A 199,169-nucleotide genomic window follows, 5' to 3' on the forward strand; every position below is an offset into this window, starting at 1 on the left:
CGCGGTGCCGGGAGCCTGAGGACGATAACGCCGCCTTCGCCCGCCATCACTGAAGGAGACGACATGGCCACGATCTATCTTGCCGGAGGGTGCTTCTGGGGTGTCGAGAAGCTCATGGCTTCAGTGCGTGGCGTGAGCTCGACAGAGGCCGGGTACGCCAACGGCACGACCGACTCGCCCACGTACAGTGACGTCGTCACCGGCCGGACCGGATATGCGGAGACCGTGCGCGTCGACTATGACCAGTCCGTCGCGCCTCTGCCGTTCCTGCTCAAGATCTTCTTCGAGGCCATCGACCCGACCTCGCTCAACCGGCAGGGCAACGATGTCGGCACGCAGTACCGCACCGGCATCTACTACAGCGACCCCGCCGACCTTCCGCTCATCAAGCGCTCGGTCGCGAAGCTCCAGGAACAGTACGCGGAGCCTGTCGTCGTTGAGGTCGAGCTACTGGGCGCCTACACCTCGGCCGAGGAGTACCACCAGGACTACCTCGACAAGAATCCCGGCGGGTACTGCCACATCGACTTCCGGCTGTTCGCGAAGGCTGCCGAAGCCGTCCCGGACGCGTCGCACTTCGAGTAGCAGAGGGCAGGCAGCGTCATGCTGCTCGCGCCGAGGTGCTGCGAGCGATTGAGTAGGCACTAGCAGCTTCAGCGGCTCTGTTCGGGAATGCGCCGAGACGTTTTGTTGCTTTTTCCCGGTCAAGCTACTAGAATGTCAGTGTGTTGCGCGAGAGCGCAACCCCCTTACCCCTGAGCCTCAAGGTGCCGGCCTTGGGGCTCCCTTAATTTTCCGCATGATGGCGTGCCTAATTCGTCGATCATTTTTCGTTTATACGATAAAGTCTGAGTCAGTTTGTGACGATAGACCTTGCATGATCATCTCAAGCGAGCAAGCACAAAAAGCCATAGAGTATCTTCAGATGGCAAGCCCTTATGACCTTCCGGCACGGGAGTATTCAGCGGGTGCACCGGTATGCCCTGGTTTTCTCGGTAAAGTTTGCAATGAACTCCTGAAGTTACCTGATTCTCGAGAAGATCGGATTTGGCAAGCGCGTCAGGCTATCGTTGGACATCCGCCAGAAGCGGCCCTGGTCGCTGAAAAGATGATCGCGCGGATACTTTCTGATAGTTTGCGCTGATCAGCACCGGTGCGTTTTATCTCGCTGGAATCTCCGCGGGTTCACCTGCATAATTATGTAGCTACTGGCCCCGGTCTTGGAGATACCCATGCGCGCGAATCCGCTCACCACGCTTCTTACTCTAGTTGTAAATCTTTTTGTGATATTGGCAGCTGCGATGGTTGTGGTGACAACCGTTCGCTTTTTTGGGGCACTATCCGCTCATCCAATCGGACAGACTGTTGTTGAACTCGGATCGATAATCACGATTCCACTCGGCATCAACCTGGTCAAGACACCTTTCGGCGGCGTATTCGATGCTAATGCCGCCCTGACTGCAGGTATATTTATGCTAGTTGAGTGGTTAGTTAGTGCTTTGCGCAATCGCTTGTAGATATACAGGGCATTTGGCAATATGAACTCTACGTCGCTTGGAGGAATCAGTGGATTACAAGCGTGAGCGTATTGGCGACCTGTTGATCGCTGAAGGGATGGTAACTCCTGAGCAGCTGGCAGACGCACTGGCAGTTCAGGCGCGCGAGGGGGGCAAGCTCGGCGAGATATTCGTTCGCCAATTGGTGCTGAGTGAAGATATGATCGCGAGCGCTCTGGCGAGCCAAAAGGGATTGGAGCACGTTTCGCTGCTCACTTACCCGGTGGACAGGGCGGTCGCACAGCTGATACCGGAGCGAATGGCCAAGCGGAACCGGATCATCCCCATTGCTCTTAGTGACGGGGAACTGACGCTTGCCATGGCCAACCCCTTAGATATTGAATCGATCGATGACGTCGAGCTCCGAACGGGCTATCACGTTCGCCCCGTGGTCACAGCGCCTACACAGATAAGGCATGCCATCGATAGATATATCGTCTCTGCCGATGCGCTTCAAGACATAGTTGACAATGCTCAGGATGTAGACGAAACACAGTTTGATCTTCAGATAGCCGAGGACGTTCCTATCGTTCGGCTCGTCAACCAGCTGGTTCGCGAGGCCGTAAATGATGGGGCCAGCGATATTCACTTTGAGCCCGGCGAGAAATCGATGACCATCCGCTATCGCGTGGACGGGGTCTTGAGAAAGGTGATGGAGTTGCCCGCTAGCGTTAAAGCGGGCGCGATCAGCAGATTGAAGATCATGTCCGAGATGGATATCGCCGAGAGAAGGCGCCCGCAAGATGGGAGAATATCCGTCAGAGTTGATGATCGCCCGGTGGACATCAGGGTGGCAAGTCTTCCTACGCCGCACGGCGAGGCGATAACGCTTCGGATACTCAACTCTGAGCTATCCTTTCACTCCATTGATGATCTTGGCCTGTGCAAGTCGCACGAGGAAGCTCTCTATCGGCTGATCAAGAAGTCGTACGGCGCAGTGCTTGTATCCGGGCCTACCGGATCGGGAAAATCGACAACCCTCTACGCTATATTGCACGAGATCAACGATCCTGCCCGTAAGATCATTACGATTGAGGATCCGGTCGAATATCAACTCGCGGGAGTTACCCAGATGGCGGTGAACGCTCGCATCGGCCTTACGTTCTCGGCAGGACTTCGGACGATATTGCGATCGGACCCCGATGTCGTAATGGTTGGCGAGGTTCGCGACCCGGAAACCGCCGAGATAGCGATTCGCTCTGCCCTGACGGGTCACCTGGTTCTGACCTCGATCCACACGAACAATGCTCCGTCAGCCCTTACAAGGCTAACTGACATGGGAGTGGCACCCTACATTACGTCCTCAGCTATCGCGGGCGTAGTCGCGCAACGGCTCGTAAGAGCGTTGTGTCAAGAGTGCAAGATCCCACTAAAGGTCCCGAAATCCAGGCTGCTGGCCGCGGGTTTCTTGCCGGAAGAGGCCGCATCTGTGGTGCTCTTTGGTCCAGGAGGTTGCGAGAAGTGTGGTGACTCCGGTTACAAGGGGCGCCTTGGAATCTTTGAGGTTATGGAGATGCACGATGAAATGGTCGTTGCGTTTTTGGATAGAGCTCCAGCCGAGCGCCTCAGGGATCTGTCGCTCGCTGCCGGCATGATTCCGCTGCGAAGAGATGGCCTGAACAAGGTCGTAGACGGGGTGACCTCCCTGGATGAGGTTGATCGGGTGGTGTTTGAGTGAGGGGCTACTCAGGGGGTCGTGCGATACTTCTCGTTCTCGATGGCGTAGGAGCTGGCGCTCTTCCGGACGCTGCGGAGTATGGCGACAGCGGTTCTAACACTCTTGCCAACGTTGCTAACGCTGTCGGAGGGCTCGATACCCCGAACCTGCAAAAGATGGGGCTAGGCAACATTTTGTCGATCCCGGGAGTTCCACCGACAGCCGAGCCGATCGCTTCCTGGGGCCGAAACAGAGAGGCGAGTGCCGGAAAAGACACGACCACCGGACACTGGGAGATGATGGGCTTAGTGATTCCTCGGCCATTTCCCACATACCCGCAAGGTTTTCCCGCCGATGTTCTCGAAGCGTTTACACGCTACACAGGCCTTGGCTGGCTTGGCAACTACCCCGCAAGTGGCACGGAGATCATCCAAGAACTCGGCGAGGAACACGAAAAGACAGGTTTTCCCATTGTGTACACAAGCGCCGATTCCGTGTTTCAGATCGCCGCACATGAGCAGGTCATCGATATTTCGCGTCTTTACGATGTGTGTTCCATAGCTCGCGAGAAGGTGTGTGTCGGCGAGCACGCTGTCGGACGCGTGATCGCGAGGCCTTTTATTGGACCCGATAGTGACGGGAGATACGTTCGCACTCACCGGCGTCGTGATTTTGCGATACCTCCATTCGAGAGAACGGTCTTGGACACCTTGGCCGAGAACGGTGTAGTCACCTACGGCATCGGAAAGATCGGTGAAATCTTTGCATGGCAGGGTGTCTGTGAGTCGCCCCATACAACGGACAACATGGACGGGTTTTCAAGGCTTGTCGACAGGGTTGCCTCCGATGATTCGGGATTTGTGTTCGCCAATCTTGTTGATTTCGACATGATCTGGGGTCATCGCAACGATGCTGAGGGGTTTGCCCGAGGACTTCATGACGTTGATGCCCGGATGCCGGAGTTGTTAGACGCCATGAATATGGGCGATCTGCTCATCATCACCGCCGATCACGGATGCGATCCTACGACTCCTTCCACCGATCATTCAAGGGAGCATACTCCGCTCATCGGCTATATCAAGGGTCTGGATAGGGGAGTCTCGCTGGGTGTCAGGTCGACCTTCGCCGACATCGGAGCTACCATTCTTGACTTCTATGGCATCGCCGAGAAACGTACATGGGGTGCTTCGTTTCTGAGTGAGATGAGATCCGCATGAAGACATTCGAAGAGCTAATCGAGGTCAAACGAGACGGCCGCTCGCATACCCCGGAAGAGATCGACCGCATCATTCTCGGGTTCGCCAGAGGGGAGATGCCCGACTACCAGATGGCTGCATGGTTGATGGCGGCCTATATCAATGGCCTTTCCGCAGATGAAACCGTCTGGATTACAGACGCGATGGTTCGCTCCGGAGAGATTTTGGATTTGACGTCGATTGAGGGAGTCAAAGTCGACAAACATTCAACAGGCGGGGTGGCCGATACGACGACACTCATAGTAGCCCCGCTAGTCGCTGCGAGCGGGGTGCCTGTCGCCAAGATGTCTGGCCGCGGCTTGGGTCATACTGGTGGAACCCTCGACAAACTCGAGGCAATTCCAGGGTTTCGGGTCGAGCTTGCGCCGGGTGAGTTTATCGAGCAGGTGCGAAATATCGGAATTGCGGTGATCGCTCAAAGCCCGAAGATTGATCCTGCCGACAAGCTCATATACGCCCTTCGCGATGTGACCGCCACTGTGCCAAGCGTGCCTTTGATCGTCGCGAGCATTATCTCGAAAAAGATCGCCGGTGGCGCGGACGCCATCGTACTGGACGTGAAGGTCGGCTCCGGCGCTTTTATGAAATCCGAGCAGGAAGCCTTGACGCTGGCACAGGAGCTAAAACGAGTCGGTGGCGCTTTGGGCAAGAAGGTGGTGTGCGTGCTGACCGATATGGATCAGCCGCTCGGTACCTCCATCGGAAACTCACTCGAGGTTCACGAAGCCATCGAGATGCTTAGCGGCAGAGGATCACGTGAGCTTCATGAGGTTGTCATGTCGCTGGGGGCCATTATGATGACCTTAGGTGAGGTCGCAAGCGATCAAGATGAGGCGCGAGCTCTCCTGGAAGACGCACTTGCTTCAGGCCGGGCGCTTGACAAGTTTGCTCAGTGGATAGAGTGCCAGGGTGGAAATCCGGATGTCGCAAGGCGTCCCGAGCTGTTGCCGCAGGCAGCATATGCGAGGTCAGTTGCGGCTACCCAGACAGGGTATATATCTGCCTTCGATGCTGAAAGTGTAGGGCGAGCGGCGATGATTCTGGGGGCAGGCCGAGTCAGGACCGATGATTTGATAGATCCTGGAGCGGGTATCAGGCTTCATAAACGAAAAGGGGACCATGTGAGTGTTGGTGAGACAATCGCGACACTTTTCACCTCTGACGAGCAACTTTTTGTCTCGGCGGAGCAAAGATTTCTCTCTGCGGTTATGATCAGTGAAGAGCCGGTATTGCCAGGACCGATCCTTATTCCTGTCGATTAGCCACCTTGGGCCAGATGTGCAGATCGTAGTCGGACACGCAAATCCTGATTTTGATGCTTACGCCGCCATGGTAGCCGCGACGAAGCTGTTTCCCGGCGCCAAAGGGGTTTATCTGGGTACGCAAAACCCGAACGTGCGCGCTTTTCACAATCTGCACCAGGATTTCCTGGACCTTGTCGACTTGAAAGGGCTCGATTTAGACGCGATTACGCGGATGATCATTGTGGATACTCGCGATCCTGGTAGGATCGGTGAGCTCAGTGAGGTCGCCAGACGCGCCGACGTCGAGATCATCATCTATGATCACCATCCACCAGCTCAAGGCGATCTTGCGGTTACAGATGATCGCTCGATGCAGGTCGGCGCGACGACATCTATCCTGGTGCACGAGATACACACACGCGGAATTCAACTCACGCCACTGGAGGCGAGCCTGTTGCTTCTCGGTATTCATGAGGACACAGGATCCCTGACGTACCCCGGAGCGACAGCGTATGATGCGCAGGCTGCCACGTTTTTGATGGAGGCAGGCGCCGATCTTGAGGTTGTAAATCAGTTTCTCTCCCGCACACTCGACGCTTCGCAGCGTGAGTTACTCGACATGCTCATCGCATCACTTCAGGTCTGGCAGATCAATGGCCAGTCGATCGTCGTTAGCTGGGCAAGCACAGACAGATACGTCGACAGCGCGAGCGTGCTTACGCACTATATCACCGAGGACATGGGTCACCGCGTCGCGATAGCGATCATTGAAATGCCCGAGAGAACCCAGGTCGTCGCGCGCTCCAGGATGCCGGAGATTGATGTCGGGGCTGTCATGGCTCGAATCGGGGGAGGAGGGCATCCGCAGGCCGCCTCAGCCGCTTTTCGCGGGGACTCTCTTGATTCGCTGCTAAGCGATATTCGCCAGGCATTGGAAGCTGAGGTCAGACCGCCGCTTAGGGCATCGGACATCATGTCTTCGCCGGTAAGGGTTATCGGCCCGGACGAATCGATGAGAGCGGCCGGAGCGCTCATGATGCGCTGGGGGCACGGTGGATTGCCAGTTGTGGCGGACTCCCGGATAGTTGGCCTTGTGACCCGCAAGGATTACGACAAGGCGCACCGCCACACTCTTGATCACGCCCCTGTTCGCGGGTTCATGGCTCGCGAGGTTCTCTCTGTCTCTCCCGACACCGATCTTTCCGAGCTCGAGCGATTGCTGGCGACCGCCGGTATCGGCCGATTACCGGTCGTAAAAGGCGACGAGCTTATCGGGATCGTCACACGAAAAGACCTTCTTCGCGCACAACACGGCGATGAATATCTTGACAGAAAAGCTCCGGGGATCCGGGAGAGACGCAAAACGCAGTTCCTATTTGGCGTCGAGTCTCTCCTGCCACCTAAAGCTGGCCAGATACTGCAAGAGATAGGGATGTTTGCCGAGGAACGCAACGTTCGCGCACACGTTGTCGGCGGTTTTGTCAGAGATATCTTGCTCGGACGTCCAAATCTGGATATAGATGTTGTAATCGAGGGCGACGGCGTCGATTTTGCGCTCGCCGCAGCGAAGCGATTTGGGGTCAGGGTCAAGATACACAGACGTTTTGGGACCGCGATTCTCATCATGTCAAGGACGCTTCATATCGATGTGACAAGCGCCCGCACCGAGTACTACACACGTCCCGGCGCACTTCCGACAGTGGAGCGTTCTTCCTTGCGACAGGACCTTTTCCGCAGGGATTTTTCGATCAACGCGATGGCGGTTTGCATAAACCCTGAATGCTTCGGTCAGATAGCCGATCCTTTTGGAGGGCTCAAGGATCTGGAGCGACAGAGCCTTCGGGCTTTGCACACTCTTTCGTTTATCGAGGACCCGACGAGAATACTGCGCGCGGCGCGCTTTGAGAAGAAATTCGGTTTTCGGCTCGAGCCGACGAGCGAAGAATCGGCGCAAAGAGCCGTTGGGATGAATCTACTCAAGGAGGTTTCCGGCGCCCGGATTCGCGAGGAGATGCTCGACATCATCGACGAGGAGTCGCCCTCCGCGGTATTTGAGCGATTGCTTGAGCTCGGGGCATTGGGCGTGCTCTTCTATGCGCATGCAGATCCCTCAAGCGTCATCAGGTCACTTCAGGCAACCGAGCGGGCCTACTTTGAGATCGCACAGTGGTTTGCCCGTACTCCTCGGCGTAGAGTCGTTCTGATCGCGTCTTTACTTCATGGCGCAAAAAGGCCTATTGCCGAGCGATGGCTCAAGCACCTGCGCTTTGGCCGTGAGTATTCGCAGGCGGCCATCGCGGTGGCGGATAAAGGGCCATCCTTGTTGAAGGCCCTGAGCAACAACCGCAAGATGCGTGATAGCAGGTTGTACCATCTGCTCAAGCCAATACCGGATGAGGCCCTCGTCTGGCTGTGGTCGATGGCGGATGAGAAGGCCAGACCTCGTGTGGAAAGATACATCCAGGAGCTCTCCCGCATTAGATGCGCTGTGACCGGTGACGACCTGACTGCAGCGGGACTAACTCCCGGACCGGCATATTCCGCTATACTTGCCGAGGCTCTCGACATCAGGCTCGATGGCCGCGCCGTTGGCAGAGAGCAGGAGCTGGCGTCGTTGGGTCGCCTTATCGCAAAACATCAGCGTAAAGCAGAAAAATGTGAGGAGAATCTGTGTCGACCGAGTTGATCATTAGTATAGCGATCGGCGTGCTACTCATGATTCCGGCAATTGTCTTTCACGAGGTAGCGCACGGCTATGTGGCCTACCTCCTCGGCGACAGTACCGCTAAAAATCAAGGGAGACTCTCTCTCAATCCGATACGTCATGTCGATCCGTTTGGAACGCTCTTGCTACCACTGATACTTCTTGTCGGAAGCGGCGGCCAGATGGCGTTCGGTTACGCCAAGCCGGTACCGGTCAATACAGCGGCCTTTGCCAACCAGCGCGTCGGCATGTTTTTGACTGGCATAGCCGGGCCAGCAACGAACCTCATGATGGCACTCGCTGCGGGGTTGGCGTTTCGGGCGACTGCCTTCATGGGCGAGGGAATCGCTGCGGCTATTCTCGGCTATATACTATTGAGGTTTGCCCTTTTGAACCTGGTGTTGATGTTCTTCAACTTGATACCGTTGCCGCCACTCGATGGATCGCGGATCATCCCGCTTTTCCTTGACGATCGCAAGATGCGCATATACCACCAGGCAGAGCAGTACGGACTGGTGATCCTCATCGCTGCGGTGTTCCTTTTGCCGCAACTCACAGGGCTTAATCCGCTAGGTTGGTATTTTGGCTTGACGGTAACGCCGCTGCTGAATCTTTTCGCAGGCATCGGCTAGCATAGCTCGCCGGTCAGGTACAATCGCATTCGAAATCCCATCCGTCACCGCGTGATAAGGAAAGCTGTCAGAAGATGATCAGAAAACGGGCACTTACCGGATACCGGCCTACCGGAAAGCTCCATCTGGGCCACTGGTTCGGCAATCTTGGCAACATGCTTCAACTTCAGCATGATTACGACGCATACTACTTCATCGCCGATTGGCACGCCCTCACAAGCGAATGGTCGGACACCAGCCAAATACGCTCTTTTAGCGAGGAGATGGTGCTCGATTGGTGTGCCGCTGGATTGGATCCCGAGAAGTGCACAATCTACAGGCAGTCCGACGTGCCTCAAGTGGCTGAGCTCATGATGTACTTCACCATGGTCACCCCGATGTCATGGCTGGAAAGAGTCCCCAGCTACAAGGAACAACGCGAGCAGGTCGTCGACAAGGATCTCGGAAATGTAGGATTCTTCCTCTACCCACTGCTGCAAGCCGCCGACATCGCAATCGTGCGATCGGATGTCGTTCCAGTTGGAGAAGACCAGCTCCCGCACTTGGAGCTCACTCGCGAGATCGTCCGTCGCTTCAACAATGCGTACGGCGACTATCTCAGGGAGCCCCAGGCGGTTCTTGCGACTCAAGGGGCGCGAGTTCCGGGTACCGATGGTCGCAAGATGTCGAAATCGTACGGCAACGCCATCTATATAGCCGATACCCCAGATGAGATTCGCGCCAAAGTCATGTCGATGATCACCGATCCCGCCCGCAAGCTCAAAACCGATCCTGGAGATCCGGATATCTGTCCTCTCCACCAGATCCATAAGCTGATTGCAAGCGACGAAGAGATCGCTGAGTGGGACGTCTGTTGCCGAGCCGCTCGTTGCGGATGTGTCGCTCACAAGAAGAAGTTCGCCGATGACCTCATCGATTATCTTGCCGAGTTCCGAGAGAGGCGTGCGGCTTTGAGCGCGACACCGGACTTCGCATGGCAGGTGCTCGATGCGGGCGCGAAGAGGGTGTTACCCCTGGCCGAAGAGGTCCTTCAGCACTGCAGGCGCAATCTGGCGATAGACACTACATAAGGACAGTTGAACCGTTGGCTTACAAGGTAAAAACATCGGTTTTCGAAGGTCCCTTCGATCTGCTCTTGCACCTGGTCTCACGCCAGAGGCTTGATATCAACGCGATCTCCATCGTAGAGATCACCGACCAGTATCTTCACTACGTCGATCGAATGAACGATCTTGATCTCGATGTCGCCAGTGACTTTCTGTTGGTTGCCGCGACTCTACTGGAGATCAAAGCTTCATCACTGGCTCCAAAGGAGATGCCTTTTCTTGTAGGCGATGAGCTCGATGACCTTCCCATTGACGAAGCGCGAGATCTTCTTGTCGCCAGATTGTTGGCGTATCAGCAGTTCAAGAACGTCGCACTGGAGCTGGGCGCTCGGATGGAGTCCTCGGCAAGGACGCATCCGCGCAATGCGGGAATCGAGACCCCGTTTGTCAATTTGACGCCGGACTATCTCGGCGGAGTCACCCTCCATACGCTTGCTGTTATCTGTGCGGATCTGGTATCTCGGAGGCGAACATTCCTTTTGGCCGCCGATCATGTCGCCACCAAGCCGATCTCACTCGAAGCGCACTGTCGTGATCTTGCATCGCGACTTGTGAGGGAGAAAATAGTACGCTTCAGCCGGATGTATGAAGGCTCAGCTGTGACCCCGGAGGTGTTAGTCGCAGGGTTTCTCGCGGTGCTGGAGCTATACAAGCGAGGTATCGCCAGTGTTCGGCAGGACGACCTTTTCGGCGACATCATAATTGAGTTGATCGACAAGGAGGCGGCTGAATCGCCTTTTTGGTTGGAGGAGGAACTATGAGCGCCAGTAGCCGGACACACTTGAAGGGTGCACTCGAGGCCCTGTTGTTCGTTAGCGATGAGCCGGTCAGCATCGCGCATCTTGCGCGGGCTCTTGAGGCAGAAGAGGCGGTTGTCGCCTCGGCGCTAAGCGAACTGCAAGCGGAGTATCTTGCCGAGGAGCGAGGTTTCCAGCTAAGAGAGGCTGCCGGCGGATGGCGCCTCTACACACACCCGGCGTATCACGAACAGATCGAGAGCTACATACTCTCATGGGACACCAGGCGAATCACGCAGGCCGCACTTGAGGCTCTCGCGGTTATCGCGTACCACCAGCCGGTCACAAGAGCTGGGGTCAACGCTGTGCGCGGCGTTAACTCCGAAGGCGTCATCAGCTCCCTGGTAGACAAGGGCCTCGTTCGCGAGACGGGACGCGACAAAAACCACAACAACGCGATTCTCTACGGGACGACCCGCTCGTTTCTGGAGAAGTTTGGGCTAAAAAGCCTCGATGATCTGCCTCCGCTCGAAGAGTTCGCCCCGGATCCCAGAACCGAGCGTGCCATCAGAGAGCGCTTGGGTGCGCTCGATGGCTCATCGCTAGATGAGCTTGCGCTCGAGGATCGGGAGGGTTCGGCGGAATCCGAGTGATGAGACTGCAGAAGTTCCTGGCGCGCTGCGGGGTAGCTTCTCGCCGAGCCAGCGAAAAGCTGATCGCTTCAGGGAGGGTGAGCGTAAACGGCGTCGTTGTCACGGGTCTGGCAGAGCGGATAGACCCCGCGGTCGATCTCGTTGAGGTCGATGGCCGCGCTGTCTCACGCGATGAGAGCTTTGTGTACATCATGCTGAATAAGCCCGCTGGTTATATCACTTCGATGGGCGATCCGTTCGACCGGCCTACGGTAAGCGATCTTGTTCCCGATGACTTTGCTGGACTTTTTCCGGTTGGGCGGCTGGATAAGGAGACAACCGGAGCGTTGCTCTTTACAAACAATGGGGAATTGGGATTCAGATTGCTTCATCCGAAGTATCATGTTCAGAAGGTGTATGAAGTTAGGGTAAAGTACCCTGTTACCGATGATCAGGTGCGCAAGCTCACCGAAGGTATCGAGCTCGACGATGGACTTACTTTACCCGCTAAGACCGTGTTGCTCGATGAGGCGAAAGACAAGACCCTCGTGCATCTGACGATCACAGAGGGTAGAAAGCGGCAGGTAAGGCGCATGTTTGCTGCGATATCGAACCCGGTATTGCTCTTGCACAGGGTATCTTTTGGCCCGCTGTCGCTAGGGGATCTTGCAAGTGGGCATTGGCGCCATCTGACCGATGCGGAGATCGAGAGTTTGCTCAGGATTGGAGATGACAGTTGAGCCAGCTACAGAAAACGCCGATGAGGCCGATAAGCGATATCCATGAAGCACTCGCGTTGCTTACCATCATCCCAGGCCCAAAGGCAAAAACTGCACCGACTCCAGCTATAACCCCATGGTTTCCCTGGGTGGGCGCACTTCTCGGCGTAGCGACCGTTGCTCCGCTCGTGGCTATAGGTGCTGTGAACGCTGATAGCGGGCAAGGGGAGTTGCTGGCTCGCGGGGCCGTACTCTTCGCTGCACTTCTTGTTGCGCTTCAGCATCTACTCTCTAGGCTGATCCACTTTTCCGGTCTCGCCGCAGTGGCTGATGCCTGGTGGGGTGGGGGTACTCCGGTTCTAAGGGTAGAGCGACTTGTCGCCGATTCTATCGGAACTAAAGGCGCTGCCGCTGTGGCTCTGGCAACGTTTGTTTGCATCGGCTCAATTTCGCTGATATTGGTAAGCGGACAAGCCATTCTCCTGCTGGCAGCCGTACCCATGCTGGGTCGTTTCTCGGCGATGTTCGGGAGTTGGCTTGGCGCCATTGCGAGCCCGCAAGAGCGATTTTCCGGGCTTATCGGCCGCCCGAACGCAATAGGTTTGCTGATCTTCGCCCTCGCAGTTGTCGCTCTCGGCTACGGAATGTTTCACTTTTATGACCGCTCAGGCTTGATGTGGGCGGCGGCGGGGCTTTTCATAGCCTTGACGGTGCCTCATCAACTTGCTGAGCGCTTTCGCGGCGTGACGCGCGAAGTCACTAACGCCAGCTCTCTAGTCACCGAGATGATCTGTCTGGTGATTGCCGCGATATGGCTGAGCTGGTGAAAGAAGACTTCAGGCCTTTGATCGGAGGATCTGTGGATTACAGTGCGCTCATTCGCAAAGAGCTTGATGACATGACTCCTTACACTCCGGGTCTTAGGGCATCGGAGCTAAGGAAGCGCTTTGGCCGAGACGATTTCATCAAGGTATCGAGCAACGAGTATCACGCCGGACCTGTACCCGAGGCCCTGCGCGCAATAGCCGCGCTCTCTTCTAGAGTGAACCGCTATCCCGACGGCTCAGCCCGAGCGCTAAAGCGACGCATCGCCAAGTGGCTGGACGTCGATCACGCCAATGTTGCTGTCGGCGCTGGCTCCAACGAGTTGATTCGCCTCATAGCTCAGGCGGTCTTGCGCCCAGGTGATGAGGTTGTGTTCTCCTGGCCGAGCTTTGTGGTCTACCCGATGGTTGCTCAGATGTTTGGCGCTACCGCCGTAAGAGTGCCCTTGAGTGAGACGGACACTCACGATTTAGACAGGATGCTTCAGGCCATAACCGAACGTACGAGAATCGTCTTTCTGTGCAATCCAAATAATCCGACGGGCACCATCTACCACCGACTGGCGTTCGAGCGATTTTTGAGCGAGGTCCCCGAGCACGTTCTTGTTGTCGCAGATGAAGCATACTTCGAGTTTGTAACCGATGAGCACTTTCCAGACGCATTGGAGTACTTTGACGGATCGCGTCCCCTATGCGTTCTTCGGACATTCTCCAAGATATATTCGCTAGCCGGGCTTCGCATCGGCTATGGTGTGCTTCCCGAGCCTGTGCGAGTCGCAGTCGATAAACTTCGGGAGCCGTTCAATACGAACATGTTGGGGCAGATAGCGGCATACTACTCCATGATGGCTTACGATGAGATCGACAGACGGACACGGGAAAACGCCGAGTGTAGGACGCGGCTCTGTGAAGCTTTTGATGAGCTGGGATTCGAGTACGCCGCTTCGCAGGCAAATTTCGTTTATCTGAAGTGCGATCGGCCCAAAGAGCTTTTTGAGGCTTTGCTCGGAGAGGGTATTATCGTCAGAGATTTCGGTGATACCCCTGCTTTGAGGGTAACGGTAGCCTCACCGGAAGATACCGATGCAGTAATTGAAGCTTTTGGGAACGCAAGCGTTCGTCTCGGCGGAAATGTATAGATGGGCGGGAAGTTGGAGTTTCCTAGAATCTGCATAATCGGCGTGGGGCTTATCGGCGGCTCGATTGCCTCTGCCGCAAAACGGCTCGATCCGCGTCAGTATATAGTCGGTATCGATATGGACGTCGCTTCGTTGGAGTTCGCGCTCGAACACAACCTGATCGATGAAGGAGCCACCCCTGCAGACTCGGTAGTCAACTCCTGGCTTGGCGCCGATAGTGCCAGCGGTCTTGCCTGTGATCTGGTTTTGCTGGCGACTCCCGCATCATCTGCCGAGGAGTGGTTTCAGGTTTTAGGGGCATCCGGGTTCGAGGGCGTCATAACCGATGTAGCATCGACAAAGCGCAAGGTGCTGGAGGCCGCGCAGCGACACCTGAAGGATCCCGGCGCTTTTGTCGGCGGTCATCCGATGGCGGGATCGGAGGTCAGCGGTGTGACCGCGGCCCGACCCGACCTCTTCAAGGGTGCGTACTATGTGCTTACCCCAACACGTGAGACCAACGCCGAGGCCTTTCGGAAGTTGCACGCATTCGTTGGCTCTTTGGGCGCGCGGGTTCTATCTGTCGATGCCAACGAGCACGACAGCGCGGTAGCTATCATTAGTCACGTTCCCCACGTAACCGCATCCGCACTCGTCGATCTCGCCAAAATTCATGCAGGTGAGGGCGATGAGCTGCTGCGTCTTGCTGCTGGCGGCTTCAAGGATACAACCCGCATTGCCGCTGGTAGTCCCGATCTTTGGACGGGCATCTGTCTGGACAATGCGGACGCCATCGCCGCTGGGGTCGATGAGCTCATAGCGGTTCTCTCGGATTTCGCCGGCAAAGTTCGAGCTCGTGATGGTGAAGCGCTACGCGCATGGCTCGCGCACGCAGCCGATGTCCGGCGCGCACTTCCGGCTCAGTGGGTTCCTGCTACAGAACGTCTAACCGAAGTCATAATTCCGATGGTGGACAAACCAGGCGTCATCAGTGAGGTAACAGCGGCGGTCGGGCGGGCTGGATGTAACATCGAAGCGATCGAGATAGATCACATCTCCGAGGACACGGCGCTGCTTGTGCTCGCCCTTACCGATGAAGGTGATTTCGACAGGCTTTTCAGGGAGCTTGTTTCTTGCGGATATGATCCGTTGTTCAGGCCCATTGAGCCTCTGGAGTGATTTTGCAGTGAAATTTCGAGTATCGCGTTCAGCACAACCGATAAAAGGCGAGATTCGTGTCCCGAGTGATAAGTCTCTCTCGCACAGATCCGTTATGTTCGCCGCCATGGCCGAAGGCGTCTCCCGGATCACCGGGGTGCTCAATAGCGAAGACGTTCACTCGACGATGGCTGCCGTACGGGCGCTCGGCGCCGAAGTTCGCGTTCTCTCTGAAGATCAGTCAGGACTGACAGTCGAGGTCGTTGGTTGGGGTGCGAGAGGGCCTGTGCCGGTTGCGTCTGTGATCGACTGCGGGAACAGTGGAACTACCGCTCGATTGATATGTGGGATCATCGCGCCATGGCCTATCAGCGTTACACTCTCTGGCGATGAGTCTCTATCCAGACGTCCGATGCGAAGGGTCACCGATCCTCTGACGATGATGGGCGCCATCTTTCAAGCCACGCAAGACCGTCTCCCCATGGTCGTGACGGGCGGGACCCTAAAGCCAATCGAATACGCCACACCTGTTTCAAGCGCGCAGGTAAAAAGCGCGGTGCTACTCGCCGGGCTCAACGCCAAAGGAAAAACCGTGGTCATCGAGCCAGCGCCGAGCCGCGATCATACCGAAAGAATGCTGGAGTCCTTCGGTGTGAGGGTGGGACGTGATCCCGAGAAGCTTCGGGCTTGGGTCGAGGGACCGGTCTTGCTGCGAGCATCCGATCTCTCGGTTCCGGCCGATCCTTCTTCGGCTGCCTTTATCGTCGCCGCAGCGCTTGTTGTCCCTGGCAGCAAGGTCGTTATCCACGATGTTTGCCTGAATCCGACCCGGATCGGATTTTTGCGCGTCCTGGAGCGAATGGGCGCGGACATCGAGGTCAACGTCGAGGATGGCCTCCAAGGCGGCGAACCGGTAGGCTCAATCGTCGCACAATTCACTTCTCGGCTGAATCCGACGGTTGTAACCGCCGAGGAGGTTCCCGCGCTGGTTGACGAGATCCCGGTGCTTGCACTTATAGCCGCGACCGCCGCAGGGACAACTCGTTTTGAGGGTGTCGGCGAACTTCGCGTGAAGGAGAGCGATCGTCTCCAGGCTATCTATGACGGAATGGTCGCGCTTGGAGTAAACGCCCGGGCCTCGGAGAGTACGCTTGAGGTCGATGGAATCTCCGATCTGCCAGGCCACCGCGCAGGCTTCGCCTCTGCCTCTCTCGACTCCCTTGGGGATCATCGACTCGCGATGGTGTGGGCGGTTGCCGGGCTGGCGGCTGCGGAGCATATAGAGATCGACAGGTTTGAAGCAGTAAGTGTTTCCTACCCGGGGTTTGCCGACGATATGGCCTCGCTAGGTGCGTGGTGACAAAGATGGAGCTACCTTTGCTGATCGCAATTGACGGTCCCGCCGGCTCGGGAAAATCCACCGTCGCAAAGATTTTGGCAAGGCGGCTTGGGTTTCGCTATCTCGATACAGGCGCCATGTACAGGTGCGTGGCGCTTTTGGCTCTTCGAGCAGGCATAGCCCTCGATGACGACGAAGCCGTAGGCAGGCTCGCAAAATCAGCTGAAATCGAGTTTTCTGTGCTCTCGCCAGAGGGCAGGAACACTGGCGCGATTCTCTCGCAGCAAGTACTTCTCGATGGCGAGGACGTCACCGCTTTGATACGCACCGCAGCCGTCGATGATGCGGTCTCACAGGTATCGAAGTTGCCATCTGTGCGCACCGCCATGCTCGCCAAGCAAAAGGTATTCGGCGAGTCGGGTGAAAGCCTTGTCGCTGAAGGACGCGACACAGGTACTGTTATCTTTCCCGACGCGAAGCTCAAAGTTTATCTCACGGCATCGGCTTCCGAGCGAGCGAAGCGCCGTTATACCGAGTTTACCGGCCGAGGAGAGCAGGTCAGCTCGGCGGCTGTAAGCGAAAGCATGAACGCCCGTGATGAGGCGGACGCCACTCGGCAGGTGGGTCCGCTGACAATCGCATCCGATGCGCATGTAATCGATACCACCGGTGTCTCCATCGATGAGGTCGTCGACAGAATTGTCGCGTTAGCGAAGGCTTGATGATGTCAACTGTCGATCCACTGCGGCCAACTGGGAACTTTCTTCTGGCTCGCTTCGTCAGGATCATCCCGGCGTGGGTGTTTCGGCTCCTTTTCCGGGTGCGCGTCATCGGCGCCGACCGGATTCCTGAAGGGCCGTATATTTTGGCCGGCAACCACATATCTTACGCTGATCCAATGGTGCTCTGGTGCGTTTCCCCGAAGCCGGTGCACTTCATGGCTCACTCGGGTTTATGGAAAAATCCGATCCTCGGCTGGGGTCTTTCGCGCCTATGGGCCTTTCCTGTCCAGCGGCAGGCCGCTGACCGAAACGCACTCAAAATCGCCGAGACCCTACTGAAAAGAGGGGATCCAATCGGGATATTTCCCGAAGGGACGCGTAATATTGAAGGCACGGCCAACCCGCAGCAAGGCGCTGCATTTCTGGCCCTGCGGACAGAAGCGCCCATTGTGCCTGTCGGGATTGCGGGAACAGAGCTGATCAAGCCGCCAGGCGCTCGACTGATTCGGTTTCCCAGACTTACGATCTCTTACGGACAGCCCATTGACCCTAGTGAAATTGCGGTGACCGATCGCAAGGAGCGCATCGAGGTCATGACCGCTATGCTTATGTCGCGCATCGCCGAGGAGATCAGCAACGCCTCTGCGCACAGGACAGGCAGGAGAGATTGAGATGAAAGTCGAGATTGCCCGCTTTGCAGGCGTTTGTTATGGAGTCGAGAGGGCACTGCAACTCGCTGAACAGGCTGTATCGAAGGGACTTCCGGTGCATACGCTCGGGCCCTTGATCCATAATCCACAGGCGGTCAGCGAATTACAGGAAGCCGGGGTGGTTGCGGCTGACACGCCCGATTGTGTTGACAGTGGGATATTGATCATCCGCTCGCACGGCGTGGATCCCGCGATCATTCAGGCCTCGCAGGCCAAGGGATTGCATGTCATCGACGCTACCTGCCCTCATGTTAGCAAGGTGCACGAGGCGGCAAGGAGCCTGAATTCCGAGGGTTACTCGGTGATCATCGTAGGCGAGGCCGATCATCCTGAAGTGGCCGGTATCATGGCGTATGCCGGCGGAGATGCGTTGGTAGTCGAGCGGGCCTGTGAGCTTCCCGAGCATCTGCCTTCACGCAAAATAGGTGTAGTGGTGCAGACCACCCAATCGGCTGCAAGGCTGTGCGAGGTTATCGAATCCATCATTCCCAGGACTCGTGAGATCCGGGTTATCAACACGATTTGCTCGGCAACGGCAAAGCGGCAACGCGCCGCCGAGGAGTTGGCGGCAAAAGTCGATGTGATGATCGTGGTTGGAGGACATAACTCCGGCAACACCACCCGCCTTACCGAAATTAGCACGGCGGTAAATCCGAATACCTACCATATTGAAACCGCCGATGAGATCGATAAAAAGTGGTTTGAATCAGCGCGCACCGTCGGTGTCACCGCCGGGGCGTCGACTCCAGACAAGCAGATGCGCGGGGTCGTGGCCGCTATCGAGTCTTTAGGGTAAGCCCCGTGGGGCGAAGTGCGAAAGCAGAGATAGCTTGTATCGAGCCCGGGTCGCCAGCCGATGTGGCCGGCATCAAGGAAGGCGAACTCGTTGAGGCCGTCGATGGCCAGCCGGTTTCAGATATCCTGGATTGGCAGTGGCTTAGCGCCGACGACGAGATGGTCTTGACGCTAAGTGGCAAGGATCACTCCTCGCGGCTCGTGAATATTTCACGCCCGCCGGGGACTGGCTGGGGAATCGAGTTTTCCTCGGCGATATTCGATAGGGTGCGCACCTGCCAAAACGACTGCGTGTTTTGCTTCATAAGCCAGCTTCCCGCCGGGTTACGTGACTCTCTTTACGTCCGGGATGATGACTACCGCCTTTCGTTTTTGTACGGCAACTTTGTGACGCTGACGAACCTGACCGAGCTTGACGTCGAGCGAATCATCGAACAGCAACTTTCACCGCTCTACGTTTCCTTGCACTCCGCTGACGCTGCAGTGCGGGAAAGGATCGTCCGTACGCCTTGTGATCGCGCACTTGAGCGGGTCGAGAAGTTGCTAGCCGCTGGTATTGAGATGCACATTCAGATAGTGCTCGTTCCTGGCGAGAACGATGGCACCCATCTTGAGCAGACGCTTGACTGGCTTGAGCGCCTGGATGGAGTTGTCTCCGTCGGGATTGTGCCTCTTGGTTATACGGCGCATCAAAGCCGCTTTAGTCGCTCATTCGAGGATCCGCTCGATGCCGCCCGTGTCATTTCGCAGGTCGCACCAAGACAACACGTGAGAAGGATGCGCGACAAGATGACCTGGGTGTATCTCGCCGATGAGTTCTATTTGAACGCCTTGGCGCCCCTTCCCGAAGCCTTTTTTTACGATGATTTTCCGCAGTACGAAAATGGAATCGGTATCGCCCGAGCATTTGTCGATGATTTCGAGGCTGCTCGTGACAGGATAACCGAATCCCTTGCGCTTCTACCTAAGCGCAACTCTATCAGCATCGTATCCGGGGAGATGGCAGCGGGTATCCTGGCTGACGCTTTTGAGAGTGCAGGCGCAGGCCAAAAAGTGCGTGTGCTTGGAGTTGCGAACAGGTTTTTTGGCGGCAACGTCAAGGTCACTGGGCTCCTGACCGGCCGCGATATAGTCGATGTAATCGCCGCGGACAACCCTGGAGGAGAGAGCGTCTATATCGTACCGAAGATCATATTCAACTCCGGCGGAGTGACGCTCGACGGCTTTACCGCCGATGATCTCGAATCGCTTGGCGACAAACGGGTAGCGTTTGTCTCGTCGGATTCACAGGGACTGCTGGAAGCCCTGGCGCTTGGTATCCGGTAGTGCCCCAAGCCAACCAAACTCTAGCGCCGAGAAAAGAAGGTTATCTCTCCATAAATGGTATTCTGATCTTCTACCGGCGTTGATTTAGTGGCGCCGATATACCGGCAGACAGGTTCACTCGGCTTACAGGATATTTGGTGATCTCACTATGGCTTTACCGATAGTTGCGGTTGTAGGGCGCCCCAATGTGGGCAAATCCACCTTCGTCAACCGAATAGCTCAGGTAAACGACGCGATCGTGCACGAGATGCGAGGGGTCACGCGTGATCGCTCGTATTATCGAGCGGATTGGAACGGCAAGGACTTTTTGCTGATCGACACCGGCGGTATCGAGACCGCCAAGGACGATCCGTTCGCGGAGTCTATTCGCACTCAGGCACTTGTGGCTGCGCAGGAGGCAGACGTCATTGTGGTGCTTGTCGATGGGCAGGTCGGAGTATTGGAGGGCGACGAGAGTGTTGCTCGGCTTCTGAAAAAGGCCGGCAAGCCGATATTTCTTGCGGTCAACAAGATGGACACTCCAGACAGATCCGACGAAGCGCACTTATTTTGGGGCCTGGGGCTCGGTCAGCCATGGGCGGTTTCGGCGACCCACGGTCACGGAACCGGCGATTTGCTTGACGCTATCGTCGAGGCGCTTCCGGAAGCAGTCGAAGATGACGACTCCGGCGCGATCAACGTCGCCATTATTGGCCGCCCAAATGCGGGCAAATCCTCGCTGCTCAACAAGTTGGCTGGTAGGGACCGTGCCATTGTCAGCGATGTAGCCGGCACTACCCGCGATGCGCTCGACATTCTTCTTGAGCGCGATGGGAAGAGTTATCGGTTTGTGGACACGGCAGGCATTCGCAGGAAGTCACAGATAGACCAGGATGTCGAGTACTACGGATTCGTTCGCGCCATGCGGGCGATAGACAGGGCGTCTGTTGCGCTGCTGGTGATCGATTCGACCATCGGGGTGACCGATGGCGATCAGCGTATCGCGCGATTCGCCGAGGAGCGGGGCACCGCGCTGGTGATTCTCCTCAATAAATGGGACCTTCTGGCCGACGACGAAGAGCGTGATGAGATTATTTTCGGGGTCAAGGAGAAACTGGGTTTCGTCAGCTACGCGCCTTACATTCGCATCAGCGCGCTCACTGGCGCCAAGGTTCACCGGATATTTACGGAGATCGACAAGGTCTATGCCTCATATACCCGAGAGATCTCAACGAGCAGCCTCAATCGCCTGCTTTCCGAGATGCGTGATTTTGGGCATACGGTAAGCAAAGGAGGGGTCGCGCTAAGAGTTCACTATGTGACGCAAACGCATGTCGCGCCGCCAGGATTCACCTTCTTTGCGAACCATCCCAAGTTGGCGGATGAATCCTTCAAGCGATATGTCGAGAATCGGCTGAGGGAAAGGTTCGAGCTCTCAGGTACGCCTGTCACTATCAAGTTCAAACCGAAGAGTTGACATCGATGGATTTTATTCCGTTCGCAATAATTTCGGCTGTCTCATACCTTGTCGGCGGCGTTCCGTTCGCGCTTTTGGTCGGAAAGGTGTTTTACCGAACGGATATTCGCCAGCACGGCTCCGGAAATCTTGGGGCCACGAACGTCTTTCGCGTTTTGGGCTGGAAGGCGGGGCTTGCGGTATTCCTGCTTGATGCCGGTAAGGGTGCGCTGGCCGTCTCGGCCGCTTCCTTTTTGAGTCCCCATCCGCCGGGTGAGATTATGCAAGATGTCACTTATATTATTGGCGCGATTATGGCGGTGCTAGGGCACTCCTACTCTCCATTCATACGCTTCAGGGGCGGCAAAGGTGTGGCCACCGCATCTGGCGCACTGTTGATCATCACGCCGTTGGCGTGGCTTGTCATGCTTGTGGTGTTTATCGGAGTTGTCGCGGCAAGCAAGATGGTTTCTCTCGGCTCGATTATCATCGCTACCATCTATCCGGCTTTATCTCTGTTGATTTACCCTGATCGCCCAGCCATATTCGTACTGGCTCTTATTACCGCAGCGCTTGTTATCTGGCGCCACAGGATGAATATTAAACGCATCATGAAAGGCCAGGAGAGTAAGATATTCGATAAAAGCACGCTGCTTTCCGCATCAGCCGAGGTCGAGCCTGCCGAAGTGAAAGTGGACGAAAGCGAAGACAGGGGGCAGTGATGAACATCGCCGTTATCGGAGGAGGCTCCTGGGGCACGGCTGTAAGTTGGCTGCTTGCCTGCAAAGGCTATCGCGTGTCGCTTTGGACCCGTGAGGTCGAAATCGCTGAGGCGATAAACTCGACCGGGCGCAATCCGGTCTATCTGACCGGTGTCGAGCTCGGCTCATCCGTAAGCGCTACTTCTGACATGGAGAAAGCGCTTTTCGGGGTTGATGCTGCCGTTGTCGTGACCCCCAGTGTCGCCATGCGATCCGTCGCTGAGCGGATGACTCCACATGTCCCGCAAAGCATGCCCGTTATCGTTTTGTCCAAGGGGATAGAAGAATCAACGTTGATGCTCATGACCGAGGTGCTAGCAGACGTTATGGGTAATCGCAATCGTTTCGCCGCCCTGTCGGGACCAAACCATGCCGAGGAAGTCAGCAAGGGCATTCCTTCGGCTACCGTTGTCGCCGCATATGCGGACTCGGTCGCGCGCTACTTCCAGGAAATCTTCATGACCTCGGTGTTTAGGGTCTACACAAATCCCGATGTCACTGGAGTTGAGTTGTGCGGAGCCTCGAAAAATGTCATAGCGATCGCGGCGGGTATGTCAGATGGTCTTGGATATGGCGACAACACGAAGGCGACACTGATGACTCGCGGCCTCGCTGAGATGGCTAGATTAGGCGGCAGGCTCGGCGCGAATCCGCTTACATACATGGGACTTGCCGGGATCGGCGACTTGATCGCGACATGCACGTCAAGGCACAGCCGCAATCGTGCGTTGGGGGAGCATGTGGCAAAAGGGGGCTCGGTGGAGTCGTTCACGGCCCAAACGCATATGGTTGCAGAGGGTGCTTTTAGCTGTGTGACGGTTGATGAGATTGCGACTCGAGAGGGGATAGAGCTACCGATAACTCGTCAGGTACGTGCCATCTTGCATCAGGGAGGCACCCTAAACGACGCAGCACGCTCTTTGATGGGGCGTGAAGCGCGCGATGAGTGGCATGGCATGGGTCTTGTGGAAGAGTGAGCCCGCCTCGCAAAGGTCTGCTATGATGTACACAACTTTGTGTACATGCAAGTAATGGTTCGACCTTTCGAGCAAGGGGTATTCCATGCGAGTAAACACTGTCGAACGTAAGGTATCAATCGATGATGGAATTTCGGCGCGAGTGGCCGCCCTTATTGAGCGTCGCGACTCACTAAAAAGCGCCAATCGCTATTTCTACCTGAAGGCAATCTCAGGCCCAACCAATAATCGTGTTCAGACCTCCGATGGCCGTGAGTATGTGATGCTGGCCTCCTACAGCTATCTCGGGCTGATCGGACATCCGAAAATCGATGCTGCGGCCAAGGAAGCGATAGGGGAGTATGGTACCGGCGCCGGCGGAGTCAGGTTGCTTACCGGCACCATGGAACTGCACGAGCAACTCGAAGCCAGAATCGCCAGGTTCACCGGCCGAGAAGATGCTTGCGTCTACTCCAGCGGCTACTCAACCAATATCGCGATCATCACCGGCTTGACCGGTCCCGGAGACCTTGTGCTCATGGACAAGCTCGATCACGCTTCGATAGTTGACGGCGCTTTGCTTTCGGGCGCCAAATGGAAAACTTATCGCCACAACGATATGGGCCATCTTGAGAAGCTGCTCGCCGAGGCCAAAGGCGCGTACAACACGATCCTCGTGGTGGCTGACTCCGTCTTTTCGATGGACGGCGATCTGATGGATCTGCCGAGAACGGTAGAGCTTTGCCGGAAGTACGGCGCGAGACTGATGGTGGACGAGGCGCACTCCATCGGATCTTTGGGCGCTACAGGGCACGGAATCGAGGAGCACTTCGACATGCCTGGCGTGATCGACTTGAAGATGGGCACTCTCTCCAAGGCTATACCCTCTGTCGGCGGCTATTTAGCCGCATCCCACGAGATCGTCGAGTATCAGCGCCATATGTCCCGGCCGTTTATATTCTCGGCAGCGCTTCCACCCGCGCAGGCAGCCGCCGCGATTGCGGCTTTCGACGTGATAGAAGATGAGCCCGAAAGAGTGACAGCTTTGCATCGAATCACCGAAAAATACACAAATGGGTTGAAGGCCCAGGGCTGGAACACGATGGAGTCGGAGAGTTGCGTCGTCCCGGTTTTAATCGGAGATGAGGCCAAGACTATGGATTTGACGAGAATGCTCTTCGACCGAGGTGTTTTTGTTTGCCCCATTGTCCACCCAGCGGTACCTCGCGGCATGGATCGTCTGAGGACTTGCCTTATGGCTACACACACTGAAGCCGACATCAAGCTGGCGCTCGAGGCGTTTCACGAGTCAGGCAAGAAGCTCGGGCTCATCTGATCTTTATTGGCCGCGCGATCTATTTAGCCGTCAGGTCATGCTTTCCATGATCTTTCGGATATCTCTTGGTCGCGCCGCTCGCTGATATCCGAGCGCCGTGGTTGAGGTGAGACCATCGGCATATGTCGGCGTGCCGGTTTCTCGGAAGTATATCCCCAGCGGCACCTGACACTCTTCAGGGGTGCACGTAAGTTCGTGAAAGGTCGTCATCGACAGCTGGAGCGCGGCGTTTCGATCGGATGTGTCCCAGCCCCGTTCATCGAGCCGGTAAACCCGTTCCTTGAACCACTTGAACGTGTTGAGCTTGTTCCATGTAACGCACGGCTGGAACACGTCTACAAGCGCAAAGCCTTTGTGAGTAAGCGCTTGCTTGTATAGCTTCTTCAGATGTCCGATATCTCCAGCAAAGCCCCTGGCCACAAAAGTCGCGCCTTCGGCAAGCGCAAGTCCGATCGGGTTGACTGGGTTTTCCAGCACACCTTGTGGAGTTGAGACCGTCGGCATCAGCTTGTCTGTCGTAGGGGATGCCTGTCCTGTGGTAAGGCCGTATATCTGATTGTTGTGAGCGATACAGGTAAGGTTCACGTTTCGTCGTGCGCTATGAACGAAGTGGCCAAGGCCGAGCCCATATCCGTCACCGTCGCCCATCTCTACGATCACGTTCAGGTCAGGGCGGGTAAGCGCCAATGCTGTAGCGGGAGGCAGCGCCCGGCCGTGAAGCGCGTGCATTCCCTGGACATCGAGAAAATCTGCTCCGTTCCCGTGACATCCAATACCCCATACTACGCTGAAGCTTTCTTTCTCCCACTCAAGCTCACTTATGGCGCGTTTCAGTGCTTCCCACATGCCGAAGTTTCCGCACCCAGGACACCACGTCGGCTTTTGGCTCGTGTTGAAGTCGCTTGCGTCTGGCATTTATCCGATGACCTCCTTGACCCAAGTGACGATCTGTTCAGGAGAGAACGGCCGACCGTCATATCGTAGCAGCGTGTAGTCGACATCGAGCAGACAATGCTCCTTGACAAGACCGCGCAATTGGCCGGTCATGTTACCTTCGATTATCGCGGTTCGCTTTGCCGAAGTGATAAAGGAGCGCACCTCCTCGGCGGGAAATGGCCATACTGTCGTGACCTGCATAAGGTTCACGGGCACTCCATCATCGGCGAGCCATTGTTGTGCCTGCATGGCGGGCATCTTCGTCGACCCGAAAAGCAGGATGGAAAGCTCGGTCTCATCAGGTCCGAAATAGGCCGGGGGAGGTACGATGGTTTTCGCGAGATCGAGTTTTCGCATGCGCTTCTCATTTTGCGCGATCCGGATATCGGCGATTTCACCTCTTGCGCCCCAGCCGATCTCGTCATGCTCATAGGAGTTGACGATCTGCTGGGCGCCTTTTACGCCTGGGAGCGCCCGGATGCTCACGCCGCTTTCCGTCACCTTGTACCTGGCGTAGACGCCCTCCGCGTTTAGTGCATCGGGGTGCTTGGAGATGTCGCCCTCGGCGACAAACGAACCCCGCTTTATGGTGACAGCTTCGGTGTCAAAGAGCGGTACCGTTGCGCGGTTATCGGAAAGATACGTGTCGCCGAGCAAAATGACCGGGGTTTGAAGCTCATCCGCGATGTTGAAAGCCCTCCATGTCATTTCGAATGCGTCTTGGTGGTCGCCAAAGGCTAGCACGACGCGTGGAAACTCGCCTTGTGATGCGTGGATAACGAAGCGAAGATCGGACTGCTCTGTCCATGTAGGCATCCCTGTCGCGGGGCCGGGTCGCGTGAAGACCCCGATTACACATGCGGTTTCGCTGACACCGGCGAACCCAAACCCTTCGACCATGAGCGAGAAGCCGCCGCCTGAGGTCGCGCACATCGACCGCGTTCCTCCAAAGGCGCCACCGATCACCATATTTACCGCTGCGATCTCGTCTTCGGTGTGCTTTACCACCACACCCTCGCTCTCGGCGTGTGCCGCCATGAGATGCAGCAAGCTTGAAGAGGGAGTCATCGGATAAGCGCAGTACAGGCCGATTCCTGCGGCCAAAGCGCCAAGGCAGACCGCCTCGTTTCCATCGAGCAGCATCCTCGGCTCTCGGCCTTCAAGCACTCCCAAGCGAAGAGGAAACCCGCACTCGCTTTCCTGTGCATACTCATAGCCCTTTCGGGCGACTTCGATATTCTGCTCGGTTATCGAAGGGTCTTTCCTTGCGAACTGCTGCTCTATGGAGGCTTGTAGAGCCTCGAAGGGAAAGTTCAGATACCCGAGAACAGCTCCCAAAGCCGCGACGTTTTTCATGATCGGCAGTCCACCAACGTCGCGGACGATCTTTGAGAAGAGGACAGGCACGATGCAATAGGAGCTCGGATCGAAGCCCGGCACCTGGATATCCGAGATATCGAAATCATCAGGATCGTAGATGATGGCGGCGGCCGGCGAAAGCTCCTCGGTGTGCAACTCAACGGTCAGGCGATCTAGTGCAACGAGAATATCGGTCGCGATCACATGGGATGCGATCGGGCTATCGCTGATTCGCAGGTGGTAGGTGTTGTGGCCGCCTTTGATGAGCGAGGGGTACTCGGTCAGATCGAAGGTTTCGTATCCCGATCTTGCGAAGACGCGAGCGAGCGATTGTCCGGCAGCTTTTATGCCAAAACCTGCGGGGCCACCCAGCCTAAGCCGAACCTCTGTTGTGTGCGCGTTGTCAGGCTGAAGCAATCTGCGCCTCCAAATCGGTTGTTGTGAACAGTGAGATGATTCACACCTAACGCTATTATCCCCAATAAATTGCTTTGTGGGCGCATCTACATGCGATAATCAACCTATGAGCGAATTCATTAACACCACAACCGATGCTGTTTCAGACCGCAAACCAACGGTTGTCTTCGGCGTGACCGGATGTATCGCCGCTTACAAGTCCGCCGAGATCGTTCGCAGGCTCGCAAGCGGCGGTGTAAATCTAAAAGCGATCATGACCGAGGCGGCCACACGATTTCTCGGCCCGCTTACTTTACGCACTCTTACCGGCAATCCTGTGGTTACATCGCTTTGGGATGACCCTGCCACCGCCGCCGTGTACCACGTCTCCCTGGCTCAGGAGGCAGATGTGCTCCTGATAGCCCCATGCACCGCTAACGTGCTTGCAAAGCTCGCAGCCGGATATGCTGATGACATACTGACCGCAACCGCCTTGGCAACGACCGCGCCGATTATCATCGCGCCAGCTATGAACACGCGCATGTGGCGCGCAGAGGCCACAAGGGCCAACATCGACATCCTGCGCAAACGAGGCGTCATCTTCGTTGAGCCAGCACACGGCGAACTGGCTTGCGGAGAGATCGGCGAGGGAAGACTGGCTTCGCTGGAAGAGATTGAGCTTGCGGTACGCGCTGAAATCGAGAGGTCGCGTGATCTGGAGGGCTTTACGGTGCTGGTAACCGCGGGCCCGACATACGAGGCATTGGATCCAGTTCGCTTTCTCGGCAATCGCAGTAGCGGCCTTACCGGATATTTGATCGCCGAAGAAGCGGCTCGCCGAGGCGCCGAAGTCGTACTCGTGTCCGGTCCGACGGTACTACCGGAGCCTTATGGCGTTACGCTTGTTCGGGTTGAGTCTGCCGAGGAGATGCTTGCTGCCGCTTTGATCGCCAACGAGAGGGCGGATGTAGTGATAGCCGCCGCGGCTGTCGCCGACTATCGACCTTCTCGGCGAGTGGAGCAAAAGATCAAAAAATCCGAGGAGCAGTTCTCACTTGAGCTTGTTAGAAACCCAGATGTGCTCCAGGCACTTGCCGCTTCAAAGGGTGAGCGCTTCATCGTTGGGTTTGCTGCCGAGACATCCGACATTATTGAGAATGCGCGAAAGAAGTTGAACTCGAAGTCTCTGGATATGGTTGTCGCAAACGATGTGTCCGACCCGAGGATCGGCTTTTGCACTGCTGACAACAGGGTAGTTTTCGTGTATCCCATTGGTGAGAGCGTATTGCCACTCCTTCCAAAGAAGGTCATTGCTCGTGAGTTGATAGATGTTGTTTCAGCCAAATTTCGTGGAAAAGTGGGGTAACTTATGACATTTTCCGGCCCGGCAAAAAAGCTTTCGGTATATATCGGCGAAGCCGATGCGTATGACGGCAAGCCGCTCTACCAGGCGATGGTGGAGCAGGCGCGGATAGCAGGTTGCGCAGGCGCCACCGTTCTGCGGGGGGTCGTTGGATTTGGGGCTACCAGCAGAGAACATGCGAAGCATGGAATACGCATGTCGGTCGATCTACCGCTTATGGTTCAGGTAATCGATGCGCCGGACAGGATAACCGCTCTTGCCGAGGTCTATGGCGAGATGCTTTCCGATGGACTTATCATTGTCGAAGACGTAAATGTGCTCGTATATCGGGGAGGCATCACTGGCGGACCCTAGCTTTAACTGAGCGTTATTGAAATTACTCTATTGCCACTAGTGGTCATGCAACGTACCATGCATAGTTGCTGTTCATTCATTCGGGCTGTGGCGCAGCTTGGTAGCGCACTTGACTGGGGGTCAAGGGGTCGCAGGTTCAAATCCTGTCAGCCCGACCAGAACTTTGACACGTGTTCAAAAGCCTTCCGAGGAGAAACTTGTGACTGATCGTGCCAAAGCGGCTCGGAAAACGGACAACCCCGGTGAATCGGAGTTGTGGACAGTAGCCAACATCATTACGGTACTTCGTCTGGCCTTGATTCCATTTTGCTTCACTGTACTGATTCGTGACGACGGCTCTGACATATTGGCGTTTGCGTTATACGCATCCGCGGCGGGCACCGATTGGCTCGACGGGCAGATCGCTCGTCGCACCGGGACGGTTACTTCTATCGGCAAGATCATCGATCCGCTGGTCGACAGGCTCCTCATAGCCTCCGGTGTCGTTGGTCTATATATGGTTGATCGACTCCCGCTACCTTTCCTGGCCTTGCTGGTAGCACGTGATGTCTATCTTTTGTATGGAGCGTATCGCCTTGAGCGTCACGGGCTTCGTCTACCTGTGACTCTCCCTGGAAAACTCACCACTGCCGTTTTGCTTATAGGGCTGTCTTTGATGATCCTCAACTGGCCCTCCGTCTCTATCGGCGCACAAGAGATTCTGGCTGGACTTGTGGTTACTGCCCTTGGTACGTTACTTTCAATCTCGACTGCGGTTCACTATACGGTTCTGGCCAGGCGGTTACTCAGATCCAGCGAGCAGTGAGAGTTCTTTGCTGATCTTTTAGGTAGGGGGTGGTTGAGATTAAGGCAGTTGTTATGGCCGGCGGCGAAGGAACGCGGCTACGTCCGCTAACCAGTTTGCGTCCCAAACCCATGGTTCCGATTGCAAATCAGCCCATCATGGAGCATATAGTCGGACTGGTTAAGCACCACGGAATCAGCGATGTTGTTGCTACACTGGCGTTCATGCCTCGCTTCATTGAGGACTACTTCGGCCAGGGTGAAGAGTGGGGCATGAACATACGCTACGCGTATGAAGAATCGCCGCTAGGAACCGCTGGCTCTGTCAAGAATGCCCAGGATCTCATTGGTGATGAAACTTTTCTTGTGATATCCGGGGATGCTTTGACAGACATCGACTTGAGTTCTGTGATCCAGTTCCACAAGGAATCTGGCGGGGTTGTGACAATAGCGCTAAAGAGCGTTCCAAATCCACTTGAATTCGGAGTTGTGATCACCGACGAGGCCGGCAAGATCGAACGTTTTTTAGAGAAACCAACCTGGGGCCAGGTCTTCTCGGACACCATCAATACCGGAATATACGTGATAGACCCCGTGGTTTTCGATTACATTCCGCAAGACCAGCCCTTTGACTTCTCGAGCGAGCTTTTTCCGTTGCTGATGGAGTCGGGCTTTGACCTTTATGGGTATCTGTGCGATGGATACTGGTGCGATGTCGGCAGTCTCGACAGTTATATTCAGGCGCACCGGGATATACTTGATGGTACCGCCAAGCTCTTCATCCCAGGGGTTCCTGCCAGGGATGGTCTGTGGCTGGGCGAGGGCGCCCGCATCGATCCTGACGTAGAGATCGGCGAGCACGTCGTTATTGGCCGGAATGTCACCCTGCGCTCTGGTTCTAAGATCGGTGATTACACAGTACTCGCCGATAACTGCGTCATCGGAAACAATGCCCAGGTTACGCACTCGATCGTCTGGAGTGACACCTTCATCGGTAAGAATACCAGCGTTCGTGGTGCGGTTCTCTGCCGAGGAGTCGACGTTCGTGGTGGAGCGTCGGTTGAAATGGGGGTTGTTGTCGGGGATGAAGCCATGATTGGCCATGGCGCGCAAGTCAACTCGGGGGTTCAGATATACCCTTATAAAAACGTTGAGCCAGCCGCTGTGGTCAATAGTTCGATAATTTGGGAAAGTACAGGATCTCGTAGCCTTTTCGGCGAGAGGGGAATTTCCGGTCTGGTTGGGGTGGATCTGTCGCCTGAGCTGGTTTTGCGCGCGGCCCAGGCATTCGGGTCACTCCTGCCTAAAGGTTCTCATGTGATTGTGAGCAGAGACTCGAGTCGTTCTTCTCGGATGCTCAAGCGTGCGATTGTTGCAGGACTTAACTCCTCTGGCTGCAACGTGCGGGACTTGCGCGTGGCCTCACCCGCGATGAACCGACTGACCACTCGGGATACCCGGTGTGTTGGCGGTGTACACGTGTGCCAGTCTCCCAACGACATTCAGGCGGTCGAGGTCCACTTCTTCGACAAGCACGGACTGGACATAGCTCCGTGGGAAGAGAAAAAGATCGAGCGCCTGTACTATCGCGGAGAGTTTAGGCGCACCTTTTTCTCGGATGTCGGAGAGATCACATACCCTGCACGCACCATTGAGTACTATACGGCCGCGCTCGCCAACTTTGTGTCCGATCAGACTTCGGGCGAGAGCTGGCTGAAGGTAGTTGCCGATCTTTCAAATGGCGTGACCTCCGTTGTACTGCCGCATACGGTTGCTGATTGGAAGGTGAACCTGATTACCCTCAATCCGTTTTTGGATGCAGAGCAAACTTCCGTTTCGCCATCCGATGAGTCAGGTTCATACGAAGAGCTTCTCAATGCCGTAACTCTTCTCAGCGCCGATCTCGGAGTCAAGTTCGATCAATCGGGCGAGCGCTTGACGCTTGTGACTCCGTCCGGCCGAGTTCTCGATGGCAATCTGGCGCTCTACGCAGTTGTGGATCTGTGGTGCAGAGCCGATACTACCGGACTGCCAATCGCCGTACCCCTGGCGGTTTCGAGGATTGTCGAAGAGATCGCTTCAAAAAGTGGACACAAAGTCCTTCGCCCGGGGAGATCAAGACGCTCGATGGCGGATCTTGCCAGCAAGAAGGAGATAGGATTTGCGGGCGGCCGCACGGGTGGCTTCATATTTGCTGACTTTCTCGCAGGTTACGATGGCGTTGCAAGCGTTGCAGCGATCACACGCATGCTTGCAGCCGATGGTCGAAGCCTGGATGAAGTGGTAGAGCAGTTACCGCCGCACTATACTTCGCAGATCGATATCTTCTGTCCTTCGGGCCGAAAGGGCGCAGTTATGAAGGCGGTAAGCGAGGCGGTCAAGAACTGGACGGCTGATGTTAGTGAGGGAGTGCACTTTGAGCTTGACGGCGGGTGGGTGATCGTCTTACCGCATGCATCCGAGCCGCTCGTTTCAATTTTTGCAGAAGCAGACAGTGAGAGTAGGCTACAGGCTATCGTAGACACTTATTCCTCTCTGGTGATGGCTGCAATAAAGTCAGACGGTTAGCGGTTTAGCGACACAATTTCGACGAAACGGATTTCAATAACCTTGATCAAAATATACGACAAGTTGAGAGCTATGCCCGTATGGAAGCGCGTTGCTCTGGGTCTGTTCGCGGCGACAATGGTTTTCGCGGTTATCGGTATAGCTGCGGACGCAGTCGCGAGTCACGATCGAATACACCCGGGCGTTAGCGTTTCTGGCATCAAGGTAGGAGGACTCACCCCCCAGGCCGCCCTAGGCCACATAAACGACAGCTTTGCCGAGCTCTCCTCCGAGCCTGTCATCGTTGCTTACCAGGAGCATAACTGGGAGATTTCCGCCGATGAGCTCGGAGTGGACATAGATGAGGAAAGATCAGTCGCCAGGGCGTATTCCGTTGGAAGAGACGGGGATATAACCGATATCGTGGGACAGCGTTTGAGCAGCTGGTTCGGCGGATTAGATGTGAGGGCCGAGCTAACACTGGATGAATCTCTTGCGGCATCGGCATTGGCGCCGGTATTTGAGATCGCTGAAGTTCCTCCTGTCAACGCCTCCATTTCGATAGTCGACAATGTGCCATCTATCGCGCCGGCGATATCAGGTGTCGGGGTCGATAGGGATGAGTTTACCCTTCGGCTGCTGGATGCCTATGTCTCACCGGATACCACGGTTGCCGTGCCAGTTCACGACGTGGAGGCAGATATTCTCGCCGAGGATGCGGTTGAGGCGCTAAGTGACACCAAAGCGATGCTCTCTGGAGATGTCTCGATCTTCTTTGGCGACAAATCCTGGACGTTTACTCCGGATCAGATTTCAGCGTGGATTGCATTCAGAAGCTCATCTGCTTCTCCCTCGGCCCCTGCAACTCTTGCTGCCGATCCCCCTCCCAGCGGGCAGGTCCTTGAGGCATATATATCCCCCGAAAAGGCATCGAAGGATGTCATGCCCAAAATTGCTGTTACTGGCAGACCTGCAAAAAACGCTTCGTTCCAGGTGACAAGCGGGAGCATTCGAATAGTTCCTTCCGAGGATGGCGCCGGTCCGGACATGGACTCGATGACTCGCGAGATGACTCGCGCGCTTGCCGAAGGTACCACCCGGACTGTCGAGATTCGAATGACGCGAGTTGAGCCTGAAATAACCACCCAAGAGGCCGAAGGGATGGGTATAAAGGAGGAGATCGCGACGTTCACCACACGGTTTGACCGGAGCAATCGCCCCCGTGTGAACAACATTCATACGATCGCCAATGCTGTTGACGGTGCATTGATGGCCCCAGGCGCCGTATTTTCCCTAAATGAGCGAGTTGGTCGGCGAACTGCGGAGCGGGGCTATCAGGAGGCGCCCGCAATTGTCAACGGACGACTGGTGCCTAGTCTCGGCGGAGGGATATGTCAATTTGGAACAACTCTGTTCAACACGGTATTCGAGTCAGGGTTGACTGTCGTTGAGAGGAGGAATCACTCGTTGTTCATTTCGGCATACCCTAAAGGCAGGGATGCTACTTTGGCGTGGGGTGGACCCGACCTGAGATTCAAAAATGATACCCCGAACTGGATATTGATCGACACGTCCTATACGTCCTCTTCTGTGACTGTGACGTTTTACGGTACCGATCCAGGTTATACCGTGACCAGTGACACCGGACCCTGGACCAACGTCGTGCCTTATCCCACGCGCGAAGTCACAGACTCCACTTTACCGCTTGCTGCTCGTCGGATAGAGCAGCAGGGAGCCAACGGTGGAGCGGTTGTTGTGAGGCGTTACGTTCGAAAAGATGGTCAAGTGATCCGCGAGGATTCGTTTAGGTCCGTGTATCGCCCCAAAGAGGAGATAGTGCGCGTCGGAACCAGGCCGCCCGCCTCTGTGATAGCGACTCCACCCGTACCGTGATTTTCCTCGCGGCCCCGATCATTGTTTTTTGAAAATGGATAATGGGTCGGTCCCTAAGCCCTTTACGAAATCTTCTATCTCATCAAGCTGGGCTGGAGCCGACATCACAGTAATTGGCGTCTGCCCTTTTGTGTCACCTAGAAGGTCTTTTATTCCGTCTTCGATTCGACCCGCAATGCACTTCGCGCCCTCAAAGGTCGTATGAGGAAGGATTAGGACGAATATACCGTCATCGGTTCGCCCAACCTTGTCAACCACCCGAACATCCTTACGAAGATACTCGCCAATAAGCCGGATTCTGTCATTGGCCAATGCTGTCGTTGACCCACCGACGCCCCTGGTAGCCGGATCGATCAATATGAGAGAGAAGGTTGTATCGTAACGGCTTGTCTCGCTAATAGCCGCATTGATTTCGTATGACAGGAAGCGCTGATTGTACGTCCGGCTGATGGGATCGATTCCCTCAGGTGTCTTCGCCCTTTGGTTGCGTGTGCGTATTCTGTCGCATATCTCCCCACCGGCCACACCCACCAGGCTGTAGCCCGCAAACCTCACTGCTATCATCTGGAGGATGGCAGGATTGGAGATATCTGCGGACTGCGAAAGATGCAGCAACACATAGATTACGGATGCGAGCAAGGAGGCTATGAATCCGGTGTTCCTCCCGCCATAGACAGCTGCAACGAGCACTACAAGAAGGAATGCCTGGGCGATCAACTCCTTTAGCAAAGGAGGACCGGGATAAAATAGAACACTTACCGCAAGAACCAATGCCCCCAACCCGACGATCATCGCCTCAAAGCTCGGGTTTCTCATGGACATGCCTTTCCTGGAGTCGTCAGATAACTATTCGGCATGGTACGCGCATTCTATCTGTCCGGTCGTTGCGTTGTAGGAGAGCGAAACAGTCGGAGCGGCTGGACACCTAAAGGCCGAAACGGGATTTTCAATGTAGGGCTCCAGGTCGGTGATGTCGTCGATGGCGCGGCCGCTATTGTCCGCACGGTAAAGTTGTACAGCTCCATCTAGTGTGCGGCGATTGGATTCACAGGCCACACTATGGGCTCTTGATGTGGTAAAAGTGTACGATGCAACAGCGATGGAAACTAATATGCCGATGATGGCGACTACACCGGCCAGTTCTGCTAGAGAGAAACCGGATTCGCCCCGTAGATTCATTATGTTGTTTCCCGGCTCAATGGACTCCAATTATGCAGCAAACTGAAGAACAACACATGACCGAGGCCATTATACGTGTTGGCGCCCTCTGCATCCTAGTTTTTTTAATGGTAGCGTCCGGAGCCTCCTTTGTCCTTGCGCTCGATCGCATCGGGGGGCAGCCACTAGGCTCTACTCCCGCGACTCTTTTTCCGGAAACAACGATGAGATCCGGGGTTCTTGTGACCTCGGATGGAAGAGAGCTGTGGTCGCGCGATCCTGCCGAAAGGCGGGCGATGGCTAGTACCACAAAGATTATGACGGCGTTGGTAGCGATGGAAAATACAGCGCCGGAAGAGATTGTTACAGTGACATCTCGGCATATGTCTGTTGGTGGGTCGAACGCGAACTTACGTCCAGGCGAACAACTTACCGTCAGTGACGCCATCGAGGCGATCCTGCTGGTCTCGGCAAATGAGGTCGCAATAGCCTTGGCAGAGCATGTTTCGGGTTCTCAATCAGGCTTTGTCGAGAAGATGAACTCCAGGGCACAACAGCTTGGAATGCTCGATACTCGTTTTGAGAATGCGCATGGCCTGGACACGCCCGGCCACTATTCTTCGGCAAGGGATCTCGCATTGTTGGCGCGCTACGCTATGACAGTTGATGAGTTCCGCGCGGTTGCAATAATGGATTCCTTCGATCCCGATGGCCCTGGCGAGAGAGAATCTGCACCTAACACAAATCTGCTTGTCGGTGAGTTTGAGGGCGCGACCGGGGTCAAGACGGGATGGACTTCGAGAGCGGGACACAGCCTGATCGCTTCGTCAAAGAGGGGTGACGTTGAGCTCTTCGCTGTAGTTCTCGGCAGTCCGGATGAGAATGCGCGCTTTGATGACGCGGCCAAACTGCTCCAGTGGGGGCATGAGAATTTTGTCGTGAGGCGATTGGTGAACAAGGGGAGTACCTTTGGGCAGGTGCCGGTTTCACAATACCTGGATCGTTCGACTTCTGCGGTAGCTGCGACAAGCCTTGAGGTACCGGTTTTTTCTGCAGACGGAGAGGTTACATTCGATATCATTTTGTACCCGGAGATTTCGGCTCCCGTTACCATCGACACAAGGCTCGGGACGCTGACTGTCACGCAAGGGGAGCGGCTTCTTGGCCGGATACCGCTGGTTGCCACGGAGGATGTTCCCGCCCCTGGTTTTTTCGAGAGCGCATGGATCGCCCTGCAGCGTCTCGTTGATTCTGTATTTGGCCGAGAGAGGACGATTACCGTTGAGTGAGTTACCTTTGAGAACACCCTTGTTCGAGGAGCACCTAGCACTCGGGGCTCGCATGACCGAATATGCCGGTTGGGCGTTGCCCTTACAGTACTCTGGTATCAAGGACGAACATATCGCAGTGCGCAGTTCGGCGGGAATTTTTGATGTCGGCCATATGGCGCAGCTAAGGGTATTCGGCCTCGGCGCCCAAGCTCGCCTGCAGAGCTTTTTCACTAACGATCTATCAAGATTGGACACGATAGGTGAAGCGCAATATACGCTGATCTGTGATGATGACGGCGGAATCATTGAGGACTTGATCGTATATCGCACCGGTGATTTCGAGTACCTTCTGATGGTAAACGCCGGCAACAGGCACCTGGTTTTTGATTGGATGAACGAGCACCTTTCTGTCGAATCGCAGTTGCCACTGCCCGCTGATCACCCCGCGGACTTGAGCTCGATGGACCCAAACTTCATTGAAGTTGTGGATGAGTCAGACAGAACGTCAATGATCGCGCTGCAGGGCCCGGCATCTTTAGGAATTATCCGTCAGCTATTGCCTGTTGAGACTGAGATTCCCAAACGATTTACCGTTATCCAAACCAGAGTGGACACCATCCCTGTTTTACTTGCTCGCACCGGATATACAGGCGAGGACGGCTTTGAGATCCTCTGTCATGTGTCGCATGCGGTTTCGTTGTGGCGAGTACTGCTTTCGTTTCCTGAGATCACCCCTTGCGGTATCGGCGCGAGAGATACCTTGCGGCTTGAGATGGGTTACCATCTGTATGGAAATGAGCTGGATAGGGGAGTTGATCCACTCTCGGCGGGTCTGATGCGATTTGTGGCTCTGGAAAAAGGCGAGTTTATCGGAAGGTCTTCTATTGAGCACATGCGGCAAAATGGAACGCCATCGTTACTGGCAGGTTTACGCGTGACGGGGGTTATTCCTCGCCGAGGAATGGCTATAATGCATGAAGGAGCCGAAGTCGGTAGGGTAGCTAGCGGCACCTACTCTCCAACGCTGGCAACGGGCATCGCGACCGCTTATCTACCTTCCGGCCTCACCGCCGTTGGCACAAAGCTGGATCTCGTTGCCAGAAGCAGGAGCTTTCAAGTGGAGGTTGTACAGATGCCGTTCGTCAAGAGCACTTCCTTGACGCCGCAAAAGACCTGAGAGGAGTTTTCGTGCATCCAGAGGATCTGTTGTACTCAGAGGAACACGAGTGGGTCAGGGTTGAAGGCGAAGTGGCGGTGATAGGAATCACCTACTTTGCGCAAAGCCAGTTGGGCGAGGTTGTATATGTTGACCTTCCGAGCCAGGATACCGTGGTTGCAGTAAGCGATGTCTTTGGTGAAGTAGAGTCGGTCAAATCCGTCTCTGAGCTGTTCTCGCCTGTTTCCGGAACTGTCATAGAGGTGAATAGCACCTTGCAAGATGAGCCGGAGATCATCAACGTCGATCCCTATGATGGCGGTTGGCTTGTAAAGGTAGCACTCTCGGACTCATCTGAGCTGGATGGCCTGATGTCTGCGGAGGCTTACAATCTGTTCATCAAGCAAGACTTGGCCTGAACCGGATCGAGATGCGATATATATCGATCACTCCTCGGCAACGCCAGCAGATGCTCTCTGCATTGAGGCTTCAAAGTGTCGAGGACTTGTTCGAGGATATTCCCGATGAAGTCAGATTGAAGCGGCCGCTGAACCTGCCCGAAGGCATCTTTGAAGCTGAGCTTTCAGCCCACGTTTACGATCTTTCGAAAAAGAATCGCTCAACAAATGATCTTGTTTCGTTTGCCGGAGCGGGTTGCTACGATCACTATGTGCCAAGCGTCGTCGACCACGTGATTCGGAAACCTGAATTTTTCACCGCATACACTCCTTATCAGCCAGAGGTAAGTCAAGGCACACTACAGGCGTTATATGAGTACCAGTCGATGATCTGCTCTCTGACTGGAATGGAGATCGCCAACGCAAGCATGTACGACGGGGCGACGGCTTTTGTTGAGGCGGCGTTCATGGCGTGTCGTATCACAAGACGCAAGACGGTTCTTTGTGCCTCAAACACTCACCCTGAGTGGCGCTCTACCCTGTTGACGTATGCCCACGCCGGAGTATTTGATGTAGTGGACATACCCGTCGAGCCTTGTACCGGTCGAATTGAACGGGAATCCCTGGCAGCTACCTTGTCGACCGTTGACTGCTCTGACGTAGCCGCGGTGATGCTTCAGAGTCCAAATTTCTTCGGTGTTCTTGAGGACATCGAAGCGGCATCAGCTTTCGCTCATGGAGCCGGTGCGCTCCTGGTCGTGGCGTCTAATCCGATTCTTTTGGGATTGATGGAGCCACCGTCAAGGTTTGGAGCGGATATTGTGGTCGGGGAGGGTCAGCCATTGGGCAGTCCGATCTCATTTGGCGGCCCGGGCTTTGGATTCTTCGCTTGTCGCAGCAACTATGTAAGGCAGGTTCCTGGAAGAATAGTGGGCAGATCGATTGACGCCGATGGTTCCGATGCATTTGTGTTGACATTTTCGACCAGAGAGCAACATATTCGACGCGAAAAAGCCACAAGCAATATCTGCAGCAATCATTCGCTGAACGCAGTGGCCGCGGGGGTATATTTAGCTTCCATGGGTGGCACTGGGCTTCGTGCGGTTGCTCAAGCTTGCGTTTTGAACGCGCATCAACTGCGGAGTATGCTTCTCGATACCGGGAAGTTCGAGGCTCTTTGGGATACCCCCTCTGGTTACGAGTTTGCGCTCAGGTACTCTGCTGGAAGCGCGGATACCATGATCTCGGCGATGCTGGATCGCGGATTTTTGGCTGGTGTTGGCTGCCGAGCACTTCTCCAGTCGGAGAGGCACGCACCAAATCTTCCCCTAGATCTCGACGATGTGGTGATCTTTGCGGTCACCGAAAAGCGCACCTCGCAGCAGATTATCGATTTTGTCGAGGCGGTGAATGCTCTGTGATGAGTGGTAGCTCAAAGGATCGATCTCCGAGAAACGGTCGTGAAAAAAGCCGGAAAACTATCTTCGAAATCGGCGATCCGGAAGGCACCTGTCAGCAAGTGCTCTCACCTGAGATCCCTGAAGATCTACTTGCAACGCTTCTGGGTGACACTGTTCGCTCTGAGCCAGCCGCGCTGCCTGCCGTCACTGAACTTGATCTCATGCGCCACTACACCGCTTTGGCCTCTATGAACTTTGGTGTTGATTCCGGAATGTACCCTCTCGGCAGTTGTACGATGAAGTACAACCCTCGAATAAATGAAGATGCTTGTCGCCTGCCCGGGTTTGCTGGAGTGCATCCATATCAGCCAGCCAATACCGTGCAGGGCGTGCTTGAATTGATGTGGAACCTTCAATGCGCATTGGCGGAGATATCCGGACTGCCCGCCGTCACACTTCAGCCTGCCGCAGGTGCACACGGCGAACACACTGCCTTAATGTGCATTCGAGCCTTTCATACCGACAACGGTGATCCTCGCAAGCGGGTGTTGATACCAGATACGGCGCACGGTACGAATCCGGCGACGGTCAGTATGTGTGGCTATGAAACAACCACAATACCCAGCGATGCGGCTGGCGGGGTGGATATGTCGGCGCTATCCCGTGCACTCGATTACGATGTCGCCGCAGTGATGCTGACCAATCCCAACACACTGGGGCTTTTCGACACCAATATTGCTCGAATCACAGAGGCTGTACATGCTTTTGGCGCGTTGGCATATTGTGATGGCGCGAACCTGAATGCGATTATGGGCATTTCGCGCCCGGGAGACATGGGCTTTGATGCCATGCATATCAACTTGCACAAGACCTTTTCAACTCCGCATGGCGGAGGCGGTCCCGGCGCTGGGCCTGTGTGCGTTAGTGATACGTTGGCGCCCTATCTGCCAGGTCCTGTTGTCGTAAACGATGAAGGTCATTTTCGGGGAGAGTCTCCTTCTCGCTCTATCGGCCGAGTAAGGTCTTTCTGGGGTAATGTCGGTGTTCTTGTCCGTGCCTACACCTATATTCGCGCACTTGGCGGCGATGGCTTACTCGAGGCCAGTCAGCAGGCCGTTCTTTCAGCGAACTATCTAAAAGAGCATCTGCGCTGCCTTTATGCGCTCCCTTACGACCGAACTTGCATGCACGAGTTTGTTTTATCGGCCAGTGAGCAGAAGCGGACCTCTGGTGTGCGGGCCCTGGACATAGCCAAGCGCCTTCTGGATTATGGCATCCATCCGCCTACAATCTACTTTCCTCTCCTGGTTGAGGAAGCTTTGATGATCGAGCCCACCGAGACGGAGTCACTGGCTTCTTTGGATGACTTCATCAGCGTCATGACCGATATCGCCGAGGAGTCCACTTCATCCCCTGAGACTCTAAAGTCGGCGCCGTATACCACATTTGTTCGTCGTGTCGATGAGGCTAGGGCGGCTCGCGAGCCTGACCTGCGCTGGAGCATGTGCGCCCAGAATGAAAAGGATTCATGAGGCCCTATCAGTGGAGACTGATAGTCGACCAACCCTCTTGTGGTGCCTGGAATATGGCGGTCGACAGAGCTATCCAGTTGGAGCACGCTAAGTCGAGATCCCCGGCCACACTCAGGATTTATGCGTGGAGCACTCCCACACTCTCCCTCGGACGTTTCCAAAGAGCCGAAAACATTGATCTTCATGCGTGCGCAAGTAGCGGCATCGATGTAGTGCGACGACCCACTGGCGGCAGGGCGGTTTTTCATTGCGATGAGGTTACCTATGCGGTGATAGCCGGAGTGCAAGACGGGATACCGTCAGGTATCAAGGAGTCATATGGCTACCTTGCAACCGCCCTCTCCGCGGCTTTTGTCAATATGGGTATCCCTATCGATCCAGTCGATCGAACTGATCTCACTCGGCCCAAGAGTAACTCTTTCGCCTGTTACCTGCAGCTTCAGTCGGCCGATCTATCTGTAGATTCTCGCAAACTTTGTGGCAGCGCGCAGGCCTGGTACGCCAAGACGGTGTTACAGCATGGATCATTCGTGCGAACTCGGGACTGTGTTCGTGAGGGGATCGCGCTCGGTCTTGGCAATGAAGAGATTGCCCGACTCGCCGCAGAGACCCTTTCCCTTGATCAGCTCTTAGGAGCCGCCCCTGATCCGGAGATGATTACCGATTCGATCGTCGGGGCATTTGGCGCAGTTTTGGGTGTGGAATTTACATATGGAGCACTGAGTGAAAGGGAAGAGACGCTCGCCGAGTCACTGATTGAAGAATTCAAGGTGCCAGGCCAGCCATAGGTTGGGTATATGTTTACTGGAGGTTGAGACATTTGCCCTTCACAAGTGCTATAATACTGTTAGTTACTGAGAAGTTTTCACTGGTTCGGCTCCCGGAGTGGAGGGTCTATGAGTGCCCAAGAGGATAAATTTGACGATACTTTAGTCGACCTTGAGCACAAGACAAACGCTGAACTGCGCGAGATGATTGATGCACTACATGAAGAAGAGAATGCCGTATCGTATCGCAGGCGTATCCTACACGGCAGGATCGACATCCTGAGAGCTGAGCTTGTAAGGCGATTGAAGAATCAGCGTGAAGCTGGTGCAGATTTGATCTCCGGTAAGGATATCGATCGTTTGATTAATATTCTCGCGAGCGATAGTCGTAACCTGTCCTTGCTTACCCCAGACGATCCATTCGAAGACGCCCAGGATAAGTGATTGGTGCGTCCGCCAGAAAGGAAACGCCGTGTCATCAATCACAAATAACGTACGTAAGTTTCTTGACGACCTCGCCACAGATGCCATTGAGGAGAGGGTAGTCGAGTATTTGATCCGCGAAGTTCAAAATGGCCGAAAGCTGACCGATGCACTGACAGATCCTTATGTTCGCAATCGATTGAGCGAGGATCGGCTCGCCAAGGTATTGGAAAACCCCGAGGTTATCGGTGCACTGGAGCAACAGATAGCGTCTTCGTTTCAGAAGCGGGAGTTCGGTTTTCCTGAGTAGCCAACTTATCTGCGAAGCGAGTTGCCAATGAGCAAATGTCCTGCATGTGGGGTTGAAGTTGATGCTACTTTAGAGAAGTGCGAAGGTTGCGGGGTCGCCCTCAGCGGAACTACGATGTCATTTGCTCCAGTCTCTCCAGACATGGCTTCTACTCGATTGGTGACCGAGAGTATCGGCCCGGCTCTTGTAGTGAGCAAAGGACCTGAGGTAGGGGAGCGCTTCAGGCTTGAGCAGGCTTCAACTGCAATTGGCCGCGACCCTGCGTCTGATATTTTTCTCAACGATGTAACAGTTTCCAGGAACCATGCCCTAGTCCGGGTTTCTGGAAAAAAGGTGACAATATCAGACAATGGTTCGCTAAACGGCACCTACATAGATGGAGTGCTCGTCGACGAGGCAGTATTGGGAGACGGCGACATTATCCAGATCGGAAGATTCCAGATGGTATTTGTTGCCGGAGAATAAAGGGGTGAACCCTGTTGAGCAGAGATTACATGACCATTGGCCAGGTGGTCGCGCGTTTGCGACAGGTTAGCCCGGACATCTCGATTTCCAAGATTCGTTTTTTGGAAGAAGAGGGACTTGTCGCTCCCGAGCGAACCGCAGGTGGGTACAGAAAGTTTTCCTCGGCGGATCTTGCCAGAATTGAGCTTATTCTTCGCATGCAAAAGGAGCTGTTCTTGCCCCTTTCGGTCATTCGGGAAAAGCTCGTAGATTATGACAGCGGCAAGATGCCTGCAGAAATACGCCAACTTATGGGTGCTACTGAGCCTGCCGCATTACCCTTGGACGAAGCCGAGAGGGTGTCTCTTGAGGATGTCCCTTCAACAATGGGAGTCCCGATATCTTTTGTGAATGAATTGGCCAGTTTTGGGCTTATCGAATTGCATGCCGAGGAGAAAGGCCCTCAGCTCACGCGAAGTGATGTCGATATCGTGCGTACTTGTTGGGACATGCGGCGCTTTGGCGTGGAGCCCAGGCACCTGCGAATGTATGAGACTTTTGCAGAACGAGAGACTGCGTTTTTCTCGCAAATATTGATGCCTGCTTTTCGCCATAGAACGCCAGAAACTCGTCAGAAGCTGGTCGAAACTCTATCCGAACTTACTGCTTTGTCGGAGCGTTTGACCTCTGGCCTAGTTCGGCGATCTTTGGGCCGTGTATTTGAGGACGTGGTGTGAGCTTCACTATGACCCAGCCCATCTCTCAATCTGCTGATAACGAGCCAGGCCGCAGCATCGAGCAGATTAAGTTTGCGCACCCTAGCGAGCGAATTGCCGCCGAGATATTGGAGTTCTATCAGATACGCTGGGAGTATGAGCCAACTGTGTTTCCGCTCGAATGGGATGGTAATGGCAACGTGGTAGCCTCCTTTAGTCCAGATTTTTACCTGCCCGACCTGGACTTGTATATTGAGCTGACAACCATGAGCCAAAAGCTGGTCACTAAGAAGAATCGCAAGGTGCGTCGCGTCCGCGAGCTTTACCCTGATATCAACATAAAAATATTTTATCAACGTGATTTTCGAAATTTATTGATGAAGTACGGCATTACCCCTGAGCATATCGGGGGCGGGGAGTTCATCGAAGCCGAGAATGGACGCGGATAGGTGATTGATCGGTACGCGAGTATTGAGTCGCGCAAGCCAGTTGTACCGATTTATTCGGCGGAGAAGATTGCTCTGCGAATAGATGCTTTAGGTGCGCAAATCGCGCAAGATTATCAGGGACTTGATTTACGCATGGTTACTGTCCTGAAAGGGGGCATGTTTTTTCTCTCCGACCTATGCCGAGCGGCTGATCTACCCCTTCGTATCGATTTTATGGCTGTTTCTTCTTACGGCGCAGGCTCACCTGGTGTTGTCCGGATTACAAAAGACCTGGATGATTCGATTGAAAACGCCCATGTGCTGGTTGTCGAAGACATAGTGGACACAGGGCTTACCCTGAGCTACGTCTTGAAGATGCTGCGAGCAAGAAATCCATCGTCGTTGAAGGTGTGCACACTTTTCGATAAGGACGTTCGCAGAATCGTTGAGCCAGTGATTACGTATAGCGGATTTAGAGTTTCTGACAAATTTTTGGTTGGATATGGCCTTGATTTTATGGGGAAATACCGCAATCTTCCGGACGTCTTCTCTCTCGAAGATTTGCGGACAGATAACTAATGGTTCGTCTTCAAGGAGGATGCTACAGTGCAGTTGAATGACCTTATCCGGGATATAGCAGATTTTCCTGAAAAGGGGATTGTCTTCAAAGACATCACGCCTCTGTTGGCCAGCCCCGAAGGATTTCGGCAGGCGATAGATACCCTGGCTGATGAGTACATGGAGGCAGGAATCACAAAAGTTCTCGGCGCCGAAGCAAGGGGATTTATATTTGGAGGAGCACTTGCCTACAAGCTAGAGGCTGGATTTGTTCCTGCTCGCAAACCCGGCAAGTTGCCTTGGCATACAACCTCACACGAGTATGAGCTTGAGTACGGCAACGATGCGATCGAGGTACACACAGACGCTATTGGACCTGATGATATTGTGCTTATAATCGATGACGTGCTGGCGACTGGCGGTACGGCAGCTGCAAAGGCCTCGCTCGTGAGCTCGATGGGGGCCAGGGTCGCAGGATTTGCTTTCCTCATTGAGCTGGATTTTCTGAAAGGGAGAGAAAAACTCGGCGAATCCAGAATTCTGTCACTGATACATGTGGGCTAGGCATCGAGTATAGTAAGCGCCACAATGCTGTAGAGTAGCCTGCATGGAGTGTATGGAGCTGTAGTCAATGTAGGGGGCGAGTAAAGATGTCGACTGTGCGCCAAATATCAATATCGATCAAGCGTGGAACAGGGCAGATCAGTGAAGTTACCGACATGCTTGGTGATGCCGGTGTAAATATTCGTGGGTTCTCTGTATGTGACTCCAAAGATACCTGTGTTTTGCATTTGATTGTGGACTCTCCAGGCGCCGCGAGAAATGTCCTTGAGAGTAACAACGTTCTTTTTAGCGAAAAAGATGTTATTTGTCTTGCGCTAAACGATAGGCCGGGATCTTTGGCTGCCGCGCTGACGACTGTCGCAAACGCTGGGGTGCGGTTTGACTGTGTTTATTCACTGATATTGCCCTATGCTGTGCTCGATGTGGAAGATTCTTCAAAAGCATTGGAGATGTTGGAGAATCAGCCTATTCATATCGTGAATCAACAGGAGATCGCAAGTATCTGAAAGTTGGTGACATGCTCGATAGTACCTTGTTGCAGATACTTGTAGGCTTAGTCGCGCTTACGGTACTGTTATCCCTTGCTTACCTCGGCTGGGCAATGACTTATCGCTGGATAGTCAGGTCAGCTCTTCTGTCTTTGGTTGGCTACTATGAGCAAGTATCCGCCGCCCGGCATTCATTTCTGAGTGTCATAAGGCATTTAATCGCCGATTCGGATGACGCATTGATTTTTTTTGCGACTAATGCGGAAAGCGATGATCGAAAAGCGCTAATGGAAATTGCCGAGCGCATGCTGATCACTAGGGATGAACTGGACATTCGCCGACTCCCATTCAAGCTGGAGGCCGCTGCAGTCGAAATCGCAGATACCGCACACCTGCTGGCTTCTACGGCCGGAAGTTTGAGTGATGGAGGTCAAGCGGGTGAAATTTTAGACAGGATAGGGGGAATAAATCTCAAGGAGGTGGATTCACAGCATAAACTCGCAGGAAGAGTTCTTGATGAGTTATGTATCGAATATAAGATTCGCGATACTGCCGTTTACGGCGGGGGACTTTATATATGAGCGTCAATGAAGTTATCAAAAACAGCAAAAAGTGGAAGACACTCTTTGGGGTGGGCGTACTTCTTGTTTTGCTGCTGGTTGTAATGGGCTGGTGGGCTGATTTTCGCGGATCACCAACTCGCCCGGATGACACACGGGCCGGCTCGCCCACCAGTGAGATCACGACGCCAGCAGGGGAGGCGAGCTCTGGAGATCAAGCTGAAGGCCGCCCACAGCTAGTCACCGTAATAATTGAGGGATTGAACTTCAGGACAGCCCCTTCCAGTGCAAGCCAGAGGATTGGCCGACTGTCTGCAGGCACAGAGTTGACGTATTTAGGCACCGAGAACGGATGGTACCGTGTTAGAGACTCGGAAGGCCGCGAAGGGTATGTTTCAGCCAACGAAGAGTACACCAAAATCCAGTAGGGAGAACGTTGAGCAGCAAGAAGATAATTGGGCCAGCCTCAGAGTTTTTCAGGCTTCGCGTAACGAGGGTTGATGAGCCAGAGGAAACGACGTTGGACTGGCGGGACGACATACTGTATCGCACTCCTCCACAGGATATCGCCTCAATTGATTTGGCGTATCTGGTCGAGGCGGTAGATATCAGGGAAGACGGCATCGCTCACTGTATCGCTCGCTTTGACTCCGGCGCAGAAGCAAACGATGCGCTTATCGGCATACAAGAGGATCTTGAAGATATGACTCTATCGACCTTTGTTGAGCGCTATAAGATTGGTCAATAAGCACAACCGCCGAGTTGGCTAGGCTCCTCAGAGCTTACATTACATAAGATACATTATCCACGATTAGCAATATGTGCGAGCCATGGGCTGCAGGATCATTTCTTAAGTGCGCAAACAATCAATCATCGTCGCTATCAGGTATCCATACGGGGCCTATATATATCCGCTGTGTGTCGCCATGAGGTGGCAAAGACTTTAGTAGATGCTCTGCCACTGGCGGTCTGAGATCAAGCCTGGTCAGTTCAGCGGTTGTGATCAGTTCGATCGCTTCAACTCTTTTGTCGCGACTGTTCATGGTGGCTGGCCTTTTGGAGACCTTGGCCTCAAAGACCACATTGACTACGTGTCGATTTCCATTGGGATCGATGGTGTCGCTTACGAGCAGTACTCGTTCCACCTGAATCTGGAGGCCGGTTTCCTCGGCCACTTCACGAATTAGTGCTTGCTCGAGGGTCTCCCCCCACTCAACCCCCCCGCCGGGCAGTAAGTAGTAGCGCGAGTTTTTTCGCCGGTGCCGGACCACTACGATCCGACCATCAAGGAAGATGAGTGCAGCAACTCGTATCCGTGGGATTCTACTGATCTGAGCTGCCAAAGCCTTTACCTCCGCGCTCGGTGTCATCTAGCTCATCGACATCTATGAGCTCTGCATAAGTTACCTTTTGAATCACAAGTTGGGCAATCTTATCTCCCTTGATGATTTCAATAGGATTTATGCGATCCGTATTGACTGCGATGACCTTGATTTCTCCGCGATAGTGGGAGTCGATGAGACCCGGCGTATTCACGATACCGAGCCCTTTTTTTAGCGCCAGACCGCTACGGGGTTGCACAAAACCGGCGTAACCAACAGGAATGGCCATTGCGATTCCTGTGGATATGAGCTTTCGCTCACCGGGATGAATGGTTACACACTCTGAAGAGTATAGATCTAATCCTGCATCTCCTGGATGCGCATATCCCGGTAACGGCAAATCAGGGTCGAGTCGCTTGATCTTTATATGCATGGTCTACTCATGCCCCTCTCGTAATTGTCGGAATAAATTTGCCACACTCTGCGGCTGCGTGCTCGAGCTCCTTAGTAGTGTAGGGCTGAACGAGCAAAGCCGCAGGGTCAAGCGTTTGGTGGGGGCGAAATTGCTGCAAAACATAGAGTTCAGCGTCTGCAAGGTCGTGCGCTATCAACGGAAGATCGCTCAGAGATAAAAGCTGCGGGAACGTTGTAGTCCGGAACTCGTGGGCGATACCACTCTCAATGACCATCCCGGCAGCCAGTTTGACCTTTTTGCCGGTATCCGGGATAGAAGTTATGTTTTCGTACCTGTCGAATGGAACCTTTATATCCATTGCCACAGAAGATATCAGGTCATCTACGATCAGCTTGTACAGCACTTCAGGGCTGGAGCCGTTGCAGTCAAGTTTTACGGGAATTGAATATGCGGCAAACTCTTCGAGCAGGGAAAAGATATTGGGATCAGAGGTGGGCTCACCCCCACTTATAACCACGCCTTCAATCCACCTCCTTCTTTGGTGGATGTAGGCGAACAGTTCTTTCCAGCAGTCTTGGCTGTCGTTGATATGTCGTAGTTGTGGATTGTGGCAGTATGGGCACGAAAACTCGCAACCTGACAGAAAAACCGTGACACTTATGCGGCCTGGCCAGTCCAGCATTCCGGCCGCGGTCCATCCGGCAATTCGGTTTGTGGGTGGTTTACGTGTTAGCACTAGGGACATTTTTTGTCACGAGGCCAGCATGCTCCGCAGCTGCGCGGGGTCGGGTACGGTACCTCGCCAGCTGAATACCTCAGATCCCGACGAGTCTAAAAGAAGCACTGATGGAGTTGATAGAACTCCATAAAAAGTGGCCTCTGTAAGTCCGTCGAGATCATCGACGTTAAATATTCGAACGTCGTCGATCCCATCAAGCGCATGCTTGGCGGCCGGACACTTTGGGCAATCGTCCTTCACGAACAACTTTATATGCATTATGCTTCCCTATCTTGCGTGGACGGACCTGGTACACCGATTCTTACACGGGGCCTTCAAGCTTGGTTCGCACTCGATCATAGAGTTCCCCTACTTTAGATTTGTTCCATGTTTGAATCTTGGAAAAATAGCCAACGATACGCGTTACTCCGTACACCTTGAGTGAGCCACAAAGCGGGCACTGTGCTTTTAGTCCCCGACTGGTTTGACAGCAGTCTTCGCAGATTGTGAATTCAGGACTGAACGCCAACTGGGCGCATTGAGTTTGCCGGAAGGCTTTTTTGACAAAAGACATAATCGCACCGGGGTCCGGTTCATGTTCACCGAGCCATACATGAACGATAGCCCCTGCCTCTATCAATGGATGGAATCTTGACTGCTTTTCGATACGCTCGATGTAGTCTACATCTGCGTCAGCGGCAATGTGTATCGAGTTGGTGTAATAGTAATCCCCGGAAGTAAAGTTACCCTTGATGACCGAGGTCGCTTGAGCCGGCCAATACTTCATATCCAGCTTGGCAAGCCTGTACCCGGCGGATTCGGCCGGACTCTCTTCCAGTACCAGGTTGATGCCGTGGCGACTGGAGAGCTCTTTGCACTTGAGGTTTAGGGCCGCAACTACCTTCAACCCAAATCTGAGAGCATCCTCCGATTCATGAAGCTGCTTGCCGGTATGGAACTGAACCAGTTCATTTAGCCCCATAATTCCTGCCAGATAGGTTAGCTCCGACATCTTGAGATAAGGCTCACCGTCGGTATCTTGTGTCAACATACCCAGCGGACCCGATGCGCCAAGATCGACTAAGGATTGTATGAACTCTCGCTTTTGGATATGTGCCCGAGCGACCAGCTCTAACAGACGATTAATTTCGAGAAACAAGGCGCTATCGTTACCCTGAGCCTTGTATGCGACACGAGGAAGATTGATCGTAACATTTTGAAGAGCGGAAAAGCGCATGTGTTCGGGTGTGCTCGTTTGACTGAGTTGATCCTCATTCAGCTTCAGCTTCAGTCTGCAGCATTGAGATACAGTAACCTCGTCACCTCGGTCGAATACAAAATAAGTGATCCCCTGCTTGCTCGCGACCTGGCATGCGAGCTTGAGGAACTCTTCGTGCCCGGGTGCTTGAAAGAAATCTTCAGAAATATGCAGCAAGGGTTTTGGAAACACAAATGTCTTTCCGTGCGCATCTCCTTTTAGATAGACACGGAACATTGCTTCCAGAAAACGCTGAGCTTCTGGTTCATAGTCCTTGTAAGTCTTACCAGTATACTGCCCGCCAGGACCAATTGCCGGGGTGTCCGCAAAATGCTTGGGCACGTTGAAATATAGGTTGAAATCTGTAAAAACTACCTGGCTGCCGCGGGCGCCCGCGAGCTGATTGAACTCGAAAATCAACATCTGGGCTAGTTGATAGACCTCGGCGTCGGATCGGCCGGTAAGGTATGGCGCGAAAAATATGTTTATCGCTTCCCAGCCGACTGCGCCTGCATAATGAGCCTGAAGTGAGCTGGCCATTTTCACCAGATGACCGATGAGAACCTCTGCGTGTCGGGCTGGCTTGGATACGCTAGTGACGTTAGGCAGGTTCAGGCCGTATTTCTTTATGTATTCAAGTGAATGACCTCCGCAGTATGGTCGAACAACAAAGCCAAGGTCGTGGAGGTGGATGTCGCCGACATAATGTGCTTCTGCGACATCTTCGGAGAATACTCTTCTAAGTGCGAATTCCTTGAGTATGGTCTCGGCGATTGTGAGATTGACGCTCTCCGGATTATGAGTGGTATTGGAGTTCTCCTTGTTGGCGTTATTGATTATCTGCTCAAGATCCCATATTGGAATACCGAGATGGCTATGCCGCTTGTGGGCATATGTCATACCACGCTCAAGTAGCTCGAGGTCTACCATCTCTCTGATGATGGCGGTGGTGACTGTCATCAAATCAGTTCGATCGATCCTTGCTTCAACCGCCTCTGCGATATCTTCGGCGAGCTCTATCGGTATGCCCGCTTCCTTTACAAGCGACTGGCTGATCTTTGACCTGTTCCAAAGATCAATTTCCTGTCTGGAATTGGTGGATACAAGCAATGCTATGTCGGTAGGATCTGCCGAATACTCGCTAGTCGGCGGCTTGATGACGCTGATTGTGCGTTCCATGACCATATTTTGCGACCTCTTTACTGGATGTCTCTAAGTTCACGATAGAATTCGTCAAGATCCTGGAAAGACTTATAAACCGATGCGAAGCGTATGTAGGCCACCTTGTCGATATCTTTGAGAAACTTCAAGGCTACATCGCCAAGCTCTCTTGCGGTGACCTCATATCGCAAGGAGTTGTGAAGCTCTACCTCGATGTCATCAATTAATGATTCAAGGCGCTCGATCGGGATATTGCGTTTCGCGGTCGCTACCAGGAGCCCTCGGAGAATCTTGCCGCGATCAAAGGGCTCTACGGAGCCATCTTTTTTTGCGACCATCAAGGGCATCTCTTCTCGGCGCTCGTAAGTCGTGAATCGCGAAGTGCACTTTAGGCACTCACGTCTACGCCTGATGGCGTCCTGCGACTCAGAGACACGGGAGTCCACTACTTTGGTTTCGTCGTTGGCGCAAAATGGGCAACGCATTCGTCCCCCTACATGTTGGTTTCAACTGAAGACTAAAATACAACATGTAGTGGTAGTGTGACTAGAGCTTATCTCGATGCCGTGAGTGTTTCTGGGCGATCAGGGATTGGCACTTTTATTGATTCGCCAGCACTAAGCAGCGGGTCACGGATTCCGTTCATGTGTTTGATGATCTCAACGGTCTGAGCCGTAGAAAGATTGTCTGTACGATATTTTGCGGCCATAGACCACAGGGTGTCACCCGGGCGCACCAAAGCCGTACCTGATCCAAGCGCCAAAGATTCAATCGAGTTAGTCCTTGACATGCCGACAAATGCTGAAACACAGATGCCAATGATCGCAGCCAAAATGATGAAAGTTTCCAACGGCGTGAGTGAGGCAGATTTACATGATCGCGGTATTTGTCGAGCACGCTTTTTTCCCGGTGACATTCTTTGCACCCTTTCCCTTCACTATCGAGTCAGTATTTGCTTCAAAGGTACACTCCCGGTCTGACATATGCGAACATATGTTCCTATTCAAGATAAACGAACATACGTTCGAATGCAATAGATATTTGCGGTAAGCTTCTGGTTTGAGCTAGACTTGAATACGAACATACTTTCGGTTAGGAGATCTACCATGTCGTACGGCAAGGATCCAACCAAGAGGCAACTCCAAATACTGGATTTCATTCGCTCCGAGGTTCATCGCAAAGGCTTTCCCCCATCGGTGCGCGAGATCGGTCAGGCCGTAGGACTCTCTTCATCGTCGACGGTTCACGCCCACCTGGCTGCTCTTGAGGCAAAAGGATTGATCAGGCGGGACCCCTCTAAGCCCAGGGCCTTGGAAGTGTTCGATTATCGCGACACTCAAAGGGCTGTTGACTATAGTCAGGTAAGAGTTGTTCCGCTCGTTGGTCAGGTATCCGCTGGACAACCGATACTGGCCGCGGAAAACATAGAGGCGACGATGTGCCTTCCTGCCGAGCTGGCTGACGAATCCACTTTTTTGCTGCGTGTCAGGGGCGACTCAATGATCGAGGCGGGGATTTTGGACGGTGACTTCGTAGTTGTGCGCAAGCAGGAAACTGCGTCAAATGGCGAGATTGTTGTCGCGCTGCTCGACTCTGAGGCTACCGTCAAGAGGTTCTATCGTGAGGCTAATCAAATCAGGCTGCAGCCAGAAAATTCGGCGCTCGATCCGATATACAGCCGAGAAGTTGTGATACTTGGTAAGGTCATCGCGCTTTTCCGCCGAATGTAAGAGTGAATTGAGGAGCTGAAGCTGCCTCCACGCTCAGCGATTTAGCTAGAGTGGACCGATGCCAGGAATGGCTGAAAGCGGTCGATGAGTCTCGGCGGTACCAAAACGACTAGATAGGTTCCGCTATCAGTGTGCTCCTCGGAGATTATATGAGCTTGTTCTCGCGCAAGTTGTACCAAGTCTCCCCTTGTATACGGCAGTAACACCCTCATTTTGCGGCTGGCCGCATTTACCGCATCGGATATCCCTGCGATCAGATCCTCAAGGCCGGATTTGTTTACGTTGGAGACAAACAGAGAATCTGGATATTTACGTCTCAATGTCTGGAGGGCGTCTTCAGAGAGCAGATCTACCTTGCTATAAACGTTGAGAGTTGGTATTTGATCAGCGCCGATCTCTTGAAGTACTTTCATGACAGCAGCTGCCTGTGCCTGAGCCTGATGGTGAGATCCATCTATCACATGTAACAGAAGATCGGCTTCGCTGACTTCATCCAGGGTAGACTTGAAGGCTTCCACTAATTCATGTGGAAGCTTGTTGATGAACCCGACAGTATCAGTCAGAATGAGTTTTTGGCCGTCGTGTAGCGTCATTTGCCTCGAGGTTGAATCGAGGGTCGCGAAAAGCTGGTCGTGGGCGAGAACATCAGATCCGGTAAGCGAGTTGAGCAGCGAGGACTTCCCGGCATTGGTGTATCCGACAAGCGCGGCTCTAAATATCCCGCTTCGGTTTCTTGACTGACGCTGCGTGTTTCGGGTGATGGCGACCTGTCGAAGCTCTCGCTTCAATACGCTGATTCGTTTCCTTGCAAGCCGGCGGTCGGTTTCCAGCTGTGATTCCCCGGCGCCGAATCTTGTCCCTCGCCCACCGCCGAGCCTCTCAGCGACAAGGTGACTCCACATGCCACGCAAACGCGGCAGCATGTACTCCAGCTGAGCGAGTTCTACTTGGATTTTGCCCTCACGAGAAACTGCGTGAATCGCAAAGATGTTGAGGATAAGGGCGGTTCGGTCGAGTATTCGTCTGCCAGGGATCTTATCTGTGAGGTTGGCCTCTTGCCGAGGACTTAGCTGATCGTCGAATATCACGAAATCCGCACAGCTTTCCTCGGCGATCTTGCGGATTTCCTCAACCTTGCCTGAGCCAATGAATGTCTGAGGATGCGGTTTATCCAGTTTTTGGGAGGTTACGGCTACGATTTCGTGCCCGAGAGTGTCTGCCAATCTCTCCAGTTCGGCCAGAGACTCTGCTATCGGCCACTCCATGCTACCGGAATCGAGGCCGACCAGCATGGCGCGCGGGCGGTGGTCGTTTCGTTCCCACTCGGGCGCTTTGGTCCGCCCTCCCACTTTTGCATCCTCCCTTTAGAGGGATCGCTTGATGCGCGCCAGAGCTTCGATCAGGCGATCCTCGGGCGTGGCCAAAGATATGCGGATGTAGCCTTCGCCGCTGGGGCCGTAAGCGTTTCCTGGAGCTACTATGACGTTGGCTTGTTCAAGGATTTTTGTTGCGAAGGAGGCAGAGTCGTATCCTTCGGGAACTTTTGCCCATACATAGATTGTGCCCTTGGGGACACGAGCGGATATTCCGGCATCGCTCAGTGCGTCGATCACCAGATCGCGGCGATGCTGATATACACGTGAAAGCTCGAAGGTTATCTCCTGAGGCCCGAGCATCGCTTCTATTGCAGCGTCTTGGACCGCAGTGAAGGCACCAGAATCGATATTACTTTTGACGGTGCCCAAGGCATTTATGGCAGAGGCGTTTCCGGCCGCAAAGGCGATTCGCCATCCGGTCATGTTATACGCTTTCGAGCAGCTAAATAGCTCGATTGCAACCTCTTTGGCGCCTGGCCGCTCGAGTAGGCTTGGCGGCCTGTATCCATCAAAGCCAATCTCGCTGTAGGCATTATCGTGTATCAACAGCAGGTCATGTTTTTTTGCGAAAGCTATTGCACGATCGAAGTACTCCGGCGAAGCAATGGCCGATGTGGGGTTATTGGGATAGGACAGAAACATCATCTTGGCTCTCGCAAGAACATCCGGAGGACAGCTCTCGAAATCCGCCAGGAAGTCGTTCTCCTCGCTCATCGGCATGAACCAGCTCTCCCCACCAACGAGAATTCCGCCAGTGTGGTAGACTGGATAACCGCATCCCGGAACAAGAGTCACATCGCCTGGATCCACGTAGGCGATAAAGACGTGGGCGATACCCTCTTTTGAACCGATCAGAGCAAGAACCTCTGTGTCCGCGTCAAGTTGCACGCCGAAACGGCGATTCATCCACTCGGCGCAAGCCTCACGATATCGCTTCGACCCAAAATAGCTGGGGTATTGATGGTTGGAAGGCACTCGGATAGCGTCGCTCATTGCGTTCACGATATTTTCCGGTGTTGGTAAATCAGGGTCTCCGATGCCCAGAGATATAACATCGATTCCCTGCGAAAGCTTCTCTTCTTTCTTGCGGTCGATTTCGGCAAACAGGTATGGCGGAAGGTTGGCGATCCTGTTGGCTGTTCTCACTGCGGGTGCATCCTTTCGTTTTGGTTATTGCAGATTGATGGTACCGGAAAAAACTTCTGTTGCAGGTCCTGTCATATATATGTGGTCATCGGTGTCCCACAGGATGAAAAGCTCTCCGCCAGGTAGCTCAACGGTGGCACTTCTGCCGACACGATCGGCTAGGCTGGCTGCGACCAAAGTTGCGCATGCCCCTGTTCCACAGGCAAGCGTCTCACCCACTCCCCGCTCCCACACCCGCAAGCGTATTCTGTCAACACCAACTACTTGCGCAAACTCGACGTTGGTTTTCAGAGGAAAAATGGGACTGTTTTCTATGATGGGCCCTACAGTTGTGACCGGCGCCTTACCGATATCATCTACCCATATCACGGCGTGCGGATTCCCCATGGAGACAGCGGTAGCGGTGAACTCTCCATAGGGTGTCGCGATCGAATAATCAGAAACGATATCATCCGGCATCAAATCTGAAATATCTTTGGAGATAACCCTAGGCTTACCCATATCTACGGTCGCAGCACCCATTAACCCCGCCGAAGTCAGCTCGAAGCGAATAGGCTTTATTCCGCCGAGAGTTTCAACCCTAAGCTCCCCGAGGGAGCTATCGACGAGTGAATGATCGACAAGGTACTTGGCGAAGCAGCGAACGCCGTTCCCGCACATCTCCGCCTTCGAGCCATCGGCGTTGTGATATAGCATGAAGTAGTCTGCGGCGGTGCTGGTTGCAGGCCTGACAAGTATCAGTCCGTCTCCGCCTATCCCAAGGTTTCGATCGCACAACCAGGCGATAGTTTCGGCCGGAATTTCAATGGAGCAGTCGAGGTCTTCAATCACGACGAAATCGTTGCCGAGGCCGTGCATCTTTGTGAATCGAATTGACATGTACTTCCTCATGGTTGTGAATCGGTTTTCGCAGATTACATTATGAACGAGTTTGATTCAATTGCCCGAGCAATTTCAGCGGCACAATCTTCGTGAGACTTTCCGGTTGCATCAATCCAGACGATACGCTCGTCCCTACGAAACCAGGAGATCTGACGTTTCGCATATCGCCGGGTTGCTTGAATGACAGCGGAAGTGGCCTCAAGAAGCGAGGTACGCCCCTCAAGCACTGGGACAAACTCTTTGTACCCAATCGCCTGAGCGGACGTAACAGCTTCGCGAAATCCGCGATCAAGCAGTGTTGCGATCTCATCGAGGAGCCCCGACTCGAGCATCGATTCGACTCGCAGCTCAATCGCCCGATACAAGGCCGCTCTTTCCATGGTCAGCCCAAAGCGGAGGGTTTCGAATACGTCGTGGTACTCGGAAAATCCCGAATGTTGTTCGGCGTAAGAGCGGCCCTGCTCGGCCATTTCGAGCGCACGGAGGGTTCTCCTTAGATTGTTTGGGTGGATCAGCTTTGCTGATTCAGGGTCGGCCGCTGTTAATCTCTTGTGCATCGCGTGGGCGCCGATACACTCTGCCTCAGCCTCAAGTTTAAGTCTAGACTCGGAAGATACATCGCCTGCAGGAAACGAAAAGTCATCAAGGACCGCTCTTACATAAAGACCGGTGCCGCCAACCACAAATGGCCTTTTTTCGCGAGAGTCGATGTCGATGATCGCCTGGCGCGCACACTCTTGATAGAGAGCCGCCGAGAAGTTCTCTCCAGGCTCGACTAGATCAATGCAGTGATACCGAACGCTTCGCCTCGCAGGTGGGACTTTGGCCGTTCCTGTATCCATTCCCCGATAGACCTGCATGGAGTCCGCGCTTATTATCTCGCCATTGAGCTGCTCGGCAAGTAGCTGCCCGATACTGGATTTTCCCACGCCAGTCGGGCCGAGTATCGCGATTACCGGAATTTTTTGGGGAAGCTCACGTATATCTGACAACGTTGAATCTCTCTAATGTGTAAGGTTCATCAGGGCTCAGTCCAGCCTTTTTCTTGGCGATGGATAGTTGCTGCTCGGGAGTTTCGATGTGACTCAGGTCGGGCAGCAAAACTCCTCTTTTTGTGCCGGAAGATACGATCACACCCCATTTTCGTGGATCCAAATCGGAGATGCTGCATTTTTGGGGCTGCTCGATGAGGTCTACCTTTATGGTGAGAGTATCGAGTTCATCTGCCGATACCGACGCGAATCTGCAGTCAGCGGTAGCGGCTTGAACTGCACTTTTTGCGATTTCGCTCGCGATGTTATCGCAAGTCGGATATATCGAACCGATACATCCACGCAGCCGGCCTTCACTGTGAAGTGACACAAAAACACCTGTGCGATCGGGAAGATCGCCGACATCATAGAGTTTAGGCTCGAGCATCTTTCCTGTAAAAAGGAAGTGCCGAATAGCGCTTCTTGCCAGTGTGATCGGATCGGCAAACACGGCTTGGGGATAAAAATCTACACTGTCCCCCAAAGGAGCCAGCTGTTCGTTTATCACAGCGGTCAGATAGCCCACTCCCCACGGACGCTCATAGGAGAGCACTCTGGTGTAAGCGGGAGAAGATGCCGCACCAACTGCGATAAACGAACGCAAACCACACTGACCTGCTTCGTCTATGAGCGACGAATCAAGATTTGAAAGCCCGAGATAGTCGTTCGCGGAGATCAAAGTGATCAGCGCCCTGTCGAATTCGGCCGCTCGGCTAGAGTATCCCGCCGGTGCGTCTGGAGTGAGCTTGTGGCTGCAGTCTCCGCTACCCACAACTGCAAGTCTTGTATTCAGGGAGGCCGCAGCCATACGCAAAACGGCGCCTAGGTGGAGATAGTTTTCTAAAGCTAAGGTTGAGGCTGATATTGGGATAATTGGCCAGCGGGAATTTGGATTGAGTATCGACATCGGCACGATCACACCGTGATCTAAAGTGCCCGCATAAAGTGAAGGTACGGACACCCTGTCGATTGCTGGAATACCTCTATCGTCAAGGCGATAAAGTAATTCCTGAGCGAATGCGGGGTTTCCTCGGAAGGAGCTTGAGATTGTAGCCGCGCCAAATTCTCTTAGCGATCCAACGTGCTTGGGTGAGGAGTCGACGCTTATGGCACCAGCAATCGTGGGGGTATGGGGTGATAGCACCACGATGATCTCGGGATCGAACCGAGTCAGCGCTTTTGCAGCAAAGTGCAGAGAAGAAGAGGTTTGAGCTGTGCGAGCGGAATCTTTGCCGCCAACTGCCTCAAGCATGATCGGTGGATGTGGAGCTATTATGCCGTAAACCTCAGATACCGAAGGGCCCATGACTCACTCCCCGCTCTCGCGTGCCTCTATTCAAGCAAATACCCTGAAAGAAACCAAGTTTGCGCTGATGTGATCTTTACATCGAGGATACGTCCCTCTAGCGCTTTTAGTGCTGTGCTAGCGGAAAGCGGCGCGTGGACTATCTTGTTGCCGTCGCTGCGCCCGCTAAGCATATTGGGATCTTTTTTAGAGGTGCCCTCAATCAAGACCCTTTGCACACTACCGACAAGCGCTTCGTTCTTTTTCAGGGCGCTGGCATGGATCATTTCAACCAGTCTGTCAAATCGCTTCTGGGTTACCTCGCGTGGCACCGTTTCTGTCAAGGTTGCCGCCGGCGTACCTTCCCGAGGCGAATATATGAAGGTGAAAGCTTGATCGTAGTTGGCCGCGCCAACCAACGAAAGTGTCTGCTCGAAGTCTTCTTCTGATTCACCAGGAAAGCCAACTATGATATCGGTGGAAAGGGAGAGGTCTGGCATCGCCGCGTAAAGTCTCTCTACGGTGGAAAGATAGTGAGCCGCAGTGTATCCCCTATTCATGGCTTCAAGAATTCGGTCAGATCCTGACTGCACCGGCAGGTGCAGCGCTCGACTGATTGCAGATTGGCTAGCCATCATCGCGATGGTTTCATCGGAGATGTCTTTTGGATGAGAAGTTGCGAATCGAATTCTGCTTGTCCCGGTTTGTGCGACTTTCTCGAGCAGATCGGTGAAGCGAGGGGCTCCATACAGGTCCCGTCCGTAGGAATTGACGTTTTGGCCGAGCAAGGTGACCTCTATAACCCCTTCGGCCAGCAGCTGTTTCGTCTCGGCAACGATCTCATCGATGGCTCTACTGCGCTCCCTGCCTCGAACATGCGGAACGATGCAGTAGGTGCAAAAGTTGTCGCATCCTACCGTAATTGGTACCCATGCCTGAAATGGTCGCTCTCTTTGGGAGGGCAGCTCGGAGGCGAACGTGTCTGAGGAATCCATAATTTCAACTACAGCCGATGGCGAATCAGCAGCGGTTAGCAGCAGTTCTGGCAGGCGACTGATGTTGTGGGTGCCGAATACGACATCGACGTGTGGCAGCTCTTTCAGTAGCGTGCTTCCATCGCGTTGTCCGATGCATCCCCCAACCGCTATGAGAACGTCCGGGCGCTCGGTCTTGATCGCTTTCAGGCTCGCCACCTGTCCAGTCAGGCGTGAATCAGCGTTATCTCTGACACAGCAGGTCATGAATACCAGGACATCGGAGTCGGTGAAGCTGTCTGCAGGGGAAAGCCCACAGGACTCCAGAAGCCCGGCGACCCTTTCGGAATCATGTTTGTTCATTTGGCACCCGAAAGTGCGAATTGCGTAAGTTTTCATAGCGAGGCAGTCTATCTGTGATTGTCGGATAGTTTCAACAGTTCTATAAGTGATTTCACTGGAATCTTTTCTCCGCCCAACAAGCCTCCTGGCGAGTCGAACCCGTGGAAATCGGATCCGCCGGTGACGAGAAGGTCATATTTATCGGCAATCTCGGTGTAGTGTTGCTTTTGCGTATGGGTGTGCAGAGGATGGTATACCTCAATACCGCCGAGCCCAGCCTCCACCAGATATGGAATGCATTCATCGCTATCATGCACTCCTGGATGAGCAAAAACCGCAACGCCTCCAGCCGCTATGATTGACTCGATCACCTCGGCGGGATCAACCTCGGGTTTTGGAATATAAAATGGCCTTCCGTGACCTATAAGATCAGAAAAAGCCTCGGAGGCAGTCGAGCACAGTCCGCCCGCGACCAAAGCTCTAGCGATATGGGAGCGGCCAAGACTGCCGCTGCCTGCCAGATTTAGAACGTCTTCAAACTGGACCATAATTCCACTGTCGCGGAGTCGAGCTACCATCTTTCTAGCTCGGGTAGCTCTTGCTTGTCTAAGTGATACGAGCCGGTCGATAAGAGAAGGATTGGCAGGATCGATAAAGTATCCCAGAATATGCAGGTCAGTACCGTTCCAGGAGGCTGAAAGTTCAACGCCAGGGATGACGATGAGATCTGTTTTCTCGGCGGCGGAAAGTGCTTCGCCAATACCTTCTACCGAGTCATGATCGGTTATTGCAAGTGCGGTCAATCCCTGGCACAGTGACGACTCGACAAGTTGAGCAGGAGAGAGTGCTCCATCAGATGCCGTGCTGTGAACGTGCAGGTCAAATTGCATCGGGCCACGTCTCACTTCTGCAAAAGAAGTATTCAAGCTGACATGTCGCGTAGCTCGACAAGCAGACGGATCGCAGTGCGCTCCTCGCCTTTGATTATTATGTCCGCGAAGGCGGGCACGCACGTTAGCTCCATTCCGGAAGGGGCAAGAAATCCTCGGGCTATGGCAATGGCTTTAATTGCCTGATTGAGTGCGCCGGCCCCAACGGTTTGCATCTCAACTGCGCCGTGATCTCGAATAATTCCTGCTAGCGCACCTGCAACAGAGTTAGGATTAGACTTGGAGGATACTTTTAGAACTTCCACTGGCACTCCTTGGATCCATGTAAATTTCTGGTTCTGCTTGCTAAAAATGTGCTACAGATAGTGGCTTTACATTATTGTAACGGATTGAGCCGGATGATTCTCAGTCGTCTTTCTCGATATCAAAACGTACGGATATTGAGTCCTTGGTAATGCGAATCCGCGGTTCACTCTTCGCGTAAAGAAAATACTTTTCAGCCAGCGAGTCAAAAGCAGTCGATACTTCCCGCCTGAAATCAACGAGGTCGCTCGGGTGAATCTTTAGCCCTTTACGGTTGCGGTATATGTCAGGCTCGGCCTTGGGAGCAAGCTCGCCAGCTGTAAAGAGCATTCGGATTATCGGGTCGATAGCACCGATCTCCTCAGCCAGAATGCGATGCGCTGTGCGTTCCGAGACCGGCAAGCCCACTGAAAGTGCTAACTCTGCCAGCTCAATAGCATCAGCCGCCATTCCCGGGCGTTGCCAAACAGGCAAAGATTCAATGTCCTCGGCGATCAAACGCCCTGTTCGCTCGATTGCAGTCCTTGACATAGTGGTGATAGTGGCAAGGATCTCTGTCGGCGAGCCTAGATAGATGTCCAGCTCGGGATGCTCACATGCAAACTCGACTGTATGTCTTAAAATATTGCGAGTTCCCCTGATTACCCTCCATCGCTCGTCCGATTCACGCTCTATCTGGGGCCACGAAGACTGATCAGATCTTTCCGTCAGCACGGCACAGTCGCAAGAAACCGTAATGGCGCAACCCATAGCCTTCTCTGATCTTGCTATCTTAGCAAGCGCTACGTTTTCCCGGACACTATAAAGTGCCATGCCTCGACCGTGAACCCCCCACTTATCCATCACCATCGCCTCAAGCTTCGATGTTATTCTCGGCTCGAAAACACGCTCGTGCATGGAGTGAGGAATACCGCACCCATCATCAATGATAGTGATATTGCGAGACTCTTCAGTCCGGTTTGTTGAAACAAATATTTGTTTGGCGCCAGCGTCTCTTGAGTTCCTGAGTAGCTCCACGAGCACATCCTCGACACAGCGAATGTCGTGTTTGGCTTGTCGTCGCTCGGCCTCCGCGATGTGCAATCTGACATATCCGTCATCAAGAGTTTCTTCGACTTGCCGAAAGCCACTGCCTGAGATGGAGGTCACAAAATCCAGGGTAGTCTTGTTGGAATCACTCATGATTGAGCTCCGATGTCAGATCACTTAGCGTATTCGACGACCCTGCTTTCGCGAATCACCAATACCTTAATCTGACCCGGATACTCGAGTTCATCCTCGATCTGCTTTGCAATATCACGGGCGAGAATAATAGTGCTTGCATCGTCAATTACTTCAGGCTTGACCATAATGCGGATTTCGCGACCAGCCTGCATCGCATAGCATTTTTCTACACTAGGGTGGCTTTGAGCGACCGCCTCTAGTTTTTCGAGGCGCTTAATGTAACTTTCAAGAGTCTCTCGCCTGGCGCCAGGACGTGCAGCGGAGATGGCATCTGCGGCCTGAACCAGTACGGCTTCGACGGTCATTGGCTCTACGTCGGCATGGTGAGCCTCAATGCAGTGGATAATCTGCGCTGGCTCATTCATACGTCTGGCAAGATCGGCGCCTATGACCGCATGTGGACCATCGACTTCGTGATCGATAGCTTTTCCAAGATCGTGCAACAGACCCGCTCTTTTGGCCAGATCAACGTCTACGCCCAACTCGGCTGCCATGACACCAGCCAAATGTGCGACCTCAAGGGAGTGCTTCAGCACGTTTTGCCCGTACGAAGTTCTGAACTTGAGTCTGCCCAATGTGCGAAGTAGCTCGCCGTGCAGGCCGTGTATGCCTGCATCGAAAGAGGCTTGCTCGCCCGACTCCTGAATGACTTGATTGACTTGAATTTCAGCCTTCTTGAACATCTCCTCAATCCGCGCCGGGTGAATTCGCCCATCAGCGAGGAGTGCCTCAAGGGTGATTCTGCCGATCTCTCTTCTGACGGGATCAAAGCTTGAGAGAATTACAGCCTCAGGAGTGTCATCGATGATCAGATTAATTCCGGTGAGCTGCTCAAATGCACGTATATTTCGGCCTTCTCTACCAATAATCCGACCCTTCAGGTCATCGCTTGGTATGTGAATAACCGAAACGGTAGATTCGGCAGTGTGATCTGCGGAAACCCTCTGGATCGCAATACCGACAATGTTTTTGGCTTTCTTGTCAGCTTCTTCACGTGCCCTTGCCTCGGTTTCCCGAATCAGCGCCGCAGCATCTTTTTTGACGTCATTTTCGATTTGCTGAAGAAGGTGGCTTCTGGCTTCATCCGCGGTCATTCCTGCAAGTGACTGTAAGCGATCATTTGCGTGTGAGATCAACGCGTCAAGATCGCTTTCCTTCTTGGTGATCTGCCCTTGAAGAGAGGAAAGTTGATGCTCGCGCTTTTCTACCGTTTCGATCCTGCGGTCAAGGGTCTCTTCCCGCTGAGTAAGACGATTTTCCAGCGCAGCAATTTCCTTGCGGCGCTCCTTTACTTCCAGGTCAGTTTCCTGTTTGAGATTGAATGCCTGGTCTTTAGCCTCAATGAGTGCTTCTCTTTTGAGGGTTTCTGCGTGCTTTTCGGCTTCTTTTATCATCCTATCGGCATTCTCGGCTGCCAGCTCTATCCGACCTTTGAGAATGAAGCGATTCAGAAAGAAGCCGACAGCGGCACCGATGATCAAGCCAATGAGCATGAATAGAATTTCACTCATCTGTGCGCTCCTCCTTTCGACAACCTGACAGTTATTCGCCAGTCGTCAGCTGCCCTTGAGGGTTGACCGTTGCGCACAGTGCAAAGGAGGCGCGATTGCGTCAATACCACTGATACGGTTCAGCGACCAGGCGAACGATGGCATGAGACTTTTAGCCGCTTAACGCAGTGAAAACGATTACGTCAAGACCCGCATAGGTAACGAAATAAACATCTAAAGCAATATTCACACGGTAAGCGCTTAGGTACAACTTGTACGAAAGCGGCCAAGAATCACAAGTGCCTAGTCAATAGTAAGCGGCATTAATGTAAAACGCAAGCTAGACGCCATTTACGATGCCGTTATTTGGGCTTCAGCTAGAGACAGATGGCTTGACGATGTCAACCTCGCCGTTCAAAGAAGGTAGGCCAAGCCGCGACCTGATAGTGGCTTCAATCTCTTGCCTGCACTCAATGTGCTCCCGGAGAAATTCCTTGGCTGCCTCTCGCCCTTGCCCGAGGCGGTCGTTTCCGTATGTGTACCATGCACCTGATTTCATGACGACACCGTTCTCAACGCCGAGATCAAGCAGATTGCCCTCTTTACTGATCCCGTGTCCGTACATTAGGTCAAACTCGGCTTGACGGAACGGAGCAGCCACCTTGTTTTTTACAACTTTGGCTCTTACGCGGTTCCCAACGATTTCGGTGCCTTGTTTGATTGAATCAATTCTTCGAACATCGATTCTTATAGTCGAGTAGAACTTAAGGGCACGTCCACCTGAGGTGGTCTCAGGACTGCCAAACATCACACCAATTTTTTCGCGAAGCTGGTTGATGAAAATACAGGTTGTGACCGACTTATTGAGTGACCCCGCCAGCTTGCGAAGCGCCTGACTCATAAGTCTTGCCTGTAGCCCAACCGTGACATCCCCCATCTCGCCTTCAAGTTCGGCTCTAGGCACGAGTGCGGCTACAGAATCGATCACAACTGCATCAATTGCTCCGCTTCGAACGAGCATGTCGGCGATTTCCAGGGCTTGTTCTCCGGTATCGGGCTGCGAGATCAAAAGCTCGTCGACATCAACACCAAGTGCCGATGCGTAGGTGGGATCCAAAGCGTGCTCCGCGTCTATAAATGCGACGACTCCGCCTAAAGCCTGGGCTTCGGCTAGGATCTGTAAGGCCAGAGTGGTTTTTCCACTTGACTCCGGACCATAGATTTCGACAATTCTCCCCCTCGGCACTCCTCCGACACCCAAGGCTGCATCAAGAGCAAGTGATCCGGTGGGTATCGCTGCAACCTTCATTACAGCTGCATGCTCTCCCAGTTTCATGAGTGAGCCCTTACCGAACTTGCGGTCGATCTGCTCCTTGGTGATATCCAAAATCTTGAACTTCTCGGCATCCATAATCATTTGCTCCTTAGATGACTGCGCCATTATCCGGAGGGGCACCCGTCAAGGGTAGTACGAACAGATGTTCGTTGTCAACCAGCAAGTTGAGCGCTGCCTATTATCTTGTACTGTGGGTGATTTTTAGTCAGCACCCTTTTGAAAACCGTCAGCTCATCGATTTGTATGGAGTCAGAGGTGGCCATTGAGCCGAGAGTATGGTTCAGTCGCTCTCTGTCGTGTAGCGCTAGCGGCCGCCGACTTCTCGCCCAGGTCACATGCGGGAGATGCTTTCTGGATTCCGGAACTACCCCGTAGGCACACGCAACGTCTTCCACGACTGAGACAAGGCGGGAGAATTCGCCCGTTGGATCGGAAAAGGTGCTCATCAGCAGTGTTGTCTTGGTTGATCCGCCCAAAGGATAGATCAGATCCTTGACGGGTAGAGCGAAGGGTCGTATATCGCTTAGAGCTGAAGCGAGATCCAGTGGGAGATGACCGACTGCCTCTTGTGGAATATCTCCCATGAACTTTACCGTCATATGCAGATTCTTCTCAGGAACCCACTTTTCGTGTGTCCAGGCCTCCGCCGAGGCGCAGATTTCGTCGCGGCCAAGTCTTACTGCGTACCTGAGCCACTCTGGCGCTTGAACACCTATGAACACCCGCATACTATTGGACCTCCCCTTTCATGATCGTCCTTCTCAGCAAGTCCATCGCAAAAACAGTCGAGCGTTCGCGGATCCTCTCCCTCTCGCCAGGTATCTTCTTTATAAAGGCGGTCGTCTTGAGTGATCCGTTGGTAGAGATTGCAATCGCAAAGACTACAAGGCCCACAGGTTTGTCGGGAGTCCCTCCACCTGGACCAGCTATTCCACTTACCGCAATTGAAACATCAGCGCCCAACAGAGCCAAGGCGCCTTTCGCCATCGCCTGTGCAACCTCGGTGCTAACTGCGCCATGCTCGGCGAGCAGCTTTCGATCGACTTTTAGAACGCCGCTCTTGACCGAATCATCGTACGCCACCACTCCGCCGATAAAGACCTCGGACGCGCCAGGAACGGATGTAATCGCCGAGCTTATCGAGCCCCCCGTGCACGACTCTGCGGTAGCGATCCTGAGCTTCGCTTCCCTTGCACAATCAACCACAACCTCAGGTAAAGATTTATTGTTGGTGGAGTAGCACCGGGTTCCGAACGCTTCCGATATTGCCATAATCGCCTTGTCGAGTACCCCAGGGGTTCCGGTTTGGTTGATCAGCATAAGTCGAACGTCACCGGGGGAAGCAAGAATAGTCAGGTCGATACCAGGAAATCTGCTCAGTGTTTTTTGGGCGAGTATCTGGGCATCACTCTCAGAAATGCCAACGCATCGCGCAACCCGGTAGTTGCCTTCCCCAGATGGCCCGCCGATGAATTCGTGCAGCATTGCAAGCATCTCTGCGGGTGGCCCTGGTAGTAGCGCCAAAGTAGAGTTGTATTTCGGGATCGGGATTATCAGCCCCGGAGCCGTACCGATCGTCGGCATTAGCACCTTGGCGCCGACGGGCACGACGGCTTGGCGAAGGACCTGCTCGGCTGCGACAGGCTCTAGCTGAGCTCCGGCTACAGGGCAAAGCCTCTCATAAAGCACACTGTTTCTCGCCAGAGTCAGTCCAAAAACGTCGACGGCTGCAGCCAAAGTCAGGTCGTCGTGCGTTGGGCCGAGTCCCCCTGTTGTTACGACCAGATCATAATCCTTGCAGAGGTGGTCTAGCATCCGGCTGACTCGATCGTGTAAATCGGCGACACTGAAAGTTTCGGTGACGCGATATCCGCTCGCACTTAGCACCTGCGCAATGGAGCGGGTGTTCGTGTCAAGACGCGCGCCTGAAGTAATCTCGGTGCCAATGGTAAGGATCGTTGCACTTGGCTTCTCTGCGGGCATTGGGCTTATCCGGCTCACATTGGGTCTTTGTTTGAAGCTTCCGGCTCAATGCGGATTACGTCGCGGGCGTGGTAGAAGTAGTCGATCATCGAGGCCACTGTCAGCAGCAGCGCTATTCCCATGATCCCCCACGCGCCAATCTCGAGCAGGGTAAAAAACTCCCCGCTGAACTTCTTTACCGGCTCAGAGTCGACCAATATGAAAGCTACGATTGCGATTACCTGGAACACGGTTTTTGCTTTCCCGAAATTCCCCGCCGATATGGTCCTCCCCTCGGCCATTGCAACCATTCGCAGGCCGGTGACGATGAACTCGCGCGATATTATCACCAGTGCGACCCACGCAGGAACGGTCCCGAGTTCAACCATCGAGACAAGCGCAGCGGTTACAAGTAGCTTGTCGGCGAGGGGGTCGATTAGCTTTCCAAACGTTGTGACTTGATTGCGAGTTCGCGCGAGATATCCATCGACCGCATCGGTTGCCGCAAGTACCGTGAATAGCCCCGCGGCCCACCAGGGACCCCAGTCAGGCAATCTTGCGAGCAGTATCACCACGACTCCAGGTATGAAGACCATTCTGGCGATGGTTATTCGATTTGCCCAGTTCATAGGCGCACGCACTATCTCAGATCACCTCTCCGACAAGGTCATATCCTATTGTGTCGACAATCTTAACATCAACAATCTGGCCGATTGGCACCTCGCGGTCGAGAAAGACAATCCCATCCACCTCAGGCGCCTGGCCCATCCATCTGCCGACGGGAGAGCCGTCTTCGTCGCGTCCCTCTGCCAGCACATCTACTGTCGTGCCGATTCGTTTTGCGATCTGCTCGAGAGCGAGACTGTCAGCAAGATCACGTAGATGCTGAGCCCTGCTGAGTCGCACCTTCGAGCTGGCCTGGTTTGGCATCTCGGCTGCGAGTGTGCCTGCTTCACGAGAATACGGAAATACCCCAACATAATCAAAGGCTGCATCCTCAACGAACTCAAGCAGCTCGTTGTAGTGCTTTTTTGTTTCTCCCGGAAAGCCGGTGATGAATGTAGTTCTAAGCACGATATCGGGTATCGTGCCTCGGATTTTTTCGAGGAGTGCCATAAAGGATTTCGAAGACCCATTGCGGTGCATCGAGCGCAAGATCTCTGAAGAAGCGTGCTGCAGTGGAATGTCCAAATATTTACACACATTGCGGGTCTTTGCGATCAACTCAAGAAGCTCATCGGTGATGCCGTCGGGCTGCACATACATCAGCCGTAGCCACTCCAGGCCTGGCAATGCCGAGATATCTCTGATCACGTCGAGAAGCGTTTGGCTACCTTCGAGGTCACAGCCCCAAGATGATATGTCCTGGCCGATAAGGATTATCTCTCTCGCCCCGTTTTGCACCAGGAGGCGCGCTTCGTCGACAATGGCCTCAAGCGGTTTTGATTCGTAGGGTCCACGAATCATCGGAATCGTGCAGTAAGCGCACTGCCGGCGACACCCATCACTGATCATCAGATACGCAAAGTGCGACGGAGTCCCCGATCGCTTGATCGTCGGTATCGCAGGGTGGGCCTGTCGGTCTATGCCTAGAAGCTCATCGAGGACTTCTGGTAGTCGGGTCGCTTCTTTCACGGCGAGGTAAGCGTCCGGCTCCGGCAGGGACTTACTGAGCTCCCCCCCATACCGTGAGACCATGCATCCAGCCATCACCAGTTTTCGGCCGAGAACGCCATCGCGCCATTCAAGTAGATCAAGGGCCTCGGCGATCGACTCTTCCACGGCATCCTGAATGAACCCGCACGTATTGAGAACAGCGACATCGGCCTGCGCAAGGTCATCGGTCACAGTGTATCCCGAAGAGAGCAAGAGTCCGTGCATGTAGTCGGTGTCCACCTCGTTTTTTGGGCATCCCAGGGTTATGAAGTGCACACGTGGCGCATCACCAACGCGCGAAAGAAGATCGATCCTGTCGGTCATCAGCGGTAGTTGGTGAACTGAAGCGGGATGGAGTAGTCGTTGCCCTTCAGAAAGGCAATAACTTCCTGCAGCTCATCGCGCTTCTGGCCAAAGACCCTCACCTTGTCGCCTTCGATCTGAACTTTCACCTTGAACTTTTGATCACGGATCTCTTTGTTGATGCGCCGGGCGATATCCGCTTCGATTCCATTGACGATCGTTGCGGTGACCCTAACGGTGCCACCGGAGGCGGTTTGCGGAGCCGCCCATACAAGGGACTGAAGATCTATACCGCGCTTTATCAGCTTGGAGCCGAGAATATCCCTGACTTGACCTGCGATAAAATCGCTCGGCGCCGATAACGTTATTATCCCCTTGCTTTTATCCAGCGACAGCGACGACCCGGTGTCCTTCAGATCGTATCGCTGCAAAAGCTCCTTCGCACTCTGCTGGACAGCGTTGTCCACCTCTTGCATGTCAACCTGGCTAACGATGTCGAAACTTTGTTCTTTTGCCATCTGTTGGTACCTCCAACTCGTGTTATTTGATGCAAATGCAAGTCAGCTTATCGCCGAGAAACCTCATCGTTGGTTATGGTGACCTCAGGCGTACCTGCGCCGCCCGCTGGGATCTCGACGAGCTCATCGTCGCGAAATATCTTCACAGATCCTGGTCGGCCGATTTCAAGTGTTGCCTGATCAAGCACTTCCCACACCATTTCATCATTTGGGGTCAGAATGCCTTCATACGCTATCAAGTCGTCAACTCTGATCTTGAGCCACGAAGAGGATCCCTGAGCGATTTCAACGCGCAATGTGAATGGGTCGGTAGGTAAAGCCGAATCAGTTGGGGTGGATTGCCGAGATGGCTCAGCAACAGGCGTGCTAACCTCTGTGATGGGCGGAGAGGTCGGCTCGGCTGAGACAGGAGCGGTAGGTTCGGTTGAGACAGGAACGGTAGGAAGCGGCGACAACGGCTCTGGCCCGCGAGTTAGTCTTTGCGTCCCAATTGCGAAAACTGCAATAACGATTACGACGATAGCGATTATCGCAATGGCTCTTGCGGGTACCGCCGACTGTGGCGCCCTGATCTCTTTTCTGGGCCTCACGCCTTCAAGTTTATTTTTGTCTTGGGCGGGCGCCATCTCGAGTTCGAGCAGCTGAAGGAGGTCAGCGGCGTCCAGGTTCAGGTACTTGCAGTAGGCGATCAGATACCCTCGAACGTAAGCATAGTTCGGTAAAGCATCGTAGTCGCCATTCTCGAGCGCCGCCAGGTATTTTGCTCGAACAAGGGTAGCGTTTTCAGCGTCCCGAAGTGAAACTTCGAGAGCGCGTCGGGCGGAGGCTAGGCGCTTTCCGAGAGAGTCAGACATCGCTTATCGCTCACCTTGTGTCGCGTCGTGGTGCTCGAATGCCCTCACAGCTTCAAGGCCCTCCACATCAACAAGGACCTCTCTTGGACGGCTGCCATCCGGCAGACCGACGATTCCGCGAGCCTCAAGCATGTCCATTATTCTTCCCGCGCGAGCGTATCCGACCTTCAGTCGTCTTTGCAGCAGTGACGTTGAGCCCATGCCGCTGGTCACAACGATGTCTGCGGCCTCCCACAGCAAAGGGTCCTCATCGCCCGATGAGTCTATGCCCCCGCCCTGAGCCGAGACCTTTACTCGCAGGATTTCATCGCGATACTCCGGCTCAGCTTGCGATTTTAGATGTTCGACCATCTGCAATATTTCATCTTCGGAGATGTAGGCGCCCTGAATTCGCTTTGGTTTGGGCCAGGCGGGCACGGAGAAGAGCATATCGCCGAGACCAACGAGTTTCTCGGCGCCAGGCTGGTCGAGAATGACCCTACTGTCGATGCTGCTGCCTACCGCAAACGCTATGCGGTTTGTGATGTTGGTTTTTATCAAGCCGGTGATGATGTCGGTACTAGGCCTTTGAGTGGCGACGATAAGATGAATTCCAGCTGCCCTGGCGAGCTGAGCGAGGCGGCATATCGAATCTTCGACCTCTTTAGCGGCTACCATCATCAGATCAGCTAGCTCATCGATGACTATGACGATATAGGGCATCTCCTCGGCGTCTTCTTGCAGCTTATTGTCGTGAAGCATCGCATTGTACATACCGATATTGCGCGCTCCCGCGGCCTGAAGCAGCTTCAGGCGTCTTTCCATCTCCTGAACCGACCATGCAAGCGCGCTTGCAGATTCTTTCGCCTCGGTGACCACCGGGACGTAGAGGTGAGGAATTCCATTGTACAAAGACAGTTCTATCCGCTTGGGATCGATCAGGATCAGCCGGCACTCACTTGGGGTGGCACGCATCAGGATTCCGGAGAGCAACGCGTTGATGCATACAGATTTGCCAGTGCCTGTCGACCCGGCGATGAGAAGATGCGGCATAGTGGCAAGATCCGCAAGTACCGCCTCTCCGGAGACGTCCTTACCTACTCCCAGCAGCAACGGACTGCTTGATGTAGATGGCGCAGAGCAAAGCACATCGCCTAGAGTGACTGTTGATCTGCGAACGTTTGGAACCTCGATACCAACCCGAGACTTGCCGGGAATTGGCGCGAGAATGCGTACCGTGGAGGCTGCCAGCGACAGAGCGATATCATCGGCTAGCGTTGTGATTCTGTTGACCTTGAGCCCTTTTGGTAGCTCCAGCTCAAACATCGTAACGGTCGGACCTGCGACCCAATGAACGACTTTCACTGGAATATCGAAAGTCGCAAGAGTCTCCTCGATCAAGGCGGCAGTAGCTGTCATCTCTCGCTCTGAAGATCGGTGATGCGAGGCGGTTTCACTGGTTCGGGCCAATATCTTGAATGGCGGCAGCTCAAAGCCCTCCATCGCTCTGGGGGCGGCGATGCGAGGTGACGGGATGGTTTTCCTGCGACGCTCGGGATCTTCAAATCCATTTCTTGACTCAGAGATAGCTTTTGAATCGGCTAGTTCCGATTGAGTTTCCCGGTCAGCACTTGATTCTTTTAGCCGAACAGTCTTGTCCCTGGGTAAACGAGACCGATTCGGCGTGTCGTCCTCGGGTATTTTTGAGCGATATATCCCCATAACCCAGTCGAGCGCCTTTGTGATTGATAGCCCGGTGATCACGAGGCCGACCAGGAGTAGTGCTGATAAGAGCACATAAGAGATGGCTGTACCTACAAGGTTTGTAAACGACCACGAAATGGATGCGCCCAAATACCCGCCGTAAGCGGAGAGTGTTTCATGGGACCAGAAGGTAGCCGAGGGTGCTGACAGGCTGATAAGGGAGATCAAAGCAAGGAAGAGCACTAGTAGGCCGATGCCTATCCGCAACTTTGCAACTGAAAAAGACTTGATGAAAAAAGTAATACCCCAAAACAACAGGAGCACCGGCCAGACATACGCCCCATCGCCGAATCCAAGAAGCATCGCCTGGCTGATGTACTTGCCAACGATGCCGGTTCCCTCGGCTAGTAGCGCGATAAGCAGCGCAATTGCGCTTGCACACATCACGATGCCATAGATGTCACTCCGCGAATCGGCATCAAGCGTAAATGTGGATTTCACTTCAGCCTGGCGCTTCGATGCCATCTTCGGTTGTTTTCTGCCTGCGGCAGGCTTGTGGTTAGGTGCCATTTCTTACCTGACTAAAAGTTCGTTTAGGCTGCTACTTATGCCACCATTTGCCAGATTATCACGCTTATACCAATGATAGCTGTGTATATGGAGAAAACGGTGAACGAATACTTCTTGATGAAACTCATGAGTCCTGCGATGGCGAGATACCCGGTTACGGCCGAGGCAATAAATCCGGCCATGAGCGCTATAGGACCAGGTAGAGTTTCTCCTAAAGCGAAGACATCGTAAGCCTGCTTTGCTGAGGCAAGAAGAATGACGGGGACTGACAGGAGAAACGAGAAGCGCGCGGCTTGCTCCCGCGTGAGTCCCATGCTCAATCCAGCTGCGATAGTAGCGCCGGAACGAGAGATTCCTGGCATTATCGCCAGGCCCTGAGCTACCCCGATGACAACGGCCTGCAGCCATCCTAAGCGCAATGACTGGCTTTTTGGCACACCGGAAAAGCGATCCGTGGCTGCAAGCATGATGGATGTGATCAGGAATGCGACACCAATATATAAGGTTGGCACGTACTCGAACCAGTCAGCACCCGCCAATCCGATAAGACCGGTTGGAATCGTAGCAATGACAATAAGCGTCAGAAGGTGCCGATCCTCTTTTCGCTCTTCTGACCTCGTGAATAAAGACATTCCCATGTGGAGCAGGTCTTTTCGGAAGTAAACGACCACGGAGAGCAGGGTGGCAATGTGTAAAAACACATCAAATGCCAGTCCAAACTGTTCGGTCACACCAAATAGATCCTGCACGATCCTGAGATGACCTGAGGATGATATGGGAAGAAACTCTGCGATGCCCTGAAGAATCCCAAAGCCTATGGCCTGTAGTACCTCTATCATCTATCAGGCCTCCACCACAACAGGAATGATCATTGGACGGCGTCGGACTTGCTCCCACAAGAACTGTGACAGTGACTCTCGGACCGCACTCGCGATCACAGCTTTGTCCACAACAGTGGCTTTCGCCGTTTTCTCCAGGGTTTTGGTGATCCGGGCTCGGGCCTCTACTAGCAGATGGTCGCCTTCCGAAACGGTGACGCCTCTCATTATCAGCTCAATATCACCGAGCACTTTGCCCGAGGAGGCGTCGATCGCAATTACAACCGTAGCGATGCCGTCTCGTGCAAGAAGCTGTCTGTCGCGAAGCACAACACTTCCTACATCCCCAACTCCAAGCCCATCAACGTATACGATGCCGGCATCAACTTTCGTCCCCATGCGAACGCCACTGTCGGATATCTCAAGACAATCGCCGTTTTCGAGCATAAAGATGCTTTCTTTGGCAATCCCAACCGAGCGCGCAGTGGCTGCGTGGGCGTGAAGATGCCTGGATTCGCCGTGGATGGGCACAAAATACTTCGGATTGGTGAGGTTTAGCATCAACTTCAGTTCCTCTGACGCCGCATGCCCCGAGACGTGGACCGGCGCCGAGCCGCGATGCTTGACGTGGGCGCCGAGCTTTACAAGTCGGTTGATAACCCTGCCGACTGCCTTCTCGTTTCCAGGTACGGGCGAGGCCGATATTATGACGGTGTCGTTGGGTTCAATCTGTACAGCGCGGTGTTCGCCGTTGGCCATGCGTGCCAGTGCCGAGAGGGGCTCTCCTTGACTTCCAGTCGACAGGACACAGACCTTTTTCGGGGAAAGTTTGCCCATGGAGTAGGCATCGACGATATCCTTCTCGTCTACCTTCAGATAGCCTAAAGTTCTTGCGATCTTTATGTTGTTTACCATCGATCGGCCCGTGACAACTACTTTTCTGCCGCAAGCGACAGCGGCATCACAAACTTGCTGAACCCTGTGGACGTGGCTGGAGAACGAGGCAACTATAACCCTTTGCTCAGCCTCGGACATGATCTTTTGCAAGGTGGGCCCGATGGTGGATTCAGATTGAGTGATCCCGGGGGCCTCGGCATTTGTGGAGTCGCTCATGAGCAGCAACACACCTTGCTTGCCGAGTTTGGCTAACTCTTGGTAGTCGGTGAGCCGACCGTCAACAGGCGTTTGGTCGAACTTGAAATCCCCCGTATGCAAGACGTTGCCGAACGGAGTTCTGATAACGACCGCTACGCTGTCGGGGATCGAGTGATTTACCGCGATAAAGTCAAAACCGAGTCCACCGAGGTTGACGTGCACGCCTGAGCGGATCTCACGGAGTTTGGCTTTGCGGATTCCATGCTCTTCAAGTTTGCCCTTGATAAGACCGAGTGTAAGCTTGGTTCCAAGAACGGGAACTTTGTCTCCAAGCTCTTTGAGTAAGTATGGGAGCGCGCCAGTATGGTCTTCGTGACCGTGGGTGATGATTATGCCTCTTAGTTTGTCGCGCCTTTTCAGGACGTACGAAAAATCAGGAAGTATAAGATCCACTCCCGGATGATCGGCATCGGGAAACATGATGCCCGCATCTACGACGACCATGTCCGAGCCGCACTCAAATACGGTCATATTTTTGCCTATCTCATCAAGCCCGCCGAGCGGGATGACGCGAAGGCGATTCTTTTTCTGTGTCATACCTTTATCTATGACTCCTTTTCTGTGTGAATAATGCCAAGTTTTTGCAGTACAAAGGCGAGCTCGGCGGTTTGAGATTCGGTGGCCTCAATCAGAGGCAACCGCACCTGTCCCACAGGGAATCCGCAAAGCGCTAACGCCTTTTTGATCATGATCGGATTGGCCGTCATGAACAAGGTTTTCATTAGTGGGAGCAGCTCGATATGAATCCTGAGCGCCCGCGTGTGGTCGCCTGCTACCTGAGCGAGGATCATCTCCTTGAAGCGCTGGCCCGCTATATTCGAGATCACCGAGATTACCCCGGTTCCACCGGTAGCCATCATCGGAAGGGCAAGTTCATCGTCACCGGCTAAAACTTCGAAGCCCTTCGGGGCTTCCGCAATTATGGCAGCGGCCTGCGTCAAGTCGGAGTTAGCCTGTTTCACAGCGACGATGTTCTCGCAATCGTGCGCCAGGCGAAGAATTGTCTCCGGCTCCATGTTGATTACACATCTCGCGGGTATGTTGTAGAGGATCACCGGTACGCTGACGGCTTCGGCGATTGCCCTAAAGTGCCGGTAAAGCCCTTCCTGCGGGGGCTTGTTGTAGTACGGCACCACAGCCATTATCGCGTCAACACCTAGCGCCTCGACTTCACGGGCGAACTTCACCGAATCATCGGTGCAGTTGTCTCCAGCGTTGGCTATGACAGGTACTCTGCCCGCCACAGATTCAATAATCGCACGAAACAGATCGAGTTTTTGGTCATAAAAGATCGTCGGAGACTCCCCTGTCGTGCCACAAACCACTAGGGCGTCGGAGTTCTCGAGGAGGAGTTTCTCGGCGAGCTCGGCGGCTCTTGATAGGTCAAGCGAGCCGTCATCGGTAAATGGGGTTACCATTGCGGTGATCATCCGGCCAAAGCGAGGGTTACTCATCTTTACTCTCTCCTATCTTGCAGGCCGCCGGGAGTGCAGCCGATCATCGTGGGGTTCCAAGATCAAAACCATCGTGCAACGCTTTGAGTGCTTTTTCGATGTCGCTTGAGGGGATTACAACGGAAATCGTGGCATGGCTGTCAGCGGTCTGAATTACACTTACATCAGCAGCGTACAGACATTCCGCGATTTTGGCCATAACTCCGGGGACACCGTGCATTCCAGCCCCAACGAGGGTGACCTTGGATAGCTCGCAGCGGGTTGTATAGGTAAAGCCGAGCGAATCCAGGACCTCGCACACTGAGGTTTTCGCACTGCTTGAAACCGTGAACAGCAAGGAGCTTTCAGCGGGAGTGAACATGTCAAGAGAGATTCCCGCATCGGCGAGAGAACGATAGACCTTGGACTGAGCGGCCATGTTCTGACTACTACCAGCGACTGAGCCGAGATCGACGCTAACCCTGACGATATTCTCACTGTGCGACAGCGCAGTAGCAACTGCACGGGGGGCGTAGTCGGAGATGCTAACGACCATTGTTCCGCGCTCGTCAGTAAATGTGTTACGAACCGACAGCCCAAGATGCGAGGCCAAAGCAAGCTCGGCCGCCGGCGCGTGGACAACCCGTGAGCCATGCCTGGCAAGCTGGTAAAGTTCGTCGGATCCGATAACCTCTAGCGTGACCGCACTATCGCACGCTCTTGGATCAGCTGTCGCGATACCGTCGACATCGGTATAGATCTCAACCGACTCGGCATTGAGGGCAACGCCTAAAGCGCACGCGGTCGTATCGCTGCCGCCTCTGCCTAGGGTCGTAACGTAACCGGAGCGAGAAAGTCCCTGAAATCCCGCCACAACAGGAACGACCCTTTCAGATATGGCCTCTTTCAGCAGGTGCGGATAGATCTCTATGACAGATGCGTTGCCGTGCAGGTCGTCAGTGACTATACCGGCCTGCGTGCCGGAGAGCGCTTGCGCCTCAATGCCGGATGCCCGAAGTTCGTGAGCAAGTAGAACCGCTGAGATAAGCTCTCCGGTTGACATTAGAATGTCTTGCTCGCGTAGGTCAGGCGGGAAAGACTCCACGAGCGAGAGAAGTGTATCCGTGGAGTACGGCGATCCCGCTCGGCCCATCGCGCTGACCACAACCACAGGTGCTTTCCCATCTGAGATCGCTTCCTTGACTCGGCGTGCGACAGCATCTCTGCCGTGCTTTTCGGCGACGGATGTTCCTCCGAACTTCATTACAACGATGCGAGAATCGGTCGATTGTTCTTTCATTGGTACTCTCAGGCGTCCATCAATGATTCGAGGCCGATAATGAGACCAGAGCGCTCGCCCACTTCACGGATAGCTAAAACGACGCCGGGCATAAAGCTCTTTCGGTCTATTGAGTCGTGGCGAATCGACAGGGTCTGTCCGACCCCTCCGAAGATAACCTCTTGATGCGCGACCAGCCCAGGCAGACGAATCGAGTGGACCGGTATATCCTCGACCAGCGCTCCCCTCGCCTCCGGTTTTGTGCCACCCGTGTCTGCATGCGTCGCCGGTACGCCACGACGCGATTGAGCTATCAGCGATGCCGTGCGCAGAGCCGTTCCACTTGGGGCATCGACTTTTTTGTCATGGTGCAACTCTATAATCTCGGCTTGTGGCATATAGCGAGCGGTTTGAGCGGCGAATCGCATCATTAGGACCGCGCCGATCGCAAAGTTTGGCGCCATAAACAGACAGGTGCCCGCGGGGGCCTTTGCAGAAAGGGATTGTAGTTGTTGCTGCGAGAGCCCAGTTGTCCCGCACACACAATCAAGGCCGGCGGCAAGCGCTGTACGCAAGTTCGCTTCCACGACATCCGGGCGGGTGAAATCCACCATCACAGCGGGGCCAGTCTGCTTGATTGCGAGCTCAAGATCGGTAAATTGCGCTATAGCGCCCATCTCTTCATGGCCAGAAGCAGTACCCGCAAAGCCAGGATCTACCACAGCGACAACTCGCATGCCCTCGGCATCAGATACCGCTCTAACCACCTCGCTGCCCATCTTTCCTGCAGCGCCTGAAACGATTACATCAATCATCGGATATGCCCTCCTTCAAAGAAAAATTATCCGATAAGATGCGCGATGTCATCCTGAGCATAGGGCCCGATCACAGCAAGCGAGCGAGGGCCTGAAAAAGATTCGCGGGCGACTCGGATTACATCGGCCTGCGTAACGCTTTCGATTCTGTCAACGAGCTCGTCGATCGACAAGAGTTCGGCGTTGGTTATCAAGCCCTTGCCGAGTCTTGTCATTCGGTTTGGCGTGCTCTCCAGCCCCAAAACCAGACTGCCCGTCATCGCCTTTTTGGCTCGGTCGAGCTCCTCGGCGGTTACACCGGAATCACAGAGCCTGTCGATCTCGTTTCGAATGGTTGCGACAACTTGCTCGGTATTCGAAGGTCGAGTTCCGGCATAGACCGCGAACTGCCCTGTGTCTTGAAAGAGCGAGACAAAGCTATAAACAGCGTAGGCCAGACCAAGCTTTTCACGAATCTCCATGAACAGCCGAGAAGACATGCCGCGTCCGAAGATGGTATCTGCGACTGAGAGAGCAAAGCGATCCTCATGCTGCGCATTGAGTGCGGTCACACCGTAACAGATATGTGATTGCTCCGTGTCCCTTGTCAGAACCGAAAGGGGCTCAGGACTGGATTGAAAGCCACTATCTCGCACTGTTCGCGAACCTGAGCGCAGGGTCAGGTGCTTGCCAATAAGTTCTACAAGCTGGGAGTGTTCAACATTACCGGCCGCTGCCACTACGCAGTTACCGGTTGTGTAATGCGAATCCTTGAAAGCAGCCGTGGAGCCGTTCCCGAATGTGGACACACTTTCACGTGAGCCGAGAATTGAAGCGCCAAGCGGGTGCCCGGGCCACAGAGCCTTGGCGAAGCGCTCGTGAATCCGGTCGTCGGGAGTGTCTTCCATCCTGGCGATCTCCTCGATGACGACCTCACGCTCACTGGCACACGCATCATCGGCCAGAAGGGAGTTGGAAACCATGTCGGAGAGCAGCTCGATCGCGGTAGGCAGATGTCGGTCGATAACCCGAGAGTAGTAGCATGTGTACTCTTTGGAGGTAAAGGCGTTTAACTCTGCCCCCAAACCGTCGAATGCCTGTGAGATGTCCGCCGCCGAGCGGGTGTCTGTCCCCTTGAACATCATGTGCTCAAGGAAGTGAGACATTCCCGATTCAGCAGCGGACTCATCCCTGCTACCGACGGCGAACCACACGCCGATCGCTACCGAGCGGACGGTGTCTATCCTCTCGGAAATTACCGATATTCCATTGTCCAGAGTTGTGACTTCACAAAACATCTAGTGACGCCTACGACGCTTCCTGTCCTCATCGCTAGAGCGACCTGGGGGCTTGTGGCCACGATCACCCGAGTCATCCGAGGCTCCTTCGGGACGCTGGCTCTTTGGCGCCTCAGGCTTGTCGATGCGGTCTAGCGAAACCTTGCCGCGATCGTCGATGTCGATGATCTCAACTTCAACCTCGTCACCGACGTTTAGCATGTCTTCAACCTTCTCGACGCGTCCTTTAGCGATGCGCGAGATGTGCAGCAGTCCATCTTTACCCGGTATTAGCTCTATGAAGGCTCCAAAAGCCTGTGTTGAAACGACGCGACCAAGATACTTCTCACCGATCTCAGGCTCTTTGACGATCATCTCGATACGCCGCCGCGCCTCTTCCCCGCCCTCGTCGCGAGATGCGATAAAGATAACGCCATCTTCCTGAATATCGATTTGAGCCCCGGTCTCTTCCTGTATGGCGCGGACAACCTTTCCGCCACTTCCGATTACATCACGAATCTTGTCAGTCGGAATCCGGACGGTGAGAATCCTCGGCGCATGCTGCTTCAGCTCGTTTCTCGGCGAGTCGATAGCCTTGAGCATTTCTTCAAGGATGTATACAAGGCCGACCTTCGCCTGGCGCAGGGCAGTCTCGAGGATTTCGTGGCTAAGGCCTTTCGCCTTGTTATCCATCTGCAAGGACGTAATTCCCTTTGCGGTTCCAGCGACCTTGAAATCCATATCGCCGAGGAAGTCTTCGAGTCCCTGAATGTCGGAGAGCACCGCAACCCGGTCACCCTCTTTGATAAGGCCCATCGCTATGCCGGAAACCGGTGCGGTGATTGGTACACCGGCATCCATCAGGGCTAAGGTTGATCCGCACACCGATCCCATGGAGCTTGAGCCATTGGACTCTAAGACCTCAGATACTATCCGGATGGTGTATGGAAAATCGGCTTGATCGGGAAGGACAGGCAAAAGTGCCCGCTCCGCAAGCGCGCCGTGGCCAATCTCGCGCCGCTTGGGGCCCCGCATGAAGCCAATCTCTCCGGTGCAAAACGGCGGGAAGTTGTAGTGGTGAAGATAACGCTTGCCCTCACTCACGTCGATCGTGTCGATACGCTGCCACTCTGAGAGCATTCCCAAAGTCAGCGCCGAGAGGACCTGCGTTTGTCCACGAGTAAAGAGCCCTGAACCGTGTGCACGTGGCAAGTAGCCTACAGAGCTGGTCACCTGGCGAACCTCATCGATCTTTCGTCCATCGACCCGCTCGCCCTCGGAGAGCACCATATCGCGCATCGTCGACTTCTCGAGCTCTTTGAGCAGCGCGCGGATGTTCTTTCCAGAGGCATTGAGCTCATCTTCGGTGAATCCAGCGAGAACCTCTTCCTTGACGGCAGCAACATCGCTCATCCGCACTTGCTTGTCTGGATTTCTTAGCGCCGAGCGCATCTTCTCTGCCCCAGCAGAGAAAACCCTCTGGCGAAGTGACTCTTCTATCTCATGAATAGCGATTTTCAGAGGGGCTGGATTGCACTTTGCTGCGAAACGTCTCTGAACTTCGCAAAACTCTGCGATCGCACTTTGGGCAAATGTCATGGCATCGAGCATCTCATCTTCCGAGACCTCATTTGCGCTTGCCTCGATCATATAGATCGCATCCGAGGAGCCAGCCACAACCAGGTCGAGGTCTGAGGAGTCCAGCTCATCGAAGGAGGGATTTACAACATACTCCCCATCGACACGAGCTACTCTGACGCCAGCGATCGGACCCTCGAAGGGTACGCCTGCGACAAGCAGGGCCGCCGAGGCGCCCATAATGCAAATCACGTCCGGCTGATTGATCTGATCTGCCGAGAGAACAGTCGCAATTACTTGAAGCTCATTTCGAAAACCGTCAGGAAATGCGGATCTGAGCGGACGATCGATCATGCGAGCGGTCAGTATGGCCTTCTCGCTCGGCCGTGCCTCGCGCTTTATGAAGCCGCCAGGGAGTTTACCGGCAGCATACATGCGCTCTTCGAAATCAACGGTCAGAGGGAAGAAATCCAAATCCTTGGCCTGAGTTGACGCGGTGGCGGTCACCAGTACCATCGTGTCACCTTGCCGAACTACAACCGCTCCGCCAGCCTGCTTGGCCAGCTCGCCAGTTTCAAAGGTGTACTCTTTGCCGAATAGCTCAAATGTATCGACGATTTTGTTCATGTATTAGTCCTTTTGCTCAGCGAGGGTTACGGAGACGGTCATCCACGGATACCTAGAGTTGAGATGAGCTCACGATATCTGGTGATATCGGTCTTCTTGAGATAGGCGAGCAAGTTTCGCCTCTGTCCGACAAGCTTTAGCAGCCCCCGACGCGTATGGTGATCCTTAGTGTGAATTTTTAGGTGCTCCGTAAGATCCTTGATACGCTTTGTCAATAGAGCGATCTGCACTTCCGGAGAACCGGTGTCGGTCTCGGAACGCGCATGATCCGCAATGATCTTGACTTTGACTTCTTTTTCCAATGGCATTTTCAAGCTCACCTTTCTTTCGCGGGTCCACCTCATTCCGTGATTACCGTTGGTGATTCGGATATCTCAGAACGAGGCATATTCCTTACAACCGCCAAACTATAACACAATCGAAGGCCGCGCGCTCAAAGTGCGCACCGTTGGCAAGGTTATAAAGTTTGCGGCCAAAAGACGCGCACACGCAAAAGCTCTCAGTTATTTACGGGAAAGCTCATCTACTAGAGCAAGATCAGCCCTAATCGCGGCGGCAAGAGTGTTGCGGGAATCGAAGCGATATTGCTCTCGAAGCCTGGTAGTGAACTCGACCATAAGATCGGTGTTGTAAATGTCGCCTTCGAAGTGCAGCATATGTACTTCGAGATGATGGCGAGAGCTCGGGAACGATGGCGGCCGTCCCACCGAGATCGCAGCAGCAAAGCGCTCTTTTTCCAGATGTGCCCACCCGGCGTATACTCCTGCAGCCGGAAGCGCGCAAAGCAGCTCGGGCACGATGTTGGCCGTAGGAATGCCGAGTATCTTTGCGCCTTGCCCACGGCCGTGAGTCACGCGCCCGGTTATCCTGTGTGCCCTGCCCAGAAGGTGCTGAGCTAAATCAACATCACCTGAAGATACCAGGGCGCGTATGCGCGTGGATGTAACTGGCGCGCCGTCGATCTTTAGCAACTCGCGCCCGATTACCGAAAACCCATGTTTGGCTCCGTAGCTTTTTATATCTGCTACACAACCGGACGCATTTTTTCCGTACCGAAAGTTCTCACCCACCACAATCGCCTTGGGAGAAAGTGAAGCGACTACCACACTTTCAAGGAAATCAGCCGGCGGGCAATCTGCCAGGTCAGCCGAGAAGGGCACTATGACAATCGCGTCGATACCAAGATCGGACAGAATTCCGATCTTGTCTCGCTGCGACAGAAGCTGAGGAGTCACACTGTCTGGGCAGACTACAGTGTCAGGGTCACGGTCGAAGGTCATTACCACACACTCGACGCCAGCCTTGTTCGCAAGCTCGATAGCCTCAGTTATCAGGGCCTGATGCCCGAGGTGAACTCCATCAAATGCGCCAATGGCAACCACACAAGGACCAATTGACGACATAGAGGAGTGCCATTCGTATATTCGCGTCATCTCCGAGTACCGAATTTCGTGTCCGGAGGCATCACTGTAAGTGGCACAAATTCCTCTTCAGAAACCGAGTATATCGCCAGCACGCGACCATCGTGGAGAACGACGTAGCGTTCCTGCGCTTTTATATCAGAGCCGATCGATGCAATTGGTAAACGGCGACCCGATGAAATCTTCTCGGCAGTATGCTTATCTACCTGTACGACAGGAAGTCCCAGCGCATCAACGGGATCGAAAAACAAGCGTGCAAGAGCCTCCGGCTCTCTGGGAAGATCCTCGATCTTTAAAGCCTCATCGACATCAAGATGTGCGCACTTCAGACGCCTGAGACCACCGAGATGAGCGCAAGAGCCAATGGTCTCGCCGAGGTCTCGGGCGATCGAGCGTATGTAGGTGCCCTTTGAGACTGTCATGCGGAGATCCCACGCTACAGGAGGGCCCGGTTGTATGGCGAGGAGCTCTGCTTCGAATACTGAGATCGTGCGAGACTCCATTACAACGGCCTCGCCCTTGCGAGCCATGGTGTATGCGGTCACTCCATTTTTCTTGATCGCCGAATATTGCGGCGGAACCTGTTCGGCCTCTCCGATAAGGGCGGCCACTGTTTTATCGGCGAACGCTTTATCTGCTGCAGATGGAGGAACCGGACAGGTGTGAAGCGTCTTCCCTGTCGCGTCGTCCGTATCGGTTGCAGATCCAAAGACCACTGAAGCTTCATAGGTCTTTGTAGCTACGCTGAGGTACGGCGAGAGCCGAGCAGCAGGACCAACCAGGATTAACATCAATCCGGTGGCCATCGGGTCTAGGGTACCGGCGTGACCGACGCGCTTCTCACCCGTAATCCTTCTCACGGAGTCGACTATGTCGTGACTGGTCATCTCGGCGGGTTTGTCGATAAGTAAGATTCCGCAAAGACCCGTTGGGGTATGGCGCCTAGGCACAATCTGAATCCTTGCATCCAGGTAAACGAGTGAGCAGCTGAGGCAACAGGTCTTCGATTGTTCCCGAAAAAGTGAATCCGGCGGCAGGAATATGACCGCCCCCTCCAAACATTTTCGCTATCTGTGAGACGTCGAATGTACTCTTGGATCTAAGATTCACCCGGATAGAGCCGTTTGTAACGCGAAGTAGCAGCGCGACATCGATGCCGCCCAGGCGTCGGATAGAGTCAGGTAAATCCTCGGTGTCTGAGCTTATGGCGCCGGTTTCCGCGATGTCGTTATCGCTGTACCAGGAATACGCAACACGTCCGGCGTTGACGATTTTGAGGCGCGACAGAACTCTGGCTTCGAGCTCAAGCGCTTCGGTCGAGTGCTCCTGATAGATGAGTTGCGCGATCTCGGCGGGGTCAACTCCTGCTTCGATCATCATTGCTGCGTCGCGAAGTGCGACAGGCGTGGTGTTGGAGTATGCAAAGCGCCCGGTATCTGTGAGCAACCCCACGTAACAACACTGGGCGATTTCGGGAGTCATTTTGATTTCAAGCGCGCGAATGAACCGCCAAACCAGTTGGGTAGTTGAGGCCATCGACGAATCAACGATGTTGATGGAGCCGAACTCTTCTCCGTCCGGATGATGATCTATGGTGATCACGTTTCTTGCAGCCTTCGCGAGCGCTTCGGCATTTGCGAGTCTTGAGGCCGACGCAGTGTCCAGTGCAATAAAAAGATCAGGAGCGCTGCACTCATCGGCGGGTACGAACAGGGCAAAACCTGGGAGAAATGAGTATTTCGGCGGCGGCTCAGTGGGATCAGCAAGTGTGGGAACCGCGGGAATCCCGGCATCTCTAAGTGCCAGGGTCAAAGCCAGAACGGAGCCGATCGAATCCCCGTCGGGATTTGTGTGGCCTGAAACTATTACAGTTTCCGCCTGGCGCAATAGCAATGCAGCACGGTGGAAGGAGGCGTTCACTGAACTATCCCGATGAGGTGGAATCATCGCCTGATGCATCGGCGCTGGAATCGTTTTCGAGATTACGCACGAGAGTAGGAGGAACGACCCTCAGTGCCTCGTTGATCCTCATCCCGTTGTCGACGCTGTCATCGATGAAAAACCTTAGCTCAGGGGTAACTCGCATCTTGATTCTCGCGCCCATCAGTGACCGTATTCTGCCTTTGGCAGACTCAAGCCCGTCGAGAGCTTCCTGATAGCGTTCAGCATCTCCGTGTGTAATGACATATATATTGGCGACACTCAGATCAGGAGCGATGCTTACACCGGTCACCGTGATGAACTCCAGGCGGGGATCAGCAAAGTTGTTGACCAGGATCGAGGCGATGATCTCCCTGAGATTTTCGTTGATCCTTCTTGTGCGTGGCGTCTGCTTCATCGATATATCCTGACTTATTCATTACGAGCGATTTCAACTGTTTTGTAGGCTTCTATAAAGTCACCATCTTTGATGTCCTGATATCCCTCGATAGAGATTCCACACTCGTAACCGGAGCGAACTGACTTCACATCGTCTTTGAATCGTCGTAAAGATCCGACCTTTCCTTCAAAGATTACAGCTCCCTCGCGCACGATACGTATTTGATCGTCACGGTTGATTTCGCCTTCGAGAACGTAGCAACCGGCGATCAGGCCGATCTTCGGCACTCGGTAGAGCTCTCGGATTTCGATGCGCGCTGTGTCTTCTTCGACGACATCGGGACTTAGCATTCCGATTCTAGCTGCGTTAATGTCTTCGATGGCCTTGTAGATAACCCGGTAGAGGCGAAGATCAACATTTTCTTTCTCGGCAAGCGCTTTGGCCTTGGGCTCGGGTCGAACGTTAAAGCCAATGACGATCGCGTCGGAGGCCCCAGCCAGCATCACGTCAGTCTCTGTAATGCCTCCTACGGCAGAGTGAATGACCGAGATACGCACTTCCGACTGGTCCATCTTGTCCAGTGCATCTTTCAGCGCCTCGATCGAACCGTGGACGTCTGCCTTAACTACCAGATTCAGGTCTTTGATCTCGCCCTCCTGAATCCTGGCAAAAAGATCCTCTAGGGAGATACGCTCTTTCTTGCCCTGAGCAATCAGTCTCTGCTTGAGGGCTCTTTCCTCGGCGAGGTCCCGAGCGTCTCGCTCATCGGCGAAGATGCGGAACTCGTCACCGGCGGAAGGAGTGCTGCCCAATCCCAGTATCTCGGCGGGCTCACCAGGTATAACCTGAGTCAAGCTTTTTCCACGTGGGTCGATGAGCGCGCGAACCCTTCCGTAAGATGTGCCTGCGACTAACGGATCACCGACTTTGAGAGTTCCCCTCTGAACCAGTACGGTAGCGACCGGTCCTCGGCCCTTGTCGAGCTTGGCCTCGATAACGACGCCGCTCGCCAAAGCGTTCGGGTTAGCTTTTAGCTCTTCTACCTCGGCAACAAGCAAAATCGTTTCGAGAAGCTCATTGATATTTATCCGCTGCTTAGCCGAGACATTCACGAATATGTTTTTGCCGCCCCACTCCTCCGGAACGATGGCGTGCTCCGTGAGCATCTGTCGCACCTGCTCAGGATCGGCGCCTTCTTTGTCGATTTTGTTGACTGCCACGATTATCGGGACTCCGGCAGCTTGGGCATGGTGTATCGCCTCTATAGTCTGCGGCATGACGCCGTCGTCAGCGGCTACCACCAGAACGGCTATGTCAGTCACTTTTGCACCACGAGCACGCATTGCGGTAAAGGTTTCATGTCCGGGTGTGTCAATAAACGTAATCTTGTTGTCCCCGTGCGTCACTACCGATGCACCAATGTGCTGGGTGATTCCACCAGCCTCTGTTTTCGCAACACCCGAATCCCGAATGGCATCGAGAAGAGAGGTCTTCCCGTGATCAACGTGTCCCATGACAGTTACAACCGGTGACCGTGGCTCTAGCTCTTCCGGCTTGTCATCAAAGGTAGGAGCCGTCTCTTCGCTAAGAGCGATTACGCTCAAGGAAACCCCGAGGTCATCTGCGATAAGCTCAGCGATATCACGGGAGATGGGTTGATTGACTGTAAGCATGGTGCCCAGAATCATAAGTCGCTTGATAATTTCATTGGCAGGCAGCCCCAATGCCTCCGCGAACTCTCCAACGGTGGCGCCTTCGGTAATCGTAACTGTATCCGTAGCTGAATCCTGGGGCTGAGTTGGCTGCTCCACGGTAGCGTCAGCGGCAGGGACATCCTCTTCTTCACGCTTCTTCTTACGCTTTTTGCGCTTGCCATCTTGTGCATGCGCCGCCGCTACTGCGATGCGAGCTTCCTCGATCACTCGATCGTGGGCGATTTTGTGCGCCGACTGAACTTCCACTTGAGCAGCCATTGCGCGGTAGCGATCTTCCTCTTCTTTCTCCAGGGTGGCCGCCTTGTCTAGCTCGGCCTGGGCGGCCAAGGCTGCTGCATTGGTTTCTTGTATGATGCGTGCCTTGGCTTCCTCGGCCTCCCTCGCGGCTTTAGTGGCGGCCTCTTCCGCCTCACGCTTCGCGCGTGCAGCGGACTCACGTCGGGTCCTCTCGGCGGCCTCAGCCTTCATCTGCTCCTCAAGTGCCTCTGCAGCCTTGCGCTCTTCTTCGTCCTGCAAAAGACGGACAGCCTGAATTTCGGCCTGGCGCTCCTCGATGATCGGCGCCAAATCCTTTCGGATCTTACCCACATATGCTTCCAAAAGAGATGAGGAGTGTCCTTTGGCGGGAATCTTCAATCTAGCGAGATGCTCAAGGAGCTCCTGGGAGGTCATCCCAAACTCCTTGGCCAACTCATGCACTCGCATATTGGGCATTAGCTGCTGTCACCTTCCTTGTGGGCATCGAACTCAATTACATTTTTGAGTCGCTCAAAATCCTTGAGAAGCTTGTCTGTGTCATCTTCCTGAAGTCTAACTTTTAGTGCGTGGTCGAATCTTCGCCTTCGGATCGCCGCATCGAAGCATTGCTGCCGAGGATGAACATACGCACCACGTCCGTTTACCTTCCCGGAGGGGTCAATGTGAATAAATCCATCCACCGCCCTGACCACACGAACGAGCTCCGGCTTGTCTGCGACCTGGCGGCAAGCGATGCACGTGCGGCCGTGAGTTTTTCGGCCCGCGCTCAACGCTATGACGCCTCCTTCTCGTGGATTCTGCAGTACATGGAGTTGGGAACCGCCTTATTTCGGCAGCGTAGTCCAGACGATGTGACTGCGACGCATCGACCATCGTACTCCTCGGCATGAAGTGCGTCCACCCCGGAGGCTCTTGGCGCCGACAAGCCCGAGGCGCCCGCCTGAGATAAACTCTTGATATCTATTCTCCAGCCAGTCAGTTTTGCTGCAAGTCTAGCGTTTTGGCCTTCTTTTCCGATGGCCAAAGACAGTTGATCGTCTGGCACCAACACAGTTGCGGTATGGGTGTCTTCGGCAGTTGTCACTTGCGCAACCTTCGCAGGTGAGAGCGCGTGAGCAACATAGATTGCAGGATCTTCCGACCACGGAATGACATCGATACGCTCTCCACGAAGCTCGCTGACTATCATACGCACACGTGAGCCTTTCGGTCCCACGCAGGCCCCTACAGGGTCAAGGCTCGATTCGCGGCTTGAGACTGCGATTTTGCTACGCATGCCGGGTTCGCGGGCGATGCTCTTTATTTCAACGATACCTTCGTAGATCTCCGGAACCTCCAGCTCAAAGAGGCGGCGGATGAGTCCGGGGTGGGTTCTGGAAACAACTATGGAGGGCTCATTGGAGGTTTTACGAACCTCGATGATGTAAGCCTTGATTCGCTGATTGTGATCGTAGCGCTCATTGGGCGGCTGCTCACTGGGAGGAAGAAGTGCTTCGACACCCTCCCGCAGTTTGATCAGAGTGTACCGGGAGTCCGATTGCTGAACCGTTCCAGTGACACTTTCGCCGACGCGGTCCGAGTACTCCTCAAAGATACGCTCCTTCTCGGCCTCTTTGATCGATCCCATGATTATGCTCTTGGCAGCTTGCGCTGCAATTCTGGAAACATCTTTCGGGGTTATATCTCGTTCTTCGAATTGAGGATCTTCTTCTGTGCCACCGACAGGAACAAGCTCGTATACATAAAGTCGGCCAGTCTCCTTGTCGAGAACAACCCTTGTCTCGTTCTCTAGATCCATAATGCGCTGGTAAGTCGTCGAAAGCTGCTGCTCGAGTTTGTCGATCATGTAGTATTCATCGATGTTTTTCTCACGAGCGAGGGCTTTGAGGGCGTCCATCAGTTCAGAGCTCATTTTTAGCCTCTCCTTTCTGACCGAAGTCAACCCTGCCCTTGAGGCGTGCCTTTATGATCGAAGTCATGTCAATTTCAACAGAGTCATCACCAATATCTAGAGTAACGCTTCCGTCATCGACCCCGAGAATTCGGCCGGTAAATGTGCCTCTACCGTTTATGGGTTTTGTTTTTATATTAGCGATCTCGCCGATGTTGTGGGTGAAGTCAGCCGGTTTGGACAGTGGGCGGTCGATCCCTGGAGAGCTCACCTCAAGTGTGTAAGAGCCGCTGATCAACCCGGAGTCCTCAATAGCCTGGGATATCCAGTGATTGGCTTGCGCTATCTGATCGATATTGATGCCGCCCTCTGTATCCAAAAAGACTCTTACAACAGGCGACTTGCGTGCACCCGCGCTTTCAACGGCTACAAGTTCATAGCCCTCATCACTTGCCAGTGGGGCAAGAAGGCTTTCAATCTCTTGATGTAGCGGCTTGCGCAACTTGGTCATACCTTTCTTTAGAGCACCTTAGAACAAAAGAAGCGGACGTCTCGCCCACTTCTGATAGAGCCAAAATATTGCCGAACCACTAAATATTAGCATAGTTGCAGCGTGAATGAGTGAAATGTATCAACAAATAGAAGTAGGATCCTCCTTGCACAGACGGCTGGTAACCAGGTTTACAACATGTGTGACAACAGAGTCTACCGAAACGCTCTCAGAGCACAGGCCATCACGAAGCTTGACCTCTACGACCCCTGCAGATAGACCCTTCTTGCCAACAATAACTTGTACCGGATATCCAATGAGCTCAGCATCGGCGAATTTGACACCAGCCCTTTCGTCACGATCGTCGATGATAGCTTCAATGCCGTGTGCTGAAAGCTGAAAGAAAATATCTTCAGCTGTCGGCCATACTTCACTGTCCCCTATCGTGAGCGGCAAAACAGTGACGTGGAACGGGGCGAGGCTCATTGGCCATACGATACCTTTGTCATCATGATGCTGCTCTACAACTGCGGCGAGCGACCGTGTGACTCCAACACCATAACAGCCCATGACGAACGGTTTTTCCTCACCGGTTTCGGACATGAATGTGGCACCCATCGATTCCGAGTACTTGGTTCCCAGCTGAAACACTTGAGAAACCTCGATTCCTCGGGCGTGAGCTAACTTCTCCTCCTGGCATCCCGGGCACGGATCTCCCGCACGCGCTAGTGAGATGTCAGCCCAAGTCTCAATCTGAAAATCTCGGCTCGGGTTGGCGTTGAAGTAGTGAAAACCATCTTCGTTGGCGCCGACAACCCAGTTCACCGCACTTTGTAAAGAGGCATCGGCTACTAAAATTGCGTCGGCTGGAGGATCGATCGGGCCTAAAGACCCCTTGGGGATGCCGAAACTAGCGAAGTCGTCGTCTGTGAGAAGTTCAACCCCAGGGCATACCCATGAGGCCTTCAGTGGATTGAGTTCGCGGTCCCCAGGGAGGAAGAACAATACCAGCTTGCCATCGGTGGACTTGCCCGCCATGGTCTTGACGGTGTCGTTCGCCGATAGATTGAATGCCTGCGCGAGCTCGGCAATCGATTTGAGGCCCGGGGTACTTACCTTCTCAAGCGCTTGAGGTGTATCGCCAGCGGGCTTACGGTCAAGTAGCAGCTCGGCTACATCAATGTTGGCGGCCCAACCGCATGCACAGTAGAGCAACTCGGCCTCACCTGTGTCTGATAGCGCCATAAACTCGGCAGTGACACTACCGCCGATCTGCCCGGATTCAGCCTTGACGGATCGCCACTCGAGCGAGAGGCGATCGCATATTCTTCCGTACGCCTCGGCCTGTGCATCATAGTGCTCCTGGAGGGACTCATCGGATGCGTGAAACGAGTAGGCGTCCTTCATGATGAATTCGCGGCCACGCAGCAGTCCAAAGCGCGGCCGGATCTCATCACGGAACTTCATATTGATCTGATAGAGCGATACCGGAAGCTCGCGATAACTTCGCACTTCATTTCTAATGAGCGCGGTTATGATCTCCTCGTGTGTCGGGCCAAGGCAGTACTCCCGGCCAGACCGGTCCGTGAAGCGCGCCAGCTCAGGACCGTACTCTGACCATCGGCCCGACTCGCGCCATAGATCACCCGGTTGAACTATCGGCAGGAGTAACTCCTGAGAGCCGATCCTGTCCATCTCTTCCCTGATGATGCGTTCTATCTTTCGCAAAGACCGAAGCCCCAGCGGCAAAAAGGTGTAGATCCCTGCCGAAACCTTGCGGATCATCCCCGCTCTGAGCATAAGCCGATGAGACGGGATCTCTGCCTCGGCGGGGACCTCCTTTAGTGTGGGGGCGTATAAGGTGCTTGTGCGGTTATACACTACCCGATACCACGATCCTCAGGATGATAGGTCTCAACCAGCTCCGAGGAGTCTGCCGCGAGACTCATTATCAGTCGTGCGGTAAGGTCGTGAACGATGATGGTGGAGCGATTGTTCGAGTCTATGAATGCTTGTTTGAGTGATTTCTTCACATCCGGGTCTCCGGATACGTCAATAATCATGTCGATTTCTTCGCCTTTCTGTGCAAGGACTGAAGCATCCTCGCAAAAAAAGATCCCATGGGTTTTCGCGATCTGCGCACCCCGACTTTCGGGATTCACATCCGCTACTCCGACGAGACTAACAAAAGGACGTGTTAGGAAATCCATAATCAGCGGCGTGCCCATGCGTCCTCCACCAACAACCGCGATACGAACCTTCTCGCTCATTTACTGCCTCCCTGTTCAGTCCAATAATATGCAGTCAATCTTACATTATTTAGAAATATTCAGGCGATCAATCTCTGACATCAAGGCGTCGACAAGATGCTCCTCCGGAACCTTTGCAATTGGCTTGCCCCTGGAAAAGACAACTCCCAGGCCCTTGCCTGCGGCTACTCCTACGTCGGCCTCGCTGGCCTCTCCGGGTCCATTGACGACACACCCCATCACAGCAACTTTCAGGTTGCAGGGCTTGTTGGACAAGCGCCGTTCGACTTCCGTTGCGATAGATATCAAATCCACCTGGCATCGACCGCAGGTGGGGCAGCTAATCAGCTCGGCTCCTCGGCGTCGAATATCCAGTGCAGCAAGAATCTCCCAGGCAACCAGCACTTCCTCAACAGGGTCGGCGGTGAGCGAGACTCTCAGTGTGTCCCCTATGCCCTCGGCGAGAAGTATGCCGATACCGACAGAGGATTTCACGGTACCGCTCCTGATGGTTCCGGCTTCAGTTACTCCAATATGTAGCGGGTATTCGGTCTGCTCGGAAAGCAAGCGATAGGCGACGACAGTTGCATTCACGCTTGAGGCTTTGGTGGATATCGCGAGATCGAAAAAGCCGCGAGATTCGAAGTGCTCGACAAACTCAACTGCACTGGCGACGAGTTTTTGGGGAAGAGGCCAATCGAGATCGTGGTACTTGGCCGCCAGTGAGCCGGCGTTTACTCCAATTCGGATAGGGATGCCAGCCTCACCTGCCGCCTCGATGATCGAGTCTAATCTATCGATAGAGCCAATGTTGCCCGGATTTATCCTTAGCGCAGAGGCGCCCCGGCGCGCTGCCTCGATAGCGAGTACGTGGTCGAAGTGGATATCGGCAACCACAGGTATTGAAGACGCATTACATATCTCGGCAAACGAGTCGATCACAGAGAGATTCGGCACCGCGACCCTGACTATTTCACATCCGGCGTTGACCATCGCTGATATTTGCGCGAGAGTTGCGGCAAAATCACCTGTGTCAGTGTTGGTCATCGATTGAACGACGATGGGCGCCTGACCTCCAACGGTCACGGCCCCAACTCTTACAGGTCGCGTTGGCCGTCGAATCATTCACCCCTCATTTCGCGTGAAAGTTTACGTATTGATGAAATACCGCATTATGTCAGCGTATATCAAGTAGCCGATGAGTCCGAACAGAAGTAGTGCGCCTGCGATACTGACGGCCATCGTGAAACTTTTGTGCAGGGGCCTACCAGCGATCTTCTCAATGATTTCCAATACTATCTTTCCGCCATCTAGAGGCGGAATCGGCAGAATATTCATCGCGCCGAGAGACAGTGAGAGTAGCGCCACAATCCAGGCATAACTTAGTGGACCGGCTTCAGCGGCTCTTTCAACTTCAACGCTGATTCCGACTATACCTCTGGCGCCCTCCATGGAAGCTGTGAAGGTTTCCGGATTGAAAAAGTTTCCGATGGCTACAAATACCAATCCGACCCAGCCAATACTCTCGGTTAGGGCCTCGATGATCGTTAGGTCTACCGGAGTCACTTCAGGCCCTACTCCTAAAAAGCCACGTCCCTCAGGTGATCTTCCCAAGGTTATTTCAGCTTGACTCTCAACGCCGTCGCGCATGTAATCAACCTGGATCACGTCTCCCGGCGCCTTCAGTCCGACAGTGGAGCTCAGCTCCATCCAGTTGCTGAGCTCGTCGCCTTGAAGTGCGGTTATTGTATCTCCAGCCCGCAAGCCGGCCTCGTGAGCAGCGGAGTTAGGGATTACCTCGGCCAGAGTCAAGGAGTGCTCGTAGTAGCCCCAGGTGGAAAGCACAAAAGTAAACACGGCAACCGCCGCAAAGAGGTTGACGAGAACTCCCGCGGAGAGAAGTGCTATCCGCTTGCTGGTGGTCAAGCCGCGGTATGTCTGACTTCTAGCCTGCGCCAGTAGCTCCTCAGAGGTTTTGTTTTCTGAGTCATCCATAGCCGAGACATAAGACAGCCCGGCCGGGTCGTCACCTTTTTCTACAGCTATGGCTCGCCAATCTTCCAGTGTTTCAAGGATGGTCACCGCTCGTGCTTCATCGATGCCGAGAATTTGAGCGAGTCGCTCGCCGGTGATTCCAGGGCTAGCAATCACATTGGACAGCGCGGCGGCCAGGAGTGGGTCTTCCTCGCCCGGTTCCATTCCAGCGATGCGAACGTAGCCGCCCAACGGAATGGCCGTCACCCCAAAGATCGTTCCACTCTTGCTATGGAAGCGCACAGCGGGCCCAGGTAGCCCGACCATAAACTCGTGAACACGGACACCAAAAAGCCTCGCGACGGCGAAGTGGCCGCCCTCATGCAATATAACCAGAATAGAAAAGGTAACGATCCCCCAGAATATGACGGAGACCGAATCTAACAGCTCAGACATGTGACCGGTGCCCTCTCAGTAACTTGTTGGTTAGATATTCAACTGTAGCTAAGTGCAAATGCCGAGCCAGTTGGCGTCCGCCTCGTTTTTGCTTAGCCGGCTCTTCAATCCGACAACTTCGCTATATACCGCGATGCACTCTCTCTCGCTTGGCGATCTATATCTTCGATCTGATAAATCGATTCGACTGGCTCAACGTCGTGCATCTCCAAGGCGTGGGCAACGATAGAAGGAATATCGAGAAAACCACAGCGCCCTTCGAGGAAGGCCTCAACTGCACTTTCATTTGCTGCGTTCAGAACCGCTGGTGCTGTGCCACCTGTCCGACCTGCAGCGTACGCCAGGTTCAGGCAGGGAAATGTCTCTGTATCCGGTGCTTTCAACTTTATCGCATCGAAGGATGTGAGATCTATATTGGGGCAAGGTATCTCCCAGCGCTCAGGATATGAGAAGGCATATTGAATCGGTATGCGCATATCGGTTGCACCAAGATGCGCGAGAATTGAGCCGTCGGAGTATTCGACCATTGAGTGAATCAGCGATTGTGGGTGCACAATTACCGAGATGCTTTCGTAACCCACACCGAACAGGTGGTAAGCCTCGATAACCTCAAGCCCTTTGTTCATCAAAGTCGCTGAATCAATGGATATCTTCGGACCCATCTTCCAGGTTGGGTGCTCAAGTGCCTGCTTGGCCGTGACTCCGACGAGCTGATCGGAGGTAAAGTCGCGAAAGGGACCTCCAGACGCAGTTAGCCACAGGCGAGACACGAACCTAGTGTCAGAGCCACCCAGGCACTGGAATATCGCCGAGTGCTCCGAGTCAACTGGTCGCAAAAGACCTGGTTTGAGAAGGGGCCGAATAAGCTCACCGCCGACAACAAGCGATTCTTTGTTAGCGAGAGCCAAAATCTTGCCGGCAGAAAGAGCTGCAAGAGTAACTCTCAGCCCAGCGGATCCAACCATTGCGTTTAAAACGATGTCGGCATCCGGGTGTTGAGCCAGATCAACCAGCGCATCCGAACCGGCCTCGACATTGATGTGACCATATCCTGCATCAGCAAGATGACCTCGAGCCTCGCTGGCGGCCTTTTCATCGGCAAGCGCGATATTGTCTACACGCAATGCGATCGCTTGCTCGGCGATTACTGCCGAGCTCCTGTGGGCGGCAAGTCCAATTAGGCGAATTCGATCAGGATACTTTTCTGCCACTTGAATTGCCTGAACTCCGATCGACCCGGTTGAGCCGAGCAGGATTACGTTGAGTGGCCGGCTCATGATCATGCGCCCATCAACAGATAGAGGTAGAACGCAACCGGCGAAACCACGATTAGACTGTCAAAGCGATCCAGCATTCCGCCGTGCCCAGGAAATATCCTTCCCGAATCCTTCACACCCGCCTCACGCTTAATTCGAGACTCGAGTAAGTCACCTGCCACAGCCGTCAGTGCGATGCAAGCGCCGATCACGATCAGCTCGTAAAGCTCGAGATTGGCTTGTGGAAAGAGCGACAGGGCAGCCCATGTAGCAACTGTAAAGACAGCTCCACCAAAGAACCCTTCCCAGGACTTCTTCGGAGATATCCTTGGCGCCAGTTTATGTTTTCCGAAAGCAGATCCAATAAGGTAAGCAAATACATCATTGGCCCACACGCCTAAGATTGTAGCTAAAGCTATGATCAAACCGGATTCCAAGTTATGCAGCAACACCAGATGAGAAAGCATGAATCCGATATAGATCGCGCCAAAGATAGTTACAGCGCACTCCGAGGTACGCAAGCCGAGCAGTAAACAGTGCACAAACATGCAAAGAAGTGCCCCTAGGGCCGTCGCAGCAATCAGGCCAGAATAGCCACCATAAGCAGCGGCTAGCGGGAGTGCGCCCGTCATTGCGATTCCAAGAAAATCGGTAGTGTACTTTTGGTTCGGTCGTATGATGCGGTATAGCTCCCGTACTGAGGCCATCGATATCAGCGAGAAAAGTACGCCGACACCCGTGGTTTGGCCATAAAAAACCACGAGAAGCATAATCGCGGCTATTCCTCCGCCAGTCAGAACTCGAACCGCAAACCCTGAAAGCAGTTTTAGCGCATCGATGGCGGGACCCTTACCCGTCATTCACTGCCCCCGAACCGCCTGTGTCTGCCCTGATACTCCACTATGGCTTGGAGCAGCTCGTGACGGTCGAAATCAGGCCACAGAGTATCAGTGACCCAGAGCTCAGAGTACGCGATCTGCCACAACAGAAAGTTCGACAGTCTCATTTCACCACTCGTTCTTATCACGAGATCTGGATCCGGAACCTGGGCGGTATAGAGATGAGCCGAAAAGAGGGTCTCATCGATTGAGTTTGGAGTTATAGCCCCATCAAGACAAGCTTCCGCAATCTTCCTAGTCGCTCGAAGTATGTCGTCACGACCACCATAGTTCAGAGCTACAACTAAAGTCATTGCAGTGTTGTTCGTAGTTTCAAGTTCACATTTACGAAATGCATCGGCTGTAAGTGCAGGTAACTGCTCGCGATTTCCTGCCACAATTACTCGAACTCCCATCTTTTGGATATTTGAAAGCTCTTGTTGTAGCACTTCCACGAAAAGATCCATCAATCCAAATACCTCATTGGCTGGGCGAGACCAGTTTTCCGATGAGAAAGAGTAGATAGTCAAAGTTTTGACGCCAAGCTCCAAAGAGCACGCGATAGCCTCGCGTACAGCTTTGGTGCCTGCACGGTGACCGGCAAGCCGAGGTAATCCACGGCTTGCCGCCCAGCGACCATTTCCATCCATAATGATTGCAATGTGGCCAGGTATTTTTTCCAGATCGATCTTGTCTATCAATCCGGAGCCACTCCCCTTCGCAAAGAAAGAGCGCAATGAGGTATGTGATGGGGGCATCGGCTCCCTAGACCTCCATGATCTCTTCGTCTTTGCGCTTTAGCGTCTCATCAATGCGAGAGATATGCGCATCGGTGGCCTTCTGAACTTCAGCTTCAGCGCGCTTGAGGTCGTCCTGACTTATTGCCCCCTCTTTTTCCAGGCGCTTGAGTTTCTCATTGGCTTCACGACGGACATTGCGGATCGCAACTCTTGCCTCCTCGGCATACCCCTTGCACAGCTTGACTAGATCGAGCCTTCGCTCTTCATTCAGTGCCGGGAATGGCACCCTGATGATATTTCCATCATTCGAAGGGTTCAAACCCAAGTCAGAAGAGATTATCGCCTTTTCGATCGGCCCCAACATGCTCTTATCCCAAGGCTCAATGACCAGGAGCTGGGGTTCTGGTGCCTTGATAGCTGCAATCTGCGCTAGCGGAGTAGCCACTCCGTAATACTCGACCGTGATTCTGTCAAAAACCATAGCCGAGGCTCGCCCGGTACGAACACTAGCAAACTCCTGGGCAAGGACAGATACACTCTTATCCATATGCTCGGAAGCGCTCTTTATAATCTCCGATATCATTTTTGCACCCCACTTATTATCGTGCCGACATCCTGGCCCATAAGTGCTCTTTCGATATTTCCCTCCACTTGCATATTGAAGATCAAAATGGGCAGATCATTATCCATACAAAGCGATATTGCGGTGGAGTCCATTACCTGAAGTCCCTGACTCAGCACGTCGATGTAGGAAAGCTGCTCGTAGCGCTCCGCATCAGGGTCGAGGAAGGGATCGGCACTGTAAACACCGTCAACTTTGGTGGCTTTCATGATGCAGTCGGCACCGATTTCCAAAGCGCGCAGCGCGGCCGTTGTGTCTGTCGTGAAATAAGGATTTCCGGTACCAGCAGCAAAAATTACTACACGACCTTTTTCGATATGCCGAATCGCGCGTCGCCGGATGTATGGCTCAGCGAGAGCTTGCATCTCGATAGCGGTCATAACTCGTGTAAAAATGCCGTATCGCTCAAGGGCATCTTGAAGAGCAAGTGAGTTCATTACGGTAGCAAGCATCCCCATATAGTCTGCCTGAGCACGATCCATGCCTTTGGAGGATGCTGCTAAGCCCCGGAATATATTTCCGCCGCCCACAACAATCGAAACCTGAACACCTCTCTCAACTACAGGCTTGATCTGTTGGGCCAAGGACAAGAGAACCTCAGGATCGATGCCATACACTGCATCTCCCATAAGAGCTTCTCCTGACAGTTTTAGCAGCACTCGATTGAATCGGTATTCGCCCATGCGTGCGTCACCTCGCTCAAGGTCAAAAGCCAAACAGGGATATTGCGTCTTTCGACAAAACAGAATACAACAACGCGGCTCAAAAGGTACGACCTCGAACCGCGTTGCTCATTAATACTTTCGCTTCCTATGCGTTATCAAGAAGCTCCGCAATCGCCTAAAACGAAGCGCTCAAAACGCACAACCTGTGCAGACCCGCCGACGCCTTTTGCCACTGCTTCGACGTGTTTGCCAACAGTGAGAGAGTCATTTTTGACAAAGAGCTGCTCGAGCAAGGTGACCTCCTTGAAGAACTTCTCAAGACGTCCTTGCGCCATCTTTTCCTGAATTGCTTCGGGCTTCCCCGACTCTGCGGCCTGGGCCTTATAAATTGACAGCTCGTGCTCGATTGTTGAGCTAGAAACATCCTCACGGCCGACCGCATAGGGGGCAGCAGCAGCAATCTGCATAGCGACGTCTTTCCCAAGCTCAACAAACTCAGCCGAATTGGCCACATCAGCTGATGAAGCAGCAAGTTCAACCATTACCCCGATGTTACCTACACCATGAATGTATATGGTGATAGCGCCAAATTCCGAGGAAAGACTGTATCGGCTGAATCTCGACACACTGATGTTCTCCCCAATGCGCCCCACTGTTTCGCCGAGAACAGCTTCGAACTTTTCAGGGCGATCGAGAAAGTTTTGGGACATGAGTTCGCTGATATCGGCCGGAGAAGCTTGCCCCACATGGGCCGCAACCTGATTTGCGAAACCCTTGAAGTCGGCGTTGCGGGCGACGAAGTCAGTCTCGCAGTTGACCTCTGCCAGTGCGGCGATATTGCGTGAGTCACCTACCCAGCCAGCGATTACTCCCTCATTTGTCGCGCGGCTCGATTTTTTCGCGAGTGCAGCAAGTCCTTTCGTGCGCAGTAGATCTACCGCAGCATCGATATCTCCACCTGCCTCCAGAAGCGCATTCTTGCAATCCATCATCCCTGCGCCGGTAGTCTCGCGAAGCTCCTTGACCATTTTTGCTGATATTTCCATGACTCATCCATCCTTTGGCTTATTATGCCGCTGCCTGTCTGGCAATATCCGGGCGGCTACTGATCGTTTGGCTTTGTATCCGGGCCTTCTTTATTTTCATCTGCTGCGACTTCAGCACTCTGCTCCACAAGTTCTTCGGCAGCTGCAATTTTTGGAACGATAGGCTCTGTTTTCGACTCGACTAGCGGACCCTCAAAAACGGCCCTTCCATCGAGCAGTCCATCTGCTATGACCCTGCACATAAGGGCGATCGATCTGATCGCGTCGTCATTGCCAGGGATCACGTAATCAACCTCGTCTGGGTCACCATTTGTGTCAACCAGACCGATAATCGGGATTTTGAGGCGGCGAGCCTCGGCGACCGCAATCGCTTCGCGCTTTGTATCAACAACAAATATCGCCGATGGCAACTGGGTCATGTTGCGTATTCCATCGAGATTCTGGCGCAAGCCGCCCAACTCTTTTCTTAGCAGCAGCTGCTCCTTTTTCAGGAGAGCAGCCATTCTGCCGTCCTCCTCCATCGACTCTAGCTCAACCATCCGCGCAATTCGCTTACGCATTGTTACAAAGTTTGTCAGCATTCCACCAAGCCAACGGTGATTGACATAGTACTGTCCGGCCCGTTCGGCTTCAGCCTGAATGGGCTCCTGGGCCTGTTTTTTGGTTCCGACAAAGAGAACCTTGCCGCCTTGTTTGGCGATCTCATAGACAAAACTTCTCGCAAGCTCCAACTCTTTGAGCGTGCGCTGGAGATCAAGGATGTAGATCCCGCTGCGCTCTGTGAAGATGTATGGCTTCATCTTCGGGTTCCACCTGCGAGTTTGGTGACCAAAGTGGACTCCGGCCTCGAGCAGGCTCTTGATTGATACTACTGGCATTCTATTACCTCCTGTTTGGGTTAGCCCTCCGCATGCGTCATTTCCCGGGTGCGACCAGATCGCTACCGCGATCTGACACCTTGCACCGCAGGATCGGCATGCGTGCGTAATTAAAGCCCGAGCAGTCTAACACATCCAGGACATAGGCACACAACTATTACGTAGATCCCTTACCGCACATTTCGCAGATTAGATGTGCCTCGAACCAACCGGGTCGCTTGCTGTTTGGAACTAACTCCAGGAAGTACTCAGCCTCACATGCAGGACACCAAAAACGCCTGCGTAATCCGTTTTCCGAGATAAATCTTTCTACATCTCCCTCGCGGTCGCGAATGCGCAGGCGGTAACTGGTTGCAAGGTTCGCACGGTTGGCCGCATGATCGAGAACCAGTGCGATTTTCTCTACAACATCCGCAGGCTTGGCTTCATTCTTTACCAAATAATCTACTGCTCCGAGCTGCAGGCCGCGCTCAATATCGGCCTCCTGCCCGAGGTTACTCAAAACGATAACGGGAATGTCTTGTGTGCGCGGGTCGGCCTTTATTGCTTCCATCGCCTCAAGGCCGCTCATAACTGGCATGATCAAATCCAGCAATATTAGATCGATCGCCTCAGCTCTAAGTTGACTTAGTGCCTCAAGGCCATTCGATGCAACGTGTACCTGGTATCCCTCCTGTGCCAGTTTATCCGCATATATCTTTCTAATCAGATCGGTATCTTCGACTATCAGTACTGAGTGAGATGCCATGTGATGATCCTCTCTAGGTCATATTAGCCCGGAAGCATGGTGAAGTTTGGAGCGAAGTCTCAGAACCGCCCTAGTGTGAAGCTGACTGATTCGAGACTCAGTCACACCCAACACCTGCCCAATTTCCTTGAGGGTTAGGCCCTCGTAGTAGTAGAGGGCAATAACAACTCTTTCCCGTTCGGGGAGTCTTTCTATTGCATCTGTCAAAATCTCTCTAACTTCCGTGCTTTCGAAGACTGCAACTGGATCCTCTGCGGAAATATCAGCTATGGAGCCAGCCGCGTCACCACTGTCATCTCTGCCTGGATTAGCCCAAAACTCTTCAAAATATACAACTGAGGTATAACTCAACTTTGTGAAAATCAAGTGAAGTTCTTTGACAGATATACCTAATTTTTCAGCCACTTCACTATCATTTGGAGCTCGTTGCAATGTGTTTTCGAGAACGAAATACGCATTTTCAAGCTCCTTGGCCTTGGCTCTCAAGGAGCGTGGAACCCAATCCATAGCTCTAAGCTCATCTATGATTGCTCCCTTGATGCGAGCAATCGCGTATGTTTCAAACTTTATTCCGCGCTGTGGGTCGAATTTCTCGATCGCATCGATCAATCCAAAGATTCCATAGCTGATCAAATCACCTATATCAACGCTGTTTGGAAGACCCGAAGACACTCTTCCGGCCACATATTTTACAAGGGGAGAATAGTTCAAAATGAGTTTTTCTCTAGACCCAACACAACCCTTGTCTTTGAACGCATGCCACAAAGCCTCAATGTCAGACGAAGATTCGACTCTCATGTACTCGGCCCCTAGCGGGTATCTGGTATCAGGCACGCGGATGTGAAGTATTGTGTACTTCTTTTAGTCTTTTTCTGCCGACGTGAGTATAAATCTGTGTTGTGGACAGTGCAACGTGGCCGAGAAGCTCTTGAATCGTGCGAAGATCCGCGCCATTACTAAGCAGGTGTGTAGCAAAGGTGTGGCGAATCACATGTGGTGTTATTCCAGCTATATTCGCGCACTGACGAAATGCTGTTTGCATGCATACTCTGACCGAGTTACTGGAAAGACGATTACCCCGCTTGCTCAAGAAAAGTGCTTGAGTAAGATTCTGTTTGAGCAGGCGTGGACGCGAAAACTGTAGGTAATGAGAGATTCGGAGTCCCGCATATTGATGGAAGGGCACAATCCTCTCCCGTGACCCTTTTCCTAAAACCCTAATATAGCCTTCCTTCAGGTCAACGTCGGCTACATTGAGTCCTGTAAGTTCGGAAACCCTAATACCGGTTGCATAGAGCAATTCAATAATAGCGGCGTTCCGTGATCCAAGGATTGTCGAGTCGTCAAATACAGACAGCAGAACGGTAAGCGCGTCGCTGGGAACGGTTTTTGGCAGCACCTTGCTAAGCTTCGGCGTGTTCATTATCTCCGCTGGATTCTCTCGAATTACATTTTCTAGTTGAAGAAACTTGAAGAATGACCTCACGGCTGAAAATCGGCGAGCAATTGTTGTTCTGGCGTACCGAGCATGGTGCAGGCTTGAAAGGTACTGCCGTAGTTGCTGATGAGAAGGCCTGATGGAGTCAACGCCGTGCGCGTTGGCCCAACGTTGGTAGTCTGCCAAATCGGATGCGTAGGCTTTAACGGTGTTCTCTGACAAACGCCTATGCTCGGAGATGTTAGTGAGAAAGCTATCAAGCAGGCGCTCAGCCTCATTCATCGGAGTCAACTTTGAGCATCGGGTGGGACATGGTGTATTGCTTCGCTGATTCAACTGCCCGCAGACCATAGGCTTTGTAGCGCTCCCGCTTCGATCTAACGTGCGGATCCAGAGGCGGAACGAGTCCCCAGTTGACGTGCATGGGTTGGTAGTTGGTGGTTGCTGAGCTGGATGCATACTCAATGAGCGAGCCTAACGCAGTCTCTCTCGGCATAACGAAGGAAGGGTAGCCTTCGAGATCACAAGCAGCATTAATCGCTGCGATCATACCTCCGGCGATCGCCTCTGCATATCCTTCGGTTCCGACAAGCTGACCGGCCAGGCGAATATTTGGGTAAGCGCGCAGTGCTAGAGTAGAGTCGACCAAACTGGGAGAGTCGATAAAGGTGTTGCGATGCATGACACCTAGGCGAAAGTATTCAACATGCGCAAGCGCCGGAATGAGGGAAAAGACTCTTTTTTGCTCAGAAAATGTTAGGTTTGTTTGAAACCCGACCAAGTTATACGCACTTCTCTCAAGATTTTCGGATCTTAGTTGGAGTACTGCCCATGGCCTCAGTCCCGTTCGAGGATCAGTGAGGCCCACGGGCTTCATGGGGCCAAACCTGAGCGCATCATGCCCCTTGCGAGCGATTTCTTCAATTGGCTGACATGCGCAGAACAGTTCAGAGGATTCAAATTTCTTAGGGATAGATCGTTTTGCCGCCACTAATTCATTGACGAAAACATCATATTCGTCGCGGGATAGAGGGCAGTTCAAGTAGTCGGTCGGATTCCCCTTATCGTACCTTGCCTGGAAAAATGCCCTGGAAGTATCGATAGTCGCGGAATCGATAATCGGGGCAGCTGCATCGAAGAAGGCAAGTCTGCTATCACCCACATATTCAGATAGCGAGGCCGCAAGTGAATCGCTGGTCAAAGGTCCGGTTGCAACGATACAAACTCCATCAGGAATTACGGTGGCCTCTTCCCTGATCAGCGTGACCATCGAGTGACTCTCTATCATCTGCGTAACGCGGCTTGAGAAGCTCGTGCGGTTCACGGCGAGAGCTCCTCCAGCTGGAACCGAGCACTCAATTGCGGTTTTGAGTAGCGATGAGCCTAGTAGGGTAAGCTCTTTTTTAAGCGCACCGGCAGCTGTATCAGGATCGACACTTTTCAGTGAGTTCGAGCATACCAGCTCCGCCAAGTCATCACTGTGGTGCGCAGGGCTGCGACGGCTAGGTCGCATCTCATACAGTTCAACAGCTATTCCGCGGTTCGCCAGCTGAAGAGCTGCTTCGGAGCCAGCCAAGCCGCCGCCGAGAACGGAAACACGGCGCACATGGTTTTCTGATTGATAATGAAAAGGCATGTCGATGATTGTACTACTCTTGGGAATTTGTAGCCGATTATCCTGGACCGTATCTTCCATCGCTGTAACGCCGGACTGTCCCACTCTCCTCTAGCTCGCTCAGGCGTCTTGCAACGGACACAATATCCATACCAAGTGAGTGTGCCAAATCATCGGGGCGCATCGCTTGCGCAAGCAACGCTAGGCGCACAGGGTCATCTTCATCCGCAGATCCGGATGCTTCATGGGATGATAATGTGATAGGTGCACCAAGCCATCCAGCCAACTCACTGATATCGCAGACGGGTACCGCTCCCTGTGCAAGGAGCCTGTTGCAACCCCTGGAGGTGGGTGAAAATATTGAGCCAGGCACCACAAAAACTTGTCCACTACCGTTAAGTTTGTAGTCAACCGTCGAAAACGTACCTGATGGCAGTGCGGCCTCGGCAACTAGCAGATGATCTGATATTGCCGCAATAATTCGATTTCTAAGGCGGAAAGTCCACTTTGCCGGCCTCATGCCCCAAGGGCACTCCGAAATTACTAAGTGCTTCAGGCGAATCTCATCCAACAGTGTGATTGCACTCGAGGGATAGCTCACATCACAACCGCATCCGAGAACTGCAATGGTCTTACCCCCGCACTCGATTGCTGCTCGATGTGCCACTTGATCGCAGCCGATTGCTGCACCTGAAACCACAGTGTATCCGTTGCTTGCGCTCCACTCGGAAAACATTCTCGTAGCTTTGATTCCATATGGCGTAGCCTTGCGCGCTCCGATTATCCCTATTGTTGGAGTTTCCAATAGGTCCTGCTTCCCTATTCCGAAGATTGTTTTCGGTGGATCAACACAGTTCAACCTCAATTTCTCAGGACAATTCGGGGATGACAGATCAATTTCAAACCTTTTCAACTTTGGGCTCCTGTCGTAGAGCGATAAACTGTGGCTTCCAAAATATGCTCGGTATCAACGCGCTGTACATTTGCGATGTCAGCGACGGTTCGGCTGACTCTTAGAATTTTGGTTATGGCTCTCCCTGAGAGGTGCTGCTTTGCAGCGAAATCGAGTAGCCGCCCTTCAGCCGACTCCGTCAAGTCGCACGACCGATGCAGCTGTTTTCCTGACAGCCGAGAGGCAAGACAACCGTCGCGGCGGAGAGCAACTTCGCGAGCTGACATAACTGCTGTGCGAGCCTGGGCAGTTGACACTCCCTGAGCCCCAGAAAAGAATCTGGATGGATCCACTCTATCAATCCGTAGATTTAGGTCTATCCTGTCAATCAGCGGCCCGCCGATGCGGTTCATATAGCGATCAATTACCTGTGGTGGGCATTTACATGGATGCTGAAAGTCTCCGGCATATCCGCAGGGACACGGGTTTGATGCGGCAACCAAAGTGAATTGCGCTGGATAAGATATTCTTCCTTCGGCTCGAACTAAAGTGATTACTCCATCTTCCAGCGGTTGCCTTAGTGACTGAAGAGCTGATGGCGCGAAGTGTGTCATCTCATCGAGAAATAACACCCCGTTATGAGCCAGTGAGATCTCTCCGGGCCTCAGTGGGACGCCTCCTCCAACTAGTCCTGTAAGAGAGCAGGAATGGTGTGGTGCACGAAATGGGCGCTTCCCCGCGAGATAGAGCTCTTCGTCAAATCCAGCAACTGAATATAGTAATGCTGTTTCGAGGGACTCGCGTGGCGTCAAATCGGGAAACAATCCTGCAAGCCTTTTGGCCAACATCGTTTTTCCTGAACCCGGGGGACCCACAAACATAATGTTGTGATTTCCAGCCGCCGAAACGATGAGTGCCCTGCGGGCGAGGTCATGCCCTGCTATATCTGCCAGATCCAACGAGCAACTATCGCTTCGTATTGCAGTCCCTTGTTCGTGTATATGCGTGGGTCGCTTCTTTGGATCAAGTGCCCTGAGCGAGCTGATGGGTATATAGTTGATTCCCGGTAGCGAAGACGCGTATTTCGTGGCTTGGGTAGGACCAATAAATGTTTTCAAGCAATCCCTTGCCCCTATTAGGTGTGCCAGGAGCCCGGGGACGCTACGCAACCCTCCATCAAGCGACAGCTCGCCAGCCAAGTGAGCACCATCAATGCTCTGAGGTGATAACTGGCCGGTAGCAACAAGGATTCCAGCGGCTATCGGAAGATCAAAACCTGTGCCGTGCTTGCGCAAGGGCGATGGCGCCAAGTTCACCACTATCCTTGCGTTGGGGAAAGTGTACCCTGAGGCTCGCAGCGCCGAACGTACTCGCTCCCTTGCTTCCTGAACTGCGGTGTCACCTAAACCCACAAGGTGAAATGAAGGAAGTCCTGGTCCTACATCAACCTGAACCTCAACCGGGATCGCCTCGGTACCCATTATGGTCGCAGTCGCGACCTTGCACTGTCCGTGGCCACTCATTCTACGATGAACGCACTTCGCTGATGTCTCAGTATTGCTCTATCTTCAGCAACTACCTGAATTGCAATGACATCAAATCTGACACTTAGATCACCGGTCCCCTTAGAAGATAGATATGTTTCAGCAAGCCTCGTAATTCTCCTCTGCTTCCTCCAAGACACCGCTTCTTCCGGCATACCCATTCGACAGCCGCGTCTCGTCTTCACCTCAACGAGCACCAAAACATCCTCATCCAGGGCTATTATGTCAATCTCCCCGGATTTACATCTCCAGTTTCGACACAAAATGGTAAGGCCGCTGCGCTCTAAATATGCAGCGGCAGCGTCCTCCCCGCGCTTGCCAATCTCCTTGGTGTGCATTCGACCCCCTTGAATACTGAATACTGCAGTTCAGTTTGAAGGCTAAGTCGAATCAGAATCTTACTGGCATCTATCCAATATATTCAGCTGCCCAGAGCATGGCTTGAAGCTACGTCTATGTAAGGGAGTGAGGCCGTGAGTAGCAATGGCGCGGAGATGACCTTTGGTCCCGTAACCCTTATTGTTCAGAAAATCATATTCTGGGTATAGATCGTGAGCCCCATCCATAATCGAATCTCTAGCGACTTTCGCGATAACGGACGCCGCAGCAATGGCGGCAACACGCTTGTCGCCGGAGATAATTCCTTTCTCAAATTGGTGGATGCCCAAAGGGTGCCCGTCAGTGAGCACATGGTCGCATTCACAGGAAAGTTCACCCAAAGCGAACTGCGCCGCTTTCTTAAGTGCACTACCGAGACCCAGGCTATCGATCTCCATGACAGGTATATGAACAATCGCATAGCTTGAGCAGATAGATCTCAGTCTAGATGATATCTCGAGTCGCTTGGCCGGTCGCAGTAATTTGGAGTCATTCAGTCCAGGGATATCAGATTCAGGCCCCAGGACAATTGCGCAGACTGTTAATGGACCGGCAAGTGCGCCCCGTCCAACCTCATCAATGCCAGCGATATGAATCGCCCCAGTTTTCCGTAGCTCGTTCTCAAACTCGAACAGATCAACATTGGTTGAAAAGTCCGAGTTGCGAGTCACAGGCTAGTACGAGCGCTCCTTGAGCCTCGCCGCCTTACCGATTTTGTCGCGGAGGAAGTAAAGCTTGGAGCGTCTGATCTTTGCACGACCCACTACTTCGATCTTTTGAATCTTTGGCGAGTGTACGGGAAACTTTCTTTCGACCCCAGTACCGAACGATATCTTCCTGACCGCAAATGTTTCACGATTTCCAGATCCATGGCGGCTGATTACAACCCCTTGAAAGACCTGTATGCGCTCACGAGTGCCTTCAACGACACGGTAGTGAACCTTGATGGTATCACCGACCTGAAAGACCGGAAGGTCATCACGAATCTGCTGCTGTTCAAGTGCGCGAATAATGTCCAATTGAGCTTCCTTTGATCAAGATAACTGTTTAGTCTTTGAGAATTATGGGTCAAGACACAAACATGCATGCTACCCCACATATAAGCGATTACGCAAGACCATCGGCAACAATTTTGAATCGACTATCGAATAAAGCAAGAAGTTGAATAGCTACCCTTATCGCAGTATGGCATATGGACCCGGATGTATTTCGAATTCTGAATTTCCGTTAGAAGTGTCGCCGGCAGATTTGTGCAACGCACGATATCTTCAATGGTGGCAGGACCGGGATCTTTTCTCCTGCTCATGGCGCCAAAAACCTTAAAATTATATAGGCTCCAGAGGTACGAAATCGCCAGCCAGCAAGCTGCCATAAATACTGTTAGCACTGCGATTCTAATAAAGTCCGTAAAATCGCCAAAAATAATCAATTGGTTGAGCAGCAGGGATGAGCCAAAAATCCAGGCAGCTATCGAGACTATGAGCTGGACTGACCAAAATAATATGTAGGTCCATCCCGCAGCTGTGATTGCCCCTTCGAGGGCCGTGACCCTAAATTTTTGTTTGCGCTTGATTATCATAAGGTGATACCTCTGTCTGGACTTTCCCATGTAGCGTAAGCTTTTTTTCGGCCTAAAAGAACTTTTGGAATCGCTCTAAGAATTACTGCAGCATTAAAGTACCAGTACAAGAAGGGGTACCAGATAGCCCAAACATAATACCTCATCAGATTATGTTCATATCTTCTCTCGATGAGCAACGCAGCAAAGAACTGAATCATGCAAACAAGCGCCAGGTATGCTCCAGCCCAAAATACAGGGATGACAATGGTTGAACCGGAAAGTGCATACATAAAGAACAGCACAATTGTAATAAGCCAGCATATCGCCCAAATTACGCTCACAGCCTGTTCTATGTAAACTGGAATAAGCCTTTTTTGTTTGAAGTCAAAAAGGACATCACGGTGTCTTACAAGCACTTCAAGTCCTCCTTGAGCCCAGCGTACTCGTTGGCGCCATAGACCCCTGATAGTTTCAGGTACCAACATCCAGCAGATAGCGCGAGGTTCATATCTTACATCCCAAGACCTTCGCTGTAGTTTCCAGGTCACCGCGATATCTTCCGTGATCATGTCTAGGTCCCACATACCACAATCAAGCAGTGCTTTTTTCCGGAAAGCGGCAATAACACCCGAAACAGTAGTAATCTTCCCCAATATTCTTTGAGTGCGCTTAATGAGGCCAACTATACTTGCATACTCGCAAAGCTGGACTCGGGCCAGAAGCGAGCTCCTGTTTCTCACTCGCGGGTTGCCCGTGACGGCACCCACTCTTGCCCCGGTGCCCGGAGTAGTGAAGTGTGGAACGATATACCGTAGGGCATCTTTGTCCAATAGCGCGTCGGCGTCTACCGTGACCAAAATTTCACCTTTTGCCACTACCAAGCCAACTGATAAAGCGTTTGCCTTTCCAGCATTTTGCTCTAAATCAATGATCCTGAGTCTCGGATTACTATCCTTTAATCTGGAGAGTAGTTCCAAAATATTATCAGTGCTACCGTCACTGATAACAATGATCTCGTAATCGGGGTAGTTGAGATCGCCATGCCAGGTAACGGTCTCTTCGATAACATCAGCTTCGTTATAGCAGGGAATCAATATCGAGACCAATGGCGTTTGGGTTAGAGGCAGTGGTTCCATGCGTTCGCGTCTGAAGTAAAACAACGCCCCGCCCATGAGCCACACAACACTCATAACCAAAGGGTACCAAAATACAAATGCAGCTAAGTATTGAAGTGCGACTGGCAACATGTCCCCCCGTGGGAAGTTAGACGATATAAGTACTTAGCAAAAGTACAAAAATCTTACAATCAAAGGCATATCACAACTCACCCCATCGAGCAATTGGCCAATATATGGCGAAGGCACGAGCCTTGATACTCTCAATCGGCTGTGCTCCGAATACACGACTATCGGAGCTGTTCGGCCGGTTATCCCCCATCAACCATACATGGCCTTCAGGAATTGTTGCCGGTAGCTCGGCGGATGCCGCCTGGGTTACCGAGGACGCAGTGTAGGATTCAGGCAGTGGCTCATTGTCAATGTATACCTTGCCGTCTCGAATATCGATAGTCTGACCCTCGACAGCAACTATTCGCTTGATCAGCTGAGGGTATACGCCGCCGGGGTCATCAAATACGACAATATCACCAGCGACGGGTTGCGAAAATCGATAGGAGATTTTCTCGGCCAATACGCGATCGCCGACCATGATCGTCGGTTCCATCGAGCCTGTGGGGATGATGAAGGGCTGAAGGATAAAGGCTTTGATGCCTTGAGCCAACAGAAAAGCAAGGGCGATCATGAACACGGTCTCTAGCAGCCATCGCCCTATACCTGGTGAATTGCGGCGATGTTTCGCTTGTGGAACTGAATCCCCGGGGTTGCCTGTATCTTGCGAAGCGATATGGTTAGAGGTTTTGATCTCGGAGGTCATCGATCGGTCCTGCTCCTTTCGAGCTCATCATCTGCGATAGCGCGCTCACTTTGAGATAGTTCGACCAAGTCTAGCAGGTCGGGCCGAAAACGTGATGTAATTCGCAGCGCCTGTTCTCGGCGCCAAGCCTCAATCTGAGCGTGATTGCCGCTCCTCAGCACGGCTGGGACATCCATGTTTTCGAATACTGGTGGACGAGTGTATTGTGGGTACTCGAGCAGCCCTTCGACGAAGGACTCTTCTTCGGTTGACCTGTGATCACCAAGCGCCCCAGGCAGAAGTCTGGTAATGGCATCAATGACAAGCATTGCCGGAATCTCTCCCCCGCTGACAACGTAGTCTCCTACAGAAATAATTTCGTCAGCCAGGGTATAAACTCTTTCATCAAAGCCCTCGTAACGGCCGCAGACAATGAGAATTCGCTCAAGCTCACTCAGTCTTTTGGCAACCGGCTGCTTGAAAGTTCTACCCCTAGGCGACAGGAAAATTACATGTGGCCGAGGAGTTTCGATCGCCGATATTTCCCTAACTGCATCGAAGATGGGACCTGGCAGCATAACCATGCCGGGGCCGCCGCCGTAAGGGTAGTCGTCTACGGTTCTATGAGTGCCCTGGGACCAGTCGCGCAGGTCGTGAAGGTGGATGTTCAGGATAGACTTCTCACGCGCAATGCGCAGGATCGAAGTCGCAAGTGGCGCCTCGAAAACCTCGGGAAAGATCGTCAGTACATCAATTCTCATCGATAAGGTCTTCACTGATAAGTCCGTCGAGTAGACGAACGTTTACGGTGCCGGAATCCGGATCCGTGCTACGGACAACATAATCGATAACAGGAATCAGGACTTGATTCCATCTTCCCCCTTCAACGACCCAAACATCGTTGGCCCCAGTATGGATGACCTCATTGATAACGCCGAGCTCGCCGAGTTTCTCATCCATGACCTTGTATCCAATCGGGTTTAGTGCGGCGTCATCATCCGATACATCAAGAAGGTCACTCGCCGCGGCGATCAGGCGCGCACCTTTGAGAGCCGATGAATGGTTCCGGCACTCTATCAAGGAAAGTTTGATCAAAAGCCCTTTGGGCCCCGGCCTTACCGACTCGATAGTCAACGGTCCGAAATCTTCACCCGGCGGAACGACCCATACAGTCATCCCGCATCGAAGCTCTGCTGAGTGGCTGGTGGGAAAAACAATAACTTCACCTGTGCCGCCATGAGCCCCTAGAATTGTGCCGATAGTGGCATAAGGAAAACGCGACACGATCTCATCCGACAACGTCAACTTCTACCAAATCACCACTGCAGCTCGCAGCAGCCCGCGCAAGTGTGCGTATCGCTTTGATAATACGGCCCTGTCGGCCAATAACCTTGCCGACATCGGCCGGATCGACAGATATCTCGAAACGAACCACATCACCAGAGGTGGCACGAGTGATCGATACCGAGTCTGGGGAATCAACCAACGAAGTGACCAGAAACCTGACCAGCCCTTCGATGTCTGTCTTATCCGTAGTATCCAATGCGTCGTCCATCAATTTATTCGCTGGAAACGGGGTCAGATGTCGACGAAGCGGCATCCTTTGCTATCTGATAAAGCTTGGCGGTTGTCTCTGTCATCTCGGCGCCATTCGATATCCACTGCTCAACCTTCTCAAGATTTAGCTCAATTGTGGAAGGCTGGGTCCGTGGATTGTAACGTCCAAGAATCTCTATGAAGCGACCATCGCGTGGAGAACGCGAATCAGCAACAACTACTCGGTAAAAAGGGGCCTTTTTTGCGCCAGCGCGCGCAAGGCGAATCCTGACTGACAAACCTTCACCTCCGGTCGGGGTGGCTATCCTTAGCCACTATGCAAGCAAAACGGGATACATAATACGACATCCTAGGCACACGGTCAAAACTTGAACTTACCAAGACCCCCCTTTTTGCCCTTGCCCATTCCCTTGACGAGCTTTTGTGTCTGCGCAAACTGCTTTAGCAGCTTATTGACATCGGAGACGGCAGCCCCTGACCCTGCCGCGATACGCGCACGCCTCGAGCCTTTTATGATCTGCGGCTTGAGTCGCTCCTCGGCGGTCATAGATTGAATTATCGCGGCAATGCGATCAAGCTGTTTTTCATCCATGTCAGGAATGGATTCCTTGATCTTTCCGGAGCCGGGCAAGAGCTTTAGCAATGAGGCGATACCGCCCATCTTCTTGATCTGCCTAAGTTGTTCCAGGAAATCCTCGAGCGTGAATTGACCGGCTTTCAGGCGCTGCTCTAGGTCATGAGTGTCTTGTGTGTCAGCTGTTTGTTGCGCCTTCTCGATAAGCGAGAGAATGTCACCCATGCCGAGTATTCGCTTGGCCATGCGGTCAGGGTAGAAAACCTCAAAGGCATCGAGTTTCTCGCCTGTGCCCGCAAACATTACGGGGCGTCCCGTTACAGCCTTTACCGACAGCGCCGCGCCTCCTCGGGCATCGCCATCAAGTTTGGAGATGATGACGCCATCGAAGTCCACACGCTCGGCAAATGCGCGCGCTGCGTTTACCGCGTCTTGACCTGTCATGGAGTCGACAACCATAAGCACCTGGTCGGGGCGAGTGGTCGACTTGATCCTGGCTGCCTCCGACATCATCTCTTCATCGATATGAAGTCGGCCTGCGGTATCTATGATCACCAAATCGCGCATGGTCGCTATCGCTTGTTTCACGCCATCAGCGGCAATTTTAGCGGCGTCACTTCCCTCTCCGCGATACACGGGGATCGAAAGTTCACGACCCAAGGCTTCGAGCTGATCGATAGCGGCAGGACGATATATGTCACAAGCGACAAGAAGAGGATGCCGTCCTTGTTTGCGTAGATGATTTGCCAACTTTGCGCTGGCAGTGGTTTTACCTGAACCTTGAAGTCCGACTAACATGATGATGTTGGGAACTCTGCTTGGGAGAACAAGTCGGGATTCGGTTGACCCAAGTAGCGAAGTCAGCTCTTCGAGAACGATCTTAATGACGCTCTGCCCGGGGGTGAGGCTCTTTGCGACCTCCTGGCCGACGGCTCGGGGTCGAATCGAAGCGACAAGTTCTTTGACCACTGCAAAGTTCACATCGGCCTCAAGCAGTGCCAGGCGGATCTCACGCAGCGCCGCCTCGACATCCGCCTCGGAAAGCCGCCCTTTTCCCGTGAGACCCTTAAATATCGCTTGAAGGCGTGTTGTCAGGTTGTCAAACATCTTTTGTTCTTCTGCCTTTCAGTTCATGATCGTTATGCGATTGAGTGGTGCGACAATCGCTACTACTTCTCCGGCGACGCGCTCCAGCGAAACGGGGCCAAATACTCGGCTATCCAAAGATACAGGCCGATTGTCGCCGAGCACAAACACTTCATTTTCACCTAAAGAGGTCAAAGGATACGATATATCTCCCGGCGAAAGGACTTTAGGGTAAGTGTCCGGCTCAGGTCTTCCGTTGACGAAGGCGAGCCCTGATTTGACCTCTACTTCATCGCCGGGCAAGGCAATGACTCTTTTGATCAGACTGGGCAAGGCAACAGAGTTGTCATCGTGTTTGCGAGTCAACAATATTATGTCTCCACGCCCAGGCTCTCGGTAATCGCGGGTAATAAGGGCGACGTCATCGATTTCTATTGTTGGGTACATTGAAGGTCCATCGACCCGCAGCACCTGATGGGTGACATTGAGTACGATCACGACAAGAATAAACAGAGCAAGCAGCACCCACAAGGACAGTGCGACAGCGACCTGGCGAGCCCGGGAGTACCCAGGGTTATTGCCTGGCGCGGTCATCGCGGATCGACGCCAACTAAAGCACAGGCGAAATCGAGTGGCATAAAGGGCTTCAGATCCTCAATATCCTCGCCAAAGCCTATCCTGAGGACCGGCAACTGTAGCTCTCTGGAGATGGCGACAACGATACCTCCCTTGGCAGTTCCATCCAACTTGGTGAGAATGAGCCCGTCAAGAGTGAGCGATGAATGAAACTGTCTAGCTTGCGCCAGGCCATTTTGCCCGGTTGTTGCATCTATCACGAGCACTGTTCGAACCGGAACCTGGCTTGTACGCTTGACAACGCGCTGAACCTTTTCAAGCTCTCGCATCAGGTCGATCGAGGTGTGAAGTCGTCCGGCGGTATCGATCAGGGTCAAATCGGTACCCTTGCTCTTCGATTCCTCGACAGTATCAAAAGCAACCGCGGCAGGATCTTCGCCCCGGCTTCGGCTGATGACCGGAACACCTGCTCTGCCCGCCCAAACCTCAAGTTGCTCGTTGGCGGCAGCACGAAAGGTATCAGCAGAGCCGAGAAGAACGCTCCTGCCCTCATCTACCGCTTGTTTTGCAAGTTTGCCGACGGTAGTGGTTTTTCCGCTGCCGTTGACGCCGACCATCAGCACAACAGCATTTCCTGCAAGCGGATCGTCAGCCATCACCGGAAACTCATCGGCGATCTCTTGTGCGAGGTGATTCAGCACCGATGCGGTATCCGGTAGAGATTGCCTGACAGCTATTTTTCGCAGTCGGCCAACGATGTCATCGGTAGCGGTAACTCCCATATCCGAGGCGATCAGCGCGTCTTCGAGCTCACTCCAAAACCCCTCATCGACGATGGGTTTTCGAACGAGGGCGTTAAAGTGGCCTGTTAGAGCCTCACGGCTCTTTGCAAGCTGATCGGAAAGGCGTCTATACCAGGGTGCGACCATCTGTCTTGCTCCCGATCGTCTCGCGTTGAAGTTTTTGACTCAGAAGCTTTGTGACTCCGTCCGCATGCATGCTCGCGCCATACAAGACATCGGCCATCTCCATTGTGCGGCGTTGATGTGTAATGACTATAAACTGCGTTTGCTTCCGCATGGATTCGATAAATACAATGAATCGCCGCAGGTTTGTGTCGTCTAGGGCCGCGTCGACCTCATCTAAAACGTAAAATGGACAAGGCCGCGACCGATATAGCGCAAAAAGCAGTGCGAGTGCTGTTAGTGATTTTTCGCCGCCGGACATCAGCGACATCTTGGTGAGTCTCTTTCCGAGAGGCTGGGCTGTGACCTCGATTCCGGTTGCCTGAAAATCATCGGGATCGGTCAGGGTAAGTGCGCCTGAGCCACCGGGGAAAAGTTGCGAGAATATGTTCTGGAAGTTTATCGCGACCTCCTCGAAGGTCTCGATAAACCGCATCTTCATCTTTCTGTCGATGGCCGCAATGACCTTTGATAGAGCCTGACGTGAAGCGATTACGTCCTCGACAGATGCCGATATCCTCGACAGCCTCTCCTCAAGGGCTTTGTGCTCCTGAACCGCTATAGGGTTTACCGGCCCCATCGCACCAATCTTTCTTTGGAGCGCTCGGAGTTTTTCCTCGGTTGCTGCACGATTGTCGAGAGGTGGCTGCTCGATCGCAATCTCAAGTGGAACCTTGAGTTCGCTGACAATCCGGTTGACTGCTGTGCTCACTTGAACTTCAAGCCTGCCTTTGACCACCCGGATATCTCCGATTACTTGTGCGATCTCCTCGTGCTCCTTTTGGATGGCGCGAACCTCATCTTGGGCAGAGTGAATACTGTCACGCAAACTCTGGGAGTCAGCTTGCTCAAAGCGCGCGCGGTCGAGAAGCTTTGACGCCCAGTGCTCGGCGCGCTCGAGTAACGCTGAATAGAGATCGTGGACGGGTTGTACACGCTGCCGCAAAAGCTCAAGCGCAACTTCACTCTGGCGAGCGGCCTCGATGGCTGTTTGCAGATCAGAAAGCTCAGCAGTGATCGAAGCAATCTGGCGCTTGAGGTGAACCTCGCGCTCGGAGACGGTGGCGATCTCCACCTGACAGGTCGACAGACGCTGATTGACGGCGCTTTCGTCTCGGAACTTGTTCTCCTGCAGCTGCTTAGAGTCGGCTACCAGTTCATCGGCCTTTTGAAGCTCGGTGACTGTAGAAGTCATATCGTGCTGGATTTGCTTTAAGTTGGGAGTCAGGGTTTCGGTTCTCGCATTTACCTCCGAAATCCTCGCAGAACCCCTGGCTTCATCCGCGCTGAGGCCGGAAAGCTCACTTTCGAGTCTGCCGATCTCATCGCGAAGCGATTCGCGAGAGCCAACGATTGAGGCAAGCTGCTGTCCCAGCTCAAAAGCATCCTGCTGAGCAAGCCCAAGCGCCTCCTCGGCGCTAGTTACGGACGCCTCCAGCTCGTCAGCCTTGGCTACCTCGGCCTCGATTAGATCGGTAAGCTCATTCATGCGACGCTGACGCTCCAGGACTCCGGCGCTATCCGAGATCGACCTTCCTACAGTCAGCTTCCCGCTCGGCCAGAGCGTCTCACCGGATAACGTTGCGATTCGGCCAGAAAGCGGGCCGGTCGACATTGCAGACGCGAGATCATCTGCAACCAAAACATCGCCGAGAAGGGCGTTTAGCGCCGGCCGGTACTCATCTTTGCACTCAATAAGGTCGACAACCCTGATAAATCCTTCCGGTGCGGCAGGAAGCGTTTGTGCGGCGGTCGCGACAGGTACAAGCGAGACTTCACCCGCCGTCTGCCCGCTCAGCTCTTTTGCAATCGCGGCGGCAACCTTTGTGTCGGCGACTAGCAACGCGAACAGATCGGCGCCCAAAACGTGCTCTACTAGCTGCTCGTACTCGGGCGAGACAGATATGTGCTCGACCAATGATCCAACGATGCCAGGAAACTTTCGCTCTTGCGAGAGTATCCATGCGACTGCCGGCGCGGCGGAGGCAAACGCTCTCTCGACCTCCTCAAGGCCACGAACCTCTGCGCGCAGTGATGAGACTTTGTCCTGCATATCCCTGAAATCGCGGCGCTTGCTGTCGAGGACACGAACGCGCTTGTCGACATCCGCATCTGCAAGGGCCCGGTCTCGGGTAAGTTTCGTTACCTGCTGGTCGACCTGTTCAAGCTTGGATCTGCGAGCGGAAAGCGTCGCCGTCAACTTGGCGCGTTGCTCCTTCACCTGATTGAGATGCTCCGCGATTAGCTCGGCCTCTAGCTGCGCAGATGCGACGCTCTGCTCGATTCTCGCGCTCTCTTCTTTCAGGGTATCGAGGGTTTTTCGCAGCCGCCGTGCTTGCCCTGAGGCCTGGGCGAAGGACTCATCGGCAGCAAGGCGATCTTTGCGAGCGGCTTCGGCCTCACGCCTAAGCTCTCCGAGGAGAGCATATTGCGCCTTGAGTGAAGCATCGGTTTCTTGCTGCTTCTCTCGCAACGAAACTAGCTCGGATTCACGCACGGCGGTTCGCGATTGACTCTGGTGAACTTTCGCGCGCAGCTCCGAGAGCCGCTCGATCAGATTCTTGCCCTTCTCTTCAAGAAGAAGCAGCCCGGAGCTCAATCGCTCCAGCACCGATTGGAGTCTGCGCCTTTGCTCGGAGAGGTCTCCGACAAACAAGCCCTTCTCCTCAAGAAGCAGCTGAAACTTCGAAAGCTCCTTTTGCTTTTCTGAGAGGCGGTATTGGGCGATCTCGGCGGATGCCTGGGCTTCGCGGTCTTCCTTATCTCGCTTGTTCCACTCCTGCTGCAGCGCACGAAGGTCATCAACGGCCAAGGAAACCTCGACTTCCTTGATCTTCTCGGCGAGCACATGGTGATCCTGGGCCCTTGTAGCCTGCCTTGCGAGCGGCTTGAGCTGTCGCTCGATCTCGCCCATCAGGTCGCGCGCACGCTGTATGAAGCTATCGATCCCGGCAAGCTTGCGGACCGCTCGCTCCCTGCGCCTCTTGTGCTTGAGTACGCCGGCTGCCTCCTCTACAAGCGCCCGCCGGTCTTCAGGACGAGAGCTTAGAACCTCCTCCAGTTGACCTTGACTGATGATGGAGTACGTTGCCCGGCCCAATCCCGTGTCGTGCAGCAGCTCGTGGATGTCCATGAGGCGACATGGCGTGCCGTTTAGCAGGTACTCACTCTCCCCGCTACGATACATCCTGCGAGTTATCGCAATCTCGGAGAAATCGAGAGGCAAGGTCGAGCAGGTATTATCGAGGACAAGGTCGACTTCGGCTACGCCCAACGCCTTGCGTGCCGAGGAGCCAGCGAAGATGACATCCTCCATGGCTTGTCCCCGTAGCGCCTTTGCGGACTGCTCGCCGAGAACCCACAAAACGGCATCTGTTACATTGGACTTCCCGGATCCGTTGGGGCCGATAACTACAGATATGCCAGGCTCGAAGGAGAGTGCCGTTTTGTCGGCAAAGGATTTGAAACCCTTCAGCGTGAGAGATTTCAGATGCAATGCGGCCCTTTCCTGGTTGCGGTGTAAAAGCTTGATCCTTCCACCGATTGAAAGGTGAAAGCGTCAGAATTCTACCACGCTAACGCTCTCGCGGTAGAAAAAGTGAGCCTCCTTCATCGGCGAAACTTAAGCAATGCGGTGGCAGCGGCTAGCGCTTGAGCCTCCTTCTTCGACCTTCCTGTGCCCTCACCCAAAATCTGTCCATCGATTATCACTTTGGCGGAAAATATTGCCTGGTGCGGCGGTCCCTCGACTTTGGTGATCTCATAGACGGGTTCCAGCCCGCACGCCTGCGCACGCTCCTGAAGAACCGATTTCGGGTGTCCTGCCATCTCGGATATCTCGGGAGTAATTCTGTGAGCCAGAGTCCTTAGAACGAATCGTTTCGCCTCATGCAATCCGGCATCGAGATAAACGGCACCAACTACCGCCTCAAAGCAGTTCTCCAGAGCAGACGCCAATCCCCTGTTTGCGGTGTTCCTCTCGCTGCCGCCCAAAATCAACAGCTCAGCTAAGCCGAGCTCGTCGGCGGCTTCTGTAAGCACCGAGCCTGAAACAACCGCGATCTTCATCTTGGTCATGTCGCCTTCGGACATCGCGGGGAACTTCCGGTATATTTCGTCAACTACGATCATCGAAATGACCGCATCGCCGAGAAACTCCAATCGCTCGTAGTCACTGCTAACGAGTCCGTCGGTCACAGCGCTCGGATGAGACAGTGCCTGCAATGCGATCTCCCGGTTGGTGAAGCGATGAGACAGCGCAAGTTCAAGCGCGGCGATTCGAGCCTCTTTATCCAGGGCAGCCATCAAGAGCCCATCACGGCCGGGCTTTGGTGAAAAGGAGCGTCGCGTTGTGACCACCAAATCCGAAGGAGTTGCTCATCGCCGCGTTGACCGTCATCTTCCTGGCTGTATTTGGCACATAGTCAAGATCGCATTGGGGGTCCGGATCAACGAGATTGATCGTGGGTGGAACGATATCGTGCATCAAGCTCATCACCGATACAACCGCCTCCAGAGCTCCAGCTCCACCGAGCAGGTGGCCTGTCATCGACTTGGTCGAGGAAACGACCGGCAGGCTGTCTGCGAAAACCGATTTGATAGCGTTTGTCTCGGCTATATCACCCAGAGGCGTAGATGTTCCATGTGCATTGATGTAGCTCACATCCGATGGCATGAAACCGGCTTGCTCGAGCGCTTGTTTCATTGCGCGTTTGGCCCCGCTGCCATCTGGGGCGGGTGCGGTTATATGGTAGGCGTCTGCCGATGCGCCATAGCCGACCAGCTCGGCAAGGATTCGTGCTTTTCGGGCCTTGGCGAACTCCATCTCCTCAAGAATAAGGATGGCCCCGCCTTCTCCGATGACAAAGCCGTCGCGGCCGACATCGAATGGCCGAGAAGCCGCCTGGGGATCGTCATTGCGCGCGGAAAGCGCTCTGGCGGACGAGAATCCGGCGAGCCCTAAAGGTGTGAGGCCGCAGTCGAAACCGCCGGCGACGATCACCTCGGCAGAGCCGCGCTTGATGCACTCCGCCGCCTCTCCAATTGCGTGGTTTCCTGTCGCACATGCCGAGACAGGAGCGTAGTTTATGCCTCGCAGGTTATGGCGGATGGAAATGTGCCCCGCAGCAAGATCGATGATCATCATAGGCACGAGAAACGGGCTGACACGACCAGGCCCACTCTTCAGCAGAACCGCAGTTTGCTCCTCCATCGTCGCCAGTCCACCGATTCCGGCGCCGACAATCACCCCGACGCGCTCGGAGATTTCATCTGTGATCGTCAGCCCGGAGTGAGCTATCGCCTCATCTGCGGCGGCAACCGCGAACTGCTGAAACCGGGATAACCTTCTGGCTTCCTTAGGGCTTAGCCACTCGGTCGGATCAAATCCATCGACCTGACCGCCGAACCTGGTTGAAAAGTCCGTAACATCGAAGTGGGTGATTGGGCCGATCCCGGAGCGTCCGGCGATCATCGAATCCCAGGCGCGGTCGACGCCGACTCCAACAGGAGAGACCACGCCAAGTCCAGTAACAACGACTCTTCTCATAATCTTTAGACTCCTTGAGAAGCCACCTTGCCAGACGCGGCCTCATATTCGGATACCAGACGATCGATCAGCTCCGATACGGTCGGGACATCACTAACTTGAATCGCGGAGTTTCCGGCAAAAACCAGACCCTCGATGACATCGCCCTGCTGAGCTCTGATAAGTTTGTCGACTATACAATACTCTCGGCCGCACTTCTTCAGACATCCCCTGCAGTGACCGATTTCGGGATAGTCGCCTCGCTCCAACCTGATTGAGAAAGGGTTTCGAATCGCGCGTCCAGGGAGGCCCACGGGGCTTTTTACAAGCACAATATCTTCAGCGGTCGAGTCGACATACATACGCTTGAACTCATCGGATGCAGATGACTCTACGGTAGCGGCGAACATGGAGCCCATCTGGACTCCCGCGGCGCCCAAGTCAAGAAAGCGCTTGATATCAAAGCCTGTTGCGATACCTCCAGCAGCGATGACTGGAAGTTGAACCGCCGAGACAATTTTCGGGAGCAGAATTTCAAGGGGATCTTCGGTGCCTAAGTGGCCTCCGGCCTCAAATCCTTCGGCGATAACCGCGGCTGCGCCAAATTTCTCAGAGAGCTGCGCAACTCTTGCCGAGCCGACAATGGGAACTAACGGAACACCCGCCTCGCTGCACCACTGAAATACATCGCGTGAAAACCCGGCGCCGGCGATAACCATGTCGATTCCCTCGGCAAGCGCGACAGAAACCAACTCCTTGAACGCCGCAACGGCGACCATTATGTTGACGGCGATTATCCCGTCTCCACCGGAGAGCTCCCTGGCTTTTCTGATCTCGGAGGCAAGCTCGTGCGGGGTCATCCCCGAGCCTGCTATAACTCCGACTCCGCCTGCCTTGGCCACAGCCGCGGCGAGAGGCGCCATGGATATCCTTACGGCCATCCCGCCTTGCACTATCGGCAACCTTGCGGTGACGTTTCCAACTGTCAACGATGACATCATCTAGGCGTTTGCCTCTATATATGAAACCGCGTCGCCGACCGTCTTGATGCTCTCGGCTTCTTCATCGGGAATCGAAATTCCAAATGATTCCTCAAGAGCCATCACAAGCTCAACGATGTCCAATGAATCAGCGCCTAAGTCATCGATGAAGGACGCCTCCTCCGTGACTGTACTTTCATCGACATTGAGCTGCTCGGTGACAACCTCTTTTACCTTCTCAAAAATTTCTTCTGTTTCCACGTAACATCTCCCTTTCCTGGTCTTTACGGCAACAATGAATACCACAACACTCTATGTCATGAAAAGGTCATACCTCCATCAACGGCCAGTACCTGGCCGGTGATGTATCGAGCTTGATCTGAGGCAAGGAAAGCGACTGCATAGGCTACATCCTCGCCTGCGCCAAATGTGTTTAGGGCGATACTGGCAAGCGCTTGATCCCGAACGCTATCGGGAAGTGTCGCAGTCATGTCGGTGTCGATGAATCCTGGCGCAACGGCATTGGCACGAATGCCACGGCTGGCAAGCTCACGAGCCGTCGATTTCGTCAGGCCGATGATTCCCGCTTTGGCTGCCGAGTAGTTGGCCTGACCCGCATTTCCGCTCAGACCTACCACCGAAGTTATGTTTACGATGGAGCCTGAGCGTTGCTTCATGAGGTGTCGCACTGCAGCCCGGGTTACGTTGAAGGTCCCGGTAAGATTGGTCGCGATAACCTCACTCCAATCACTGTCGCTCATGCGGGCTATCAAGCCGTCTCGAGTCAAGCCGGCGTTGTTGACCACAATGTGAAGGCCTCCGAGCTCAGAGATCGTAGTGTCTACCAGAAGTTTTGCGGATTCCGGCACTGTAATATCGGCCATAATCGGTACCGCGCTTCCGCCCATGCTGCGAATATCGGCGGCCACCAGTTCAGCCTTTTCCTTGCTGCCGGCGTAGTTCACGGCAACTGCCGCCCCACAAGAGGCAAGCACCTTGGCAACAGCGGCTCCGATACCCCTGGAGGCGCCCGTGACTAAAGCAACCCTGCCTGAAAGATCAATCACTGCGAGATCACCTCCTCAAGAATATATTCGAGTCCGACGGACTCCACACTCACTCGTGTAACCCCAGGTATGTCCCTGGCGAGTCCGTTCAGTACCGTACCAGGCCCCGCTTCAACCATCACAACGGGAGCATAGCTGGATATGATATTCATCGTTTCGACCCATTGCACAGGTGAGGTCATCTGCTTGATCAGGCGGGACCGAATGTCCTCTGCGTTGGACCCCACTTCAGGATCTACGTTTTGGATTACGGGGATAGAGGCGTCCTTGAACTCGGTCCGGATGAGCATCTCCTCGAACGCATCGGATGCCGACTGCATCATCGGCGTATGAAACGCCCCGGAAACTTTGAGTGGAATCACTCGGCAGTTAGCTTCCTTGAGTAAAATCTCCGATGCCCGATGTATGCCCTGCGCGCTACCCGAGATGACAACCTGCTTGGCGGAGTTGTCATTTGCGATCCACACATCTTCAATTCCATCCAGATATGGAGTAAGCGTTTTTTTGTCGATACCGAGAACAGCGTTCATGGCTCCAGGGTTAGCAGCGGCGGCCTCGGCCATCAACTGTGAGCGGGCCACCACCAGCTCGAGCCCGGCTTCCACCGAAAAGACTCCGGCAATCGATAGTGCCACGAACTCACCAAGGCTGTGGCCGGCAACGGCTACGGGCTCCAATCCCGAGTCGAGCACTGCGATACCCCATGCCCAGGCGGAAAGATATATCAGCGGCTGGGAGATACGCGTGTCTGTGAGAATGACAGGGTCGATATCGCCCGATGTACCTAAAGCTTGCAGATCAGCGCCGGATAGAGCCTCGGCAGCATCAATCAGGCGGTCAAGAGTGTCATTTTCCGGGACAAGATCAAGCATCCCAGGATACTGCGACCCCTGGCCGGGAAAGACCATGACGGATGAGGTTGCACTCGTTAGCACTCGACCAACCTTTGCATTTTAGAGATGACTTCCGCAGCCTCGGAGACGATCTCGTCAATAATCTCGGCTGCAGGTTGAATCTTACATACCATAGCCGAGGATTGACCAGCCATCAAAGAGCCCATCTCAAGGTCACCTTCGCGCATAGCCAAAGCGAGCTTCCCGCTACCTAGCTTCTCGATATCATCGGGCCTGTTCTCGCGATCGTAATCGGAGATGATTCGAGAGAGCTTGTTCTTGAGCACTCTAACCGGATGACCGGTGGAGTATCCTGTAACGACCGTGTCTCGATCCTTGGCCTTGAGTATCCTGGCCTTCACGTCGGGATGTATCATGCACTCCTCGGCGCACATGAATCTGGTGCCGATCTGGACACCTTCCGCGCCGAGCGCAAAAACCGCAGCCATCCCGCGGCCATTAGCGATACCGCCAGCCGCTACCACCGGGACACTAACGGCGTCGACCAGTTGCGGGGTGAGCGCCATCGTTGTGAGCTCCCCTATGTGGCCGCCTGCCTCCATACCTTCGCCGATGATTGCATCGGCGCCGATCGACTCAAGTCGCTTGGCCAGCGCAACGCTTGGCGCGACCGGAAGGACCTTTATTCCCCGCTCCTTTAGCGCATCCATGTACTTTCCGGGGTTGCCAGCTCCTGTTGTCACCGCAGAAACCCGTTCTTCAAGAACCATGGTCACTATGTCGTCAATGTGAGGGGTCAGCAGCATGAGATTCACGCCGAACGGTTTAGTAGTCAGAGTTTTCGCCTGGCGGATCTGATCACGAAGTATATCTGTGGGCATGTGACCCGCTCCGATGATACCAAAACCGCCTGCCTGGCTTACTGCGGCTGCAAGCTCAGCGGTGGCAGTCCAGGCCATTCCGCCTTGAATAACGGGATGCTCGATCCCGAGGATCTTTGTCAGTCGTGTGCGAAAAGCCATATTCACTCCTTCTCATTTTGAGAGTTATTTTGTCCAACGGACGATGGCGGCGCCCCATGTAAGGCCAGCCCCAAATCCAACTAACGCCAGATGGTTCCCGTGCCTCAGATTGCCGCCAGTATACAGTTCATCAAGGGCCAAAGGTATTGATGCGGCCGACGTATTCCCGGTTCTGGCAAGGTTGGTAAACACCCTTTCATGTTCTATACCCAAACGGGCTTCTATCGTGTCGAGTATCCTTTGGTTGGCCTGATGCGGGATGAGCCAATCTATATCACCTATTGATAGATCGGAGAGCTCAAGCGCTTTACGCGTGACTTTCGGGATCGCCCTTACCGCAAAACGAAACACCTCATTGCCGTTCATCTTGATGTACTGCGCCTTGCGGGCGATCAACTCGTGAGTGATCGGCATCGCCGAGCCACCTGAGGGTACTTTCAACAGTTCGGAGCCGGTGCCATCAGATCCGAGCGCAATGCCGAGCACACCTGCGGCTTGAGAGGCTCGTAGCACAACAGCTCCCGCACCATCGCCGAAGAGCACACAGGTAGAGCGATCGGTAAAGTCGACGTACCTACTCAGTGCATCAGCGCCGATCACCAAAACGACATCGGCCCTGCCCGACTCGATAGCCGAGACACCCGCTTGAAGTGCGTACACAAATCCCGTACACGCCGCATTGAGGTCATAAGAGGGGCAAGTGGCATTGAGCTTTGCTTGAGTCAGGCAAGCGGTAGAGGGAAACACCATATCGGGACTTGAAGTTCCGACGATGATCAGGTCCAAGTCCTCGGCAGACAATCCTGCGTCGGCCAGCGCGCGGGACCCGGCTTCTGCCGCAAGATCGCTACTTGCCTGATTGGGTGCAGCGATTCTTCGTTCGCTGATGCCCGTGCGTGCCTTGATCCACGCATCGGAGGTATCGACCATAACTTCAAGCTCGGCGTTGGTTAGTACCCGCTCGGGCAAGTAAGAGCCGATTCCGGCGATCTCGGCGAAGCGTGGCTGCTCAGATGGCCGCATCATCCGTCGGAAGCTCCACGCAACATACGAGCGACCTCCTCGGAAAGTCCTCCCCGTACCGCCTGCGCGGCAACTCGCATCGCCGATGCAACCGCAAGTGGGCCGGACGAACCATGCCCAATGATGCACTCACCCTTGACTCCAAGTAGTGGAGCGCCGCCATAAGTATCCGGGTTCAGGCGACGTTTGAGCTCAAGTAACCTTGGTTTTAGAACGCTTGCGGCAGCCATGGAGATGAGATCACCTGTCATGGCGTCTTTCACCTGGGAAAGCAGTGATTTACTCGCGCCCTCCAGCAGCTTGAGTACGACGTTTCCGGTAAATCCGTCGGTAACGATCACGTCAGCGGAGCCAGAGACGAAGTCGCGACCTTCGATGTTTCCGATAAATCCCGGCACCACCGAACTCATAAGCCGATGCGCCTCTACGGTAAGTGCGGATCCTTTCGATGGCTCTTCTCCGATGTTGAGCAGGGCGATTCTGGGCTCGGCGACCCCAAGCACAATCCGCGCATAGGCTGATCCCATGAACGCGAAATCCAAAAGATGCTCGGGCTTGCAATCGGCGTTAGCCCCGGCGTCCAAAAGAATCACCGGTTTGGCCTGAGTGGGGATCACGGTGGCTATCGCGGGTCGCGTCACACCTTCGGCCCGCCCCATCACGAGCGTCGCCGCAGCCATACAAGCGCCGGTGGAGCCTGCCGAGAAAAATGCCTGGGCCCTGCCCTCCCGAACCAACCTGCAGCCCACAACGATCGACGAATCCTTCTTGCTTCGGACAGCGTTTACTGGGTGCTCGTCCATCTCGATTATCTCGGACGTTTCCACAGCAGTACAACGCTCATGTTTGGCCGCAAAATCCGCAGTGGCGTCGAGCGGGCCTGTCAGCAGAATTTCCAAGGCGTGATCGTGCGTCAGCGCCGCTTCGACGCCCTCAAGAATGACCTTTGGGCCATTGTCTCCGCCCACGGCATCAACAGCGACCACAACACGTTGACTGTCAGACATCATCCCTTAGGGCCCCTGATTGGTTAGGCAGTGTTTACGTTAGTACGGGCTCGGCCGGAAACATGCGGCCGAGATACCGACTATTTGGTGTCGACAACTTCCTGATTCTTATAATAGCCACAGGAGGCGCATACTCGATGCGGCAACTTTACCTGGTGACACTGTGAACACACTGACTTTGTCGGCGCGCAAATTACATGGTTGGCGCGTCTGGAAGCGGTCTTGGCGCGACCCTTCTTCCTCTTGGGAACAGCCATGATACCCATACTCCTTCCAGCGGAATATCCGCGAAACTACTCGGCAAAAAACATGTGGCGGTAGATGATAGCATACTGAAGAATACGCTCAACCGTGATCTTTAGTTTGAGTCCTTGAACAGCGACCGCAACCCCTCGAATGGACTAGGCGATTGACCCGGACTCTCGCACGAGCATGTGCTTGCATTCAAGTCACAACCGCATTCGGGGCATATCCCCCTGCACTGCGGGTCATGAACGGGCGCAATAGGCAACTCGATCGTAATGGCCGATATCACGCTCGGAAGAATATCTACCGCATCGTTGTGCACCGGCTCCCACTCCTGGTCTTCGGGCAGTTCAGCCGCCTTGTCCTGTGTTGTGAAGAAGCCCTCGATATCGGCATCGAGAGGAAAAACGAACGATTCGAGGCACCTTGAACAGTCGGTGCGTATCGATGCTGACACCTCGCCACTTAGAACCAGCCCCGCACCGGTGTTGGTAATCAGGGCATCAAATTGCACCGGTCCGTCAAAGACGAAGAGTATCTCGTTGTAATGAATGTCATCTAGCGACAGTTCATCCTTGACGGCGATAGATGAGCCAAGGTCGTGCAAGATGTCGCCGACATCGACAACATAAGACGCGTCCAATCCATACACCGACCCTTACTGGCGTTGCCCGGAGACTTTACCTTGAAGACGATCGCGACCGCGCTGCACAGCTGTCAGCAACTTGCCGAGATTGACCTCGAGGTTGGCCAACATTTCATCAGCATAATCTTCAGCACCGAGGCGAATCTCCCGCTCCTTTGTGCGTGCGTCATCCATAATGGCAGCGGCCTGCTGCTCTGACATCTTGACTATCTCCTGCTCGCTCGCGATAGCCATTGCACGGTCGCGTGCTTCCTCGAGAATCTTGTTCGCCTCTTTCTCGGCGTCCTCAAGCATCTCCTGGCGCTCTTTGACTATCCAGCGCGCCTGCTTGATCTCATCAGGAAATTGGAGCCTGATCTCATCTATGACCTCGTAGATCTTCTCCGGATCGACCATTTTAGCACTGGAAAAAGGTATGTTTCGGCCACCGTCCACGACTTCTTCGATGCGATCTATCAAGGCCATTACATCCATAGAGATCCTCCCTTATTTTGGGTATAACAATCGCTGACGAAGCGCTTCATGCACGACGTCAGGAACGAGTCCCTCGACCGATCCGCCATGTCCGGCGATCTCCTTGACCGCCGACGAACTCAAGTACATGAACTCGGGTATTGCCATCACAAACATGGTTTCAATCTTTCTATCAAGCCTGTAGTTCAACTGCGCCATCTGAAACTCGCGCTCGAAATCGGTTACAGCGCGCAACCCCTTTATAATAATGGAAGCGCCAACTTCATGCGCAAAATCCACCAAAAGGCTATTAAACGCCCTAACGGTCACGTTGGGCAAGTGTGATACCGATTCTTGGATAAGCGATACACGCTGATCTACTGGGAACAACGGACCACCGCCCTTGTCGGGGCTATGGGCGACACCTACGACAAGCTCGTCGAGGATCGCAGACGCGCGCTCGATGATATCGATGTGACCGGATGTGACCGGATCAAACGTTCCGGGACATAATCCTCGCTTCATTCCTCTTCCTTACGGTAGACGGCGATGTCAATCTCGGTGGTTCCATAAACGCGCCCGCCGAGCGAGACAAATCTACTCGGCCAGTCAACGCTAGATGAAGCGTCGTGCTCCCAGGCTACAAAAGCGCCATCTTCCAGAGCACCGGCGTCATCTAGGTTCGCAATAAAGCGTTTGACCTTGGACTTGTCGATTCTATAAGGAGGGTCCAGAAGAATCAACGAGTATGATCTATTGCAAAGCAAAGGCAAGACGCCAGCAGCGAGAGCATCGCTTCTGTATACGGTGGCGAAATCTTCTATGCCGAGTGAGTGAAGGTTCGATTTGAGCACACGCATCGCGCGCGCATCGCTTTCGACCAAAGTCACGTGGGTGGCGCCTCTGGATATCGCTTCGATTCCGAGTGCACCCGAACCTGCAAACGCGTCCAGCACCTGCGCACCTTCGAGTGCTTCATATGCATCCAGCCGAGAAAACAAGCCTTCGCGAACCCTGTCTTGAGTAGGGCGCGTCGCTCGCCCAGGAGGCGCGGCGATAAGCCTTGAGGCAAATTGCCCACCGATGACTCTCATCCGCTGCTCACCCACTTCCATGCGCTTCCGAAGCGCTGCTTGACTTCAACGCTAAGCGGACGATGCACAGGATCCATGAGTTCAGGATCCTCTTGGATGATGGAGAGGGTGTCATTTCTGGCAATCTCTACCAAATCAGCGTCGTCTGTCAAAGAAGCGAACCTGAGCTCCGGCAAACCCGATTGTCTCTCGCCAAACAGATGACCATGCCCACGAAGCTCAAGATCCTTTTGTGCGAGGAAAAATCCGTCGGTCGAAGATTCCAAAGCTTTCATCCTTGTTCGGCCAGCAGAAGTCCTAGGATCGGCGAAAGCAAAAAAGAGCCCGGGGTGCTCTCCCCTTCCTATCCGTCCACGCAACTGATGTAGCTGTGCGAGACCAAATCGCTCCGCATCCTCCACTATCATCACAGTGGCATTGGGCACATCCACTCCGACCTCAACAACGGTAGTTGCAACAAGGACATCGATAGTCCCTGCCCTGAATCTTTCCATGACATCGCTTTTTTCGATGGGACGCATTCTTCCAGTGAGTATTCCTAAGCGTAAATCAGGAAACACACTCGCCTTCAGCCGCTGCACTTCTTTCAGTGCCGACCTGCTATCCGATTTGGCCTGCTCCTCGACGAGTGGGCAGATGATGTAAGCCTGTCGTCCCTGTGCAACAGCCTGCCGAATCGCTTTATACGCCTGATTTCTTCGGGATTTTGGGATGCACTCGGTTTTGACATGCAGGTCACCGCGATTTCCGGGCCTCTCCTTTAAGTATGAGACTGCCAAATCACCATAAAAAGTAAGGGCGAGTGACCGCGGGATCGGAGTTGCTGACATCACAAGCAGGTCAACGGCGGCACCTTTATTGCGCAAGCCCAGCCTCTGGTTGACCCCGAAACGGTGCTGCTCATCGACGATAGCGAGAGTTAGATCGCAAAACTTTACGCCCGGGCCGATAACAGAGTGTGTTCCAAGCAAAACGTCGATCCTGCCGTCGGCGACTTTCTGGAGAACCTCCTCCTTTTGCGCCTTCGGAGTCGAGCCTGTGAGAAGCGCCCATTCGATCCCTAGTTGATCAAAAAGATGCCCCAGACTGATGCGGTACTGATTTGCCAACACTTCGGTTGGCGCCATTATCGCAGCCTGTTTTCCCGAATCAACCGCCGCCGCAAGCGCCTGGGCTGCAACGAGGGTCTTGCCGGTACCAACATCACCTACAAGCATGCGGTTCATCGGCTTTGTATCCGCCATGTCACCGAGTATTTCCCCTATGGCCTCCTTTTGACCCGAGGTTAGAGCGAATGACAAGAGATCGGGAAGCCGGCGGACAAAAGGCCCATCGATAGTGTGCGGATACCCAACTCGGTTATGGCCGAGTCGATGCCGACGCATGGCCAATCCAAGCTGCAAACAGAGCAACTCGTCGTAGACAAATCGCTTTTTCGCGGCGAGAAGCGCCTCCTGATCTTGAGGAAAGTGGGCCGACTGGAAAGCCTGCCCCCTAGACATGAGTTGTCGAGCGATACGTATTCGTGCAGGAAGATAGTCTGGGACGTAGATGCCTTCGCTCAACGCGTTCGAGACTATCTTGCGAATCCAGTTTGTGGTGAGGCCCTCGGTGCAGCGATGCACTGGGAAGATGCGATTCAGACTCAATGCATCATATTCGCTATCCAGTTTCTCAACGAACGGTCGCCTGATCTGCATCATTCCAAACTCGAACTTGGGGATCCCGGCGAACGCAACCCTGTCGCCGGGAGCGAATTGATCTTTCATGTAATCCTGGTTGTACCAGATTCCAACTAGCACGCCGCCGGCATCGTCGGATATCGCAACCTCCAGAATAGAAAGCTTCGGCCTGGGGGTCTTGATGTGGATCTCCATAACTGTTCCAAGCACGGTCGCTTCGACGCCAGATTGCAACTCCTTGACAAGGCAGAGCTGTCGAAAGTCGATGTATCGATGAGGCAAGTGCTCGAGGAGATCTCGAACCGTGGTGATTCCGAGCCGCGCAAACCCGTCAGCACGAGCGAGACTGACCTGCCTGACGGTGCGGATAGGAGCGTCAAGCACCTCTAACGCATGCAAGCGCAAGCCAGACCCTGCTTGTGACACCGGATACTCCTATGCAATAGGGTGATACGCACAGCCAATCGCATTCGGCCCGCCGTATGTGCCGATTACAGAGCCTACCCAACCGCCTACTTCGATCTCGCACTCAAAATCAGCCTCTTTGACCAGACTTTCAAATTCACCGATAAGATCGGGCGCGTCGGCTTGAAAGATTGTGACCTTCAAAGGACCCAGCGCCTTAGAGTCCGAAACAAGTTGTGTCACCATCTCGTGCATAGCCTTGCGGGTGCCTTTGACCTTTTTGAAGGGCGCGACCACGCCCTCCGGAGTAAGCGTGAGGATTGGCTTGATATTGAGAAGTGATGCGGCGAGTCCTTGAGCTTTGCCGGCACGACCACCCTTGACCAGGTACTCGAGTGTATCCAGGACAAAGAACATACGGGTCTGAGAGACGACCTTTAGCGTTCTAGCCTCGACCTCCTCACCGCTTACTCCTGAGTTCCTCGCCTCGACCGCACTCTTGACCGCAAGCCCGGTAGCCTGGCTGACCGCTTTTGTATCGACGATCCGAACCGGCACCGAGGCATCATCGGCGGCCATACGCGCGGATTCACAAGTCCCGGATATAGCCTGACTAAGATGGATGGACACGATTTCCTCGCAGCCCTGCCGAGCCAGCTCGGCATAGACCTCGCTGAACTCCAGGGGTGACGGTTGAGATGTCTTGGGGAGCGTCTTTGTGGTCACGAGCTTGTCGTAGAACTGCTTGGGCGAGAGATCTAGCCAGTCCCTAAAGGTTTCTTCGCCAAAGAGGACCTTGAGCGGAACCATCTTGATGTCATTCGCATCACACCACACTGGCCCTAAATCACATGTGCTGTCGCACACCAATCCAACTTTCCCCATCGTAGCCTCCATTCGTCCCACTATTCTGCTGAGATAATTATCGGGTAAAGAGGCTGTTCGCCACGGTAGGTTTCGACTTCAACCTTGGGATATGTCTCTTGAATGCGAATTCTCAATTCCTCCATCTGCTCATCCGAAAACTCCTCGCCTGCAAAGAGCGTAAGAGTCTGTAAATCTCCGATCATTACAGCCACGAGCTGCTCGGCGACGTCGAACACATCCGCGCCAACCACCGCAATCTGGTCATCGGCGATGCCAATGATATCGCCCTTCTTGATGACATGGCCGTTGGCCTTGGAATCTTTTATCGCAGTAGTTATCTCCCCGGTTCTGACACCCTCGATCGCTTCAGCCATATTAGCGACGTTCTCTTCAAGTGACAGGCCAGGGTCCATCTCGAGTATGGCCGTAAGTGCTTGAGGAATCGAGCGAGTCGGAACCACAGAGATTGGGAATTCGGCGTGTTCGGCTGCCTGCCGAGCAGACATTATGACATTCTTGTTGTTAGGCAGGATTATGACCGAGTCCGCGCTTATCCGGGAAGCGGCCTTGAGCAGCTCGGCCGTTGAAGGATTCATCGTCTGACCCCCGCTGACGACCTGATCTACGCCGAGGCTTTTGAATATTGCCGAGATACCATCACCGGACGCCACGGTTACAATGCCAATCGGCTTGTGAGGTTCACTTTTTGCCGCAGCAGCAATACCTTCTGAGCGCTGCGCGCTTTGCCGGCGCATATTGTTGACGTGGACATCGGATATCTCGCCGATCGTCGTCATATACGACAAGATAGCCCCGGGGGAATCGGTATGGACATGAATCTTGTACTGCCCCTGATCCCCAATGACCAGCTCAGAGCCACCATGCTCCTGAACGAAATCTGAAACGGCGTCCTTGTCGATATCTTCGCCATAGAGAAGAAACTCTGTGCAGTACAGATATTCGCTGTCGTCCCAGTCGTCCACTACCTCTATTAAGAGGCCGGAGGCACCCGCTATCGAAACATCGGGAACGATAACCTCCTTGCCCTCATAGGCGGCAAGTAGTCCCTCGCCGAGGATGGCCAGGCCATATCCGCCGGCATCCACAACATTGTTCTCTTTCAGTACCGGGAGCAGTTCGGGTGTTCGTTTCACCGATTCGAACGATTCTTGAACGGATGCCTCCAGCAGTTCATCGAGAGAGGCGCCGAGGCCATGAACTTCCTTCGCTTTCTTTGCCGTGTCGCGCAGAACCGTCAGTATAGTGCCCTCAACTGGCTTCCTGACTGCCTGAAACGAAACTTCGACCGAGCGTTGCAGCGCCGAGGCAACCACGCCGCTGTCAATGAGCGTCTCGGCAGCAAAGGACTCACACAAACCTCGTATGATCTGACTCAGAATCACGCCTGAGTTGCCTCGCGCGCCCATTAGTGACCCATGAGTGATCGCTTTGCATACCGCTGGAATGTCAGCGTCGTCAGGAAGAGCGGTAAGCGCCGAAATTACCGCCTCCATCGTTAGAGACATATTGGTCCCGGTGTCGCCATCGGGAACGGGAAATACGTTTAGTCGGTTGACCTCCTCGACGCGATCGGAGAGTGCCGCCGCAGCTGCTCTGACGAGGACGCTTGCAATAGATTTCGGGGATGGGTCTGCTACGTTGGCCTCGATCATTTGCGAACCTTTATGCCTTGTACGTGAACTTCCACAGACTCAACAGAGACATCACCGATCGAAGTTAGAACATAACGAACCCTGTCAGCGAGATTGCGTGAGACCTCGGCCAGCTTGGTGCCATGCTCGATGATGACGTGCAGGTGAACGATCGCACCCTCAGTTCCTGTCGAGATACGAACGCCTTTTCTGAGTTTATCTCTCGAAAGCACCTGCGCTACATCGTCGCGAACGGATGGATTAGCCATACCGACAACCCCATAGCACTCAAGTGCTGCATAGCCCGCAATATCTGCGAGCACCTCGTTAGCGATGCTTATTTGACCGTCAATAGTCTGGTCCATCAGAAAATACCTACCTCCTCGGCGATATCTGGCTCAGATGTCCAGTGAAGTATAATCGAAAGCCGTATTCTTGCGGATGCACTTCTTGTTATGTTATCGTCTTCAGGCTTTGCGCCGAGTGGCGACGACAACTTGTAGCTCAAGTAAACCTTGACTTGATTTCGATGAATGGAGCCTGGTGTGTCTAGGGTATGTTGCATATGCGGTAAGCATCCAAGTGCGGGCAGAAATGTCAGCCATTCACATCGTGTGACCAATCGTATGTTTACTCCAAACATTCAAAAGATCACCGCGATAGTGGAGGGCAGCACTAAAAAGGTCAATGTATGCACCAAGTGCATGAAAGCCGGCAAGATTCAGCGCGGCTAAACCGGGTGTAGTCAGGGCTAAGCCATCTCCGCGGCGTCTGGCGCCAATCAGCAGGAAGCGTGACCTGTATCTATCATCGGGCAAAACAGCTCAACGATAGCTGGGTCAAACTGCGTGCCGGCGCACCTCTTGAGTTCTTGGATGACCTCTGTAGACGTCATGGCCCGGCGATATGGTCGATGAGCGGTCATGGCCGCAAAAGCGTCTGTGACGGCCAGAATCCTGGCTCCAAGCGGAATCTCAGTTCCGGCCAATCTCGCCACATAACCACTGCCATCAAACCGCTCATGATGATGAAGGACGATCGGTATGGCTGCCTGCATCACATTGGCCTTCTCAAGGATCTCAGCGGCGAGCAGAGGATGCATCATCAATAATCCTCGTTCGTATGTGGTCAACGGCCCACCGGAGCCACCTGCGAGCGCCGAAAAATCGATACCCATGTCGTACAGCACGGACGCCACTTCCAGCGCCTCCAGGTCTTCAGGTGCCATGCCAAGCTCGATTCCGAGTCGCGATGACCACTCGACTACCCGGCTCTTCCCGCCCGCAGCATGCGGATAGTTCAACTCCAAAGCCAAAGCTAATGCTTTCAGTGTGGTTAAATGTGTTTGCCGAGAGCGCCTTGATCCATCTGCCACTCGCAAGGCGGTGGCAAGATGCGTCAGAAACATATTCAGATGTTCCCGCTGATGGCTCAAAAAGCCTTCCTGGCTTTTTCTGCCTATATTGATCACGCCGATAAGACCAGAGTCATCCATAATTGGCGAGGAAAGGGCGATAAGGACCCCGTGTCGCCCGCCGTTGGCACGTCCGGTCTTGGCGACGTCTTCGATGACCAAAGGTTTTCCTGTAGCAGCGACCCAACCGGATACGCCCTCACCAACCGCTACAGTCGTTCGGCTGCTCAACTCCTGTGGTAGGCCGCGAGAAATAGCAATTCGCAGCACCTGTCTGTCTCCATCGAGCAACATGATGCTACCGGTATGACCCTTGAGGAGAGCCATCGCGTGATTGAGTGCGACACGCAATATCGACTCGGAATCAACTGCAGTGGCCAGCTCCTGAATTCCCAGGGATAAGGCACGTACAGAGTCCTCCCGCGCTTGAGTGCAATGAAAAGCAAGGGCGCCGAGGAGAACCATCCTGTGATGCTCGACTGCTTGCTCAAATCGCTCTATCTCCGGCAGGGTATCCGATTCTATGCCAAGGGTCACTACGCCTCGAACCGTGCCAGAGCCAAGTGGCATAGCATACTGCCAAAGCCCCGATGACTCCCCGTGCGTGCTTGTTTCGGGTGCTGCGCGCAGTATCGACATACCGCTTTCCAGCGCTTCAAGAACGATGTCTCCGTCGGAAAGCTGCTGCGCAACAACCCCGCCCTTTTCATCGCACGATGCGATGATATGAACTCGACCGCGATCTGAATCCAATATCCAAAGATTGGCGCTTACAGCTGAAATGTAGGATCTGGAGAAATCAAAAAAAGCGCAGATTACAGCGGAACTATCCACTGGATCGAAAAGAGCAGGCTGGGTGCGACTAGCTTTCATCGATTCCCCACCCTTGGCGTCAAGAGATGGTGCACTGTACAGGCGTAGTCTAGCGCGAGCGCTTTCTGTTAATAGCTCACTAGCTCCAGTTTCGACAGGCGCTATGGGCATACTGCGGCAGCCAGGCGTGACTACTACCCCCTCTCGCACAGACCCAAGTCCTCCTTCAAGATCAAGCGCCAAGCACAGATCAAGCATACCTCAAATGTCGGTCAAAGACATTAGCGTCACCAGAATCACACCCGAGTGCACCGTGATCCTCGAATCAAATCTCTCCACAACATTACTTATAGCAAACGATGATAGCGGGTCGATCACGCCTCTGGAAAGCGGATAGCGAAAGCCATCCAGGGAAACTGTGGCCTCCCCAATCGCGGTAACAATCGATACAGTTTGACCGATCATTGAAAGAGAAAGAGTGCTCAAGCCAGAAGGCGCTAAAATCCATCCATGAAAGCCAGGCTCAGATATCCTCGGACTCAGGTGGGCATGCCTGAAAAGCGATCCAACGCATGCCAGTGAATGATCCAGCCGTCCAGAAAATGCAGCCGTCACGTTAACGCGCGGGGAGCCCATATCCGCTGCGTACTTCAGTGCTGCATCCAGGTCGCTAAAGTCCTTATCTGTCGAAAGGCGCACTATCTTTGCTCTGGAGGCTTCCGCCCACTCAATCCCATCCAGGGTAGCGGAGTCGAAATCGCCTATTACGACATCCGGAACTCGCCCAAGAGCCTTGCACAGGTCGACTCCGCCATCAACGGCGATCAGACACTTTGCCTCGGCTATGACGCTTTTGTATGCGGAGGCGGTAACATAAGGGGCCGCTGCAACCAAAGTGCACTCCTGGCCCATCATCTCGAGCTCCGACTATCAGATTGAGGAAAACCATGCCTGGCAAGGGCGGGCAACACAACCGCCGCCGCTGCGAAAACACCCAAGGCAGATACTGGGACAAAGAGATTGTAAAGCAGCGTATAAACGATCACCGGCTGTCCCTCGGGCGCGTACTCTGCAAAAAAGATATATCCAGAAGCAGCGTGGAATACGTAGCGCGCAAACGTTGCAACGATCACGGCAGGCAGAACTGCGGACCAAATCGCATCTTTGGCGCGGTTGGCCAATACGCCACGCTGCCACTTGGCATGGAATATCCCAGCAAGACCAAGGGCGCCAAATGCGAGAGGATAGTCGAGCAGCACCTGAGCGGGATGGACGATCATCGGCTCGATCATGAGCTCAATCAATCCGTATCCCGCTCCTGCAATCATTCCGGCCAGAACACCGCGCCGCAAAGCAATGACTATCAATGGCAACATCACAAGCGAAACGGTGCCACCATAAGGCATCTGAAAAATTCTGACCGCGTTCAAAACCGCTGCCAACGCTATGCACAGCGCGATTTCAACGAAAATCTGTGTAGGGAATTGCCTTATCGGCATATTCATACTATATCCCGAAGACTACCTTTCCCAAATACATGAACAAGGGGATGCCGATACCAATCGCAACCGGGGTTCCTACACCCGTCGAGCTTCCAATATATGCCGAAGGGTTAGCCGAGGGGATACCGCTTCTAAGTGTTGGAGGGCCAGATACATCGGAGTTGGAAGAAGCAAGAATCGCGAGCATGATAACCCCGCCCGGCGAGAACCCGACCAGCAAGTGTGCGATATATCCAAGGCCGAATCCCGCCAAGCCGTGCACTAATGGAGCTACGGCAGCATAAAGAGCATACCAGTGAGCGACCTTAAAAAGATCTCTCAAACTACTATAGGCATCCATGCCCAGTGTCAGCATCAAGACAGACAGAAAGCCGATGAAGAGCTGATCGTAAAAACCCTCGAAAACCGCACTTGGCTGCGCCAATAGACCCACAAGTATTCCCGCAAAAAGAGTTGTTACCGCCATTCCCTGAAACGTCTCTTTGGTAATTGCGAGGATGCTCACGCCTTGGGCCGTCCCGGATTTTTTCTTCAGATGAAGGTTAGCAAGAACGATCGCGGTGACCAGCGCTGGAGTATCCATGAATGGATATAGCGCCGCAACCCAGCCTTCGAACGCTATTCCGGCATCCTCCAAAGCAAGTGTTCCTGCGATGAAGGTTCCGGAGGAGACTGCACCAAACAAGCCGGTAGTGGCTATCGCGTCTACAGGCTTGACTCCCGGAAGGCGCGTCAGTATCGCCGAACCTACCAGCACCACTACAATTCCTATTACCACACAGATCAGGGCAGGGAGCAAGATTGCCGAGATATCGGCATTACGCATCTCCATACCAGCGTTCAAGCCGATTCGCATTAGCAGAACAAAGACGGTAAATTGATATACCGCGTCAGGAATACGTAGCTCGCTTTTGACAGCGGCGACAAGCATTCCAAGTATAAGGAAAGCAAGAGTGGGCGTCTGCAGCATCTCAAAAAACTTTGACAAAAAGCCTAACAATACCTCCATAGATCCCTCTCCCTCTGCAAATAGCGATAGCCATACGATAGGCAACCACGCACATTGGACATTATACGACTTTTCGCAGTGTGCCCTAAAGTAATCGCGCTAACCACCAAACCCGCGAGCAACTCGCTTAAGCGGTAGAAACCGGTCGGTGAACGGTATCTGCCAAGATTGGCATCCCTCGGATTTACCGCAGACCGCCACTAGAGCGCCTTTGCCCGAAGAATGCGCCCTTATGCGACAGATTTATCGCCTGAATTGCGAAACACGCCTAACTTTATGCCAAGGCTAGTACGTATGGAGCCGTGGTTATTCGTCCTGGAAGGAAGTGGAGAAATGTCAAGTACGGTTGTAGCAACGAGTCCGCCCACATATATTGTATCCCGGTGGAGTATACCGATCGCCGGGTTGCTGCTGACCCTGATGGGCGGAATCGCGTATGCGTGGGGCGTTTTTATTGTGCCACTGGAGACGACATATGGCTGGACCAGGGCACAGGCGGCTATGCCGGTGTCGATTTATCTTGCAGTGTTTAGCGTGACAATGATATTCGGTGGCATGTTGCAAGATAAGTACGGCCCCAGGGTGGTCGCCGTTTCTGGAGGCGTACTCTTCCTGATCGGATATCTGCTTGCAACACAAGTTGAGCGTTTCACCGACGTATGGTGGTTGGTTCTTACATACGGAGTTATCGGTGGACTTGGATGTGGTCTTGCATACTGTGTCGCGGTACCCACAATCCGGAAATGGTTCCCAGATCGAGTTGGGTTCGCAATCACTGTAGGACTGATCGGCTTTGGAATCGCCTCGGCAGTGTTTGCGCCCTGGATAACCCGTCTGATTGCTACAGTGGGAATCCCCAACACTTTTTTGGTGCTGGGTATTATCACCAGCTTGGTTACATTCTTTGCTGCTTGGCTGATAAGATTGCCCGCGCCAGGCTGGTCGCCACCAGGTTGGGACAGCTCTCCAGGGGCGAACGGCAACGGCTTGCTTGCGCCTCGAACAGAAGCCACCTTAGCTGAAGCAATGAAAACACCCAAGCTCTACCTTATATGGATAGGGTTCGTATTGATCATCTTCGGTGGGTTGATGGCCATGACCCACGTTGCCCCTTACGGAGTCTCAATCCTGGGACTCGAAAAAACAACGGCCGCTCTCGCAATGACCTTCTTTGGATTGGCAAATGGATTTGGCCGACCGGTTGCAGGCTATCTAGCCGAGAAGATCGGGCCCGTCAACGTGATGCTCGGCACATACCTGATCACCGCAGCCACTTACTTTGCCTTCAACACCTTTGCCACTAGCGCCCTTACCCTGTACATAAGCGCGTTTATATTGGGCTTCGGTTTCGCTGTAACCCTGGGATTGTTCCCGGTACTGACCACCGTGTCATTCGGAGTAAAGAATCTAGGTGCCATCTATGGTGTGGTGTTCACGGCATTCGGTGTGTCTGCATTCTTTGGCCCACAGGTTGGAGCCAGGCTTTACGACGCAACCGGCACATATGTGGTTCCATTTGCGGTGGCGGGAGTATTCACCCTTATAGGCTGGCTCTTGGCTCTGTTCGCTTACAAGCTGAAGTACAAGCTTCCCTAGGACTTTTGACACAACAAACCACGGTAACAAGAAAGCGGGTCCACAAATTGTGGATCCGCTTTCTGCTTTGGTGGGGGTGGGTGAGAAGATCTACGAACTTACTGTGCGATCCAGCTGTCACCGGAACACAGTCAGCCGACTGCGCAAGTCCCGAGGTGTTGCGCTTCGGATGACATCGATGACAGACAAGCAGATCGCCGATGCCGTGACCCGTACGAATCCGGGCTGTCGATCGCCAAGATGAAGTTAACCTCGAGAGTTCTTGTGGTCGGGTCATAACCGACCGACGCACAGTTGCTGCTTATGACCGGAATGCGCTGCATCACTCATCCCCTTCCTATTCCTCGCTTGAGTCTGCCTTCTCCAGCTCCGCGAACTTCGCTGCCATAGTCGGGTTGCCGCGCGTCAACTTCTTGATCGACACATCTTGGGCCTTGTTGTTTGCCAGACGGAGGTTGTTCTCGGAACCAAGAAGTTCGGCCTTCGTTTTCTCGAGACTCTTGATGGTCTTGTCAATCTCAGCGATGGCGTTCTGGAACTTCCGTGAAGCCAAGTCATAGTTCCTGGCGAAGCCTGACTTGAACGCCTCCAGGTCCTCCTCGAAGTTGGTGATGTCGATGTTCTGAGCCTTCATCAATGTAAGCTCCGACTTGTACTTCAAGGCGTTCTGCGCAGCATTGCGAAGTAGAGTGATCATCGGAATGAAGAACTGTGGTCGGATGACGTACATCTTCGGATACCGGTGAGACACGTCCACGATGCCCGTGTTGTAGAGCTCGTTGTCCGGCTCCAGCAAAGAAACGAGTACGGCGTACTCGCAGCCCTTCTCGTTACGGTCCTTGTCGAGTTCCTTGAGGAAGTCCTCGTTCTTCTTTTTCGTCGCGGTGGTGTCGCACTCGTTCTTCATCTCAAACATGATAGACACACACTCGGTGCATGCTTCGTCGGAGTCGCGGAATATGTAGTCGCCCTTGCTGCCGCTGCTGCCGTCGTTGTCCTTCTCGAAGTAGGCGCGAGGGAAGGCCGTAGCGCGGATCTTGTTGAACTCCGTTTCGCAGTGCAGCTCCAGGGTCTCGCCGACCAACTTGGTGGACAGCTTGGCCTTCAGGTCTTTCAGGCGTTCGATGGCATCGTCGCGATCCCTGATCTGTGTCTCGTACTTCTCCTTGAGTGACGACTCGATCAACTTCTGCTGGGCATCCTTGACCTCTAGGTCACGTCTGAGATCGTCGCGCTCCTTCTCAACAGTGCCGAGTGCCTCCTTGAGCTCAAGTTGCTTGGCGACGTCGGCCTTCTCCAGTTCCGCCTTCAGGCGAGCTATCTCTGCGTCCTTCTTCGTAGCCTCCTCCTTGAGCTCGCCGGTGGCCTTCGCTTGAGCCAGCTCGACGCTCGTCTTCAATTCCTCTCTGAGGCGCTCGATCTCCGCATCCTTCTTGGCTGCTGCCCTCTCCATCTCGCTGGCGACCTTGGTCTCTGCGAGTTCAACGGCTTGCTTCTTGTCTTGCTCGGCTAGCACTAGCCGATCGTGCAGAGCCTGGTCGAAGGCTTCGTCGCGTACCTGCTTCAAGATGTCCGCGTAACCGGCCTCATCAATGTTGAATGTCTTGCCGCAATGCGGGCATTTGATCTCGTGCATAATTACACCTCCTCTTTGGATTCATCATATTCTTGAGCATCTTCAACCGCCCCGAGCTCGTCGGAAGCAGCAGGCAATACATCTTTCGGATCAACTCCGGTCACGATGCATAGGCCCGCAAAATGAGGGCCGTCAATCTGGTTCATGAACTCGAAGACAGCCTCTATAGCCGTCTTGACCTCATCGGGACTCACAGTCGTATCGGTCGCGGGGCTCTCGCTATGTGAGTAGGCGTGCGTGTATCGGGTCAGACGCAGCCGCAGAGCGCCTGCATCACCTTGGTAGCCAGCCTCACGAAGAAGATCTGCCGAGTTGTGCATGGCCAGAGTGAAGTTGCCAACCCACTCGGGGTGCTTAAAGGCTAGAAACGTCTCCAACATTCGTCGGATCACGTTGGGAAACAGCAGCTGCGCATCTAGCCGGTTTTCCATCGAGTCATCAGCCTGGAGATCCTTGAGCTTGTCGACTGTAGCAATGAATGCGTGGTGATACGTCGAGCGTACCTTCTTGCGAGTGGCCTCGGTAGGAGGCCACTCGGCGATGACGGGCGAACGCCTCGTCTTGCTCAAGCGCGTCACATGCTTGGACTTAAGCTCGTAGAACGAAGCCGGGCAGAGGTCCCTCATCTTCTTGCTGGTCGTCTTGTCTCGCCCTGAGTTGTGAAGCGCTTCTATCTGTATGTCCCACTGCCGGAATAGCTCGAAGTTGTGGGTCAACAAGATCAGCTGGGCAATGTGATCTTTGACAACTGCTTCGTTCCATATGTAAGTGGAGACACCCATGAAGATCTCGTTGTCGAGGCTGGAAACAGGATCATCGATTACGACGATGGGCTTGCCTATGCAGGCATCGCACCGCGCTACCACTTCCAGAAAGTGAACGAGAGTAACAGCGGTTCGCTCGCCTACGCTAAGTCCAGTGGCTGGTTCGCCGTCTCGAGTCACTTGGTACTTGCCGTCGACGGCCTCGAACTTCAGTTCGTTTCGCCCAAGCAGCCGCGCAACTTCTTCGGTTAACACCTTGGCACTCGGAGTCGGGTCACCATCAACCGCTTCCAGCGCCGTGACTTGATTGGTCAGCTTCAAAAGCTCTTCGTTGAGCTTGTCGGCCGCCGCCTTCTGCTTGACCGACTCGGCCTTCTTCCCAGCAACCTCCGACTCGCCCTTCTTCAAGTAGTGCAGTTCGACGGCCTTCGCTGCAGCTTGAACAACCTCATCGTGCTTAGAGACCCGATCGTTATGTTCATCGCGCAGTTTGATGAATTCTTTGCCTTCCACGGTCGACGGTGCATCAACCTCGGGATCAACCGGCATCAGAACATTCGCCAGCTTCGCCTCCAACCTCTTCTTAACCCCATTTGTCCATGCCTGTAAGGAGCCGAGTTCCTCGCGGAGCTTTCCTTCGGATTCGTCGTATCTGGCGCGCAGATCTTCAAGAAACAGGCCCTTGCTCGGTACGGCCCGAAGCGAGGATTCCACCTTCGACTCGATGCTCGCGAGTTCGGTCATGATTCCGCGCAACTCGCGCTGCAGTTGTTGCACGGCATCCGAAAAATGCTGATCAATCTGGGAACGGCGCTCATCGCTGAGAGAAGATCCGCAAAAAATACACGTATCCACTCCTTCGTGGTGGTGCCGACCTTGATCCACCCATTCGGTGGCGTCCGGGTGTGTCTGCAACGTGTCGAGGATGATCGTGCTAGGCGTGGTCCCGAGTGCAGCCGAGATTCTGTGCCGGATGTCGTCCGGTACGCTGACCACCAGCTCTTCTTCGGGAAGCGCCTCCGCTTTGTCAGCGTTGATGATCCCCGTCTTCTCCTGGAATTCCTGCTTAGTAAGCTCAGTCCAAGTCGCGTGGTCTTGGCCGAACATCGTTCGGACCATGCGTGTGCTGAAATTGCTGCGGGAGTGATACCTGCCCCCGGCCTTGCTGGCGGCATCGACGACCTGCTGTGACACCCGGCTGTAGGTAGTCTCTATCGCCTGATTGGCAGCACGCTCCGTATCCACTGCAGCGTCGCGCTCTGCGGTCTTCGCGGCGACCGTCGTTCGCAGATATTCGAGCTGTTTCTCCACGTCGGCTGCCTTCTCGCCGATCGTGAGTACAGCAGTCATCTCTGCTTCTGCGGGCGTGAACTTGTGGCTTCTAGACACATAGCACTCACTGAACACATGAACCCGCTCGAAGAACGGGTTGTCATTACCGTTGGTCGCTATTGAGGTTCCATTGTCATCGATGGTCACCGACAACTTCTTGTAGCCTTTTCCGTCGTCGGCGTTTCGCAATCCGTCAAGTGCATCCGAGAGTGAGGTCTTGCCGGTGCCGTTGGATCCATAGATCACGTTGATCCGAGCGAGATCGGGGAGACCCGCGCCCCAGCGGTAATCCTCAAAGATGCCGCAGGCCTTAATGGAGTCCAGCTTGCGGAGCATCACAATCTCCATTCATCCGGCACGCTGACCGCATAGCCCGGGACGGTATCAGTGCCAATGCCCAGCTGCTTGAAGTGTTCCGTTGCGGCCTTGATCTTGGCGTTCTCAGTCGGGCGGCGCTTGGACTCATCCCACGTGCTCTTGGTCTCGCGGATCATATAGATACGATCCTCGCCATTCTCGTCCTGCTTGATAATCGCCCAGTCAGGGTTATACGGCCCCACGGGCGTCTCGATCTTGAACTTGCTGGGCAGCTTCATGAAGAACTTCACGTCTTCGCGCGAGTCCAGTTTTGCAGCGAACTGGCGCTCCGGCGCATCTGCCCCTTCAGAGTCAATCTGGATGTAGTCGAAGTCGGTCTTCTCGGTGTGCTCGACCTTGTAGACGCGATCCAGGAACAGGTCACGCTCTTCGGCGCCGTCAGCCTGCAGTTCGCGCAACTCGTAAACGTAGCCGCCGATCTTCTCGTACTGAACGCCTTCCTGAATGGCGGCGGCCACCACGTTTTGCAGGTTGCGCTTGACCATCGCTATGAAGTCGTTGGGATTGCCGATGAACTCATCAAGCTTGCCCGAGCGCGTTAACACGTCCACCAGTGTTTTGCGAGTGAGTGACGTTGCCTCCTGCAGCTCAGCAATGATGTCGGGCAGCTGGTAAGTACCTGCCAACTCCGCCGCCCGCGTGGCAGTCTCCGATGTCTTCGTGCCGCCACGCACCAACTTCACGCCTGCACGGGTTACTTGTACTCGAAGAGGCAGAATGGGCTGCTCAGCCTTGATCCTGTTGACGGCGTTTTCGATGACTTCATCTCGCTTGAGCGTCACGCGGTAGGTGGTCTTCTGCGAAATTGTGCGCCAGAAGTCCTCGAACCACGGCGACGAGTAGATCTCCTTGTTCAACTTGCGCGACACACGTTTGCGCTGAGTCTTCACGATGCGCTCGATGCGACAGTTGAGCATCACATCGATGATGTCGTCTTGGGGCCAGAAGAAGTCGGGCACTGGGCCGAGTGTGAAGCCGAGCGTTTCGGGACGGAAGTTCGCGGTGACTTTGCCTTCCTTGTCGATGAAGCTACGTTCGACCAATTCGTCCCAGATCAACTTGGAGCCTTGGAAACCCAGGCGCTTTTCCTCGCCAGTGACTTCATCCGTCGTCCAAATCTTGGCAAATTCACCGGGACGTACCAAGCCGATGCTAACGCCAGAATCGCGGTACTCCTTCTGCAGGCTGTCAGCGAACTCGCGATACGATTCGTTGGCCACGACGGTCAGTTGCGCGATGCCCTTGTCGGGCACCCTCTCACCAGATTGGTTAACCGGCAGACGCAAACCACGTCCAATTGTCTGGCGACGCTCAGTGGCTTCACCCATCTCCCGTAGAGCGCAGATCTGAAAGACGTTGGGGTTGTCCCAACCCTCTCGCAGAGCGGAGTGGCTAAAGATGAACCGCACCGGCTCACTTTCATCCAGCAACCGCGCCTTGTCGCGCATGATCAAGTCGTAGGCATCATCATCAGCCTTCGAGGTACCGCTAGTGTCTTTGAACGTGTCATGCTGACCTTTCTTGCCTTTGATAGCCGAGAAATAAGCGCGGCGGTACTCAACCGGGTCGAGAGGTAACGCTTCCATCCATTTGCTATTCTTCGAACGTTCCTCTACTAGCAGCTCATCGAACCACATCACGAAATCACCGTTAGCTGTGTTGTTGCTGTACCCATCGCCGAGAAAGCTCGCGACCTTATCCACAAAAAACAGGCTGAGCACCTTGATGCCGTGCGGTCGAAGCATCTCCTCTTTGCGCAGGTGTTCACGAATTGTCTCGCGGATCATCTCGCGGTAGATGGAATCGTTGGAGCCACCGATGGTCTCACCCGCCTGAATCCACCCATGCGGGAACAGCTCGACTGATTCAGGCTCGATGCTCAGCTCATTGACCCGCCAGCCTTCATAGGCGGAGTTATCAGTGACCAGTGCGAGGTCCTGGCCGTTCTTGACGTTCAGCGTCTTGCGCTTGATGGCACCACCCGTCTTATAACGCACGGCCAATTCCATGCAGGCAAGAAAACCCCTGTCATTACGAACTGACTGGAGCTTTACGTACGGCGTGGCATCAGCGCCTTCCTGTAGGGCTTCGGCCACCACGATCTGTTTGACCAAGCCAAGTTCGTGAGCGTCAACAGGGTCAAGCCGGTAAACAACGTTGCGCGTCTTGCGATGCGTTGCCGAGTATCGAAGGGTGCACAACGGATTGAGTTCCCCTACTGCAGACTGGCTCAGTAACGACTCCATGTTCTGCGGCTCGTCCATGATGAGCACCGGATGTGTGGCCTTCAGGTAGTCGATGGGCCGCAGTCCGTTGAGCTTTTCGCGGGTCTGGTAAATAACACGTGTGTTTTTGTCACCACGCAGCGAGTCGATGGTCATTACCATGATCTGCACACTCGTGGAAGTGGCGAAGGACTGGACCTCTTCCGGCGTGCTGCCGCTGTAAACGAACAAATCGAACGGCGTGGCGTAGAGGTCTTTGAAGTGATTGGTCATCAGCTTGATGCTGGTGGTCACACCCTCACGGATGGCGACGCTCGGCACGAGGATAATGAATTTGGTGAAGTTGTAGTTCCTGGCCAGTTCGAAGATGGTACGCAGATACACATACGTCTTACCGGTGCCGGTCTCCATCTCGATGTCGAAATCTAGCGATCCCCCAGCCAGCTCACTCACTACTTCGAGGCCGTTGCGGTCCTGCACGGCTTGTAGATTCTGCAATATGGTGGCTTCGTCGAGTATTAGGTTGTTGCCGACCGCGCCGACCTCGCTGGCTATCTCAAAAGCCCGCACTTGGTCACCGGAGTCCGGCGTCATGCCCTGTAATGTCGTCATCAGCGACGCAGCGTCACTGGGCTGGCCATCGAATAGATCAACCACTGCGGCAATGGCGTCCTGCTGAAACTCCTGGTGGGCATCAAACTTGAACTCCATCGTTAGGCCGTCCAGAGTTCCACGCCGCGTGACCTACATTCTTGAACAAGGTTGGTTTTGAGCTCGTCATCACCGTGGAATACGTCTTCGAGGATGATGAGGCGGGCTGGCTTTTCGGCAATTACCACACGCAGCTGCTCTAGTGACGGCTTGGTGCGCTCGTCGAGGTACGCGAGCACAAGTCCCTCACCGACTGTCTTGAGCTTGAGGCCCGAGACTTCAGTGTCCCCGATCCGCTCGGTGAGTGAATAGCCCTGCTTGAGCAAGATCTCGGTCAGCAAGGCCTCAGGCGTTGCCTCGTCAGCCGCGCTGTCGCGCAAGTCGAGTAGGTGCTGCTCTAGCGTTGTTGCATCTGTCTCGCTTGCCACGCGCCACTTCGAGAAGTTGGTGTCAGCGAGGCAGTACGCGCGAAATCCTAAGTCTAGCGGAGTCTCGCGCAAATCCAATCGCGTCGAGTCTTCGTCGGCAATGTGCTCCGCAGCGAGCTCAATGCGACGTCGTGAAATCTCTGCGATCGTTTCGAAACCCGCACTGCGAGCGATAGAACCTTCGGGGGTCGGTTCAGGCAGCTGAACCTGGATATGAACTCGATTCCCGCCATCGACGAGATTCTGCTTCATCACGGCGTGCGCTGTCGTTCCTGAGCCAGAGAAAAAGTCTAGGATGATCGAATCTCTGTCAGAGCCGATCTGGATTACCCGTTGGATCAGCCCAGTCGGCTTGGGCGAATCGAATACCTTCTGGCCGTCGAAGAGTCCGCGAACCTCACGCGTGCCCTTCTTATTGCCGTCCACGTCGGTCCAGAGGTTCGACGGACGCTTGTCGCGACCTTCAAGGTAGAACTTCTGATAGGGATGCCATTCAGCCACAGAGCTGCGCTCGATCAGCCTCCACTCGACGAGTCCCTCGGCTTCCATCTCCGCGAAACGGCTCCTGCCGCAGATCCATCGGCTCTCATACCCGCCAGGACCAATCGGGAACACCTCTACGCCATCTGGGGACTTCACCCCGTAATACATACTCGGCCTGTCTTCACGCCGGTCCTCGCCTCCCGTGCGGCGGAGGGAACGTGTGAGGTACTTGCCGCGCGCATCCTCCTCGTTGTAGATGGCGGCATCGCTCTCGCCAAACTCCAATCCATTCAGTATCGCAACAGGACTTCGGCGATAGACAACCATGAAGTCAACGGTGTTCGTCAGCCCGTCGAACCCACCACCCGTCGGAGTACCTGTCGCTCGCGTGATGAGACCGACAAAGTTCGACTCACCGAACACCTCATTTCCAAGCTTGCGCAGGTTATCGAGTTCGTGATCATCGATAGCGATGAAGATGACGCCATCTTCCGTCAGCAGGTTTCTTGCGAGCTTGAGTCGCGGGTACATCATGTTGAGCCAGTTAGAGTGATAGCGACCCTCGGTCTCGCTGTTGGTACTGACCTTCTTGCCTTCCTCGTTGACCTGGCGGGTCCACTCCAGATAGGTTTCCAGCCCCTCTTTGTAGTTATCGGGGTACACAAAGTCCCTACCGGTGTTGTACGGGGGATCGATGTATATCATCTTGATCTTGCCGTGATAGTGCTTCTGCAGGATCTTGAGCACTTCGAGGTTGTCGCCCTCGATGAAGACATTCTTGGTGGTGTCCCAGTCCTTCGAGTTCTCGAAGTCGGGCTTCAGCGTCGCCGTGGTAGGCTCCTGCGCTGCACGCAGCGCGCGTTTCTTGCCCGGCCAGAACAACCCGAAGCGCTCACGGTCGTCACCCGCATCGTCACCAAGGAGCTCCTTGAGCTTCTCGACATCGACCTTGCCATCGGCAATGGCCTCAGGAATCAGCTCAGAGAGTTGCGCGGCAAGCTCAGTCTTGAAGTTCGGTGTAGTGCGCGGGGTTTCATGGATGTCCTGTAAATCGTCACTGCTCATTGAATGTTTCCTCTATCCAGATTGCCAAAGTTCGTAGGCGTAGTACTTAGACTGGTAGGCAGTGAGGCTCATCGACACCCCACGCCACCAAGTGGCAATTGATTGCCCCCAGCTCATCAGCGGCCTTCCGCAGTCGCTGTACAGGTGTCTTGTTGTGCTTCGCCTTGCTTGAGCGCGCCATATTCCGTGCTCCATCCTATTAGTCCGGGATAAGATCCCCGGCGACCTTCAGCAGTCCCCCTCGATTATAAGCCCAGCCACTGACATGCGGGCGCAAGAATGCAGCGGATCAGAAAGCAACGCGGATACCTACATTTAAAATATCACATGGATAAATCGTCACAAACGTGTGAGCGGCGAGGCATTCAGAAGCCTATATCGCGATCTGATGAGGTCTAGGAGTACTTCGTCTGTCTCGGCCGCTAAAGGGATTGCAACAGACTCTTTTGGTGGAGCCTAGGGGGATCGAACCCCTGACCTCTTGGCTGCCAGCCAAGCGCTCTCCCAGCTGAGCTAAGGCCCCATCACTGACAAATTGCAACGAGCGTTAGTATATCAACCATAAGACACAGGTCAAGATTGCGAGCGTCGCGCGCTTATTCGCGCATCATCGCCGCTGTATCCCCGTTATATCAAAGGGGCAACCTTTTCTTATTAAATACCATCACCGCGCCCGCAAACAGCACAGTAATAATCCCGATGTAGGCTAAGTTTATTCCCCACGCAGCGTCTCCGGCAACCAGGTTGACCGGATCATAGAAGCCAAATATGGAGATGTCGGATAGGATCTTCAAGTCGGGCGCGGATCCGCCGAGCATATTCATCAGAAAAAAGGTAACCGGGATTCCCGCCCCAAAACTAAGCGACAGCCTTGTTTCATTGAACAGGCATGAGAAGAAAAAAGTTATCATCATCACTACCATGTTTACGAGCATCGTTGTTACATTAAGCCTGAAAAAGGCGTTTATGTTTAGCTCTCCCGGAAACATAGCCTCGGCAAACAGCACACCTACGGTAAATAGTGCTATAAAAAGGATGAGAAGTGATGTGAGCGCGTAAATGCCTTGGGTGACTATGATTTTGACCCTCGAAGTAGGCGTAGATAGCAGATAGGCGAACGACCCATTGTCTACCATTTTGGCAACTAGCGCATTGCCCAGAATAATTGAATACACCATAGGGAAGCCAATCATCAACATCCCATAGAGCCAACTGGCCAAATAACCCGTCAGTTCCATGACCAAGGCGTCAAACCCAAGCGCAGCCCTGAGACCCTCAGGGAATGCCTCGATCATGCCAATCAGCCCCGCCATATCCTCCGGGTTATACATAGAAATCATCGTGGTCATATACATGGTCAGCACGCCGAAAAAAATTACAAGTAATGTCCAGCTTCGCTTCAGGGTATATTTGAAAAGGGCTAAGCTCATGGCTGCTTACTCCCCCTTACCGTAATAGTTGATAAAGATGTCCTCAAGAGATTGGTGCTTGACGCTAAAGCTCAGCACTGTAAACTTCGCGGCTGTTTTGAGGAAAGCGTCTACTTTTTCACCCGATACAACGATTTCGAACACCCCATCCGGCTCAACACGTGTTTCAAAACCCGCAGCTTTAAGTATGCCGGCGGCGACATCAGCTTCGCCGGGCCTTAGAACGAAAACTTGGCGTTGCTCGCCTTTGAGCTTTCGTACATCCGCCTGCTCAACTATTCTCCCATCCCTGATGATCAGAACACTGTCGCACATCTTTTCCACTTCTTCGAAAATGTGGCTGGACATAAGAATGGTTTTGCCATTAGCTCTTTCGCGTAAAATAAGCTCTGCAAATCGGTTTTGCATTAAAGGATCAAGGCCGCTTGTGGGCTCATCCAAGATGAGCACTTCGGGATTGTGCATGAAGGCCGCTACTATTCCGAGCTTTTGCTTCATCCCTTTCGAAAACTTCTTTATTTTGCCCTTCGGATCCAGCTCAAACATTTCAAGAAGCCGATCTTTGTGCTCCGCGCTTTTGGTTCCTCGCATGGCACTCATAAAGGACAGGAACTCGTCACCGCTCATACCATCAGGGAAAGAGATTTCTCCCGGTATGTAGCCTAATATTTTTTGTATCTGCGGCGCCTGCTCAGCGCAATCAAGATCCCCTAGTCGGCACTTGCCGCTGTTTGGCCGCATGAAGCCCAGAAGCGCCCTGATCGTGGTGGTTTTGCCCGACCCGTTAGGGCCTAAATAGCCCATCACCACCCCTTCTGGAACAGTAAAGTTTAAATCAAAAACCCCTTTTCCGTTTGGGTAGGTAAGAGTCAACCCTGAAACGGTAATCATAAATACTCCTCCCTGTAAGACACAGGTCAAGATTGCAAGCGTCGCGCACTTATTCGCGTATCATCGCTACGCTTGGACCCTCGATCGTAGTCTCATGAACGATAGTGCCTCTATCGGCCTTGCGCAACGACACTATCTCGGAAAGTATCATGCCTGCAAGGATGAGCGCCGCTCCCGCAATGGCGCCAATGGTAAACACATCTCCAGCCAGCCAACCAAACACTCCACCGAAAGCGGGCTCGGTGATCAGAATCAAAGCGGTTCGAGCTGGCGAAATATGTCGTTGGGCATACGTCTGAACCGCGAATGCGACCGCCGAGGCTAGAACGCCGGTAAACAAGATGGCCAGCCATACCGAACCGGCGCCAGGAAGAGCTATCGGCTCGGTGACGAGAGATACACCCGAGCAAACAACCGCCATGAACGCCAGCTGCACGAAGGTCAAAGGCAGCACCGCATGTCGGCGGCCGATGCTACCCAAAATGATAATGTGAGCCGAATAAGCGAATGCCGCGACCAGAACTGAGGTGTCCCCCGCCTGCCAGCTGCCATTGTTCCCACCGGAGAGAAACCAAAGCCCGACGAGTGCAATAAGCGCACCGATGGCCACCATGGCGCTCGGCATACGGCGAAGTAGTAGCGCTTGAAGCAAGGGAGTGATCACAACGAACATGCCGGTTATAAATGCGGCCCGGCTCGCTGTTGTGCCTTGAAGTCCAATAGTCTGAAAGACAAAGCCCAGACAGAGGAATGCGCCGGCGAATATCCCGACAGCAATCGTTTTTCGATCAAGCTTCCTTAGGACAGATGGAAATATCAGAAGAAACGCTATGACAGCGATCCAGAATCTCCACCCCAGGAAAGCAAAGACGGGATATATCTCGATTGCGTCCTTGACGACAACAAATGTGCCGGCCCAAACAACTGCGACCCCCACAAGCGCCAGAGAAACCCAGATACGGTTGGTAAAAGCGCTCATTTACGCGCCGGAATTTATTGCTGCGGGCAGCTCGACTCTCTCGGCGTCGCTCCAAAGCTTCTCGAGCCTGTAAAACTCGCGCTCGTTTGGCTGAAATACGTGGACGACCACATCAGCAAAGTCCAGCAGGATCCAGGATCCCTCGGTTTCGCCCTCACGGCCGATCGGCTTGATCCCACAGTTATTCCGAAGCTGATCCTCGATCTCATTGGCGATTGTTTTGACCTGGCGGTCAGTGTTGCCCGTGCAGATCACGAAGTAGTCGGTGATCACGATCTGCTCAGACACACGCAAAACAACGATATCTTCGGCCTTCTTGTCGCTCGCTGCGCTAGCAGCAGCCAACGCAATCTCTACAGTCTCCAGTTTAATCTCCCTTACTCGCTTGGCAGGCTCGGTGGCCTGTAATCTTTCCCGATGATCACTACTACATCCGCAACCCGCTGATCAGCCGGCTGCTCTATGACCTCTCCGGCTCCCAACACCTCTGCAACTTGATGGCCATTGGTAACCGGTCCATTCTGCACGATTATGCTTGTAGCCGCATAGTCAAACCTGTCGGCGTTTTTCGTGTCAACGACGCGCACTCCGCCGCGGATCAATTGCTGAGCGGCGATGCCCGCAATACCCGGCACCCCGGAGCCATTGTAGACTATGACCCTCGTGGCTGCCTGTTGGTCCTCGATCTCCACTCCCCACCACGTTTTGAGCAAGTCGGCGATTTCATCGCGCCTGGGCTCAAAGAAAGTCTGCTCGCCGAGGGATATCGGCTTTACCGGCAAGGGCACCACAGCGACATCCTCAGACAAGGTCGTATCGAAAAGCTCGGTGAATCGGGTGACAGCATCCTGGGTGAGGTTTGTGTCGAGCGTACCCTCTGGAACCGACGCGAACGACTGATCGGTCAATATTTTGGTGTACGTGTCCGGAGAGACCGTGATATATGAGAGGAATGGAACGCCGATAAAGTTGGAAACCATGTCGAGTGAAACACTCTCACCCACCTCCCAAGATGCCGATGCTTGCTCGAACCCCCTTCCGGGGATCTCGAGAAATGCGGACTCGGGTATCGCGACGCCAAAGATCGAATCTGTCTTCGGGTCGAAGCGCACCGCCATGAATCCTTGCGCCTCATTGTTTTCGCCGACGGACACTATGAGCAGATTGTCACGAGCTTCATCGTTTTGAACCTGAGCGGCGCCGTTCGGTGAGGCGACGCGTAGGGCATTCCACCTGGCGACGCTGTTGATACCCAATGACAGGACCAATAACACGACAACCAGCGCAGTAAATCCGCCCAACAAAAACCCGAGAATGTAACCGACGCCTGAGACTTCTTCTCGAAGTCTGGAGATGAAAGACTCCGCGCGCTCACGCACACTGCTTAGACGTAGAGCCATTCGCGCCTTTCGTAGCTGTGTGCCGGAACGCCGAGACCCCCGCCAGCCGGAGGGAAGCGCCGGTGTAGTAACAGGGGGTTTGCGTTTGCCGCGGGAGGATCTTGGTGCTTTTCGCGATCTCATGACACCTGAATCCACTGCTCGGGCATGGCATCGACGATGGCGTTCCATGCATCGACCGTTGTGGGGTGAAGATGCTTGCGCTCACGAATCAACTGACAAAACGACATTTGATAGGAGCTTGCGTACAGCTCAAAAAGAGTGACGTCGCCGACGAGTGAGCGAAGATGCGTGGCGCCCTCGTAGCGTCTCCCAGGTTCGATCATGTCGGCAATGTAGATAACCATATCAAGCTCGCTCATGCTCACCGCACCAAGAGTGTGTCGGCGAATCGCTTCAAGCACTGTCGGTGAGATTCCCGCAAAGCGCGCGCCAAGCTCGTAAGCGCCGACATCGGCGTGAAGCAGATACGGCACTGCCATCTCCACGGGACCGACAGGAACTCCTATCTCTTGGGCTCGCCTGATCAAGTACGCCGAAGCATCTTCTCGGGCCCAATCGTGTAGAAGTCCAGCGAGATAAGCGCCGTGCGAATCCACGCCATAGACCTTTGCAAGCAATTCGGCAGTGGCCGCAGTTGCCTCGCAATGCTCAAGCGAGCTCGCACTCACTCTCTCGGCGATCGCCGATCTTGCGATATCGAAGTTGAGTTCAGACACCGTGTGAGTTCCCTCGATACAGATTGTACTTGTGGATGTAGGATACGACCGGTTCCGGGGTCAAATAGCGAATCGGATGACGCTGCTGAACACGTTTTCGTATGTCAGTCGAGCTTATAGCCAGTGATGGGACCTCGATAAACTCTATCGAGAGATGGGAAAGGGTCGTGCCGTGCTCTTCTAAGGCGCTCTGCAGATCGTAGCCGGGACGAGTCGCCGAGATAAATGTGCAAAGCCCCTCGAACCGGTTCGCATCCTTCCAGGTTGCGATCTCCCACACTGCGTCAGCGCCGGTGATAAAGTACAGCTCGGCCTTGGGGCCATAGGTCTCCCTGAGGGCGAGCATCGTGTCGATCGTATAGGTAGGGCCCCCTCTGTCAATTTCATCACGCGAGACATCGAAATCCGGATTTGCCGAGGTCGCTATGACGCTCATGAGGTAACGATGCTCGGGGCGGGTAACAACCACATCTGGCTTGTGTGAAGGCTGACCGGCGGGCATGAATATCACCTTGTCCAGGTTGAACTGAACCAGCGCTTCTTCAGCGGTTACCAGATGGCCAAAGTGTATGGGATCGAATGTCCCTCCCATTATCCCGAGCCGCATGGGTTTCCTCACTCCCGGATCTGCCCATCTCCGTACGCAACATACTTTGTCGAGGTCAACGCAGCCAGGCCCATCGGGCCGCGAGCATGAAGTTTTTGGGTCGAGATGCCTATCTCGGCGCCAAGTCCGAACTCTCCGCCGTCTGTAAACCGGGTGGATGCGTTGACGTATACCGCAGCAGCATCCACCTCGGCAAGGAACCGCTGGGCCGCCTGATAATCTGAGGTGACGATCGCCTCCGAGTGTGCGGATCCGTACTTGTTGATGTGGTTGATCGCCTCGTCAAGACCGGCGACTACCTTGACCGATATCTTGAGATCGAGGTACTCGGTATACCAGTCCCCCTCGGTCGCTGCCTCAATCCGCATAACCGCTCCAAGAGCCCTTGTGGGCTCATCGGCGACTATCATGACCCCTAGCTCTTCGAGCTCCTTTAGTATCGGCGGAAGTATTTCCTGGTAGCAAGACTCGTCTATCAGCAAAGACTCCGCCGCGTTGCACACGCCGGGCCTTTGGGTCTTGGCATTGACAACGATTCTTTGCGCCATCCTCTGATCGGCGGACGCGTGAATGTAAATGTGGCAGTTTCCGACCCCGGTCTCAATTACAGGGACTTTGGAGTTTTCGACAACATTCCGTATAAGGCCGGCGCCGCCGCGAGGTATCAACACGTCGATATGCTCGTGCAGGCCCATGAGTTCCTCGGCGGCCTCCCGCGAAGCCGAATCGACAGCGGAGATGCAGCCCTCGGGCATACCGCCTGCGATGGCGGCGGTGGAAAGGATTCGCGCGAGAATCGCGTTGGAGCTGGCGGCAAGCGAGCCGCCGCGCAATATCACTGCGTTGCCCGTTTTGATGCAAAGTCCGGCTGCATCGACAGTGACATTGGGCCTCGCTTCATAGATCATCGCGACAACGCCTAGCGGTACACGAACCTTCATCAAGCGTATTCCGTTTTGCAGCGTGCTTCCCTCGATGATCTCGCCGAGCGGGTCGGGTAGCAGCGATAGTGCTCGCAGGGACTCGGATGTCGACTTCAGCCTTGCGGGGTTCAGCTCCAGCCGATCGATGAGGGCCGCGGCAACTCCTTTGCCTCGCGCAGCCTCAACATCACTGGCGTTGGCGGCAAGAATCTCCTCCTGATTGTGTGTCAGCGCATGCGCCATCGCCAAAAGAGTCCTGTTACGCTGCTCCGACGACGTAGTAGCCAACCGCCGAGCAGCGGCTTTTGCCTTGATCGCAATCGACTTGACCTCAGACATAGTTAAATGGTCCTTTCAAATACCAATCGCCAATTCCTACAAAATCACAAGGTGATCTCTGTGAACCACTTCCCTGCCGACAACTTCAGGCCGAACATCCGCGATCTGCGTACTATTGAGCCCTTTTATCACATCTAGGTCGGCTGCCGATATACCAGCAAGCCCCTGACCGACCGTCTTACCTTCAGTATCTACCAACAATATGGTATCGCCTATATCGAAAACACCACTTACTCCAAGAACACCAGCCGGAAGCAGCGATCTTCCGTGGCCGAGAAGCGCCTCTCTCGCGCCCGCATCGATCACGACCTCTCCGCAAGGGTTGCTGGCAGTGGCGATCCAGAGTTTCTTTGCACTAATCGATTCCGAGCCCTGGACGAAAAATGTGCCAACCGGATTTCCCTCGGCGGCCTCCAGTATGACGCGATCTACCCTCCCGTCGCACACGACCAGCGGTATTCCCGCGCGCATCAACACCTTTGCGGCTTTGACCTTGGTTGACATTCCACCGGATCCCACGGCTGAGCCGGCCGGACCTGCAGCGGCCATCATCTGATCTGTAACTTGCGTGACGCGATCGAGAAGCTCCGCCGTTTCATCATCCCGGGGGTCAGCGGAGTAGAAGCCCTCGATATCGGTGAGAAATACGGCCATATCCGCGCCGATCATAACTGCAACTAATGCCGCAAGGGTGTCGTTATCGCCAAACTTGATCTCCTCAACTGCGACTGTGTCGTTTTCGTTCACGATAGGAATGACGCCGAGCTCTATCAGCCGTTCGAATGTGTCCCGCGCGTGGAGATACGATTGACGATGTGCGGTATCTCGGCGGGTCAGCAAAATCTGGCCTATGGTGGTCCCGTGTTCCGCAAAAAACGCCGCATAGAGGCTTAGCACCGAGACCTGTCCGATACTCGCGGCTGCCTGCAGAGTTGGCATATCGGCAGGACGACCCTCAAGACCAAGCTCCTCGACTCCGGCAGCGATTGCTCCGCTTGAGACAATCACAGGCTGCCAGCCCATCTCCTTTAGGGTGTTGATCTGCAGGACCAACGAGCGCACATACTCCCGGTCGATCCCACCATCGGGCGATGCCAAGGTGGAGGAACCGACCTTGATGACTATGCGTCGTGACGATATCCCGCTATTCCTGGTCACCATCGCCTGCCCCCATGAACTCGAAGGTCGCGCCCGCGATGTAAATCTCATCGCCAAGCCCAGCGCCTGCCTTTTCCAAGGCGCGCTCGAGGCCCATTTTTGCCACCTTTTTTTGCAGAAAGGCCACTGCCTCCTCGTTGTTTATGTCAGTCATGATCACCATTCGCTCAACCGTCTCGCCGCTTACGCGCCAACCTTTGTTCTCGCGGGAGATGGTAAAGCTTTGATCGGAAGATGGCTTGAATATATATTGCGCTTCACTGGCATCGGCATCTTTGGGAAGAGCTGAGCGAATCTCGTAAACCTGTCCGCCGAGAAAAAGCACCAGCTCATCGACGCCCTTGCCGGTGAGCGCCGAGACCTCAAAGTAGCGAGTCCCGCGGTCTTCGGCGAACCTCCTGACTTCCTCTGAAACTGCCAGCGCCCCTGGAGCGTCAACCTTGTTGCCCACCAATACCGACGGCCGCCCTGCCAGCTCGGCCAGATGGGCAGAAAGCTCGTTTTCGATCACTCGAATGTCATCGATGGCATTACGGTCCTCGTGTCCACCAGTAAGATCGACAACATGAACGATCATGGCGCTTCGCTCGATGTGCCGAAGAAAACCGTGTCCCAATCCGCGGCCTTCGCTCGCGCCTTCGATGAGTCCGGGAATATCGGCGATCACAAATGAGTGCTCACCTGCCCGAACAACTCCGAGGTTGGGAACGAGGGTGGTAAACGGGTAGTCCGCAATCTTTGGTCGCGCCGCGCTCATCCTGGCAATGAGCGATGACTTTCCGACGTTCGGAAAGCCGACAAGTGCGGCATCGGCGAGCAGCTTCATCTCAAGATCGATCCAGCGCTCCCGTGCAGGCTCGCCAAGCTCGGCAAAGGAAGGCGCACGGCGAGTCGGAGTGACGAAATGGGTATTGCCTCGGCCACCTTTTCCGCCTTTGGCAACTATCAAACGCTGCCCGTGAACGAGCAAGTCCCCAAGGATCTCCCCGCTTTCCGAGTCGCGAGCGATCGTGCCTACTGGAACCGGAAGAATGAGGTCGGGGCCATTAGCTCCGTCGAGACGTGAGCCCTTCCCGTGTTGGCCCTTTTTCGCCTTGTAATGACGCTTGAAATGGTAGTCGAGCAACGTAGATATTGAGCTGTCGGCCTGAAGGATCACCTGTCCGCCGCCGCCTCCATCACCGCCGTCTGGGCCGCCTTTTGGGACATGAGCTTCTCGGCGAAATGAACGACAACCGGCGCCGCCGTCACCGCCTTTCACGAATATCCTTGCTTCATCGATAAACTTAGCACCAGTCATTACTGGGCACCTTTCAAGAGCAAAAAATACAAAAGCCCTCCGCCCATAATCGGTAACGGAGGGCTGACTATCCGATTCATCAACTTATGCCCGAGCGAATCCCTTATTGGCCTTCGAATGGGCGTACGTGTACGCGCCTCTTCAGGCCTCGAGTGAACTCGACAACGCCGTCGATGACCGCAAACAGAGTGTCGTCACCTCCACGACCAACATTCTCACCTGGGTGAATTCTGGTGCCCCGCTGGCGAACCAGAATGGAGCCCGAGGTCACAACCTGTCCACCAAACCGCTTGACACCAAGACGTTTAGCCTTGGAGTCCCGGCCGTTCCTTGTGCTTCCCATGCCCTTCTTATGAGCCATCAGTTATCAACTCACTTTCATTTTGTATCAACTACAGAGTATATCGACGCAGCGTGAATCATTCAGCGGATTTTTTGGAGTGCACACCGCAGTAGTGCGATCCATCCTTGGCCTTGTTGGCGCAAGGCTCACCACTGGATTTGGTAGCGCAGCACAGTGCATCTGGGGCTGCTTCTTTCGGTGTATCTACCTTGTCCTTCGGAATGTCTGCTTTTGGAGCAGCCTTCTTTGGAGCAGCCTTTGCCTTGTCGGCAGAGGTGCCGCCGAGCACAACATCAGTAACCTGAATGCGTGTTTGCAGCTGACGATGGCCCTTGGTTCTCTTGTATCCCTTGCGCTTCTTGAACTTGAAGACCTTGATTTTTTCTCCCGAAAAATGCTCCAGAACCTTAGCCTTGACGGTTGCTTCAGAACCGGCTTTGGCTCCAGTAACTATCACATCATCGCTGGATACGAAGAGTACATCGAGTGTAACGACTTCGCCAACATCGGCATCAAGTTTCTCAACTACGGCCACGGATCCTTCTTCGACCTTCAGTTGTTTTCCGCCCGTAGAAACTACAGCATACATTCTTTGTAACCTCTCTAGATAGCTGGTTGTGCAAGAGCACATAGTACCAGCACGGCAAGTAAGCGTCAAACACATTGGAGGGCCATGAAGGTTATGAGGGGAGCCCCTTCTTGCCCTCAATCAACACCCTGACTTCAGTGCGGGAACAGCTCTCATCCGGGATGATAGTAATTTGGCGATTTGTTGCAGCTCGCAAGCGAGCTATTAGATTGTGTCCGGGGGCCATCGACAGTTCATAAGTTTCAGGGTGCAAGCCAATCAGATACGCACTAGAGCGGCCTGAGCTGACTATCTCGCGAAGTTTGCGCTCTACAGTTATGCGCCTGGTCGCGACCGAAGGAACCCTGCCTTCGCCATTGCAGCAAGCGCACTGCTCGGTCAGGATCGCATAGAGACCGTCGGTAACGCTTTTGCGAGTTATCTCCAATAGTCCGAACTTGCTAATCTCGCCAATTTTGTAGCGATTCCTGTCTCTCTCAAACTCGGCGGATAATTGACGCACCACCTCCTGGCGATGGAACGCATCCTTCATGTCAATGAAGTCCACTACGATGATGCCGCCGATGTCTCGCAATCTGATCTGCTGCGCGATTACCCTTGCGGCCTCTAGGTTGGTTCTGTAAACAGTATCCTCCAGATTCTTTCCACTAGTAAACCTGCCAGTGTTCACGTCTACAACTGTAAGTGCCTCGGTTTGATCGATGCAAATATAGCCACCACTTGCAAGCCCTATGTTCTTTGAGAAGACTCGATCGATTGCGGAGTCAACTTTGTATGCTGCATAGATCGACTCGCTGTCTTTGTGCAGGTGAACCCTGTTGAGCAGATTGGGTGATGTCCTTTTCAGAAACGACGTAACCTTTGCGTGAACCGCCTTGTCGTCGATAACGAGCCGCTTGAAGTCGGTGGAAAATACATCGCGAACTAGCTTCAGGGCCAGATCCATCTCACTGTAGATAACCTCAGGCGCAAGTCCCTCATTCGCCTGATGGCTGACACGCCTCCAGAGTCGGAGCAGAAACTCCAGATCGGCAAGCATATCTCGCTCACTTGCGCCCGACGCGGCTGTACGGATTATCAGCCCTGTATTCGGCGGGACGTGAGGTGCGACGATCTCTTGAAGTCTTGCCCTTTCTCCATCGCCGAGCTTACGGGAAGCTCCAAAAACATCAGCGTTTGGCACCAGAACCAAAAAACGCCCGGGAAATGTAATTCCTGTAGTGACCCTCGCGCCTTTTGTTCCTGCGGGATCTTTGATGACCTGTACGACGATAGTTTGGCCGGGGTGTAATAAGGAGCGTATGTCGCGTTTTGAGAGCACCTCGATACCATCGAGGGCTACCCTTTCATCGACAGCAAGAAACGCATTTTTTTCAAGGCCGATGTCGATGAAGGCGGCTTGCATTCCAGGCAAGACATCCTTTACCTGCCCGAGATAAACATTTCCAACGACAGAGCGTTTTGGCCGCGCGATGTAGAGTTCAACCAACTCTCGGTCTTCAAGAATCGCCACTCGTGTCTCATTTAGGTCGTGCGAGATCAACATTTCTCGCAGCAACTTCCCCATTGTATTCTCCTGTCAGATGGGCGCTTTCAACTCTCCTGAATCTAATTCGACAAGAGTATCAAGCCGGGTCACGGATTGGATCACGGACCTGCCCGAAAAGCGAGAGAGTGCGGCTGTCACGAGCGAGTCTGGTCTCAAGGAGCCTTCCTGTCCCATGCGGATAACCACACTTAGAGCAAGAGTATCCGAGCCAGAAGATCTGACCACGATCTCCTTCGGGAGAGCGTGTGAGAGATCAAAAACTTTGGTTTTACCTTTTTGCTCGATGCGCAGCTCGCCTTCGTTCACGATCTGGACAAGCGCGTTTTCCAGGTCAGTCTGTGTTTCGATATCACCTCCCAAAATGACCTCATATAGCGCAATAGTACACTGTGCAGCCAAAGATTTCTCTGTGCTGCTGACATATCTGGCTTCTTCCGGAGCAATCTCTGGTGGCATGGCCAAACTAAGCGCCGAGATGACCTGCTCGGCCGGTATATATTGTCTCAGCCAAAGATCAACGTACTCGCGCAGGCCAATAGTGCCCACCGGTAATGCCGGGGCAAACGAAAGCTTCATTCGTGGGTTGAACCCTTGCGTCACTACGTAAGGAAGATTCGCGCGCCGGATTCCGCGTTCAATCGCGTGTGTGTACTCTAGGTGCGAAAGAAACCGGAGTCGGCCTTGCTTCCGGCAACATAGCCGCAGGCGATAATCGCTAGCTCGCATCGCGTCGCCCGGCCAATACGGTACCGATTCCACCCGGAAGCGTGGTGCAAGCCTTACAGCCTGTACATCTCTCAACCGTGCAATCCAGAGTCAACACCTCTTGCTTTGATCGCTCCCACTCGCTCCAGAGGTATTCGGCAGAGACTCCACAAGAGATGTGGCTCCATGGCAAAACCTCGGAGATATCGAACGTGCGCTGAGCGATTACATCTACATCCAACCCTGACTCCTTGTAAGCCTGCTTCCAGATCTCAGCTGAAAACTGTTCGCGCCATGCGTCAAATCTGGCGCCCAATCTCCAGGCACGCTCGATGACTGCTGAACTCTCCCGCCCTCCACGAGCGAGCGCCGCCTCAAGGACCGATAGCTCGACATCGTGCCATGAAAGATCAACCGTTTTGCGAGGAATACGACTTCTAAGCAGATTTTGACGCCGGAGTATCTCCTCGCGGGCGACTTGCCCGAACCACTGAAAGGGGGTATGTGCTTTCGGAACAAAAGTGGATACCGATACAGCAATCCTGATGGCGCCGCGTTGATCGGGGCGGGTAACAGCTTTAGCGGCGGCCATCACCTTTTCCACGATATCCGCTATCCCCACAATGTCGGCATCCGTCTCGGTGGGCAAGCCGATCATGAAGTACAACTTAATCTTTCGCCTGCCGTTTTTGAACGCGCGCTGTACGGCGCTGAGTAACGACTCCTCGGTAACATTCTTGTTTATGACATCGCGCAATCGCTGTGAGCCGGCCTCGGGCGCCAGCGTAAGACCCGCATTGCGCCCTGAGGTCGAGGCAAGCAGGGACATCTTGACCCCATGCTCATCCGCTCTCAGGCTGGGCAAGGAAACAGAGACGCCGGTAGTTTGAAAGTGACTCTCCAGCCGCCTTAGTATTCGCTCTATCTGAGAGTGGTCAGTCGTTGACAGGGAGGTCAGGGACACTTCGCTGTAGCCGGAGCAGCGAACTCCGCTGGTGGCTCTTCGGACGATCTCATCTTCATCCCGCTCACGCACGGGACGGTAGATCATGCCAGCCTGACAGAATCGACAGCCACGCGCGCACCCACGCATGATCTCTATGGGGAGTCGATCGTGAACGACCTCCATGTAGGGAACAACCGGTTCCGGTTGGATCGCCGTCATCATATCCGCAACGATGCGCTTGACTACAGTGTGACTCGGTGAGTGCTGGCCGGTGTCATTGAGCTTGAGCAGTCGACCTTTCTCATCAAGCTCATAGTGTGCGGGCACATACACCCCAGGGATGTCAGCGAGCTTGCGTAGCGTCTCTGCCCTTGAGGCCCCTCGGCGAAGGCAGTTGCGGTGGACTTCAACGAAATCCCTAATCGCCTCTTCGGCCTCGCCGATCAGAAATGCGTCGAAAAACTCCGCCATCGGCTCAGGATTGAACGCACAGGGGCCTCCACCGAGAACCAGCGGGTCTCCTTCACGGCGCGAAGCCGCGTTTATGGGGATGCCGGCAAGGTCAAGCACATCCAGCACATTGGTGTAGGTCAACTCATTCTGAAGGGTAATGCCGAGAAGATCGAACTCCCCAAGCGGCGAGCAAGATTCGAGGGAAAATAGTGGCACGCCCTCCTCGCGCATGAGATCGATCATGTCTATCCAGGGCAAATATGCTCGCTCCGCCGAACAATCCTCGATAGAGTTAAGCTGCGAATACAAAATCGCGATAGCTTGGTTGGCCATCCCGACCTCATAGACATCGGGATAGATAAGCGTCGCGCGATAAGAGGCGTCGCGGCCGGTAACTGAGCCCCACTCCCTGTTGATGTATCTTGCTGGGCGCTCGACTCGCGGCAGAAGTGGCTCAACTCTCTCCCAAATACTACCCACCGGTGGAGTTTTCGCTATCTTTGGGAGCCAATCCCTTGGCGAAGAGGTCATCGAATCGATTCTTGAGCGATCCGGGACAATCACCTCTTTCAAAGTAGGCGATCGCGGCATATCCCATGGCTATGGTTCCCGAGTAGGCGATCCCGCCCTTCATCGCCCATCCTAGCGCCGGAACAATTCCAGCCGCCTGCCTGGCGATCGAGCGCATAGTCAATCCGCCGCCGACAACGCCGAGAAGTTCAACGCTGCGCCTCAGGCCAAGAGTCTCCCCGTAGGCAGCGGCGATTTGAAGGATCATCTTTGCCTGATTGGCCGTCATAACCGGCAGATCGGCGCCCGGAACTATCACAAGACCACCGACGAACGCATTTTGAAGAGCAGTGCTTTTGACATACTCCATCGATACGGCTCTCCTGATGAAAGGAAAGTTGTTCGCGAGCAATAGCTTCTTTTTTGGCAGGTGCTTTATGAGCCATTCGCCGAGAGCTTGCGCCAGTGGTGCTTTTGAGGCATCGGCGCAAAGCAATACATCGGTATCGGGTAGCCCAATTGATTCGGGCACCGACCCCAGATCGTCACCATCCATCAAGGCAACAACCGGTGTCAAAGTTCTTTTCGCCTCGGCGACAAGAACTTTTGTCGCATGCAAACCGCTACCTACCAGCACTATCACAACATCTGCCGAGTCAAGAAGCTCAACCATAGAGTCGTTTTGAATCAATACAGGCTCAACCAAAGCGGCAGCTCGTGGCTGGATAAGAGCCTGAGAAAACTCAATAAGCGACTCAGGAGTGTCGACTTCCACCAAGATCTGAATTGCCAAGGGCTGCTCTTGCTCTCTTAGCAACTGCTTCCTGCTCTTTGATATCTCTAAAATATTTACAGGAAATCGCATGGATACCAATCCTTCCTGACGTCTAGTGTGTCACGCACTGTAGCGGCGACCCCACACCGAAAGTAACATACCGACCGCTGCAAAGTTCACAATCATAAACGATGATCCAAAGCTCATGAATGGTAGCGGCAAGCCCGTGATCGGCATCAACCCGATGGACATGCCTACATTCTGGAGAATCTGGAAAAACCACATACTGATTATCCCGACAGCTATGAGAGAACCGGTAAGATCACGAGCGCGCGCAGCGATTCCCAGTGCTGTGATCAACAAGGCCAAAAAGAGTGCAAGCAGCATCATGGTACCCAAAAACCCGAGCTCCTCGCCGAGAACGGCGAAAATAAAATCGGTATGCCTTTCCGGGAGAAAGTTCAGGTTCCCCTGCGTGCCAGTGCCCAGCCCCTGTCCGGTCAATCCACCAGACCCAACCGCGATCTTGGATTGAGCCAAGTTGTATCCCGCGCCTCTTGGATCGAGATCCGGGTCAACGAAGACCAGCAGTCTGTTTTTCTGATACTCGGCGAGCAGGTCCGCTTGAAAGACGCCAAAGATCGCAAGAACGCCCACAAGGGCAATCAACAAAAATAGGCGCGCCCGCAAACCTCCGATCACAAGCATACCCAAAACGATTGCCACAAACACCATACCTGTTCCCAAGTCTGGTTGAAGAAAGATAAGGCCTAGGGGTACAGCAAGGTAGCCCATAACTTTTAGCAGATCCTTTGTGCTGCTTATGCTCCCTTTGTACTTCGCAATCACAACTGCCATTACTAAAATTGTGACGAGTTTTGCTGGCTCTGAAGGCTGGAATAGTCGAACTCCCGCAACCTCTAACCATGATGTAGCGCCCTTTGCCGTAGCCCCTAATCCTGGTATGTGAGGAGAAATGATCAGAAAGGCATTGAAAAGCATCAGGGGTCCGAACCAACCTTCAAACTTGCGATAGTCAATGCTTGCTGCCAGAACAAGAAAGACAAGGCCCAGAGCAACACCAATCAGGTGCCTCTGAAACATGGCGTCACCGGCGCCCATTCCAGAAGTGGCCGATTGAACCACAACACTACCGAAGATGGCCAGCATCCCAACTATCACCAATAGCGGGATGTTTAGTGTTCGGAGTATCTGATTTTTAACCCCTGGGCTCATAATCTACCTTGATTGATCGGTTGCAGTTACTCGCTCTATCGGTAAATCAAAGAGCGCGGAGAAAACCTCTCTGGCCGCTGGAGCAGCTATTGCGCCACCACCACCTGCTTGTTCGGCAAGCACAGCAACAACATACCGAGGGTCGTCAGCGGGAGCAAACCCTACAAACCAGGCGAAATCATCGCGATTGGCAACCTGCGCGGTACCGGTCTTGCCCGCTACTCGAATTGGGAAACCGCCGAAAGCTCCCTTGGCGGTGCCATCTGTGGTTACCCTCTCCAGCATCCGGATCATACTTTGGAGATTTTCTGCCGAGGTATCGGGCTCGAAAGCCACCTGCGGTTCTCCCTCAAGCACAGGGTTGCCGTTAGTGTCGAGAACCTGGCGAAAGATAGTGGGCCGCATAATGGCGCCATCGTTGGCCACGCCGGCGTAGGCGGCGGCCACCTGTAGAGGCGTGGCAAGCACATCTCCCTGACCGATAGCCAAATCTACTGCTTCACCCGGAAGCCAGGTCTGCTGCTCCGGAAAGTCTCTGAATCTTTCTGCCTTCCACTGCGCATCTGGAATTCTTCCACTCTTTTCGCCAGGAAGATCAATACCTGTTTCCGAGCCAAACCCCCACTGCTTGGCGTAATCCTGCAAAGTATTGTCTTCTTGGCGATAAAAAGCATGGCCTAGCTCGTAGAAGACGACATTACAGCTCCTAGACATTGCATCTGAAAAGGAAAGGGTGCCGTGCCCTCCCCTGTCCCAGCAGAACTTCGGCCATCTTTCACCCATCTCCACCCAGCGACCCTGACACCTATAGGTCGTATTTATCCCGGTAAGACCATTGGCCATACCAGCGAAACCGGTTACGACCTTGAAGGTCGAAGCGGGTGGATACAGGCCGGCCAGGACTCTATTTGTAAGAGGATATTCACTGCCTTCGGCGGTGAGCTGTCTCCAGTTGTCCTTTGAAATGCCCCCGACAAACATCTCTGGGTCGTATGTCGGCAGGCTTGCAAGTGCCAGGACCTCACCGGTTCTGGCATCCATCGCAATCGCTGCAGCGGCCTTGGCATTTTTGTAGCCGTCCAGACGGGCCTCTTGTAGAGCTCGCGACAAAGCTTCCTCGGCAGCTTTTTGTACCTTCAGATCGATTGTTAGCACCACGTCTCTGCCGGGTACGGGCTCAATCTCCTCGATAACACGCTTCAATCTGCCGGAAGCGTCAACCTCTACCCTACGAAAACCCCTGTCCCCCTGAAGCACGGATTCAAACTGCAGCTCCGCACCTGTTTTACCAACTAGGTCTCCGTACTCATACTCCTCAAAGGCTGAATCGGAAAGCTGAGCATCGGATATTTCACCGGTATAACCAAGCACATGCGCCGCGATGGCGCCATTAGGATACTCTCTTACGGGTACAGCTCTGATATCTACCCCCGGGAAATCCTCCTGATTTTCGGCGAGATAGGCAATCGCCTCGGTGCTTACATCAATCGCAACGATCCTGGGTTTTAGTGGCGCTTCTCTAACAGACGCAATCCGATCATAAATTTCCTGGTGCGGCATCTGAAGTAGATTGGACAAGGCAACAAGGATATCGTCGTCATTCTTGACTGAGGACATCGCCACAACAGCCATCGAGGACCTGTTATTTACGAGAAGCTCACCATTACGATCGAGTATGCGGCCCCGTGGGGCATCCAAAGCGATCTCCCGGATACGATTGTCCTCGGCAAGAGCAGCGTACTCCGCCCCAGAAAGGACCTGCAGGCCCCATAGACGTAGTGCCAAGGCGGCAAATACGACAAGTACTATCAGTGTGAAGATCGCAAAGCGATCCTTGAAATCATGACGAAACACCAACATAAATAGGGCCTTCTTATTTTATCTTGCGTAGCAGGGGACTCAAGAACGCACGCAAGCACAGCAGGAGGTAAACTCCTACCTGCCGATCCTGCGAAAAGTTGTAACTCTTTTATCCTGTCGCAAGATACGAGCCAACAGCGAATAAGAAACGACAGCCAACAACCCATTATATATCGAAGACGGAATCACAACTTCGATAAGCGCCGATAGCACGGACACATTCTCCCCGATCAGGCGTAGCGCTAAAACGTACATACCCTCCGCAAAAAGGCTAGCAAAAAAGGCGACTGTGACAGGCAGGCGCCATCCTTCGGCAAACATATTTTCATGTAACGACCCACTGATGTAGCCAACGAAGCAAAAGACAAGTGCGGCCACTCCGATCGGGCCCGTTCCGATCAAATCAAAGATCAAGCCCGCTGAGAAGCCGACAACTGTTCCCATACGCGGACCCTGAAGCAGGGCGACTGCGATAACAACCAAAAGCACAAAGTTGGGTACTACCTTGGCTATTGTTATATGTGGCGCGACCGCAACCTGGAGAATGACTGCCGCAAGTAATGCCAGTACCAGTTGATAGTAGCGGCTCACTCGCTCCCGCCAATCTCCGGTAGCACCGGGGCGGCCTTTAGCACTACCACTTCTTCAATCGTCCAAAGTTGCACGGCCGGACGTACTTGAATTTTTGGAAACAGATCTCCCGGACGAAGTCGGTACTCTGCAACCTCCCCAATCCGTAGACCTTTTGGATACACCCCGCCCATGCCGGATGTTATAACGGCGTCGCCAACTGCAACCGTAGTTTCCCTACTCACATACTGAAGCACAAGCTCCCCGTTGACCGATCCACTGACAACTCCGTGTGCTCTGGTTGGCTGTAGTAGCGAAGAAACTCCGCTGCCTTGATCGGTGATCAGGCGGACCTTGGACGAGCGCTCAGCGACATCGGTTGTTTGCCCCAACAGACCCCCTTCAGCCATAACGGGCATACCAGAGGCGATGCCGTCGTTGGTCCCGCGATCTAAGGTGATATATCCCTCCCAGGCATTTACGGGTCTTCCAATGATGCGAGCCCCAACGGCACTTATGTCGCCTTGTTCGACGATGCCGAGTAAAGCCTGAAGTCTCTGGTTTTCAAGGCGAGCCTCCTCCAGCTCGATAATCCTGTTGCGCAATAAGGTGTTTTGCCCACGCAATGCCGTAGCTTGCTCACGATCGACCCCAAACGTCGAAAGCCACTTTTGGGCACTTCGCAGTGGAGAGAAGAGCGCACTGCCGATACTGGCTACGGGAGCAGTGGCGCTGTGAACCAACAACCTAAGGTTATGCAGTGGCCCGGCGTCACTTCCGCGGTGATGCACTGTAATCAAAATCAGTGAGGCTATCGTTAGCGCCACCAGAAGCAATGCGGGGTTTTTTGATCTATCAGATCTAGATATCCTCACGGGGCTAAATCATGCCTTCTATCGCGTTGCGGTCAAGATTCTCTTGAGTGTGTCAATCTCCTCGAGAGCAAGTGCCGAGCCATCGACAACATTAGCAAGGGCATTTTCCGATACATATACAGGCATCCCGGTCTCATGCTTCAGGCGCTCATCGAGACCTTTCAACAAGGCCCCTCCGCCGGTCAGAACGATTCCGTACTCCATCAAATCACTTGCAAGTTCAGGTGGCGTCTGTTCCAGAGTGTTCTTCACGGCCGCTATAATTGCCGATAGGGGCTCCTCTAGGGCATCTCGAATCTCTTCCGATTCCATAGTCAGATTTCTCGGAAGTCCGGTTAGAAGGTCTCGGCCACGAACCTCGACGTCCACTTCCTCCAGAAGGGGCCAGGCGCTACCGATTTCAAACTTTACTTCTTCTGCCGTTCTCTCACCGATCAAAACGTTATAGGTTTTCTTCACATGATTGATGATCGCCTCGTCGAACTCATCTCCGGCGATCCTGATAGATTGCGCCACCACGATTCCGCCCAGGGAGATGACAGCTACCTCAGTAGTTCCTCCGCCGATATCTACGACCATATTGCCTGCAGGCTCCTGGATCGGCAGTCCGGCGCCTATCGCCGCAGCCATCGGTTCTTCGATCAAGAAAGCCTGGCGGGCGCCGGCTTGCATAGTTGCCTCAAATACTGCGCGCTTTTCAACCTCGGTTACCCCTGAAGGGACACAAACAACCACACGTGGTTTGGGTTGCCACGGAAATCGCTTTACCCTCGATTGGTTTATGAAGTATCGAAGCATGGCTTCGGTCACCTCAAAGTCAGCGATAACCCCATCCTTTAGCGGTCGTATTGCCACAATGCTGCCTGGAGTTCTTCCGAGCATGCGCTTGGCTTCCATTCCAACAGCCAACACTCGCTTGGTGTCCTTTTCGACTGCAACCACGGAAGGTTCGATAAGTACTATGCCTCGCCCCCTGACCGACACAAGCGTGTTTGCAGTTCCAAGATCTACGGCCATGTCGCCGCCTATGGAGTTAAAAAAAATATCGATAAGCGACACAGCCGCTTCCTTTCCACCAACAAATAAATAGTGCAACGCAGCGATTAGTGTAGCACAGGGAGCAGCAGGGATCGGACAACGATGCGTCAACATATCGCAGGTAGACGACATTGACTAGAGGAAAAGGGGTACTTACATCAAACCAAGGTCTTTCAGGCTCGCATAATTTCCAGCATTACCAATCACGACATGATCGAGAACCTCAATCCCAATCAGATCACCCGCGCTCACCAGTCTCTTGGTCAATTGAATGTCCGCACCAGATGGAGTGGGATCTCCGCTCGGATGATTATGGACAACAACTATTGAGGCAGCGGAAACCCTAAGGGCGTCTTTGAATAGCTCTCTGGGATGAACTATCGATGCATTGAGGCTGCCTACCGATACCTCTAACGTTTTCAGCAGATGATTTTTTGTCGAGAGGGCCAAAGTCCAGAAGCGCTCTCTGTCGCTGCCCATAAACTGTGGCCAACACAGATCAAACACGTCTTTTGGGGTAGAAATTATTGGCTTGGCCGGAGATCTCCACATACCTGTTCGCCGAGTGATCTCCAGGCACGCCAGTAATCGAGCGGCCCTGGCGGGACCAACGCCCGGAAGAGAGATAAGATCCGGAGCTCTTACCTGCCACAGCATATCGGGAGTTGGGCAAATTTCCATCACTACATCACGTATACATTGATCAGGAACACCCAAGACCACCGAGAGTAGCCCAGCGTCACTGACTGCTTCCGGACGATCCTCCAAAAGATAGCGAGCAGGAGATGACTCCCCCCATGCCAAACGTGGCCCCATGCACCCACTCCGATCCGCGAATCTACGTGCCTGCTAACGACAGTGAGGGAACGCGGGAGAGAATGGAGCGAGAGGCTACTCCGATCACCAGACCCGAAATCAAAGCTAGCGCGAGTGCCCAAGGAGCCAACGCAAGCACCGAAATCGAGCCTGTCAGGATAGACACAACGACAAGCTGCGTAACAAGATGTGCAACCGAACCGCCAACCGACCAACCCACAACTGAAAAATGCCTACCGAGAAATCGCAAGCCGATCATGGCCACTAACGCAGCAGCGGCGCCCGCAAACGACAATATAAGCGCGGGTCCACCAAAGGTGCCTACAGCCAAAGAAACAATCAGTACTCGCGACAGGGAGACGATTACCGCACCTTTAGGACCCAAGTAAGAAAGCGCTATAAGAACCGCTATGTTTGCAAGGCCAATCCGTATGCCCGGGAATACGCCGGAAGGAATGAGTGTTGACTCGACATAGCCCAATACAGAGGCTGCTGCAGTCAGCAAAGCAGTCAAAACTGTCGGGGTAGAAGCCCTAGCGCGAAATGACATCGTAGTCACTGCTTGCTCCTGATACGTATGCGATGATCCCGTTAGGGGCGCAAACTACCGGTCTTCCTGGTCCAACTGGGCCGGAAGCCAGGCAAACACCATCGGGACATGACGCTTTGACAGGGTGAAGGGCGCCGCCTCGAACTTCAAACACCACTGTTCCGATCTGGCCCTGAACCGAAATGGGTGAGTCTGCTGCAGACAGGGAAATTCGGGTCTTGCCATAGGGGCCAATGACAGAGACGTACTCCTTGGACCCCGCAGTTGCCCAGCTCGTGCCGACCAACTGCAGGATAATTGCGACTGCAACTATAGCGCCTGACAGTATCCAATCCCATTTGGTCACTGTTCGACCTCAATAGTTGATGACACCGTGAATCCATCTACATCAGGACCACGCCCATCGGTATCTTGGGCGTGGGCGGCAAGCATAGAGCCTCGTCCCGTCAGGTCGATACACTTTTGCGGACAAACACTTACGCAAGCCCGACAACCAGTGCACTTGTCATAATCGATGACAGCACAAAGATCGACGACGGTTATCGCATCGTCCGGACATGCCTTCTCGCACTTTTTACAAGCAATGCAACAGGCAGAACAATAAGCCCTTCGATCCCGAACCTTATCCTTCGAGCAACACCTCACGACGACAGGGGCTTCGGCGGATACCATCGTCAACAAACCCAATTTACTACGAGGGCACTGACTGATACACACCTCACAGCCTGTACATTTTTCCAAATCAATTATTGGTAAGCGCCGCTTCCCAACCTCAATGGCCCCGAATGGGCACGCTCGAGCGCAGTCCCCATAGCCCAAACAACCGCTCGAGCATTCGAGATCGCCTCCCGCAACTCTGACTACAGCGCTGCATGAAAGTAAGCCGCTATACTCGAAGCGACGAGAAGCGGCAACTCCCCCTCCACACGCTCGAACGCTAGCCAAAGATTGGATCTCACACCTGTCGACTCCAAGTGCCGTTGCAACGGCATCTGCGACAGGCTGTCCCCCGGCTGTGCATAAAGTCACAGCAGCATCAGACTGGACCAGCTTCTCTGCCGCCGTAAAGCATGATGGATTTCCGCAAGCTCCACAGTTTGCACCAGGCAAAACAGACAAAACGCCCTCTATCCGAGGATCGACTTCCACTGCAAATCGCCTGGAAGCCACCACCAACAACACGGCCGCTATCATGCCGATAAGGCTCAGGGCCGCAACTGCTTTCAGTACAAGAAACGGATCCATTACCATCCTTACGGTCAGAGGCCAAACAGACCAGCGAGGCCAACATACCCGATAGATAGAAGGCCAGCGGTTATAAACGAAATCGGTGTTCCTCGCATGCTCGCAGGAACAGGAGCGATCTCAAGCCGTTCCCTCAGCGCAGAAAAGGTTATGAGCGCAAAACCGAATCCTAGCGAGACGCCGAGTGTATACACAAGAACCTCAGGAAAACTGAATGTATAGTCCAGGTTCATCTTGAAAAAGCCTGGGCGGACCGCTTCTGTAGCAGTGGCCAGAACCGCGCAGTTAGTCGTAATAAGTGGAAGGAATATGCCAAGGCCGCGATAGAGAGAGGGGCTGACCTTTCTCAAATAGAGCTCGACAAACTGAACCAGTGATGCGATTACCAATATGAACGCCGGAATGTAAAGAAAGTTTCCGACGCCCAGAGGAACCAACACCCAATTCCAGAAAACCCACGTAGCTGAAGACGCTAGCATCATGACAAAGATGACGGCGCCAGCCATCCCGATAGACGTACTAAATGAGCCAGAAACCCCGAAAAACGGGCATAGTCCGATAAATCGAGTCAACAGAATGTTGTTCACAAGTGCTCCGCCGACTAAAAGAAGCGCAAAGTGCGATAGCGTTTCCATTATTTCTTCCCCCCGATCTCCATAGTGCAACTCGGTAGAGGCTGAGTGATCCGAGAGGTTGTACGACGGTTAATCGCAGACATTATGGCAATAATAAATCCGAAGATAATGAAGGCGCCCGGGAAGAGCATAAGGATTCCAGGGGCTCGATACCATCCCGGCATCTCGAGAATGGGATATCCCATGAAGATAATCTGACCACTACCAAACAGCTCACGAATGGCGGCAAGTATCACGATGACTATGGCAAAACCCAAACCCATGCCAAGTCCATCGGCAAACGCCAGGCGTGGCGGATTATTGTATGCAAAAGCCTCTGCACGTCCCAAAATCAGGCAATTCACAACTATCAGAGGAATCCATACTCCCAAGAAACGATATATTTCCGGCAAAAAAGCATGCATCGTCAAGTCGACCACAGTCACAAATGTCGCTATGACCACAATAAAGACAGGTATCCTTACCGCCGTGGGAACAAAGTACCTCATTAGCGAGACGATAATACTTGAAGCAATGGTCACAAATATAACTGCGAGTCCCATGAACATTGCGCCGTCAACCTTTGTGGAGACCGCAAGCGTTGCGCATAGCCCTATCATGAGAACGGTCAGGGGATTGTCGATGGCCAGACCACGCCTGAAAACCGCCAGCCACTCACTCATTGCTCCTCACCATCCCCACTATCTATCTCAGCCAATAACTCTTCGTATATACGAGAAACGGCTACAACACCTGCCCTAATGGCATCCGCAGATTTAGTCGCGCCTGTGATGGTGTCATATCCCCGAACCGCCGTTTGAATTTCCAAAGCCTCCCAGCCAATGAACTGCTGCAAGAACCACGGCTCGGTAATGATCTTTGTTCCAAGACCGGGAGTCTCGTCATGTGTGATGATATTAACCCCTGCAACTTTCCCATCTCTATCTAATCCCACAATCATCTCTATCGGTCCGCCATAGCCTCTAGGAGCACATCTGACTGCGTAACCTATGAATGCATCATTGGCGTCGAACGCACTCCATACACCAGCAACCGAGACGTCACCGGCGACCTCAGCAGCGCGATCTAGGTCGATATCCTCTAGTCGCTCAAAGCGAGCGCCTTCCGTAAGGACAGCGGTCAAGGCGCGGCGTTCCATCTCTCTTTCCTGTGCCGCAATCCTCTCGCGAGTCGCCTCGTATGTGAAGGTCAGGGCGGTAGCCGATATCAGGCAAGTTAAAAATACCGTCAGCACCATGCGAAACGGGGTCGACGGCGCTCTATCCATCACTCTTCCTCCATCCAAAGACTCTTGGAGCTGTAACTTTATCGATAAGCGGGACAAGCCCGTTCATGAACAGTATCGCGAAGGTTGTCGCTTCTGGTCCCGGGCCAAACGTTCTCGCGACAATGTTTATAAGCCCGCATCCGCAGCCAAAGATGAAGCGGCCGGTTTTAGTCATAGGTGAAGTCACATAGTCGGTTGCCATAAAGAATGCGCCAAGCATGATACCGCCGGCCAGGATAGTAAATATGGGATCGATCCCAAAAAGCCAGGACAGTGCGCCCACTGTGCCCAGGTAGCCTAGGGGAATTCTCCAATCGATAATTTTTAGCGCAATGAGCATCAATCCGCCAAGCAACAAAAGCGCTCCGGATATCTCACCCAAAGAACCCTCAAGATTCAAGAAAAGCAGCGGGAGGTACTGGGCTTGCAGATCAAAGCCGTATGCTCCCTCCGCAGCCCTGTCAGTGGCCGCAATCGCAAGTCGTGTCGCACCCGTAATGGCATCCAGTCCTTCTGGTGCGGGAAGATCGATACCCCGAAACCAGCCGCCTGGAACCGGTTGCTCGGAGAGCACCCCGGCCCATGAAATGGCGATAAAGGCCCTGCCGACAAGCGCAGGATTAAAGAGATTCCACCCGAGTCCGCCAAAGATCATCTTTCCAAGACCGATCGAAACGATACCTCCAGCCACGGCAACCCACAAAGGAGTGTGTGGAGGAAGCGCTAAGGCAAGTAACAGGCCGGTAAGTAGCGCGCTTCCGTCGGAGATAGTCTGAGACCTCTTCGCAACAATATTCCAAAGTGCCTCTGTTCCAACGGTAGAACCTATGCAGGCAACAAGCAGGCCCACCGCAACCATTCCCATGTTCCAGATCGCCCAGGCTGTAACAGGCAACAAGGCGGCTATCACCAGCAACATTATTCGGCTACAACTATTCTTCGCGCTTATATGGGGCGAGGAAGAAAGCTGGTAGCCTTTGCGGGTCGAGTTTTCATTCATGCCCTGGATCCCTTGAGCAGTAATGCCTGTTTTGCAGAGCGTATCAACTGCAACAAAGGCCTGTTTGTGGGGCACACAAAATCACAGCAGCCACACTCGATACAGCTAAGTGCGTGATACTTCTCAGTGCTATCCCAATCGCCTCTGTTTGCGTGCAAGCCGATAGCGTATGGCTCCAAAGACATAGGGCACGCATCGACACAGCTCGCGCATCTAATGCATGGTTGATCGCCCATGACCGCTGGTGCTGTCTCATTTTGCGTCAGGGCCACAATGCCGGAAGTGCCCTTCACCACACCAACCTCGAAATCCGCAAGTCCGGTTCCAGTCATGGGACCGCCCGCCACCAACCTGCTTACGTTTGGGCCCAGGCCCCCCGCGGCCTCAAGAAGATGTGAAACCGGCGTCCCTAGCAGAGTAAGAAAGTTCGATGGTTTATTGACTTGGCCGGTAACGGTAATCACTCGCTCCATCAGCGGTTTTCCGCGATCCACAGCATCGGCGATCGCAGCTGCAGTCTGAACATTGTGCACAAGTACTCCAATGGCCGAGGGCAACTTACCGTGCGGAACCTCTTTACCCAGCGCCGAGAGTATCAGCTGTTTCTCTGCGCCCTGCGGGTACTTTGTCTCAAAAACATGTACCTCGACATCGTCACCACTTGCCTTTTGTATGGCCTTGATGGCTTTGTGTTTGTTACTTTCGATACCCACGATAAGTCGCTTTGCACCGACCGCGTCACGGACCATACGGCCGCCGGCCAATATCCTTTCCGGCTCCTCCTGCATTAACCTGTCGTCGCAAGTAAGGTAGGGCTCACACTCACACCCGTTGAGGATCACCGTATGAATCGAGCCGTGCTGCGCATGCAGCTTCACGCTCGAAGGAAAAGCTCCTCCGCCTAAACCTGATATACCCGCCCTGCGAACGATTTCGGAAAGACTTTCGGCAGGTGGTATTCGAACATGTGTTGAGGGATCCTGTGTTTCGTCAGGAGCAATTTCAACGACATCTCCAATTGCACCAGAGATCAATCGCGTACGGCGAATGGCGATGACCTCGCCGTTGACCGGCGAGTGAACCGGGGCGGAGATCGTCGCTTCAACATCCCCTACTACTTGACCGCGTTCAACCCTTTCTCCAGGCACAACGGCAGGTGCGCAGGGGGCGCCTACGTGCTGGACCATAGGGAGAAGCAGGCGCTTTGGAAGTCCAGCCCTAACTATAGGCGAACTGCAGGCAATCTCTTTATTGGGCGGGGGATGCGCCCCGCCGGCGAATCTGCCTAATGCCACCTTAGCCCCTATTAACGACGACTGATGCTAGCCGAAAAATATACCTATCTCCCTGCTCGCTGCTTCAGGAGAATCAGATCCGTGCACGACATTTGCGTCAACCTCAAGGCCAAAGTCACCTCGGATCGTACCGGGAGCAGCGTCTCTAGGGTTCGTCGCTCCCATCAACTTACGACAAACCATTACGGCGTCCGGACCCGATAGAACCATCTTTACAACCGGACCTGAGGTGATGTAGTCGATAAGCCCTGGATAGAATGGCTTGCCCTCATGCTCTGCATAATTGGTCTGAGCCTGTTCGACGGAAACAACATCCAACTCCAGCTTCTCGATTCTAAGACCCGTGTTCTCAAAGCGCTGAATGATGTGGGACACAAGGCCCCTTTCAACAGCGTCGGGTTTGATCATAATAAAAGTTCTCTGATTCAATTGTGTTTCCTTTCAGCAATGTGTTCAAACTACAACAGACGAACAACTTACCCTATTCCGAAGAATCCTGAGGGGTTCTCCAATAACTGGTGATCCCACTGGCCTTCCACCCAACTCCCTCGCGAGTCAACGCGATGTCATAGCGCAGCGGAGTACCGCCACCCTTGGGTGTCACTAGTATCCTGACCGAAGACACTCCCGCTGCACGGTCAATACCTTCGATAGTGTACTCCTCTATCGGCGGAATTTTTGCCATCTCCGCATCAACATCTCCGCTAGGAACAGCCACCCAATATCCTTCAACCTCTTCACCCTCGGCTCTTGCCGATAGCATCCCGCTAACGGTCATCTCCTGCGTAGGAAATCCGTATCCGGCAAAGTAGAGTGCCGCGACGGCTCCGACAACAAAGATCAAAAGTGATGCGATCATTGCCACACGGCGCCAGGGATTACGGCCCGCGCCACGCTCAATTCGCTCCCGCCGCGAAGTCTCCTTGTCGATCGCCTTCATCTCCTCTTCGGTACGCGTGAAAAATGCGGATACAGAGACGTCCTCAACCGGAGGCATCTCACCCGTCTGCCAACCCTCGATCGTTTCAGAAGGAGCGGTGGCTGCCTCGGCGATAGCCAGGCGAGACTCTTCCAGAGCCTTTGCCGCGCTTGGGGATAGCGTATGGCCATGAAGCTCGATGGCCTTCTCGAACGCCCGGATAGCGTCCGCATGTTGTGAAAGCGCCGAGAAAGCGATGCCGAGATTCGCTAGCGCCCTCCCGCGATTGGCGTAACTCTCAAATCCCAAAGCCGCCTTATAGGCTTCAACTGCATCCGCCGGGCGCCCAAGGGACATAAAGCACAAGCCGAGGTTGTTCAGCGCTTTCCCGGGATCCGGGTTATCCGAGTCCAGAGCAGCCTGGCGGTAGGCGCCGGCTGCGTCACTGATGCGCCCCATCTCCAATAGCGCCCCTGCAAGTCCTAGCAAAGCCCGATACTGTCTATCGTATCCGGGATCTTGAAGCGCCTCCTCATAGCAGTGCGCAGCGGCAGCGTAATCGCCTAAGGCAGAGTGGGCTGCGGCCAGGTTGGCAAGTACCGAGCCTCGCTTGTCGTAAAGCTCGTCTTTCAGCGCATGCCCATAGATGGTAAGGGCGTCGCTGTACCTGCGTAGCCGGAAAAGGGAGTTCCCGGCCATGTGGTAAGCACTGCCATTGCCTTCCACACCCTTTCCGGCGGCCGCAAGAAAACCCTTAGCGGCTGCGCGAAAGTCTCCGCTTTCATAAGCACGTAAAGCTTCCTTATAACGAGCTTCGTCCACAATCGCTCCTACTGCTGATTGGCGTTTTCGATGACCACGGAGCGCTTGACATCACCTGGCGTAATCGCCCGCACAACGTCCATGCCCTCTATAACCTGACCGAAGACCGTGTACTGTCCATCAAGAAACGGCTGGGGGCCTAAGCAGATAAAAAACTGTGATCCGGCAGAATTTGGATCTGTGGCGCGCGCCATGGAGACCGTTCCGTCCAAATGCTGCAATTCGTTGAACTCAGCAGCAAGAAGGTAGCCAGGTCCGCCCGAACCTACTCTCGGATCATCGGTTCTGGAAAGCGGGTCGCCGCCTTGAATAACAAAGCCCGGTTCAACCCGGTGAAACTTGGTGCCGTCATAAAATCCCTGAAGGGCCAGTTCGATAAATGACGCAACGTGATTTGGCGCCTCGTTCGGATGAAACTTGAACCTTATGACGCCCTTATCGGTTGTAATCACTGCGATTTCATTGCCGTTTGGTTGATATGTCGCTACATGCAAGGGTTTCTCCTCTTCAATTGGGGGTGCGACAGCTTGCTCGTTGGGAACCGGGAGATCGTTTGATGGTGCGCTGGCACAACCCTGCAACAGCAACGCCGCCGCAAGTATGACAAGGATAAACGTGGCCGACAACAAACGTGCTGCTCTCAAGTGCACTGAAACGACTCCTTTCCCGCATCGCCCAATCTGGGGCAAGCGTCACTTTCAATCCATTCTAGCAATGTGTACCTCTCACAATAAGAATTATGTTGTAATGGAGTTCATTATGAAGCAACACGGATTGGGGAATATGCTTATCTGGTAGACGAACGCACCCGATGCACCGGCCGCAAGGAGGAGATGTACTTGGGATCACCAGCCACCGAAAAGGTACGAAACGTCGTTTTGCTCGGCCACGGCCAATCAGGCAAAACATCACTCGCCGAGGCAATGCTACATCTAGCCGGCGTCACGAAGAGGTTGGGCAGCGTTGATTCCGGTAACTCCAACCTGGACTTCGATACCGAGGAAGTTCGAAGAAAGCTCTCCATCAACCTGGCCCTTGCCCCCTTCGTTCACAAGGGAGTCAAGGTCAACATAATCGACACCCCTGGTTATGCAGATTTCATCGGCGATGCAATCGCTGGGATAGAAGCCGCGGAGATGGCTCTTTTTGTGATTGATGCAGTCGCAGGGCCACAAGTCCAAACGGAACGCCTATGGCATATAGCCTCCGATATGGGTATCGCCAAAGCGGTCTTCATCAGCAGGATGGATAAGGACAACGCTGATTTCGCTGAGGCGCTCTCGGCGATCGAATCAAAATTTGGCCATCGGGTTGGCGCGGTCCAGATTCCCATCGGGCAGGCCTCGGATTTCTATGGCGTAATCGATGTGATCCGTATGAAGGCATACCATCACGAAAGCGATAAAGAGGAGATTACCGAGATACCCGCCGAGTACGTCGAAAGAGCAGAAGCGGCCAGGGACAAGCTGTGTGAGCTCGTGGCCGAGGCCGATGATGAGCTGATGGAAAAGTATCTCGAAGGAAACAGGTTGAGCCAGGAAGAGCTCGAAACGCTGCTGGACAAAGCTATCGCTCAGGGGATATTCATCCCAGTTTTCGTCGGGTCTGCGCTTACCCTGCAGGGAATAGAAGATCTGATGGACGAGATCGTTACCTTCTTTCCCCCACCAACCGCGCACGGGCCGCTACATACCATCGACGGCCGAGAGATTCCTGTGTGCTCGGAGGGCGAGGTCACCGCACACGTATTCAAATCACTTTCCGACCCCTATGTTGGCAGGCTCTCCATGCTCAAGGTAGTGTCGGGCACACTTTCGCCTGGAATAGAGCTTGTCAACCCAAGGACCGGAAAAAAAGAGAGGATCGCCCATATCTTCAACATGACGGGTAAGGAAACTGTCGAGATCGATTGCGCGAATGCTGGAGACATAGCTGTATTGACCAAGCTTTCGGATGTGCTGACCAACGACACTCTTTCCACGTCCGGATCGCTATCGTTCACCCCGCTACCCATACCGGAACCCTTGTACCCGGTAGCGCTTGTCGCCAAGACAAAAGCCGATGAAGACAAGCTTGGAACGGCGCTTCGTAGCATAGTCGACGAGGATCCCGCATTGCGGCTTGTCAGAAACGAGGAAACACGACAGACCCTCATCTACGCCTTCGGAGCGACAGCGGTCGACATCTTGCTGCACCGTCTTCGCGATCGCTACCATACGGAAGCGGAGTTGAACGAGCTTCGGATCCCATATCGCGAAACGATCCGCAAAAGCTCACAAGCTCAAGGGCGTCACAAGAAACAGACGGGCGGATCGGGTCAGTTCGGCGATTGCTGGCTCAGGCTGGACCCCAATCCAGGCGGAGGCTATGAGTTCGTCGACGAGATTGTCGGCGGACGCATACCTAGGCAGTTTATTCCGGCGGTAGATAAAGGAGTTCAAGCCGCGATGGCAGAAGGTATCATCGCGGGCTATCCCGTTGTAGATGTAAAGGTCGCTGTCTACGATGGCAGCTACCACAGTGTCGACTCAAACGAGATGGCGTTTCGCACAGCAGGTCGAATCGGATTCAGGGCTGCGGCCGCAAAAGCTGACATGGTGCTTCTCGAGCCTATCGCCACCCTCGAAATCATCGTCCCTGACGATTATTCTGGCGCAGTTATGGGCGACATATCATCGATGAGAGGGCGCATTTTGGGCATGGACTCCCCTCGCACCGGATATCAGTCGATCAAGGCACAGGCACCGTTCGCCGAAGTGGCGCACTACTCTCAGCAGCTTCGGTCGATCACTAGCGGCACAGGAGAATACTCGGTAACGATCGACTCCTACGAGCAGGTGCCGCATGAAATTGCGGCGAAGATCATCGAAAAATACGAGAAAGAACGAGCCGAAGGACATTAGCTTGTGGCGCCCTCTGCAGGACTCGAACCTGCGGCCTTCTGCTCCGGAGGCAGACGCTCTATCCGCTGAGCTAAGAGGGCGTGATGCGCGAAATGCTCACGCAGAGTATCATACACGTCTGTGGCGTTCCACCCTTGACTGCAGGGACGCCCACTTGAGTTCTCGTCTGGCTGGTGCTTGATCACAAGGAGTGCTACTTGCAAGTAAACCGGATGCTACTAATCGTCAATCCCGTGGCTCGGCATGGCAAATCTGGCCAAATGCTTCCAGTAATCCGGAGGCTCCTGCATCACCAGCCACACGAAATTGTGCTCACTAACCAAATGGGTCACGCTTTCGAAATCGCCAGCCAATCTTCGAAGTATGATCTGGTGGTCGCGGCAGGCGGAGACGGAACGGTCCACGAGGTTCTCAATGGACTCATGTCGATACCGGAAGAAGAGCGTCCAGTACTTGGAGTGCTTCCTACCGGATCCGGCAACGACACATGCCGAACGCTTGGTGTTCCATTCGACCTTTCCGAAGCCATAATGGTATTGGCCACGGGGCGAACCAGGCGCTTTGACATAGGGGTGTGCAATGGCGTCCACTTCAACAACAGTTTCGCGGCAGGCTTTGACGCCAAAGTAACCGCGAAAGCTGTAGAACTCAAAACCACCACACAGCTATCCGGAATCTCTCTGTATCTTACCGCACTTCTAAACACGGTCTTCCGAGATCTGCAAAGCTTCAAGATGCGTATAACCTTCGACGAACAAGCCCCCGTCGAAACCGAAAAACTAATCATTGCAGTAACCAACGGGCCAACTTATGGAGGCGGCTTTCGCATAACACCTGACGCCTCCCCCTTTGATGGCGTTTTCGATGTATGCACAATCGACCCCCTCTCTCTCTCCCAAACGCTCATGCGCCTGCCCTTCGTGATCTTCGGCAAACATGTCAACATGAAACCAGTAAAGATGAGTCGACATACCTCCGTGCTAATCGAAAGTGAGACGCCGCTACCCGCTCAAATCGATGGCGAAGTCTTTCTCGAAGATCGCTACGAGATACGTATTCTGCCGGCCGCCATAGAGTGCATGGTTCCCAAGGAAAGCAAATGACCCCAGATACGCAACTTGTGACCCTGGTATTAGTAACGCCGGTACTGGCGTATCTGATCGGAAGTATTCCTTTTGCATATCTTATTGTCCGAAGAGTGACCGGGACGGACATCTCCGATCACGGGAGCGGAAACGTTGGCGCCATGAACGTCCGTCGCTCCACCGGATCCTGGAGCTGGTTTACGGTTGCGATGGTCTCGGATGCGCTAAAAGGTTTCGTACCCGTGGTCTTTGCAAAGTTCGCAGTATTAGTCCTCGCACCCAGCAGGAGTTCGTTCTTTGGGCCCTGGAGCGCACAGTTCGATGTGATCACCGCCGATTTCGCAAGCCTTCAAGCTCCAATTCCCCTATTAGCGTTTCTTATTCCCATGCTCGCCGTCGCCTCTTCAGTTTTAGGCCACAACTACTCCTTCTGGATGGCCGTGATGAGGCGGCGCTTTGCGCGCACCGGCAAGGGCCTGGCTACGGGGGGTGGCGCGTTGCTCGCTTATGATTGGCGCTATTTCGCAGCAGCGCTCATTATCGGCTTAGCTATGATCGCGATAACCAGGTACATGATGGCAGGCCAAGTTGCAGCGGCTATAACAGTTCCCGCAACCGCTTTACTGCTTCACTCACCCGACTGGCCATTTGCGCTCTTTGTAGGGGCAGTCGTGTACATCGCCCACCATAGGCGGTTCATGGGGTTACTCAAAGGTGGCGAGCCGAAGTTATATGTCAACGACTCGATGGGGCCCAGAGGTTAGCGGTAAGGTTAGTGTGCGGATTACATTGTGATCGCGGCGCTCGGGCACGCGTCAACACAAATCTCGCACTCGGTACAGTCTTCCTCGCGAGCCAGAACAGCAACTGCGGCCATGTCGTAACATCCCATCGGGCACTCATCGACACAAATCCCACATGCGGTGCAAAGAGCTGAGTCCACAACCGGAATTGCCATTTTGAGCTTCCCCTTTCGCTTGGTAACTGTAGTGAAAAAGTCAGAGCATAATACCATGACTCACTAGAGCATGTCTCTGAAAAGCCGAGGATCGAAAAAGCAGTAGGGATAGTTCCTGTCGCCTAGCACCTTCATGTGCTGCAAACGCGACTCAAGCTCGGCCACCCTTCGGGCGAGCAAAGCCTCAACCGGCTGTAGTCTTGCGGCTATCTCACTGTTCAGTTCTTTGAGAGCCCTGCCGTACATCGCTTTATTTGCTCCAGCTTCCTGAATAGCATCAACCATATCCATTTTTTTCTGCACGAGCGCGCGAAGGTCATGAGAATCGCTCGCGCTCAAACCATAGTCAACCTCAATACCGCTTTCAGGGTGATGGCGGAAACGCTTCAGCGCAGTCTTTGCCTGGGCAAGCTGCTCTGTGACTGCCTGAAAGTCATCAACAAGGGTCACATTCGCATCGACAGAAACCACCACGAACTCCGGAGGCTCTATCCCGTAATACCGAATCATCAGTCTATCGGCAATCTGGTCATAGCGATCTCCGCCAGTACCATGAACAAAAAGATCGGCAAGGAACATCCGAGCAAAAATCGTCAGGGCAAGGGCCTTAGGCGCCAGGGGTATCGAAAGCAGCAGCCTGGATATCTCTCCAACATCAGATGACTCGCTTGCGATGAGTTCGTCTCCGGCGAAAAGGTGCACGCGGCTGTCGGCTTTTCTGGAGAAAACTGGAAGACGTTTTCCGTCTTTGAGGATCCAGAAAGGTAGTTCATATAAATCGCCGGCCCTTTTCAAATCAGGCAAAGGCTGTGCGGCCGAGCGCAGACCGTGCGATGCCCGATACGCCGCAAGCTCGGCGTTATATGCAGTCAGATATCGATCGGCTGAGGCGATTATGTCAGCGGCATATACCCGAAAAGAGCTCGTCTCCGTCCACATGGTAACCGGCAATTCGAGATAGTTGTTGCCCGAAGCGATCTCGTATCGGCGTCGAGCGAAGGTCATAAGCTCGGCAAGGTTGTTGGCCAGCCCCGCCGAGTCAAGCAACGCACGCCTGAAAGCTCGGAAACTCTCTCTCCAGGCAAGATCGGGCAAGATCGAAAGCGCCTCATCAATATCGACACAGTAGCTCTCCAGCACACCTGGCTCGGGTACCAAAGATGCCGCGAAATATTCGGCGGAAGGGCGGCTTTCCAATCTCAGGACATCGAGACCGACCGCTTGACCGTCAATCACTTTTGGGACTTGCACCGAGACTCCGGAAAATCTGTCGGTATCGACGACTATATCGATGGCGAGCGCACTGTAGCGCGTCGCGAATGCCTGGATCATGAAAACCTTGGACCATATCCCCGGATGATAGAGCTCCGGGGCTGCTCCACACATTATTACCAGCTCATTTGTCGCCTTGTCCCCAGGATCAACAAGAGGAACACCCATTCGGCGAGAAAACTCATAGGCCAGCACTACGCTCTCTTCGCGTACCAGTTTTCGGATTTCGCCGATTGGGACATCGGCGATGCGAGTCTGCCACCTTTGAGCAAGGCGCATGTTTTTCTCGGCGAGGAGGATCCAGCTATCAAAAGCTGGCTGGATAACAGCTTTCGGAAGAAGCGCGGATTGTTTATCAGCCTTTCGCACCTCAGCCCGCCCCTCAAATTACGGAAGCAATGTCACGCAAACCCACGCTCTCAATCGCATAAAACGGCTCTCCGGCCTCAACTCCGATAAGGCTTCCCCACATTCTTGCACCACTTTCCATCTGCGCGAGTAGAGACCTGCTCAATGGATTGGATTCAAACTGTGACTTATATGAGGCAAGCGCTTCCATTTTGACGGCAAGGAACCCCGTTACGTCATGGATGAAAGATGGTTGCTCGATCAGTTTTAGGTGCACTGCCCTGTAGCGATATACGCTCGGCGGATAGAACGGCTCTCCGCGCATAGTAGTTTTGGTGAACTTCGCCCAGAAACGGGCCGCCAGACAAATATCGGAAGCCGCAACGTGATCCGGATGAGCGTCCTCCGGGTAAGGAACAAAGATGCGCTGTGGCCTTAACTCCCGAAGAATCTCCGCCAGCTGATATCGAGCTTCTACCGTATCGAAAAGCTCACGGTTTGGAAGATCCATGGTGATTCTGGCCGCGCCGAGAACAGCGGCGGCCTGAAGAGATTCCACCAGGCGCAATTCACGAGTCCCGAAAGGCGTAGGCTCCCCGTCGGTAAGATCAACGATAGTCACACTCAAACCTTGGGCGACAAGCTTCGCAATGGTGGCACCCATGCCAATCTCAACGTCATCGGGGTGCGCGCCTATGCATACGATGTCACTCATACTCCACCTCCCTCGGCAAGCGCACTTCTCCAGACGCGCATGTAGTACTCGAAGCGTACCTCAGGATCGTCCAGCGCTGGCCCGAAGCTTCTGTTGTAGTCATGATATATCCGCTCAACCGGTGATTCGACCACAATCAGGCCTCGATTGTAAGCTTTTGCCCAAACTTCCAAGGGAAAGCCATATCCTGTTTCTTTCCAGACAAATCCGCTGATAGCGGCCAACCGATAAGCCTTGAATCCGCAAAACGAATCCGTAAGTGACCAGCCCGTTACCCGATTGACTTCGCGTGTGACTCTTACGTTGATTTCACTTCTTGAGGCAGGAGCCCTTCCTATCTCCCTGCTCTCTGGCAGATACCTGCTACCAGAGATGATATCCGCCCCTTGTGAGAGAAGAGAAAAGAAATCGGGTATGTGCGCCGGTTCATGCTGGCCGTCGCAATCCATGGTGATCAACTCGGAAACTCCTCGGCGAGAGGCAAAGGTGAACCCGACTGATAACGCGGCGCCGTAGCCGGCGTTGACTGAATTTGAGATCACCGTAACATCGGCCCGAGCAGCCAACACCTCACCCGTGTCATCGGTGGAGCCGTCATCGACGACCAGAATCTCGCCAGAGAACTGCCGGCGGACAGAGTCCAGGACGAAGCCGAGGGTCGAGGCTTCGTTGTAAACAGGCAGCAATATCGCACGACTCATAGTGCAAAGACCCGTGCTTTCTAGCTATCAGCCGAGTGCCGCGGCGCTGGCGCCTCGCGAACCGAAAAGGATGTTGTAAGCTTCACGTCGGAGGAGAGCATGCCAGCCACCGAGCAGTATTTTTCAATAGAAAGCTCGATAGCTCTCGCCACTGCATCTGGTGAGACCTGATAGCCAGTCACAGTATAGTCAACGTTAATGTGTGTATAGATTCTCGGGAACTCCTCGGCCCGCTGCTCCCCCTCAACCCTTACCTCAATATCCCTTACGTCCTGTCGCTTCTTTTCGAGAATGGAGACGATGTCCATCGCGCTGCACCCTGCAAGAGCGGAGAGAAACACCTGCAGTGGCCTCATTCCGGCGCTTTCGCCCTTGAATTCGGGCATGGCATCCATTACCACGGTATGGCCCGCCTCGTCCCAGGCTACAAACTGTCGATTTGCGCTCCATCTAACTTGAATCTGATCCATTAGACCTCCACGAGGTTAGATTGCTCATACGGCACAACACTATAGCGAGCATAACCGATGCGCTTTACAGTTTACGCCCAACCATTCCTGCGAGTTCCCGCGGATTCTGCGCCTTGCTTATCGCCTCTTCGAAGGTGATTTTTCCGGATTGGAGCAGAGTTTTTAGATGCTGGTCCAGGGTCTGCATCCCGAGGGAGCCTCCACCTTGGATGATGGTAGCCATTTGGTGGGTCTTGCCCTCCCTAATGAGATTGCGTATGGCGGGGATACCCAACATGATCTCCATCGCCATGACCCTGCTTCGCCCGTCGGTGTGCCTGAGAAGGACTTGTGAGAGAACACCTTCGAGCGTGTTAGACAGCTGCATTCGGACCTGTTGTTGCTGGTGAGGAGGGAACACATCGATAATTCTATCGATGGTCTCAGGCCCTCCCGTAGTATGCAGGGTGGCCAAAACCAGATGTCCGGTCTCTGCAGCGGTAATCGCGGCTGAGATGGTTTCCAGGTCTCGCATCTCTCCTACCAGGATAACATCCGGATCTTGACGCAAAACCCGCTTGAGAGCTGCGGCAAAAGAGTGCGTATCCTCGCCGATCTCGCGCTGGTTGACGTACGCTTTTTTGTTCCTATGCATGAATTCTATTGGATCTTCCAGAGTAATGATGTGTAGCGGGCGACTTGCATTTATGTGATCAATTACAGCCGCAAGAGTTGTAGATTTTCCAGAGCCCGTAGGGCCTGTAACCAGAACTAAGCCTCGTGGTCTCTCGGCAAGGAATCTCGCGACCTTTGGCAAAGCGAGTTCATCGATGGTCGGAATCAAAAGCGGAATGACTCGAAATACAGCACCGATCGAATTGCGCTGCTGAAAAACGTTGGCTCTAAAGCGTGAGACCCCGGGAATGCTGTAAGCGAAATCCAGTTCAAGCTCAGTCTCGAAACGCCTGCGTTGCTCCTCAGAGAGCAATCCCATAATCATGGCTTGAGCATCGCGAGGGGTGAGCGGGCGAGAGTTTTCCACAGGGACCAGCTCTCCACGCATGCGAATTCCCGGTGGACTACCCACCGTGATGTGCAAGTCCGAACCTCCACGTTCAAGCATCAAACGCAAGAGGTCATCGACGTGAAACTCACTGACGCTTGCAGCAGGAGGCGAAGCGGGTTGTGACACCGCGGGCTGAGGGGCACTCTGCGCAGGAGCGGAAACCACGGGTTGAGGCATCCCGGAGCCAAACTGAGCTGGCGGTGGTGACCCAACCGAAGCTGCTTGCGGTGCATGATGCGAGGAAGCCGGGGTCACCACGCTCGCGGGTTCAGCGACTCCGGTGCTGGCATGTGAGACAGGAGCTGCGGCACCGGCTAGCGCTAGAACCTTTGAGACAATCGCGTCAAGCGAACCTTCGGAGTGCAGGTGCGCAACCGCTCCTGCCTGTCTGGCCATAAGCGCTGAAGCTTCACCTGGCTGCCTCGATACTATGATCACTTGCGAGTTAGAGTGTGGGCCTGACTTGATTTGTTTGGTTAGCGAATAGCCATCCATCCCCTCGAGATCTGCGTCGACCAAGATGATCGATGGGCGATGCGACTCGATCAGCCCGAGCGCTCGGGGACCCGACAAAACACTGGAGACCTCAATATCGGAGCCAGCAGCACGTAGCCCTTCTCTGATCCCCTCAGTAAGCTTGACGTCCTCATGAACCACTAGAATCCTGTTAGCCAATTTCGCCTACTCCTCTACATGTGAGATTACAGTTTAGAACCGCAGGTGGCGGGATTCCATTTCTATCGGCTAGCATCTCTTTTTACTGTAACAGTTTCAGACAAAGTTACCTCAAGCCCGCTGATGTTGCATTATGATGTCACTTACCAAAAACGAGAGGTTTACTGAGATAAAACCTTCATCTCCCACTATACCCAAATGCCAGTATTTCGGCGTCTGCCTTGGTTGCCAATCGCAAGATATCGACTACGGAACCCAACTCAAGGCAAAAACAGACGCCGTTGTCGGCGTCATGGCAGATAGCGGAGTGGCAAAACACGGGCTTGTCACCGATTGCCTTCCCTCTCCAAATGAGTACGGCTATAGAAACTGCCTTGACCTTGCTATAACACAAGATGACAACGGCAAAGTCCGGGTGGGGATCCATAGCGCACACGCTCACTACGCCGATATCTTGCCTGTCGAAGCCTGCGCTCTGCTCCCGGTCCGTGTTGCCGGACTGCCAAAATCCATCGGGGGAGCTCTTGGGTATCTATTCGGAGCCAATCGGGATTTGCCAGTAGACAGGGTGCGGATTCGAGTGTCGAAGCATCGCAGCAATCTGGATATATCACTTTGGACCGGACCAATGGCTTTTCCTCGGCATATGGTGGCAAAGACTCTCGCCTCGGCGACCAAAGCGAGCTCCATCACTCGCGTTATCTTCAGCGAGTCCTCATCAGCTCAAAAGGTTGCGGGCGTAGAGCACCTTGCCGGTCAAAATTCCTGGGTGGAAAGAATTGGTGGGGTCTCCTTTTTTGTGACATCGGTCTCGCCCTTCCCCCACAACACTGCGGTGGCGGAGATAATGCTTGAGAAGGCAAAAGAAATCACGAATATCTCTCGAAATGATCGTCTTCTTGAATTGAATCCCGGCGCGATAGCATTTTCGATCCCAATGTCATTTTCCGCGGGAGAATCGATTGTCGTCGAATCTCGTCGTTTTGCCCTGACGGATATCGCAAGAAGTGCCGAGGCAGCGGGCGCTCCTTTAGAGATAGTGCCCGGGGACATTGAGCACAGTCTTGAGCCTGCTGGTGATTTCGATGTGGTGATCGCTCACCTCCCAGATAGGGATAGGGCACTAAGCCCTCAGGCGTGGGCGCGCATCATGGGAACACGCCCCAGGTTACTGCTGTATCGCACAAACCAGCTATCATTTTTGAGCAAGGATATCGGGCTTATCACCCGCTCCGGATACATCCTCGAAAAGGTGATGCCCTTCGACGTATCTCCTCACACATCAAACCTCGAAGTTCTGGCGCTATTCCAGCGAATGTGAAACTGGCCAGTTAGCTCGAACGCCTACTTCAGGCTCCCAACCAAAGGAAAGTCTGTGATATAAGCATCGTGAGGTGCATCGCCTTGCTCGGCAGTCAAATCCACACCGGCGTCATGCATCGCCACGTGCTCGCCATCAAGCCACATCGCGCTTTCAGACACGTCGTAAACGAGTCCCTCAAACGCCACGTAAGCCTTTCGGCCATCCTTCCCGTCGTATTGCGCCAACTCCTCTACTGTAAAGATCTGCATGCCGCCCTCCATTCGGAATTGTAACCATCGGTTGAGCACACGTAATATTGTTCCCGTTTACCGCTTGTCGGCAAGCAGGTCCGCAAGTCAAATTATCTAGCTTGCGTTAGCCTCGCTCAAGACGCTCGCGCAGTTTTACGATATCCACAACGATCTTCCTACCTTTGGTGGCAACAACCTCATCCTTGGCCAGCGAAGATATCACCCTACTTGCGGTTTCACGCGAAGTCCCGGCCAAAAGGGATATTTCGTGGTGAGTGAAACCCTCGACCGCTGGAAAACCTTTGGCTTCGCAGCAGGCAGTGGCTATATTCAAGATCACGCGCATCACCCTGTGAGTGGCATCCCGAAATGCCATATCTTCAAGTAGTGTGATAGCTTCTCGGAGACTCCGAGACAAAGAAGCAACAAGTGCCAGCGCAAGGGTGGGATTGATCTGAATAGCTTCCGCTAGATTCCCACTTTCAACGGAGAACAGCTCCGCGTCATCCACTGCAACAACATTTACTGAGTGAGCGCCGGAGTCTATCGGGCTCAGTTCGCCAAAGTGAGTTGGGGCGCTTAGGTAGCTCAGGACAAGCTCCTTGCCATCAGGAGCTGAAAGGTACATCTTCACCCTGCCTGACAGCAAAATATGCATCGCTGAATCGGGGTGATTTTGAGACAAAATTTGCGCGCCTTTGAGATGCCGCTCAAATCGGCCCAACCTCATAAAAGCCCGCAAGTCTTCGTCTGAGAGCTCCGCCATTTCCGGGATCGCGCGAAACTTAACGAGCGCCTGATCTTCTAATGCAAAAGATTTTTCCATGCACTCGCTATCGGCAGACTTTGTTTGTGACTTGAGGCACAATTAGCGCATAATCAACCGACGGTCTACGCGACTGTAATTGGAGACTGCTCATATGAAAGCCATTCTTTTTGACCTTGATGGAACACTGCTCGACATCGATATCAATAGATTCATCCACCACTATTTTAACAAGCTGTCCGATGTAATTACCGATGTCGCCGGCAGCAGCGATGACCACGACAAGATCGCCGGAGCCTTTCATGCGGCTACCGCCGCAATGATGCGCCCACACCCTGGCACAACAAACCGAGAAATCTTTGAAGATATATTCAACCGAGAAGCCGGTGTAGAGATAGAAGAGCTTCTGCCGATCTTCGAGCGCTTCTATCTGGAAATATTCCCGTCCCTTGCCGATGGAAGCGGTCCGTCTATCGGCGCACATGAGGCAATGGCCGAAGCATCAAAGCATGGACTCAGGATCGCCGTGGCGACAAATCCTGTCTTCCCGCTAGCCGCTGTGATTGAGCGTATGCGATGGGCTGGGATTTCGCCTGATGCGGCGCATGTCATAACCAGTTACGAGAACATGTACGCTTGCAAGCCCTATCCTGAATACTTCTTGCAGACCGCACAGATGCTTGATGTACGGCCGACTGACTGCCTAATGGTCGGCGATGATCCTGTGCTCGATCTCGCAGCAGCCGATGTCGGAATGAGTACATTTTTTGTTGGAAATAGTACCGGGGCCGTTGCCGACTATCGAGGCACACTCGCCGATCTTGCCCAGCTCATACGTCAGGTGTGCGCGTAAAGCTGTTCAGACTCGACGTTTTCGAATCAGCGCCACCCATGCGCCATCAAGTCTCTGATCGTAGTAGTACTCGAACATGCCTTTGGTTTCTTTGCGAAGATCAAGTTGATACCCGAGCCCGGCTGGCTCATGATCGCAAATAACAACGAGACTTTCTTCAGATTCCAGCTCGACCATCTTGTCGATGATGGAAAAGACCAAAGGACGCCTGAGTCCTGGGCTAAATCCACGAACATCTACAACTAGTCCGCTAAAAGAATTTCCGCTTACACTCATCTACTTACGACTCCCCAATAAGTCCGAGTTTGGAGTTGCGCATATCTAGGTGTTCTCGCTTGCGGTGAGTTTTCCTTGATATTTAGTGTAACTCCTTGAAGGCATCGACCCTAATCGTATTGTGGCAGGATTCATTATGGTGCTATAGAATAGTTTCACAAGGCAGTTTACAAACGAGGGTGTGGTTGGGTGGCAGTGATCTATGTGCCAACATCCATAGCTGTTGAGGGGAGTCCAGTTAGAGCCTCCTCGGCAGAGCCGCCTTGGCGACATGTTATCGAATCTCAATGAAGGGAGGGCATCAAGCACAGAGCCTCGTGTTGCGGCTAGCGGATGCCAGGATTTCCCGGTGCTCCGGCAAGCCCAAAGAGTTCGTTATGCAATGGCTATACGATCTAGCAAGGAGGTGTATGACATGACGCATGAGGACCACGACGTACTTCAGTCCCATCTGGACTTTCACGGAGTAACGCGTCGCGATTTCCTCAAGTTCTGCGGTTCGGTTGCCGCCATTCTGGGCCTTTCTGAATCGATGGTTCCCCAGATCGCAGCAGCAGTTGAAAAAGGTGCAAGGCTAAAGCCCGCGTTATGGATCCATGGCGGTAGCTGCACAGGCTGTACAGAATCGATCGCGCAGGTAGACACTCCAGACGTTGCCACAATTGTTCTTGATATTCTTTCGCTAAAGAATATGACAATCGCCATGGCGCAAGGCGATGACATCAAGAAAATCGTCGATGAGACCATGGCAGACGCTGAAAGAGATCCCGAGAACAAAGGATTCATCCTCATTTACGAGGGTTCCATCATGCGAGGGGCAAACGGGAACACCCTCAGGGAGTTCGGGGAGCCTCAGATCGACCGCCTCAAGAAGAAGGCGCAGGCCGCTGAGGCAATCGTTGCTGTCGGTTCATGCGCTGTTGATGGTGGATTTGTCGCCGCCAAGCCGAACCCAGCGGACGCCACGGGCATGGTTCAGTTCCTGAAGGACGCGGGTATAGATACACCCGTTATCAACCTACCGACGTGTCCCGTGAACCCTGAGTGGGTAGTCGCGACCGTTATCAACGTCTTGATGCTTGGCCGTCTCCCCGAGATGGATTCATTCAACAGGCCTAAGTTGATATTTGGTCACCCAATCCACGATCTTTGTCCTCGGCGCGGACACTTCGAAAACAGTGCTTTCGTGTACGAGTTCGGTAGCAAGGAAGAAGAGATGGGATACTGTCTTTATCCCGTAGGCTGCAAAGGCCCTCAGACGTTCACCAACTGTCCTATTGTCAGATGGAACCGGCGCGCATCCTGGTGTGTGGAATCAGGTTCACCTTGTATCGGGTGCGGAGTTACCAGTCCGACTCCTGGCGGCAACTGGGTTGACGTGAACGCCCCATTCCTGAAGCGACACAGGGACCTGCGCATAGGCGACATGTCCTTCCAGCCATCTACCGCAGCGGTAGTTGTTGGAGCCGCAGCCGCAGCTGCACTTGTAGCTCATGGCATCGGCATGAAAGCTGCCGGACGCATGGATGGTGAAGGCGCCCCCTACGAGGAAATGAAGGAATGTGAGCGCAAGAAGGGAGGCGGTAAATAGTGGCACGAGCGGTTATCGACCCAGTGACTCGAATTGAAGGTCATATGCGAGTCGAAGTTGAAGTTGAAGGAGGCGTTGTTAAAGACGCCTGGGTATCAGGATCCCTCTTCCGCGGAATGGAAGCTATCCTGAAAGGCCGTGCTCCTCAAGATGCCTTCTATATCTCACAGCGCATCTGTGGAGTTTGTCCGATCTCTCACGGACATGCCTCGACGAAGTCCGCCGAGGCAGCGATGGGAGTACAGATTCCCGAAGGTGCCCGGATCGTCCGAAACATCATAGAGGGCGCGCAGTACCTACACAGCCACATCCTGTGGTTCTACACACTCGCGGCACTCGACTATGTTGACCCGGTAAAAGCTCTTCAGGCCAATATCGCCGATACCTACGCACTTGCCCAGCAGGCTGGCACGCGCACTGCTGACTTCGGTGGTATAGCTAAGCGACTAGCAGCGTTTGTTGAGCGGGGACAGCTCTCTATCTTTGCAAAAGGATGGTTCGGTCATCCGGAATACGCCGCTGACATGCCGCCTGAGCTGCACCTTATCGGAGTTGCGCACTATCTTGAAGCACTTGAAATGCAGGCCGAAGCCGCCGCTATTATCGCGGTAATGGGCGGGAAGTTCCCCCACTTCATGACCTCGGTCAACGGTGGCACCGCTTTTGTGCCAACCGAAGAGAAGTTGGATGACGTTCTTTTCCGGCTACTCAAGGTCAATGCATTCGTGCGCGAGGCCATGATCCCCGATACCCTTGCGATTGCGCCGTTTTACATCGATGCCCTGAAGTTCGGTGGTGGCGCAGGCAACTTCCTGTCGTGGGGCGTTTTCGATGATCCAAGCTTCGAGATGAACAATCGATACCTTCCAGCCGGATTCTCCGAAGGTGCAACGTTCAGGTTGGAAGATGCCAACCTTGACGCGGTGAAGGAGTATACGGAGCGCTCCTGGTACAAGTCACCATCGGGGCTGCATCCAAGTGTTGGAGAGACCGAGCCTGAATTTACCGAGTACGACACCGAGAACAGGTATTCCTGGGGCAAGGCTGTCCGCTACAACGACCTCTCTGCCGAGGTCGGCCCTCTCGCCCGTATGGTAGTCGCCTACCTGAGCGGCAATGAGTCGGTCAAAAGCTTGATCGACAGCACGCTTGAGAAGCTTGGTGCGCCCGGTAAGCCCGAAGTGTTGCTCTCCCTTCTCGGAAGAGTGGCAGCGCGGAACCTCGAGACGGCACACACCGCTGATCTCACTGAGGGTTTTGTAAACGAGCTCATAGCCGCAATAAAAGGTGGCAACGTTGACTTGTTTACGCCACACGACATTGTTGACGGCGAAGGTGTAGGCGCATGGGAAGCTCCTCGTGGGTCGCTCACGCACTACATGACAGTCAAAAACGGCATGATCGATCGCTACAATGTGGTGACACCTTCAACTTGGTACATGGCCCCTCGCGACGCAGCAGGCGTACGCGGGCCGATGGAAGAGGCGTTGATCGGCACTCCTGTAGCCGATGTCGAGCGGCCACTGAATGTCGTTCGAGTTGCCAGAAGCTTCGATCCTTGAGTGGGCTGTGCGGTTCACGTGATTGAACCGAAAACTGGCAAGAAGGCCCTTGTTCACACCAAGCCGATGGGGGTGAGCTAGAATGGCACATATGGCGCACTATCGTGAAGCCCATCCAATGGTGTTCGTGATTACCCATTGGATCAACGCCGTTGCCATAATATTTCTGGCGCTATCGGGTTTCTATATCCACTATCCCCTGTTCGCGCTGCCAGGTTTGATGGGGCTTGCCCGGGGAGTCCACTTCTTCTTCATGTACGTACTGATCTTCAACTTGACGTTCAGGATCATTGCAGCCTTCTTCGTCAAGAGCGCGCCCGCATTGGGTACACGCGAGCAAGACGTGGATATCAAGAACTGGCTGCCGCAAGCAGCCAACAGGCATCAGCTTATTCCTTGGCTGAAGTACTACTTGTTCCTGAAGAAGGAAAAGCCGATCGGCGCGAAGTACGGAGTGCTTCAAAAGATCGCATACCTTGTCACAATTCCACTCACATACCTGATGGCGTACACCGGTTTCGCCATCTATGCTCCTGTGATGGACTGGGCAATATTTCAGGCTGGGCTAGACTTGGTCAATGGCGCGATGAACATGAGGGTGATCCACTACTTCATGATGTGGGTGTTCATCATCTTCACTGCCATCCATATCTACCTCGCCAATGTAGCCGGATTTGAGCCTTCGAAGCTGATTTTTGCCTGGAAGGAACAGGAAGGGTTACACTGCGATCCCAAGACCGGTAAAGTCATAGGTGGAAGCCACTAAACCACGTTGTCTCTTTGCCGAAGTAAAACTGCAGGGTCCCGGCGTCTTAGGGACCCTGCTCACTGTGGGGCAGGAATCATCTCGACTTGGACAGACCTGGAGCTGCTATGCTTTCTGAACGCCTGATCACCGTCGCGCTTCGCATACTGAACCGCAGTTATCTTGCTCTGGAGCCGACCGACTTGCCGTCGTTGCCGAGCCCGCAGAAAGATACAGGCTATGTGCTCTACGCTCACGTTCCTTTCTGTGAGCGACTTTGCCTTTACTGCTCATTTAACCGCTTTATCTTCGAGGAAAGCAGGGCAAAGGAGTACTTCCAGCATCTTCGCACCGAAATGCGAATGATCTCTGATCTTGGGTATGACTTCCCTTCTCTCTATATCGGCGGAGGAACACCAACTGTTCTGCTAGATGAGCTTGCAGAAACCATTGATTTAGCCAGATCGCTCTTTTCGATAAAAGAAGTATCTTGTGAGACCAGCCCGAATCACCTGGGCTCTGAGCTGGTAGATTGCCTGTCGGGACGTGTTGACAGGCTATCGGTGGGTGTACAAAGTTTCGATGAGAAACTTCTCAAGCAGATGGACCGTTTCGATAAATACGGAAACGGAAAGACGCTTCTGGAAAAGGTGTCCGGTGTGGCGGATAAATTCCACTCACTCAACGTGGACATGATGTTCAACTTCCCGAGTCAAACCGAGGAAATACTGATTAGGGATATTGAAATGCTAAAGGCAACCGGGGCAAACCAGACGACATTCTACCCTTTGATGGCTTCTCCTCTTAACCGTCGCGAGCTTGCCCGAGCGGTCGGCAAAATCGACTATCCCCGGGAGGTCAAATACTATAAGATCATCTCGGAGCAACTGAGCGATCAGTTTGTTCCGACGTCAGCCTGGACTTATTCGCGTAACAAGAACACCATGATCGACGAGTATATCGTGGATTTTGAGCAGTACATTGGAATCGGCTCAGGATCGCTTTCATTTCATGACGGCCGAATCTACAGCAACACCTATTCCCTGTCAGAGTACGCCGACGCTATCTCTTCAGGACGGATGGCTGTAGCCAAACGGGGCAAAAAATACTCCCGGACTGCAATGATGCGATATCGGTTTGTGACCGACCTCTTTGGATTGCGCCTCGACAAAACCCGCTTCAAGCGCGATTTCGGAGTTCCTGTCGAAACAGGGCTCATGGCAGAAATCGCCTTCATGCGCGCGGCTGGCGGAATAAAGACAGACACAGAAACAGAGATCACGCTTACAGAAAAGGGCCGCTATCTTCTAATGGTCATGATGCGTGAAACGCTGGCGAAAAGTAACGATGCTCGAGACAAAGCGCGTGAAGAGCTGCCGGTCGAAGACAAGATGCTACTGACGGACAACACAGTACAGCTTGCCGATATTCAGGAGGAAATGCAGCTTATTACCGACAAGGCTGTGTGAAAAGCTACGAGGGCTTCAGTAGTGCCGCTTCTCTTCCGTTGCGTCCTCGGCAAGACTGATGCCCCACTCAGCCAATAACTTGGCCGCAGCCCTCTCCCCGCTTTCGATGCAGTTCGGCAACCCAACGCCACGGTAGGAGCCCCCGGCAATAGCCAGTCCGGGGATCTCGGCTAAGCGTTGCTCGATCGATTCGACCCTCTGCAAGTGCCCGAGTGTATACTGCGGCATCCCCTTCTTCCACCTGTACACCTTGCTGAACAGCGGCGCTCCCTTCACTCCCAATATATCCCTCATCTCCGAGATCAAGATTTCGATTAGCTCGGCATCGCTTTTTTGGAGAATATGCTGATTGTGAGGCCCGCCCACGAATCCCCGAAACAAAGCCTTGCCTTCCGGGGCCCTTCCAGGCCATTTGCTCGACGAATAGGTGGCGGCCATCAGTAAGCGGCCCTCCACATTGGGGCATAGCACACCAAAAGCATTAAGGTCGATTCCTATCTCATCTGCCCGAAAGCCCAGTGAGACTGTCGCCGATGAGCTCGATGGAATTGCAGCCAGAGCTTCAGCGATAGCTGAGTCGATCGGCCGCACCAGAGGCTCGGCGGCCCAACTCTCCGTCGCTATGACTATCGCATCTACATCTTCCGATGAGCCATCAGCGAAACTCACACTCCAGCCATAGCTGGATCTGGCAATGCTCGTGACCGGTCGACCCGAAACAATTCGATCAGTACCGATACCGACTGCCATCGCATCGGTCAGTGTCTGCATTCCAGCAGAAAACGAGGTAAAGAATGTCCGGGGCTTGGCGCCCGGAGCAGTAGGATACTTCTTCCTCATCTCGGCCGCCTTCCGGCTAGCCTCAAGAAAGCCGCCTATCATGCTGCCGTATCGCTGTTCCATCTCTAGCAGGCGCGGAAACGTGGCTGCTAGAGACATCCTAGTAGGATCCGAAGCATGCACACCTCCAACGAGTGGCTCGGCAAGCCTCTCGA

204 protein-coding genes and 3 tRNA genes are annotated in these 199,169 nt (G+C 53.9%); 59 read left to right on the plus strand and 148 right to left on the minus strand.

From position 1 onward, the window contains the following. Positions 1-63: 63 nt before the first annotated feature. The 24 genes from msrA (at position 64) to KGZ89_05210 (ending at position 24,723) form a co-directional block, all read left to right on the plus strand. A complete protein-coding gene (gene msrA / locus KGZ89_05095) occupies positions 64-585 on the plus strand; it encodes a peptide-methionine (S)-S-oxide reductase MsrA (GenBank protein ID MBS3974225.1) in 522 nt (173 codons plus the stop codon). A gap of 292 nt (positions 586-877) precedes the next feature. Further along, the gene (locus KGZ89_05100; GenBank protein ID MBS3974226.1) at positions 878-1,144 is read left to right on the plus strand and encodes a hypothetical protein; all 267 of its coding nucleotides are present in this window, start codon (positions 878-880) and stop codon (positions 1,142-1,144) included. A gap of 88 nt (positions 1,145-1,232) precedes the next feature. Then, on the plus strand, positions 1,233-1,517 hold the full coding sequence (locus tag KGZ89_05105) for a hypothetical protein (protein ID MBS3974227.1): 285 nt from the start codon (positions 1,233-1,235) through the stop codon (positions 1,515-1,517). A 49-nt stretch (positions 1,518-1,566) separates the two neighbouring features. Further along, on the plus strand, positions 1,567-3,234 hold the full coding sequence (gene tadA, locus KGZ89_05110) for a Flp pilus assembly complex ATPase component TadA (protein MBS3974228.1): 1,668 nt from the start codon (positions 1,567-1,569) through the stop codon (positions 3,232-3,234). Further along, entirely contained in the window at positions 3,231-4,430 is a 1,200-nt protein-coding gene (locus tag KGZ89_05115; GenBank protein ID MBS3974229.1) for a phosphopentomutase, read from the plus strand. The genes tadA and KGZ89_05115 overlap by 4 nt, the downstream gene beginning before the upstream one ends. Then, the gene (locus KGZ89_05120) at positions 4,427-5,731 is read left to right on the plus strand and encodes a thymidine phosphorylase (GenBank protein MBS3974230.1); all 1,305 of its coding nucleotides are present in this window, start codon (positions 4,427-4,429) and stop codon (positions 5,729-5,731) included. Before KGZ89_05115 ends, KGZ89_05120 begins: the two co-directional genes overlap by 4 nt. A gap of 16 nt (positions 5,732-5,747) precedes the next feature. Beyond that, the gene (locus tag KGZ89_05125; protein MBS3974231.1) at positions 5,748-8,399 is read left to right on the plus strand and encodes a CBS domain-containing protein; all 2,652 of its coding nucleotides are present in this window, start codon (positions 5,748-5,750) and stop codon (positions 8,397-8,399) included. Between the two features lie 29 nt (positions 8,400-8,428). Continuing rightward, positions 8,429-9,049, plus strand: a complete 621-nt coding sequence (locus KGZ89_05130) for a site-2 protease family protein (protein MBS3974232.1) — start codon at positions 8,429-8,431, stop codon at positions 9,047-9,049. A gap of 74 nt (positions 9,050-9,123) precedes the next feature. Further along, the gene (gene trpS / locus KGZ89_05135) at positions 9,124-10,119 is read left to right on the plus strand and encodes a tryptophan--tRNA ligase (GenBank protein ID MBS3974233.1); all 996 of its coding nucleotides are present in this window, start codon (positions 9,124-9,126) and stop codon (positions 10,117-10,119) included. Between the two features lie 14 nt (positions 10,120-10,133). Then, entirely contained in the window at positions 10,134-10,916 is a 783-nt protein-coding gene (locus KGZ89_05140) for a segregation/condensation protein A (protein MBS3974234.1), read from the plus strand. After that, positions 10,913-11,545, plus strand: a complete 633-nt coding sequence (gene scpB, locus KGZ89_05145) for an SMC-Scp complex subunit ScpB (GenBank protein ID MBS3974235.1) — start codon at positions 10,913-10,915, stop codon at positions 11,543-11,545. The genes KGZ89_05140 and scpB overlap by 4 nt, the downstream gene beginning before the upstream one ends. Beyond that, a complete protein-coding gene (locus KGZ89_05150; protein ID MBS3974236.1) occupies positions 11,545-12,264 on the plus strand; it encodes an rRNA pseudouridine synthase in 720 nt (239 codons plus the stop codon). The genes scpB and KGZ89_05150 overlap by 1 nt, the downstream gene beginning before the upstream one ends. Further along, positions 12,261-13,070, plus strand: coding sequence for an adenosylcobinamide-GDP ribazoletransferase (locus KGZ89_05155; GenBank protein MBS3974237.1), 810 nt, complete (start codon positions 12,261-12,263; stop codon positions 13,068-13,070). Before KGZ89_05150 ends, KGZ89_05155 begins: the two co-directional genes overlap by 4 nt. Then, a complete protein-coding gene (hisC, locus tag KGZ89_05160) occupies positions 13,055-14,206 on the plus strand; it encodes a histidinol-phosphate transaminase (protein MBS3974238.1) in 1,152 nt (383 codons plus the stop codon). Before KGZ89_05155 ends, hisC begins: the two co-directional genes overlap by 16 nt. Beyond that, on the plus strand, positions 14,207-15,364 hold the full coding sequence (locus KGZ89_05165) for a prephenate dehydrogenase (GenBank protein ID MBS3974239.1): 1,158 nt from the start codon (positions 14,207-14,209) through the stop codon (positions 15,362-15,364). It abuts the gene before it with no gap. Further along, positions 15,327-16,703, plus strand: a complete 1,377-nt coding sequence (gene aroA / locus KGZ89_05170) for a 3-phosphoshikimate 1-carboxyvinyltransferase (protein MBS3974240.1) — start codon at positions 15,327-15,329, stop codon at positions 16,701-16,703. The genes KGZ89_05165 and aroA overlap by 38 nt, the downstream gene beginning before the upstream one ends. A gap of 5 nt (positions 16,704-16,708) precedes the next feature. Further along, the gene (locus tag KGZ89_05175) at positions 16,709-17,404 is read left to right on the plus strand and encodes a (d)CMP kinase (protein ID MBS3974241.1); all 696 of its coding nucleotides are present in this window, start codon (positions 16,709-16,711) and stop codon (positions 17,402-17,404) included. A 2-nt stretch (positions 17,405-17,406) separates the two neighbouring features. Next, positions 17,407-18,075, plus strand: coding sequence for a 1-acyl-sn-glycerol-3-phosphate acyltransferase (locus tag KGZ89_05180; protein ID MBS3974242.1), 669 nt, complete (start codon positions 17,407-17,409; stop codon positions 18,073-18,075). Between the two features lies 1 nt (position 18,076). Beyond that, positions 18,077-18,910: a 4-hydroxy-3-methylbut-2-enyl diphosphate reductase gene (locus KGZ89_05185; protein ID MBS3974243.1), complete on the plus strand. Its 834-nt coding sequence runs from the start codon at positions 18,077-18,079 to the stop codon at positions 18,908-18,910. A 5-nt stretch (positions 18,911-18,915) separates the two neighbouring features. Next, positions 18,916-20,235 (plus strand): DUF512 domain-containing protein, encoded by a 1,320-nt coding sequence (locus KGZ89_05190; protein MBS3974244.1) that lies wholly within the window; start codon positions 18,916-18,918, stop codon positions 20,233-20,235. A gap of 148 nt (positions 20,236-20,383) precedes the next feature. Then, positions 20,384-21,691 carry a ribosome biogenesis GTPase Der gene (gene der / locus KGZ89_05195; GenBank protein MBS3974245.1) on the plus strand — a complete coding sequence of 436 codons (1,308 nt, stop codon included), beginning with the start codon at positions 20,384-20,386 and terminating at the stop codon, positions 21,689-21,691. Positions 21,692-21,696: 5 nt separating this feature from the next. Continuing rightward, the gene (gene plsY, locus KGZ89_05200) at positions 21,697-22,392 is read left to right on the plus strand and encodes a glycerol-3-phosphate 1-O-acyltransferase PlsY (GenBank protein MBS3974246.1); all 696 of its coding nucleotides are present in this window, start codon (positions 21,697-21,699) and stop codon (positions 22,390-22,392) included. After that, positions 22,392-23,408 carry an NAD(P)-dependent glycerol-3-phosphate dehydrogenase gene (locus KGZ89_05205; GenBank protein MBS3974247.1) on the plus strand — a complete coding sequence of 339 codons (1,017 nt, stop codon included), beginning with the start codon at positions 22,392-22,394 and terminating at the stop codon, positions 23,406-23,408. Before plsY ends, KGZ89_05205 begins: the two co-directional genes overlap by 1 nt. Before the next feature lie 85 nt (positions 23,409-23,493). Further along, positions 23,494-24,723, plus strand: a complete 1,230-nt coding sequence (locus KGZ89_05210; protein ID MBS3974248.1) for a pyridoxal phosphate-dependent aminotransferase family protein — start codon at positions 23,494-23,496, stop codon at positions 24,721-24,723. A 30-nt stretch (positions 24,724-24,753) separates the two neighbouring features. On the opposite strand, the gene KGZ89_05215 is transcribed toward KGZ89_05210, so the two are convergent. Together KGZ89_05215 and KGZ89_05220 are read right to left on the minus strand one after the other, a co-directional pair. Then, entirely contained in the window at positions 24,754-25,638 is an 885-nt protein-coding gene (locus tag KGZ89_05215; protein ID MBS3974249.1) for a 2-oxoacid ferredoxin oxidoreductase, read from the minus strand. Continuing rightward, positions 25,639-27,435: a 2-oxoacid:acceptor oxidoreductase subunit alpha gene (locus KGZ89_05220; protein MBS3974250.1), complete on the minus strand. Its 1,797-nt coding sequence runs from the start codon at positions 27,433-27,435 to the stop codon at positions 25,639-25,641. A gap of 106 nt (positions 27,436-27,541) precedes the next feature. On the opposite strand from KGZ89_05220, the gene coaBC reads away from it, so the two are divergent. From coaBC to KGZ89_05250, 6 genes are all read left to right on the plus strand, one after another. Continuing rightward, positions 27,542-28,780 carry a bifunctional phosphopantothenoylcysteine decarboxylase/phosphopantothenate--cysteine ligase CoaBC gene (gene coaBC / locus KGZ89_05225; GenBank protein ID MBS3974251.1) on the plus strand — a complete coding sequence of 413 codons (1,239 nt, stop codon included), beginning with the start codon at positions 27,542-27,544 and terminating at the stop codon, positions 28,778-28,780. A 3-nt stretch (positions 28,781-28,783) separates the two neighbouring features. After that, positions 28,784-29,131 (plus strand): DUF190 domain-containing protein, encoded by a 348-nt coding sequence (locus KGZ89_05230; protein MBS3974252.1) that lies wholly within the window; start codon positions 28,784-28,786, stop codon positions 29,129-29,131. 81 nt (positions 29,132-29,212) lie between these two features. Continuing rightward, positions 29,213-29,289 (plus strand) — tRNA-Pro (locus KGZ89_05235). Positions 29,290-29,330: 41 nt separating this feature from the next. Next, positions 29,331-29,936 carry a CDP-alcohol phosphatidyltransferase family protein gene (locus tag KGZ89_05240; protein ID MBS3974253.1) on the plus strand — a complete coding sequence of 202 codons (606 nt, stop codon included), beginning with the start codon at positions 29,331-29,333 and terminating at the stop codon, positions 29,934-29,936. 29 nt (positions 29,937-29,965) lie between these two features. After that, a complete protein-coding gene (locus KGZ89_05245; GenBank protein MBS3974254.1) occupies positions 29,966-32,482 on the plus strand; it encodes an NTP transferase domain-containing protein in 2,517 nt (838 codons plus the stop codon). A gap of 42 nt (positions 32,483-32,524) precedes the next feature. Then, positions 32,525-34,354 carry a VanW family protein gene (locus tag KGZ89_05250; protein MBS3974255.1) on the plus strand — a complete coding sequence of 610 codons (1,830 nt, stop codon included), beginning with the start codon at positions 32,525-32,527 and terminating at the stop codon, positions 34,352-34,354. A gap of 18 nt (positions 34,355-34,372) precedes the next feature. Here KGZ89_05250 and KGZ89_05255 read toward each other — a convergent pair whose 3' ends face one another. Further along, the gene (locus KGZ89_05255; GenBank protein ID MBS3974256.1) at positions 34,373-35,176 is read right to left on the minus strand and encodes a hypothetical protein; all 804 of its coding nucleotides are present in this window, start codon (positions 35,174-35,176) and stop codon (positions 34,373-34,375) included. 24 nt (positions 35,177-35,200) lie between these two features. Continuing rightward, a complete protein-coding gene (locus KGZ89_05260; GenBank protein ID MBS3974257.1) occupies positions 35,201-35,533 on the minus strand; it encodes a hypothetical protein in 333 nt (110 codons plus the stop codon). 203 nt (positions 35,534-35,736) lie between these two features. Here KGZ89_05260 and KGZ89_05265 point away from each other — a divergent pair, with 203 nt between their 5' ends. The 17 genes from KGZ89_05265 (at position 35,737) to KGZ89_05345 (ending at position 47,275) form a co-directional block, all read left to right on the plus strand. Continuing rightward, complete coding sequence (locus KGZ89_05265) at positions 35,737-36,801, plus strand: D-alanyl-D-alanine carboxypeptidase (GenBank protein ID MBS3974258.1); 1,065 nt, start codon at positions 35,737-35,739, stop codon at positions 36,799-36,801. Next, complete coding sequence (gene gcvT / locus KGZ89_05270) at positions 36,794-37,960, plus strand: glycine cleavage system aminomethyltransferase GcvT (GenBank protein MBS3974259.1); 1,167 nt, start codon at positions 36,794-36,796, stop codon at positions 37,958-37,960. The genes KGZ89_05265 and gcvT overlap by 8 nt, the downstream gene beginning before the upstream one ends. A gap of 11 nt (positions 37,961-37,971) precedes the next feature. Continuing rightward, the gene (gene gcvH, locus KGZ89_05275) at positions 37,972-38,358 is read left to right on the plus strand and encodes a glycine cleavage system protein GcvH (GenBank protein ID MBS3974260.1); all 387 of its coding nucleotides are present in this window, start codon (positions 37,972-37,974) and stop codon (positions 38,356-38,358) included. Between the two features lie 11 nt (positions 38,359-38,369). Then, positions 38,370-39,758, plus strand: coding sequence for an aminomethyl-transferring glycine dehydrogenase subunit GcvPA (gene gcvPA / locus KGZ89_05280; protein ID MBS3974261.1), 1,389 nt, complete (start codon positions 38,370-38,372; stop codon positions 39,756-39,758). After that, entirely contained in the window at positions 39,758-41,269 is a 1,512-nt protein-coding gene (gene gcvPB / locus KGZ89_05285; protein MBS3974262.1) for an aminomethyl-transferring glycine dehydrogenase subunit GcvPB, read from the plus strand. The genes gcvPA and gcvPB overlap by 1 nt, the downstream gene beginning before the upstream one ends. Before the next feature lie 53 nt (positions 41,270-41,322). Continuing rightward, on the plus strand, positions 41,323-42,057 hold the full coding sequence (locus KGZ89_05290) for a lipoate--protein ligase family protein (GenBank protein ID MBS3974263.1): 735 nt from the start codon (positions 41,323-41,325) through the stop codon (positions 42,055-42,057). A gap of 108 nt (positions 42,058-42,165) precedes the next feature. Further along, positions 42,166-42,480, plus strand: a complete 315-nt coding sequence (locus KGZ89_05295; protein MBS3974264.1) for a hypothetical protein — start codon at positions 42,166-42,168, stop codon at positions 42,478-42,480. A gap of 28 nt (positions 42,481-42,508) precedes the next feature. Then, a complete protein-coding gene (locus KGZ89_05300) occupies positions 42,509-42,769 on the plus strand; it encodes a hypothetical protein (GenBank protein ID MBS3974265.1) in 261 nt (86 codons plus the stop codon). A 114-nt stretch (positions 42,770-42,883) separates the two neighbouring features. Then, positions 42,884-43,234, plus strand: coding sequence for an FHA domain-containing protein (locus KGZ89_05305; GenBank protein ID MBS3974266.1), 351 nt, complete (start codon positions 42,884-42,886; stop codon positions 43,232-43,234). Between the two features lie 14 nt (positions 43,235-43,248). Continuing rightward, positions 43,249-43,950 (plus strand): MerR family transcriptional regulator, encoded by a 702-nt coding sequence (locus tag KGZ89_05310; protein MBS3974267.1) that lies wholly within the window; start codon positions 43,249-43,251, stop codon positions 43,948-43,950. Then, positions 43,947-44,378 carry a hypothetical protein gene (locus KGZ89_05315; protein ID MBS3974268.1) on the plus strand — a complete coding sequence of 144 codons (432 nt, stop codon included), beginning with the start codon at positions 43,947-43,949 and terminating at the stop codon, positions 44,376-44,378. Before KGZ89_05310 ends, KGZ89_05315 begins: the two co-directional genes overlap by 4 nt. Before the next feature lie 21 nt (positions 44,379-44,399). After that, entirely contained in the window at positions 44,400-44,936 is a 537-nt protein-coding gene (gene hpt, locus KGZ89_05320) for a hypoxanthine phosphoribosyltransferase (GenBank protein ID MBS3974269.1), read from the plus strand. 27 nt (positions 44,937-44,963) lie between these two features. After that, the gene (locus tag KGZ89_05325; GenBank protein ID MBS3974270.1) at positions 44,964-45,479 is read left to right on the plus strand and encodes an adenine phosphoribosyltransferase; all 516 of its coding nucleotides are present in this window, start codon (positions 44,964-44,966) and stop codon (positions 45,477-45,479) included. A gap of 86 nt (positions 45,480-45,565) precedes the next feature. Continuing rightward, the gene (locus tag KGZ89_05330; protein MBS3974271.1) at positions 45,566-45,985 is read left to right on the plus strand and encodes a hypothetical protein; all 420 of its coding nucleotides are present in this window, start codon (positions 45,566-45,568) and stop codon (positions 45,983-45,985) included. Between the two features lie 11 nt (positions 45,986-45,996). Next, entirely contained in the window at positions 45,997-46,548 is a 552-nt protein-coding gene (locus KGZ89_05335) for a hypothetical protein (protein ID MBS3974272.1), read from the plus strand. After that, a complete protein-coding gene (locus tag KGZ89_05340; GenBank protein ID MBS3974273.1) occupies positions 46,545-46,955 on the plus strand; it encodes an SH3 domain-containing protein in 411 nt (136 codons plus the stop codon). Before KGZ89_05335 ends, KGZ89_05340 begins: the two co-directional genes overlap by 4 nt. Positions 46,956-46,963: 8 nt before the next feature. Then, positions 46,964-47,275 (plus strand): hypothetical protein, encoded by a 312-nt coding sequence (locus KGZ89_05345; GenBank protein MBS3974274.1) that lies wholly within the window; start codon positions 46,964-46,966, stop codon positions 47,273-47,275. A 118-nt stretch (positions 47,276-47,393) separates the two neighbouring features. On the opposite strand, the gene KGZ89_05350 is transcribed toward KGZ89_05345, so the two are convergent. From KGZ89_05350 to KGZ89_05380, 7 genes are all read right to left on the minus strand, one after another. After that, on the minus strand, positions 47,394-47,870 hold the full coding sequence (locus KGZ89_05350) for an NUDIX hydrolase (protein ID MBS3974275.1): 477 nt from the start codon (positions 47,868-47,870) through the stop codon (positions 47,394-47,396). Then, positions 47,851-48,282 (minus strand): dUTP diphosphatase, encoded by a 432-nt coding sequence (dut, locus tag KGZ89_05355; GenBank protein ID MBS3974276.1) that lies wholly within the window; start codon positions 48,280-48,282, stop codon positions 47,851-47,853. The genes KGZ89_05350 and dut overlap by 20 nt, the downstream gene beginning before the upstream one ends. Positions 48,283-48,289: 7 nt before the next feature. Next, positions 48,290-48,946 (minus strand): anaerobic ribonucleoside-triphosphate reductase activating protein, encoded by a 657-nt coding sequence (locus KGZ89_05360; GenBank protein MBS3974277.1) that lies wholly within the window; start codon positions 48,944-48,946, stop codon positions 48,290-48,292. 69 nt (positions 48,947-49,015) lie between these two features. Then, complete coding sequence (locus KGZ89_05365; protein MBS3974278.1) at positions 49,016-49,261, minus strand: thioredoxin family protein; 246 nt, start codon at positions 49,259-49,261, stop codon at positions 49,016-49,018. Between the two features lie 43 nt (positions 49,262-49,304). Next, on the minus strand, positions 49,305-51,419 hold the full coding sequence (gene nrdD, locus KGZ89_05370; protein MBS3974279.1) for an anaerobic ribonucleoside-triphosphate reductase: 2,115 nt from the start codon (positions 51,417-51,419) through the stop codon (positions 49,305-49,307). 20 nt (positions 51,420-51,439) lie between these two features. Continuing rightward, on the minus strand, positions 51,440-51,886 hold the full coding sequence (gene nrdR, locus KGZ89_05375; protein MBS3974280.1) for a transcriptional regulator NrdR: 447 nt from the start codon (positions 51,884-51,886) through the stop codon (positions 51,440-51,442). Between the two features lie 68 nt (positions 51,887-51,954). After that, positions 51,955-52,317: a LysM peptidoglycan-binding domain-containing protein gene (locus tag KGZ89_05380; GenBank protein MBS3974281.1), complete on the minus strand. Its 363-nt coding sequence runs from the start codon at positions 52,315-52,317 to the stop codon at positions 51,955-51,957. Positions 52,318-52,507: 190 nt separating this feature from the next. On the opposite strand from KGZ89_05380, the gene lexA reads away from it, so the two are divergent. Next, the gene (lexA, locus tag KGZ89_05385) at positions 52,508-53,131 is read left to right on the plus strand and encodes a transcriptional repressor LexA (GenBank protein MBS3974282.1); all 624 of its coding nucleotides are present in this window, start codon (positions 52,508-52,510) and stop codon (positions 53,129-53,131) included. A 41-nt stretch (positions 53,132-53,172) separates the two neighbouring features. Here lexA and hflX read toward each other — a convergent pair whose 3' ends face one another. From hflX to KGZ89_05800, 83 genes are all read right to left on the minus strand, one after another. Beyond that, positions 53,173-54,423 (minus strand): GTPase HflX, encoded by a 1,251-nt coding sequence (gene hflX, locus KGZ89_05390; protein ID MBS3974283.1) that lies wholly within the window; start codon positions 54,421-54,423, stop codon positions 53,173-53,175. A gap of 72 nt (positions 54,424-54,495) precedes the next feature. Continuing rightward, entirely contained in the window at positions 54,496-55,653 is a 1,158-nt protein-coding gene (locus KGZ89_05395; GenBank protein ID MBS3974284.1) for an LL-diaminopimelate aminotransferase, read from the minus strand. 24 nt (positions 55,654-55,677) lie between these two features. Then, positions 55,678-56,526 carry a diaminopimelate epimerase gene (locus KGZ89_05400; GenBank protein MBS3974285.1) on the minus strand — a complete coding sequence of 283 codons (849 nt, stop codon included), beginning with the start codon at positions 56,524-56,526 and terminating at the stop codon, positions 55,678-55,680. A gap of 41 nt (positions 56,527-56,567) precedes the next feature. After that, positions 56,568-57,527 carry a tRNA (adenosine(37)-N6)-dimethylallyltransferase MiaA gene (miaA, locus tag KGZ89_05405; GenBank protein MBS3974286.1) on the minus strand — a complete coding sequence of 320 codons (960 nt, stop codon included), beginning with the start codon at positions 57,525-57,527 and terminating at the stop codon, positions 56,568-56,570. Continuing rightward, entirely contained in the window at positions 57,511-58,872 is a 1,362-nt protein-coding gene (gene amrA / locus KGZ89_05410) for an AmmeMemoRadiSam system protein A (protein MBS3974287.1), read from the minus strand. Before amrA ends, miaA begins: the two co-directional genes overlap by 17 nt. Before the next feature lie 26 nt (positions 58,873-58,898). After that, positions 58,899-60,224: a tRNA (N6-isopentenyl adenosine(37)-C2)-methylthiotransferase MiaB gene (miaB, locus tag KGZ89_05415; GenBank protein MBS3974288.1), complete on the minus strand. Its 1,326-nt coding sequence runs from the start codon at positions 60,222-60,224 to the stop codon at positions 58,899-58,901. A gap of 11 nt (positions 60,225-60,235) precedes the next feature. Further along, entirely contained in the window at positions 60,236-61,057 is an 822-nt protein-coding gene (locus KGZ89_05420; GenBank protein MBS3974289.1) for a PHP domain-containing protein, read from the minus strand. A 32-nt stretch (positions 61,058-61,089) separates the two neighbouring features. Continuing rightward, positions 61,090-61,362, minus strand: coding sequence for a stage V sporulation protein S (locus tag KGZ89_05425; protein MBS3974290.1), 273 nt, complete (start codon positions 61,360-61,362; stop codon positions 61,090-61,092). Positions 61,363-61,462: 100 nt separating this feature from the next. After that, entirely contained in the window at positions 61,463-62,542 is a 1,080-nt protein-coding gene (locus tag KGZ89_05430) for an ATP-binding protein (protein ID MBS3974291.1), read from the minus strand. Positions 62,543-62,562: 20 nt separating this feature from the next. After that, entirely contained in the window at positions 62,563-64,095 is a 1,533-nt protein-coding gene (gene rny / locus KGZ89_05435; protein ID MBS3974292.1) for a ribonuclease Y, read from the minus strand. A 352-nt stretch (positions 64,096-64,447) separates the two neighbouring features. Next, positions 64,448-65,485, minus strand: coding sequence for a recombinase RecA (gene recA, locus KGZ89_05440; protein ID MBS3974293.1), 1,038 nt, complete (start codon positions 65,483-65,485; stop codon positions 64,448-64,450). A 77-nt stretch (positions 65,486-65,562) separates the two neighbouring features. Beyond that, positions 65,563-66,138: an RNA 2',3'-cyclic phosphodiesterase gene (gene thpR / locus KGZ89_05445; GenBank protein MBS3974294.1), complete on the minus strand. Its 576-nt coding sequence runs from the start codon at positions 66,136-66,138 to the stop codon at positions 65,563-65,565. Position 66,139: 1 nt separating this feature from the next. After that, positions 66,140-67,393 carry a nicotinamide-nucleotide amidohydrolase family protein gene (locus KGZ89_05450; GenBank protein ID MBS3974295.1) on the minus strand — a complete coding sequence of 418 codons (1,254 nt, stop codon included), beginning with the start codon at positions 67,391-67,393 and terminating at the stop codon, positions 66,140-66,142. A 14-nt stretch (positions 67,394-67,407) separates the two neighbouring features. Next, positions 67,408-68,001, minus strand: a complete 594-nt coding sequence (gene pgsA / locus KGZ89_05455; GenBank protein ID MBS3974296.1) for a CDP-diacylglycerol--glycerol-3-phosphate 3-phosphatidyltransferase — start codon at positions 67,999-68,001, stop codon at positions 67,408-67,410. Positions 68,002-68,017: 16 nt separating this feature from the next. Next, positions 68,018-69,352, minus strand: coding sequence for a 30S ribosomal protein S12 methylthiotransferase RimO (rimO, locus tag KGZ89_05460; protein MBS3974297.1), 1,335 nt, complete (start codon positions 69,350-69,352; stop codon positions 68,018-68,020). Further along, positions 69,352-69,849, minus strand: coding sequence for a YajQ family cyclic di-GMP-binding protein (locus tag KGZ89_05465; GenBank protein MBS3974298.1), 498 nt, complete (start codon positions 69,847-69,849; stop codon positions 69,352-69,354). Before KGZ89_05465 ends, rimO begins: the two co-directional genes overlap by 1 nt. A 47-nt stretch (positions 69,850-69,896) precedes the next feature. Next, a complete protein-coding gene (locus KGZ89_05470) occupies positions 69,897-70,703 on the minus strand; it encodes a DUF4115 domain-containing protein (protein MBS3974299.1) in 807 nt (268 codons plus the stop codon). A 3-nt stretch (positions 70,704-70,706) separates the two neighbouring features. After that, complete coding sequence (locus tag KGZ89_05475) at positions 70,707-72,956, minus strand: DNA translocase FtsK 4TM domain-containing protein (protein ID MBS3974300.1); 2,250 nt, start codon at positions 72,954-72,956, stop codon at positions 70,707-70,709. 35 nt (positions 72,957-72,991) lie between these two features. Next, complete coding sequence (locus tag KGZ89_05480) at positions 72,992-73,795, minus strand: undecaprenyl-diphosphate phosphatase (protein MBS3974301.1); 804 nt, start codon at positions 73,793-73,795, stop codon at positions 72,992-72,994. A gap of 3 nt (positions 73,796-73,798) precedes the next feature. Next, positions 73,799-75,466, minus strand: coding sequence for a ribonuclease J (locus tag KGZ89_05485; protein ID MBS3974302.1), 1,668 nt, complete (start codon positions 75,464-75,466; stop codon positions 73,799-73,801). Between the two features lie 8 nt (positions 75,467-75,474). Further along, positions 75,475-76,383, minus strand: coding sequence for a 4-hydroxy-tetrahydrodipicolinate synthase (gene dapA, locus KGZ89_05490; GenBank protein ID MBS3974303.1), 909 nt, complete (start codon positions 76,381-76,383; stop codon positions 75,475-75,477). 43 nt (positions 76,384-76,426) lie between these two features. Then, positions 76,427-77,662, minus strand: a complete 1,236-nt coding sequence (locus KGZ89_05495) for an aspartate kinase (protein ID MBS3974304.1) — start codon at positions 77,660-77,662, stop codon at positions 76,427-76,429. An 8-nt stretch (positions 77,663-77,670) separates the two neighbouring features. After that, positions 77,671-78,456 carry a 4-hydroxy-tetrahydrodipicolinate reductase gene (locus tag KGZ89_05500; protein MBS3974305.1) on the minus strand — a complete coding sequence of 262 codons (786 nt, stop codon included), beginning with the start codon at positions 78,454-78,456 and terminating at the stop codon, positions 77,671-77,673. A 26-nt stretch (positions 78,457-78,482) separates the two neighbouring features. After that, on the minus strand, positions 78,483-79,733 hold the full coding sequence (locus KGZ89_05505; GenBank protein MBS3974306.1) for an insulinase family protein: 1,251 nt from the start codon (positions 79,731-79,733) through the stop codon (positions 78,483-78,485). Further along, positions 79,734-81,917 (minus strand): polyribonucleotide nucleotidyltransferase, encoded by a 2,184-nt coding sequence (locus tag KGZ89_05510; protein ID MBS3974307.1) that lies wholly within the window; start codon positions 81,915-81,917, stop codon positions 79,734-79,736. A gap of 38 nt (positions 81,918-81,955) precedes the next feature. Beyond that, entirely contained in the window at positions 81,956-82,225 is a 270-nt protein-coding gene (rpsO, locus tag KGZ89_05515; protein MBS3974308.1) for a 30S ribosomal protein S15, read from the minus strand. A gap of 195 nt (positions 82,226-82,420) precedes the next feature. Then, entirely contained in the window at positions 82,421-83,320 is a 900-nt protein-coding gene (gene ribF / locus KGZ89_05520) for a riboflavin biosynthesis protein RibF (GenBank protein MBS3974309.1), read from the minus strand. 26 nt (positions 83,321-83,346) lie between these two features. Beyond that, positions 83,347-84,288 (minus strand): tRNA pseudouridine(55) synthase TruB, encoded by a 942-nt coding sequence (gene truB / locus KGZ89_05525; protein ID MBS3974310.1) that lies wholly within the window; start codon positions 84,286-84,288, stop codon positions 83,347-83,349. Further along, positions 84,281-85,258, minus strand: coding sequence for a bifunctional oligoribonuclease/PAP phosphatase NrnA (locus KGZ89_05530; GenBank protein ID MBS3974311.1), 978 nt, complete (start codon positions 85,256-85,258; stop codon positions 84,281-84,283). Before KGZ89_05530 ends, truB begins: the two co-directional genes overlap by 8 nt. A gap of 4 nt (positions 85,259-85,262) precedes the next feature. After that, positions 85,263-85,676 (minus strand): 30S ribosome-binding factor RbfA, encoded by a 414-nt coding sequence (gene rbfA, locus KGZ89_05535; GenBank protein MBS3974312.1) that lies wholly within the window; start codon positions 85,674-85,676, stop codon positions 85,263-85,265. Between the two features lie 14 nt (positions 85,677-85,690). Further along, positions 85,691-88,087 carry a translation initiation factor IF-2 gene (gene infB, locus KGZ89_05540; GenBank protein ID MBS3974313.1) on the minus strand — a complete coding sequence of 799 codons (2,397 nt, stop codon included), beginning with the start codon at positions 88,085-88,087 and terminating at the stop codon, positions 85,691-85,693. Continuing rightward, the gene (locus KGZ89_05545; protein ID MBS3974314.1) at positions 88,087-88,401 is read right to left on the minus strand and encodes a YlxR family protein; all 315 of its coding nucleotides are present in this window, start codon (positions 88,399-88,401) and stop codon (positions 88,087-88,089) included. Before KGZ89_05545 ends, infB begins: the two co-directional genes overlap by 1 nt. 2 nt (positions 88,402-88,403) lie before the next feature. Beyond that, positions 88,404-89,543 (minus strand): transcription termination/antitermination protein NusA, encoded by a 1,140-nt coding sequence (gene nusA / locus KGZ89_05550; protein ID MBS3974315.1) that lies wholly within the window; start codon positions 89,541-89,543, stop codon positions 88,404-88,406. Then, a complete protein-coding gene (locus tag KGZ89_05555; GenBank protein ID MBS3974316.1) occupies positions 89,533-90,033 on the minus strand; it encodes a ribosome maturation factor RimP in 501 nt (166 codons plus the stop codon). Before KGZ89_05555 ends, nusA begins: the two co-directional genes overlap by 11 nt. A 120-nt stretch (positions 90,034-90,153) precedes the next feature. Then, complete coding sequence (locus tag KGZ89_05560; GenBank protein ID MBS3974317.1) at positions 90,154-91,893, minus strand: proline--tRNA ligase; 1,740 nt, start codon at positions 91,891-91,893, stop codon at positions 90,154-90,156. Next, complete coding sequence (locus KGZ89_05565) at positions 91,893-92,282, minus strand: Gfo/Idh/MocA family oxidoreductase (protein MBS3974318.1); 390 nt, start codon at positions 92,280-92,282, stop codon at positions 91,893-91,895. Before KGZ89_05565 ends, KGZ89_05560 begins: the two co-directional genes overlap by 1 nt. A gap of 45 nt (positions 92,283-92,327) precedes the next feature. Beyond that, positions 92,328-93,386, minus strand: coding sequence for a flavodoxin-dependent (E)-4-hydroxy-3-methylbut-2-enyl-diphosphate synthase (gene ispG / locus KGZ89_05570; GenBank protein MBS3974319.1), 1,059 nt, complete (start codon positions 93,384-93,386; stop codon positions 92,328-92,330). A gap of 24 nt (positions 93,387-93,410) precedes the next feature. Continuing rightward, complete coding sequence (locus KGZ89_05575) at positions 93,411-94,691, minus strand: site-2 protease family protein (GenBank protein ID MBS3974320.1); 1,281 nt, start codon at positions 94,689-94,691, stop codon at positions 93,411-93,413. Positions 94,692-94,795: 104 nt separating this feature from the next. Beyond that, on the minus strand, positions 94,796-95,968 hold the full coding sequence (dxr, locus tag KGZ89_05580) for a 1-deoxy-D-xylulose-5-phosphate reductoisomerase (protein ID MBS3974321.1): 1,173 nt from the start codon (positions 95,966-95,968) through the stop codon (positions 94,796-94,798). Positions 95,969-95,970: 2 nt separating this feature from the next. Continuing rightward, positions 95,971-96,807: a phosphatidate cytidylyltransferase gene (locus tag KGZ89_05585; GenBank protein MBS3974322.1), complete on the minus strand. Its 837-nt coding sequence runs from the start codon at positions 96,805-96,807 to the stop codon at positions 95,971-95,973. Next, a complete protein-coding gene (locus KGZ89_05590; GenBank protein ID MBS3974323.1) occupies positions 96,804-97,583 on the minus strand; it encodes an isoprenyl transferase in 780 nt (259 codons plus the stop codon). Before KGZ89_05590 ends, KGZ89_05585 begins: the two co-directional genes overlap by 4 nt. A 7-nt stretch (positions 97,584-97,590) precedes the next feature. Beyond that, on the minus strand, positions 97,591-98,148 hold the full coding sequence (gene frr / locus KGZ89_05595) for a ribosome recycling factor (protein ID MBS3974324.1): 558 nt from the start codon (positions 98,146-98,148) through the stop codon (positions 97,591-97,593). Continuing rightward, entirely contained in the window at positions 98,145-98,870 is a 726-nt protein-coding gene (locus KGZ89_05600) for a UMP kinase (GenBank protein ID MBS3974325.1), read from the minus strand. The genes frr and KGZ89_05600 overlap by 4 nt, the downstream gene beginning before the upstream one ends. A gap of 137 nt (positions 98,871-99,007) precedes the next feature. Next, positions 99,008-99,898, minus strand: a complete 891-nt coding sequence (locus tag KGZ89_05605) for an elongation factor Ts (protein ID MBS3974326.1) — start codon at positions 99,896-99,898, stop codon at positions 99,008-99,010. Between the two features lie 56 nt (positions 99,899-99,954). Further along, positions 99,955-100,776: a 30S ribosomal protein S2 gene (rpsB, locus tag KGZ89_05610; protein MBS3974327.1), complete on the minus strand. Its 822-nt coding sequence runs from the start codon at positions 100,774-100,776 to the stop codon at positions 99,955-99,957. 157 nt (positions 100,777-100,933) lie between these two features. Next, the gene (locus KGZ89_05615; GenBank protein MBS3974328.1) at positions 100,934-101,524 is read right to left on the minus strand and encodes a response regulator; all 591 of its coding nucleotides are present in this window, start codon (positions 101,522-101,524) and stop codon (positions 100,934-100,936) included. Positions 101,525-101,542: 18 nt separating this feature from the next. Next, positions 101,543-102,322 carry an RNA polymerase sigma factor WhiG gene (gene whiG / locus KGZ89_05620; GenBank protein MBS3974329.1) on the minus strand — a complete coding sequence of 260 codons (780 nt, stop codon included), beginning with the start codon at positions 102,320-102,322 and terminating at the stop codon, positions 101,543-101,545. Between the two features lie 28 nt (positions 102,323-102,350). Continuing rightward, positions 102,351-103,244: a tyrosine recombinase gene (locus KGZ89_05625; protein ID MBS3974330.1), complete on the minus strand. Its 894-nt coding sequence runs from the start codon at positions 103,242-103,244 to the stop codon at positions 102,351-102,353. Next, positions 103,237-104,598: a methylenetetrahydrofolate--tRNA-(uracil(54)-C(5))-methyltransferase (FADH(2)-oxidizing) TrmFO gene (gene trmFO, locus KGZ89_05630; GenBank protein MBS3974331.1), complete on the minus strand. Its 1,362-nt coding sequence runs from the start codon at positions 104,596-104,598 to the stop codon at positions 103,237-103,239. The genes KGZ89_05625 and trmFO overlap by 8 nt, the downstream gene beginning before the upstream one ends. Positions 104,599-104,635: 37 nt before the next feature. Then, the gene (locus KGZ89_05635; GenBank protein MBS3974332.1) at positions 104,636-105,490 is read right to left on the minus strand and encodes a DNA-protecting protein DprA; all 855 of its coding nucleotides are present in this window, start codon (positions 105,488-105,490) and stop codon (positions 104,636-104,638) included. Next, the gene (locus KGZ89_05640) at positions 105,487-106,992 is read right to left on the minus strand and encodes a YifB family Mg chelatase-like AAA ATPase (GenBank protein MBS3974333.1); all 1,506 of its coding nucleotides are present in this window, start codon (positions 106,990-106,992) and stop codon (positions 105,487-105,489) included. Before KGZ89_05640 ends, KGZ89_05635 begins: the two co-directional genes overlap by 4 nt. Next, positions 106,989-107,351: a YraN family protein gene (locus KGZ89_05645; GenBank protein MBS3974334.1), complete on the minus strand. Its 363-nt coding sequence runs from the start codon at positions 107,349-107,351 to the stop codon at positions 106,989-106,991. Before KGZ89_05645 ends, KGZ89_05640 begins: the two co-directional genes overlap by 4 nt. Positions 107,352-107,411: 60 nt before the next feature. Further along, complete coding sequence (locus KGZ89_05650) at positions 107,412-108,062, minus strand: ribonuclease HII (GenBank protein MBS3974335.1); 651 nt, start codon at positions 108,060-108,062, stop codon at positions 107,412-107,414. 3 nt (positions 108,063-108,065) lie between these two features. Continuing rightward, positions 108,066-108,410, minus strand: coding sequence for a 50S ribosomal protein L19 (rplS, locus tag KGZ89_05655; protein MBS3974336.1), 345 nt, complete (start codon positions 108,408-108,410; stop codon positions 108,066-108,068). A 122-nt stretch (positions 108,411-108,532) separates the two neighbouring features. After that, positions 108,533-108,970: a poly-beta-1,6-N-acetyl-D-glucosamine biosynthesis protein PgaD gene (gene pgaD, locus KGZ89_05660; protein MBS3974337.1), complete on the minus strand. Its 438-nt coding sequence runs from the start codon at positions 108,968-108,970 to the stop codon at positions 108,533-108,535. Further along, the gene (gene pgaC, locus KGZ89_05665) at positions 108,967-110,199 is read right to left on the minus strand and encodes a poly-beta-1,6 N-acetyl-D-glucosamine synthase (GenBank protein MBS3974338.1); all 1,233 of its coding nucleotides are present in this window, start codon (positions 110,197-110,199) and stop codon (positions 108,967-108,969) included. Before pgaC ends, pgaD begins: the two co-directional genes overlap by 4 nt. Before the next feature lie 70 nt (positions 110,200-110,269). Then, positions 110,270-110,884 carry a signal peptidase I gene (gene lepB, locus KGZ89_05670; protein ID MBS3974339.1) on the minus strand — a complete coding sequence of 205 codons (615 nt, stop codon included), beginning with the start codon at positions 110,882-110,884 and terminating at the stop codon, positions 110,270-110,272. After that, positions 110,881-111,624 carry a tRNA (guanosine(37)-N1)-methyltransferase TrmD gene (gene trmD, locus KGZ89_05675; GenBank protein ID MBS3974340.1) on the minus strand — a complete coding sequence of 248 codons (744 nt, stop codon included), beginning with the start codon at positions 111,622-111,624 and terminating at the stop codon, positions 110,881-110,883. Before trmD ends, lepB (KGZ89_05670) begins: the two co-directional genes overlap by 4 nt. After that, positions 111,614-112,162 (minus strand): 16S rRNA processing protein RimM, encoded by a 549-nt coding sequence (rimM, locus tag KGZ89_05680; GenBank protein MBS3974341.1) that lies wholly within the window; start codon positions 112,160-112,162, stop codon positions 111,614-111,616. Before rimM ends, trmD begins: the two co-directional genes overlap by 11 nt. Continuing rightward, positions 112,152-112,382: a KH domain-containing protein gene (locus KGZ89_05685; GenBank protein MBS3974342.1), complete on the minus strand. Its 231-nt coding sequence runs from the start codon at positions 112,380-112,382 to the stop codon at positions 112,152-112,154. Before KGZ89_05685 ends, rimM begins: the two co-directional genes overlap by 11 nt. 40 nt (positions 112,383-112,422) lie before the next feature. After that, positions 112,423-112,698, minus strand: a complete 276-nt coding sequence (rpsP, locus tag KGZ89_05690) for a 30S ribosomal protein S16 (GenBank protein ID MBS3974343.1) — start codon at positions 112,696-112,698, stop codon at positions 112,423-112,425. An 83-nt stretch (positions 112,699-112,781) separates the two neighbouring features. Then, entirely contained in the window at positions 112,782-114,101 is a 1,320-nt protein-coding gene (gene ffh / locus KGZ89_05695) for a signal recognition particle protein (protein MBS3974344.1), read from the minus strand. 18 nt (positions 114,102-114,119) lie between these two features. Continuing rightward, positions 114,120-114,674, minus strand: coding sequence for a signal peptidase I (lepB, locus tag KGZ89_05700; protein MBS3974345.1), 555 nt, complete (start codon positions 114,672-114,674; stop codon positions 114,120-114,122). Then, complete coding sequence (ftsY, locus tag KGZ89_05705; protein MBS3974346.1) at positions 114,671-115,585, minus strand: signal recognition particle-docking protein FtsY; 915 nt, start codon at positions 115,583-115,585, stop codon at positions 114,671-114,673. The genes lepB (KGZ89_05700) and ftsY overlap by 4 nt, the downstream gene beginning before the upstream one ends. Then, positions 115,566-119,117, minus strand: coding sequence for a chromosome segregation protein SMC (gene smc, locus KGZ89_05710; protein ID MBS3974347.1), 3,552 nt, complete (start codon positions 119,115-119,117; stop codon positions 115,566-115,568). The genes ftsY and smc overlap by 20 nt, the downstream gene beginning before the upstream one ends. 113 nt (positions 119,118-119,230) lie before the next feature. Further along, entirely contained in the window at positions 119,231-119,926 is a 696-nt protein-coding gene (rnc, locus tag KGZ89_05715) for a ribonuclease III (GenBank protein MBS3974348.1), read from the minus strand. Positions 119,927-119,936: 10 nt separating this feature from the next. Continuing rightward, on the minus strand, positions 119,937-121,169 hold the full coding sequence (gene fabF, locus KGZ89_05720; protein MBS3974349.1) for a beta-ketoacyl-ACP synthase II: 1,233 nt from the start codon (positions 121,167-121,169) through the stop codon (positions 119,937-119,939). Between the two features lie 5 nt (positions 121,170-121,174). Then, entirely contained in the window at positions 121,175-122,149 is a 975-nt protein-coding gene (locus KGZ89_05725; GenBank protein ID MBS3974350.1) for a nitronate monooxygenase, read from the minus strand. Continuing rightward, positions 122,150-122,389 carry an acyl carrier protein gene (locus KGZ89_05730; protein ID MBS3974351.1) on the minus strand — a complete coding sequence of 80 codons (240 nt, stop codon included), beginning with the start codon at positions 122,387-122,389 and terminating at the stop codon, positions 122,150-122,152. A 56-nt stretch (positions 122,390-122,445) separates the two neighbouring features. After that, complete coding sequence (fabG, locus tag KGZ89_05735; GenBank protein ID MBS3974352.1) at positions 122,446-123,192, minus strand: 3-oxoacyl-[acyl-carrier-protein] reductase; 747 nt, start codon at positions 123,190-123,192, stop codon at positions 122,446-122,448. Beyond that, on the minus strand, positions 123,192-124,130 hold the full coding sequence (locus KGZ89_05740) for an ACP S-malonyltransferase (GenBank protein MBS3974353.1): 939 nt from the start codon (positions 124,128-124,130) through the stop codon (positions 123,192-123,194). The genes fabG and KGZ89_05740 overlap by 1 nt, the downstream gene beginning before the upstream one ends. Further along, positions 124,124-125,071 carry an enoyl-[acyl-carrier-protein] reductase FabK gene (gene fabK / locus KGZ89_05745; protein ID MBS3974354.1) on the minus strand — a complete coding sequence of 316 codons (948 nt, stop codon included), beginning with the start codon at positions 125,069-125,071 and terminating at the stop codon, positions 124,124-124,126. The genes KGZ89_05740 and fabK overlap by 7 nt, the downstream gene beginning before the upstream one ends. Before the next feature lie 24 nt (positions 125,072-125,095). After that, positions 125,096-126,094, minus strand: a complete 999-nt coding sequence (locus KGZ89_05750) for a ketoacyl-ACP synthase III (protein ID MBS3974355.1) — start codon at positions 126,092-126,094, stop codon at positions 125,096-125,098. Beyond that, positions 126,094-127,101 (minus strand): phosphate acyltransferase PlsX, encoded by a 1,008-nt coding sequence (plsX, locus tag KGZ89_05755; GenBank protein MBS3974356.1) that lies wholly within the window; start codon positions 127,099-127,101, stop codon positions 126,094-126,096. Before plsX ends, KGZ89_05750 begins: the two co-directional genes overlap by 1 nt. Before the next feature lie 80 nt (positions 127,102-127,181). After that, the gene (rpmF, locus tag KGZ89_05760) at positions 127,182-127,358 is read right to left on the minus strand and encodes a 50S ribosomal protein L32 (GenBank protein MBS3974357.1); all 177 of its coding nucleotides are present in this window, start codon (positions 127,356-127,358) and stop codon (positions 127,182-127,184) included. 101 nt (positions 127,359-127,459) lie between these two features. Next, complete coding sequence (locus tag KGZ89_05765; protein MBS3974358.1) at positions 127,460-127,990, minus strand: DUF177 domain-containing protein; 531 nt, start codon at positions 127,988-127,990, stop codon at positions 127,460-127,462. A gap of 15 nt (positions 127,991-128,005) precedes the next feature. Then, the gene (locus KGZ89_05770) at positions 128,006-128,467 is read right to left on the minus strand and encodes an ATPase (GenBank protein MBS3974359.1); all 462 of its coding nucleotides are present in this window, start codon (positions 128,465-128,467) and stop codon (positions 128,006-128,008) included. 12 nt (positions 128,468-128,479) lie between these two features. Next, entirely contained in the window at positions 128,480-128,971 is a 492-nt protein-coding gene (coaD, locus tag KGZ89_05775) for a pantetheine-phosphate adenylyltransferase (GenBank protein MBS3974360.1), read from the minus strand. Next, positions 128,968-129,540, minus strand: a complete 573-nt coding sequence (rsmD, locus tag KGZ89_05780) for a 16S rRNA (guanine(966)-N(2))-methyltransferase RsmD (GenBank protein ID MBS3974361.1) — start codon at positions 129,538-129,540, stop codon at positions 128,968-128,970. The genes coaD and rsmD overlap by 4 nt, the downstream gene beginning before the upstream one ends. Beyond that, positions 129,537-131,648, minus strand: a complete 2,112-nt coding sequence (gene recG / locus KGZ89_05785; protein ID MBS3974362.1) for an ATP-dependent DNA helicase RecG — start codon at positions 131,646-131,648, stop codon at positions 129,537-129,539. The genes rsmD and recG overlap by 4 nt, the downstream gene beginning before the upstream one ends. 9 nt (positions 131,649-131,657) lie before the next feature. Further along, positions 131,658-132,512 (minus strand): DegV family protein, encoded by an 855-nt coding sequence (locus tag KGZ89_05790; protein MBS3974363.1) that lies wholly within the window; start codon positions 132,510-132,512, stop codon positions 131,658-131,660. A gap of 20 nt (positions 132,513-132,532) precedes the next feature. Beyond that, the gene (locus KGZ89_05795; GenBank protein MBS3974364.1) at positions 132,533-134,167 is read right to left on the minus strand and encodes a DAK2 domain-containing protein; all 1,635 of its coding nucleotides are present in this window, start codon (positions 134,165-134,167) and stop codon (positions 132,533-132,535) included. Then, positions 134,164-134,511, minus strand: coding sequence for an Asp23/Gls24 family envelope stress response protein (locus KGZ89_05800; protein ID MBS3974365.1), 348 nt, complete (start codon positions 134,509-134,511; stop codon positions 134,164-134,166). The genes KGZ89_05795 and KGZ89_05800 overlap by 4 nt, the downstream gene beginning before the upstream one ends. A 180-nt stretch (positions 134,512-134,691) precedes the next feature. On the opposite strand from KGZ89_05800, the gene rpmB reads away from it, so the two are divergent. Next, positions 134,692-134,880, plus strand: a complete 189-nt coding sequence (rpmB, locus tag KGZ89_05805) for a 50S ribosomal protein L28 (protein ID MBS3974366.1) — start codon at positions 134,692-134,694, stop codon at positions 134,878-134,880. Positions 134,881-134,927: 47 nt separating this feature from the next. Here the strand turns inward: rpmB and KGZ89_05810 are convergent, their stop codons facing one another. From KGZ89_05810 to KGZ89_05825, 4 genes are all read right to left on the minus strand, one after another. Then, entirely contained in the window at positions 134,928-136,433 is a 1,506-nt protein-coding gene (locus KGZ89_05810) for a GAF domain-containing protein (GenBank protein MBS3974367.1), read from the minus strand. A 201-nt stretch (positions 136,434-136,634) separates the two neighbouring features. Beyond that, positions 136,635-137,288 (minus strand): thiamine diphosphokinase, encoded by a 654-nt coding sequence (locus KGZ89_05815; GenBank protein MBS3974368.1) that lies wholly within the window; start codon positions 137,286-137,288, stop codon positions 136,635-136,637. After that, positions 137,285-137,872 (minus strand): energy-coupled thiamine transporter ThiT, encoded by a 588-nt coding sequence (thiT, locus tag KGZ89_05820; protein ID MBS3974369.1) that lies wholly within the window; start codon positions 137,870-137,872, stop codon positions 137,285-137,287. The genes KGZ89_05815 and thiT overlap by 4 nt, the downstream gene beginning before the upstream one ends. A 7-nt stretch (positions 137,873-137,879) precedes the next feature. Continuing rightward, positions 137,880-138,884, minus strand: coding sequence for a sodium-dependent bicarbonate transport family permease (locus KGZ89_05825; protein MBS3974370.1), 1,005 nt, complete (start codon positions 138,882-138,884; stop codon positions 137,880-137,882). Positions 138,885-139,217: 333 nt separating this feature from the next. On the opposite strand from KGZ89_05825, the gene KGZ89_05830 reads away from it, so the two are divergent. Beyond that, on the plus strand, positions 139,218-140,480 hold the full coding sequence (locus KGZ89_05830) for an OFA family MFS transporter (protein ID MBS3974371.1): 1,263 nt from the start codon (positions 139,218-139,220) through the stop codon (positions 140,478-140,480). Positions 140,481-140,611: 131 nt separating this feature from the next. Here the strand turns inward: KGZ89_05830 and KGZ89_05835 are convergent, their stop codons facing one another. The 39 genes from KGZ89_05835 to KGZ89_06025 form a co-directional block, all read right to left on the minus strand. Beyond that, entirely contained in the window at positions 140,612-140,803 is a 192-nt protein-coding gene (locus KGZ89_05835; GenBank protein ID MBS3974372.1) for a KTSC domain-containing protein, read from the minus strand. Between the two features lie 14 nt (positions 140,804-140,817). After that, complete coding sequence (locus KGZ89_05840; GenBank protein ID MBS3974373.1) at positions 140,818-142,116, minus strand: DUF2130 domain-containing protein; 1,299 nt, start codon at positions 142,114-142,116, stop codon at positions 140,818-140,820. Between the two features lie 2 nt (positions 142,117-142,118). Then, positions 142,119-144,548: an AAA family ATPase gene (locus KGZ89_05845; GenBank protein ID MBS3974374.1), complete on the minus strand. Its 2,430-nt coding sequence runs from the start codon at positions 144,546-144,548 to the stop codon at positions 142,119-142,121. After that, positions 144,548-147,526 (minus strand): DEAD/DEAH box helicase family protein, encoded by a 2,979-nt coding sequence (locus tag KGZ89_05850; GenBank protein MBS3974375.1) that lies wholly within the window; start codon positions 147,524-147,526, stop codon positions 144,548-144,550. Before KGZ89_05850 ends, KGZ89_05845 begins: the two co-directional genes overlap by 1 nt. Before the next feature lie 2 nt (positions 147,527-147,528). Continuing rightward, entirely contained in the window at positions 147,529-149,442 is a 1,914-nt protein-coding gene (locus KGZ89_05855) for a site-specific DNA-methyltransferase (protein ID MBS3974376.1), read from the minus strand. A 447-nt stretch (positions 149,443-149,889) separates the two neighbouring features. Then, positions 149,890-149,965 (minus strand) — tRNA-Ala (locus tag KGZ89_05860). Positions 149,966-150,074: 109 nt separating this feature from the next. Then, complete coding sequence (locus KGZ89_05865; protein ID MBS3974377.1) at positions 150,075-150,872, minus strand: ABC transporter permease subunit; 798 nt, start codon at positions 150,870-150,872, stop codon at positions 150,075-150,077. Between the two features lie 6 nt (positions 150,873-150,878). Then, positions 150,879-151,763: an ABC transporter ATP-binding protein gene (locus KGZ89_05870; protein MBS3974378.1), complete on the minus strand. Its 885-nt coding sequence runs from the start codon at positions 151,761-151,763 to the stop codon at positions 150,879-150,881. A gap of 49 nt (positions 151,764-151,812) precedes the next feature. Continuing rightward, positions 151,813-152,742 carry a DMT family transporter gene (locus tag KGZ89_05875; GenBank protein ID MBS3974379.1) on the minus strand — a complete coding sequence of 310 codons (930 nt, stop codon included), beginning with the start codon at positions 152,740-152,742 and terminating at the stop codon, positions 151,813-151,815. Next, positions 152,743-153,114 (minus strand): ribosome silencing factor, encoded by a 372-nt coding sequence (gene rsfS / locus KGZ89_05880; protein MBS3974380.1) that lies wholly within the window; start codon positions 153,112-153,114, stop codon positions 152,743-152,745. Positions 153,115-153,119: 5 nt separating this feature from the next. Further along, positions 153,120-154,142: an LCP family protein gene (locus KGZ89_05885; GenBank protein MBS3974381.1), complete on the minus strand. Its 1,023-nt coding sequence runs from the start codon at positions 154,140-154,142 to the stop codon at positions 153,120-153,122. A 119-nt stretch (positions 154,143-154,261) separates the two neighbouring features. After that, on the minus strand, positions 154,262-154,861 hold the full coding sequence (gene yqeK / locus KGZ89_05890) for a bis(5'-nucleosyl)-tetraphosphatase (symmetrical) YqeK (protein MBS3974382.1): 600 nt from the start codon (positions 154,859-154,861) through the stop codon (positions 154,262-154,264). Continuing rightward, complete coding sequence (nadD, locus tag KGZ89_05895) at positions 154,854-155,480, minus strand: nicotinate-nucleotide adenylyltransferase (protein ID MBS3974383.1); 627 nt, start codon at positions 155,478-155,480, stop codon at positions 154,854-154,856. The genes yqeK and nadD overlap by 8 nt, the downstream gene beginning before the upstream one ends. Further along, positions 155,477-156,730 carry a glutamate-5-semialdehyde dehydrogenase gene (locus KGZ89_05900; protein ID MBS3974384.1) on the minus strand — a complete coding sequence of 418 codons (1,254 nt, stop codon included), beginning with the start codon at positions 156,728-156,730 and terminating at the stop codon, positions 155,477-155,479. Before KGZ89_05900 ends, nadD begins: the two co-directional genes overlap by 4 nt. Before the next feature lie 36 nt (positions 156,731-156,766). After that, positions 156,767-157,891: a glutamate 5-kinase gene (gene proB, locus KGZ89_05905; GenBank protein ID MBS3974385.1), complete on the minus strand. Its 1,125-nt coding sequence runs from the start codon at positions 157,889-157,891 to the stop codon at positions 156,767-156,769. Further along, positions 157,875-159,188 (minus strand): GTPase ObgE, encoded by a 1,314-nt coding sequence (gene obgE / locus KGZ89_05910; protein ID MBS3974386.1) that lies wholly within the window; start codon positions 159,186-159,188, stop codon positions 157,875-157,877. Before obgE ends, proB begins: the two co-directional genes overlap by 17 nt. Before the next feature lie 103 nt (positions 159,189-159,291). Then, a complete protein-coding gene (gene rpmA, locus KGZ89_05915) occupies positions 159,292-159,549 on the minus strand; it encodes a 50S ribosomal protein L27 (protein MBS3974387.1) in 258 nt (85 codons plus the stop codon). A 58-nt stretch (positions 159,550-159,607) separates the two neighbouring features. Continuing rightward, positions 159,608-160,120 carry a 50S ribosomal protein L21 gene (rplU, locus tag KGZ89_05920; protein MBS3974388.1) on the minus strand — a complete coding sequence of 171 codons (513 nt, stop codon included), beginning with the start codon at positions 160,118-160,120 and terminating at the stop codon, positions 159,608-159,610. Positions 160,121-160,211: 91 nt separating this feature from the next. Then, on the minus strand, positions 160,212-161,687 hold the full coding sequence (locus tag KGZ89_05925) for an Rne/Rng family ribonuclease (GenBank protein MBS3974389.1): 1,476 nt from the start codon (positions 161,685-161,687) through the stop codon (positions 160,212-160,214). Between the two features lie 12 nt (positions 161,688-161,699). Beyond that, the gene (locus tag KGZ89_05930; GenBank protein ID MBS3974390.1) at positions 161,700-162,395 is read right to left on the minus strand and encodes a TIGR03936 family radical SAM-associated protein; all 696 of its coding nucleotides are present in this window, start codon (positions 162,393-162,395) and stop codon (positions 161,700-161,702) included. Further along, positions 162,385-164,304, minus strand: coding sequence for a TIGR03960 family B12-binding radical SAM protein (locus tag KGZ89_05935; GenBank protein ID MBS3974391.1), 1,920 nt, complete (start codon positions 164,302-164,304; stop codon positions 162,385-162,387). The genes KGZ89_05930 and KGZ89_05935 overlap by 11 nt, the downstream gene beginning before the upstream one ends. Then, entirely contained in the window at positions 164,246-165,148 is a 903-nt protein-coding gene (locus KGZ89_05940; GenBank protein MBS3974392.1) for a hypothetical protein, read from the minus strand. Before KGZ89_05940 ends, KGZ89_05935 begins: the two co-directional genes overlap by 59 nt. 30 nt (positions 165,149-165,178) lie before the next feature. Continuing rightward, positions 165,179-166,294 carry a rod shape-determining protein RodA gene (rodA, locus tag KGZ89_05945; GenBank protein MBS3974393.1) on the minus strand — a complete coding sequence of 372 codons (1,116 nt, stop codon included), beginning with the start codon at positions 166,292-166,294 and terminating at the stop codon, positions 165,179-165,181. A gap of 3 nt (positions 166,295-166,297) precedes the next feature. After that, positions 166,298-168,154 (minus strand): penicillin-binding protein 2, encoded by a 1,857-nt coding sequence (gene mrdA, locus KGZ89_05950; protein ID MBS3974394.1) that lies wholly within the window; start codon positions 168,152-168,154, stop codon positions 166,298-166,300. A 75-nt stretch (positions 168,155-168,229) separates the two neighbouring features. Continuing rightward, positions 168,230-168,745 carry a rod shape-determining protein MreD gene (gene mreD / locus KGZ89_05955; protein ID MBS3974395.1) on the minus strand — a complete coding sequence of 172 codons (516 nt, stop codon included), beginning with the start codon at positions 168,743-168,745 and terminating at the stop codon, positions 168,230-168,232. Continuing rightward, on the minus strand, positions 168,742-169,599 hold the full coding sequence (gene mreC / locus KGZ89_05960) for a rod shape-determining protein MreC (protein MBS3974396.1): 858 nt from the start codon (positions 169,597-169,599) through the stop codon (positions 168,742-168,744). Before mreC ends, mreD begins: the two co-directional genes overlap by 4 nt. A gap of 18 nt (positions 169,600-169,617) precedes the next feature. Then, entirely contained in the window at positions 169,618-170,751 is a 1,134-nt protein-coding gene (locus tag KGZ89_05965; protein ID MBS3974397.1) for a rod shape-determining protein, read from the minus strand. 39 nt (positions 170,752-170,790) lie between these two features. Further along, positions 170,791-171,453 carry a DNA repair protein RadC gene (gene radC, locus KGZ89_05970; GenBank protein MBS3974398.1) on the minus strand — a complete coding sequence of 221 codons (663 nt, stop codon included), beginning with the start codon at positions 171,451-171,453 and terminating at the stop codon, positions 170,791-170,793. Between the two features lie 22 nt (positions 171,454-171,475). Then, complete coding sequence (locus tag KGZ89_05975; protein MBS3974399.1) at positions 171,476-172,003, minus strand: Gx transporter family protein; 528 nt, start codon at positions 172,001-172,003, stop codon at positions 171,476-171,478. Beyond that, a complete protein-coding gene (locus tag KGZ89_05980) occupies positions 171,987-172,349 on the minus strand; it encodes a NusG domain II-containing protein (GenBank protein MBS3974400.1) in 363 nt (120 codons plus the stop codon). The genes KGZ89_05975 and KGZ89_05980 overlap by 17 nt, the downstream gene beginning before the upstream one ends. Next, a complete protein-coding gene (locus KGZ89_05985; GenBank protein MBS3974401.1) occupies positions 172,346-173,248 on the minus strand; it encodes an RnfABCDGE type electron transport complex subunit B in 903 nt (300 codons plus the stop codon). The genes KGZ89_05980 and KGZ89_05985 overlap by 4 nt, the downstream gene beginning before the upstream one ends. Positions 173,249-173,262: 14 nt before the next feature. Then, positions 173,263-173,883: an electron transport complex subunit RsxA gene (locus KGZ89_05990; GenBank protein ID MBS3974402.1), complete on the minus strand. Its 621-nt coding sequence runs from the start codon at positions 173,881-173,883 to the stop codon at positions 173,263-173,265. After that, positions 173,883-174,545: an electron transport complex subunit RsxE gene (rsxE, locus tag KGZ89_05995; protein ID MBS3974403.1), complete on the minus strand. Its 663-nt coding sequence runs from the start codon at positions 174,543-174,545 to the stop codon at positions 173,883-173,885. Before rsxE ends, KGZ89_05990 begins: the two co-directional genes overlap by 1 nt. Beyond that, positions 174,542-175,153, minus strand: a complete 612-nt coding sequence (locus KGZ89_06000; protein ID MBS3974404.1) for an RnfABCDGE type electron transport complex subunit G — start codon at positions 175,151-175,153, stop codon at positions 174,542-174,544. Before KGZ89_06000 ends, rsxE begins: the two co-directional genes overlap by 4 nt. Continuing rightward, complete coding sequence (locus KGZ89_06005; GenBank protein MBS3974405.1) at positions 175,143-176,150, minus strand: RnfABCDGE type electron transport complex subunit D; 1,008 nt, start codon at positions 176,148-176,150, stop codon at positions 175,143-175,145. Before KGZ89_06005 ends, KGZ89_06000 begins: the two co-directional genes overlap by 11 nt. Next, a complete protein-coding gene (gene rsxC, locus KGZ89_06010; protein MBS3974406.1) occupies positions 176,147-177,445 on the minus strand; it encodes an electron transport complex subunit RsxC in 1,299 nt (432 codons plus the stop codon). The genes KGZ89_06005 and rsxC overlap by 4 nt, the downstream gene beginning before the upstream one ends. 27 nt (positions 177,446-177,472) lie before the next feature. Then, positions 177,473-177,853: a nucleoside-diphosphate kinase gene (gene ndk, locus KGZ89_06015; GenBank protein ID MBS3974407.1), complete on the minus strand. Its 381-nt coding sequence runs from the start codon at positions 177,851-177,853 to the stop codon at positions 177,473-177,475. 73 nt (positions 177,854-177,926) lie between these two features. After that, the gene (locus KGZ89_06020; GenBank protein MBS3974408.1) at positions 177,927-179,186 is read right to left on the minus strand and encodes a tetratricopeptide repeat protein; all 1,260 of its coding nucleotides are present in this window, start codon (positions 179,184-179,186) and stop codon (positions 177,927-177,929) included. An 8-nt stretch (positions 179,187-179,194) separates the two neighbouring features. Beyond that, entirely contained in the window at positions 179,195-179,680 is a 486-nt protein-coding gene (locus KGZ89_06025; protein ID MBS3974409.1) for a peptidylprolyl isomerase, read from the minus strand. A gap of 345 nt (positions 179,681-180,025) precedes the next feature. On the opposite strand from KGZ89_06025, the gene KGZ89_06030 reads away from it, so the two are divergent. After that, positions 180,026-182,089: an elongation factor G gene (locus KGZ89_06030; protein ID MBS3974410.1), complete on the plus strand. Its 2,064-nt coding sequence runs from the start codon at positions 180,026-180,028 to the stop codon at positions 182,087-182,089. A gap of 4 nt (positions 182,090-182,093) precedes the next feature. On the opposite strand, the gene KGZ89_06035 is transcribed toward KGZ89_06030, so the two are convergent. Then, positions 182,094-182,169: transfer RNA gene (locus KGZ89_06035), tRNA-Arg, on the minus strand. Positions 182,170-182,286: 117 nt separating this feature from the next. Between KGZ89_06035 and KGZ89_06040 the strand changes: the two genes are divergently transcribed. Both KGZ89_06040 and KGZ89_06045 read left to right on the plus strand, forming a co-directional pair. Next, positions 182,287-183,192 (plus strand): diacylglycerol kinase family lipid kinase, encoded by a 906-nt coding sequence (locus KGZ89_06040; GenBank protein MBS3974411.1) that lies wholly within the window; start codon positions 182,287-182,289, stop codon positions 183,190-183,192. Next, complete coding sequence (locus KGZ89_06045; protein ID MBS3974412.1) at positions 183,189-183,938, plus strand: glycerol-3-phosphate acyltransferase; 750 nt, start codon at positions 183,189-183,191, stop codon at positions 183,936-183,938. The genes KGZ89_06040 and KGZ89_06045 overlap by 4 nt, the downstream gene beginning before the upstream one ends. A 20-nt stretch (positions 183,939-183,958) precedes the next feature. Here KGZ89_06045 and KGZ89_06050 read toward each other — a convergent pair whose 3' ends face one another. The 6 genes from KGZ89_06050 to KGZ89_06075 form a co-directional block, all read right to left on the minus strand. Further along, positions 183,959-184,132 (minus strand): 4Fe-4S binding protein, encoded by a 174-nt coding sequence (locus tag KGZ89_06050; protein MBS3974413.1) that lies wholly within the window; start codon positions 184,130-184,132, stop codon positions 183,959-183,961. 63 nt (positions 184,133-184,195) lie between these two features. Next, positions 184,196-185,773, minus strand: coding sequence for a hypothetical protein (locus KGZ89_06055; protein ID MBS3974414.1), 1,578 nt, complete (start codon positions 185,771-185,773; stop codon positions 184,196-184,198). Positions 185,774-185,786: 13 nt separating this feature from the next. Beyond that, positions 185,787-186,467 (minus strand): PIG-L family deacetylase, encoded by a 681-nt coding sequence (locus tag KGZ89_06060; protein ID MBS3974415.1) that lies wholly within the window; start codon positions 186,465-186,467, stop codon positions 185,787-185,789. Continuing rightward, on the minus strand, positions 186,464-187,168 hold the full coding sequence (locus KGZ89_06065; protein ID MBS3974416.1) for a glycosyltransferase family 2 protein: 705 nt from the start codon (positions 187,166-187,168) through the stop codon (positions 186,464-186,466). Before KGZ89_06065 ends, KGZ89_06060 begins: the two co-directional genes overlap by 4 nt. Positions 187,169-187,188: 20 nt before the next feature. Continuing rightward, positions 187,189-187,638, minus strand: a complete 450-nt coding sequence (locus KGZ89_06070) for an OsmC family protein (protein ID MBS3974417.1) — start codon at positions 187,636-187,638, stop codon at positions 187,189-187,191. Positions 187,639-187,702: 64 nt separating this feature from the next. Continuing rightward, complete coding sequence (locus KGZ89_06075) at positions 187,703-189,358, minus strand: PilT/PilU family type 4a pilus ATPase (GenBank protein ID MBS3974418.1); 1,656 nt, start codon at positions 189,356-189,358, stop codon at positions 187,703-187,705. A 133-nt stretch (positions 189,359-189,491) separates the two neighbouring features. Here KGZ89_06075 and KGZ89_06080 point away from each other — a divergent pair, with 133 nt between their 5' ends. Beyond that, positions 189,492-190,679: a hypothetical protein gene (locus tag KGZ89_06080; protein MBS3974419.1), complete on the plus strand. Its 1,188-nt coding sequence runs from the start codon at positions 189,492-189,494 to the stop codon at positions 190,677-190,679. Between the two features lie 23 nt (positions 190,680-190,702). On the opposite strand, the gene KGZ89_06085 is transcribed toward KGZ89_06080, so the two are convergent. Together KGZ89_06085 and KGZ89_06090 are read right to left on the minus strand one after the other, a co-directional pair. Then, entirely contained in the window at positions 190,703-190,930 is a 228-nt protein-coding gene (locus KGZ89_06085) for a cytochrome B5 (GenBank protein MBS3974420.1), read from the minus strand. A gap of 106 nt (positions 190,931-191,036) precedes the next feature. After that, positions 191,037-191,738, minus strand: a complete 702-nt coding sequence (locus tag KGZ89_06090) for a Crp/Fnr family transcriptional regulator (protein MBS3974421.1) — start codon at positions 191,736-191,738, stop codon at positions 191,037-191,039. Between the two features lie 94 nt (positions 191,739-191,832). Here KGZ89_06090 and KGZ89_06095 point away from each other — a divergent pair, with 94 nt between their 5' ends. Then, on the plus strand, positions 191,833-192,531 hold the full coding sequence (locus tag KGZ89_06095) for an HAD family hydrolase (GenBank protein ID MBS3974422.1): 699 nt from the start codon (positions 191,833-191,835) through the stop codon (positions 192,529-192,531). A 6-nt stretch (positions 192,532-192,537) separates the two neighbouring features. On the opposite strand, the gene KGZ89_06100 is transcribed toward KGZ89_06095, so the two are convergent. After that, positions 192,538-192,807 carry a DUF2249 domain-containing protein gene (locus tag KGZ89_06100; GenBank protein ID MBS3974423.1) on the minus strand — a complete coding sequence of 90 codons (270 nt, stop codon included), beginning with the start codon at positions 192,805-192,807 and terminating at the stop codon, positions 192,538-192,540. A 415-nt stretch (positions 192,808-193,222) separates the two neighbouring features. Here KGZ89_06100 and KGZ89_06105 point away from each other — a divergent pair, with 415 nt between their 5' ends. From KGZ89_06105 to KGZ89_06120, 4 genes are all read left to right on the plus strand, one after another. After that, a complete protein-coding gene (locus tag KGZ89_06105) occupies positions 193,223-194,398 on the plus strand; it encodes a hydrogenase small subunit (GenBank protein ID MBS3974424.1) in 1,176 nt (391 codons plus the stop codon). Next, positions 194,398-195,960 (plus strand): nickel-dependent hydrogenase large subunit, encoded by a 1,563-nt coding sequence (locus tag KGZ89_06110; GenBank protein ID MBS3974425.1) that lies wholly within the window; start codon positions 194,398-194,400, stop codon positions 195,958-195,960. The genes KGZ89_06105 and KGZ89_06110 overlap by 1 nt, the downstream gene beginning before the upstream one ends. Positions 195,961-196,042: 82 nt before the next feature. Beyond that, positions 196,043-196,726, plus strand: coding sequence for a cytochrome b/b6 domain-containing protein (locus tag KGZ89_06115; GenBank protein ID MBS3974426.1), 684 nt, complete (start codon positions 196,043-196,045; stop codon positions 196,724-196,726). 107 nt (positions 196,727-196,833) lie between these two features. After that, on the plus strand, positions 196,834-198,174 hold the full coding sequence (locus KGZ89_06120; GenBank protein MBS3974427.1) for a coproporphyrinogen III oxidase family protein: 1,341 nt from the start codon (positions 196,834-196,836) through the stop codon (positions 198,172-198,174). A 15-nt stretch (positions 198,175-198,189) separates the two neighbouring features. Here KGZ89_06120 and hemG read toward each other — a convergent pair. After that, the coding region (gene hemG / locus KGZ89_06125) for a protoporphyrinogen oxidase (GenBank protein ID MBS3974428.1) at positions 198,190-199,169 on the minus strand (980 nt) is incomplete at its 5' end.

It is taken from the genome of Actinomycetota bacterium, from assembly GCA_018334075.1.
Classification (GTDB): Bacteria; Actinomycetota; Coriobacteriia; order Anaerosomatales; family UBA912; genus JAGXSC01.

What these genes read in the sequence shown, in the direction of transcription:
- msrA (MBS3974225.1), top strand. Translation starts at nt 64, where the DNA reads ATGGCCACGATCTATCTTGCCGGAGGGTGCTTCTGGGGTGTCGAGAAG.
- KGZ89_05100 (MBS3974226.1), top strand. Translation starts at nt 878, where the DNA reads ATGATCATCTCAAGCGAGCAAGCACAAAAAGCCATAGAGTATCTTCAG.
- KGZ89_05105 (MBS3974227.1), top strand. Translation starts at nt 1,233, where the DNA reads ATGCGCGCGAATCCGCTCACCACGCTTCTTACTCTAGTTGTAAATCTT.
- KGZ89_05120 (MBS3974230.1), top strand. Translation starts at nt 4,427, where the DNA reads ATGAAGACATTCGAAGAGCTAATCGAGGTCAAACGAGACGGCCGCTCG.
- KGZ89_05130 (MBS3974232.1), top strand. Translation starts at nt 8,429, where the DNA reads ATGATTCCGGCAATTGTCTTTCACGAGGTAGCGCACGGCTATGTGGCC.
- trpS (MBS3974233.1), top strand. Translation starts at nt 9,124, where the DNA reads ATGATCAGAAAACGGGCACTTACCGGATACCGGCCTACCGGAAAGCTC.
- scpB (MBS3974235.1), top strand. Translation starts at nt 10,913, where the DNA reads ATGAGCGCCAGTAGCCGGACACACTTGAAGGGTGCACTCGAGGCCCTG.
- KGZ89_05150 (MBS3974236.1), top strand. Translation starts at nt 11,545, where the DNA reads ATGAGACTGCAGAAGTTCCTGGCGCGCTGCGGGGTAGCTTCTCGCCGA.
- hisC (MBS3974238.1), top strand. Translation starts at nt 13,055, where the DNA reads ATGGCTGAGCTGGTGAAAGAAGACTTCAGGCCTTTGATCGGAGGATCT.
- KGZ89_05165 (MBS3974239.1), top strand. Translation starts at nt 14,207, where the DNA reads ATGGGCGGGAAGTTGGAGTTTCCTAGAATCTGCATAATCGGCGTGGGG.
- aroA (MBS3974240.1), top strand. Translation starts at nt 15,327, where the DNA reads ATGATCCGTTGTTCAGGCCCATTGAGCCTCTGGAGTGATTTTGCAGTG.
- KGZ89_05175 (MBS3974241.1), top strand. Translation starts at nt 16,709, where the DNA reads ATGGAGCTACCTTTGCTGATCGCAATTGACGGTCCCGCCGGCTCGGGA.
- KGZ89_05180 (MBS3974242.1), top strand. Translation starts at nt 17,407, where the DNA reads ATGTCAACTGTCGATCCACTGCGGCCAACTGGGAACTTTCTTCTGGCT.
- KGZ89_05185 (MBS3974243.1), top strand. Translation starts at nt 18,077, where the DNA reads ATGAAAGTCGAGATTGCCCGCTTTGCAGGCGTTTGTTATGGAGTCGAG.
- der (MBS3974245.1), top strand. Translation starts at nt 20,384, where the DNA reads ATGGCTTTACCGATAGTTGCGGTTGTAGGGCGCCCCAATGTGGGCAAA.
- plsY (MBS3974246.1), top strand. Translation starts at nt 21,697, where the DNA reads ATGGATTTTATTCCGTTCGCAATAATTTCGGCTGTCTCATACCTTGTC.
- KGZ89_05205 (MBS3974247.1), top strand. Translation starts at nt 22,392, where the DNA reads ATGAACATCGCCGTTATCGGAGGAGGCTCCTGGGGCACGGCTGTAAGT.
- KGZ89_05210 (MBS3974248.1), top strand. Translation starts at nt 23,494, where the DNA reads ATGCGAGTAAACACTGTCGAACGTAAGGTATCAATCGATGATGGAATT.
- KGZ89_05215 (MBS3974249.1), bottom strand. Translation starts at nt 25,638, where the DNA reads ATGCCAGACGCAAGCGACTTCAACACGAGCCAAAAGCCGACGTGGTGT.
- coaBC (MBS3974251.1), top strand. Translation starts at nt 27,542, where the DNA reads ATGAGCGAATTCATTAACACCACAACCGATGCTGTTTCAGACCGCAAA.
- KGZ89_05230 (MBS3974252.1), top strand. Translation starts at nt 28,784, where the DNA reads ATGACATTTTCCGGCCCGGCAAAAAAGCTTTCGGTATATATCGGCGAA.
- KGZ89_05255 (MBS3974256.1), bottom strand. Translation starts at nt 35,176, where the DNA reads ATGTCCATGAGAAACCCGAGCTTTGAGGCGATGATCGTCGGGTTGGGG.
- KGZ89_05260 (MBS3974257.1), bottom strand. Translation starts at nt 35,533, where the DNA reads ATGAATCTACGGGGCGAATCCGGTTTCTCTCTAGCAGAACTGGCCGGT.
- KGZ89_05265 (MBS3974258.1), top strand. Translation starts at nt 35,737, where the DNA reads ATGAGATCCGGGGTTCTTGTGACCTCGGATGGAAGAGAGCTGTGGTCG.
- gcvPA (MBS3974261.1), top strand. Translation starts at nt 38,370, where the DNA reads ATGCGATATATATCGATCACTCCTCGGCAACGCCAGCAGATGCTCTCT.
- gcvPB (MBS3974262.1), top strand. Translation starts at nt 39,758, where the DNA reads ATGAGTGGTAGCTCAAAGGATCGATCTCCGAGAAACGGTCGTGAAAAA.
- KGZ89_05290 (MBS3974263.1), top strand. Translation starts at nt 41,323, where the DNA reads ATGGCGGTCGACAGAGCTATCCAGTTGGAGCACGCTAAGTCGAGATCC.
- KGZ89_05295 (MBS3974264.1), top strand. Translation starts at nt 42,166, where the DNA reads ATGAGTGCCCAAGAGGATAAATTTGACGATACTTTAGTCGACCTTGAG.
- KGZ89_05305 (MBS3974266.1), top strand. Translation starts at nt 42,884, where the DNA reads ATGTCATTTGCTCCAGTCTCTCCAGACATGGCTTCTACTCGATTGGTG.
- KGZ89_05330 (MBS3974271.1), top strand. Translation starts at nt 45,566, where the DNA reads ATGTCGACTGTGCGCCAAATATCAATATCGATCAAGCGTGGAACAGGG.
- KGZ89_05335 (MBS3974272.1), top strand. Translation starts at nt 45,997, where the DNA reads ATGCTCGATAGTACCTTGTTGCAGATACTTGTAGGCTTAGTCGCGCTT.
- KGZ89_05340 (MBS3974273.1), top strand. Translation starts at nt 46,545, where the DNA reads ATGAGCGTCAATGAAGTTATCAAAAACAGCAAAAAGTGGAAGACACTC.
- dut (MBS3974276.1), bottom strand. Translation starts at nt 48,282, where the DNA reads ATGCATATAAAGATCAAGCGACTCGACCCTGATTTGCCGTTACCGGGA.
- KGZ89_05360 (MBS3974277.1), bottom strand. Translation starts at nt 48,946, where the DNA reads ATGCTGGACTGGCCAGGCCGCATAAGTGTCACGGTTTTTCTGTCAGGT.
- KGZ89_05365 (MBS3974278.1), bottom strand. Translation starts at nt 49,261, where the DNA reads ATGCATATAAAGTTGTTCGTGAAGGACGATTGCCCAAAGTGTCCGGCC.
- nrdD (MBS3974279.1), bottom strand. Translation starts at nt 51,419, where the DNA reads ATGGAACGCACAATCAGCGTCATCAAGCCGCCGACTAGCGAGTATTCG.
- nrdR (MBS3974280.1), bottom strand. Translation starts at nt 51,886, where the DNA reads ATGCGTTGCCCATTTTGCGCCAACGACGAAACCAAAGTAGTGGACTCC.
- KGZ89_05380 (MBS3974281.1), bottom strand. Translation starts at nt 52,317, where the DNA reads ATGTCACCGGGAAAAAAGCGTGCTCGACAAATACCGCGATCATGTAAA.
- lexA (MBS3974282.1), top strand. Translation starts at nt 52,508, where the DNA reads ATGTCGTACGGCAAGGATCCAACCAAGAGGCAACTCCAAATACTGGAT.
- hflX (MBS3974283.1), bottom strand. Translation starts at nt 54,423, where the DNA reads ATGCTGGTCGGCCTCGATTCCGGTAGCATGGAGTGGCCGATAGCAGAG.
- amrA (MBS3974287.1), bottom strand. Translation starts at nt 58,872, where the DNA reads ATGGGCCCTTCGGTATCTGAGGTTTACGGCATAATAGCTCCACATCCA.
- miaB (MBS3974288.1), bottom strand. Translation starts at nt 60,224, where the DNA reads ATGAAAACTTACGCAATTCGCACTTTCGGGTGCCAAATGAACAAACAT.
- KGZ89_05420 (MBS3974289.1), bottom strand. Translation starts at nt 61,057, where the DNA reads ATGCAATTTGACCTGCACGTTCACAGCACGGCATCTGATGGAGCACTC.
- KGZ89_05430 (MBS3974291.1), bottom strand. Translation starts at nt 62,542, where the DNA reads ATGAGTGATTCCAACAAGACTACCCTGGATTTTGTGACCTCCATCTCA.
- rny (MBS3974292.1), bottom strand. Translation starts at nt 64,095, where the DNA reads ATGAGTGAAATTCTATTCATGCTCATTGGCTTGATCATCGGTGCCGCT.
- recA (MBS3974293.1), bottom strand. Translation starts at nt 65,485, where the DNA reads ATGGATGCCGAGAAGTTCAAGATTTTGGATATCACCAAGGAGCAGATC.
- thpR (MBS3974294.1), bottom strand. Translation starts at nt 66,138, where the DNA reads ATGCGGGTGTTCATAGGTGTTCAAGCGCCAGAGTGGCTCAGGTACGCA.
- KGZ89_05450 (MBS3974295.1), bottom strand. Translation starts at nt 67,393, where the DNA reads ATGCCCGCAGAGAAGCCAAGTGCAACGATCCTTACCATTGGCACCGAG.
- pgsA (MBS3974296.1), bottom strand. Translation starts at nt 68,001, where the DNA reads ATGAACTGGGCAAATCGAATAACCATCGCCAGAATGGTCTTCATACCT.
- rimO (MBS3974297.1), bottom strand. Translation starts at nt 69,352, where the DNA reads ATGACCGACAGGATCGATCTTCTTTCGCGCGTTGGTGATGCGCCACGT.
- KGZ89_05465 (MBS3974298.1), bottom strand. Translation starts at nt 69,849, where the DNA reads ATGGCAAAAGAACAAAGTTTCGACATCGTTAGCCAGGTTGACATGCAA.
- KGZ89_05470 (MBS3974299.1), bottom strand. Translation starts at nt 70,703, where the DNA reads ATGTCTGACTCTCTCGGAAAGCGCCTAGCCTCCGCCCGACGCGCTCTC.
- KGZ89_05475 (MBS3974300.1), bottom strand. Translation starts at nt 72,956, where the DNA reads ATGGCACCTAACCACAAGCCTGCCGCAGGCAGAAAACAACCGAAGATG.
- KGZ89_05480 (MBS3974301.1), bottom strand. Translation starts at nt 73,795, where the DNA reads ATGATAGAGGTACTACAGGCCATAGGCTTTGGGATTCTTCAGGGCATC.
- KGZ89_05485 (MBS3974302.1), bottom strand. Translation starts at nt 75,466, where the DNA reads ATGACACAGAAAAAGAATCGCCTTCGCGTCATCCCGCTCGGCGGGCTT.
- dapA (MBS3974303.1), bottom strand. Translation starts at nt 76,383, where the DNA reads ATGAGTAACCCTCGCTTTGGCCGGATGATCACCGCAATGGTAACCCCA.
- KGZ89_05495 (MBS3974304.1), bottom strand. Translation starts at nt 77,662, where the DNA reads ATGAAAGAACAATCGACCGATTCTCGCATCGTTGTAATGAAGTTCGGA.
- KGZ89_05500 (MBS3974305.1), bottom strand. Translation starts at nt 78,456, where the DNA reads ATGATTGATGTAATCGTTTCAGGCGCTGCAGGAAAGATGGGCAGCGAG.
- KGZ89_05505 (MBS3974306.1), bottom strand. Translation starts at nt 79,733, where the DNA reads ATGTTTTGTGAAGTCACAACTCTGGACAATGGAATATCGGTAATTTCC.
- KGZ89_05510 (MBS3974307.1), bottom strand. Translation starts at nt 81,917, where the DNA reads ATGAACAAAATCGTCGATACATTTGAGCTATTCGGCAAAGAGTACACC.
- rpsO (MBS3974308.1), bottom strand. Translation starts at nt 82,225, where the DNA reads ATGCCATTGGAAAAAGAAGTCAAAGTCAAGATCATTGCGGATCATGCG.
- ribF (MBS3974309.1), bottom strand. Translation starts at nt 83,320, where the DNA reads ATGTCGTCAATTGGTCCTTGTGTGGTTGCCATTGGCGCATTTGATGGA.
- rbfA (MBS3974312.1), bottom strand. Translation starts at nt 85,676, where the DNA reads ATGAAGCAGACGCCACGCACAAGAAGGATCAACGAAAATCTCAGGGAG.
- infB (MBS3974313.1), bottom strand. Translation starts at nt 88,087, where the DNA reads ATGCCCAATATGCGAGTGCATGAGTTGGCCAAGGAGTTTGGGATGACC.
- nusA (MBS3974315.1), bottom strand. Translation starts at nt 89,543, where the DNA reads ATGAGCTCTGAACTGATGGACGCCCTCAAAGCCCTCGCTCGTGAGAAA.
- KGZ89_05555 (MBS3974316.1), bottom strand. Translation starts at nt 90,033, where the DNA reads ATGACCAAGTTGCGCAAGCCGCTACATCAAGAGATTGAAAGCCTTCTT.
- KGZ89_05565 (MBS3974318.1), bottom strand. Translation starts at nt 92,282, where the DNA reads ATGAGCGAGAAGGTTCGTATCGCGGTTGTTGGTGGAGGACGCATGGGC.
- ispG (MBS3974319.1), bottom strand. Translation starts at nt 93,386, where the DNA reads ATGATTCGACGGCCAACGCGACCTGTAAGAGTTGGGGCCGTGACCGTT.
- KGZ89_05575 (MBS3974320.1), bottom strand. Translation starts at nt 94,691, where the DNA reads ATGTCTGAGCTGTTAGATTCGGTCTCCGTCATATTCTGGGGGATCGTT.
- dxr (MBS3974321.1), bottom strand. Translation starts at nt 95,968, where the DNA reads ATGAGCCGGCCACTCAACGTAATCCTGCTCGGCTCAACCGGGTCGATC.
- KGZ89_05585 (MBS3974322.1), bottom strand. Translation starts at nt 96,807, where the DNA reads ATGACGGGTAAGGGTCCCGCCATCGATGCGCTAAAACTGCTTTCAGGG.
- KGZ89_05590 (MBS3974323.1), bottom strand. Translation starts at nt 97,583, where the DNA reads ATGCCCCCATCACATACCTCATTGCGCTCTTTCTTTGCGAAGGGGAGT.
- frr (MBS3974324.1), bottom strand. Translation starts at nt 98,148, where the DNA reads ATGATATCGGAGATTATAAAGAGCGCTTCCGAGCATATGGATAAGAGT.
- KGZ89_05600 (MBS3974325.1), bottom strand. Translation starts at nt 98,870, where the DNA reads ATGGGCGAATACCGATTCAATCGAGTGCTGCTAAAACTGTCAGGAGAA.
- KGZ89_05605 (MBS3974326.1), bottom strand. Translation starts at nt 99,898, where the DNA reads ATGGAAATATCAGCAAAAATGGTCAAGGAGCTTCGCGAGACTACCGGC.
- rpsB (MBS3974327.1), bottom strand. Translation starts at nt 100,776, where the DNA reads ATGCCAGTAGTATCAATCAAGAGCCTGCTCGAGGCCGGAGTCCACTTT.
- KGZ89_05615 (MBS3974328.1), bottom strand. Translation starts at nt 101,524, where the DNA reads ATGGCATCTCACTCAGTACTGATAGTCGAAGATACCGATCTGATTAGA.
- whiG (MBS3974329.1), bottom strand. Translation starts at nt 102,322, where the DNA reads ATGAGAGTCGAATCTTCGTCTGACATTGAGGCTTTGTGGCATGCGTTC.
- KGZ89_05625 (MBS3974330.1), bottom strand. Translation starts at nt 103,244, where the DNA reads ATGAATGAGGCTGAGCGCCTGCTTGATAGCTTTCTCACTAACATCTCC.
- trmFO (MBS3974331.1), bottom strand. Translation starts at nt 104,598, where the DNA reads ATGCCTTTTCATTATCAATCAGAAAACCATGTGCGCCGTGTTTCCGTT.
- KGZ89_05640 (MBS3974333.1), bottom strand. Translation starts at nt 106,992, where the DNA reads ATGAGTGGCCACGGACAGTGCAAGGTCGCGACTGCGACCATAATGGGT.
- KGZ89_05645 (MBS3974334.1), bottom strand. Translation starts at nt 107,351, where the DNA reads ATGCACACCAAGGAGATTGGCAAGCGCGGGGAGGACGCTGCCGCTGCA.
- pgaD (MBS3974337.1), bottom strand. Translation starts at nt 108,970, where the DNA reads ATGATAATCAAGCGCAAACAAAAATTTAGGGTCACGGCCCTCGAAGGG.
- pgaC (MBS3974338.1), bottom strand. Translation starts at nt 110,199, where the DNA reads ATGTTGCCAGTCGCACTTCAATACTTAGCTGCATTTGTATTTTGGTAC.
- lepB (MBS3974339.1), bottom strand. Translation starts at nt 110,884, where the DNA reads ATGACCTCCGAGATCAAAACCTCTAACCATATCGCTTCGCAAGATACA.
- trmD (MBS3974340.1), bottom strand. Translation starts at nt 111,624, where the DNA reads ATGAGAATTGATGTACTGACGATCTTTCCCGAGGTTTTCGAGGCGCCA.
- ffh (MBS3974344.1), bottom strand. Translation starts at nt 114,101, where the DNA reads ATGTTTGACAACCTGACAACACGCCTTCAAGCGATATTTAAGGGTCTC.
- lepB (MBS3974345.1), bottom strand. Translation starts at nt 114,674, where the DNA reads ATGACCGCGCCAGGCAATAACCCTGGGTACTCCCGGGCTCGCCAGGTC.
- ftsY (MBS3974346.1), bottom strand. Translation starts at nt 115,585, where the DNA reads ATGGTCGCACCCTGGTATAGACGCCTTTCCGATCAGCTTGCAAAGAGC.
- rnc (MBS3974348.1), bottom strand. Translation starts at nt 119,926, where the DNA reads ATGGCTGCCCTGGATAAAGAGGCTCGAATCGCCGCGCTTGAACTTGCG.
- fabF (MBS3974349.1), bottom strand. Translation starts at nt 121,169, where the DNA reads ATGAGAAGAGTCGTTGTTACTGGACTTGGCGTGGTCTCTCCTGTTGGA.
- KGZ89_05725 (MBS3974350.1), bottom strand. Translation starts at nt 122,149, where the DNA reads ATGATGTCATCGTTGACAGTTGGAAACGTCACCGCAAGGTTGCCGATA.
- fabK (MBS3974354.1), bottom strand. Translation starts at nt 125,071, where the DNA reads ATGGCTTTTCGCACACGACTGACAAAGATCCTCGGGATCGAGCATCCC.
- KGZ89_05750 (MBS3974355.1), bottom strand. Translation starts at nt 126,094, where the DNA reads ATGCGGCCATCTGAGCAGCCACGCTTCGCCGAGATCGCCGGAATCGGC.
- plsX (MBS3974356.1), bottom strand. Translation starts at nt 127,101, where the DNA reads ATGTCTGACAGTCAACGTGTTGTGGTCGCTGTTGATGCCGTGGGCGGA.
- rpmF (MBS3974357.1), bottom strand. Translation starts at nt 127,358, where the DNA reads ATGGCTGTTCCCAAGAGGAAGAAGGGTCGCGCCAAGACCGCTTCCAGA.
- KGZ89_05770 (MBS3974359.1), bottom strand. Translation starts at nt 128,467, where the DNA reads ATGGATGTAATGGCCTTGATAGATCGCATCGAAGAAGTCGTGGACGGT.
- coaD (MBS3974360.1), bottom strand. Translation starts at nt 128,971, where the DNA reads ATGAAGCGAGGATTATGTCCCGGAACGTTTGATCCGGTCACATCCGGT.
- rsmD (MBS3974361.1), bottom strand. Translation starts at nt 129,540, where the DNA reads ATGAGAGTCATCGGTGGGCAATTTGCCTCAAGGCTTATCGCCGCGCCT.
- KGZ89_05790 (MBS3974363.1), bottom strand. Translation starts at nt 132,512, where the DNA reads ATGGGGAAAGTTGGATTGGTGTGCGACAGCACATGTGATTTAGGGCCA.
- KGZ89_05795 (MBS3974364.1), bottom strand. Translation starts at nt 134,167, where the DNA reads ATGATCGAGGCCAACGTAGCAGACCCATCCCCGAAATCTATTGCAAGC.
- KGZ89_05800 (MBS3974365.1), bottom strand. Translation starts at nt 134,511, where the DNA reads ATGGACCAGACTATTGACGGTCAAATAAGCATCGCTAACGAGGTGCTC.
- KGZ89_05810 (MBS3974367.1), bottom strand. Translation starts at nt 136,433, where the DNA reads ATGAAAGCTAGTCGCACCCAGCCTGCTCTTTTCGATCCAGTGGATAGT.
- KGZ89_05815 (MBS3974368.1), bottom strand. Translation starts at nt 137,288, where the DNA reads ATGATGGGCCAGGAGTGCACTTTGGTTGCAGCGGCCCCTTATGTTACC.
- thiT (MBS3974369.1), bottom strand. Translation starts at nt 137,872, where the DNA reads ATGCCGATAAGGCAATTCCCTACACAGATTTTCGTTGAAATCGCGCTG.
- KGZ89_05825 (MBS3974370.1), bottom strand. Translation starts at nt 138,884, where the DNA reads ATGGAGGTATTGTTAGGCTTTTTGTCAAAGTTTTTTGAGATGCTGCAG.
- KGZ89_05830 (MBS3974371.1), top strand. Translation starts at nt 139,218, where the DNA reads ATGTCAAGTACGGTTGTAGCAACGAGTCCGCCCACATATATTGTATCC.
- KGZ89_05835 (MBS3974372.1), bottom strand. Translation starts at nt 140,803, where the DNA reads ATGCAGCGCATTCCGGTCATAAGCAGCAACTGTGCGTCGGTCGGTTAT.
- KGZ89_05840 (MBS3974373.1), bottom strand. Translation starts at nt 142,116, where the DNA reads ATGCACGAGATCAAATGCCCGCATTGCGGCAAGACATTCAACATTGAT.
- KGZ89_05845 (MBS3974374.1), bottom strand. Translation starts at nt 144,548, where the DNA reads ATGCTCCGCAAGCTGGACTCCATTAAGGCCTGCGGCATCTTTGAGGAT.
- KGZ89_05850 (MBS3974375.1), bottom strand. Translation starts at nt 147,526, where the DNA reads ATGGAGTTCAAGTTTGATGCCCACCAGGAGTTTCAGCAGGACGCCATT.
- KGZ89_05855 (MBS3974376.1), bottom strand. Translation starts at nt 149,442, where the DNA reads ATGAGCAGTGACGATTTACAGGACATCCATGAAACCCCGCGCACTACA.
- KGZ89_05865 (MBS3974377.1), bottom strand. Translation starts at nt 150,872, where the DNA reads ATGAGCTTAGCCCTTTTCAAATATACCCTGAAGCGAAGCTGGACATTA.
- KGZ89_05870 (MBS3974378.1), bottom strand. Translation starts at nt 151,763, where the DNA reads ATGATTACCGTTTCAGGGTTGACTCTTACCTACCCAAACGGAAAAGGG.
- KGZ89_05875 (MBS3974379.1), bottom strand. Translation starts at nt 152,742, where the DNA reads ATGAGCGCTTTTACCAACCGTATCTGGGTTTCTCTGGCGCTTGTGGGG.
- KGZ89_05885 (MBS3974381.1), bottom strand. Translation starts at nt 154,142, where the DNA reads ATGGCTCTACGTCTAAGCAGTGTGCGTGAGCGCGCGGAGTCTTTCATC.
- KGZ89_05900 (MBS3974384.1), bottom strand. Translation starts at nt 156,730, where the DNA reads ATGTCTGAGGTCAAGTCGATTGCGATCAAGGCAAAAGCCGCTGCTCGG.
- proB (MBS3974385.1), bottom strand. Translation starts at nt 157,891, where the DNA reads ATGGTGACCAGGAATAGCGGGATATCGTCACGACGCATAGTCATCAAG.
- obgE (MBS3974386.1), bottom strand. Translation starts at nt 159,188, where the DNA reads ATGACTGGTGCTAAGTTTATCGATGAAGCAAGGATATTCGTGAAAGGC.
- rpmA (MBS3974387.1), bottom strand. Translation starts at nt 159,549, where the DNA reads ATGGCTCATAAGAAGGGCATGGGAAGCACAAGGAACGGCCGGGACTCC.
- rplU (MBS3974388.1), bottom strand. Translation starts at nt 160,120, where the DNA reads ATGTATGCTGTAGTTTCTACGGGCGGAAAACAACTGAAGGTCGAAGAA.
- KGZ89_05925 (MBS3974389.1), bottom strand. Translation starts at nt 161,687, where the DNA reads ATGGGGAAGTTGCTGCGAGAAATGTTGATCTCGCACGACCTAAATGAG.
- KGZ89_05930 (MBS3974390.1), bottom strand. Translation starts at nt 162,395, where the DNA reads ATGCGAGCTAGCGATTATCGCCTGCGGCTATGTTGCCGGAAGCAAGGC.
- KGZ89_05935 (MBS3974391.1), bottom strand. Translation starts at nt 164,304, where the DNA reads ATGACCTCTTCGCCAAGGGATTGGCTCCCAAAGATAGCGAAAACTCCA.
- KGZ89_05940 (MBS3974392.1), bottom strand. Translation starts at nt 165,148, where the DNA reads ATGCGATTTCCTGTAAATATTTTAGAGATATCAAAGAGCAGGAAGCAG.
- rodA (MBS3974393.1), bottom strand. Translation starts at nt 166,294, where the DNA reads ATGAGCCCAGGGGTTAAAAATCAGATACTCCGAACACTAAACATCCCG.
- mrdA (MBS3974394.1), bottom strand. Translation starts at nt 168,154, where the DNA reads ATGTTGGTGTTTCGTCATGATTTCAAGGATCGCTTTGCGATCTTCACA.
- KGZ89_05965 (MBS3974397.1), bottom strand. Translation starts at nt 170,751, where the DNA reads ATGTTGACGCATCGTTGTCCGATCCCTGCTGCTCCCTGTGCTACACTA.
- radC (MBS3974398.1), bottom strand. Translation starts at nt 171,453, where the DNA reads ATGGGGCCACGTTTGGCATGGGGGGAGTCATCTCCTGCTCGCTATCTT.
- KGZ89_05975 (MBS3974399.1), bottom strand. Translation starts at nt 172,003, where the DNA reads ATGTCATTTCGCGCTAGGGCTTCTACCCCGACAGTTTTGACTGCTTTG.
- KGZ89_05985 (MBS3974401.1), bottom strand. Translation starts at nt 173,248, where the DNA reads ATGGATCCGTTTCTTGTACTGAAAGCAGTTGCGGCCCTGAGCCTTATC.
- KGZ89_05990 (MBS3974402.1), bottom strand. Translation starts at nt 173,883, where the DNA reads ATGGAAACGCTATCGCACTTTGCGCTTCTTTTAGTCGGCGGAGCACTT.
- rsxE (MBS3974403.1), bottom strand. Translation starts at nt 174,545, where the DNA reads ATGAGTGAGTGGCTGGCGGTTTTCAGGCGTGGTCTGGCCATCGACAAT.
- KGZ89_06005 (MBS3974405.1), bottom strand. Translation starts at nt 176,150, where the DNA reads ATGAATGAAAACTCGACCCGCAAAGGCTACCAGCTTTCTTCCTCGCCC.
- ndk (MBS3974407.1), bottom strand. Translation starts at nt 177,853, where the DNA reads ATGATCAAACCCGACGCTGTTGAAAGGGGCCTTGTGTCCCACATCATT.
- KGZ89_06045 (MBS3974412.1), top strand. Translation starts at nt 183,189, where the DNA reads ATGACCCCAGATACGCAACTTGTGACCCTGGTATTAGTAACGCCGGTA.
- KGZ89_06050 (MBS3974413.1), bottom strand. Translation starts at nt 184,132, where the DNA reads ATGGCAATTCCGGTTGTGGACTCAGCTCTTTGCACCGCATGTGGGATT.
- KGZ89_06060 (MBS3974415.1), bottom strand. Translation starts at nt 186,467, where the DNA reads ATGAGTGACATCGTATGCATAGGCGCGCACCCCGATGACGTTGAGATT.
- KGZ89_06065 (MBS3974416.1), bottom strand. Translation starts at nt 187,168, where the DNA reads ATGAGTCGTGCGATATTGCTGCCTGTTTACAACGAAGCCTCGACCCTC.
- KGZ89_06070 (MBS3974417.1), bottom strand. Translation starts at nt 187,638, where the DNA reads ATGGATCAGATTCAAGTTAGATGGAGCGCAAATCGACAGTTTGTAGCC.
- KGZ89_06080 (MBS3974419.1), top strand. Translation starts at nt 189,492, where the DNA reads ATGATGTCACTTACCAAAAACGAGAGGTTTACTGAGATAAAACCTTCA.
- KGZ89_06085 (MBS3974420.1), bottom strand. Translation starts at nt 190,930, where the DNA reads ATGCAGATCTTTACAGTAGAGGAGTTGGCGCAATACGACGGGAAGGAT.
- KGZ89_06090 (MBS3974421.1), bottom strand. Translation starts at nt 191,738, where the DNA reads ATGGAAAAATCTTTTGCATTAGAAGATCAGGCGCTCGTTAAGTTTCGC.
- KGZ89_06095 (MBS3974422.1), top strand. Translation starts at nt 191,833, where the DNA reads ATGAAAGCCATTCTTTTTGACCTTGATGGAACACTGCTCGACATCGAT.
- KGZ89_06100 (MBS3974423.1), bottom strand. Translation starts at nt 192,807, where the DNA reads ATGAGTGTAAGCGGAAATTCTTTTAGCGGACTAGTTGTAGATGTTCGT.
- KGZ89_06105 (MBS3974424.1), top strand. Translation starts at nt 193,223, where the DNA reads ATGACGCATGAGGACCACGACGTACTTCAGTCCCATCTGGACTTTCAC.
- KGZ89_06115 (MBS3974426.1), top strand. Translation starts at nt 196,043, where the DNA reads ATGGCACATATGGCGCACTATCGTGAAGCCCATCCAATGGTGTTCGTG.
- KGZ89_06120 (MBS3974427.1), top strand. Translation starts at nt 196,834, where the DNA reads ATGCTTTCTGAACGCCTGATCACCGTCGCGCTTCGCATACTGAACCGC.